This window comes from Rhizobium sp. P32RR-XVIII, assembly GCF_012641395.1.
Lineage (GTDB): Bacteria > Pseudomonadota > Alphaproteobacteria > Rhizobiales > Rhizobiaceae > Rhizobium.
This window is the reverse complement of sequence record NZ_JABAIH010000003.1, coordinates 56,502-285,847: the sequence shown is the minus strand read 5'-3', so window position 1 is coordinate 285,847 and position 229,346 is coordinate 56,502. Positions and strand designations below refer to the sequence as shown.

206 protein-coding genes, 1 tRNA gene, 7 pseudogenes and 1 riboswitch (2 of these 215 cut by a window edge) are annotated in these 229,346 nt (G+C 60.2%); of the genes and pseudogenes, 118 read left to right on the top strand and 96 right to left on the bottom strand.

Annotation, left to right across the window (positions count from 1 at the left end):
• Positions 1-570: the 3' portion of a Bax inhibitor-1/YccA family protein gene (locus HGP14_RS11040; RefSeq protein ID WP_168829880.1), read on the top strand. 147 nt of this gene lie to the left of the window's left edge; only the last 570 of its 717 coding nucleotides appear in the window; its start codon lies off the left edge, out of view; the stop codon is at positions 568-570.
• A 118-nt stretch (positions 571-688) separates the two neighbouring features.
• Here HGP14_RS11040 and HGP14_RS11035 read toward each other — a convergent pair whose 3' ends face one another.
• Positions 689-1,810, bottom strand: a complete 1,122-nt coding sequence (locus HGP14_RS11035) for an RHE_PE00001 family protein (RefSeq protein WP_168829879.1) — start codon at positions 1,808-1,810, stop codon at positions 689-691.
• 104 nt (positions 1,811-1,914) lie between these two features.
• The gene (locus HGP14_RS11030; protein WP_168829878.1) at positions 1,915-3,261 is read right to left on the bottom strand and encodes a formimidoylglutamate deiminase; all 1,347 of its coding nucleotides are present in this window, start codon (positions 3,259-3,261) and stop codon (positions 1,915-1,917) included.
• Positions 3,262-3,380: 119 nt separating this feature from the next.
• Here HGP14_RS11030 and hutI point away from each other — a divergent pair, with 119 nt between their 5' ends.
• From hutI to hutC, 8 genes are all read left to right on the top strand, one after another.
• Positions 3,381-4,631: an imidazolonepropionase gene (gene hutI / locus HGP14_RS11025; RefSeq protein ID WP_168829877.1), complete on the top strand. Its 1,251-nt coding sequence runs from the start codon at positions 3,381-3,383 to the stop codon at positions 4,629-4,631.
• Positions 4,628-6,163, top strand: coding sequence for a histidine ammonia-lyase (gene hutH, locus HGP14_RS11020; protein WP_168829876.1), 1,536 nt, complete (start codon positions 4,628-4,630; stop codon positions 6,161-6,163). The genes hutI and hutH overlap by 4 nt, the downstream gene beginning before the upstream one ends.
• 1 nt (position 6,164) lies before the next feature.
• The gene (gene hutU, locus HGP14_RS11015) at positions 6,165-7,850 is read left to right on the top strand and encodes a urocanate hydratase (RefSeq protein WP_168829875.1); all 1,686 of its coding nucleotides are present in this window, start codon (positions 6,165-6,167) and stop codon (positions 7,848-7,850) included.
• A gap of 4 nt (positions 7,851-7,854) precedes the next feature.
• Positions 7,855-8,430 (top strand): HutD family protein, encoded by a 576-nt coding sequence (locus tag HGP14_RS11010; RefSeq protein WP_168829874.1) that lies wholly within the window; start codon positions 7,855-7,857, stop codon positions 8,428-8,430.
• Between the two features lie 117 nt (positions 8,431-8,547).
• A complete protein-coding gene (locus HGP14_RS11005; protein WP_168829873.1) occupies positions 8,548-9,495 on the top strand; it encodes an ABC transporter substrate-binding protein in 948 nt (315 codons plus the stop codon).
• Between the two features lie 68 nt (positions 9,496-9,563).
• Positions 9,564-10,337: an ABC transporter permease gene (locus HGP14_RS11000; protein ID WP_168829872.1), complete on the top strand. Its 774-nt coding sequence runs from the start codon at positions 9,564-9,566 to the stop codon at positions 10,335-10,337.
• A complete protein-coding gene (locus HGP14_RS10995; RefSeq protein WP_168829871.1) occupies positions 10,334-11,119 on the top strand; it encodes an ABC transporter ATP-binding protein in 786 nt (261 codons plus the stop codon). The genes HGP14_RS11000 and HGP14_RS10995 overlap by 4 nt, the downstream gene beginning before the upstream one ends.
• 22 nt (positions 11,120-11,141) lie before the next feature.
• Positions 11,142-11,840, top strand: a complete 699-nt coding sequence (gene hutC, locus HGP14_RS10990) for a histidine utilization repressor (protein ID WP_168830291.1) — start codon at positions 11,142-11,144, stop codon at positions 11,838-11,840.
• 147 nt (positions 11,841-11,987) lie between these two features.
• Here the strand turns inward: hutC and cobM are convergent, their stop codons facing one another.
• Both cobM and cbiE read right to left on the bottom strand, forming a co-directional pair.
• Positions 11,988-12,746, bottom strand: a complete 759-nt coding sequence (gene cobM, locus HGP14_RS10985) for a precorrin-4 C(11)-methyltransferase (RefSeq protein ID WP_168829870.1) — start codon at positions 12,744-12,746, stop codon at positions 11,988-11,990.
• 3 nt (positions 12,747-12,749) lie between these two features.
• A complete protein-coding gene (gene cbiE / locus HGP14_RS10980) occupies positions 12,750-13,982 on the bottom strand; it encodes a precorrin-6y C5,15-methyltransferase (decarboxylating) subunit CbiE (RefSeq protein WP_168829869.1) in 1,233 nt (410 codons plus the stop codon).
• Here cbiE and HGP14_RS10975 point away from each other — a divergent pair.
• Positions 13,981-14,751, top strand: coding sequence for a cobalt-precorrin-6A reductase (locus HGP14_RS10975; protein WP_168829868.1), 771 nt, complete (start codon positions 13,981-13,983; stop codon positions 14,749-14,751). The genes cbiE and HGP14_RS10975 overlap by 2 nt on opposite strands.
• Here the strand turns inward: HGP14_RS10975 and HGP14_RS10970 are convergent.
• The 6 genes from HGP14_RS10970 to HGP14_RS10945 form a co-directional block, all read right to left on the bottom strand.
• Positions 14,715-15,479, bottom strand: a complete 765-nt coding sequence (locus tag HGP14_RS10970; protein WP_168829867.1) for a precorrin-3B C(17)-methyltransferase — start codon at positions 15,477-15,479, stop codon at positions 14,715-14,717. The genes HGP14_RS10975 and HGP14_RS10970 overlap by 37 nt on opposite strands.
• Entirely contained in the window at positions 15,476-16,207 is a 732-nt protein-coding gene (locus HGP14_RS10965; protein WP_168829866.1) for a precorrin-2 C(20)-methyltransferase, read from the bottom strand. The genes HGP14_RS10970 and HGP14_RS10965 overlap by 4 nt, the downstream gene beginning before the upstream one ends.
• Positions 16,204-16,836 (bottom strand): precorrin-8X methylmutase, encoded by a 633-nt coding sequence (locus HGP14_RS10960; RefSeq protein WP_168829865.1) that lies wholly within the window; start codon positions 16,834-16,836, stop codon positions 16,204-16,206. The genes HGP14_RS10965 and HGP14_RS10960 overlap by 4 nt, the downstream gene beginning before the upstream one ends.
• A 2-nt stretch (positions 16,837-16,838) precedes the next feature.
• On the bottom strand, positions 16,839-18,203 hold the full coding sequence (gene cobG / locus HGP14_RS10955) for a precorrin-3B synthase (RefSeq protein ID WP_168829864.1): 1,365 nt from the start codon (positions 18,201-18,203) through the stop codon (positions 16,839-16,841).
• A 62-nt stretch (positions 18,204-18,265) separates the two neighbouring features.
• Positions 18,266-19,021, bottom strand: coding sequence for a precorrin-6A synthase (deacetylating) (gene cobF, locus HGP14_RS10950; protein WP_168829863.1), 756 nt, complete (start codon positions 19,019-19,021; stop codon positions 18,266-18,268).
• A gap of 28 nt (positions 19,022-19,049) precedes the next feature.
• Positions 19,050-19,529: a DUF2938 domain-containing protein gene (locus HGP14_RS10945; RefSeq protein WP_168829862.1), complete on the bottom strand. Its 480-nt coding sequence runs from the start codon at positions 19,527-19,529 to the stop codon at positions 19,050-19,052.
• A 164-nt stretch (positions 19,530-19,693) separates the two neighbouring features.
• Between HGP14_RS10945 and HGP14_RS10940 the strand changes: the two genes are divergently transcribed.
• The 4 genes from HGP14_RS10940 to HGP14_RS10925 all read left to right on the top strand — a co-directional run bounded on the left by HGP14_RS10940 (position 19,694) and on the right by HGP14_RS10925 (position 22,403).
• The gene (locus tag HGP14_RS10940) at positions 19,694-20,620 is read left to right on the top strand and encodes a dihydrodipicolinate synthase family protein (RefSeq protein ID WP_168829861.1); all 927 of its coding nucleotides are present in this window, start codon (positions 19,694-19,696) and stop codon (positions 20,618-20,620) included.
• A 120-nt stretch (positions 20,621-20,740) separates the two neighbouring features.
• Positions 20,741-21,025 (top strand): hypothetical protein, encoded by a 285-nt coding sequence (locus HGP14_RS10935; protein ID WP_246704422.1) that lies wholly within the window; start codon positions 20,741-20,743, stop codon positions 21,023-21,025.
• A gap of 132 nt (positions 21,026-21,157) precedes the next feature.
• Positions 21,158-21,775, top strand: a complete 618-nt coding sequence (locus HGP14_RS10930) for a TerC family protein (protein ID WP_168829860.1) — start codon at positions 21,158-21,160, stop codon at positions 21,773-21,775.
• Between the two features lie 148 nt (positions 21,776-21,923).
• The gene (locus HGP14_RS10925) at positions 21,924-22,403 is read left to right on the top strand and encodes a GNAT family N-acetyltransferase (protein WP_168829859.1); all 480 of its coding nucleotides are present in this window, start codon (positions 21,924-21,926) and stop codon (positions 22,401-22,403) included.
• Positions 22,404-22,424: 21 nt separating this feature from the next.
• On the opposite strand, the gene HGP14_RS10920 is transcribed toward HGP14_RS10925, so the two are convergent.
• The gene (locus tag HGP14_RS10920; RefSeq protein ID WP_168829858.1) at positions 22,425-23,258 is read right to left on the bottom strand and encodes an amidohydrolase family protein; all 834 of its coding nucleotides are present in this window, start codon (positions 23,256-23,258) and stop codon (positions 22,425-22,427) included.
• A gap of 158 nt (positions 23,259-23,416) precedes the next feature.
• Between HGP14_RS10920 and HGP14_RS10915 the strand changes: the two genes are divergently transcribed.
• Together HGP14_RS10915 and HGP14_RS10910 are read left to right on the top strand one after the other, a co-directional pair.
• Entirely contained in the window at positions 23,417-23,875 is a 459-nt protein-coding gene (locus tag HGP14_RS10915) for a YbaK/EbsC family protein (RefSeq protein ID WP_168829857.1), read from the top strand.
• 96 nt (positions 23,876-23,971) lie between these two features.
• Positions 23,972-24,976 (top strand): Tim44 domain-containing protein, encoded by a 1,005-nt coding sequence (locus tag HGP14_RS10910; RefSeq protein WP_168829856.1) that lies wholly within the window; start codon positions 23,972-23,974, stop codon positions 24,974-24,976.
• A gap of 22 nt (positions 24,977-24,998) precedes the next feature.
• On the opposite strand, the gene HGP14_RS10905 is transcribed toward HGP14_RS10910, so the two are convergent.
• On the bottom strand, positions 24,999-26,276 hold the full coding sequence (locus HGP14_RS10905; RefSeq protein WP_168829855.1) for an L-fuconate dehydratase: 1,278 nt from the start codon (positions 26,274-26,276) through the stop codon (positions 24,999-25,001).
• 27 nt (positions 26,277-26,303) lie between these two features.
• Positions 26,304-27,038, bottom strand: coding sequence for an SDR family oxidoreductase (locus HGP14_RS10900; protein WP_168829854.1), 735 nt, complete (start codon positions 27,036-27,038; stop codon positions 26,304-26,306).
• Positions 27,039-27,366: 328 nt separating this feature from the next.
• Here HGP14_RS10900 and HGP14_RS10895 point away from each other — a divergent pair, with 328 nt between their 5' ends.
• Positions 27,367-28,629, top strand: a complete 1,263-nt coding sequence (locus tag HGP14_RS10895) for a glycerate kinase (RefSeq protein ID WP_168829853.1) — start codon at positions 27,367-27,369, stop codon at positions 28,627-28,629.
• A gap of 17 nt (positions 28,630-28,646) precedes the next feature.
• On the opposite strand, the gene HGP14_RS10890 is transcribed toward HGP14_RS10895, so the two are convergent.
• Positions 28,647-29,657, bottom strand: coding sequence for an AraC family transcriptional regulator (locus HGP14_RS10890; RefSeq protein WP_168829852.1), 1,011 nt, complete (start codon positions 29,655-29,657; stop codon positions 28,647-28,649).
• 179 nt (positions 29,658-29,836) lie between these two features.
• On the opposite strand from HGP14_RS10890, the gene HGP14_RS10885 reads away from it, so the two are divergent.
• From HGP14_RS10885 to lpdA, 7 genes are all read left to right on the top strand, one after another.
• On the top strand, positions 29,837-30,604 hold the full coding sequence (locus HGP14_RS10885; RefSeq protein WP_168829851.1) for a 3-hydroxyacyl-CoA dehydrogenase: 768 nt from the start codon (positions 29,837-29,839) through the stop codon (positions 30,602-30,604).
• A 23-nt stretch (positions 30,605-30,627) separates the two neighbouring features.
• Complete coding sequence (locus HGP14_RS10880; RefSeq protein WP_168829850.1) at positions 30,628-31,815, top strand: acetyl-CoA C-acyltransferase; 1,188 nt, start codon at positions 30,628-30,630, stop codon at positions 31,813-31,815.
• 22 nt (positions 31,816-31,837) lie between these two features.
• Entirely contained in the window at positions 31,838-32,965 is a 1,128-nt protein-coding gene (locus HGP14_RS10875) for an acyl-CoA dehydrogenase family protein (protein ID WP_168829849.1), read from the top strand.
• Between the two features lie 65 nt (positions 32,966-33,030).
• Complete coding sequence (locus HGP14_RS10870; RefSeq protein WP_168829848.1) at positions 33,031-34,263, top strand: 3-methyl-2-oxobutanoate dehydrogenase (2-methylpropanoyl-transferring) subunit alpha; 1,233 nt, start codon at positions 33,031-33,033, stop codon at positions 34,261-34,263.
• A gap of 1 nt (position 34,264) precedes the next feature.
• Positions 34,265-35,278, top strand: a complete 1,014-nt coding sequence (locus HGP14_RS10865; RefSeq protein WP_168829847.1) for an alpha-ketoacid dehydrogenase subunit beta — start codon at positions 34,265-34,267, stop codon at positions 35,276-35,278.
• Between the two features lie 3 nt (positions 35,279-35,281).
• Positions 35,282-36,535 (top strand): dihydrolipoamide acetyltransferase family protein, encoded by a 1,254-nt coding sequence (locus HGP14_RS10860; RefSeq protein WP_168829846.1) that lies wholly within the window; start codon positions 35,282-35,284, stop codon positions 36,533-36,535.
• A gap of 3 nt (positions 36,536-36,538) precedes the next feature.
• Positions 36,539-37,936 (top strand): dihydrolipoyl dehydrogenase, encoded by a 1,398-nt coding sequence (gene lpdA / locus HGP14_RS10855; RefSeq protein WP_168829845.1) that lies wholly within the window; start codon positions 36,539-36,541, stop codon positions 37,934-37,936.
• Positions 37,937-37,965: 29 nt separating this feature from the next.
• Here lpdA and HGP14_RS10850 read toward each other — a convergent pair whose 3' ends face one another.
• From HGP14_RS10850 to thiC, 5 genes are read right to left on the bottom strand one after another with little or no spacing between them, the layout of a single operon-like run.
• Positions 37,966-38,586 carry a thiamine phosphate synthase gene (locus tag HGP14_RS10850; protein WP_168829844.1) on the bottom strand — a complete coding sequence of 207 codons (621 nt, stop codon included), beginning with the start codon at positions 38,584-38,586 and terminating at the stop codon, positions 37,966-37,968.
• Positions 38,583-39,356, bottom strand: a complete 774-nt coding sequence (locus tag HGP14_RS10845; protein ID WP_168829843.1) for a thiazole synthase — start codon at positions 39,354-39,356, stop codon at positions 38,583-38,585. The genes HGP14_RS10850 and HGP14_RS10845 overlap by 4 nt, the downstream gene beginning before the upstream one ends.
• Positions 39,357-39,359: 3 nt before the next feature.
• Entirely contained in the window at positions 39,360-39,557 is a 198-nt protein-coding gene (thiS, locus tag HGP14_RS10840) for a sulfur carrier protein ThiS (protein WP_168829842.1), read from the bottom strand.
• Positions 39,548-40,522 carry a glycine oxidase ThiO gene (thiO, locus tag HGP14_RS10835; RefSeq protein ID WP_168829841.1) on the bottom strand — a complete coding sequence of 325 codons (975 nt, stop codon included), beginning with the start codon at positions 40,520-40,522 and terminating at the stop codon, positions 39,548-39,550. The genes thiS and thiO overlap by 10 nt, the downstream gene beginning before the upstream one ends.
• Before the next feature lies 1 nt (position 40,523).
• Positions 40,524-42,350, bottom strand: coding sequence for a phosphomethylpyrimidine synthase ThiC (gene thiC, locus HGP14_RS10830; protein ID WP_168829840.1), 1,827 nt, complete (start codon positions 42,348-42,350; stop codon positions 40,524-40,526).
• Between the two features lie 93 nt (positions 42,351-42,443).
• Positions 42,444-42,555, bottom strand: a riboswitch (TPP riboswitch).
• Positions 42,556-42,803: 248 nt separating this feature from the next.
• On the opposite strand from thiC, the gene HGP14_RS10825 reads away from it, so the two are divergent.
• The 14 genes from HGP14_RS10825 (at position 42,804) to HGP14_RS10760 (ending at position 58,050) form a co-directional block, all read left to right on the top strand.
• The gene (locus tag HGP14_RS10825; RefSeq protein ID WP_168829839.1) at positions 42,804-43,937 is read left to right on the top strand and encodes a transporter substrate-binding protein; all 1,134 of its coding nucleotides are present in this window, start codon (positions 42,804-42,806) and stop codon (positions 43,935-43,937) included.
• A complete protein-coding gene (locus tag HGP14_RS10820; RefSeq protein ID WP_168829838.1) occupies positions 43,934-44,515 on the top strand; it encodes an ANTAR domain-containing response regulator in 582 nt (193 codons plus the stop codon). Before HGP14_RS10825 ends, HGP14_RS10820 begins: the two co-directional genes overlap by 4 nt.
• On the top strand, positions 44,515-45,363 hold the full coding sequence (locus HGP14_RS10815) for an ABC transporter permease (RefSeq protein WP_168829837.1): 849 nt from the start codon (positions 44,515-44,517) through the stop codon (positions 45,361-45,363). Before HGP14_RS10820 ends, HGP14_RS10815 begins: the two co-directional genes overlap by 1 nt.
• Position 45,364: 1 nt before the next feature.
• Positions 45,365-46,285 (top strand): ABC transporter permease, encoded by a 921-nt coding sequence (locus HGP14_RS10810; RefSeq protein WP_168829836.1) that lies wholly within the window; start codon positions 45,365-45,367, stop codon positions 46,283-46,285.
• A gap of 31 nt (positions 46,286-46,316) precedes the next feature.
• Positions 46,317-47,951: an ABC transporter substrate-binding protein gene (locus HGP14_RS10805; RefSeq protein ID WP_168829835.1), complete on the top strand. Its 1,635-nt coding sequence runs from the start codon at positions 46,317-46,319 to the stop codon at positions 47,949-47,951.
• Positions 47,952-48,020: 69 nt separating this feature from the next.
• The gene (locus HGP14_RS10800; RefSeq protein WP_168829834.1) at positions 48,021-48,965 is read left to right on the top strand and encodes an acetamidase/formamidase family protein; all 945 of its coding nucleotides are present in this window, start codon (positions 48,021-48,023) and stop codon (positions 48,963-48,965) included.
• Positions 48,962-50,653, top strand: a complete 1,692-nt coding sequence (locus HGP14_RS10795; RefSeq protein WP_168829833.1) for an ABC transporter ATP-binding protein — start codon at positions 48,962-48,964, stop codon at positions 50,651-50,653. Before HGP14_RS10800 ends, HGP14_RS10795 begins: the two co-directional genes overlap by 4 nt.
• Before the next feature lie 171 nt (positions 50,654-50,824).
• The gene (locus HGP14_RS10790; protein ID WP_168829832.1) at positions 50,825-52,306 is read left to right on the top strand and encodes an FAD/NAD(P)-binding protein; all 1,482 of its coding nucleotides are present in this window, start codon (positions 50,825-50,827) and stop codon (positions 52,304-52,306) included.
• 232 nt (positions 52,307-52,538) lie between these two features.
• Positions 52,539-54,032, top strand: coding sequence for a DegQ family serine endoprotease (locus tag HGP14_RS10785; RefSeq protein ID WP_168829831.1), 1,494 nt, complete (start codon positions 52,539-52,541; stop codon positions 54,030-54,032).
• A 195-nt stretch (positions 54,033-54,227) separates the two neighbouring features.
• Positions 54,228-54,902, top strand: a complete 675-nt coding sequence (locus HGP14_RS10780; protein WP_205927119.1) for an amino acid ABC transporter permease — start codon at positions 54,228-54,230, stop codon at positions 54,900-54,902.
• Complete coding sequence (locus HGP14_RS10775; protein WP_168829829.1) at positions 54,902-55,573, top strand: amino acid ABC transporter permease; 672 nt, start codon at positions 54,902-54,904, stop codon at positions 55,571-55,573. Before HGP14_RS10780 ends, HGP14_RS10775 begins: the two co-directional genes overlap by 1 nt.
• Position 55,574: 1 nt before the next feature.
• Positions 55,575-56,309 (top strand): amino acid ABC transporter ATP-binding protein, encoded by a 735-nt coding sequence (locus tag HGP14_RS10770; protein WP_168829828.1) that lies wholly within the window; start codon positions 55,575-55,577, stop codon positions 56,307-56,309.
• Between the two features lie 9 nt (positions 56,310-56,318).
• Positions 56,319-57,236, top strand: coding sequence for a N(4)-(beta-N-acetylglucosaminyl)-L-asparaginase (locus HGP14_RS10765; RefSeq protein ID WP_168829827.1), 918 nt, complete (start codon positions 56,319-56,321; stop codon positions 57,234-57,236).
• Positions 57,237-57,258: 22 nt separating this feature from the next.
• Entirely contained in the window at positions 57,259-58,050 is a 792-nt protein-coding gene (locus tag HGP14_RS10760) for a transporter substrate-binding domain-containing protein (protein WP_168829826.1), read from the top strand.
• A 32-nt stretch (positions 58,051-58,082) separates the two neighbouring features.
• Here HGP14_RS10760 and HGP14_RS10755 read toward each other — a convergent pair whose 3' ends face one another.
• The 10 genes from HGP14_RS10755 to HGP14_RS10710 all read right to left on the bottom strand — a co-directional run bounded on the left by HGP14_RS10755 (position 58,083) and on the right by HGP14_RS10710 (position 68,102).
• Entirely contained in the window at positions 58,083-59,084 is a 1,002-nt protein-coding gene (locus tag HGP14_RS10755) for a LacI family DNA-binding transcriptional regulator (protein ID WP_168829825.1), read from the bottom strand.
• Between the two features lie 135 nt (positions 59,085-59,219).
• Positions 59,220-59,738: an RES family NAD+ phosphorylase gene (locus HGP14_RS10750; RefSeq protein WP_168829824.1), complete on the bottom strand. Its 519-nt coding sequence runs from the start codon at positions 59,736-59,738 to the stop codon at positions 59,220-59,222.
• Positions 59,731-60,102 (bottom strand): DUF2384 domain-containing protein, encoded by a 372-nt coding sequence (locus HGP14_RS10745; protein ID WP_168829823.1) that lies wholly within the window; start codon positions 60,100-60,102, stop codon positions 59,731-59,733. The genes HGP14_RS10750 and HGP14_RS10745 overlap by 8 nt, the downstream gene beginning before the upstream one ends.
• 61 nt (positions 60,103-60,163) lie before the next feature.
• Positions 60,164-60,952, bottom strand: coding sequence for a crotonase/enoyl-CoA hydratase family protein (locus HGP14_RS10740; RefSeq protein WP_205927118.1), 789 nt, complete (start codon positions 60,950-60,952; stop codon positions 60,164-60,166).
• Entirely contained in the window at positions 60,952-61,821 is an 870-nt protein-coding gene (locus HGP14_RS10735; RefSeq protein ID WP_312862124.1) for a hydroxymethylglutaryl-CoA lyase, read from the bottom strand. The genes HGP14_RS10740 and HGP14_RS10735 overlap by 1 nt, the downstream gene beginning before the upstream one ends.
• Positions 61,818-63,794, bottom strand: coding sequence for an acetyl/propionyl/methylcrotonyl-CoA carboxylase subunit alpha (locus tag HGP14_RS10730; protein ID WP_168829820.1), 1,977 nt, complete (start codon positions 63,792-63,794; stop codon positions 61,818-61,820). Before HGP14_RS10730 ends, HGP14_RS10735 begins: the two co-directional genes overlap by 4 nt.
• 9 nt (positions 63,795-63,803) lie before the next feature.
• On the bottom strand, positions 63,804-64,187 hold the full coding sequence (locus tag HGP14_RS10725; RefSeq protein ID WP_168829819.1) for a RidA family protein: 384 nt from the start codon (positions 64,185-64,187) through the stop codon (positions 63,804-63,806).
• Between the two features lie 7 nt (positions 64,188-64,194).
• Positions 64,195-65,802, bottom strand: a complete 1,608-nt coding sequence (locus HGP14_RS10720) for a carboxyl transferase domain-containing protein (RefSeq protein ID WP_168829818.1) — start codon at positions 65,800-65,802, stop codon at positions 64,195-64,197.
• Positions 65,799-66,962: an isovaleryl-CoA dehydrogenase gene (locus HGP14_RS10715; protein ID WP_168829817.1), complete on the bottom strand. Its 1,164-nt coding sequence runs from the start codon at positions 66,960-66,962 to the stop codon at positions 65,799-65,801. Before HGP14_RS10715 ends, HGP14_RS10720 begins: the two co-directional genes overlap by 4 nt.
• A gap of 237 nt (positions 66,963-67,199) precedes the next feature.
• A complete protein-coding gene (locus HGP14_RS10710; RefSeq protein ID WP_168829816.1) occupies positions 67,200-68,102 on the bottom strand; it encodes a DMT family transporter in 903 nt (300 codons plus the stop codon).
• Between the two features lie 522 nt (positions 68,103-68,624).
• Between HGP14_RS10710 and HGP14_RS10705 the strand changes: the two are divergent.
• Positions 68,625-69,835, top strand: a pseudogene (locus tag HGP14_RS10705) (MFS transporter).
• A gap of 165 nt (positions 69,836-70,000) precedes the next feature.
• Here the strand turns inward: HGP14_RS10705 and HGP14_RS10700 are convergent.
• On the bottom strand, positions 70,001-70,186 hold the full coding sequence (locus HGP14_RS10700) for a hypothetical protein (RefSeq protein ID WP_168829815.1): 186 nt from the start codon (positions 70,184-70,186) through the stop codon (positions 70,001-70,003).
• Between the two features lie 197 nt (positions 70,187-70,383).
• Between HGP14_RS10700 and HGP14_RS10695 the strand changes: the two genes are divergently transcribed.
• Both HGP14_RS10695 and HGP14_RS10690 read left to right on the top strand, forming a co-directional pair.
• A complete protein-coding gene (locus HGP14_RS10695) occupies positions 70,384-70,590 on the top strand; it encodes a hypothetical protein (protein WP_168829814.1) in 207 nt (68 codons plus the stop codon).
• Between the two features lie 180 nt (positions 70,591-70,770).
• Positions 70,771-71,502 (top strand): YoaK family protein, encoded by a 732-nt coding sequence (locus HGP14_RS10690; RefSeq protein ID WP_168829813.1) that lies wholly within the window; start codon positions 70,771-70,773, stop codon positions 71,500-71,502.
• Positions 71,503-71,512: 10 nt separating this feature from the next.
• Here HGP14_RS10690 and HGP14_RS10685 read toward each other — a convergent pair whose 3' ends face one another.
• The gene (locus HGP14_RS10685; RefSeq protein ID WP_168829812.1) at positions 71,513-72,118 is read right to left on the bottom strand and encodes a class I SAM-dependent methyltransferase; all 606 of its coding nucleotides are present in this window, start codon (positions 72,116-72,118) and stop codon (positions 71,513-71,515) included.
• A gap of 262 nt (positions 72,119-72,380) precedes the next feature.
• Here HGP14_RS10685 and HGP14_RS10680 point away from each other — a divergent pair.
• The 3 genes from HGP14_RS10680 to HGP14_RS10670 all read left to right on the top strand — a co-directional run bounded on the left by HGP14_RS10680 (position 72,381) and on the right by HGP14_RS10670 (position 74,229).
• A tRNA-Val gene (locus HGP14_RS10680) sits at positions 72,381-72,456 on the top strand.
• A 321-nt stretch (positions 72,457-72,777) separates the two neighbouring features.
• Positions 72,778-73,035, top strand: a complete 258-nt coding sequence (locus HGP14_RS10675) for a hypothetical protein (RefSeq protein WP_168829811.1) — start codon at positions 72,778-72,780, stop codon at positions 73,033-73,035.
• 72 nt (positions 73,036-73,107) lie between these two features.
• Positions 73,108-74,229 carry an FRG domain-containing protein gene (locus HGP14_RS10670; RefSeq protein ID WP_168829810.1) on the top strand — a complete coding sequence of 374 codons (1,122 nt, stop codon included), beginning with the start codon at positions 73,108-73,110 and terminating at the stop codon, positions 74,227-74,229.
• A gap of 217 nt (positions 74,230-74,446) precedes the next feature.
• Here HGP14_RS10670 and HGP14_RS10665 read toward each other — a convergent pair whose 3' ends face one another.
• From HGP14_RS10665 to HGP14_RS10655, 3 genes and pseudogenes are all read right to left on the bottom strand, one after another.
• Positions 74,447-74,749: an oxidoreductase gene (locus tag HGP14_RS10665; RefSeq protein ID WP_168829809.1), complete on the bottom strand. Its 303-nt coding sequence runs from the start codon at positions 74,747-74,749 to the stop codon at positions 74,447-74,449.
• 74 nt (positions 74,750-74,823) lie between these two features.
• A pseudogene (locus HGP14_RS35495) lies at positions 74,824-74,955 on the bottom strand (ATP-dependent DNA ligase); the annotation flags it as partial.
• Positions 74,956-74,998: 43 nt separating this feature from the next.
• The gene (locus HGP14_RS10655; RefSeq protein WP_168829807.1) at positions 74,999-76,114 is read right to left on the bottom strand and encodes an alkene reductase; all 1,116 of its coding nucleotides are present in this window, start codon (positions 76,112-76,114) and stop codon (positions 74,999-75,001) included.
• Between the two features lie 119 nt (positions 76,115-76,233).
• Here HGP14_RS10655 and HGP14_RS36650 point away from each other — a divergent pair, with 119 nt between their 5' ends.
• Positions 76,234-77,136 carry a LysR family transcriptional regulator gene (locus tag HGP14_RS36650; protein WP_168829806.1) on the top strand — a complete coding sequence of 301 codons (903 nt, stop codon included), beginning with the start codon at positions 76,234-76,236 and terminating at the stop codon, positions 77,134-77,136.
• 121 nt (positions 77,137-77,257) lie between these two features.
• Here the strand turns inward: HGP14_RS36650 and HGP14_RS10645 are convergent, their stop codons facing one another.
• The 3 genes from HGP14_RS10645 to HGP14_RS10635 form a co-directional block, all read right to left on the bottom strand.
• Positions 77,258-78,253 carry a GlxA family transcriptional regulator gene (locus tag HGP14_RS10645; RefSeq protein ID WP_168829805.1) on the bottom strand — a complete coding sequence of 332 codons (996 nt, stop codon included), beginning with the start codon at positions 78,251-78,253 and terminating at the stop codon, positions 77,258-77,260.
• A gap of 209 nt (positions 78,254-78,462) precedes the next feature.
• Positions 78,463-79,122, bottom strand: a complete 660-nt coding sequence (locus HGP14_RS10640) for an HD domain-containing protein (RefSeq protein WP_168829804.1) — start codon at positions 79,120-79,122, stop codon at positions 78,463-78,465.
• Between the two features lie 206 nt (positions 79,123-79,328).
• The gene (locus HGP14_RS10635) at positions 79,329-80,741 is read right to left on the bottom strand and encodes a PLP-dependent aminotransferase family protein (RefSeq protein ID WP_168830289.1); all 1,413 of its coding nucleotides are present in this window, start codon (positions 80,739-80,741) and stop codon (positions 79,329-79,331) included.
• 88 nt (positions 80,742-80,829) lie between these two features.
• Between HGP14_RS10635 and HGP14_RS10630 the strand changes: the two genes are divergently transcribed.
• Genes HGP14_RS10630 through HGP14_RS10615 form a run of 4 tightly spaced genes read left to right on the top strand, consistent with a single transcriptional unit; the run spans position 80,830 to position 83,244 of the window.
• Positions 80,830-81,249 carry a cupin domain-containing protein gene (locus HGP14_RS10630; RefSeq protein WP_168829803.1) on the top strand — a complete coding sequence of 140 codons (420 nt, stop codon included), beginning with the start codon at positions 80,830-80,832 and terminating at the stop codon, positions 81,247-81,249.
• Positions 81,250-81,268: 19 nt separating this feature from the next.
• Complete coding sequence (locus tag HGP14_RS10625) at positions 81,269-81,724, top strand: carboxymuconolactone decarboxylase family protein (RefSeq protein ID WP_168829802.1); 456 nt, start codon at positions 81,269-81,271, stop codon at positions 81,722-81,724.
• A gap of 44 nt (positions 81,725-81,768) precedes the next feature.
• The gene (locus HGP14_RS10620) at positions 81,769-82,419 is read left to right on the top strand and encodes an HD domain-containing protein (RefSeq protein ID WP_168829801.1); all 651 of its coding nucleotides are present in this window, start codon (positions 81,769-81,771) and stop codon (positions 82,417-82,419) included.
• A gap of 57 nt (positions 82,420-82,476) precedes the next feature.
• Positions 82,477-83,244: an HD domain-containing protein gene (locus HGP14_RS10615; protein WP_168829800.1), complete on the top strand. Its 768-nt coding sequence runs from the start codon at positions 82,477-82,479 to the stop codon at positions 83,242-83,244.
• A gap of 111 nt (positions 83,245-83,355) precedes the next feature.
• Here the strand turns inward: HGP14_RS10615 and HGP14_RS10610 are convergent, their stop codons facing one another.
• The 7 genes from HGP14_RS10610 to HGP14_RS10580 form a co-directional block, all read right to left on the bottom strand.
• Positions 83,356-85,545 carry an acetate--CoA ligase family protein gene (locus tag HGP14_RS10610; protein WP_246704420.1) on the bottom strand — a complete coding sequence of 730 codons (2,190 nt, stop codon included), beginning with the start codon at positions 85,543-85,545 and terminating at the stop codon, positions 83,356-83,358.
• Positions 85,546-85,641: 96 nt separating this feature from the next.
• Entirely contained in the window at positions 85,642-86,469 is an 828-nt protein-coding gene (locus tag HGP14_RS10605) for a p-hydroxycinnamoyl CoA hydratase/lyase (protein ID WP_168829799.1), read from the bottom strand.
• Positions 86,470-86,696: 227 nt separating this feature from the next.
• The gene (locus HGP14_RS10600) at positions 86,697-88,187 is read right to left on the bottom strand and encodes an aldehyde dehydrogenase family protein (RefSeq protein WP_168829798.1); all 1,491 of its coding nucleotides are present in this window, start codon (positions 88,185-88,187) and stop codon (positions 86,697-86,699) included.
• A 147-nt stretch (positions 88,188-88,334) separates the two neighbouring features.
• The gene (locus tag HGP14_RS10595; protein WP_168829797.1) at positions 88,335-89,111 is read right to left on the bottom strand and encodes an aspartate/glutamate racemase family protein; all 777 of its coding nucleotides are present in this window, start codon (positions 89,109-89,111) and stop codon (positions 88,335-88,337) included.
• 446 nt (positions 89,112-89,557) lie between these two features.
• The gene (locus tag HGP14_RS10590; protein ID WP_168829796.1) at positions 89,558-90,163 is read right to left on the bottom strand and encodes a cupin domain-containing protein; all 606 of its coding nucleotides are present in this window, start codon (positions 90,161-90,163) and stop codon (positions 89,558-89,560) included.
• 114 nt (positions 90,164-90,277) lie between these two features.
• The gene (locus HGP14_RS10585; RefSeq protein ID WP_205927116.1) at positions 90,278-90,826 is read right to left on the bottom strand and encodes a hypothetical protein; all 549 of its coding nucleotides are present in this window, start codon (positions 90,824-90,826) and stop codon (positions 90,278-90,280) included.
• 73 nt (positions 90,827-90,899) lie between these two features.
• Positions 90,900-91,727, bottom strand: a complete 828-nt coding sequence (locus HGP14_RS10580; RefSeq protein WP_168829795.1) for a p-hydroxycinnamoyl CoA hydratase/lyase — start codon at positions 91,725-91,727, stop codon at positions 90,900-90,902.
• Positions 91,728-92,275: 548 nt separating this feature from the next.
• Here HGP14_RS10580 and HGP14_RS10575 point away from each other — a divergent pair.
• The 4 genes from HGP14_RS10575 to HGP14_RS10560 all read left to right on the top strand — a co-directional run bounded on the left by HGP14_RS10575 (position 92,276) and on the right by HGP14_RS10560 (position 97,392).
• Positions 92,276-93,355, top strand: a complete 1,080-nt coding sequence (locus tag HGP14_RS10575; protein WP_168829794.1) for an ABC transporter substrate-binding protein — start codon at positions 92,276-92,278, stop codon at positions 93,353-93,355.
• 143 nt (positions 93,356-93,498) lie between these two features.
• A complete protein-coding gene (locus HGP14_RS10570; RefSeq protein ID WP_246704419.1) occupies positions 93,499-95,250 on the top strand; it encodes an ABC transporter permease in 1,752 nt (583 codons plus the stop codon).
• Between the two features lie 19 nt (positions 95,251-95,269).
• A complete protein-coding gene (locus HGP14_RS10565) occupies positions 95,270-96,394 on the top strand; it encodes an ABC transporter ATP-binding protein (protein ID WP_168829793.1) in 1,125 nt (374 codons plus the stop codon).
• Between the two features lie 83 nt (positions 96,395-96,477).
• Positions 96,478-97,392, top strand: coding sequence for a LysR family transcriptional regulator (locus HGP14_RS10560; RefSeq protein WP_168829792.1), 915 nt, complete (start codon positions 96,478-96,480; stop codon positions 97,390-97,392).
• Between the two features lie 267 nt (positions 97,393-97,659).
• Here HGP14_RS10560 and HGP14_RS10555 read toward each other — a convergent pair whose 3' ends face one another.
• The 5 genes from HGP14_RS10555 to HGP14_RS10535 form a co-directional block, all read right to left on the bottom strand.
• Entirely contained in the window at positions 97,660-98,409 is a 750-nt protein-coding gene (locus HGP14_RS10555) for a hypothetical protein (protein WP_168829791.1), read from the bottom strand.
• A gap of 84 nt (positions 98,410-98,493) precedes the next feature.
• On the bottom strand, positions 98,494-99,564 hold the full coding sequence (locus HGP14_RS10550) for an ABC transporter substrate-binding protein (protein ID WP_168829790.1): 1,071 nt from the start codon (positions 99,562-99,564) through the stop codon (positions 98,494-98,496).
• Between the two features lie 191 nt (positions 99,565-99,755).
• Positions 99,756-100,910, bottom strand: a complete 1,155-nt coding sequence (locus tag HGP14_RS10545) for an ABC transporter ATP-binding protein (protein ID WP_168829789.1) — start codon at positions 100,908-100,910, stop codon at positions 99,756-99,758.
• A 49-nt stretch (positions 100,911-100,959) separates the two neighbouring features.
• Positions 100,960-102,729 carry an ABC transporter permease gene (locus tag HGP14_RS10540; protein WP_168829788.1) on the bottom strand — a complete coding sequence of 590 codons (1,770 nt, stop codon included), beginning with the start codon at positions 102,727-102,729 and terminating at the stop codon, positions 100,960-100,962.
• 386 nt (positions 102,730-103,115) lie between these two features.
• Positions 103,116-103,457, bottom strand: coding sequence for a hypothetical protein (locus HGP14_RS10535; RefSeq protein ID WP_246704418.1), 342 nt, complete (start codon positions 103,455-103,457; stop codon positions 103,116-103,118).
• On the opposite strand from HGP14_RS10535, the pseudogene HGP14_RS35485 reads away from it, so the two are divergent.
• A pseudogene (locus HGP14_RS35485) lies at positions 103,392-103,760 on the top strand (DDE-type integrase/transposase/recombinase); the annotation flags it as partial. The gene HGP14_RS10535 and the pseudogene HGP14_RS35485 sit on opposite strands and share 66 nt — an antisense overlap.
• 8 nt (positions 103,761-103,768) lie before the next feature.
• On the opposite strand, the gene HGP14_RS10525 reads toward HGP14_RS35485, so the two are convergent.
• The 3 genes from HGP14_RS10525 to HGP14_RS10515 all read right to left on the bottom strand — a co-directional run bounded on the left by HGP14_RS10525 (position 103,769) and on the right by HGP14_RS10515 (position 107,975).
• Positions 103,769-104,566: an ATP-binding cassette domain-containing protein gene (locus HGP14_RS10525; RefSeq protein WP_168829785.1), complete on the bottom strand. Its 798-nt coding sequence runs from the start codon at positions 104,564-104,566 to the stop codon at positions 103,769-103,771.
• Complete coding sequence (locus HGP14_RS10520) at positions 104,559-106,814, bottom strand: ABC transporter permease (protein ID WP_168829784.1); 2,256 nt, start codon at positions 106,812-106,814, stop codon at positions 104,559-104,561. The genes HGP14_RS10525 and HGP14_RS10520 overlap by 8 nt, the downstream gene beginning before the upstream one ends.
• A gap of 78 nt (positions 106,815-106,892) precedes the next feature.
• Entirely contained in the window at positions 106,893-107,975 is a 1,083-nt protein-coding gene (locus tag HGP14_RS10515) for a substrate-binding domain-containing protein (protein WP_168829783.1), read from the bottom strand.
• Between the two features lie 234 nt (positions 107,976-108,209).
• On the opposite strand from HGP14_RS10515, the gene HGP14_RS10510 reads away from it, so the two are divergent.
• Positions 108,210-108,881, top strand: coding sequence for an alpha/beta family hydrolase (locus tag HGP14_RS10510; protein WP_168829782.1), 672 nt, complete (start codon positions 108,210-108,212; stop codon positions 108,879-108,881).
• Between the two features lie 15 nt (positions 108,882-108,896).
• Here the strand turns inward: HGP14_RS10510 and HGP14_RS10505 are convergent, their stop codons facing one another.
• Both HGP14_RS10505 and HGP14_RS10500 read right to left on the bottom strand, forming a co-directional pair.
• Positions 108,897-109,556 (bottom strand): peroxiredoxin, encoded by a 660-nt coding sequence (locus tag HGP14_RS10505; RefSeq protein WP_168829781.1) that lies wholly within the window; start codon positions 109,554-109,556, stop codon positions 108,897-108,899.
• A 120-nt stretch (positions 109,557-109,676) separates the two neighbouring features.
• Positions 109,677-111,008 carry a hemolysin family protein gene (locus HGP14_RS10500; protein ID WP_168829780.1) on the bottom strand — a complete coding sequence of 444 codons (1,332 nt, stop codon included), beginning with the start codon at positions 111,006-111,008 and terminating at the stop codon, positions 109,677-109,679.
• Between the two features lie 291 nt (positions 111,009-111,299).
• Here HGP14_RS10500 and HGP14_RS10495 point away from each other — a divergent pair, with 291 nt between their 5' ends.
• From HGP14_RS10495 to HGP14_RS36445, 7 genes and pseudogenes are all read left to right on the top strand, one after another.
• Complete coding sequence (locus HGP14_RS10495; protein ID WP_168829779.1) at positions 111,300-111,887, top strand: ANTAR domain-containing response regulator; 588 nt, start codon at positions 111,300-111,302, stop codon at positions 111,885-111,887.
• 49 nt (positions 111,888-111,936) lie between these two features.
• Positions 111,937-113,211 carry a CmpA/NrtA family ABC transporter substrate-binding protein gene (locus tag HGP14_RS10490; protein WP_168829778.1) on the top strand — a complete coding sequence of 425 codons (1,275 nt, stop codon included), beginning with the start codon at positions 111,937-111,939 and terminating at the stop codon, positions 113,209-113,211.
• A gap of 368 nt (positions 113,212-113,579) precedes the next feature.
• On the top strand, positions 113,580-114,842 hold the full coding sequence (locus HGP14_RS10485) for an MFS transporter (RefSeq protein WP_168829777.1): 1,263 nt from the start codon (positions 113,580-113,582) through the stop codon (positions 114,840-114,842).
• 18 nt (positions 114,843-114,860) lie between these two features.
• Positions 114,861-117,311 (top strand): nitrite reductase large subunit NirB, encoded by a 2,451-nt coding sequence (nirB, locus tag HGP14_RS10480; RefSeq protein ID WP_168829776.1) that lies wholly within the window; start codon positions 114,861-114,863, stop codon positions 117,309-117,311.
• A gap of 4 nt (positions 117,312-117,315) precedes the next feature.
• The gene (gene nirD, locus HGP14_RS10475; RefSeq protein ID WP_168829775.1) at positions 117,316-117,651 is read left to right on the top strand and encodes a nitrite reductase small subunit NirD; all 336 of its coding nucleotides are present in this window, start codon (positions 117,316-117,318) and stop codon (positions 117,649-117,651) included.
• A pseudogene (locus tag HGP14_RS36450) lies at positions 117,651-119,267 on the top strand (molybdopterin-dependent oxidoreductase); the annotation flags it as partial. The gene nirD and the pseudogene HGP14_RS36450, both read left to right, overlap by 1 nt.
• A 123-nt stretch (positions 119,268-119,390) precedes the next feature.
• A pseudogene (locus HGP14_RS36445) lies at positions 119,391-120,476 on the top strand (molybdopterin dinucleotide binding domain-containing protein); the annotation flags it as partial.
• Positions 120,477-120,610: 134 nt separating this feature from the next.
• On the opposite strand, the gene HGP14_RS10460 reads toward HGP14_RS36445, so the two are convergent.
• Positions 120,611-121,945 carry a dicarboxylate/amino acid:cation symporter gene (locus tag HGP14_RS10460; protein ID WP_168829774.1) on the bottom strand — a complete coding sequence of 445 codons (1,335 nt, stop codon included), beginning with the start codon at positions 121,943-121,945 and terminating at the stop codon, positions 120,611-120,613.
• 237 nt (positions 121,946-122,182) lie between these two features.
• On the opposite strand from HGP14_RS10460, the gene HGP14_RS10455 reads away from it, so the two are divergent.
• From HGP14_RS10455 to HGP14_RS10425, 7 genes are all read left to right on the top strand, one after another.
• Positions 122,183-124,045, top strand: a complete 1,863-nt coding sequence (locus tag HGP14_RS10455; RefSeq protein ID WP_168829773.1) for a sensor histidine kinase — start codon at positions 122,183-122,185, stop codon at positions 124,043-124,045.
• On the top strand, positions 124,042-125,409 hold the full coding sequence (locus HGP14_RS10450; RefSeq protein WP_168829772.1) for a sigma-54 dependent transcriptional regulator: 1,368 nt from the start codon (positions 124,042-124,044) through the stop codon (positions 125,407-125,409). The genes HGP14_RS10455 and HGP14_RS10450 overlap by 4 nt, the downstream gene beginning before the upstream one ends.
• Before the next feature lie 110 nt (positions 125,410-125,519).
• A complete protein-coding gene (locus HGP14_RS10445; RefSeq protein ID WP_168829771.1) occupies positions 125,520-126,104 on the top strand; it encodes a DUF1269 domain-containing protein in 585 nt (194 codons plus the stop codon).
• 298 nt (positions 126,105-126,402) lie between these two features.
• The gene (locus tag HGP14_RS10440) at positions 126,403-127,527 is read left to right on the top strand and encodes a sugar ABC transporter substrate-binding protein (protein WP_168829770.1); all 1,125 of its coding nucleotides are present in this window, start codon (positions 126,403-126,405) and stop codon (positions 127,525-127,527) included.
• A gap of 79 nt (positions 127,528-127,606) precedes the next feature.
• Positions 127,607-129,157, top strand: a complete 1,551-nt coding sequence (locus tag HGP14_RS10435) for a sugar ABC transporter ATP-binding protein (protein WP_205927115.1) — start codon at positions 127,607-127,609, stop codon at positions 129,155-129,157.
• Complete coding sequence (locus HGP14_RS10430) at positions 129,154-130,134, top strand: ABC transporter permease (protein ID WP_168829769.1); 981 nt, start codon at positions 129,154-129,156, stop codon at positions 130,132-130,134. Before HGP14_RS10435 ends, HGP14_RS10430 begins: the two co-directional genes overlap by 4 nt.
• Positions 130,131-131,117 (top strand): ABC transporter permease, encoded by a 987-nt coding sequence (locus HGP14_RS10425; RefSeq protein ID WP_168829768.1) that lies wholly within the window; start codon positions 130,131-130,133, stop codon positions 131,115-131,117. The genes HGP14_RS10430 and HGP14_RS10425 overlap by 4 nt, the downstream gene beginning before the upstream one ends.
• A 26-nt stretch (positions 131,118-131,143) precedes the next feature.
• Here the strand turns inward: HGP14_RS10425 and panB are convergent, their stop codons facing one another.
• The 9 genes from panB to HGP14_RS10380 all read right to left on the bottom strand — a co-directional run bounded on the left by panB (position 131,144) and on the right by HGP14_RS10380 (position 140,092).
• Entirely contained in the window at positions 131,144-131,977 is an 834-nt protein-coding gene (gene panB / locus HGP14_RS10420; protein ID WP_168829767.1) for a 3-methyl-2-oxobutanoate hydroxymethyltransferase, read from the bottom strand.
• Complete coding sequence (panC, locus tag HGP14_RS10415) at positions 131,977-132,852, bottom strand: pantoate--beta-alanine ligase (RefSeq protein ID WP_168829766.1); 876 nt, start codon at positions 132,850-132,852, stop codon at positions 131,977-131,979. The genes panB and panC overlap by 1 nt, the downstream gene beginning before the upstream one ends.
• Positions 132,853-133,016: 164 nt before the next feature.
• On the bottom strand, positions 133,017-133,916 hold the full coding sequence (locus HGP14_RS10410; RefSeq protein WP_168829765.1) for a carbohydrate ABC transporter permease: 900 nt from the start codon (positions 133,914-133,916) through the stop codon (positions 133,017-133,019).
• Positions 133,917-133,931: 15 nt separating this feature from the next.
• Positions 133,932-134,870 carry a carbohydrate ABC transporter permease gene (locus tag HGP14_RS10405; protein WP_168829764.1) on the bottom strand — a complete coding sequence of 313 codons (939 nt, stop codon included), beginning with the start codon at positions 134,868-134,870 and terminating at the stop codon, positions 133,932-133,934.
• A 64-nt stretch (positions 134,871-134,934) separates the two neighbouring features.
• Positions 134,935-136,242, bottom strand: coding sequence for an ABC transporter substrate-binding protein (locus HGP14_RS10400; RefSeq protein WP_168829763.1), 1,308 nt, complete (start codon positions 136,240-136,242; stop codon positions 134,935-134,937).
• A 154-nt stretch (positions 136,243-136,396) separates the two neighbouring features.
• Entirely contained in the window at positions 136,397-137,464 is a 1,068-nt protein-coding gene (locus HGP14_RS10395; RefSeq protein ID WP_168829762.1) for an ABC transporter ATP-binding protein, read from the bottom strand.
• 100 nt (positions 137,465-137,564) lie between these two features.
• Positions 137,565-138,341, bottom strand: coding sequence for an SDR family oxidoreductase (locus tag HGP14_RS10390; RefSeq protein ID WP_168829761.1), 777 nt, complete (start codon positions 138,339-138,341; stop codon positions 137,565-137,567).
• Positions 138,341-139,324 (bottom strand): D-erythronate dehydrogenase, encoded by a 984-nt coding sequence (gene denD / locus HGP14_RS10385; RefSeq protein ID WP_168829760.1) that lies wholly within the window; start codon positions 139,322-139,324, stop codon positions 138,341-138,343. The genes HGP14_RS10390 and denD overlap by 1 nt, the downstream gene beginning before the upstream one ends.
• Positions 139,325-139,348: 24 nt before the next feature.
• A complete protein-coding gene (locus HGP14_RS10380; RefSeq protein ID WP_168830285.1) occupies positions 139,349-140,092 on the bottom strand; it encodes a FadR/GntR family transcriptional regulator in 744 nt (247 codons plus the stop codon).
• 477 nt (positions 140,093-140,569) lie between these two features.
• On the opposite strand from HGP14_RS10380, the gene groES reads away from it, so the two are divergent.
• The 6 genes from groES (at position 140,570) to HGP14_RS10350 (ending at position 146,381) form a co-directional block, all read left to right on the top strand.
• The gene (gene groES, locus HGP14_RS10375) at positions 140,570-140,884 is read left to right on the top strand and encodes a co-chaperone GroES (RefSeq protein WP_168829759.1); all 315 of its coding nucleotides are present in this window, start codon (positions 140,570-140,572) and stop codon (positions 140,882-140,884) included.
• A gap of 56 nt (positions 140,885-140,940) precedes the next feature.
• Positions 140,941-142,572 (top strand): chaperonin GroEL, encoded by a 1,632-nt coding sequence (groL, locus tag HGP14_RS10370; protein ID WP_168829758.1) that lies wholly within the window; start codon positions 140,941-140,943, stop codon positions 142,570-142,572.
• Between the two features lie 321 nt (positions 142,573-142,893).
• Positions 142,894-143,154, top strand: coding sequence for a CrpP-related protein (locus HGP14_RS10365; RefSeq protein ID WP_168829757.1), 261 nt, complete (start codon positions 142,894-142,896; stop codon positions 143,152-143,154).
• Positions 143,155-143,676: 522 nt separating this feature from the next.
• Complete coding sequence (locus HGP14_RS10360; RefSeq protein ID WP_168829756.1) at positions 143,677-144,312, top strand: MEDS domain-containing protein; 636 nt, start codon at positions 143,677-143,679, stop codon at positions 144,310-144,312.
• A gap of 87 nt (positions 144,313-144,399) precedes the next feature.
• Positions 144,400-145,959 carry a sensor histidine kinase gene (locus tag HGP14_RS10355; RefSeq protein WP_205927114.1) on the top strand — a complete coding sequence of 520 codons (1,560 nt, stop codon included), beginning with the start codon at positions 144,400-144,402 and terminating at the stop codon, positions 145,957-145,959.
• A gap of 86 nt (positions 145,960-146,045) precedes the next feature.
• Positions 146,046-146,381 (top strand): DUF6665 family protein, encoded by a 336-nt coding sequence (locus HGP14_RS10350; protein WP_168829754.1) that lies wholly within the window; start codon positions 146,046-146,048, stop codon positions 146,379-146,381.
• A gap of 62 nt (positions 146,382-146,443) precedes the next feature.
• On the opposite strand, the gene HGP14_RS10345 is transcribed toward HGP14_RS10350, so the two are convergent.
• The gene (locus HGP14_RS10345) at positions 146,444-146,917 is read right to left on the bottom strand and encodes an Lrp/AsnC family transcriptional regulator (RefSeq protein ID WP_168829753.1); all 474 of its coding nucleotides are present in this window, start codon (positions 146,915-146,917) and stop codon (positions 146,444-146,446) included.
• A gap of 155 nt (positions 146,918-147,072) precedes the next feature.
• Between HGP14_RS10345 and HGP14_RS10340 the strand changes: the two genes are divergently transcribed.
• On the top strand, positions 147,073-147,825 hold the full coding sequence (locus HGP14_RS10340) for a tryptophan 2,3-dioxygenase family protein (RefSeq protein WP_168829752.1): 753 nt from the start codon (positions 147,073-147,075) through the stop codon (positions 147,823-147,825).
• A gap of 186 nt (positions 147,826-148,011) precedes the next feature.
• On the opposite strand, the gene HGP14_RS10335 is transcribed toward HGP14_RS10340, so the two are convergent.
• Entirely contained in the window at positions 148,012-149,208 is a 1,197-nt protein-coding gene (locus HGP14_RS10335) for an ROK family transcriptional regulator (RefSeq protein WP_168829751.1), read from the bottom strand.
• Positions 149,209-149,427: 219 nt separating this feature from the next.
• On the opposite strand from HGP14_RS10335, the gene HGP14_RS10330 reads away from it, so the two are divergent.
• From HGP14_RS10330 to HGP14_RS10295, 8 genes are all read left to right on the top strand, one after another.
• Entirely contained in the window at positions 149,428-150,666 is a 1,239-nt protein-coding gene (locus HGP14_RS10330; RefSeq protein WP_168829750.1) for an extracellular solute-binding protein, read from the top strand.
• Between the two features lie 73 nt (positions 150,667-150,739).
• The gene (locus HGP14_RS10325) at positions 150,740-151,624 is read left to right on the top strand and encodes a carbohydrate ABC transporter permease (protein ID WP_168829749.1); all 885 of its coding nucleotides are present in this window, start codon (positions 150,740-150,742) and stop codon (positions 151,622-151,624) included.
• On the top strand, positions 151,624-152,469 hold the full coding sequence (locus HGP14_RS10320) for a carbohydrate ABC transporter permease (protein WP_168829748.1): 846 nt from the start codon (positions 151,624-151,626) through the stop codon (positions 152,467-152,469). Before HGP14_RS10325 ends, HGP14_RS10320 begins: the two co-directional genes overlap by 1 nt.
• On the top strand, positions 152,466-153,488 hold the full coding sequence (locus HGP14_RS10315; protein WP_168829747.1) for an SIS domain-containing protein: 1,023 nt from the start codon (positions 152,466-152,468) through the stop codon (positions 153,486-153,488). Before HGP14_RS10320 ends, HGP14_RS10315 begins: the two co-directional genes overlap by 4 nt.
• Entirely contained in the window at positions 153,489-154,415 is a 927-nt protein-coding gene (locus HGP14_RS10310) for a PfkB family carbohydrate kinase (protein WP_168829746.1), read from the top strand. It abuts the gene before it with no gap.
• Positions 154,415-155,479 (top strand): ABC transporter ATP-binding protein, encoded by a 1,065-nt coding sequence (locus tag HGP14_RS10305; RefSeq protein WP_168829745.1) that lies wholly within the window; start codon positions 154,415-154,417, stop codon positions 155,477-155,479. Before HGP14_RS10310 ends, HGP14_RS10305 begins: the two co-directional genes overlap by 1 nt.
• Positions 155,480-155,716: 237 nt before the next feature.
• A complete protein-coding gene (locus HGP14_RS10300; RefSeq protein ID WP_312862122.1) occupies positions 155,717-157,006 on the top strand; it encodes a tetratricopeptide repeat-containing protein in 1,290 nt (429 codons plus the stop codon).
• Between the two features lie 141 nt (positions 157,007-157,147).
• Positions 157,148-158,623 (top strand): pyridoxal phosphate-dependent decarboxylase family protein, encoded by a 1,476-nt coding sequence (locus HGP14_RS10295; RefSeq protein WP_168829744.1) that lies wholly within the window; start codon positions 157,148-157,150, stop codon positions 158,621-158,623.
• 36 nt (positions 158,624-158,659) lie between these two features.
• Here HGP14_RS10295 and HGP14_RS10290 read toward each other — a convergent pair whose 3' ends face one another.
• The 5 genes from HGP14_RS10290 to HGP14_RS10270 all read right to left on the bottom strand — a co-directional run bounded on the left by HGP14_RS10290 (position 158,660) and on the right by HGP14_RS10270 (position 164,797).
• On the bottom strand, positions 158,660-159,985 hold the full coding sequence (locus tag HGP14_RS10290; RefSeq protein WP_281408082.1) for an NAD(P)/FAD-dependent oxidoreductase: 1,326 nt from the start codon (positions 159,983-159,985) through the stop codon (positions 158,660-158,662).
• Positions 159,986-160,032: 47 nt separating this feature from the next.
• On the bottom strand, positions 160,033-161,310 hold the full coding sequence (locus HGP14_RS10285; RefSeq protein ID WP_246704417.1) for a class I SAM-dependent methyltransferase: 1,278 nt from the start codon (positions 161,308-161,310) through the stop codon (positions 160,033-160,035).
• The gene (locus HGP14_RS10280) at positions 161,307-162,635 is read right to left on the bottom strand and encodes a DUF4910 domain-containing protein (protein WP_205927113.1); all 1,329 of its coding nucleotides are present in this window, start codon (positions 162,633-162,635) and stop codon (positions 161,307-161,309) included. The genes HGP14_RS10285 and HGP14_RS10280 overlap by 4 nt, the downstream gene beginning before the upstream one ends.
• A 379-nt stretch (positions 162,636-163,014) precedes the next feature.
• Positions 163,015-164,013: an ABC transporter permease gene (locus HGP14_RS10275; protein ID WP_168829742.1), complete on the bottom strand. Its 999-nt coding sequence runs from the start codon at positions 164,011-164,013 to the stop codon at positions 163,015-163,017.
• 40 nt (positions 164,014-164,053) lie between these two features.
• Positions 164,054-164,797 carry an ATP-binding cassette domain-containing protein gene (locus HGP14_RS10270; RefSeq protein ID WP_168830281.1) on the bottom strand — a complete coding sequence of 248 codons (744 nt, stop codon included), beginning with the start codon at positions 164,795-164,797 and terminating at the stop codon, positions 164,054-164,056.
• Between the two features lie 248 nt (positions 164,798-165,045).
• Here HGP14_RS10270 and HGP14_RS10265 point away from each other — a divergent pair, with 248 nt between their 5' ends.
• The 3 genes and pseudogenes from HGP14_RS10265 to HGP14_RS10255 all read left to right on the top strand — a co-directional run.
• Positions 165,046-166,026, top strand: coding sequence for an NAD(P)-dependent oxidoreductase (locus HGP14_RS10265; RefSeq protein ID WP_168829741.1), 981 nt, complete (start codon positions 165,046-165,048; stop codon positions 166,024-166,026).
• 46 nt (positions 166,027-166,072) lie between these two features.
• Positions 166,073-167,065, top strand: coding sequence for a substrate-binding domain-containing protein (locus tag HGP14_RS10260; RefSeq protein WP_168829740.1), 993 nt, complete (start codon positions 166,073-166,075; stop codon positions 167,063-167,065).
• A 223-nt stretch (positions 167,066-167,288) separates the two neighbouring features.
• Positions 167,289-167,496 (top strand): annotated as a pseudogene (locus HGP14_RS10255) (FadR family transcriptional regulator); the annotation flags it as partial.
• Between the two features lie 140 nt (positions 167,497-167,636).
• Here HGP14_RS10255 and HGP14_RS10250 read toward each other — a convergent pair.
• The gene (locus tag HGP14_RS10250) at positions 167,637-169,079 is read right to left on the bottom strand and encodes an FAD-binding oxidoreductase (protein ID WP_168829739.1); all 1,443 of its coding nucleotides are present in this window, start codon (positions 169,077-169,079) and stop codon (positions 167,637-167,639) included.
• A 186-nt stretch (positions 169,080-169,265) separates the two neighbouring features.
• Between HGP14_RS10250 and queC the strand changes: the two genes are divergently transcribed.
• The 3 genes from queC to queE are packed head-to-tail and all read left to right on the top strand — an operon-like array spanning position 169,266 to position 171,066.
• Complete coding sequence (queC, locus tag HGP14_RS10245) at positions 169,266-169,976, top strand: 7-cyano-7-deazaguanine synthase QueC (RefSeq protein WP_168829738.1); 711 nt, start codon at positions 169,266-169,268, stop codon at positions 169,974-169,976.
• Entirely contained in the window at positions 169,976-170,332 is a 357-nt protein-coding gene (gene queD, locus HGP14_RS10240) for a 6-carboxytetrahydropterin synthase QueD (RefSeq protein ID WP_168830280.1), read from the top strand. Before queC ends, queD begins: the two co-directional genes overlap by 1 nt.
• On the top strand, positions 170,329-171,066 hold the full coding sequence (gene queE / locus HGP14_RS10235) for a 7-carboxy-7-deazaguanine synthase QueE (protein WP_168829737.1): 738 nt from the start codon (positions 170,329-170,331) through the stop codon (positions 171,064-171,066). The genes queD and queE overlap by 4 nt, the downstream gene beginning before the upstream one ends.
• 71 nt (positions 171,067-171,137) lie before the next feature.
• Here queE and HGP14_RS10230 read toward each other — a convergent pair whose 3' ends face one another.
• The 5 genes from HGP14_RS10230 to HGP14_RS10210 all read right to left on the bottom strand — a co-directional run bounded on the left by HGP14_RS10230 (position 171,138) and on the right by HGP14_RS10210 (position 176,425).
• Positions 171,138-171,323 carry a hypothetical protein gene (locus HGP14_RS10230; RefSeq protein WP_168829736.1) on the bottom strand — a complete coding sequence of 62 codons (186 nt, stop codon included), beginning with the start codon at positions 171,321-171,323 and terminating at the stop codon, positions 171,138-171,140.
• A gap of 456 nt (positions 171,324-171,779) precedes the next feature.
• Positions 171,780-173,105 (bottom strand): plasmid replication protein RepC, encoded by a 1,326-nt coding sequence (repC, locus tag HGP14_RS10225; protein WP_168830279.1) that lies wholly within the window; start codon positions 173,103-173,105, stop codon positions 171,780-171,782.
• Between the two features lie 150 nt (positions 173,106-173,255).
• Entirely contained in the window at positions 173,256-174,302 is a 1,047-nt protein-coding gene (gene repB / locus HGP14_RS10220) for a plasmid partitioning protein RepB (RefSeq protein WP_168829735.1), read from the bottom strand.
• Positions 174,303-174,353: 51 nt separating this feature from the next.
• Complete coding sequence (repA, locus tag HGP14_RS10215) at positions 174,354-175,568, bottom strand: plasmid partitioning protein RepA (RefSeq protein ID WP_168829734.1); 1,215 nt, start codon at positions 175,566-175,568, stop codon at positions 174,354-174,356.
• A gap of 305 nt (positions 175,569-175,873) precedes the next feature.
• Positions 175,874-176,425, bottom strand: a complete 552-nt coding sequence (locus HGP14_RS10210) for a TetR/AcrR family transcriptional regulator (RefSeq protein WP_168830278.1) — start codon at positions 176,423-176,425, stop codon at positions 175,874-175,876.
• Between the two features lie 308 nt (positions 176,426-176,733).
• On the opposite strand from HGP14_RS10210, the gene HGP14_RS10205 reads away from it, so the two are divergent.
• The 5 genes from HGP14_RS10205 to scpA all read left to right on the top strand — a co-directional run bounded on the left by HGP14_RS10205 (position 176,734) and on the right by scpA (position 184,249).
• Entirely contained in the window at positions 176,734-177,207 is a 474-nt protein-coding gene (locus HGP14_RS10205) for a (2Fe-2S)-binding protein (RefSeq protein WP_168829733.1), read from the top strand.
• Complete coding sequence (locus tag HGP14_RS10200) at positions 177,207-178,202, top strand: xanthine dehydrogenase family protein subunit M (protein WP_168829732.1); 996 nt, start codon at positions 177,207-177,209, stop codon at positions 178,200-178,202. The genes HGP14_RS10205 and HGP14_RS10200 overlap by 1 nt, the downstream gene beginning before the upstream one ends.
• Positions 178,199-180,487 (top strand): xanthine dehydrogenase family protein molybdopterin-binding subunit, encoded by a 2,289-nt coding sequence (locus HGP14_RS10195; protein ID WP_168829731.1) that lies wholly within the window; start codon positions 178,199-178,201, stop codon positions 180,485-180,487. Before HGP14_RS10200 ends, HGP14_RS10195 begins: the two co-directional genes overlap by 4 nt.
• Before the next feature lie 328 nt (positions 180,488-180,815).
• The gene (locus tag HGP14_RS10190) at positions 180,816-182,018 is read left to right on the top strand and encodes an MFS transporter (RefSeq protein WP_168829730.1); all 1,203 of its coding nucleotides are present in this window, start codon (positions 180,816-180,818) and stop codon (positions 182,016-182,018) included.
• A 92-nt stretch (positions 182,019-182,110) separates the two neighbouring features.
• Complete coding sequence (scpA, locus tag HGP14_RS10185; RefSeq protein WP_168829729.1) at positions 182,111-184,249, top strand: methylmalonyl-CoA mutase; 2,139 nt, start codon at positions 182,111-182,113, stop codon at positions 184,247-184,249.
• 13 nt (positions 184,250-184,262) lie between these two features.
• Here the strand turns inward: scpA and HGP14_RS10180 are convergent, their stop codons facing one another.
• The 3 genes from HGP14_RS10180 to HGP14_RS10170 form a co-directional block, all read right to left on the bottom strand.
• On the bottom strand, positions 184,263-184,415 hold the full coding sequence (locus tag HGP14_RS10180; protein WP_168829728.1) for a hypothetical protein: 153 nt from the start codon (positions 184,413-184,415) through the stop codon (positions 184,263-184,265).
• 52 nt (positions 184,416-184,467) lie between these two features.
• The gene (locus HGP14_RS10175; RefSeq protein ID WP_168829727.1) at positions 184,468-185,625 is read right to left on the bottom strand and encodes a fumarylacetoacetate hydrolase family protein; all 1,158 of its coding nucleotides are present in this window, start codon (positions 185,623-185,625) and stop codon (positions 184,468-184,470) included.
• Between the two features lie 157 nt (positions 185,626-185,782).
• Complete coding sequence (locus HGP14_RS10170; RefSeq protein WP_168829726.1) at positions 185,783-186,427, bottom strand: ThuA domain-containing protein; 645 nt, start codon at positions 186,425-186,427, stop codon at positions 185,783-185,785.
• 185 nt (positions 186,428-186,612) lie between these two features.
• Between HGP14_RS10170 and HGP14_RS10165 the strand changes: the two are divergent.
• Positions 186,613-187,010, top strand: a pseudogene (locus tag HGP14_RS10165) (VOC family protein).
• 129 nt (positions 187,011-187,139) lie between these two features.
• Positions 187,140-187,406, top strand: coding sequence for a DUF2934 domain-containing protein (locus tag HGP14_RS10160; protein ID WP_168829725.1), 267 nt, complete (start codon positions 187,140-187,142; stop codon positions 187,404-187,406).
• A 169-nt stretch (positions 187,407-187,575) separates the two neighbouring features.
• On the opposite strand, the gene HGP14_RS10155 is transcribed toward HGP14_RS10160, so the two are convergent.
• Positions 187,576-187,782 (bottom strand): hypothetical protein, encoded by a 207-nt coding sequence (locus HGP14_RS10155; RefSeq protein WP_168829724.1) that lies wholly within the window; start codon positions 187,780-187,782, stop codon positions 187,576-187,578.
• An 836-nt stretch (positions 187,783-188,618) separates the two neighbouring features.
• Between HGP14_RS10155 and HGP14_RS10150 the strand changes: the two genes are divergently transcribed.
• Positions 188,619-189,425: a metallophosphoesterase family protein gene (locus tag HGP14_RS10150; protein ID WP_168829723.1), complete on the top strand. Its 807-nt coding sequence runs from the start codon at positions 188,619-188,621 to the stop codon at positions 189,423-189,425.
• A gap of 747 nt (positions 189,426-190,172) precedes the next feature.
• On the opposite strand, the gene HGP14_RS10145 is transcribed toward HGP14_RS10150, so the two are convergent.
• From HGP14_RS10145 to HGP14_RS10135, 3 genes are all read right to left on the bottom strand, one after another.
• A complete protein-coding gene (locus HGP14_RS10145) occupies positions 190,173-191,423 on the bottom strand; it encodes a polysaccharide biosynthesis/export family protein (RefSeq protein ID WP_168829722.1) in 1,251 nt (416 codons plus the stop codon).
• Between the two features lie 490 nt (positions 191,424-191,913).
• Complete coding sequence (locus HGP14_RS10140; protein ID WP_168829721.1) at positions 191,914-192,498, bottom strand: hypothetical protein; 585 nt, start codon at positions 192,496-192,498, stop codon at positions 191,914-191,916.
• A 243-nt stretch (positions 192,499-192,741) separates the two neighbouring features.
• Positions 192,742-193,479 (bottom strand): sugar transferase, encoded by a 738-nt coding sequence (locus HGP14_RS10135; protein ID WP_168829720.1) that lies wholly within the window; start codon positions 193,477-193,479, stop codon positions 192,742-192,744.
• 535 nt (positions 193,480-194,014) lie between these two features.
• On the opposite strand from HGP14_RS10135, the gene HGP14_RS35235 reads away from it, so the two are divergent.
• From HGP14_RS35235 to HGP14_RS10105, 7 genes are all read left to right on the top strand, one after another.
• Positions 194,015-195,451 carry a phosphomannomutase gene (locus HGP14_RS35235; RefSeq protein ID WP_205927112.1) on the top strand — a complete coding sequence of 479 codons (1,437 nt, stop codon included), beginning with the start codon at positions 194,015-194,017 and terminating at the stop codon, positions 195,449-195,451.
• 45 nt (positions 195,452-195,496) lie between these two features.
• Entirely contained in the window at positions 195,497-196,924 is a 1,428-nt protein-coding gene (locus tag HGP14_RS35230; protein ID WP_205927111.1) for a mannose-1-phosphate guanylyltransferase/mannose-6-phosphate isomerase, read from the top strand.
• A 65-nt stretch (positions 196,925-196,989) separates the two neighbouring features.
• On the top strand, positions 196,990-198,129 hold the full coding sequence (locus HGP14_RS10125) for an NAD(P)/FAD-dependent oxidoreductase (RefSeq protein WP_168829719.1): 1,140 nt from the start codon (positions 196,990-196,992) through the stop codon (positions 198,127-198,129).
• A 7-nt stretch (positions 198,130-198,136) separates the two neighbouring features.
• Positions 198,137-200,014, top strand: a complete 1,878-nt coding sequence (locus HGP14_RS10120; RefSeq protein ID WP_168829718.1) for an FAD-dependent oxidoreductase — start codon at positions 198,137-198,139, stop codon at positions 200,012-200,014.
• 84 nt (positions 200,015-200,098) lie between these two features.
• A complete protein-coding gene (locus tag HGP14_RS10115; protein WP_168829717.1) occupies positions 200,099-201,559 on the top strand; it encodes an oligosaccharide flippase family protein in 1,461 nt (486 codons plus the stop codon).
• Between the two features lie 368 nt (positions 201,560-201,927).
• Positions 201,928-203,460 carry a putative bifunctional diguanylate cyclase/phosphodiesterase gene (locus tag HGP14_RS10110; RefSeq protein ID WP_168829716.1) on the top strand — a complete coding sequence of 511 codons (1,533 nt, stop codon included), beginning with the start codon at positions 201,928-201,930 and terminating at the stop codon, positions 203,458-203,460.
• 198 nt (positions 203,461-203,658) lie between these two features.
• A complete protein-coding gene (locus tag HGP14_RS10105; protein WP_168829715.1) occupies positions 203,659-204,738 on the top strand; it encodes a glycosyltransferase family 4 protein in 1,080 nt (359 codons plus the stop codon).
• Here HGP14_RS10105 and HGP14_RS10100 read toward each other — a convergent pair.
• The 4 genes from HGP14_RS10100 to HGP14_RS10085 form a co-directional block, all read right to left on the bottom strand.
• On the bottom strand, positions 204,683-205,786 hold the full coding sequence (locus tag HGP14_RS10100) for a glycosyltransferase family 2 protein (protein ID WP_168829714.1): 1,104 nt from the start codon (positions 205,784-205,786) through the stop codon (positions 204,683-204,685). The two genes, HGP14_RS10105 and HGP14_RS10100, sit on opposite strands and share 56 nt — an antisense overlap.
• Positions 205,787-205,862: 76 nt before the next feature.
• Complete coding sequence (locus HGP14_RS10095) at positions 205,863-207,209, bottom strand: NAD(P)H-dependent oxidoreductase (RefSeq protein ID WP_168829713.1); 1,347 nt, start codon at positions 207,207-207,209, stop codon at positions 205,863-205,865.
• A 31-nt stretch (positions 207,210-207,240) separates the two neighbouring features.
• Positions 207,241-208,017 (bottom strand): glucose-1-phosphate cytidylyltransferase, encoded by a 777-nt coding sequence (gene rfbF / locus HGP14_RS10090; protein WP_168830277.1) that lies wholly within the window; start codon positions 208,015-208,017, stop codon positions 207,241-207,243.
• Between the two features lie 24 nt (positions 208,018-208,041).
• Complete coding sequence (locus HGP14_RS10085; protein ID WP_168829712.1) at positions 208,042-209,109, bottom strand: NAD(P)-dependent oxidoreductase; 1,068 nt, start codon at positions 209,107-209,109, stop codon at positions 208,042-208,044.
• 562 nt (positions 209,110-209,671) lie between these two features.
• Here HGP14_RS10085 and HGP14_RS10080 point away from each other — a divergent pair.
• The 4 genes from HGP14_RS10080 (at position 209,672) to HGP14_RS10065 (ending at position 212,853) form a co-directional block, all read left to right on the top strand.
• Entirely contained in the window at positions 209,672-209,872 is a 201-nt protein-coding gene (locus HGP14_RS10080) for a hypothetical protein (RefSeq protein WP_168829711.1), read from the top strand.
• A gap of 490 nt (positions 209,873-210,362) precedes the next feature.
• A complete protein-coding gene (locus HGP14_RS10075; protein ID WP_168829710.1) occupies positions 210,363-211,322 on the top strand; it encodes an NAD(P)-dependent oxidoreductase in 960 nt (319 codons plus the stop codon).
• Between the two features lie 97 nt (positions 211,323-211,419).
• Positions 211,420-212,469, top strand: a complete 1,050-nt coding sequence (locus HGP14_RS10070; protein ID WP_168829709.1) for a hypothetical protein — start codon at positions 211,420-211,422, stop codon at positions 212,467-212,469.
• A gap of 87 nt (positions 212,470-212,556) precedes the next feature.
• Entirely contained in the window at positions 212,557-212,853 is a 297-nt protein-coding gene (locus HGP14_RS10065) for a hypothetical protein (RefSeq protein WP_168829708.1), read from the top strand.
• Here HGP14_RS10065 and HGP14_RS10060 read toward each other — a convergent pair whose 3' ends face one another.
• On the bottom strand, positions 212,854-213,729 hold the full coding sequence (locus tag HGP14_RS10060) for a glycosyltransferase family 2 protein (protein WP_168829707.1): 876 nt from the start codon (positions 213,727-213,729) through the stop codon (positions 212,854-212,856).
• Between the two features lie 358 nt (positions 213,730-214,087).
• On the opposite strand from HGP14_RS10060, the gene HGP14_RS10055 reads away from it, so the two are divergent.
• The 7 genes from HGP14_RS10055 (at position 214,088) to HGP14_RS10025 (ending at position 223,012) form a co-directional block, all read left to right on the top strand.
• A complete protein-coding gene (locus tag HGP14_RS10055) occupies positions 214,088-215,185 on the top strand; it encodes a glycosyltransferase family 4 protein (RefSeq protein WP_168829706.1) in 1,098 nt (365 codons plus the stop codon).
• 9 nt (positions 215,186-215,194) lie between these two features.
• Positions 215,195-217,501: a polysaccharide biosynthesis tyrosine autokinase gene (locus HGP14_RS10050; protein ID WP_246704415.1), complete on the top strand. Its 2,307-nt coding sequence runs from the start codon at positions 215,195-215,197 to the stop codon at positions 217,499-217,501.
• Between the two features lie 242 nt (positions 217,502-217,743).
• Positions 217,744-218,868 (top strand): glycosyltransferase family 4 protein, encoded by a 1,125-nt coding sequence (locus HGP14_RS10045; protein WP_168829705.1) that lies wholly within the window; start codon positions 217,744-217,746, stop codon positions 218,866-218,868.
• Between the two features lie 39 nt (positions 218,869-218,907).
• Entirely contained in the window at positions 218,908-219,744 is an 837-nt protein-coding gene (locus HGP14_RS10040; RefSeq protein ID WP_168829704.1) for a glycoside hydrolase family 16 protein, read from the top strand.
• A 134-nt stretch (positions 219,745-219,878) separates the two neighbouring features.
• A complete protein-coding gene (locus HGP14_RS36195; protein ID WP_312862130.1) occupies positions 219,879-220,103 on the top strand; it encodes a KTSC domain-containing protein in 225 nt (74 codons plus the stop codon).
• Between the two features lie 310 nt (positions 220,104-220,413).
• A complete protein-coding gene (locus HGP14_RS10030) occupies positions 220,414-221,595 on the top strand; it encodes a glycosyltransferase (protein ID WP_168829702.1) in 1,182 nt (393 codons plus the stop codon).
• Position 221,596: 1 nt separating this feature from the next.
• Positions 221,597-223,012, top strand: coding sequence for a hypothetical protein (locus HGP14_RS10025; RefSeq protein ID WP_168829701.1), 1,416 nt, complete (start codon positions 221,597-221,599; stop codon positions 223,010-223,012).
• Between the two features lie 49 nt (positions 223,013-223,061).
• Here the strand turns inward: HGP14_RS10025 and HGP14_RS10020 are convergent, their stop codons facing one another.
• The 7 genes from HGP14_RS10020 to HGP14_RS09990 all read right to left on the bottom strand — a co-directional run bounded on the left by HGP14_RS10020 (position 223,062) and on the right by HGP14_RS09990 (position 226,894).
• The gene (locus HGP14_RS10020) at positions 223,062-223,304 is read right to left on the bottom strand and encodes a DUF2934 domain-containing protein (RefSeq protein ID WP_168829700.1); all 243 of its coding nucleotides are present in this window, start codon (positions 223,302-223,304) and stop codon (positions 223,062-223,064) included.
• Positions 223,305-223,320: 16 nt separating this feature from the next.
• The gene (locus HGP14_RS10015) at positions 223,321-223,851 is read right to left on the bottom strand and encodes a sigma-70 family RNA polymerase sigma factor (RefSeq protein WP_168829699.1); all 531 of its coding nucleotides are present in this window, start codon (positions 223,849-223,851) and stop codon (positions 223,321-223,323) included.
• 88 nt (positions 223,852-223,939) lie between these two features.
• Complete coding sequence (locus tag HGP14_RS10010; protein ID WP_246704414.1) at positions 223,940-224,665, bottom strand: Crp/Fnr family transcriptional regulator; 726 nt, start codon at positions 224,663-224,665, stop codon at positions 223,940-223,942.
• Between the two features lie 189 nt (positions 224,666-224,854).
• Positions 224,855-225,577 carry a metallophosphoesterase gene (locus HGP14_RS10005; RefSeq protein ID WP_168829698.1) on the bottom strand — a complete coding sequence of 241 codons (723 nt, stop codon included), beginning with the start codon at positions 225,575-225,577 and terminating at the stop codon, positions 224,855-224,857.
• Positions 225,570-226,397: a nucleotidyltransferase family protein gene (locus HGP14_RS10000; RefSeq protein ID WP_246704413.1), complete on the bottom strand. Its 828-nt coding sequence runs from the start codon at positions 226,395-226,397 to the stop codon at positions 225,570-225,572. The genes HGP14_RS10005 and HGP14_RS10000 overlap by 8 nt, the downstream gene beginning before the upstream one ends.
• A gap of 64 nt (positions 226,398-226,461) precedes the next feature.
• A complete protein-coding gene (locus HGP14_RS09995; protein ID WP_168829697.1) occupies positions 226,462-226,680 on the bottom strand; it encodes a hypothetical protein in 219 nt (72 codons plus the stop codon).
• A 10-nt stretch (positions 226,681-226,690) separates the two neighbouring features.
• Positions 226,691-226,894, bottom strand: coding sequence for a hypothetical protein (locus HGP14_RS09990; RefSeq protein WP_168829696.1), 204 nt, complete (start codon positions 226,892-226,894; stop codon positions 226,691-226,693).
• 192 nt (positions 226,895-227,086) lie between these two features.
• Here HGP14_RS09990 and HGP14_RS09985 point away from each other — a divergent pair, with 192 nt between their 5' ends.
• Complete coding sequence (locus HGP14_RS09985; protein ID WP_168829695.1) at positions 227,087-228,421, top strand: PQQ-dependent sugar dehydrogenase; 1,335 nt, start codon at positions 227,087-227,089, stop codon at positions 228,419-228,421.
• Between the two features lie 119 nt (positions 228,422-228,540).
• Positions 228,541-229,346, top strand: the 5' portion of a protein-coding gene (locus HGP14_RS09980; RefSeq protein ID WP_168829694.1) for a hemolysin family protein. It continues 496 nt past the right edge of the window; only the first 806 of its 1,302 coding nucleotides appear in the window; its start codon is at positions 228,541-228,543; its stop codon lies beyond the right edge, outside the window.

The window sequence follows — 229,346 nt, the reverse complement described above, 5'->3', positions numbered from 1 at the left end:
GGCACCACGCCGGCCCTTTACGTGCCGATCTTCCAGTCGCCGCTGAAGTGGGTGGTCATGCTTGCGCCGCTCGCCTTCGTCTTCTTCTTCTCGTTCCGTATCCAGACGATGTCGGCGAGCGCTGCACAAATGACCTTCTGGGCATTCTGTGCGGTGATGGGACTGTCGCTGGCGTCGGTGTTCCTCGTCTTCACCGGCACGAGCATCGCGCGCACCTTCTTCATCGCCGCGACCATGTTCGGCGCAACGAGCCTCTATGGCTACGTGACCAAGCGTGATCTTGCCCGCTTCGGCTCATTCCTCATGATGGGCCTGATCGGCGTCATCATCGCCAGCATCGTCAATATCTTCCTGGGCTCGACCGCGCTGCAGTTCGCCGTCTCGGTGATCGGTATCCTGGTCTTCGTCGGCCTGACCGCCTGGGACACGCAGAACATCAAGGAACAGTATTCGGAAAACCACGATCAGGAATCGAACCAGAAGCTTGCCGTCTTCGGCGCGCTGTCGCTCTACCTGAATTTCGTGAACATCTTCCAGCTCCTGCTCAGCTTTACCGGCGAGCGGGAATAGAGACCGCGCTTCTGGGGGCAATGGAAGCGCAGAGCGCCCGGTTTGCAGTCTGTGACAGGATGGCGGCCGGGCGTTCACCTGAAGGACGGCCGGGCTCAATGCCCGGCCGTTTTCTATTTCAGATGATACCCCAGGCGCGGTAACGGCCGCGCCCCGTGATTTCCCGAATGCCGATTTCGTTCAGCAGGTTGAGCGCACCGCGGCTCGTCACCCGCAAGTGCCGGGCGACCATCGCCGAAGATACCATCGGCCGCGAAAGGACGAAGTCGGCGAGCTGCGGCAGGCTGCTGTTCGAGCGACGATCCCTGAAGCGCAATTCCATCTGCGTGCGGGCAAGCGACAGACGATCCATCTCCTTCAGCCCGGCGGCTGCGCTATCGCTCATGGCCTCCAGATAAGCAAGCAAACGCGTCAGGCGATCGCGCGAGCGGCGCCGCTCATGGCGGACGGACTTCAGCCCGGTATAGAAGGAAAAGAGGTGCGAGGCGACCTTTCCCCGTGAGCGTAGATAGGCTGATATCAGCAGGCCGCCCAGCCAATGCTGGCGTCTCAGCGGCTCGGCTCTCTCCCAAGCCTCAAAGAGTACGGCAGCGGCAAGCGTTGGAACGAGTTCATCGGTCAGCAAAATGAGGTTTCGCCAATCTGTCAGCCGCTGCGCCTCGTCCCATTCGTCGTCACCGAAGAGGCCCAGGGGATCGTCGGTCCGCGTGGGTTTGGGTTTTTCCTCGGGCTCAGCGGCTTTGCCGAGATGCGTATCCAGCAGTCGCTGGGAGCGGGCGAGCACAGCATCGATCTCGGCGAGTTCCGCCGACAATAGCGCCTCGGGTTCGTGCTCCGCCTCTTCCAGCGGCCTGCTTGTGCCCTTGACCTCGGGAGCCCGCGCAGCATCGTCAAGGCCAGCGCCGGCGAGCGTGTTCAATCCGGCTGCGCTGAGCGCCCAGCCGGGCTCGGCCGTCCAGATGCGCCGTCTTGCGCGCAGCACGGAATGCGCGATCGTAAGCTCGTGGCTCGGCGTGCGGCTGTCCATATGTGCATCGTGCAGGACCAGGTCCTCCACATGTACAAGCTCCCCCGCAACCCACAGCGCGCCCGCCGCATCGAAAAAGTGGCCGCGTTCGGCAAACCCATCGCCGACCGGCGAACGGCCCGCTCTCTCATCCAGCCGCGCCAGCATGTCCTCCGCCTGGACGACCGCTGGCAGCAAGCTTTTCAGCATGGCATTGTCGATTTCGTAGCGCACTTCGTCATCCGGAAGTCATCTTAACGTTTACTTCCGCTATTTGGCGCGTGATTCGCAATAGAAGCATCCGGAATTCTGCAGACGCTGGCATATCCCGGGAATACCTAAACGGCCAACAGTTCGCGCATTGCGGCGAGGAACCGCCGATTGATCGTGTCGCGCTGCCGATGACGGCCGGCTTCGACCTGCTTGCGACCATGCGCCCACACGCAGTCGACAGCGACACTGCCGGCGAAAATCCAGTTGTCGAGGATCTGGTCGTTAGCGAGGTAAGGGACTGCGTTACAGTCCAGCGCGACGATATCCGCATAATTGCCTTCCGCGAGGCCCGCCGCGGCGCCGAGTGCGATGCCACCGCCAGCAAGCGCATTGTCGAACAAGGTTCGGCCCGTGGAGGCACCGCTCTTTGCGATCACGTTTCGGGATCGAAGTGCCAGGCGCTCGGAATATTCGAGCTGGCGGAGTTCGCCGGGAAGCGAGATCAGCACGTTCGAGTCCGACCCAATGCCAAATCGTCCGCCCTCTTCGAGAAAGAGCGGTGCCTGGAAGACGCCGTCGCCCAGATTGGCTTCGGTGATCGGGCAAAGACCGGCAACCGCGCCGCTTTTGGCCATGCGTCTGGTTTCATCCTCGGTCATGTGGGTCGCATGGATGAGGCACCAGTTGCCATCGACCGGCGCATGGTCGAGGAGCCATTCAACAGGGCGCTGTCCCGACCAGGCGATGCTATCCTCGACTTCCTTCACCTGTTCGGCGACGTGGATATGGACAGGTCCGCCTTCCGCAAGCGGCAGGATCCCGGCCAGTTCATCCGGCGTGACGGCGCGCAGACTATGTGGCGCAATGCCGAGCCTTGCGCCTTCCAGCATGCCGACAATGACCCGGGCTTTCTCAAGCAGCTTGCCGAAGCTCTCCAGCGAGTTGATGAAGCGCCGCTGCCCTTCGGCGGGTGCTGCACGGCCGAAGCCGGAATGGGCGTAAAAAACCGGCAGAAGGGTCAGACCGATCCCGGCTGCCTTGCTTGCGGCGGCGATGCGCTCCGCAAGCTCAGCTATGTTGGCATAAGCCGAACCATCCTTGTCATGATGCAGGTAGTGAAATTCGCCCACGCGCGCGAACCCGGCTTCGAGCATTTCCATGTAGAGCTGTGCGGCGACCGCCTCGACATGCTCCGGCGTCATCGCGAGCGCGAACTTGTACATCACCGTCCGCCAGCTCCAGAAGCTGTCGTTTGCGGGACCGCGAACTTCGGCAAGACCAGCCATGGCGCGCTGAAAAGCATGGCTGTGCAGGTTGGGCATCGCGGGAACAAGAAGCTGATGGCGCTCATCACCCGCGTCAGCCTTCACGCCAACTTCGATCCTTCCGATGCAGCCGTCCTCGATCGTCAGCCGGACGTCGCGTCGCCAGCCGTCCGGCAAGAGTGCGGTCGTCGCGTGAAGTGTGGTCATCAGCTTTTTCCCCTTCTCCAGCTCTTCCATCTTTCTTTTCCATGGAAGCGCCCAAATTTCTACTTGTCACCCGATTATTATGTATATACATTTTGCGACAAAGGGGAAGGCTAAAGCCGATGACTGGGAACAATCTTTTCGCGCAGGAGCAGAGAACGCGCCTCTGGCGCAATGGCCGCATGGCGACGCTCGATCCGGCCAAGCCAGGTTTGGGCATTGTCGAAAAGGGCGCGATCGTTATCGAGAACGGACGCATCAGCTATGCCGGCCCGGAAAGTGAGCTACCGGTCTCCATCATCGAGCGGGCCGAGATTACCGACCTGGAGGGCCGCTGGGTAACGCCCGGGCTCGTCGATTGCCACACGCACATCGTCCATGGCGGCAACCGCGCTCAAGAATTCGAAATGCGGCTGGAAGGTGCGACCTATGAAGAGATCGCCCGCGCCGGCGGCGGCATCGTCTCGTCGGTCAAGGCGACGAATGCGCTTTCCGTCGAGGGCCTCGTGCAAGCCTCGCTCCCCCGCCTCGATACGCTGCTTTCCGAAGGCGTGACGACGATCGAGGTCAAGTCCGGTTACGGTCTCAGCATTGCCGGCGAATTGAAGATGCTCGAGGCTGCCCGGGGGCTCGGCTCTGCGCGTCCAGTGCGCGTCAGGACGAGCTATCTCGGCGCTCACGCGACGCCTCCCGAATACAAGGGCCGCAATACCGACTACATAACCGACATCGTGCTGCCCGCCCTCGATGAGGCGCATGAAAAAGGCCTCGTCGATGCCGTCGACGGCTTCTGCGAAGGCATCGCTTTCTCCACGGAAGAGATCGGATATGTCTTCGATCGCGCCGAGGCACTTGGCCTTCCGGTCAAGCTGCACGCCGAGCAACTGTCCAATCTGGGTGGAGCCGAACTTGCCGCCGATTATGGCGCGCTTTCGGCCGATCATCTCGAATATCTCGATGACACCGGTGTCGCCGCCATGGCGGCCGCCGGAACTGTCGCGGTGCTGCTGCCCGGCGCTTTCTACGCCATCAACGAAACGCAGAAGCCGCCCGTAAAGGCGCTGCGTGCTGCCGGCGTCCCGATCGCCATTGCGACGGACTGCAACCCGGGGACCTCGCCCCTCACCTCGCTGCTTCTGACGATGAACATGTCGGCAACGCTCTTCGGCCTGACGGTCGAGGAATGCATCGCCGGCGCCACCCGCGAAGGCGCCCGGGCCCTCGGCCTTCTTGATGAAACCGGCACGATCGAGGCTGGAAAGTCTGCCGATCTTGCCATCTGGGATATCGAGAGCCCGGCGGAGCTCGTCTATCGCATCGGCTTCAATCCGCTCTTTGCGCGTGTCTTCAAGGGCGAAAGGATCGACCGTTGACCATCATCCTCCATCCCGGCGCCGTTTCGCTGAAGCAGCTGGAAACAATCTACTGGACCGGTGAACCGGCACGGCTCGATGCCTCCTTCGATGCCGGCATCGAAAAGGCCGCTGCGCGCATCGCCGAGATCGCTGCGGGCAATGCGCCGGTCTACGGCATCAATACCGGGTTCGGAAAGCTTGCCTCGATCAAGATCGACAGCGCCGATGTGGCGACGCTGCAGCGGAACCTGATCCTCTCGCATTGCTGCGGCGTCGGCGCTCCGCTGCCGGAGAATGTCGTGCGGCTGATCATGTCGCTGAAACTCGTTTCGCTCGGCCGCGGCGCGTCCGGTGTGCGGCTGGAACTCGTCCGGCTGATCGAAGGGATGCTCGAAAGGAGTGTCATTCCTGTCATTCCGGAAAAGGGCTCCGTCGGCGCCTCCGGGGATCTTGCACCGCTGGCGCATCTGGCGGCGGTGATGATGGGAGAAGCTGAAGCTTTCTATAAAGGCGAGCGCCTTTCCGGCGCTGAGGCTCTTGAAAGAGCAGGCCTTAGGCCTGTTGTTCTCGCCGCCAAGGAAGGCCTTGCGCTGATCAACGGGACGCAGACGTCGACGGCGTTGGCACTCGCCGGTCTCTTCCGTGCGCATCGCGCCGCCCAGACGGCCCTGATCACTGGCGCCATGTCCACTGACGCGGCGATGGGTTCTTCCGCCCCGTTCCATCCGGATATCCATACGCTTCGCGGTCATCGCGGCCAGATCGATACGGCAACGGCACTTCGGACGCTCCTCGAAAGCTCCGTTATCCGCGAAAGCCACATCGAAGGCGACGAGCGCGTTCAGGATCCCTATTGCATCCGTTGCCAGCCGCAGGTGGACGGCGCCTGCCTCGATCTCCTGCGTTCTGTTGCCCTCACCCTCGAGATCGAAGCCAATGCGGTGACCGACAATCCGTTGGTTCTTTCGGACAACACCGTCGTTTCAGGCGGCAATTTCCATGCAGAACCGGTCGCCTTCGCCGCCGACCAGATCGCGCTCGCGGTCTGCGAAATCGGTGCGATCTCGCAGCGACGTATCGCGCTTCTTGTCGATCCGGCTCTCTCCTACGGCCTGCCGGCCTTCCTCGCCAAGAAGCCGGGACTCAATTCCGGACTGATGATCGCGGAGGTCACCTCCGCAGCATTGATGTCGGAAAACAAGCAGATGTCGCACCCGGCCTCGGTCGATTCGACGCCGACGTCGGCAAACCAGGAGGACCATGTGTCCATGGCCTGCCACGGCGCGCGGCGTCTGCTGCAGATGACCGAAAATCTCTTCGGCATCATCGGCATCGAGGCACTGACGGCAGCGCAAGGCGTCGAGCTCCGTGCACCGCTGACGACCAGTCCCGAATTGCAGAAGGCGATTGCCGCGATCCGTAGCGTCGTCCCGACGCTCGAAGTGGACCGCTACATGGCTGATGACCTCGAGGCCATAAGCAAACTTGTCGCGACCGGCGCGCTGAACGCGTCTGTCTCCGAAAATATCCTCCCGTCACTGGAGATCTGAGATGAGCAATCCCCGTCACAACATCCGCGAAATCCGGGCGCCGCGCGGACCCGAGCTCAACGCCAAGAGCTGGATGACCGAGGCGCCGCTGCGCATGCTGATGAACAATCTCGACCCGGACGTCGCGGAAAATCCGAACGAACTGGTCGTTTATGGCGGCATCGGCCGCGCCGCCCGCACCTGGGAGGATTTCGACCGCATCGTAGCGACCTTGAAGACACTCACGGAGGAGGAGACGCTGCTGGTGCAATCCGGCAAGCCGGTCGGGGTTTTCCGCACGCACAAGGATGCACCGCGGGTTCTGATCGCCAATTCCAACCTCGTGCCGCACTGGGCTACCTGGGACCACTTCAACGAGCTCGACAAGAAGGGGCTCGCCATGTACGGCCAGATGACGGCCGGGTCGTGGATCTATATCGGCACCCAGGGGATCGTTCAGGGCACCTACGAGACCTTTGTCGAGGCAGGGCGACAGCACTATGATGGCAACCTGAAAGGTAAGTGGATACTTACAGGTGGCCTCGGCGGCATGGGCGGCGCGCAGCCGCTCGCGGCCGTCATGGCAGGCGCCTGCTGCCTCGCCGTCGAGTGCGACGAAACCCGCATTGATTTCCGCCTGCGCACCCGCTATGTCGATGAAAAGGCAAAGACGCTCGATGAGGCGCTGGCCTTGATCGACAAGTGGACGAAAGCGGGGGAAGCAAAGTCTGTCGGCCTGCTCGGCAATGCTGCGGAAATTTTTCCGGAACTGGTCCGGCGCATGAAGGCCGGCGGCCCGCGCCCGGATATCGTCACCGACCAGACCTCGGCGCATGATCCTCGCAACGGCTACCTGCCGGCCGGCTGGACCGTCGAAGAGGCCAAGGCCAAGCGCGAGAGCGATCCGAAGGCCGTCGAAGCCGCCGCCCGTTCATCGATGAAACAGCATGTCGAGGCCATGGTCGCCTTCTGGGATGCAGGTGTTCCGACGCTCGATTACGGCAACAACATTCGCCAGGTCGCCAAGGACGAAGGCCTCGAAAACGCCTTTGCCTTCCCGGGCTTCGTTCCGGCCTATATCCGCCCTCTTTTCTGCCGCGGCATCGGCCCGTTCCGCTGGGCAGCGCTCTCCGGCGATCCGGAGGACATCTACAAGACCGACGCCAAGGTCAGGGAACTGCTGCCTGACAATAAGCATCTGCACAACTGGCTGGACATGGCGCGCGAGCGCATTTCCTTCCAGGGCCTGCCGGCGCGCATCTGCTGGGTCGGTCTCGGTGACCGCCACCGTCTCGGCCTCGCCTTCAACGAGATGGTGAAGAACGGCGAGCTCAAGGCGCCGATCGTCATCGGCCGCGATCACCTCGATTCCGGCTCCGTCGCTTCGCCGAACCGCGAAACGGAAGCCATGAAGGACGGCTCGGACGCCGTCTCCGACTGGCCGCTGCTGAACGCACTGCTAAACACCGCCTCCGGCGCGACCTGGGTATCGCTGCATCACGGCGGCGGCGTCGGCATGGGCTTCTCCCAGCATTCGGGCATGGTCATTTGCTGCGACGGCACGGATGATGCCGCGCGCCGCGTCGAACGTGTCCTCTGGAACGATCCGGCAACCGGCGTCATGCGCCATGCCGACGCGGGCTACGAAATCGCGATCGATTGCGCCAGGGAAAAAGGCCTGCGGTTGCCAGGGATTCTCGGGAACTGAACGCATGAAGATCCTGCGCGCCGCCGATCACAAGCGCATGCCGTGGAAGAACGGCGGCGGCGAGACGGTAGAAATCGCCGTTACTCCGCAGGGTGCGGCCCTTGCTGATTTCGACTGGCGGATCAGCATGGCGACCGTTGCTGCGGACGGCCCTTTTTCGATCTTTCCCGGCATCGACCGTACCCTCTCGATCCTCTCCGGCAACGGCATGTCGCTTGCATTGGCGGGCCAGAAGCCTGTCTTGCTGACCCAGGCGAGCCAGCCCCTCGCCTTTGCTGCCGATGTGCCGGTTATGGCAACGCTTGCCAATGGCCCGATCACCGATCTCAATGTCATGACCCGACGCGGCCGCTTTGTGCATGATGTCGAACGAAATATGATCGACGGTGACTGGGGCCGAACGGTCGCCAGCGGAACGACGCTATTGCTTTGCCGGGGTGGGACGGTCACCTGCAGCTATGGCGGTGAAACGGGAATACTGAGCGAAAACGATGCTCTGCAAATCGAAATTCGCACCCCTGTGACGCTGGCACTTCAAGGCCATGCCATTTGCTATTTGATCCGCATCCAGCAGACGTAGCCCCGGCCTGAAATTCCCTCGATATTTGTATAGACAAAAGAAAAGGGGCGTGCCTATATGGTTCAATAAAAAGGCAGAACCGCCACATGCCCAAACTAAGAGCAGGGAACATCAGACATGAAAACAATATCGATTTTTGCTGCGGCTATTGCCGCTCTCCTCGCTGGCAGCGCCGCACAGGCGGCTGAAACCAAGGTCTCCGTCGGCATTTCCGGCTGGACGGGCTTTGCGCCGCTGACGCTTGCCAAGGAGGCCGGAATTTTCAAGAAGCACGGCCTTGACGTTAACATCGTCAAAGTTCCGCAGGCGAGCCGTCACCTGGCGCTGGCATCCGGCGATATACAATGCGCCGCGACCACCGTCGAAACCTGGATTGTCTGGAATGCGGCCGGCGTGGCGACCACGCAGATCTTCCAGCTCGATGTTTCGCACGGGGCCGATGGCATCGCCGCAAAGCCGGGCATCGAGAAGATTTCCGATCTCAAGGGCAAGTCCGTGGCTGCTTCCGCGCCGGGCACCTCGCCCTACTTCCTGCTCGCCTTCATCCTCGCCAAGAACGGGCTCAGCATGAAGGACGTGAAAGTGGTGAACATGGAGCCCGGCCCGGCCGCGCAGGCGCTGCTTGCCGGCCAGAACGATGCAGCCGTCACCTATGAGCCGTACCTTTCCAGCGTCCGCAGCGCTCCGGACAAAGGCAAGATCATCGCGACCACGCTCGATTATCCTGCCGTCATGGACACCTTCGGCTGCACCAAGGCGTTCCTGAAGGACAATCCGGAAGCCGCCAAGGCACTCGCCGCCAGCTATTACGACGCGCTTGAGATGATCAAGACGGACAAGGACAAGTCCTATGAGATCATGGGCAAGGATGTGAAGCAGTCGGGCAAGGAATTCGGCGAGTCCGCCGCCTATCTCGAATGGCAGGACAAGGCCGCGGCGCAGAAATTCTTCGATATGACCTTCAAGAGCTTCAACGAGGAAGCTGCCGATCTACTGCTGCAGGCAGGCGTCATCAAGGCGAAGCCGGACCTCTCGACACTCGCCGATCCGTCCTTCATCAAGTAATTCGCACACATTTGACGGAGCGCCATGGACCATCCAGGCGCTCCTCCTTTTTCTAGCAAGGGCGCGGCATGCATCCTCTTCAACCCATCGGTGCCCGCAGCCGGTTACTTTTCGGCCTGCTGTTCTTCGTCATCTTCTTCCTCGCCTGGGGCTATGCGACGCTTGGGGGCTATGTCTCGGAGACCTTCCTCGCCGATCCGATCACCATGGTGCAGGACGGCTACGATCTGCTCGTCAATCAGGGCTTCCTCTTCGACATCGGCATGACGATCTGGCGTGTGGTCGGCGGTTTCGTTCTCTCCGCGCTCGTCGCCGTACCGCTCGGCATCATCATGGGCGCGTATAAGCCGGTCGAAGCGCTGCTCGAGCCCTTCGTCTCGTTTGCGCGCTATCTCCCTGCCTCCGCCTTCGTGCCGTTGCTGATCCTCTGGGCGGGGATCGGTGAGACGCAGAAGCTGCTCGTCATCTTCATCGGCGCTGTTTTCCAGATCGTGCTGATGGTCGCCGTCTCCGTTTCCAACACCCGCCGCGATCTCGTCGAGGCAGCCTATACGCTCGGTGCCAAGGATAGCGGAGTTGTCCGTCGAGTGCTCATTCCCGCGAGCGCTCCCGACATCGCCGAAACGCTGCGTCTCGTCCTCGGCTGGGCCTGGACCTATGTGATCGTCGCCGAGCTCATCGGCGCCTCGTCCGGGATCGGCTATATGATCATCAACAGCCAGGCGTTGCTCGCGACGGGGCAGATCATCTTCGGAATCATCGTCATCGGCCTCATCGGCCTCGTCTCGGATTTCGCCTTCAAGTGGATAAATCGCCGGCTTTTTGCCTGGAGGCTCGCATGAGTGAACTCGTCATCAAGGGCGTGAGCCGCACCTTTCCCGGCGTGCGCGGCGGTCAGCCGACACTCGCATTGCAGCCGACCGATCTCGATATTCCGCGCAACGACTTCGTCACCATTCTCGGTCCGTCCGGCTGCGGAAAATCGACGCTCCTGCGCATCATTGCCGGGCTCGACAGGCCGACGACCGGCACTGTCACGTTGGAGGGCCGCGAGGTCAAAGGACCGGGCGCGGACCGCGGCATGGTCTTCCAGTCCTATACGCTTTTCCCCTGGCTGACGGTGCGCGACAACGTTGGTTTCGGCATGCGCGAGAAGGGCGTCCCGGAAAAGGAAAAGAAAGAGATCGTCGATAGCTACATCGACAAAGTCGGCCTTCGCGGCTTTGAGAACCATTGGCCGAAGCAGCTTTCCGGCGGCATGCAGCAGCGCACGGCGATTGCCCGAGCGCTAGCCAACAACCCGAAAATATTGCTGCTCGACGAGCCCTTCGGTGCGCTCGACAACCAGACGCGCGGCCTGATGCAGGAACTCCTGCTCGGTATCTGGGAGCGAGAGCAGAAGACGGTCATCTTCGTGACGCACGATATCGAGGAAGCGGTCTTCATGGCCTCGCGGGTGGTGACCATGACGGCGCGGCCGGGGCGCATCAAATCGATCACGCCGGTCGATCTGCCGCATCCGCGCCATTACACCGTCAAGGCCAGCCCGGAATTCTCCGCGCTCCGTCTGAAGCTGACCGAAGAGATCAGAAGCGAAGCGATCGCCGCGGCGGCACATGGATAAGAAGGAGCCGGCTATGGGAGATATGCCGCTGCACCTGCGCATCTTGAACGATGTCGAAAAGCGGATTCTCTCGGGCGAATGGCCACCGGGTTACCGGATTCCGTTCGAACACGAACTGACCGTCGTGTACGGCTGCTCGCGCATGACGGTAAACAAGGCGCTGACCGATCTCGTCAAGAAAGGCCTGATCGAGAGGCGACGGAAGGCCGGCAGCTATGTGAGTTTCCCCCATGTCCAGTCCGCCGTCATGGAAATTCATGACCTCAGGCGTGAGGTTCAGGCGCTCGGACTGCCTTATCGCTACCGTATCGTCAGCCGCAAGAAACGCCGGTTTAGACGCGAGGACCATGGGCGCCTCGCGCTGCCCTCATCCGCTTCGGTTCTGGAAGTCATCTGCCACCATTTCGCCGGCGACCGGCCATTCTGCCATGAGGAAAGACTGATCAATCTCGCGGCCGTTCCGGAAGCTGCCGATGAGAGTTTCGAAGAGGCTTCCCCGGGAAGCTGGTTGCTTGGCAAGGTGCCGTGGAGCGCTGCGGAGCACCGCATCCGAGCCGAGTCCGCCAAGACCGGTATCGCCGCGGCACTTGCGATACCGGCAGGCAGCGCCTGCCTCGTCATCGAGCGCACGACCCATAGCGGCGGCCTGCAGATCACGCATGTGAAGCTCACCTATCCCGGCGACAGGCACGAGCTTGTGGCGCAATTCGCCCATAGCTGAGCCAATCAAGGCGAGAAGGCACCATGCCAGCGGCGGGCAAGATTGCCCCTTGCGAATCGCTCCGATTTGAGTCCTCCGGTGTTTACCGCCGTAAATCCACAGTGAAACAGACGGCGGTTTCCCGCCGTAAAAGCTCTCACCGAATCGCTATTGCCTGCCCCGGAACCGGCGCTGATAGGCCGGATCGTAAAGCGAGCTTTCGCGGAAATCGCTGGCGGCGAGCGACGGGCCGACGAAGACGATCGCCGTGCGTTCGATCGGCTCTGCCATGACCTTTTCTTCGATATCGCCGAGCGTACCGCGCAGGATGCGTTCATCGGGGCAAGAGGCCTTGACGACAATCGCGACGGGGCAATCGGCACCGTAAAGCGGCGTCAGCTCGTCGACGATCTGCTTCAACGCGTGAATCGCGAGATGGATTGCGAGCGTCGAGCCTGTCGCCCCGAATTTCGAGAGCGTTTCCTCGTTCGGCATCGGCGAGGCGCGGCCGGAAACGCGGGTGAGCACCAGGCTCTGTGCGACCGCCGGTATCGTCAGTTCGCGTCCGAGCGCGGAGGCGGCGGCGGCAAAGGCCGGAACGCCCGGCGTCATCGTATAGGCAATGCCGTGCCTCTCCAGTCGCCGCACCTGTTCGGCAACGGCGCTCCAGACCGAAAGATCGCCGGAATGCAGACGCGCTACATCCTCGCCGGCGTTTGCGGCACGCAGATATTCCGCCTCGATCTCATCTAGCGACATCGGCGCGGTGTCGACGATGCGGGCACCGGGCGGGCAATATTGCAGCAGCTCGGGCGATACGATTGATCCGGCATAGAGGCAGACCGGACATCTGCCGATCAGGTCGCGTCCGCGAACAGTGATGAGATCGGCCGCGCCGGGGCCAGCTCCAATGAAGTGAACCGTCATTTTTCAATCCTTGATCCAGCGCCATTGCGTTACCGGCATTGCCGGGCGCCAGCCGCTCATTTCGCCGAGCGGGGCGGCGCGCGATATTTCGAAGCGTGTCAGGAAGCCGCCGCGCTTTGCCTGCTCCGCCAGCAGCACGGCCTCCATCTCCAGCGTCACCGCATTGGCGACCAGCCGACCGCCGCGTTTGAGCGACGCGATCACCGCGTCCATGACGCCCGGCTCGCTGCCGCCTCCGCCGATGAAGATCGCATCTGGCTCCGGCAATCCTTTGAGAGCCGCGGGCGCAATTCCCTCCACGACGGCAAGCCCCGGCACACCGAATGCCGAAGCATTGCGCGCGATCCGCGCGGCGCGTTCGGGCGATTGCTCGATGGCAATCGCCTTCAATGAGGGCTCGCGGAGCATCCATTCGACGGCTACCGAACCCGAGCCCGCGCCGATATCCCACAACAGTTCGCCATGGCGCGGCGCAAGCGCCGACAGCGTCACGGCGCGGATTTCCCGCTTGGTGATCTGTCCATCATGCTCGAACAGCGCATCGTCCAGCCCGGGGGAGAAAGGCAGGATGCGGGCGCCGTCCCCCGCGATGGCCTCGACGGCACAAACATTGAGTGGATCGATGTCCGTGAGCCGGAAATCCTGTGCCGACGTGTGCCGGATGCGCTCGCGCTCGCCGCCAAGCGCCTCCAGAACGGTGATGCGGGACTGGCCGAAGCCAAGATTTGTGAGAAGCGCCGCCAGCTCCCCCGGCCCATTCCCGTCAGAGGTCAGTGCGATGATGCGCCGCCCGGAATGCAGATGCGGCCGGATGAGACCGATCGGACGTCCATGCAGCGAGATGCATGTGGTCTCCTGCAAGGGCCAGCCGAGACGTGATGCGGCCATGCTGAAGGCGGAAGGTGCCGGAATGGTGTGCACCTCCTTAGCATCCACATGCCGCGAGAGTATCGCGCCAACGCCGTAAAGAAACGGATCGCCGGATGCGAGCACGACGACCGGCGTCCCGCGCCGGGCGAGGATCGCTTCAACCGATGCCTCGAATGGGCTTTGCCAGGCAAGCCGCTCGCCTTTGATCAAATTGTCCATTAGCGCGTGATGCCGCGCGCCTCCGAAGACGGCGGGCGCGGCGGCTATCAGCCGCTTCGCCTCATCGCCAAGACCGTCTGGACCGTCCTCGCCGATGCCGATAATGGTCAACCATGGTTTCATGGAATGGCTGGGCATATCAGACATGGCAAACATCCGCGTACTGATATTGGGTGGAACGAGCGAAGCGCGCGGTTTGGCACAGGCCCTTTCCGGCAAAGCTGGTTTCGACATCCTGCTGTCGCTCGCAGGTCGCACCGAAAAACCGTCCAGTCAGCCTGTTCCTGTTCACATTGGAGGGTTCGGGGGCGCGGAAGGCCTCGCATCCTTTCTGCGCGACGGCAAATTTCACCTTCTTGTCGATGCGACGCATCCCTTCGCCACTCGCATCTCCGCCAACGCCGAAGAGGCTGCACGCCTTTCCGGCATAGCCGCGTTTGCGCTGCGTCGGCCTGAATGGGTTCAGCAGCCGAACGACCACTGGTTCGTGGCCAACAGCATTCCTCAGGCGATCACCGCGCTTGGTTCTGTTCCCCGCCGCGTCTTTCTGGCGACCGGACGCCAGGAGGCGCATTGCGCTGAGGTGGCACCGCAGCACTTCTACCTCGTTCGCAGCGTCGATCCGGTCACCCCGCCACTTGATGTCCCGAACGTGGAGTACATTCTCGAGCGCGGCCCCTTCGATCTCGACAGCGAGATTGCACTTCTCAAGCGACATCGCATCGATGCGATCGTCGCAAAAAATAGCGGCGGAGCGGCCACCTATGCCAAGATCGAGGCGGCCCGGCGTCTCGGCATCGAGGTGTGCATCGTCGCCCGCGCAGCCGCGCCTGCCGTCATGACGGTTGAGACTGTCGACGAAGCGCTCGGCGCGATCGATCACCTCTTTCCTCCGGCGATGGAACGCGGCGTGTAGACAATCGCAGGCTTGCCGCCACCGGAAATGATCCGCGTCTCCGGTGAGCCGACGATGATGCAGGTGGCCATGTCCGCGAGGTCTGCCCGCGCATCGCCGAGCGGCTTGACTGCTATCTGCTCATCTGGACGTCCGACGGCGCGGCCGAAGATCACCGGCGTCTGCAGCGGCAGCTGCGTGCGAAGCAGCTCAAGAGCCTTGCCGAGTTGCCAAGGCCGCGCCTTGCTGATCGGGTTGTACAGGGCGATGACAAAGCCGGCCTTCGCAGCCAAGGCCAGGCGCTTTTCAATGATATCCCAGGGTTTCAGGTTGTCCGACAGCGAGATCGCGCAGAAATCGTGGCCGAGCGGCGCACCGACGCGCGCTGCGACCGCAAGCATCGCCGTGATCCCCGGCACGACGACGAGCTCGACGGAGCGCCATTCCGCCGGGCCTGTGTCGATTGCCTCACAGACAGCGGCCGCCATAGCGAAAACGCCCGGATCGCCGCCGGAGACGACGCAGACCTTGCGCCCGCCTGCCGCCATCGTCAGCGCCGCGCCAGCCCGCTCCAGCTCCTCGCGGTTATCGGAGGCATGGCGCAGCTGATGGGCGCCAAGATGCAACCGGTCGAGATAGGGACCGTAGCCGAAGAAATCGGTGGATGCAGAAATGGCGGAATGTGCTTCCGGAGTCATCTGCTCCGGATTGCCCGGGCCGGTGCCGATCACAAACAGGATGCCGCTCATCGGTTCGCCTCCCAGCCGGGCACAAGTACCAGCGAGAAATACGGCGCCTCGCCGTCCGGTCGTTCCGCGAGCTTCAGCATCGCCGAGTTCGCCATCGTGCCGCGCTCGACATAGACGGCTTCGCCGAGGCGCCCGGCCGCCTCCAGCGCACGGCGGATCTTCGGAAGATTGCGGCCGACCTTCATGATGACGGCTGCCTGGGTATCCCCGAGCCGGCGGGTCAGTTCCGCCTCGGCCATGGTGCCGGGGAGCACGGAAAGCACGTCGTCGCCCTGAACGATGGGCATGCCTGCGAGAGACCAGCAGCCGGACATGGCGCTGATGCCGGGGATCACCTCGGCCGCATAGCGATCGGCAAGCCGCACATGCAGATGCATGTATGAACCGTAAAACATCGGATCGCCCTCGCTCAGGATCACGACCGTTTTTCCAGCTTCGAGACGCGCTGCCACCGCAGCGGCCGACGCATCGTAAAAGGCGGTGATCTGGCTCTGGTAGCGCGCGTCGCCCTTATCGATCTCGGTGGTCACCGGATAATAGAGCGGCAGCAGCTCGGCGCTGGGCTGGATCAGGTGCTGGACGATTGCCCGGCCGTTGCCTGCTTTGCCCTGCTTGGCGAAATAGGCAATGACGTCCGCGGCTTCGATCGCCTTGGCGGCCTTGATTGTCAGCAGATCCGGGTCCCCTGGCCCCGTGCCGACACCGATGAGACGGCCGGGTCCTGTCATAGTCCGGGCCTCGCCAACGCATTGATTGCGGCGGCCGTCATCGCGCTGCCACCGAGACGGCCGCGAACGATGGCAAACGGCACGCCATAGGAATTCTCCGCCAGCGCATCCTTGGATTCGGCGGCGCCGACGAAGCCGACCGGCATGCCGATGATCGCAGCCGGTTTTGGCGCACCGTCGCGCAGCCGTTCGAGCAGGTAGAAAAGTGCCGTCGGGGCATTGCCGATGGCAACAACGCTGCCCGCCAGCCGATCGAGCCAGAGATCGATGGCGGCCGCCGAACGCGTGTTGCCGTTCGCCTGGGCCAATTCCGGCGTGCGCGGATGGCGCAGCGTGCAGACCACGTCATTCTTCGCCGGCAGCCGGGCGCGCGTGACGCCGTGGGCAACCATCTCCGCATCGCAGAAAATCGGGGCGCCTTTCTGCAAGGCGGTGCGCGCGGCATTCACGACATCCGGGGAGAACTCGAAGTGTGCAGCCGCTTCCACCATCCCGCAGGCGTGAATCATGCGCACGGCGACCTCGGCCTCGTCCAGCGAAAAGCGCAAAAGATCGGCTTCGCTGCGAATGATCGCGAAAGAGCGCTCATAGATCGCGTCGCCGCTGCGGATATAATCGTAGTCTGACATTCCTATTCCTGTCTGAGCGCCGCCGCAATTGCCGGGGCGCCAAGCCGTGCGAGGCAGGCGGCCGCCGATTCGCCAGCGCTCTTGTTCTTCCCGATAAGCCGGGCGAGCTTCTCTATAGCCAAATTAATCTCGCCGCCAGCAATCGTTACGTCCGGCCTATCATTCGCACGCCCATTGAGGACAATACCATAACCGCCGGGTACTCCGGTGAGCGTCAGCGCTGGCCAGGGGTGGGCGCATCCCTTGGTACAGCCCGAAAGGTGAACCGTGAGCGATCCCTCAAGGAGGATCTCTGCCCGCTGCAACAGATCCTGCGCCAGCGCCCGTGTTTCATAGAAACCCGAGGCGCAGGCTCCTGCTCCGGCACAGGCGGCAATTTTTGCAGATGCCTCGCTAGGATCGGAGCTGAAACCGTGCCTCGTTGAGGCGGCCCGGAGCTTCTTTGCGTTCTCTGGCTCCAGGCCCGTGATGAAGAACAACCGGCCGGGCGCCAGTCGAATCTCAGCGCCCCCCAATCTCTCCGCCTCTTGCAGAAGGGCTGAAAGGTCAGCTGCCTGCATCTGACCAAAGCGTGGCCTGAGGCCGAGGGTAAAGCTGCCAACGGCGAGCTCATGGATTCCAGGCTGCGGCATTTCTGCCCGCGTCAGGGCAGCGAAATGCGCTGCCCCTGCGGGGAACGCCTCTTGCAAGACAGCCGTTCTTATATCGCGCGCTCGCGCGTGCAGACCGGCTTCCGCCAGCGTCTCCAGCAATTGTCCTATCGCACGGACGGCGTCATTCGCCGAGCCGACGGAAACGGGCTGTGCCGTCATCCCATCGCCGTCGATCGCAACAAGCCAGCGGCCGTCGTCCATAGCTACAGCGCGGATATCCGCTGCAAGACCGGACAGGCTGAAGCGTCCTCCGCTGTCGACGACGATGGAAAGTTTTGGCGCCAGGCGCGGGGAGGAGAGTGTGGCGCTCAGTTCATCCCGCAACTTAGCTTCCAAGGCGGTGGCGTTGCCGGCCACGCTTGGATCGATGCCATGAAGCGGTGAAAGCTCGATAGCGGGACCGGCCGGGACGATGATCCCGGCAGCATCGATATCGGCTGCAAGCTTTTCGACGCTCTCGGTCAGCAGCCCGCGGATCTGCAGATTTCCGCGGGCGGTGATTTCCAGAAGGCCATTGCCGTTTGCCGCCGCAGAAGCCGCCAGCGCCTTGAATTGTGCCAGCGACAGCGCACCGCCGGCGGGCCGCAGCCTGGCGAGCAGACCATCGCCGGTCACCATCGGAGCAGCCAGCGTCGGACAGGCGCCTCGCCGCAAGCCCGACGGTGCGGCGGTGCGTTCTTCCGTGTTGATCTGTCTTTCGCCGGCAAAGCCCATGGCTCATCCTTTTGCCCCATGTCCTTACAGGATGGGGGACGCCCGGCAAAGCGCCGGCCCTATCACTCGAAGTCGCGGCCTTTGCGGAGCAGGTAAATGTCCATGATCCAGCCGTGCCGTTCGCGGGCCTCCGCCCGCGTCCGTACGATGTCGTCGGCGACATCGCCAAGCCGCCCGGCATAGATGATCTCATCCTTGGTACCGAGATAGGCTCCCCAGAAAATCTCCGCATCCGGATCGTCGATCTTCGCGAAGGCCTGTACGCCGTCGAGCATCACGACCGTACTTTCCGCTTTCAGCCCCTCCTCGGCAAGTCTTCGGCCGGTCGTGATCTCCACCGGCTTGCCGACGAGATTGACCGGGATGCGATGGCTCGCTGCGAGCGCCTGAATGCTGGTAATGCCCGGGATGACGGTGATTTCGAATTCCACCTTGTTCCGCACGCGTTCCAGGATGCGCAACGTGCTGTCATAAAGGCTCGGGTCGCCCCACACGAGGAAGGCCGCCGATCCGTTTTCCGGCAGCCCGTCGATCAGCCCGAGGTAAGTGGTCGCGATCGCCGCATGCCAGTCATCGACGCTTTGCACGTAGCTGCGATCCTTCGTCTCGCGCATCGGTACGGCGAACTCAATCGTCTTTCCGGCAGCCCGCTGGACATATCGCTCGCAGATTTCGCGCCGGACTTCTGCAAGCTCCTCCTTCTTCGCACCCTTCGTGGGAATGAAAATAAGATCGGCGGCATTCATCGCGTTGATCGCCTGAATGGTCACATGCTCCGGATTTCCGGTTCCAATGCCGATAACGTAGATATGTCTCACGTAGTCTCCTTGCGGTCTCGCGCTGCTCTCAGCGGATCATGAGAGCCGTGCCGTAGAGCCCGATCGCGAAGACCGTGTGCGCAATCAGGTTGAGCGCGCGCACCTTGTTCGGGTTCGGCCTCTTCGACGCCGCCCAGCCGAGACCAAGGCCCGGCTGCAGCAGGAACCAACCGGCGCCCACGGTGACAATGCCGAGAATCCAGGCCGGGATGAAGGTCGGCGCCGCCAGCCATGATGGACCCATGATAACCGCAAGAACAAGGCCGTAGATGATGCCGATCGCATAGTGGCCGATCCATCCCAGCGCCAGTTCATGTTCATAGGGCTTCGCATCTGCAATTGCGTCGTGAAACACCTTGCCGCGACCGAGATGCCAAAACCAGCGCCCTACAGGCGCCCAATTGGAAGCGGGCTGGCCGAAAACGCCGGAAAGGATGATTGCCCAGATATCCATGAGGATCGTCGCGCCGACCCCCATTGCGATGCCGCGCCATAAAATCTCGAACATGAAGAAAATCCAGATGGGTGAACTCGCATTTGTCTTAGACGCGGGTGGCGGAGCCTGCAACATCGCCCCTCGTGTCGGATACCAAATCGCTGTGCAAACGGTGCATTTCAATTTGATCGGCGGTACGAGTCCGCCTAAGTTTCGGCCGAACGAGGGAGGTGCACATGAGACTCGATCACACAGCCAAGGGCGTCTATGCCATTGCCGCGACGCCCTTTCATCCGGATGGGCGGCTGGATACGGTATCGGTCGATCGGCTCACCGATTTCTATCTTGGCTGCGGCGTCACCGGGCTTACGATTCTCGGCATCATGGGCGAAGCGCCGAAGCTCGAGCCGGAGGAATCGCTTGCGATCACCCGGCAGGTCGTCAAGCGCGCGGGCGTTCCGGTGATCGTCGGCGTGTCTGCGCCAGGCTTCGCGGCAATGCGCTCGCTGGCCCGCGGCGCGATGGATCTCGGCGCTGCAGGGGTGATGATCGCCCCGCCGCCATCGCTGCGGACTGACGACCAAATTATCGGATACTATGCTCAGGCGGTCGAGGCGATCGGCGAAGACATTCCCTTCGTCATCCAGGATTACCCGCTGACACTCACCGTCGTCATGACACCCGGCGTTATCCAGAAGATCGTCAACAATCATTCATCCTGCGTCATGCTGAAGCATGAGGACTGGCCGGGACTTGAGAAGATTTCGCGGTTGCGGGCGGCGCAAAAGGCAGGCGACATGCGGGATATCTCGATCCTTTGCGGCAACGGCGGGCTGTTTCTCGATTTCGAGATGGAACGCGGCGCCGATGGCGCAATGACGGGCTACGCCTTCCCGGACATGCTGGCCGACGTCGTCAATCTCCAGCAGGCTGGCAAGCGCGATGCGGCGCACGATCTCTTTGACGCCCACCTGCCGCTTGTTCGCTACGAGCAGCAACAGGGCGTCGGTCTTGCCGTACGCAAATATGTCCTGCAAAAGCGCGGGGCGATCGCCAGCGACGCGCAGCGTAAACCCGCCGGCGGCATATCGGAGAAAGCAAAGGCGGAAGTTGATTACCTGCTATCCCGAGTAGCCCGATTCGACAAGCGTGCGGCGCTTTAATCCGGCACCGCACTTGCAAGGTGCCCTGCATCGTCAATCTGGCACAAGGATTGCGTGTGAGCCCCTGGTACATCTATCGCTGCTTCGACACGGAGGGCTATCATGGTATCGGTCACAGAGATGATTGGCGCAACCTGGCGTCTCGAAGATGCGATTCGCGAAGTGATCGCTGACCCATCGCAGTTCCCTGATGAAAGCAAGCCCATGAAGGAAAAAGCCAAAGCGCTGCCGCACCTTCTGGTTCGGAAATATCCTCATCTTTCCGATATTGAGCACGAGTTGCGCGGTATCTTCGAGACCTGCCGCCTGGCAATTGATCATAATTCGATCAGTCCGGTGGTTGCAAAGGCAGCTGTCGCCATTGCCGATGAGTACCGCGAGATCATCATCAGGCTGAAGCACTGACATCTTCTTGGACCCCTGGGGACAGTGAGTGCCTCGGGCGCAGCATTTATCCCAGCTCGTGTCATTCGTGGGTTGACGCGACGTGCCGAGGACACTAGCACGGCTTCTCGAAAGCATCGGGGGACGTTTTCTATGGAAATTTTTACTGCCGCGGGTTTGGCTGCACTCCTGCAAGTCATCGCGATCGATCTTGTTCTTGCCGGCGATAACGCCGTCGTCATCGGCCTTGCTGCGGCCGGCCTGCCAGCCGAACAGCGCAAGAAGGCCATTCTCGTCGGCATTCTGGCAGCCACCGTACTGCGCGTTGCTTTTGCATCGGTCACGGTTCAACTCCTGAATATCGTCGGTCTATTGCTGGCCGGTGGCCTGCTCCTGCTCTGGGTCTGCTGGAAGATGTGGCGCGAGCTTCGCTCGCAGCACGGAAGCGGCGACGAGACCCTCGATGAAGGAGCGGCCCCGAAATACAAGAAGACCTTCATGCAGGCCGCGAGCCAGATCGTCATCGCCGACGTGTCGATGTCCCTGGACAATGTATTGGCCGTTGCCGGTGCCGCTCGCGAGCATCCGACCGTTCTGATCGTTGGGCTTGTACTCTCGATCGCCCTGATGGGCATCGCGGCAAATCTCGTCGCGCGCTTGCTCAACCGCCACCGCTGGATCGCCTATATCGGCCTGTTGATCATCCTCTATGTCGCACTCGACATGATGTATCGCGGCAGCCTGGAAGTCTGGCCTTACATGCAGGGCTGAAAGCGAAACGCATCATCCTTCAAGGCGGGTCCGCGAAAGCCGGTCCGCCTTTTTGCTTTTTGCTGCACTGCTCGGCTCAGGGACTGTTGACAAGGCGTGTGCAGCAAAATCAATCTCGTTGAAAGACGTCTATTCGGGAGGGCTTGAGGTGGCAGACCTGCTGGTGAGCTTGTATTCCAACAAGCTCGATGAGCTAAAGCAGAAGGCCGAAGCGGCTGGCGTGACCATCCGGCCGGCTCTTCCTCCGGAGTTGCATATCGTCGTAGACTGGGTGCGAGAAAACTTCAGCGAGGACTGGGCGAGCGAATGCAATGTTGCCTTTTCGCGTCAGCCCGTCGCCTGCCTGATCGCGGTTGAGAATGGCAAATTGCTGGGCTTTGCCTGCTACGACACTACCGCCCGTGGTTTCTTTGGCCCGACCGGCGTCGATAGCGCCGCCCGCGGCAAGGGCATCGGCCTCGCGCTCTTTTCCGCCTGCCTCCAGACCATGAAAACCCTTGGGTACGCCTATGCCATCATCGGCGACGCCGGCCCCGTCGGTTTCTATGCGAAGACAGCCGGCGCCATCGAAATTCCCGCGCCCGACAAGGGCATCTACGAGGGTATGCTGAGAAGGACGTCGAACTAGCCCGAATTCCTTTCAGGCCGCTCAGAGCCCGTAGAAGCGTTCACCGTTCGATGCCCAGATCTTCTGCTGGTCGGCAGCATCAAGGTTCTTCATGGCATTGCCGAGGGTCTCGATCCAGCGGCTGTAGTCCGCGACGAGATTGACGACGGGCCAGTCGCTGCCGAAGACGAGCCGATCAGGTCCGAAGATATCGAAGACAGCCTCCAGATAGGGCTGAAGCCGCTCCGGCGTCCAGTCCGGACCATCCTCGGTGACGATCCCGGAGATCTTGCAATGGACGTGGCGAAGATCACGGAAACGTTCCATGTCGCGCCGCCACGGCTCGAAGTTGCCGCTTCCGATTTCCGGCTTGGCCATGTGATCGACGATGACAGGCAGATCGGGATAACGCTCGATGAACCTGATCGTGTTGAGGATATGCCGCGGCTTGATCAACGCATCGAACCGCAGGCCGAGATCGAGCATGGCGCGGAACGCCGGATCGAGCTCTTTCCTGAGGATCCAGTCGTCTTCCGGCAGGTCCTGAAGATAGGGACGGATGCTCTTCAGCTTCGGAAAGCGCGCCCAGCCGGCGACGTCGGCAGCGGCCGTCGGCGCCAGGAGATCGAGCCAGGCAACGACCCCTTTGACGAAATCGCGCCCATCGGCAAGACCAAGAAGGTAGCCGGTTTCATGAACAGAGGACGCGGCGGAGACGAGGACGACGCCCTCGACATTGTTCTTCTCCATCAGCGGAAGGGCATCGCGCGGCCCGTAGTCGCGGTACAGCACCTTGTCATCCGGCGACATCCAGAGCGAATAGTAGGGCTCCATCGCCAGTGTCCAGAAATGCATATGACAATCGATGCGCCGCATGGCTTCCTCCCTCAAACGTCTGCTCCGCCCGACAAGAGGTTCAGAAAACCAGCCCGATCGCAAGTGCGCCCGGCTCGAAATCCGGTTGAAATATCTTGATTTTGCGGGTCGCTTTCCTGGGGGTTCAAATCCTGCCCTTCCTGGTTTAGCATCCGCCCATGAGCTTCGAATCCGTCCGCGCCTTTTTCGGCGCACATGCACCCGACATTGAGATCATCGAAACCACCGGCAGCTCTTCGACGGTCGCGCTAGCGGCCGAAGCGCATGGCGTCGAACCTGCGCAGATCGCCAAGACGATCTGCCTGCGGGTCGGCGAAGAGACGATGCTGGTCGTCGCAAGCGGCACGGCGCGTCTCGACAACCGGAAATTCAAGGATGCCTTCGGCGGCAAAGGCCGGATGCTGGGACCGGAGGAAGTCCTCGCAGCGACCAGTCATCCGGTCGGCGGTGTCTGCCCCTTCGGGCTGCCCGCGCCGATCCCGGTCTATTGCGATATTTCGCTGAAGCGCTACGACGAAGTCGTGCCAGCGGCCGGTTCGACAAACTCGGCTGTTCGCATTTCGACGGAGCGGCTGGCCGAACTCACCAGGGCCAAATGGGTCGATGTCTGCCAATAAGTCCGGTCGCAGAACTTCAAATCGCCTAACCAGCGCCTATATGAGTTTCACCGTATGAATTGCACCATGCCGTGGTTGGGCATGAGAGGAGATGAGATGCCGAGTACCGTTTCGCGTCTTGCCAAGTTCGTGGCTATCGCCGCTTTGACGAGCGCTACCATTTTTGCTGCCTATGGCGACGCCGAGGCGCGCCGCGCCGGAGGTTTCGGTGGATTCGGCAGCCGCGGGACGCGCACTTTTCAGGCGCCGCCGGTCACGCGCACCGCGCCTGCTCCCGCCGCGCCGATGGAACGCTCGATGACGCCACGGCCGCAGACACCCGCCACTGCGCAACAGCCTTTTAACACCCAGCGCCCCGGCGGCCTGTTCGGCGGCTTCGGCCGTTCGATGATCGGAGGCCTCATTGCGGGTGGCCTGCTCGGCATGCTGCTCGGCCATGGATTCGGCGGTGGCTTCGGTTTCCTCGGCATGCTGCTGCAGATCGCGCTGATCTTCGGCGCCGTGACGCTTGCCATGCGCTTCTTCGCCAATCGCCGCCAGCCGTCCTACGGTGCAGCCAGCGGCCGGGGCGGTCCGTCTTATAGCAACATGTCGTCGAACAACAATTCGTCGTTTCGCATTCCCACGATCGGTTCCGGCGCCGGCGGCTACCAGCAGCAGCGCAATAATCGGCAGAACGATGAAATCGGGCTCACACAAGCCGATCTCGACCAGTTCGAAGAGCTGCTGACCAAGGTACAGACTGCCTACGGCGCCGAGGACTACGGCATGCTCCGCAAGCTGACGACGCCCGAAGCCATGTCCTATCTCGCAGAAGAGCTTGGCGAGAACGCCACCAATGGCGTGCGCAACCGCGTCTCTGACGTCAAGCTGCTGCAGGGCGATATTGCCGAAGCCTGGCGCGAAGGCGATCAGGACTATGCAACGCTTGCCATGCGCTATTCGTCGGTCGACGCGATGGTCGACCGCAACACCGGCCGCGTCGTCTCCGGCGACGACAGCCACCCGAGCGAGAGCACCGAAGTCTGGACGTTCACTCGCAGGAATGGCGGCGACTGGAAGCTCGCCGCTATTCAGGGCACCGGCCAGCGCGCGGCTTAGAGCCTTTCAACGCGCTAGAATATCAACCCTTGAAGGTGTAGTCGGCGATCGACTGCGCCTTCATTTCAATTGAAAAACCGGGCTTGGAAGGCGGAATATAGGCGGCGTCCCTGATCACGCACGGATCGAGGAAATGTTCGTGCAAATGGTCGACATATTCGATCACGCGGCCTTCCTTGGTGCCGGATACAGCGACATAGTCGATCATCGACAGGTGCTGTACATATTCGCAAAGGCCGACGCCGCCGGCATGCGGCCAGACCGGCAGGCCGTATTTGGCGGCGATGAGCAGTACTGCCAGCACCTCATTCAGCCCACCCATGCGGCAGGAATCGATCTGCACGATGTCGATTGCGCCTTCGGCGATGAACTGCTTGAACATGATGCGGTTCTGGCACATCTCGCCGGTCGCGACCTTGACCGGGCCTATCGCCTCGCGGATCTTCCGATGCCCGGCCACATCATCAGGACTCGTTGGTTCCTCGATGAAATAGGGCTTGGCGAAGGCTAGTTCCTTCACCCAGTCGATCGCCTGGCTGACCTCCCAGACCTGATTGGCGTCGATCATCAGGTAGCGATCCGGTCCAATGACCTCGCGGGCGATGCGCAGGCGGCGGATATCGTCTGCGAGGTCGCGGCCGACCTTCATCTTGACGTGGTTGAAACCGGCGTCGATCGCTTCCTGGCAGAGCCGGCGGAGTTTCGCGTCGTCATAGCCGAGCCAGCCGGCGGAGGTCGTGTAGCAGGCGTAGCCTTCCCTTTCGAGCGTCGCGATCCGCTCCGCCTTGCCGGCCTCCGCACGTTTCAGGATCGAAATCGCCTCGTCGCGCGTCAGAACGTCGGTCAGGTAACGATAGTCGACGATGTCGGCGATTTCTTCCGGGCTCATCTCCGCAACAAGCAGCCACACCGGTTTTCCGGCCTGCTTGGCAAGGAGATCCCAGACCGCGTTGACGACCGCCCCTGTCGCAAGATGGATGGCGCCCTTTTCCGGCCCGATCCAGCGGAGCTGGCTGTCGCTTGTCAGATGCCGCCAGAATCTGCCGGGATGGGCGAGGATTTCAGCGAGGTCCGCGCCGAGAACCAGATGCTTCATCGCCTCGATCGCCATGCAGCAGATATCGTTGCCGCGGCCGATGGTGAAGGTCAGCCCGTGCCCTGAAAGCTGCGGCTCGTCGGTATCGAGAATGACGTAAGCCGCCGAATAGTCGGGATCCGGATTCATCGCGTCGGACCCGTCGAGGCTCTGCGAAGTCGGAAAGCGAAGGTCGAAAACACGAAGGCCGGTAATGCGGGTCATGGGCTCCTCCCCCGGAGGCTCGGACGATCAGATCGTCCAGCCACCGTCAATGCAATAGGCCTGGCCGCTGGTATAGGTGGCACCGGCGAGGTAGACGGCAAGACCGGCAATCTCTTCCGGCGTGCCGAGACGGCCCATCGGCTGGCGCGAAATGAAGGCGGCACGCGCTGCCTCGTAATCACCCTGCGCGCGCATGCGGTCCTGCAGCGACGGACTTTCGACCGTACCGGGGCAAATGGCGTTGCAGCGGATGCCGTTCGCCACGTAATCGGCGGCAACCGATTTCGTGAGACCGAGCACGGCGGCCTTGGTGACGCCGTAGGCAAAGCGGTTCGGCACCCCCTTGATGCTGGAGGCGACGGAAGCCATGTTGATGATCGACCCGTCTTTCCGCTCCAGCATGCCGGGCAGCACGGCGCGGATGGTGCGGATCATCGCCTTGACGTTGAGATCGAAGGCGAATTCCAGATCCGAATCCTTCATTTCGAGAATGGACCCGGCGTGCACGAAGCCGGCGCAATTGAAGAGCACGTCGACGGCGCCGATTTCAGCGACCAGCGCCTTCACCGCCTCCTCGTCCAGCACATTCAGCTTGTGCGTCGATATGCCGGTCTCTTCGGCAAGCGCTGCTAGCGCATCCGTATTGATATCCGTTGCGTGGACCTTTGCTCCGGCTTGATGGAACGCGATCGCGCTGGCGCGGCCGATGCCTTGCGCTGCCGCCGTGATCAGGACTGTCTTGCCGGAAAGAGTAATGCTCATGTCTTGGCCTCTTCAGGATCAGCAATGCGGGAGGAAGCGCAATCAGCGTTGCGAAGATTCGCAGCAAAGGAAGTGCGACATCCCTACTCCTCCTCCTTGAGCGGTCGGTCGTCTGCATGCGTATCGCACTATCGATAGGAAGCTTGGACGGAAAAGGCAACGATCATCTTTTCCACACCACGGGGCGCGCCGCGGGGCTACCTTCTTCACGCAGAAAAACGAAAATCCCGAATCCCGGGCTTGCGCAACCGGTCGATCTTCTGAATGGTGCTTGCCGAGGAGTACCGGCGCATGCAGCCGTCGGCGATGTAGATTCGGAAGATTTCTTGTGACTGTTCCATCCCCCCGCACCTTCTTGTCGTCCCTGTTCCATGAGGCCGTACGCGCGGCCGATCCCCTGACCGGTATCAGGGCGCATTTGCCCGCCAGGCCCAAGGGCCGCACCGTAGTCATCGGCGCCGGCAAGGGTGCCGCACAGATGGCACGCGCGCTTGAGAGCGTCTGGGACGAGCCGCTCGATGGCGTCGTGGTTACGCGCTACGGCTATGGCTGCGAAACGCAGTCGATCGAGATCATCGAGGCCGCCCACCCGGTTCCGGATGCCGCTGGCCTTGCGGCATCGAGGCGGCTGGTGGAAGCAGTGAAGGACCTGACGCCGGACGATCTGGTGATCGCGCTGATCTGCGGTGGCGGCTCCGCCTTGCTGCCGGCGCCGCCCGAAGGCCTGACCCTCGACGACGAGATTGCGCTGAACGAGATGCTGCTTGCCTCGGGGGCGCCGATTTCCGCCATGAACGTCGTGCGCAAGCATCTGTCCACGATCAAGGGCGGACGGCTGGCCGCTGCCACAAAGGCGCGCGTTGTCAGCCTGGTCGTTTCGGACATCCCGGGCGACAATCCTGCTCATGTCGCCTCCGGTCCGACCGTTCCCGACGGCTCGACTCGGCAGGACGCTTTGGAAATAGTCCGCCAATACGGACTGAAATTACCGCAGGCGGCCCTTGACCATCTTGCGTCGCCGAAAGCCGATGCGCCTGGCCCGGACGATCCGATCTTTGCCGCGCATACGCACCATATCATCGCCTCGGCCGGCGTTTCGCTCGAGGCGGCCGCGGCGCTCGCGGGGTCACAGGGCATTACGCCGGTGATCCTCTCGGATTCGATCGAAGGCGAGTCCCGTGACGTCGCGCTGGTGCATGCAGCGATCGCTCGCGAGGTGCTTGGCCATAACCGGCCCTTCGAGAAGCCGGTGGTCATCCTGTCTGGCGGCGAGACGACCGTTACGCTGAGGGCCAAAGGCGGCAGGGGCGGACGCAACGGCGAATTCGCGCTCGCCGCAGCGCTGGCGATCGATGGCCATGACGTCCATCTGCTTGCCGCCGATACCGACGGCATCGACGGCTCGGAAGACAATGCAGGCGCGTTCGCCGACGGTTCCACGGTCAAACGCCTGCGTGCCCAAGGCCTCGATCCCCGCCGGCTGCTTGACGGTAACGACAGCTATTCAGGCTTTCAAGCAATCGGCGATCTCTTCGAGACCGGACCCACGGGCACCAACGTCAATGACTTCAGGGCGATTCTGATTCGCTAGGTCCCGGCGGAAGGTGTTCAGCCGCTAACCGCAACTCTCCTCTCCCGGCGGAAGGCGTCCGGGCTCTTGAACATCCATTTGCGGAATGCGCGATAGAACGCGCTGGGTTCGGAGTAGCCGAGCTGTGTTGCGATATCGCCGACCGTCTTCGACGTGTTGAGCAGCATGTCGACGGCAAGGTCGCGGCGTATGTCGTCCTTGATGGCGGCATAGCTCTGGCCTTCCTCGTCGAGGCGGTGGCGCAGCGTGGACGACGGCATGCGCATTTCGGCCGCGAGGTCCACGAAACTCGACCAGGCAGTCGGAGGCACGCGGCTGAGCCTGCGGCGCACGCTGGCAGCGAGCCCGGCATCATAGCGGTAGCGCACCAGAATGTTCGCCGGCGCACCGCGCAGGAATTGCTTCAGTGCCTGCTCGGAGCGTGAGACCGGCAGGTCAAGCATGGCAATGTCGAAGCCAAGCCGGCTGATCGGCTGGGAGAAACGAACCGGCGCGCCGAAGAAGAGCCGGTAATCGGCCCCTTGTTGTGGCTCGTCGCACCGGAAATCGACCAGCCGGATCGGAATGCGGCGGCCAACCAGCCAACAGATAATCCCGTGAAGAATGATCCAGTAAGTACGATAGGCGAAAGCCGAGCGCGGCGGACCGGCATCCTTGAGCTCGATCTGTGCCATCCCATCGCGGATGACGAGTTCGCCCCGTGGATCCTCCAGCACGATATTGAGGAAACGCAGTGCCCGGCGCAAGGCGTGGCCGAGCGTCGGCGCATGCAGCACGCAGTGGCAGAGCAAGGTGAAGCTTCCCCTGCGCATTGGCCGTCCGCCCATGCCGAAAAATTCGTCGTCGAGTTCGGCCGCGGTCGCGAGCCACAGTGCTCCGTATACTTCGGCCGAGACGGGCTCATCGACATTCTCCGGCAGGCCGAGCACCGCAAGCATGGGCTCTATCGGCTTTCCCATCCGGCGGAGGCTTTCGAGCGCTTCCTCGACAAATCCCGGCGCGATCATGCGCCTCTCGATTTCCGCCATTGCCGCCTCCCGGTGTGGCAAAACTGTCCGAAATTATGGAGCAGTTTAGTCATCGCTTGCAATAGTGGGACGACATAGACTCCGTGGTATTCTGGAGGAGCCAATTTGCAGCGCCAAGCGTCTGCAACTGGCCTGGGCGCTACATGAGAGGAGCATGTTAGGGCTGTGGGAGGAAATCCATGTTGATCCGTGGAGCAAGTTTTATCGTCACCGGCGGAGGCTCCGGCCTCGGCGCGGCGACGGCGAGGATGCTGGTCGCAGAAGGCGCCCGCGTCGTCATTGCCGACCTCAACGACGAAGCTGGTGAAAAGATCGCCGCAGAACTCGGTACGGATGTTCGTTACGTTCATGCCGACGTCACGAGCGCGGAGGATGGCGCAAATGTCGTCGCTGCCGCGCTCGAGGCATTTGGCGGTCTGCGCGGGCTTATCAATTGCGCCGGCATCGCGCCGGCTGAAAAGGTGATCGGGCGCGACGGCCCCCATCGGCTCGAGAGCTTCGCGCAGACGATCGGCATCAATCTCGTCGGCACATTCAACATGATCCGGCTAGCTGCATCCGCCATCCAGCAAGAGGAACCGGATGCGGAGGGCGAGCGTGGCCTCATCGTCAATACCGCCTCGGTTGCAGCCTTCGATGGACAGGTCGGGCAGGCCGCCTATTCCGCCTCCAAGGGCGGGATCGCGGCCATGACGCTGCCGATTGCCCGCGAACTCGCGCGCCACGGCATACGCGTCGTATCGATCGCTCCCGGCATCTTCGAGACGCCGATGATGGCAGGCATGCCACACGAGGTTCAGGAGGCGCTTGGCAAGAGCGTCCCCTTCCCGTCTCGTCTTGGCCGACCCGCTGAATTTGCCGCCCTGGTGCGCCATATATGTGAGAACAGCATGCTGAACGGCGAGGTCATCCGCCTCGACGGCGCATTGCGAATGAGCGCCCGCTGAGCGGTCCCTCGGGAGGAAAAGACATGGCATTGCAGGACCCAGTCGTGATCGTCGGCTCGGCGCGCACGCCGATTGGCGGATTTCAGGGTGAACTCCGCGACGCGGCAGCGCCCGAACTTGGGGCAGCAGCGATCCGCGCTGCCCTTCAGCGCAGCCAGGTCGAACCCGAAAAAGTCGACGAAGTCGTCTTCGGCTGCGTGCTTCCTGCCGGCCAGGGGCAGGCGCCGGCAAGGCAGGCGGCGATCGGCGCCGGGCTGCCCTTCTCGACCGCTGCCAGTACCGTCAACAAAATGTGCGGCTCCGGCATGAAAGCCGCGACGATCGCTCACGACCTGATTGCCGCCGGGAGTGCCTCCATCGCCGTCGCGGGCGGCATGGAAAGCATGACGAATGCGCCCTATCTCCTCGATCGGGCACGCGGCGGCTACCGGCTCGGCCACGGGCGCGTCATCGACCACATGTTCCTTGATGGGCTGGAGGATGCTTATGACAAGGGGCGGTTGATGGGCACCTTCGCGGAAGATTGTGCAGAGGCCTACCAGTTCACGCGCGCGGCGCAAGACAGCTACGCCATCGCTTCGCTGACCCGAGCGCAAAAAGCAATCGAAGCCGGCTATTTCGACGCCGAGGTAACTCCTGTTACCATCAAAGGCGGCAAAGGTGAGCATGCGGTCGACCGCGACGAGCAACCGGGCAAGGCGAAGCTTGACAAGATCCCGACCCTCAAGCCGGCATTCCGCGACGGCGGAACCGTGACCGCGGCCAATTCTAGCTCAATTTCCGACGGTGCCGCCGCGCTGGTCCTCATGCGCCGCTCCGAAGCGGAACGCAGGGGATTGCAGCCTCTCGCGACCATCACGGGCCACGCCACCCATTCGCAGGCGCCTAATCTGTTTGCGACCGCGCCGATCGGCGCTCTGGGCAAACTTGCGGATCGAACCGGCTGGGCGCTTGAGGACGTCGATCTCTTCGAGATCAACGAGGCATTCGCCGTCGTCGCCATGGCGGCGATGCGTGACCTCGACCTGCCGCACGACAAGGTCAACGTGCATGGCGGCGCCTGCGCGCTCGGCCATCCGATCGGCGCATCCGGAGCGCGCATCATCGTCACTCTGCTCGCAGCGCTTGAGCGCTATGATCTCAAGCGCGGCATGGCCGCACTCTGCATCGGCGGCGGCGAGGCGACCGCCGTCGCGATCGAGCGGCACTAACGAGAATGCGGAGGAAACGCTCATGATCCTTTCCGATGTGCAGCAGCAAATCCGCGATCTCGCCCGCGACTTCGCCCGCGAGCGCCTGGCGCCGGGTGCGGCTGCGCGCGATCGCGATCACGCCTTTCCCCGCGAGGAACTCAAGGAGATGGGCGAGCTCGGGCTTCTCGGCATGCTCGTTCCGGAAGCCTATGGCGGCTCCGACACAGGCACCGTAGCCTATGCCGCGGCCGTCGAGGAAATCGCCGCAGGCGATGGGCCGTGCTCAACCATCATGAGCGTCCACAGCTCGGTCGGCTGCGTGCCGATCCTGAAATTCGGCAGCGAGGAGCAGAAGCAGCGCTTCCTGCCGAAGCTCGCGAGCGGCGAATGGATCGGCGGCTTTGCGCTGACCGAGCCGCAGGCGGGTTCCGACGCATCCAACCTGCGCAGCCGCGCGCGACGCGACGGCGATCACTATGTCATTGACGGCGCCAAGCAGTTCATCACGTCGGGCAAGAACGGCCAGATGATCATCGTCTTCGCCGTCACTGATCCCGAGGCTGGCAAGAAGGGCATCACCGCGTTCATCGTGCCGACCGATACACCCGGCTATGAGGTCATCCGCGTCGAGGAAAAGCTTGGCCTGCATTCCACCGACACTTGCCAGATCGCCTTCAACAGCATGCGCATCCCGGTGGAGCTCAGGCTCGGCGAGGAGGGCGAAGGGTACCGTATCGCGCTTGCAAACCTCGAAGGCGGACGGATTGGCATCGCCGCCCAAGCAGTCGGCATGGCACGCGCGGCCTTCGAGGCGGCGCGTGACTATGCCCGGGAGAGAATAGCCTTCGGCAAGCCTGTCATCGAACATCAGGCGGTCGCCTTCCGCCTGGCCGACATGGCGACGCAGATCGAGGCAGCACGCAACCTCGTTTTCCATGCGGCCGAGCTGCGTGAAAACGGGCTCCCCTGCCTTTCGGAAGCATCCATGGCGAAGCTCTTCGCGTCCGAAATGGCCGAACGCGTCTGTTCCGATGCGATCCAGATCCACGGAGGCTACGGCTACATGGCCGACTATCCGGTCGAGCGCATCTACCGGGATGTCCGCATCTGCCAGATTTACGAGGGAACGAGTGACGTGCAGCGCATGGTGATTGCACGCAATCTATAGCAAACACATGCCGTCCTGTTTCCGGGTGGAGAGGAATGGGGCGGCAAAGGGAGGAACGAGACCATATGACGCAAGCCGCTCAACTGAGCCTGCATGTCCCAGAACCCGCCGTCCGTCCGGGCGGCCAGCCTGATTTTTCCAACGTCAAGATCGCCAAAGCAGGCGCGGTGCCACGCCCCGAGGTCGATGTCGCGCCGGAGGATATCCGCGATCTCGCTTACTCGATCATTCGCGTTCTCAATCGCGAGGGAGAGGCGGTGGGTCCGTGGGCCGGCATACTTTCCGACGAGGAACTGCTCACCGGTCTCCGCAACATGATGAAGCTCCGCGCCTTCGACGCCCGCATGCTGATGGCGCAGCGCCAGGGCAAGACGTCCTTCTACATGCAGCATCTCGGCGAAGAGGCCGTGAGCTGCGCCTTTCGAAAGGCACTTAGCAACGGCGACATGAACTTTCCGACTTATCGGCAGGCGGGTCTTTTGATCGCCGACGACTATCCGATGGTCGAGATGATGAACCAGATCTATTCCAACGAGGCTGATCCGCTGCACGGCCGGCAATTGCCGATCATGTATTCCTCGAAGGAGCACGGGTTCTTCACCATTTCCGGCAATCTGGCGACGCAATACGTGCAGGCGGTCGGCTGGGCCATGGCCTCCGCGATCAAGAAAGACACGCGCATTGCCGCCGCCTGGATCGGCGATGGATCGACCGCTGAATCCGACTTCCATTCGGCGCTCGTGTTCGCCTCCACCTACAAGCCGCCGGTCATCCTCAATATCGTCAACAATCAGTGGGCGATCTCGACCTTCCAGGGCATCGCCCGCGGCGGTTCTGGAACCTTCGCCGCCCGCGGCCTTGGCTTCGGCATCCCCGCACTCCGCGTCGACGGCAACGACTATCTCGCCGTCTATGCCGTTGCCCAGTGGGCCGTCGAGCGCGCCCGTCGCAATCTCGGCCCCACGCTGATCGAGTATGTCACCTACCGTGTCGGCGCCCATTCGACCTCGGACGATCCGAGCGCCTACCGCCCGAAGACCGAGTCCGAGGCCTGGCCGCTCGGAGATCCTGTGCTTCGGCTGAAGAAGCATCTCATCCTCAGGGGCGCCTGGTCCGAAGAGCGGCATCTCCAGGCAGAGGCCGAGATCATGGACGAGGTGATCGAGGCGCAAAAGCAGGCGGAACATCATGGCACGCTGCACGCGGGCGGCAAGCCGTCCGTGCGCGACATCTTCGAAGGGGTCTACGCCGAGATGCCGCCGCATATTCGCCGCCAGCGGCAGAAGGCCGGGTACTGACATGGCAAGAATGACAATGATCGAAGCCGTGCGCAGCGCCATGGACGTTTCGATGGCACGCGACGACGACGTCGTGGTCTTCGGCGAGGACGTCGGCTATTTCGGCGGCGTCTTCCGCTGCACACAGGGGCTTCAGGCGAAATACGGCAAGACACGCTGCTTCGACGCGCCAATCAGCGAGTCCGGGATCGTCGGCACCGCAATCGGCATGGCGGCCTACGGGCTGAAGCCCTGCGTCGAGATCCAATTTGCCGACTACATGTACCCGGCCTACGACCAGATCACGCAGGAGGCGGCCCGCATCCGCTACCGCTCGAACGGCGATTTCACCTGCCCTATCGTGCTGCGCATGCCGACGGGCGGAGGAATCTTCGGCGGGCAGACGCATAGCCAGAGCCCGGAGGCACTGTTTACCCATGTTTGTGGACTGAAGGTCGTGGTGCCCTCCAATCCTTATGACGCCAAGGGCCTGCTTATCTCTTCGATCGAGGATCCGGATCCGGTGATGTTCCTGGAGCCGAAGCGGCTCTACAACGGCCCATTCGATGGCCACCATGAACGCCCGGTCACGCCATGGTCGAAACACGAACTTGGCGAAGTGCCCGAGGGGCACTACACGATCCCGATCGGCAAGGCAGAGGTGCGCCGGACCGGATCGGCGGTGACGGTAATCGCCTATGGTACCATGGTGCATGTGGCGCTGGCAGCTGCCGAAGATACGGGTATCGATGCCGAGGTGATCGACCTGCGCAGCCTGCTGCCGCTCGACCTCGATACCATCGTCCAGTCCGTGTCGAAGACCGGGCGCTGCGTCGTCGTCCACGAGGCAACGCTCACCTCTGGCTTCGGAGCCGAGGTAACAGCGCTCGTGCAGGAGCATTGCTTCTACCATCTGGAGGCGCCCGTTGTTCGGGTTGCCGGTTGGGACACGCCTTACCCGCATGCGCAGGAATGGGACTATTTCCCCGGGCCCGGCCGCGTCGGACGGGCGCTTACCGAAGTCATGGAGGCCTGAGCGATGGGCGAATTCGTGATCAAGATGCCTGACGTCGGCGAAGGCGTGGCCGAGGCAGAGCTCGTCGAATGGCATGTCAAGGCCGGCGATCCGGTGCGCGAGGATATGGTGATCGCCGCTGTAATGACCGACAAGGCTACGGTCGAGATCCCCTCGCCCGTGACCGGCACTGTCGTCTGGCTCGGAGCCGAGATCGGCGACAAGATCGCTGTGAAGGCGCCACTGGTACGTATCGAGACTGCGGGGGAAGGCGGCGAGGACAAGGCAGCGGCACCCGCTCCAGCGCCTCCGAAGCCTGTCCAGCCACTGCGGCTTGTCGAACCGGCAATGCCAGCCGCAGAAAAGCAGCCGGCGGCTCCTCGCGAAGCGACCGCAAAGCTGGCCGAGAAGCCCCTGGCGTCCCCGGCGGTACGCCTATTTGCGCGGGAGCATGGCATCGACCTGAGGCAAGTGGCGGGAAGCGGCCCCGTAGGCCGGATTCTGCGCGAAGACATCGACCAGTTCGTCGCCCGTGGCGCAGCCTTCTCCCCGGCTCCGATAGCACCTGCAAGGAAGACCGCAACCGAAGAGATAAAGCTCACGGGTCTTCGGCGTCGCATCGCAGAAAAAATGTCTCTCGCCGTCTCCCGCATCCCTCACATCACCTATGTCGAAGAGATCGACGTGACGGCATTGGAGGAGCTCAGAGCGACGATGAACCGCGATCGCAAGCCAGAGCAGGCGAAACTGACTGTTCTGCCTTTCCTGATGCGCGCAATCGTGAAGGCGGTAGCCGAGCAGCCAAATTTCAACGCCACGTTCGACGACCATGCAGGCATTCTCACGCGTCACAGTGCCGTCCATATGGGTATTGCGACGCAGACACCGGCCGGACTCATGGTTCCTGTTGTCCGCCATGCCGAGGCGCGCAGCGTCTGGGATTGCGCCGGTGAGATGAGTCGGCTGGCGGATGCGGCGCGCGCCGGCACGGCGACGCGCGACGAGCTCAGCGGCTCGACCATAACCATCAGCTCGCTCGGCGCGCTGGGCGGCGTCGTATCGACGCCGGTGATCAATCACCCCGAGGTTGCCATTGTCGGTGTCAACAAGATCGCCGTCCGCCCGATCTTCGACGGCACGCAGTTCGTGCCGAGAAAAATCATGAATCTCTCCTCAAGTTTCGACCACCGGATCATCGACGGATGGGATGCCGCGACCTTCGTCCAGCGCATCCGCACTCTGCTCGAGACGCCAGCACTGATTTTCATTGAAGGCTGAGACATGAAAGAAATCGTCTGCAAGCTGCTCGTCATCGGCGCCGGCCCGGGCGGCTATGTCTGCGCCATACGCGCCGGACAGCTCGGCATAGACACGGTGATCGTCGAGGAAAGCAAGCCGGGCGGCACCTGCCTGAATGTCGGATGCATCCCCTCGAAGGCGCTTATCCATGCGGCGGACGAATTCGCCGCCGTGCGCAGCATGACTAATGGCAAGAGCCCGATCGGCATACGGGTCGGCGATCCTGCTATCGACCTTGCGAAGACCATCGCGTGGAAGGACGGAATCGTCGGTCGTCTGAACGGCGGCGTTTCGGCGCTGCTGCAAAAGGCCAAGGTAAAGGTGGTTCATGGGCGGGCGACCTTTCGCGACGGCAAGACCGTCGAGGTTGGAACGGAGACCGGCGCGCAGATTATCCGCGCGGAAACCGTCGTCATCGCCACCGGATCGGCGCCGGTGGAACTCAGTGCCCTTCCCTTCGGTGGCCATGTCATATCCTCCACCGAAGCGCTGTCGCTGACCGAACTGCCGAAAAAGCTCGTGGTTGTCGGCGCCGGCTATATCGGCCTCGAGCTCGGCACTGCTTTTGCCAAGCTGGGTTCCGAAGTGACCGTCGTCGAAGCCATGCCGCAGATCCTGCCGCAATATGACGCCGATCTCGTGCGCCCGGTCCAGCGGAAGCTCGGGGAACTCGGCATCCGCATACTAACAGGGGCGAAGGCAAAAGGGCTCTCCGGCGACGGCGGCGCGCTGGCGGTCGAGACAGCGGACGGCCAGGAACAACAGCTGCCCGCCGATCGTATTCTGGTCACCGTCGGACGAAGGCCCAGAACTTCGGGATCGGGACTGGAGGAACTGGACCTCGATCGTTCGGGACCCTACCTGCGCATCGACGATCACTGCCGAACTTCGATGCGAGGCGTCTATGCGATCGGCGATATCACCGGGGAGCCGATGCTTGCCCATCGCGCCATGGCGCAGGGCGAAATGGTGGCCGAGATCGTCGCCGGGCGTAAGCGCGCCTGGGACAAGCGCTGCATCCCCGCAGTCTGCTTCACCGACCCGGAGATCGTGACGGCGGGCCTTTCTCCCGGCGAGGCGCGCGCGCAGGGCTATGACGTCCGCGTCGGACAGTTTCCCTTCAATGCCAATGGCCGCGCCATGACGATGCATTCAGAAGACGGCTTCGTGCGCGTCGTCGCACGAACCGATACCAATCTCGTGCTCGGTTTGCAGGCTGTCGGCGCCGGCGTCTCCGAGCTTTCAGCCATGTTCGCGCACACCATGGAAATGGGCGCGCGGCTCGAGGATATCGCCGGCACGATCCACGCCCATCCGACGCGCAGCGAAGCCGTGCAGGAGGCCGCCCTCAAGGCGCTCGGCCACGCGTTGCACATCTAGACGCGGCTAAGCCGCGTACCTTGCTGCGGTCACGAGGGCAATGCGGCTCTCCATCTGGCCGTGGCTTCCAACCACTCTCTGGTTCGCGCCTCGGGGTCGCCGTTCAGCGTGATGTCTGTCACCACGGCCGCACTGTCTGCGCCATGGACAAAGACGCCGTCGATGCGATCGATATTCAGACCGCCGATGGCGACGAGCGGCAGGCTGCCGATCCGCGCCTTCCACTCCCGCAGCCGTTCTAGGCCTTGCGGCGCCCATTTCATCTGCTTCAGGATCGTCGGATAGACGGGGCCGAGGGCGACATAGTCCGGCTCCGCCGCCAGCGCCATCTCCAGTTCAGCCTCGTCATGGGTCGAGAGGCCGAGCCTCAGGCCGGCCGCACGGATGGCGCTGAGATCGGCCTCAGCCAGATCCTCCTGGCCGAGATGGAGGAAATCGCATCCCGCGTCGATTGCCAGTTTCCAATAGTCGTTGACGATCAGCTGGCAGCCATATGCGGAGCAGATCGCCTTTGCGGTCCGGATTTCGACGCGGATCTCCGCCTCCGTACGGTCCTTGATGCGCAGTTGAACCAGCTTCACTCCGAGCGGCACGAGACGAGCGATCCATTCGGCGCTGTCAACAATCAGGTAGAAGGGGTCGAGCCTCATGCGAACACCGCCTTCCCGATAACCGGGGTCGAGGGCACGGCCATGTCGCGCGGTTCGAGCATACCGGCGCCGAATGCCAGCCTTCCGGCCGCGATCGCCCTGGCGAAGGCATCGGCCATCTCGACGGGGTTGGCGGCGCCGGCGACAGCCGTGTTGAGAAGCACCGCGTCAAAACCGAGTTCCATGACCATTGCGGCATGCGACGGCCGGCCAATGCCTGCATCGACGATGAGCGGTATGTCGGGGAAGTGCGCTCTGATGGCACGAAGCGCGGAGGGATTGAGCGGCCCGGCGGCGCTGCCGATCGGCGCGCACCAGGGCATCAGGACCTTGCAGCCCGCTTCGATCAGCCGTTCGGCAACGACGAGGTCGTCAGTCGTATAGGGAAAGACTTCGAAGCCTTCACTCGAGAGGATACGCGCCGCCTCGACGAGCCCGAACACATCCGGCTGCAATGTATCGTGATTGCCGATCACCTCGAGCTTTATCCAGTTGGTTCGAAACACCTCGCGCGCCATCTTGGCCGTCAGCACCGCTTCGGAGACGCCATGACAGCCTGCGGTATTGGGCAGCACGCGCACGTCCAGCGCCCTGATCATCTCGAAAAACGCGCCGCCGTTTCGGCCGCCGGCGGTCTCCCGGCGCAGCGAGACCGTCACGATTTCCGTTCCCGATCGCTTTACCGCCTCGGAAAGGATAGCCGGCGAAGGATAGCGGGCAGTGCCTAGGAGTAGGCGGGACGTGATATCGGTTCCGTATAGGTTCAGCATCGGTCAGCCTCCCTGCATCGGCGTCAGGACTTCTATCCTGTCGTTCTCGTTGAGGCTGTGGGCCAAGCGGTCCTCCCGGTGAACGAGCTCGCCATTGACGGCGGTCGCCAGCCAATCGCCCTCGTATTCCATCAGCGTCAGCAACTCAAAGAGCGTCGTTGCGGCGATATCCTGAGGCTCACCATTGACGATCAGTCGCATGGGGCATTCCTTCCAGTTGGGTTGAAAACAAGATCCGCGGCCTTGGCGGCCATCGCCGGTGCGAGCAGAAAGCCGTGGCGATAGAGACCGTTGACCACGACTGCCTTTCCTTCGCGGGTCGCGCGGGGGAAATTGTCGGGAAAGGCGGGCCGGATGCCGACGCCGGTTTCGACGACCGTTGCGTCGGCAAACGCCGGATGCAGCGCATAGGCGGCGTTCAGCAGTTCCATCAACGAGCGCGCCGAGACCGGGCCATCGAACTCGGTCTCGATCATCGTGGCACCGATCATGAAAAGCCCGCCGCCACGTGGGACGACATAGACCGGAATGCGAGGGTGCAGGAGACGAACCGGACGGTCGAGCGTCACCTCATGGGTTTGGAGGTAGAGCATTTCGCCGCGGACGCCTCGCAGGCCCTCGGTCTTTCCGATTTGCGCCGCACCCGTGCAATCAACACAGTCGTCGAAGCCCTGCTCGTCAGCGCACTCGCCGACGAACGACACACCTTGCATCGTCAGTTTCTCCCGCAGCATCGTCAGCGCCCGGCGCGGGTCGAGGTGCGCTTCGCGGGAAAAGAACAAACCTTGCCTGAAGCGCCCGGCAAGCGCGGGTTCCAGCGAGGCAATATCCTCTTCGTGAAGCCACTCGTAGCCTGTCGTACGACCGGCGAAGCGTTGCAACTCGCCTTGGTCGCGCGCGGGCGCCACCACGAGCGTGCCGTTCCTTCGAACTTCCGTCGGCAATATCGCATCCCACCGGTCGGCGGCGTCGAGGCCGTGCACGAGCACAGCCTCGTCAGCACTTTCCCGCTCGCACCAGGGCGCCAGCATTCCGCCGGCCAGCCACGATGCGGCGCGGTGGAATCCCGGAGACTGGTCGAACACGGTCACCTCGGCTCCGCGGGTGCGAAGCTCATGGGCCACTGTGAGACCGGCAACGCCGGCCCCTTTGACAAGCACGCGCATGTCAGCCGTCCGAAGGCTTGACGGCATCGACCGGCATGTAGAGATCGCCGCCGTCACGGTAGCGGGCCGCCATAGCGTCCAAGCCCTCCTTCTGCGCTTCGGCGCGGATGTCATGCGAGATCCGCATCGAGCAGAATTTGGGGCCGCACATCGAGCAGAAGTGCGCGACCTTGTGCGCCTCCTTCGGCAGCGTCTCGTCATGGAAGGAGCGCGCCGTTTCGGGATCGAGCGAGAGGTTGAACTGGTCCTCCCAGCGGAATTCGAAACGGGCGCGCGACAGCGCGTCGTCGCGCACCTGAGCGGCGGGATGCCCCTTGGCTAGATCGGCGGCGTGGGCGGCGATCTTGTAGGTGATGACGCCGGTCTTGACGTCGTTGCGATCCGGAAGGCCGAGGTGCTCCTTCGGCGTCACGTAGCAGAGCATCGCCGTGCCGAACCAGCCGATCATCGCCGCCCCAATCCCCGAGGTGATGTGGTCGTAGCCGGGCGCGATGTCGGTTGTCAGCGGCCCCAGCGTATAGAAGGGCGCTTCGCCGCAGACGGCGAGCTGCTTGTCCATGTTCTCCTTGATCTTGTGCATCGGCACGTGGCCGGGCCCTTCGATCATGACCTGGCAGTCCTTCGCCCAGGCGATCTTGGTGAGTTCGCCAAGGGTCTCGAGTTCGGCGAACTGCGCGGCGTCGTTGGCGTCGGCAATCGAACCCGGACGCAGGCCGTCGCCGAGCGAGAAGGAGACGTCATAGGCGCGGCAGATATCGCAGATCTCCTCGAAATGTTCGTAGAGGAAGCTCTCGCGGTGGTGATGCAGACACCACTTCGCCATGATCGAGCCGCCGCGCGAGACGATGCCCGTCACCCGGTTGACCGTGAGCGGAATGTAGTGGAGCCGGACGCCGGCATGGATCGTGAAGTAGTCGACCCCCTGCTCCGCCTGCTCGATCAGCGTGTCGCGATAGACCTCCCATGTCAGGTTCTCGGCGATGCCTTCGACCTTTTCCAGCGCCTGGTAGAGCGGCACGGTGCCGATCGGCAGAGGCGAGTTGCGGATGATCCATTCGCGAATGTTGTGGATGTTGCGGCCGGTCGAAAGATCCATGACGGTATCGGCGCCCCAGCGCGCGGCCCAAACCATCTTTTCGACCTCCTCAGCCATCGAGGAGGTGACGGCGGAGTTGCCGATATTGGCATTGATCTTCACCAGGAAGTTCCGGCCGATGATCATCGGTTCGGATTCCGGATGGTTGATGTTGGCGGGAATGATCGCCCTGCCCGCCGCCACTTCCTGGCGGACGAATTCCGGCGTGACGTGGTCCGGAATATGGGCGCCGAAGCTCTCGCCGTCGCGCACCATGGCCTCTTTCTGCGCCTTTCGGCCGAGATTCTCGCGGATGGCGATGAATTCCATCTCCGGCGTGATGATGCCGGCGCGCGCATATGCGAGCTGGGTGACCGCTTTGCCGTCCTTTGCGCGCAGCGGCTGACGCTTGGCGGGAAACTCGGGCGTCAAACGCTCGCCTTTGGCAAAGCCGTTGTCTTCCGGGCGCACGTCGCGACCCTGATAGGTCTCAACGTCGCCGCGGGCGAGGACCCAGTCTCGCCGAAGCTGTGGCAGGCCTTCCTCGATGCGAATATCGGCGCCCTCGACCGTATAGGCACCGGACGAATCATAGACGGTGACCGGCGGCTCCCCCGAGGTCGGGTGAACGCTGATCTCGCGCATCGGCACCCGGATATCGGGGTGAATCTCCCCCGGGACGTAAATCTTGCGCGATGCCGGCAGCGGGCCGGTGGTGACGGTCGGAGTGGGAATTTTTGCGGCAATATTCATGGTTTGAGGCTCCAAGTTGCGATTTGGAGACCCAGTCCTCAGCCGGAATGATGGAAAGACGCCGGCACGGATTCCTTGGCGGAATCCAAAGCCTTTCGAGCGCTCGCACCGTCCCTACGCCAGTATGAACTGGATCAGGTTCAACGGGTCACTGCGCACGTCAGCAGTATCTCAGCCCCTTGCCGGGACCCCCCTGGTGAATGCGTGAAGGTTAGGATCGGGCGCCGCTGGTGTCAAGACGAATGGAACATCTTGCCTGCCTCGACAACAAAACCATGAGTCGTGTTCTCGCTGCCCTTGACAAGCCGAACTGCCGGTATTTTATTCACGCCTGCGGATTAGGCACTGCCTCCGCGCTTACATGACTTCGATAGTCGCTGGGCAGTTTCGCCTCATGACGCCCCATCAACCGATGGGACCGCGTCGTGGGGTTTTTTGTTTTTTGGATTCCGCATGGATAAAACGTTGAAGATCGGCATCCTCTTCTCCACGACCGGCCCTTACGGGTCGATGGGCCGCGATGCGCGCGACGGCGCGGAATTTGCGATGGAGGAGCTTGCCGCGGCAGGCAGGCAGACAATCGAGCCGGTCTTCTTCGATCCGCACGCCGATCTTTCTGCCTATCTCGAAGGCGCCCGCCACCTGCTGCGTGCCGGATGCCGCCACCTCGTCGGCACGATCACGTCTGCCGCCCGCAAGGAAGTCATTCCACTTGTGGAAAAACACGATGGCCTCCTTTGGTACATGTGCCCCTATGAGGGCTTCGAGGCCAACGAGAACGTCATCTATGTCGGCGGTTGTCCGAACCAGCACCTGATCCCGCTTTTTGACCATCTCATCCCGCGATTCGGCGCCCGCCCCTACCTCGTTGGCGCGAACTATGTCTGGGGCTGGGAGATGAACCGTCTCGCCCGCGAACTTATCAACAATGCCGGCGGCGAGGTCCTCGGCGAGCGTTACCTGCCGCTTGAGGAAAGGGCGGTCGAGCGCATCGTAGCGGACATCGAGCAGCGCCGCCCGAGCTTCATTCTCAACAATTTGATCGGCCCCTCTAGTTACGCCTTCCTGGAGGCCATCAAACAGCTTGGCGAGCGCGACCCGGCATTCCGTGCTGAAAATTGCCCGGTCGTCAGCTGCGACCTGATGGAATGCGAGCTGGATGACATCGCGGCCGGCGCCGCAGTCGGGCAGCTTTGCGCCGCGTCCTATTTCGACAATCTTGGTACGCCGGAGAACGCCGCATTCAAAGTCCGCGTCGCTCAGCGATACGGCCGTGTACGGCGCGTCTCGAGCGTCTTTGCCAGCGCCTACACAGCCGTCAAGCTCTGCACCGAGGCAATTCTCGCGGCAGGCAGCGACGATCCCCCGTCGGTACGCCGCGAACTCTACGGCAATGCTTGGCCGACGCTCTTCGGCGCGCTGTCGATCGATCCCGAGACCAACCATGCGGCGCTGCCCTTCCATCTCGGCCGCATCAATCCCAACAACGGTTTCGACGTCATCGCCTCGCGCCCGCCGCTCGCCGCCGACCCCTATCTCACCAGGCGCGACAAGCAGGCGCCGCCGAAGCTGCGGGTGGTGTCATGAGAGAGACCCCCAATTTTACAGGCTGGCATGCTGCGATTATCCACCGCGAAGATGGCAACACCGAAAGGCTGATCCGGCAACTGCGCCTGCTTGGCATTCGCGCGACGCTGCAATGGGCTCCGCTTTCCGCCGCCGAACTCCCTCAAATCGTGATTGTCGATGCCGATCAGGGCTGGGACGATCTCCTGCCATGGACCGGCACCAATCCAGCCTGCCCGGTCGTCGCATTACTCGGTTCCGAGGCACCTGGCCGCATTGCGTGGGCACTCGAAAGGGGCGCCGGAGCGATCATCGCCAAGCCCATCGCTACGTCGGCGGTCTATCCCGCGCTCGTCATGGCCGTCTCCATCTATCAAGAGCGCAAGAACAATGCCGAACGGCTGCAATATCTGGAAGAGCGCGTGCGGCTTCGTCCGCTGGTCCATGCCGCCGTGGAGAAACTCATGAACGCCCGCGGCCTCGACGAGGAACGCGCCTATGCGATCCTGCGCGATTGCGCCATGCGCCGGCGCCTGCCGATGGAGCAGATCGCCGCCTTCATTCTTGGCGGTGTCGAACCCTTGCCGGAGGTTGGCTGATGCGAGTACTCAAAGCCATGCTGCGCCAGCCTGCAGCCCTGATCGGCCTCGTGGTCGTCGTCGTCGTCGTGACGATGGCAATCGCCGCGCCGCTGATAGCACCGTTCAGCCCGGAAGATCAGATGTTCGACGGCCTGTCGCTGGAGGGCGCGCCGCTGCCGCCGGGCGGCCAGTTCCTGCTCGGCACGGATACGCTCGGCCGCGACCTCTTTTCCCGCCTGCTTTTTGGTGCCCGAACCTCGCTGGTCATCGGCCTCGTGGCAAATGGCATTGCCGTCGCGATCGGCCTCTTCATCGGCATCGTCGCAGGCTATGTCCGCGGCTTCGCAAGCAGCGTGCTGATGCGCTTCACCGACCTGATGATGGCGTTTCCCGCATTGCTGCTGGCGATCGTCCTCGCAGCCCTCCTGAAGCCCAGTTTATGGATCGTCGCGATGGTGATTGCGCTCGTCAACTGGGTGCAGGTCGCGCGTATCGTCTATACCGAGACACGCGGCCTTGCCGAGCGCGACTTCATCATGGCGGAACGCTCACTCGGCGCCGGTCATCTGCGCGTGCTCTTCATGCATATCCTGCCCCACCTGATACCCACGGCCATCGTCTGGGGAACGCTCGGCATTGCGACGACCGTGCTTCTGGAGGCGACGCTCTCCTTCCTCGGCATCGGCGTTCAGCCGCCGCAGCCGTCCTGGGGCAACATCATCTTCGAAAGCCAGAGCTATTTCCAGGACGCGCCCTGGCTGGTGTTCATCCCCGGCGCCGTCATTCTGGCGACGGCGCTGTCCTTCAATCTCGTCGGCGATGCACTCCGCGACATCCTCGATCCGACGCAGCGCGGGAGAGGTTGAGATGGCGTTCCTGATGCTTCGCCGGCTGGTGCAGGCCGTTCTCATTCTTCTTGGCGTCGCCGCCATCACCTTCCTGCTGCTCTACGCGCTGCCGGCCGATCCCGCCGTGCTGATCGCGGGCCGCAGTGCGACGCCGCAGACGGTCGCAGCCATCCGCCATGAACTGGGCCTCGACCAGCCGCTCGTCGTCCAGTTCCTCCACTATCTCGGCGGGCTCATCAACGGCGATCTCGGGCGCTCCTATACACAGAAGACCGCGGTGCTGCCGTTGATCGTCGCGCGCCTGCCCGCCACGCTCATCCTGATGGCGGCCGGCATTCTCGTCGAAGTTGCGCTCGGCCTCACCTTCGGTGTCATCGCCGCAGTCAAGCGAGGCGGCTTTGTCGACCGCGCGGTGATGATGCTGTCCTTTGTCGGCGTCTCGTCGCCGCAGTTCGTCGTCGCCCTGCTCCTGCTCTACGTCTTTGCCGCCACGCTCGGCTGGTTCCCGATGTCGGGCTTCGGTACGGTCAACCATGTCGTCCTGCCGGCCGTGACCCTCGGCGTTCTCGGCGCCGGCTGGTACGCCCGCATGGTGCGCTCCGCCATGATCGACGTTCTCAATCAGGACTATGTCCGCACCGCCCGTGCGAAAGGCCTCTCCTCGCGGCGCATTCTCTTCCGGCACGCGCTGCCGAACGCCATCCTGCCGATCATCGCCATGATCGGCATCGATATCGGCCAGTTCATGAGCGGCGTGGTGGTGGTGGAAGCCGTCTATGGCTGGCCGGGCATCGGTCAGCTCGCCTGGCAGGCCATCCAGCAGGTCGACGTGCCGATCATCATGGGCGTGACACTGGTCTCGGCGCTGGCGATCGTGCTTGGCAACCTGCTTGCCGACGTCGTCGCGCCCTTCATCGATCCGCGCATCCGCGCGCAATAACCGAGCAAAAAACCAACAGAGGAGTTCCTAAATGAAAAAGACATTCCTACGGCAGGCGGCATTCGCCGCAATGCTCGCCACGACCGCGCTGGCGCCGGCCGTCTCGGCCCACGCCGCCGAAACCCCGGCCAAGGGCGGCAACATCGTCGTCACCTACAAGGACGATATCGCCACGCTCGATCCCGCGATCGGCTACGACTGGCAGAACTGGTCGATGATCAACGCCATGTTCTCCCGTCTGGTCGACTACACGCCGGGCACCACCGAGCTGAAGCCGTCGCTCGCCGAGAGCTATGAGGTCAGCTCGGACGGCAAGACCTACACCTTCAAGCTCCACAAGGGCGTCAAGTTCACCAACGGCCGCGAGCTCACCGCCGCTGATGTCAAGTATTCCATCGAGCGCGCCGTCAATCCGAAGACGCAGGGGCCTGGCGCCGGCTTCTTCCATTCGATCGTCGGCGCAGACGCCATGACGGCCGGCAAGGCCGAGACGATGGAAGGCATCGTCGTCGTCGACGACCATACGATCCAGTTCAACCTCGTCCAGCCGGACGCGACCTTCCTCAACGTGCTCGCGCTCAACTTCTCCTCCGTTGTGCCGAAGGAAGCGGTCGAAGCCGCTGACGGCGATTTCGGCAAAAAGCCAGTCGGTTCCGGCGCCTTCATTCTGAAGGACTGGACGGTCGGCCAGAGTCTCACCTTCGAGCGCAATCCGGACTACTTCATCAAGGAGCGTCCGCTGATCGACGGCTACAAGGTCGAGATCGGTCAGGAGCCGCTGGTAGCGCTGCTGCGCCTGCAGAAGGGTGAAGTTGATATCGCCGGCGACGGCATCCCGCCGGCAAAGTTCCTGGAAATGAAGAAGTCGCCGGAATTCGCCGGCATGATCGTCGACCGCCAGCAGATGCAGACGGGCTATGTGACTCTCAATACGCAAGTCAAGCCGCTCGACGACGCCCGCGTCCGTCAGGCGGTCAACATGGCGATCAACAAGGACCGCATCGTTCGCATCATCAACGGCCGCGCCGAACCCGCGAGCCAGGTTCTGCCGCCGCTGATGCCGGGCTATGACAAGGACTACAAGGGCTATCCCTTCGATCAGGCCGGGGCGAAAAAGCTGCTCGCCGAAGCCGGCCTCAAGGACGGCTTCAGCACCACGCTCTACACCTCCAACACGGACCCACAGCCGCGCATCGCCCAAGCGATCCAGCAGGATCTGGCGGCGATCGGCGTCAAGGTCGAGATCAAGGCGCTCGCCAACCCGAACGTGATCGCCGCCGGCGGCACCAAGGGCGAGGCGCCGATGATCTGGTCAGGCGGCATGGGCTGGATTGCCGACTTCCCGGATCCTTCCGACTTCTACGGACCGATCCTTGCCTGCGCCAGCGCCGTGCCCGGCGGCTGGAACTGGTCGTGGTACTGCAACCAGGAGATGGAGAAGCGCGCTCAGGCGGCCGACGCCATGCCGCTGCCGGCCAAGGAGAAGGAGCGCCTGGAAACCTGGAGCAAGATCTTCACGGAGATCCAGGAAAAGGACGCGCCGTGGATCCCAGTCTTCAACGAGCGCCGCGTCGTCGCCAAGTCGAAGCGCATGGGCGGCCCGGACGAGATCTACATCGATCCGACCCGCGTCATCGACTACGAGGCGATCTACGTGAACCAATAGGTCCTCAAAAGGATCGAACCCTCTCCCGGTACGCCGGGAGAGGGCCTATGAGTCTAGGGAGACACCAGCATGTGCATCGTCTGTACCCACACCATTCACCGCGCCCAGCATAATTTCGGCTGGAACAAGGATTTCGCGCCCGCCGTCGTTGCCAAGCCAGGCGAGACGATCCACTTCGAGTGCCTCGATTCCTCGGGCGGCCAGCTCGGTCGCGACGCGACGCTCGACACGCTGAACAATCTCGATTTCGGCAAGATCAACCCAGTTTCTGGCCCAGTCTATGTCGAGGGCGCCAAGCCCGGCGATGCGCTGAAGGTGACGCTGCGCAAATTCATCCCGTCGGGGACTGGCTGGACGGCCAATATCCCGGGCTTCGGCCTGCTTGCCGACCAGTTCAAGGACCCGGCATTGCATGTATGGTCCTACGATGCCAACAGCATGGTTCCTGCCCTCTACGGCCCGGGCGGCCGTGTGCCGCTGAAGCCGTTCGCCGGCACGATCGGCGTTGCACCTGCCGAACCCGGCACCCATTCCGTCGTGCCTCCGCGTCGCGTCGGCGGCAACATGGATATTCGCGACCTGACTGCCGGTGTCACGCTCTACCTGCCCGTAGAGGTCGAAGGCGCTCTGTTCTCGATCGGCGACACGCACGCAGCCCAGGGCGACGGCGAAGTCTGCGGCACCGCGATCGAAAGCCAGATGAACGTCGAGGCGACGCTCGAACTCGTCAAGGATGCCAAGCTCCAGACGCCGCGCTTCACGACAACCGAGCCCGTCAGCCGCCATCTCGACGGCGCCGGCTACGAGGTGACGACCGGCATCGGTCCCGACCTGATGACCGGCGCGCGCGAAAGCGTCATGCGCATGATCGACCTGCTCGGCACCGAACACGGCCTGAGCGCCGTCGATGCCTACCTGCTCTGCTCTGTCTGCGGCGACCTCCGCATCAGCGAAATCGTCGATCAACCGAACTGGGTGGTCTCCTTCTACTTCCCGAGGATCGTATTCGCTTGACCTTGTCCTCCATTGCCGCGCCCATTCTTTCCGTACGCAATCTCAGCGTCGATGCCCTGACGCCGGAGGGCCTGAAACCGGTCCTTCGGGATATCGGTTTCGATCTTGCAAGCGGCGAGACGCTCTGCATCGCGGGAGAATCCGGCTCCGGCAAATCGGTGACTTCGCTCGCCGTCATGGGGCTGCTGCCGAAGACGTCGCTGCGCGTCACATCCGGCAATATCCTGCTCGGTGAACGCGACCTTCTGAAGCTCTCCAATCGCACGATGCGCGGCGTGCGCGGCGGCGATGTCGCCATGGTGTTTCAGGAGCCCATGACGTCGCTGAACCCGGTGATGTCGGTCGGCGCGCAACTGACCGAGGCAATCCGCGAGCACCAGGGCAGCGGCAATGCAGAGGCGGTGGCGTTGCAGATGCTCGATGCCGTGCAGATCACCGATCCGGCCCGGCGCCTGAAGCAGTTTCCGCATGAGCTTTCCGGCGGCATGCGCCAGCGCGTGATGATCGCCATGGCGCTCTCCTGCCGACCCAAGGTGCTGATTGCCGATGAGCCGACGACGGCGCTCGACGTCACGGTTCAGGCCCAGATCCTGAAGCTGATGCGCGAACTGAAGGTCGAGTTCGGCACCTCGATCATCCTGATCACGCACGACATGGGCGTGGTCGCCGCGATGGCCGACCGCGTCGCCATCATGCAGCACGGCCGGATCGTCGAGGAAGGCCCCTCGCTTGCGATCTTCAACCGGCCGAAGGAAGACTATACCAAGCAGTTGCTGGCCGCCGTGCCGCGGCTCGGAGCCCTGGCGGGAACGGATGGTCCGCCGCGGGTGACCGAGCGCAAGATCGAGCCGGAACGCACTGATCGCTCGCCCGTCATAAACGTGCGCGGGCTGAACGTGAGTTACGGCAGCCCTGTCGGCCGTTTCTTCAAGGGCAAAGCGCCGGTTCAGGCCGTGTATGACGTCTCGTTCGATATCCTGCCCGGACAAACGCTTGGCCTCGTCGGCGAAAGCGGTTCCGGCAAGTCGACGACCGGCAAGGCGGCTCTAGGTCTCATTCCCTTCACCGGCAATGTCCTGATCGACGGGCAGGACATCGCCGGTCTTGGCCAGCGAGCGATGCGACCAGTGCGCCGCTCGGCTCAAATGATCTTTCAGGATCCCTACGCTTCGCTCGACAGCCGCATGGCGGTGGGGGCAGCGATCGCCGAGCCCATGGTGATCCACGGCATCGGCAGCAAGAGCGAGCGACGGGATCGCGTCGCCGAGCTGCTTCGCCGGGTCGGGCTGACGCCCGATGCCGCGACCCGCTACCCGCACGAATTCTCCGGCGGTCAGCGTCAGCGCATCTGCATTGCGCGTGCCCTTGCCGTCGGGCCGAAACTGATCGTCGCCGACGAGAGCGTCGCCGCACTCGACGTTTCGGTGCGCGCCCGCGTTCTCGATCTGATGCTGGAGCTGCAGGAGACGATGGGGCTTGCCTATCTCTTCATCTCCCATGACATGGCGGTGGTCGAGCGCATGTCGCACCACGTCGCGGTGATGCGCGACGGCCAGATCGTCGAGACAGGGACGCGGCGGGAGATCTTCGAAAACCCGAAGGACGACTATACGCGGACTTTGATCGCCGCCGTTCCCATCCCTGATCCGGAAGTCTACCAAAGAAGAGCGCGGGGCACCGTCGCCTGACCGGCGATGCCGCGTAGCTGACGTTCCTCTCCGCAACTTCGTGACGGCCGCTGGACTGCGGCCGCTTGCACAATTCCATAAATTTCATAGATTATTCTCTGCGGCTTCGTGCAGAAGCTGGCTGTGCCTTGTCTTCAAGATCTGCGCAAGAACTCGGTTGGACCGGCAGCGGTGACGAAAAACGAGACGGATGCATTGGCAGGGCCGGTCGTCGCCATCATTGGCGGTGGCGTTTCCGGCGCGGGCGTCGCTTACCATCTGGCAAAGGCAACGGCGGCCAAACCGCCGCGGATCATCGTCTTCGAACCGCGTGCCGAGATTGGCCGCGGGCTTGCTTATGACACCGAAGACCCCGCCCACCGCATCAACGTGCCTGCGGCACGCATGAGCTTGCTTCCCGATCAGCCGGAAGACTTCCTCGAATGGGTGGTGGATAAGGATAGGGTCGCCGACGATCCGGAAGCGCTGTGGCCGAACGGCAATCTCTTCCCGCAGCGCCGTCTGTTTGGCGCTTACGTGGTTGCGAAACTGCGCCCCCTCCTCGAAAGCGGTGCGGTCGAGCATAGGAAGACGAGGGTCACAAAAGTATCCTCGAGCCCCGAAGGCTGGCTGATAACCGACGACAGAAATGATGAAACACGAGCCGATTTTCTGGTGATCGCAGCGACTCATCCCGCACCGTCGGCACCACGCAGCCTTTCGGCGGCATTGGCCGATCATCCGCGCTTTGTTGCGGATTCGACGCGGCGCGGCTCCCTGGATGTCATTCGCCCCGACGATTGCGTCCTCATCGTCGGCAATGGATTGACCTCCGCCGATATCGTTGCATCGCTGACGCGCGGCGGCCATCGTGGGCCGATCATCTCCATTTCGCGCCGCGGACTTCGTTCGCGCGGCCATCCGCCCTCCCGCCAGGACCCCTTCGGCGATTTTCTTTCCGATCCGTCGGCAAGTGCCGCCGCTCTTCTCCGGAAGGTTCGCGAGACGATCAGGCAAGCGGTCGAAGCCGGGACAAGCTGGCATGCGGTCATCGACCAGGTGCGCAGCAACGGACATGAAATCTGGCGCAATCTGCCGGTCGCGGAGCGCTGCCGCATCGTTCGCCATTTGCGGCCCTACTGGGATGTCCATCGTTTCCGGATCGCGCCGCAGGTCGAGGAAGTTCTCGACCGTGCCATTGCAGAAGGAAGGCTTCAGGTTCTCGCCGCTTCCGTCGCTGACGCGACGGTCAATGGCGACGGCATTGATGTGGTTCTTCGCAAAAGAAACGGCCAGCGCGTGGAGAAATGCTTCGAGGCAGTGGTCGTGACAACGGGCCCCGCTCACGGCGGCATACTCGAAAGCCAGCGATGGCTGCATGAGCTCAACGCAGCCGGACATCTACAGCTCGATCCGACCGGCCTCGGCATCGCCTGCAACGAAATCTCGGAGGCAATTGGAACCGGCGGCCAACCCAACCCGACACTGATCATTTCAGGCCCGCTTGCGCGCGGCACGTTTGGCGAGCTCATGGGCTTGCCGCAGGTGACGGAACACGCTGCCTTCGTTGCCGCGCAGCTCGCCGGTAAGCTGAATGCCGCCGTTTCAGGAACGGAAATCGTCCAACCGGAAGCTGCAGAATCTGCCTTCTGTTCAAGTATTAAATCTTTGTAATGCTTAAATTTTTGCAATGAATCTGTAATGAACATTTAATTTGTAAATACGGCCCCAGCGGAGCATATGACTCTTAAGCGATAGTTCTTCCGCTTGACAGTATTCGCCGTCAGACACTGACGGTTTCATTCAGAAGACGAAAGAATTGACGCCAGTTTCGCCCGACGGCCGCGTTCCCCGACACGGAACAGCGACGCCGCCATGCATTGATTTCGCAAGGGACCTTTCCACCATGTCAATGATCATCTCCAAGCATCGCGCCGCAGCTCTGGTCGGCGCCGCCCTGATTGCCGGCACGGCCGTCGTGCCTTTTGCCATCGACGCCTCAAGTGCCGTAGCCGCACCTGCCGGGGTCAACGGCACAGTTGCATCGGGCACCTCCTTCGCACCGGTTGTCGACGCCGACAAACCTGCAGTCGTTACAGTCACCACGACGATGAAGACCACGGATGTCAGCAGCGAGCAGTCACCGATGGAGGAGCAATTCCGCCAGTTCTTCGAACAGCAGGGCATACCGCTTCCGAAGCAGGCCCCGCAGCATCAGCAGGGTGAGCGCGCCATGGCGCTCGGCTCCGGCTTCATCATCAGCCCGGATGGGGTCATCGTTACCAATAACCACGTCATCGACAACGCCATCGACATCAAGGTGACCTTGGATGACGGCACGGAACTCCCGGCCAAGCTGGTCGGCACCGATCCCAAATCCGATATCGCCGTTTTGAAGATCCAGGCGTCGAAGCCGCTTCCGACGGTTGCCTGGGGCGATTCCGACAAGCTGAAGCTTGGCGACGAGATTTTGGCCATCGGCAACCCCTTCGGTATCGGCACGACCGTGACGGCGGGCATCGTCTCGGCCCGAGGCCGCGATCTGCACAGCGGCCCCTATGACGATTTCATTCAAATCGACGCGCCGATCAATCACGGCAATTCCGGCGGCCCGCTGGTCGACCGTGACGGCAACGTCGTCGGCATCAACACTGCCATCTATTCGCCGAATGGCGGCAGTGTCGGCGTCGGTTTCGCGATACCATCGAATGAAGCAAAGGCGATCGCTGCCAAGCTTCAGAAGAACGGCTCCATCGACCATGGCTATCTCGGCGTTCAAATCCAAGAGGTAACACGCGATGTTGCCGACGCTCTCGGTCTCAGCACTCCCCAGGGCGCGCTGGTCGCCGCGGTCACCGGCGACACCCCCGCGGCCCGTGCGGGTCTCAGGACCGGTGATGTCATCACGGCTGTCGGCGGCGGAAGCGTGAAGAGCCCGAGGGACCTCTCGCGCCTGGTTGCCGACATGGCCCCGGGCAACAAGGAAACGCTGACGGTCTGGCGCGATGGCAGCAGCACAGAACTCAATGTCACTATCGGCGGCAGCGACACCGGCGACAAGCAGGCGGCGGCTGAACAAAGCGACGGCAAGCAGGAAGGCAGCCCGCGCCTCGGCATGGCACTTTCCAACCTGACGCCAGATATCCGGGACGAACTGAACCTGCCGAGAAGCGCGAAGGGCGCTGTCGTCACCGGCGTGAACGAGGACGCAGCAGCAGCGGCCGCGGGTATTCAGACAGGCGACGTGATCGTCTCGGTGAACGACCAACCCATAGCCAATGCAAGCGATGTGAAGAAAGCCGTTGCCAATGCTGAAAACTCGGGCCGCAAGTCAGTGCTCCTGCTTGTCGAACGCGACGGCAACAAAATCTTCGTAGCCGTGCCGTTCTCGGCAGCCTGACCTTCAAACTCACCAAATGTCGCGCGCCTCGCATCCCCGGATGCGGGGCGTCATCGTTTTCAGCGTCGGCCGTTCAAGCCGATCACAATTCGCCTCATGAAGGGTCTTGCCACCCACCGGCCACGTTTGGCCCGAACTTGACAAGTTCCTCATCAACAAACAAGATGAAACCGGTTTCAATCCTGCACGGGAGGAATGGTGCGGCTCGACCTTTCGATCCTCTTGCCTCACCTGGGCTTTCTCGGTCAAGGTGCGCTGCTGACCGCCGAGGCCTGTTCGCTGGCGCTGATCGGCAGTGTGCTTATGGGCGCCTTCGTCGCGCTCGCCCGTACGTCGTCTTCGAAAGCGCTGCGCAAGATCGCCTTCATCTATGTCGATATCTTCCGCAACGTACCGTTCATCGTCCAGCTTTTCTTCTTCTATTACGGACTGCCGGAGATCGGGATCTACATTGATGCCTTCACAACGGGCGTCATCGCATTGTCGATCGCCGGCGGCGCCTACGCATCCGACGTTATCCGCGCCGGCATTCTGGCGATCGATCAGGGCATTATCGAAGCGGCTGAAGTGAGCGGCCTGTCGCGGCGGGTGATCTTCACCCGCATCGTGCTTCCGATCGCTTTGAGGACCTCGGTTCGTCCGCTTGGCTCGGTGCTGATCAACCTGGTTCTCACCTCCTCCATCCTTTCGACGATCACGCTCAACGAGTTGACCGGCTCGGCGCAGATCGTCGTTTCGCAGACCTACCGGCCATTTGAAGTCTATGTCGTGCTGCTTGTCGTCTATGCGGCGCTGACCTATCTCGTCTCGCTCGCCGTCACCCTCCTGCACCGCCGTCTCAATCGCGACATGATGGAGGACGTGGCCTGATGCGCTTTACGGATTTCACATCCTACGATCTCGTCCTGCTGGCACAGGGGCTCGGCGTCAGCCTCGCTCTTTTCCTTGGAACCTCGCTGATCGGCCTGGTCATCGGCCTCATCTGGGCGGTAATCCGCTTCTACAAGGTGCCGGTCCTGACGCCGATCGTCACCTTCTTCTCCGAGCTTTTGAAGAACTCGCCGGTACTCGTGCAGCTATTCCTCGTTTTCTTCGGCCTGCCAGGCCTGCTGCACATCCGCGTCACGCCGGTGACCGCCGCGACCATTACGCTTTCGGCCAATACCGCCGCCTTCGTCTATGTCATCGCTGTCTCGGCGATCGAATCCATCGGCCGCGAGCAGATCGAGGCCGCACGCGTCTTCGGACTTACCCGATGGCAAGTGCTTCGCCATGTCGTCGCACCGCAGGCCGCGGCCTTTGCGATCGGCCCGCTGGTGGCGCTGCTTGTCAATCAGCTGCAGGTGACGTCGCTGATTTCCGTCATCGGCGTCGTCGATCTCACCAAGATCGGCAACATCCTCAACATGCGAACCTTGAAGCCTTTCATCGTCTGGACGGCTGTCGGCCTGCTTTATTACACCGCTGCCAAGCTGGTCGCGCTTCTCGGCACGCGTTTCGAAAACCGCCTGAGGGCCTACAGCGCCTGGAGAGGGCTCTGACATGCTCAATGTAGAAAACGTCCGGAAAGCCTTCGGTCATGCCACCGTTCTCGACGGTGTCGATCTGACAATCCAGCCCGGCGAGGTGGTGTCGATTCTCGGTTCGTCCGGGTCCGGCAAATCAACGCTGATCCGCTGCATCAACGGACTGGAAAAGCTCAACGGCGGGCGGATCACGGTTGACGAGTTCGACGTCGGCAAACCGAAAGAGCTAGCGGAAGCCCGCAAGCGCTCGGCGACGGTCTTTCAGCTTTTCAATCTCTACCCGCACATGACGGTGCTCGGAAACATCACGCTTGCACCGATCGAGGTTCTGAAAAGGTCCCGCGGCGAAGCGGAAGCCGAAGCACGTGCCCTGTTGCAGTCCGTCGGCCTTGGCGACCGCGCCGATGCCTATCCGGCCCAGCTTTCCGGCGGTCAGCGACAGCGCGTCGGCATCTGCCGGGCCCTTGCCATGCAGCCGCGCTATCTGCTTCTTGACGAAGTGACGAGCGCGCTTGACCCAGAAATGACGGCGGAGGTGCTGGCGATCCTGGCGAAACTCGCCGAGCAGGGCACGACGATGCTTTTCGTCACCCACGAAATCGAGTTTGCGCGCCATATCTCGGATCGGATCGTCTTCCTCGACAAGGGCAAGCTGCTGGTCGATCTGCCGACCGAAGAATTCTTCGCCGCCGACGGCGGCATGGCGCAGCCCCGCGTTGCCCAGTTCCTTTCCAAAATGCGCAAAGATTAGAGGTCTTTCATGCTGCTCGTGGCCAATAAAGAAGCCTGGCCTGGTTTTCCGACGTCCGTGCAGATGCTGCGCGAGGGGGCCAACAGTCTCGACGCCCTGGTTGCCGGCATCAGCAAGGTCGAGAGCGAAGTGAAGGTTCGCAGCGTCGGTTACGGCGGCTGGCCGAACATGATCGGGAATATGGAGCTCGACGCCGCCGTCATGGACGGCAATACCCGCGAGGTCGGCTCGGTCGGCGCCGTGCCGAATACGCTTCCGGTCGCCGCCCTTGCTCATGAGGTGATGAAACGCCTGCCGCATGTGATGCTGACCGGAGATGGTGCCCGGCGTTTTGCGAGTGAAATCGGTTTCGCGGAAGACAACGTCCTCTTCGAAGACAGCAAGCGCGTCTGGTGGGAACGGCTGGAAAAGGAGCTTTCTCCGGAGGATCTGGCGAAATTCCCGGACATCCCGCTGGCGCCGCTGAGCCGCGCGATCACCGATCCCGAACGGGTGCGCGACACCACCGTTTTCCTCTCGGCCGATCCGCAGCGCGGCATCCATGCGGCGACCTCGACATCCGGCTGGGCGTGGAAATATCCCGGCCGATTGGGCGATTCACCCATCCCCGGCGCCGGCTTCTACGCCGACAGCCGCTATGGGGCCGCCGCCTGCACCCATACCGGCGAAATGACGATGCGCTGTTCGACCTCGCGTACGATCGTGCTGGCGCTCAAACTTGGCTATTCGCTCTCCGATGCGATCAAACTTGCAGTCGAAGAGCTCAAGGAACTTGACTCTGGCTTCCTGGCAGGCGTCGTTATTCACGCGGTCGACGCCAAGGGGAACCATGAGGTGGTGAATTTCAGATGCGAGGGCGAGATCCGCTACTGGCTCTGGGAGGATTCGATGTCCGAACCGGAATTGCGGACGGCGAAATCGGCGTAATCAACAAAAGAGGGAATCGAACATGAAACGCATACTCACTGCTCTTGCAGCACTCGCCGTCGTCGCCGGCTCAGCGCTGCCATCGGTGGCCGGCATGCTGGACGACATCCGTTCACGCGGCACCGTGCGCATCGGCGTCTCGCTCGGCGGCGAGCCGATCGGCTTCCGCGACGCGCAGAACAATCCAGTCGGCTATGACGTCGACGTCGCGACGCGGCTTGCCGAAAAGATCGGCGTTCCCGTGGAGTTCGTTGATGTTTCCGGCGACGCCCGTATTTCGATGCTCGTTTCCGGCCAGATCGATGTGGCCGTTGCGAATACGTCGGCAACGCTCGAGCGGGCCAAAACCGTCAATTTCACGATCCCCTACAACCGCGCCGGGCTCCGCATCATCGTGCAGAAGGATGCGGGCATCAAGGAACTGAAGGACCTAGCTGGCAAGACGGTCGTCGTCGGCCGCGGCACCACGGGTGAAACCTTCCTGAAGGCCGCCGTGCCGGAAGCCCAGTTGGTCTATGTCGACCAGTTCGCGCCGGATGGCGTCTTGCAGTTGCAGCAGAAACGCGTTGTTGCGGCGATCGAAGATTCCTCGCTGCTCGACTATCTCGCAACGAAGAACCCGTCGCTGGTCACGCTGCCCGGCCTTTACTCCAACGATCCGATCGGCATTGCCGTCGCCAAGGGCGACCCGGAGTTCGTCCGCTGGCTCGATATGTTCGTCTCCGACTACATCCAGTCGGGCGCTTACGAAGCCAACTACAAGAAATGGTGGGGTGCGGATTCCAACCCGCCGGCTCTGAACCCGCAGTGGTAAACCCAAGGCCGCCTTCGGGCGGCCTTTCCCGTTCAAGACGTGGCGCGGAGCACGAAACGCGTCGGAACGGTGATCGGCGGCTGACCCGGCTCGAAACCTTCGGGGTTTGCGATGAAGGCGACGATATGGCGGACGTAATCCGACTTGTCGTAGCCGATGGAGGAGATCGGGTAGGCGTCGAAATCCGTCAGTGACAGGTTGTCGAAACCGTACAGCCTGAAGCGTGGCGGTTTATCTCCCGGAAAGTCGGAACGGCAGACGTCGAGAATGCCCATGGCCATGGCGTCGGACGTACAGAAGATCGCATCCGGACAATCGTCGCCCGTCAGGATTGACGCGGCAGCATGGCCGCTGGCGTAGGAATAGTCACCCTGTACCGTTCGCACCAGCTCGATCCGATGTTTTGCAAAAGCCTGGCGATAAAGACCGATGCGCGCGTGCTCAACCGGTGAAGAGGCGCGGCCCGTGACGAGCCCGGCAGTCTTCACACGCTTCCGCGCCGCGTCGGCCACAGCGTCCTCGATGCCGATCGCTTCGTCCGGCATCACCACCGGAGCCAGCTGGTCGTGCAGGCCATTCAGCATGACGACCAGATCTGACCGGAACATGCGCCTGACGGTTGCAGCATCGGCGAAGTCCGAAAACACCAGTGCGGCATCGACGTGATAGGCGACGCCGTTGCGCAAGAATTCCTCGACGCGCGCAACGGAGCCTATGCGGATGAGGATGACCTGCTTGCCAATCGCCTGGATCTGGTCGATCAGCCGGTCGAAAAGGTCGAGGTCAGAGAGATCGTGAATATGATTGACGACGACCGCGACGAGATTAACCGTCTTGGTCGTCAGGCTCCGGGCCAACAGATTGGGCTTGTAGCCGAGGGCCGTCGCAGCCTCGATCACCCGCTCGCGCTTCTCGTCGGAAACCGGCCGCGGCTCGGCGGAAAGGGCGCGGCTTGCAACCGCGCGCGAAACACCCGCAACGCGCGCAACATCTGCAATCGTCGGCGCGGCGTCGCGGCTCGTCGATAACTTCATTTCTGCAGTTCCAACCTTTTCCGGTGTGATACCGTAAGCTCAACCGCCTTGGCTAGCTGGCCCCCGCCTTTTCACAGTCAAAACTGCCAGAATGCGACGCTCTGTGCAATTCCACCTGTACCGTAGGAACTGCAGCTATAGCCAGGAGGCCGGCGACCTGGGCAATCTGCCTTCGGGATCAATTGCGCGGAGCTCCGGTCCGCCCGGCTCGTTCCACATCCATAGTGCCACGCACGTGCCGCCATGCGACATGAAGGACGGATAGATCACGCCGTGATAACCCGATGCCATCAGCCGTTCGCGGAGATGGTGGGTCGCCGGTACCTTGCCTTCGTCCATCAGCAAGCGCCATTCGCAATGATGGATGTCGGCAGAGACATCGAACTCGTGCAGAAGCGCCGGGTCCATCGTGTCCGCCAGGCGCGCGCCTTTGAGCTCCAGTTGCGCGATCATTGCAGGATGCTGCACGAAGCCCTGGTTATATTCCGCCCAGGCCGTCGACAACTCCCGAGCCGCGTAGATCGTCGGCGCTCCCACTGGGTTCCACCGGCCGCCGAAGCGACCGGCGCCCTCGCCGGATAGCGGCGCATAGGCCCATTTCGGAACGAAGGCGCGCCAGAGAAGCGTAGCTGCGCCGGCTTGCGTCTCAGGCATAGACGCCGGACCGCACGGCCTCGAGATAGGCAAGGACGCGGTCGGCTTTGCCTTCACCGACGAGATCGAAGGCCGTCTTGCCGCCCCAGCCGGGGATCGGCTGATGCTTGAACCAGATCACCGCGCGGTTCTCGTCGCCAGCCATCTCGCTCGCCATGGAAAGGATGCGGACGACGTTGCTGAGCGCGCTATCGACCTTGCGGGCGCTCGACTGCGCCGTCAACGTGTTGCGGGCAACGCCGATCAGCCGCGCGAGTTCGGCGAGCGTGACGCCAAGCTCTTCAGCAACCCGGCGGGGGGACAGAAACGAGGAGTGCTCGTCACCGAAGTGAGCAGCGATATTATTGAAACTCGCGGCTGTCATGGCCTGACCTTTGCATATTTTGATCACTGTGCAATCAAAATATGCTCAAACTACGCTCACTTCAAGCTCCGCTTCGCCAGGATGGCTCTCGCCGCTCGAAGAAAGCGGCAATGCCTTCACGCGCCTCGTCCGTTTCCCAGGTATCTGCCAGTTGCTGAATGACGTCTTCGATGACCGTATCTGTAATCGGTGAACCGAGCGAACGCGCGAGCGCCTTGGCTCTTGCGATTGCCTCAGGCGATGCCTTCAGAAAATGCGAGATCTCGGCTTCGACTGCCGCATCCAGGCCGTCCGCCGGAACGACATACTGAGCAAGACCGGCGGCCTTTGCTTCCGATGCGCTGATAAGTTTGCCGGACATGAAGAGCGGTCGCGCGGCGCCCTCGCCGATGCGCGCGATGACGAAAGGACTGATCGTCGCCGGGATGATGCCCAATCGAACTTCGGTCAGGCCCAACCGGGCACTTTCAGAAGCGATCACCAGATCGCAAACGCTGAGCAGGCCGACACCGCCGCCGAAAACATTGCCCTGCACCCGGGCGATTACTGGTTTCGGAATATCGTTTAAGGCGCGGAACATCGTTGCAAGACGCCTTGCCTCGGAAATCCGCTCGGCGCGTCCGGCTTCGAATTGCGCGCGCATCCAGCCAAGATCGCCGCCGGCGCAAAAGCTTGCGCCCTCCCCCGCGAGCACGATGACCCGAACGCGGCGATCGGCGCCAAACTCCTTTGCCGCGGCCGTCAGTTCATCCATCATCTCTGCCGATATCGCATTGTGCTTGTCGGCTCGCGCAAGCGTCAGCCGCGTGACGCCACGCTCGTCGGTCTCGATGCGAAGCGTTTCAGGCATCACGAAGCGCTCCTCAATGTACGAGCAAAGGCGGCCGCCTGCTTCAGCTTTTCCTCCGCAAGCCCGGTCGAATAGCCTTTCGCGGCAAGGTGGCGCGCGACGGCCAGGGTATCGACATTACCCTTGGCGCCCGGCGCATAAGGACAACCTCCAAGCCCACCGATCGAGGCATCGAAGGTGCGAAGCCCGTGGTCCAGCGCGACGTCGATATTTTCGAGCGCGCGACCGGACGTATCGTGGAAATGGCCGGCCAGCATCGCAGCAGGCGCCTCTTGCAACACGGCCGCCAGCATCTTTGCGACGGCTTCCGGGGTCCCGCGGCCGATCGTGTCGCCAAGACTGATCTCGTAGCAGCCGAGTTCTCTCAGCCGTGCCGTAACCTCCGCGGCCTTGGCCGGGGGAACGACACCTTCATAGGGGCATTCAACGACACAGCTGACATAACCGCGCATCTTGATACCATGCTCACGGCTGGCGTCGGCGACGGGCCGGAAGCGCTCGATGCTTTCGGCGATCGAGCAATTGATATTGCGCTGGGAGAAGCTCTCGGAGGCTGAGGCGAAGATCGCGATCTCGTCCGCCCTTGCCGCAAGCGCTGCCTCAAAGCCCTTCATGTTCGGGGTCAGCACGGCATAGCGGACACCCGGCTTGCGTCGAATGCCCGCCATCACTTCTGCTGCATCGGCGAGTTGCGGCACCCATTTCGGGCTCACGAAGCTCGTGACCTCGATGCGCTCGTAGCCGCAATCCGAAAGCATATCGACAAGCGCGATCTTGTCCGCTGTCCCGATGAAACGCTCTTCGTTCTGCAGTCCATCGCGCGGAGCCATCTCGACAATCGAAACATATTCCTCCGTGGACGCCATCACGCCTCCTCCGGCTTCAGCGTCACGAGAACGGTGCCTTCTGAAACCTGCTGGCCCTCGCTCGCCTCAACGCTTTCCACGACACCGTCACGCGCCGCAGTCAGCGTCAGTTCCATCTTCATCGCTTCCATGACGATCAACGGCTCGCCTTTCGACACCGTCGCACCTTCGCTCGCCCGCACGATCTTGATGAAGCCCGGCATCGGCGCGATGAGTCGATTTCCTGTCTCGGTTTCCGACGCAGCACCATCGAGCCGATCGGGAGCCGTGAAGAGATGCGTATGACCGTCCAGGCTCAGGCTCAGCCGATGCGGCCCACGCTCGATCTCGACTGGAACCTGCCTGCCATCGACCTCAACCTGAACACGATCTCGATCGCGGCTGACGATCCTGATCGGGATCACGCGATGGCCATCATGGACGGCGAACATGTCAAAGCCACGTGCCACGACCCGCAGAGAAGCGCCTTCGCCTGCATGTTCCAGGGTCACGATGCGCTGCATCTCGCCCCAGAGCTGCCAATGACCGAGCGTATCCCACGGACTGCCGCCGGACACGTTGGCATCAAGCGACAGCACCGCGGCAAGCGCAACCACGGTATCGGCAGCAGGCGGAATTGCCGTAAGCATCTCAAGATCGCGATCGATCAAGCCCGTATCGGGATGACCGGCGACGAAATCTTTCTGCCGGCTCAGATTAGCCAGGAAACCGATATTGCTGACCGTTCCCGCAATCCGCGACGCCTGCAGCGCATGGGTCAACCTCGCAAGGGCGGTTTGGCGGTCCGGTCCATGCACGATCATCTTGGCGATCAGCGGATCGTAGTGTGCGGAAATCCGGTCGCCGGACCTGACACCCGCGTCGATCCGCACATCGACCGGAAAGCGCATTTGTTCGACAACGCCGGTTGCGGGCAGGAAACCCTTCGCCGGGTCCTCCGCATAGATGCGCGCCTCGAACCCCCAGCCATCGATGGAGAGGTCGGATTGGCTTGTAGGCAATGGTTCACCGGCTGCAATCCGCAGCTGCCATTCGACAAGATCGATGCCTGTGATCGCCTCCGTCACCGGATGCTCGACCTGCAGGCGCGTATTCATTTCCATGAAGAAGAAGCGATCCGGCAGCAGGCCATCCGAAACATCCGCGATGAATTCCACTGTCCCGGCGCCGCGATAGTCGATCGCATGCGCCGCACGCACGGCCGCCTCACCCATGGCGCGGCGCATCTCAGCCGTCATGCCGGGTGCCGGCGCCTCCTCGATCACCTTCTGGTGCCGCCGTTGCAGCGAGCAGTCACGCTCGAAAAGGTGAACGACATTGCCGTGCTGGTCTCCGAAAACCTGCACCTCGATATGGCGGGAGAGGAGCAGGTATTTTTCGAGGAGCACCGCATCGTCGCCGAAAGCCGCATGCGCCTCGCGCTTTGCTGCTTCGAGCGCCGCGGGAAAGTCTTCGGCCCGGTCGACGCGGCGCATACCCTTGCCGCCGCCGCCTGCCCGTGGCTTGATGAGCACCGGGAAGCCAATCTCGGCGGCCCTGTCGGCCAAGAAGTCCGGCTCCTGACAGTCGCCATGATAGCCGGGCACGACCGGAACGCGTGCTCTGTCCATCAATGCCTTGGCGGCATCCTTCAGACCCATGGCCCTGATTGCGGATGGCTGGGGTCCGATGAAGACCAGCCCGGCCGCTTCGACGGCCTCGGCGAACTCGGCATTTTCCGCAAGGAAACCGTAGCCCGGATGGACCGCCTGAGCGCCGGCACGCGTGGCAGCCGCGACGATGCGCTCGATCGAAAGATAGCTTTCGTGCGCCGCCGCACCGCCAATGCGGATGGCCTCATCGGCAAGCTCGGTGTGCAGCGCGCCGGTATCGGCGTCGGAATAGACGGCCACCGTATGGATGCCCATGCGACGCGCAGTGCGGATGATGCGGCAGGCGATTTCGCCACGATTGGCTATCAGGACCTTCGAGAACATCGCTGTTTCCTATTGAGCCGCGACCACCTCGATCTCGAGCAGCCAGGCGGAATCGACGAGCCCGGCGACGACGAGCGTGGAGGCCGGAAGCAGCGAGCCCAGATATTCGCTGCGGACTTCGCGATTGACTGCCAAATAGCTGCGGTCGGCGATGTAGGTGTTGATCTTGACGATGTCCGATTTGCTCATGCCCGCGGCCCGGAGCTGGGCATCGATGTTCAACCAGACCTGCCGGGCCTGCGCCGCAAAATCCTCCGGGATCGCCTGACCCGGCAGCACCGGAACCTGGCCGCTGACGAACAGCAGCCTTTCGAAATTCTCCAGCCTCACGGCCTGGGAGTAACCGCCCTGCGGCTGGGGTGCATCGAGGGCGTTGATCGCTTCCCGTTTCATGTCTTCCTCACATCCTGAACAAACCAAAACGCGTTTCTTCGACCGGCGCGTTGAGTGCCGCCGAAAGCGAGAGCCCGAGCACGTCCCGGCTCTTCAGCGGGTCGATGGTGCCATCGTCCCAAAGGCGTGCGGAGGCGTAGAGCGGATGGCTCTGGCTCTCAAAAAGATCGAGAATGGGCTTCTTGAAGGCCGCCTCATCATCGGCACTCCAAGCTGTTCCCGCGCGATTGAGCGCTTCGCTTCGAACGGTGGCAAGAACGCCCGCCGCCTGCTCGCCTCCCATGACAGAGATCCGGCTGTTCGGCCATGTCCACAGGAAGCGCGGCGAGTAGGCGCGGCCGGCCATGCCGTAGTTGCCAGCGCCGAAGGAGCCGCCGATCAGCATCGTGATCTTCGGCACCCTGGTTGTTGCCACCGCCGTGACCAGCTTGGCGCCGTGCTTGGCAATGCCTTCCGTCTCGTATTTCCGCCCGACCATGAAGCCGGTGATGTTCTGCAGGAAAACCAGCGGGATCTTCCGCTGCGAGCAGAGCTCGACGAAATGCGTGCCCTTTACCGCGGATTCGGAGAAGAGCACGCCGTTGTTGGCAATGATCCCGACCGGAATGCCGTGGATATGCGCGAAGCCGCAGACGAGGGTGGTGCCGTAGCGAGCCTTGAATTCGTCGAACCGCGAACCGTCCACAATGCGGGCGATCACCTCCCGAACCTCGTAGGGCGTGCGAAGATCGGCCGGTATGATGCCTGCGATTTCCGCAGGATCATAGAGCGGCGGCTCCGGCTCACGAAGCTCGATCGTCAGCGCCTTGGCGCGATTCAGCGAAGCCACGGCCCGGCGCGCCAGCGCCAGGGCATGGGCGTCGTCGCGCGCCAGATGATCGGCAACGCCGGAAACGCGCGTATGAACATCGCCGCCGCCGAGATCTTCCGCCGAGACGACCTCGCCGGTCGCTGCTTTGACGAGCGGCGGGCCGGCGAGAAAGATCGTTCCCTGCCCCTCGACGATGATCGCTTCATCCGACATGGCCGGAACATAGGCCCCGCCCGCCGTGCAGGAGCCCATGACCACGGCAATCTGCGGAATACCGGCCGCCGACATATTGGCCTGGTTGTAGAAGATGCGGCCGAAGTGCTCGCGGTCCGGAAAGACCTCGTCCTGGTTCGGCAGATTGGCACCGCCGGAATCGACGAGATAGAGGCAGGGCAGATTGTTCTCGGCGGCGATTTCCTGCGCTCTGAGATGCTTCTTCACCGTCATCGGATAGTAGGTGCCGCCTTTGACGGTCGCATCGTTGCAGACGATCATGCATTCGCGTCCGGCGACGCGCCCGATCCCCGTGATCAGCCCGGCACCCGGCGCCTCGTCGCCGTACATGCCGTAAGCGGCGGTCGTGCCGATTTCCAGAAATGGCGTTGCCGGATCGATCAGCCCCATCACCCGATCGCGCGGCAGCATCTTGCCGCGGCTCACATGCCTTTCCCGCGCCCCTGCCCCCCCGCCGTTTGCGGCCGTGCGCGCGGCGTCTTCAACGATCTGGCTCGCCGCCCGCATCGCAGCCTGATTGGCCCTGAAGGTTTCGGAGCTGGTCGAAATCTGGGATTTGAGTACGGTCATGCCGTCTCCGCAAAGAGTTCGCGCCCGATCAGCATGCGCCGGATTTCGGAGGTTCCCGCGCCGATCTCGTAAAGCTTGGCATCCCTCAGCAACCGCCCCGCGGCGTAGTCGTTGGTATAGCCGTTGCCGCCCAGGGCCTGGATCGCTTCGAGCGCCAGTCCCGTCGCCTTTTCGGCTGCATGGAGAATGCAACCGGCGGCATCCTTTCGGGTCGTCTCGCCGCGGTCGCAGGCAGCCGCGACCGCGTAGACATAGGCGCGTGCCGTATTCAGCGTCACATACATGTCGGCAATCTTGCCCTGCATCAGCTGGAATTCGCCTATCGCCTGTCCGAACTGCTTGCGTTCATGCAGATAGGGCAGGACGATATCCAGGCATGCCGCCATGATGCCGAGCGGTCCGGCGGAAAGCACGACACGCTCGTAGTCCAGCCCCGACATCAATACTTTCACGCCGCCGCCGACCGCACTGAGGACGTTCTCCTCGGGCACTTCACAATCCGCAAAGACCAGCTCGCAGGTGTTCGAACCGCGCATTCCGAGTTTGTCGAGTTTCTGGCCGGTCGAGAAGCCCTTGAAGGTCTTCTCGACGAGGAAGGCGGTGATACCGCGCGGCCCCCCTTGCGGATCGGTCTTCGCATAGATCACCAGAACATCGGCATCCGGGCCGTTGGTAATCCACATCTTGCTGCCGTTCAGCACATAGCGGTCGCCGAGCTTGTCAGCCCGAAGCTTCATGGAGACGACATCCGAACCGGAGCCCGGCTCCGACATGGCCAGCGCACCGACATGCTCGCCCGAAATCAGCTTCGGCAGATAGCGGGCTTTCTGCGCGTCATTGCCGTTGCGGTTGATCTGGTTGACACAGAGATTGGAATGCGCGCCGTAGCTCAATCCGACCGAGGCCGACGCCCGGCTGATCTCCTCCATGGCAACGCAATGCGCGAGATAACCGAGGCCAGCACCGCCATAGGCCTCATCGGCGGTGATGCCGAGCAGGCCCATGTCTCCCATCTCACGCCAGAGCGGCGCCGGGAAACTGTTGCTGCGATCGGTCTCGTCCGCCAGCGGCGCGATGCGCTCGCTTGCAAACCGCCTGACGCTTTCGCGCAATGCCTCGATCTCGTCGCCGAGGGCGAAATTCAAACCGCCTGAATACATCCGGCCTCTCCTCCTAGCCGCCGATCCGCTGAAACGTCAGCATCTGCTCTCGTCACGAGATCGCAGATTGATCAATGATCCGGAAAGCAGCTCCTCTTCCGCTCATCCGCCCACTTTCAGGACAATAGCACCCGATTCGCGGAATTTCCGCGCCAAAAATGGCGCTGCGGCGCATCAATCGAAAAGCAGCTTACTATGATCGCGATATTTTCGTAATGGAACAGCGCCTGTCGGACACTAAGCGGCCAGACGCCGTCTTGAGGCAACCACGAGACGGCGTTCCCACCAGATGAGCGCCAAGCTGGAGGCGACGATCAACAGCGCACCGGCAAAGACGTTCGGTGTCGGCACTTCTGCCCAGATGAGATAACCATAGAGAAAGGCCCAGACGAGGCCGCTGTATTCGATGGGCGCGAGCGTCGAGGCGGGCGCGTGGCGAAAACCCTCGTAGAGCAGATACTGGCCGGCAGCGCTGAAGCAGCCCAGCCCGATCATCAGGCACCAGTCGAAGAGATCAGGCGATTTCCAGACCCAGGGAAGCGCCGCTCCGCAAGCGACGACAAAAAGGAAACTCGTCGCCATCATCTGATTCACCGTGCTTTCCGCATGGCTCAGCCGCAGAAGGACGACGCTCCCAGCCCAACAGAAACCTGCAAACAGGACCATCCCGGCCGGGATGAGGCTTGGCGCCTCTGCCGGGTTCGCGGCAAGCACCACGCCCGCAAAGCCGCCGATGCAGGCTAGCCAGCGAACCGGGCCGACTTTCTCGTGAAGCACAAAAATCGACAAGACAACAACGATGACAGGCGCGCAGAAATACATCGTTGTGATCTCGGCAAGCCCGAGATGGCGCGCTGATGAATAGTAGGCGAGCCAGGCGACGAACATCAGCAGCGCGCGGGTCAGGAGCAGGCCCCGCTGGGCGCTTTTCAGGATCGACGGATGACGGCGCCGGCGCACGAAGATGCCCGCGAAGATGACGATGATGATGCTACGGAGGAAAAGGATCTGCGGCACCGAATAGTCCGCGACCAGCCATTTGACGATCGCATCCTGGACGGCAAAGAGCGAATAACCGATGCATGCCAGCGCTATGCCAAAAAGCGGCGACGGCGCCTCATCGGCTGATCTCAAAAACATGGGAGCCTGCGAAGGAAAATGCGTTTGAATACGCCACCCGGAGTAGCAACCAGCGCTCGCGTTGACAATGGCAACGCGACGCCAGCATGCATATTTTCTCATGGTTCTGCTGCAAACTTCTTGGTGACGGGTGACATGGCATTGATGATCGCGGCTACTTCGGAGTTTGCGACAGAATCGACCCTTGTCATCGTCGCGATTCACGAGGTCTGGATGCGCTGATCTGAGCGGTCGCGCCGCTTGACACCTTCCGGCAAAGAGAGGAAAGATCGCGCATGGGGTTGCGATCACCCCACGAGGCGACAGCCGAAGCATCGCGTCCATTCAACCGCTCACCCGGAGGACGCATGATTTCATCGCCTTTTGAAATTTCCTCCGAAAACTTGTCCCGCAAGTTAGCGCCGGCGTCCGCATCGACGCCAACCCGCACCTTGATACCAGGCTCGGAAGGCGGCCTCGAATCCTGGGCCGGGTGCGGCCATCCGGCCGGCAACGCAAAAGACCGGGACCAAGCGATGGGTCATGTCGGCAGTGAGATCCGTGCAAACTAGCCATCCCGCCACGTGTCTTTTCGCGGCGCGCGCGCTGCGCGATTTCGGCGACGGCTTCGTCGCCATCCTGTTGCCGGTCTACCTGCTGGTTCTCGGATTTTCCCCGCTGCAGGTCGGCATCATCGCGACAGCATCGCTGTTTGGCTCTGCACTCTTGACGATCGCCGTCGGCTTCCTCGGAGTCCGCTATGATCTCCGCTGGTTACTTCTGGCCGCCGCAAGCCTGATGACTGCCACGGGTGTGGCGATGTCGCTGATGGACGATTACTTGCTGTTGCTGGTGATCGCATTCGCCGGCACAATCAATCCGTCGGCCGGCAGCGTGAGTGTCTTCGTGCCACTGGAACACGCGGCACTCACCCGCGAAGTGAACGATGCGCAGCGGACGAAGATGTTTGCTCGCTACAGCCTCGTGGGGGCGCTCGCAGGTGCCGCCGGCGCGCTCGCGGCCGCCCTGCCCGATCTAACGCCATGGGGCTTGGCCAACTGACAGCAATCAAGCTGATGTTCGTGCTTTACGCGCTCCTGGGCACTGCCGGCGGCCTCCTTTATGCACGCATACCAACGCGTATCGCTAGCCACGGGCCCGCCAGAGCCGCCGCACTCGGTCCCTCGCGCGCCATTGTCTTGAAGCTTGCGGCGCTGTTCAGCCTCGACGCCTTCGCAGGGGGCTTCGTTGTCCAATCGCTCCTCGCCCTCTGGCTGTTCAAGCGTTTCGATCTGTCGCTCTCCGAAGCCGGGGTGTTCTTCTTCTGGACGGGCGTGCTGTCGGCGTTCTCCTTTCCTGTCGCCGCATGGCTGTCGCGGCGCATCGGACTGATCAACACCATGGTGTTCACCCATATTCCCTCGAGCGTTGCCCTGATGCTGGCGGCGTTCGCGCCCACCCTGCCCGTCGCACTGGGCTTGCTGCTGATCCGGGCGGCTCTCTCGCAGATGGATGTGCCGACGCGATCGTCCTACGTGATGGCCGTTGTGACGGAGGCGGAGCGGGCGGCGGCCGCGAGCTTCACATCCGTGCCGCGCAGCCTAGCCGCGGCGGCCAGCCCCGCGCTTGCGGGTGCTCTCTTTGCCGCCTCGTACCGAGCTTGGCCGCTCCTCATTTGCGCTACGCTGAAGATCGTCTATGACCTGCTATTGTTGTTGCAGTTCCGGCAGCTCAAACCACCGGAGGAAAGCTGACACGGAGCAGGCCAACATCCTCGAGCCTTTCTATGTCAGGCAGATCAGGCAGGGACACCAGTTCTCGTATCGCGGCTAGCGTTTGCAACAGAGCCTTCCTCATTCGAGCGCATGCGAGATGGCTTCCCGCCCTAGCCGACTGCATTGCGGCGGCGTCGCCTTTCTTCAGCGATCCAGATCCAGCTTCAGCTGCTCGCCGCCGCGGGTTTTTACGAGGTAAGGGTTCGGCGCTCTCATCAGCTCAATCCGCTGGAGCAACCGCCCGCGACGTTCGAGGTCGCGTTCGCGGGCCGAACGCGACGCGGCAACGAAATCCAGGGCATTCTTGATGACAAGCTCTGCGTGAGTCATGAGAACCTCCACGAAAGTCTGTTCACTATATGTTCCTATTTAAGCTGGGAGTCAATCCGGGTGATCATACGCTCCCGGCGCGGTTTGCCCGCTGACGAACTCGGGATCATCCTTAGGAATTAACCGATATTTAAGCATGTTCTTGCCTAAGCCGAAATTTCTTGCCATGCTGAGTGCTCAATTGAGGGGTTTAGAGCATGGATATTCACAGCCTGAATGCTGAACCAACGCAGTATGCGCAGCGCCTTCTCGATTGCCGGGCATCCTTCGAACCAATGTTTCTTGAGATCATCAAGGAAGCGCAGAAGAACGGCTTTGAGCCGGCTGAGGTCGCCATGGCGATCGCCGATGCTGCTGACGACATGATCTTGGCTCTCGCCTCGAAGCTGCGTACGGCGCACTAAGCCGGCCTTTTTTCGGCCGACGGACGGATGGCTCCGATGACCGCCGATTCCTCAAAGGGGTCGGCGGCCGACGCTCTCGTTTTCCGGATCAGAGAATAACGGGACAATGCTGGTGCTGGGCCTTTCCTGCCGGCCCTTTCCTTTCTATGCTCTCGGCATCTCGCACGACCGACGAAGCGCATGCTGATCCGCCAGGGGCACGAACGAAACGAACAAATCGATAGGAAGCTGGCCTCGTGGCTCGCCGCGATCGCGGGCGCGTTGAACGCAGCAGCGTTTTACGCGGTCGGCTTCTTCTCGGCGAACATGACCGGAAACGTCTCGACATTCTCCGATCATATTGCCGTTGGCGCATGGTTTTCCGGCCTGTTCTATCTTGCGATCGTCGTCACCTTCATCGTCGGCGCCACCATCTCGACCCTGCTCATCAATGCCGGCCGCAGACGCAATGTGCACGGCATCTATGCCTATAGCATCCTGACCGAAGCGATCCTGCTTGCGATCCTCGGCTGCGCCGACCTTTGGCTGCTTGGAGCCTGGCGCGCGCCGGTGCTGGTCATCGGCCTTGCCTTTCTCATGGGCCTTCAAAACGCTGTCGTCACACGCATTTCCGACGCCCGGGTGAGAACGACCCATATTTCGGGAATGGCGACCGATATCGGGATCGAGCTCGGGATAGCGTTTGATATCCTCCGCGGACGGGAGCCCTCGAGCGAGGCACGGCACAACCGCGCCAAGCTCCTTTTGCATGTCCACACTATCCTCGCCTTTCTGGTTGGCGGGATCGTGGGGGTTCTGGCCTATCGCGCCGTCGGAGGTTTCATGCTGATCGGCGCCGCCGCATTACTGCTGATGATCGCCGCGACCGGCATTTCCCGCGCAAGGAACCAGCGCGCGCAGGCTGTCTCGTAGAGGTGCTACCTCAGAGGCGCTGCAGACAAAAGGAAAAATGCGCATCCGGGTCCAGCGTCAGATATTCGAAGCGCCATCCATAATCGGCACAGAACTTGTGGACGGCTTCCACCACGCCATAGACGATCGGCTTGACGGTATTGCCGGTACAGAAGTCGTGGCCCGCAATCCTGCCGCCCCGGTTGACCTTGCTGTTTGAGAGCACCAGTTCCTGCCACGTGAGGTCGAAGGAGTGGTCCGTATCGATGTACAGCCAGTCGAAAAAGCCGTCCTCGAACGTGCGCAAGACGTCGAGCGACGTCCCCTGCCTTATCTCCACCGTTCCATCGGCTATCTCGCTGCCGAACTTCTCGCGCACGGTGGCCATGCCGGCGGAGTAGCGGTCCATGCCCCAGGGGTCGATGAGGAAAAGCTTGGCGGGGCGATTGCGCTTGAGAATTTCGTCGGTGAACTCGCCTTCGGCGACGCCGATCTCGGCCGCGATCCCGCGGTTCGGCAGACGATGCAGAAGCTCGTTGCGATCCGGCAGCAGCTTGGCGCCTTCGGTATGAACGAAATCCAGCCTTGTACGCGGTGTGCTATTCCTCAGGCGTAACCGCTCTTCGCGCGTTTTCACTCTATGCTCCATGAGAGAATGATTTCATGATCGGCACAGCACCAAGGAGTGCCGGGCCGCAGCCTATCTCTATATACAAGTCCCGCCTGACGAAACTCACGAGGCGAGGCATCCGCCGCCCTTCACAACAATCTGAAGGGCGCATCCCGGCAGGATGGTGATTGCCGGTCAGAAAAAATTGGAGAAAAATCCCGGCAACGGTCTTGCAGTTCGACGCCGATATCGTTAGAGAGCCATCCACGCTAGGTGCTGCGGCACCCGGGGGCGATTAGCTCAGTTGGTAGAGCGCCTCGTTTACACCGAGGATGTCGGGAGTTCGAGTCTCTCATCGCCCACCATCTTTCCATAAAAAATCGTTCGTTTTCGAAGCAAAATTAATTGCTTAGCAACTCTCGTCCACGTGCAATTCCCCTCACCTATCGGCCTAAACCGCCCCTTGATTTTAAAAGGGAACCCGAAACGCTCCCCTCACCCCTCCAGCAGGCAGACATTACAAGCGCCGTAGCGGCTCTATGGCGTAGACCGCACCCCTAGGGTCTCCGGGAAATTTAGCTTGAAGAAAATCTATTCATCAGAAATGTCTCCGGATAAATCTTGATCCACATTTTCCGGCAGTTGCCCCCGTGGTATCAACCCACCGGGAACTCGGGGAACGTCGCATGCCAGAGTGGAGTGTTAGACGCCGTTCGATGTCAACACGGGAACTTGTAAAAGTAGCCATGGGGCTCTATCCCGAACTAAGCAGGCAGCGTGACAGCTTTGATGTTTTCTTCCGGATAGCAAGTGCAGCCATCCACGCCGATGAGTTGCCTAACAAGGACTTGGATACGGCTATCTATTTGGGAGAGAGACTGCTTGGCTTGTTGACGAAAATCCAGGCCCACGATGCCCTTGACGCTGAACTTCCGCTCGACTGACATTAAGCGACTAGCAGATAGGCCGGTGTATTTAAGCGATTAAAGACCAAGTGTGATTGCGGAGAGGTGTCGATGCGAGGGCAGTGGCAAGGCAATTATAGCGGGTATTCTTCTGGACAAGTTACGCTTCAGATTGACGAGTACGAAACGCACTTCGCCGGCAGAGCGTGCGTATTCGAGGCCGGTAACGACTACGGAATTTACGTTTGCGGGTTCCAGACTCAGGACAAAAAGGATCATCAACAGCTTAAAGTGCCGGTCACAATTCAGCGATATCTTGATGCCACCGACATACCCAGATCGGAGTTATCCTCCTCTTTCCCCGGTATTGATTTTCCTACACACGCTTTGATCGACCTGAAAATGTTGAGCAAAGGGCTGCGCGTTACCGCCACAACGATGATGGACACCAAAACGCTTGGAACAATTACTTCTCTGCTGACCCGTGGATCTGCGGAAAAGAAGAGCAAGCTGGTCGTAGACAAGAAGGTCAGGAGCTGGGAAAGGTTCAAACAAATGGTGGGATCGATGGAGCCTGACCGCTTCATCTTTCGAGGTCAGCCTGTTGTTAACCGACTTAGAACCTCATTTCATCGGACCAATCGAAGCGACTTGCATAAGTTTCAAGCGGACGACATCCCTCAGTTGCATGCAATGGTGACCTCAAAAACAAACCATTACTTCGATCTTCGTGACAACGTACAGAATGCGGCTTTCTGGAATTTGCTCCAACATCATGGCTATCCCACGCCCTTGCTAGATTGGACGCATTCACCCTATGTCGCCGCATACTTTGCTTTCAGAGAAAAGCCCCAAGGCGCAATTGAGGCAAACCGTAAGATCAGGATATTTATGTTCGATCGGGCTGCTTGGCTTAGCGATTTTCGTCAGATTTACAGCGTTGTAAACGTCAGGCCGCACTTCTCTCTTCTCAATCCCATCGCACTTGAAAATCCGCGGGCATTGCCGCAACAAGCAATTTGCTCGATCACAACCGTCGATGATGTCGAAGATTACTTGACCCAATGTGGCAAGGCAGCGAACAAGACATACCTCAGCGTTTTCGAACTACCCTTTACTGAGCGTGGCCCAGTTTTAACGGAACTTCGCTTGATGGGAGTGGCCGCCGGCTCTCTTTTTCCAGGAATTGACGGAGCATGCGAAGAGATGAAACTGAAAAATTTTCGGTATTAGCGCTGCGATGGTGCCCCATGCGGGAGTAAGGCAATCCGTCAGAATCAACAGCTTGCCAATTTTTTGAGACAAAAAGACGGTTTGCGAAATCATCTTGCTTTTCGCCGGTAGTGTCTCACGTGATCTCGTAGATCGCCGCTTCTTCGCACCTGCCGGGCACACCAAAGAAAACCCCGCAGAGCGACCGCGGGGTTTTTTCTCGATCGTCTGCTTAATGTTACTGGCAGTTGCCACCGGCATCCTTGGCTGTACCAGCTACGGGCTTACCCGCCTTGTTGGCTGCGGTCTTGCCCTGAACGCAGTCCGAGGACTCTCTGATATCACTCCCGGCGGCATCACTCCCGCCATTGAAGTTACCGCTCGTGTTCTGATTTTGCGCGCCGCCAGAACCGCCGGTGGCGCCGGAACCGCTCGTGCTGCCGGAACCGCCGGTCCCACCCGATCCGCCGCTGGCCTGAGCCATCGCCGACGTAGCAAGACCGATCGAAAGTGCGGAGACCGTGATGAGTTTCAAAAGCATTGGATTCTCCCATTCTTGCTTTTGCTTCTGAGGGGCCGAACCCCAGCATGAAAAATTAGTTCCACCTTAAATTCTCACTCGATCTCATAAATCGCCGCCTCGTCCTGCTCCTCTCGAAGCCCCTTATAAGAGGCGTGCCGCAGCTTCCCGTCATGCGTCCAGGCGCGGTATTCGATCTCGGCAATGAGTATCGGCTTCACATAGACCGCATCGCGCTCTTCCTGCCGGTATCGGCGGCTGACCATCCGCTTACGAGGCAGGTCTATCCTGATAGAACGGATAGTCGATGTAGCCCTCGGGCCCCTGAGTATAGAAGGTTTCGGTGTCCCACTCATTGAGTGGCCATCCGTTACGAAGCCGCTCAACCAGGTCAGGATTGGCCAGAAATGGCTTGCCCACCGCGATCAGGTCTGCCTCATCATTGTCGATCGCGGCTTGCCCGTTCGTTTCGAGGTAGCCGCCGGAAAGAATCAGCGGTCGCTGAGAGACTTTCCGAAAATCTCGAAGGTAATTGCTGGGAATCGAAACATCGTCGGCCCACCGCGTTTGATCGCTAACGTGTACGTAGGCGATGTTGCGCTTTGCGAGTTCACCCGCCAGCCGTAGATAGGTCTCGGCCTCGTCTTCAAACGCAGGCATTTCATTGAATCGGCCAAAGGGGGACAGGCGGATGCCGGTGCGCTCGCGGCCAATCGCGTCGATTACGGCATCTACTGTTTCGAGTGTAAAGCGGATCCGATTGTCGATCGAACCGCCGTAACGATCGTTGCGCGTGTTTAGCGCCCCATTCATAAACTGGTCGTGGAGATAGCCATTAGCGGCATGAATCTCGACGCCGTCAAAGCCGCCCTCGAGGGCATTACGGGCAGCCTGCGCGAACTCGCCAACGATAATCGGCACCTCGTCCGTCAGCAGAGCCCGGGGCTTACTTTGGAGAAGAAAAGCTGGCTTGCCGTCCGCGTCGAAGGCCATGGAGATGGCTTTCGTCGCCCCTACGTCTCTGGAGCTAACAGTGGCTTGGCGATGTGGCTGATGCGAGACATGACTCGCTCGGCCGCCATGCCGGAGCTGACCAAAAATCACCCCGCCATGATCATGAACCTCACCGGTAACATGGCGCCAGGCCTCGATTTGGGTCCGGGTATATAGGCCAGGTTCGAACGCCCAGGTCCGGGCCCATTCGCTTATGGCGATACTGCCGGTCACGATGAATGCGGCGCCGGCACGCTGCGCAAAATAGCGCGCTGTGTCGGCCTGGGGAACCCAGTCGCCGTTACGCGCACGCGAGCGCTCCATCGGCGCCATGACGATGCGGTTTTTCAGGCGGATCGGCCCGAGGTCGAACGGATCGAAAATTGAAGGCATTGTGAATCTCCATCGGTCTGGATTTGCGATTTGATATCCAGCTGGAGATAATCTAAGTTTCTTCCCTGGATTAGAGGGCCTCAACCCTACTTACTGTTGCGTCGAAGGCTACAAACTCAATGAAATCTCGCTTTGACGGTATCGTGGAGTTCGTCGCGGTTACGCGACTAGGCAGTTTCACGGCTGCTGCTGCGGAGCTCGGCATGACCAAGTCCGCGGCCGGGCGAGCAGTGTCGCGTCTTGAGGATCGGCTAGGGTCAAAATTGCTCTATCGGACAACGCGCCATCTGACCTTGACGCCAGCGGGAGAAGCTTGGCTCGAGCATTGCGTGGCTGCGCTTGCCGAACTCGAACGCGGCGAAAACGCGCTCATGCTCGCGCGCGACGCGCCCTGTGGTGAGGTGCGGATTGATCTGCCGACGGCGTTCGGACGACTCCTCGTCATGCCGCTGCTGCTCGAATTGGCTGAACGCTATCCGGCGCTGTTTCTCAACGTGACCTTCACGGATCGATACGTCGATCTGATTCGCGAAAACATCGACCTTGTGGTGCGGATCGGCAAACTTGAAGACACAACGAACCTGGTCGCGCGTCAGGTCGGCATCCAACAGATGGTAATCATCGGATCGCCTGGCTATCTTGCGATCCGCGGTGTCCCCTACTCTCTGGCCGATCTCGCCGGGCATGATTGCATCGCCGGGGAACGCCAGGAACAGCGCGCTGTCTGGTTGCTCAAGCAGCCGGACGGCTCCGTCGCGCGTCACCCTATCCCGGTCAAACATGATATCCGCGATTTCGAGATGATACATGCAGCGGCAAGGGCAGGACGCGGCCTTGTCCAACTCCCCTATTGGATGGTCCAGGACGACATTCGCGATGGAAAGCTGAAGACGGTCCTCGATGGAATGTCCGGCGGGGAAATGCCGATAAACGTCGTTTGGCCGCGAACCAGAACATTGCCCGCAAAGATTCGTGTCGTTGTAGACAACCTTGTTCAAAGCCTTCCGCGCGTCGCACAATGAGGTTTCTCGCCGCGTGCGAAGTGCTCGCGAGTGACGGCGCACCCATGAGTACGTGTGACACTATGCCGGTATGAGTACGCGGAAGCTCTTGGGAACGCGGCACCAATAAGAGAACCATCGTCTATTCGACATCAGCAAGCTCATTGCGGAACTTTGATCGGCGAAAGCTTGCGCGATATTGGCTGGGTGTCACCCCAAGACGCCGGTGGAACACGACACGCATTCGGTCTGCGGATCCGAATCCGCACTGAAAGGCCACTGCCTTGAGCGCATGATCACTTCCTTCAAGCAGCATGCGAGCGGCGTCGATTCGCGCGCGCATGACAAACTCGTGCGGGGTTATCCCAGTTTCTTGTACGAAGTGGCGAGCGAGGTTGCGAGCGCTCATGCCAACTTCGAGCGCAAGTGACTCAAGCGAGTGAGGGCCTCCGATGTTGGCCATCACGTAATCTTGGATACGCGCAATCGGCGAGTTTGGATCTGAGGGGGCGGTGAGATAGGGGCTGAATTGCGATTGGCCTCCCTGACGTTGCGCCACCACCAAGAGCCTTTTTGCCACTGCTACCGCTACGCCCGCCCCATGCCGTTCACTGACGAGCGCCAATGCGAGGTCGATCCCTGCTGTTACACCAGCCGACGTGACAAGCCGGCCATCGCGGACGTAAATAAGATCGGGTTCAACAAGGGCGGTTGGGAACTGTGCCGCCAGCGTCTGGGCCACAAGCCAGTGGGTGGTGACCCTGCGCCCCTCAAGCAGACCCGCGTGGCCAAGCGCGAATGCCCCGGTGCAAATTGAACCGTAGATTTTCGCCCGCGCTGGTGCATCGCGCAGCCAATTTAAGAACTGCGGATCAGGGGCGGCATACGGCAGCTGGGGACCGCCGGCCACCAGCAACACATCTATTCCGCTGAGCGTATCTTCGAATGTGACGTCAGCAGTTATCTGCATGCCGTTTGACGCACGTAGTGGCGCACCTTGGGGCCCGACCAGTACCGTCTTGTATCTGTCTCCGACAGGAATAAATAAATTCGCTTCCGTGAAGACATCGATTGGGCCTGCAACGTCTAGCGCCTGGACATTGTCATGTATCACAATTGCGACTGTCTGGATTGGCATCATCGCTCCCAACCGATGGCAGCAAGCTTCACATTCATCTCCAACAGCATTGTTGAGGAGGACCTCCGCCGTTGATCAAGCAGTGTACCTCGCAATCGCGAATCCCTAGTGTGGATTGATGAACGACATTTGCGAAAGAGATCTGCCCAAGAGAATGCCTTGCCGCGGCGGATGGTCTCTCAACCGCTCACATAGCTGAGAAACCGGGACTATGCGCCGTGGTTGTGACACCCGCAGACCCAATGGGAGCGCAACATGATGCTGCAGATGTTCAACCGCCGAAAATTGGGATCTTTTTGCTCCAGGAAACCTTCGTTCATGGTGCCGAATGTGCTCGCGGGCCGATGTTTCATCCCGTGATAAAATGCGTCGATCATCTCGTGCTCGAAGTTGTTGCCGCGTGGATAGGCAGCAGTCACCGCCGTGCGTTCTTTGTCCGTAAAATCTTCGTAGCCGCGACCCGCCACGTCCATTCCCGCCCCTGCCTGGACCAAGGCAATCTCCGGATCCATGAATTCGGGAATTCCAGGCGTTGTGTGGAGCGCGATCGCATCCCAGACCGTCTTGATATCGTCTTCGGGTACACCGCGGCTTCGTAGGAAGTCACGTGCGGCGTTGGCGCCATCTACCTCGAACCGAAGCTGGCTCTCCTGGTAGCCCTCTGTCAGCCCGATATCGTGGAACATAGCACCTGCATACAGAAGCTCCGGATCGAATTTCAGCCCTTTTCGCTCGCCGGTTAGTGCTGCCCAAAGATAGACCCGAGCGGAGTGATTGAAGAGCAGTTCGGACGCCGTGTCGCGTACGAATTCCGTCACCTCGTTCGCGAGCTTGCTGTCTGGGATCCTGATACCGCTCGTGATTGTCATTTTGTACCTCCATTGGATCGTTGAAGGTTAGAGAGCATCTGCGATGAACTCTATCTTGATGCTACGACAAAAATGGACATCGAACCTGCGAAATAAGACACGTACGCCGAGCAACGATGGTTCGGATTGTTGACCTTAGCCCAAGCTCATACGTCGTTCAGCGGGAGGCAGGTCTGTGGGGTCGAGGCGTTCGACCTTGAAGCTGATCAACTCAAACGACGGATTATTTCGAAAAGCCGATCACAGGTACGAGCAAGGTTCTTTGTCGGCGTGGTCGCGACACCAAGCAGAAGTCCGGATTCGGCGCTCTCAGGCGATGTATACCAAGGTGAGAGCGGCGCCGGAAACATACCGAACGCCAGGGCGTCACGTACAACGGCGACGTCAGATGTTGTTCTCGGCAACCTCAGCAAAACGGCCAAGCCCGGTGTAGAAAGCTGATCGGCGTCGACGGATGCCTGAAGACAGTCCAGCAGCGCCTGCCGCTTAGCGGCATAGGCGCGCTTGGTGCGCCGGAGATGGCGCATATAGCAGCCCTCGTGCATGAATTCGGCGATCGCGCGCTGCACCGCAGGGCCAGGCGCCGGGGCGAGGCATGCCGCCATTTCCGCGAACCGGGAGGCAAGTTCGACAGGCGCAACCACAAAGCCGAGCCGGACGGTTGGACTGATCGTCTTGCTGAACGATCCGATATGAATGACGCGTCCCTCCCGGTCGAGCGACGCGAGCGCCGGCGCAGCCCTGCCTGCCAGTTGTAGCTCGCTCAGATAGTCGTCTTCAATCACCCAAACTTGGTTCGCGGCCGCCCATTCGAGCAGGCCAAGGCGCCTCTCGAGCGATAAGGTAGGCCCAAGCGGCGCCTGCTGACCAGGGGTCACGACAACAAGCCTCGCGTCCGGATGGTGGAGCAGGCCATAATCGAGATCGATGCCATCGGCATCGACCGGGATCGGCGCGAGGAGCAGGCGTGCTAGCTCCAGACCCTTCCTCGTCCAGGTAAAGCCCGGATTTTCGACCCAGGCCGTCTGTCTGTCCAACCCAAGACCCCCCAGCGCCAGGCCGAGTCCCGCGCCGAAGCCCCCGGTAACGATGATTTGCGACGGCGAGCAATGGATGCCGCGAGCGACGGCGAGATAGCCCGCGATTTCATGTCTCAATTCCACTTCGCCGCGGGGATCGGGATAAAGCGGAGGCGCACTTGCCTCGGCACGGACCGCGTTCGCGCGAATGCGGGCGAACAAGGTCGCCGGAAAGGTTTCGGCTGCGGGCACACCCATCTGAAAGAACGCAGGTCCCTGCGTCATCTCCAGATACGTCTCGATGAACGAGCCCATGCCCGTCGGCTGCTCGCCCCTTGCGACGGCACGGGGACGCTGGGCGACGCGCGTTCCCGTCGCCCGCGCGGCCTCGATTAATTGGGCGGCGGCCAGCTTCCCATACGCGGTCCGCACAGTACCGCGCGCGACGCCGAGTTGTGCAGCGAGATCCTGCCACGAAGGCAAGCGCGCACCGGGCTCCAACACGCCGCTCTCGATGGCCGCGGCCACCCCTTTTCGGATCTGTTCTGCCAAGGGCACCGCTGCAGTGCGGTCAAGAGTCAGTTTCAGCGATTCGCTCATGCTGTCATAGTACATCATTTTATCAACTTCTTGGTACTTTTCGTGACCCAGAACGGCATGTATCTGGATAGGCAGAAGGAGAAAGCCCATGAAGGTCCGCAACATCCTCGCTGCCGCCAGCGCTATTCTGGTGTCCACGATCGCCGTCCCCGCCTCCGCGCATGATGGTCAGACAGAAACGGTGACGCCCAAATTCGCAGAGGCGATTCCGAACATCCCCGGCAAATCGCTTGTCGTTGTTGAAGTCGACTATGCGCCGGGCGCGGCTTCCCCGCCCCACCGGCATGCCAATTCGGCTTTCATCTACGCCTATGTGATCTCGGGCGAGATCGAGTCGAAGGTGAATGACGGCGTGACCCGCGTTTTCAAGGCCGGCGAGAGCTGGTCGGAACCTCCGAACGCGAGCCACTCGATCAGCCGAAACGCAAGCAAAACCAAACCGGCAAAGCTGCTGGCCGTCTTCGTCGTCGACGCCGACGACAAGGCACTCACGACCCCCATCAAGTAAGACTGAAGGAACCAGAACAATGACCAAGAGGCTCGATTACAACCAGATCGCTCCCAACGGGGCCAAGGCGCTCGGCGGCGTCTATGGCTATGTCATGCAGAGCGGTCTGCCTGGCGAACTGGTAGATCTCGTCTATCTGCGGGTCTCGCAGATCAACAACTGCGCCTACTGTCTCGACATGCACACCCGCGACCTGATCAAGAAGGGCGTGAAGGTCGAGAAGCTCGCCCTGTTGCAGGCGTGGGAAGAAGGCGGCAGCCTTTTCAGCGAGACCGAGCGTGCCGCGCTGGCATGGGCCGAGAGCGTGACGCGCGTCGCCGAAACCGGCGTGCCGGATAGCGCCTACGAGGCCGCGCGAAGCGTTTTCGATGAGAAGCAACTCGTCGACCTTACGATCGCGATCAGCCTGATGAACAGCTACAATCGTATGGCTATCAGCTTCCGGAACACGCCGCAGGGTGTCCTCGGAAATTAAGCTGGCGCTACGTCAGTATCGCGAAACTTGATGGAGTAACGACCATGATCGCCAATGAGATTTCCGGTGTTAGAATTCCTGACAGCAAACTGGCGCGCGAAGTCGCAGATTTCGTTCGGGATACCGAGAATGATCTGCTGTTTCACCACTCCACGCGGGTCTATTTTTGGGGCGCCATCGCTGGCGCTCGCAAGGGGCTGACGTTCGATCCAGAGCTTTTCTATACGGCGGCGATGTTCCACGATATCGGCCTGACGGCGGGTTTTCGGCACAGCCACCTGCGCTTTGAGGTCGATGGCGCAAACGCTGCACGTGATTTCCTACGGAGCCACGGCATTTCGGAAGTCGATATCGAGCGAGTCTGGCTTGCCATCGCACTGCACACCACGCCGGGAATTTCCGCACATATGCATCCAATCGCCGCGCTTACGGCAGAAGGGGTAATGATGGACCTGGTGGGCTTCGGTTATGGCGACTTCACTGACGCCCAGAGGGCTGCTGTCGAGGCAGCCTATCCGCATCCGCCAGCGTTTGCCGAAGATGTTCTCCAAGCCCTATACGATGGGCTCGAGCATCGCCCCCAATCCACACAGGGTACCGGCCTGGCCGATGTGATGGCCGACAAGGACCCGCATTTCCACCGCCGCAACTTTTGCACCCTGATGCGGAACTCGCCATGGGCTGGCGAAAAATGACCGAGCATAACGGCATGAGTTATTCGCGCCATATTCGGATAAAAAAGGAGAAAGCCCATGAGGTTCCGTACCGCCTTCACTGCTACTTGTGCCGCATTCGTAGTCTTCGGGATCGCCTGGGCACCAGACGGCCAAGCGGAAACGGTCAGGTCTAATGTCGATAAAGGGATCCCGAACACCGTTGATGACGTGTCGGGCATAAAAGTTCCCGACAGCAAATTGGCGCGCGACGCAGCTAAGTTCGTTCGTGATGCCGAGGGCGAGTTGCTGTTTCAACACTCTATGCGCGTGTATTATTGGGCTGCCTTAGCAGGAAAGCGCAAGGGTCTGGCTTTTGACCCAGACCTTCTTTTTACGGCGGCGATGTTTCATGATTTCGGCCTGACGGCAGGTTATGAAGAGAGTCATTTGCGCTATGAAGTGGATGGCGCAAACGCGGCGCGCGATTTCTTGCAGAGCCACGGCATTTCGGAAGCTGACAGCCGCAGAGTCTGGCTCGCGATCGCGCTGCACACGACAAATGGAATTTCCCCGCATCTGTACCCCATCGCTGCACTTCTCGCCGAAGGTGCCAACATGGACCTTGTGGGCGCCGCCTATAACGACTTTACCGCCGCACAGCGGGACGCTGTCGAGACGGCTTATCCACATCCACCACAATTCGCGGATGCTTTTCTGCAAGCCCTCTACGACAGCCTCAAGCATCGTCCCGAGACCACCCAGGGCACTGGTCTAGCCGATGTATTGGCCTACAAGGATCCGAACTTTCGCCGAAGGGACTTCAGCAGTCTAATGCTCAACTCGCAACGGACTAAGGGAAAATGACAGGAGTGCCCCATTCGGGGGCGCCTCCGGCTTTCGCTCTGCTTACAACACCGTCCGAGGTGGACGGTGTTCCAATAGAGCAGACAGGCTGCGCGAGCCTAAAACCGCTGGTCATTTCCGCAGGACGACCAACCCGTCGAGAGCTACGCCTCCCTTGGCCGACAGCAAGAATGGGTTGACGTCGATGGAAGTGATCCGACCTCCCGCATCGAACATCAGCTGGGAGAGACCCACCAGTGCTTTGACCACCGATTCGGAGTCGCAGGCCGGTCGCCCGCGGTAACCTCCCATGATGGTGCTGATACGCGTTTTTGCGATAAGCTGACGCGCCTGCTTTTCGTCGAGCGGGCAGCCTGCCAGGGCGACGTCGCGCGTGAGTTCGATGTCGATGCCACCGGCACCGAACATGATGACCGGGCCTACTTCCGGATCGAGCGAAGCGCCGAGGACGAGTTCCAGACTGCCTGACGCCTGTTCGGCAACGAGGATGCCGTCAATGGGCGGCTTTTGCGGCAGGCCTTCCGCCACCGCGATCAACCGATCGAAGGCCTCCGCGACCTCCTTGGCGGAGTTAAGGCCGACGATGACGCCGCCGACATCCGATTTATGCGGAAGAGCGCTGCTGACGATCTTGCCCACGACCGGGAAGCCGATCTCCGCAGCGCGCGTGGCAGCCTCCTCCGCGGTGGCGCACAGATATTCGCGAGGAACGGCAATTCCGTAGTCTCGGAGCAAAGCTTTAGACCGCACTTCATCGATGACCGGGCCGATCCTGTCCTTGGCAAACGATTGCAGATGGCGGTCGGCCGGATTGTTCGCTGCCGGTTGCGCCGTCCGCGTTGGCGACGGCCTTGTGGTCGCGTAATCCATGATAGAGCGCACCACTTTGAGCGACTTGTCGATTTCATGCAGGAAGGGGACATGCGGCAGGGATCGCCGCAATTCCCGGCTGTAATCGGTCATGGCATAGGACAGCATGCTGACGAAGGCGATCGGCTTGGACGCCTTGGCTGCAATCGCCTCGACGTCGGCGAGGTTCTTGAGCTTTCGTGTCGAGCCGTCGTCACGCGGCAGTTCTTCCTGCAAAAGCAGCATGTCGACATTGGAATCGGCCAGAATGGTTTCGATCAACTCGACATAGGCCGTGGGCTTGGTCAGAGCGGCAAAACCTCCGTCCAACGGATTGCCCAGAATGCTGCCGACGCCCAGGATGTTGCCCATGGCCTCGTAGGTGGCGGGCGCCAGATCGGCGAATTCGAGGCCGTGGCCCCGTCCGATGTCCAGCATCAGTCCGCGCATAGCGCCGGAAAACGTGATGGCACCGAGTTTCTTGCCAGCCGGCAATTTCGCGTGGGCGAGGAGTTCTATGGCCTCGACGGCGCTATCCAGATTGTCGACACGGATCACGCCGACCTGACCCGCCACCGCGTCGAAAGCTTGCATGGATCCGGCCAGTGCCCCGGTATGAGCCTGGGCCGCCTCGCGGCCGATATCAGAGACCCCGAGTTTCATGACGACAACGGCCTTACCGCAGGCCCGAGCCGCTCGGCACGCCTCCAGGAAAGGCTCAGGCTTAGACACAGCCTCGAGATAGGAGAAGATCACCCGTACATCCGGGTCGGAAGCGAAATGCTGGATGTAATCGGCAGTCGACAGGCCCGCCTCATTGCCGCTGGACACGATCGCGGAAACATCGATCCCGCGATCCTGCAAGGCGCGCTTCATTGCTGTGGCAAGTCCACCCGATTGACTGATGATGGCGACTGGGCCTGGCGTCAGGAGCAGCGGCCGGTCGTCAGGAATGGTGACCAGTTTTGCTTTGGCGTTGAGGTTGCCGAGACAGTTGGGACCTGAAACGGCTAGCCCGGTCTCCTCAATCACCTTTTTCAGACGGGTCGCAAGATCGACGGATGCGCTGTCGGTGAGCTCATCGAAACCCGAGGTCATAACCGTTGCACTGCGGGCGCCAGCCTTGGCGGCATCCAGCAGCACGTCCGGAACGGCGACTGCCGGCACGAGCACGACCAGATGGTCCGGTTTTTCCGGAAGGGACGCGCAGTCGGGATAACAGCGGACACCCCACACTTCCTCCCGGCTGGCATTGATCGGATAGACATTGCCGGAAAACCCATACCGATGCACGTTGCGCCACACCCGCTCGGCCCAGTTACCCGGCTTTTCGCTTGCTCCTACAATCACGATATTCTTCGGGTTCAGCAGCGCGTGCACCCCGGGGTGTCCGGTTGATTCCATCTCCCCAGAGACCCAGGATGCTTCGATCTGGATTTTGTTCTGCGACATTACCTTGTTGCCTCACCTTGATTTTATTGCGGATGTTCTTCGCGGTATGCTGCAGGCAGGGAGCCGAAGACCGAACCTGTCCGTCTGCCCACTGACCTAGCGCTTGTAGGCTCCCAGGCCGGGCTTGTAGGTCTTATCATCGAGAAATTGGGACATTGCCTTCTTACGGCCGCCCTCGGGATCGGCGTATTTCAACGCGTCGCTCTTTGCGTTGAGATAATCGAAAGCCTGTTCCCTCGACATCGAGCGCACGGCGCGGATGGCCTCCTTCGTGTAGCGCAGCGCCGCGGGGCTTTTCGCTTGCAGGCTCTTTGCCAGCTCAAGGACGGTGGGCTTCAGATCCTGGAGCGGAACCGACTTGTTGACGAATTTCATTGCGGCGGCTTCCTGGCCGCTGAACTGTTCGCCGGTGGCGGAATAGTAGATCGCATCCCGATAGTTCATCACCTGAGTGATCGCCCAGGCGACCAGTCCGCCTGGAATAATGCCCCAGTTCACCTCCGATACGCCAAAGGTCGCGTCGTCAGCCGCGATCGCAAAATCACAGGCGATGACCGGCGTGAAACCACCGCCGAAACAGTAGCCGTGCACCATCGCGATGGTCGGTTTGGGGAAGTTCGAGAGCTTGTCCCAGCGCCAGGAATGGGCCGCACGACGGGCGCGGGCACGGGCCTTCGGATCGTCTTCGGTTCCGCGGAAATACAGCTTCAGATCCTGCCCGGCACAGAAGTTGCCGCCCGCTCCCGATAGGACAACAACCTTGGTTGCGTCGTCTTCTTCAGCCCACTCAAGCGCTTCGCACATGTCCAGGTGCAATTGCGGGCTCATCGCATTCCGCTTTTCAGGCCGATTCAAGTAGATGAAAGTCGTGCCGCCCTCGCGCTCAACCTTCACGTTCTCCAAGGTAATTACGTCGCTGGTCATATCTGCTCCTCCATAATTGCTAGTTCTGCCGCGACCAAACCGGGGCGGTGCTTCAGTGTGAAGCCGCTCGGAAAGCCTTGGGCTGTTTCAAGAGTTGCGCATACCTCTAGGCCTTCCTTGCAAGCCAGTCCTTCAACAGGCAGGAGCGAGATTGGAACAACCGAAATGCCTTAAGGTCCGGACACGATCGCCGTCTCGGCCGCTTCAAGCCTGCCCATCAGACAAGGCTAATATCGTACGTTGACATTCTTCTCCTGCACGAAGCTCAGAAGCTCATCCAGGGAGTGTTCCTTGCCGAGCCCGCTGCTTTTCATCCCCCCGAACGGAGCACCCTTAAAACGCTTGTTACCGTGGCCATTGATCCAGACATAAGCGCATTCGATATCGTCCGCGAAGCGCATCGCGGTGCTGATATCGTTTGTCCAGATGTTGGCGCAAAGGCCGAATTCGGAATCGTTAACCTCCTCCAGCATCGTTGCTTCGTCGGTCCATTGGACGACGCTCATCACCGGGCCGAAGATCTCCTCCCGCTCGATTGTCATTCCGTGCTTCACCCCCGTGAACACCGTCGGGTCGATGAAATAGCCGGACTTGAGTTCCGCCGCGGCCGAATGCGTGCCGCCCAGCGCGATGCTGGCACCTTCCTTGCGGCCGCTTTCGATGTAACCCATGACGCGATCGTAATGACGACGGGTGACGACGGGCCCCATCTGGGCATTTTCCAGTTCCGGCAGGCTGACTTTGATCTTCGACGCCAGTGTCAGGACGGCTTCCATGAAGGCGTCGTGGATTTTTGCATGCACGAAGACCCGTGAATTCGACCCACAGGACTGGCCCTGTGAGCGGGTGAAATTCATCCCGGAGACCGCGGCGGCAGCGGCTTTCTCAATGTCGACATCGGGGAAGACGATAAGCGGGTTCTTGCCGCCAAGTTCCAGACTCACCGGCTTTATCCCCGCGCTGGCGAGGATGCTGCGCCCCACTTCGACGCTGCCGGTGAAGGCCACCCGGCGCACATCGCGGTGGCTCGCAAGCGGCGCGCCGCAGTTGGGTCCGTCACCGACGACGATGTTCACGACGCCCGGGGGAAGGTGCTCCTCGACGAGCCGCCCAAGCAACATCGCTGAAAGCGGCGTCTGCTCGGCGGGCTTCAGCACTACCGTGTTTCCGGCAACCAGCGGAGGCGCGATCTTTCCCGCCGCAAACGAGATCGGATGGTTGAATGGAATGATGCGCCCGACCACGCCGAACGGAAACTGCCGCGTGTAATTCAATCCTCCGCCGGGCGTCGGAATCGTGCGTCCCTTCATTTCCATGCCCAGTCCGCAGAAATAGTCGTGCAGTCCGGCGCCCTTGTTGGCGTCGTCGATCATGGCCGGCAAGGGATTGCCGCTGTCCAGGGTGTCTAACATCCCGAACTCTCGCGCCCATGCCCGTATCCCATCCGCGAACCGCTGCAGATACTTTGCGCGCTCGTCGACATGCAGGCGGCTCCACGCAGGAAATGCCGCCTTAGCGGCTGCGACGGCATCCGCCACATCCTCGGCATTCGCAGCCGGCACTTCCGCCAGCGGCTGGTCATAGGCCGGATTAAAAGTCACTGCACGCTTGCTCGAGCGGGCTTCCACCCATTTGCCTCCGATCATCATCTTCCAGCCGTGGGTTTCCCTCTCGGCCATTTCCATGACTTTCGATGCGAATGGATTTGCGGTTTTCATGGGTCCTCGACCTATTGCAATTGAATAGCGTTCTATGGTTTTGGTTGGACCTACGCATGCGAATTGTCATGCGCAGGTGCGTCGAGCGCGCGTGTCACGCGCGATCAAAGAGTCTCGCTGCTCTGCAAGCTTCCTTAAAGTTGAGACTTACATGCGGCCGACGAAATCGTCCGAACTTATGCTCGCCTTGGGATATGTCTGAATGCTCTGCGTCAGGCCCTGCTTGACGCACATCTCGGCGAAGCGAATTCCGATCGCCTTCGTGTTGACAACCTGAACTCCCGTTGTCTTCGAAAGCTCTTCGGGGCTGACTACATATGGGATCAGCGCGCCGCCGAGCGGAATAATGATCTCGGCACCATCTTCATCGACCAAGGAGCGGATCAACCTTTCGGTGATGCCGTATATCTCCTGCTTGCGCTGCTGGATATCGCTTCCGTAGATGCCGATCGGCTTGATCGAGCTGACGAATGAATCCAGCCCATAGCCGCGCAGAATCCGCCAGGTATAGGGGACGTGGGCGGCAAGGGGGACGGTGATGCCGACCTTATCGGCCAGCGTCAATGCAGCATGCATTGACGCCCGCAACAGGCCGATGACGGGAATGTTCACCGCCAATCTGCCGCCGTCCACCCCAGGATCGAAAGTGTTGCTCTGAATGACTGCATCATAGCCATTTTCGGCGGCCCAAAAGATCTTCCGGATTATCGCCGGCGTTTCCATCATGTGATGGAGACCGTTCAACACACTTTGGTTGCCGATTGTCTCGAACATCTTGGAGCCTTCGAAATCGTCGGGAAATCCGATTTCGATCTTGGTGCCCGGTGAGGCATATCCGTTCAGAAGGCGTTCGATGCCTTCAACGTCATATGCGGGGCTCTTTCCTTTTGCGCGCGGCGCCTGATTCAAAAATAAAATTCGCATTAGGTCCTCCCAGGACATTGGAGATCGAATCGCGAGCCAGGACAATAAGGCTCATGTGAAACACCGTTTTTCCAATCTGGAATATCCGTGGCCGAAGGGATCTTACTGAAGAGACGGATGAAACCGTTGGTGTCGATGAGAACTGCGCATCTGGCGGACAGGTTTTTCGCTTGGATGGTCATTTCCATCAACTCGCCCTTCAAGCAACGACGCAGACAGACCTGCATTTGGTGTCAGGTCGTGCCAAGCATCTGAACAAACACGGTAATTTCGCCGGGGTATCGAGTTATCATTGCCGGCTATGTATTAGCTCACGTGGCGCCGTCGCAAAGGGAGAAGGCACGGCTCCCCTAATCCGACCTTGTCAGTCATCCTCGGGCATCCCTTGCACGCAGTATTTAGCCGGCGTGCAGTTTCTGGGCAGGTCCCGTCATATGCCGTTGGGACTATCTGGCGCCGCCACGCAGATAATCTCTTATGTTTTCAGTCGTCAGCACGACGGAGGCGTCATATTCAGGCGAGTCTTCGATCTGCTCAAGGTCATTGAGGCCCGAATGCTTGAAGATGCGATTGATAGCCGAAATGAGCCGCGCCGGCTTCGATTCATCGGCGTTGAAATGCTGGTGGATCGTGTTCGGCGGGATGTAGATGACGTCGCCCGCCTCCCACTCAAACCGCTTGATCTCATCCTGCGGCTTCCAGAAATACGTGTCAGTGATCTCTACGTCGCAATCCTGATGGAGGTCGTAGCCGCGCCCTTCGACAACATAGAGGCATTCTTCCGCCAGATGCCGGTGCTTGCCTGACCAGCTGCCGGGCGGGATGATCTGCATATAGGCGTCGACCGTTTCCATTCGCGTGTTCATCTGCTCGTTGATCAGATGCTTGAGCAGGCCCTGGCGCGACATCTCCCACGGCATCTCTGCCGGACGCACGATCTTCTTGCGAAGAGCGTTGCGCGCCGGCGCCTCGGTGGCATCGTCGAGCAACGCCTGGTAGAGCGCCTTGTTGTCCCCGCCCGCGATCCATCGCGTGCTCTCGCCCCACGCCATCTCAGTATTCCTCACCGTGGTTGAAGTTTTCTTCCTCCTCGCGCACTACAAAATCTTCGCCTCCGGGCGCAGGACTGGTGTGGCGCGGCTCGACGGTCTTCTGGAACAGCATGTTCATGAACAGGTACATCGGCTTGGTCTTGATAACGAGAGCCCGCGCCGGCTTGGTGTCAGAGGCGTTGAAATGCTGGTGCACGCAGTTGTTGTGTACGATCGCGATGCGCCCGCAGTCCAGTCGTAGCGGATGTTGTCGTGGACCTCGTAGCCGTCCCCGTCGAGGATGTAGAAGGCGGCCTCGTTGACATGACCGTGCTTCTGGCTCTTGCCGCCTGGCCCGTATTCCTCGAGATGCAGGTGGAAGGTCTGGGTGATGCCGTGCTCAGGCTCGACATAGTGGCGGCTGTAGGCCTGCGGTCCATCGACGAACTTAATATCCCTGGCCTTGCGCACACGCGGCATGGCGCGGAGACGGTTCAGTTCTTCGGTCAGATTGTACGCGCCTTCGATCGCGCGCACGAACACACGATCCTTCTTCGAGTGATAGTACCCCGCAGGGCCTTCGGCATCATGCGTATCGTGGTGATCGTCCATCACGTCTCCAACTTCTCTGCTTCCCTGGCGTCTCGTATCGGCCGTGTCACCATCCACCGGGTCTATTTCCATCGCTGCCTTCTAAAGCGGCTTCGAAGTACAATGACCTCTTGATGGAATCCCGTCGCCGTTATCCTTCAAACCTTCAGCGCTTGTAGGCTCCCAGGCCGGGCTTGTAGGTCTTGTCATCCAGAAATTGGGACATCGCCTTCTTACGGCCGCCCTCGGGATCGGCGTATTTCAGCGCGTCGCTCTTTGCGTTGAGATAATCGAAGGCCTGTTCCCTCGACATTGAGCGCACGGCGCGGATGGCTTCCTTGGTGTAGCGCAGCGCCGCGGGGCTTTTCGCTTGCAGGCTCTGCGCCAGCTCAAGGACGGTGGGCTTCAGATCCTGAAGCGCGACTGACTTGTTGACGAATTTCATTGCGGCGGCTTCCTGGCCGCTGAACTGTTCGCCGGTGGCGGAATAGTAGATCGCATCCCGATAGTTCATGACCTGAGTGATCGCCCAGGCGACCAGTCCGCCTGGAATAATGCCCCAGTTCACCTCCGATACGCCAAAGGTCGCGTCGTCAGCCGCGATCGCAAAATCGCAGGCGATGACCGGCGTGAAACCACCGCCGAAACAGTAGCCGTGAACCATGGCGATGGTCGGTTTGGGGAAGTTCGAGAGCTTGTCCCAGCGCCAGGAATGGGCCGCACGGCGTGCGCGGGCGCGGGCCTTCGGATCGTCTTCGGTTCCGCGGAAATACAGCTTCAGATCCTGCCCGGCACAGAAGTTGCCGCCCGCTCCCGATAGGACAACAACCTTGGTTGCATCGTCTTCTTCAGCCCACTCAAGTGCTTCGCACATGTCCAGGTGCAACTGCGGGCTCATCGCATTCCGCTTTTCAGGCCGATTCAAGTAGATGAAAGTCGTGCCGCCCTCGCGCTCAACCTTCACGTTCTGAAGCTCGATTACATTCTGAGACATCGCATTCTCCATACCAGCAATTCTTCGTTATGGGCCTTCAGCTGCGAAGCTGGATCTAGGTCATCGAAAAACGTGAGGCCAAAACCAAACGACCAGCGTTCCTCTCGCAGCAGTTGCTCGGCGGCACTTCTGTCAAAGGATCAATTCCGGTGGAAGCGCACCAACGGAATGATGGAATTGCCGATGAGGAACGATGCCGGCCAAAACCCTTTACGTTCCGCTCGAACCCGTAATGACGATCAGGAATAATGGTCTTTCCCGACATACGGCTTTACTATGTGCGGATGGAGACGTTTCATTACCTCATGGCGTCGATCGAAGCCTAAAAATGCGACTGTGACGGAGGGAGGAGACTTGGTCACACGCATGCTCTGCCTCCATCAAACGCCGTCGTTGCGACGGCGTAACCAGACGGAGGAGGCTAATGCCCAGAGCGGTATTCGGCTGGCACCTGAGAAGGAGGAGGCTCGGCCTCGCAATGAATAGGAATCGCGTCGCCGCCTGAAGGCGACCAAAAAATTTGCGACAGTTACAGAGCAGGATTATTCATGATCAAGATAGGCAGAACGAGCGTGCTTACGCTCGGCGTTCTGGTGGCGGCGCTTGCCGTTACCGCAGTCCGCGCAGAGGACATCGATAAGATCGCCCATCTTTCCGGGCCAGACCGCCAGAGCATCCTCGAAGAGGGAGCGCGCAAGGAAGGTTCCGTCATTCTCAGCACTTCGCTTATCGTGGACCAGGCGGCGCGACCACTGGAGGAGGCGTTCGAGAAGAAATATCCCTATATCGACCTCCAATTCTCGCGCAACGATTCCCAGCAGATCATCCAGCAGGTCTTCGCACAGGCGCGCGCCGGCGTCAGCGAAGCCGACGTCGTCGTGGCCAGCACTTCGGCCGCGCTCGCCAAGGCCGGACTGCTGCAGTCGTTCGACTCGCCGGTGCTTGCTGAATACCCCGCTGAATTCATCCAGAAAGACCATCTCTGGGCCTCTATCCGCTTCACCTACACCGGTATCGGCTACAACACCTCCCGGATTTCGGAAGCGGAGGCTCCCAAGACATGGGAAGATCTGCTCGATCCGAAGTGGAAAGGCCGCATGGTCTGGACCGACAGCCAGGAGACCGGCGGGCCGCTGGTGATCAACTATCTCATCAAACTCTGGGGCAAGGAGAAGGCTGAGGCGTATTTCGACAAGCTCGCCAAGCAGGACGTAGCCGCTCTGACCGGAAGCGTCCGGGCGGCTCTGGATCAGGTGATCGCAGGCGAGCACGACATATTGCTGTCGGCCGCTCTGCATCATGTGATCATCAGTCATGAAAAGGGCGCCCCGGTCTGGTTCGTCTCGCCCAATCCAACGCTCGCTCGCCCGGACCATATCCAGTTGCTGAAGACGGCGCCGCATCCACATGCCGCAATGCTCTTTATCGACTTCCTGCTCTCCAAGGCGGGTCAGCATTTCCTCGCTGACGCAAACTATATCCCGGCGCATCCCGACGTCGCACCGCCAGAGGCGCAGCGGCCGACCGTACCGGCCCTGAACGGCCGCGACATGCTGCTGGTTACGCCGGAGGATTCGCAGCAGATGCAGGCGGACACGATGGAAATATTCAAGAAGACCTCGCGCTGACCAAGGGCCGGGCTGGCGCGCCGTGCCACCCGCTGAACGAAGCCCCTGATCGCATGACCATTACCGGACGTGGCCAAGCGCCGCGTCCGCTTCTCAGCCGCACCCTTCACAGAGTGCCGACAGCATTATCGGGACGCCGAAACATGGCAATGCAGAATACCGACATGAGCAATATCGCTCCCGCGATGATCCTACCCGGACATAGCCGGCGGTGGGCGCCGCCGCCGCCAAGTGTGATCGTGCTGATGATCATCCTTGCCGTCCTCGTGCTCCCCCCCGTTGCCTATCTCATTATCTCCAGCCTCTATACCACCACCTTCCTCGGCTATTTCGACGAGTTCACTTTCGCGCACTTCACCGGGATACTCGACAACCCGCGCTTCTTCGCCAACCTTCTCAATACCGCGATCTATTCCGTCGGCGCGGCGATCGTCGCCATTGTCATCGGGGTTGTGATCGCCTGGATCGTGGAACGAACGGATACGCCGCTGCGGCGCTATATGATCGTCGTGTCGGTCGTCTCGCTCGGCACACCGCACGTTCTTTACACGGCCGCTTGGCTGCTCGTGCTCGGACGGGCGGGACCGCTCAATGCGATCCTGATGGCGCTGACCGGCAGCAATCAGCCGGTTTTCGACGTCTACTCGATGGTCGGAATGATCCTGATCGAAGGCTTCATCTGGACGCCGCTTGCATATCTGCTCCTATCAGCGGTGCTGCGATCATCCGATGCGAGCCTTGAAGAGGCGTCCATGATGAGCGGTGCCGGAGTTCTCCAGACCTTCCTGCGCATCACGCTGAAGCTCTGCATCCCCGGTATTCTCGCCTTGATGCTCCTCGTTTTCATTCGTTCGTTCGAATCCTTCGAGGTACCGGCGCTGGTCGGACTGCCGGGCGGTGTCTCGGTGATCACCACCGACATTTTCGACGCTGTCAATTCGCGCACCCCGCCAGACTACGGGCAATCGGCCGCCTTCTCGGTGATACTCCTCTTGTTGGTGATGATCCTGCTGCGCTGGTACAGCCGCATCTCGCGCCACGCCGAGCGTTACCAGACGATCACCGGCAAGGGCTTCCGGCCACGGGTGATCGACCTCGGGCGCTGGCGCTACCTCACCGCCGCGATCCTCATCGGTTTTATCGGGCTCGTCATCGTCTTGCCGGTCGGCATGGTGCTGTGGGCGTCGCTGCTGCCCTATTACGACGGCATCAACGCCGCGTCGCTGACACGGGTAACCCTCCACAACTATGTCCTCGTCGCGCAGTCCTATTCGTTCCGAAGTTCGATCCTCAACACGCTGATCGTCGGCGTCGGCGCGGCCACGCTCTCCTCCGGCGCCGCCGCCTTGTGCGCGTGGCTCGTCGTCCGGCGCGTCCGCGGTGCGTGGCTGCTCGATCAGCTCGCCACCCTGCCGCTGATCTTTCCGTCGATCGTGCTCGGCGTCGCCTTCCTCCAGATCTTCCTGAATACACCCTTCGGGCTCTACGGCACGGTGCTGTCGATCGTCATCGCCTCGTTCGTCCACTACCTGCCCTATGGCATGCGCTATGCCTACACCGGTGCGCTGCAGATAAACCGGGAACTGGAAGAAGCATCCGGTGTCGCCGGCGCCCGCACGTGGACCACCTTCGTGCGGATCGTCGTGCCGCTGCTGCTGCCGCCGATCGTAACCTCCTGGCTGCTCATCTTCCTGCTGTCCGTTCGCGCGGTTTCGATGCCGCTGCTTCTCGCCGGGCCGCATTCGCAGTTGGTGGCCGTGACGCTGTTCGACCTCTGGAGCAACGGTCAGATTAACGAGCTGGCCGCCATGGGCCTCACTTGGATGGCGTTCATGACGGTGGTCAGCGTCATCCTCTATATTCTCTCGAGGCGCTTCGGCCTCTCCGTCCATTGATCGATCCTGGAGCGATGATATGTTGGCGCTGGAAAACCTTTACAAGCGATATGTTACCTCCGATGGCACGGCGGGCGGCATATTCGGCATCGACTTCGAGGTTGCCGAGGGTGAGCTCTTCACCCTCCTCGGCCCTTCCGGCTGCGGCAAGACGACAACGCTGCGGTCAATCGCGGGACTAGAGTTGCCGGACCGTGGAGTTATCCGGCTCGCGGATCGCAGCCTCTTCAACGCCGAGGCCGGCGTCTTCACTCCGATGTATGACCGCGACATCGGCATGGTATTCCAGTCCTATGCCATCTGGCCGCACCTTAACGTCTTCGAGAACGCCGCCTATCCGCTGCGCGTCTCGCGACGGAAACGCATGGCCGAAAGCGAAATCCGTAAGCGCGTCAGCGACGTTTTGGACGTGGTCGGCCTCGCCCGTTACATCGACCGCCCTTCGACTCAGCTCAGCGGCGGCCAGCAGCAGCGGTTGGCGCTCGCCAGGGCGCTCGTGCGCGAGCCAAAGCTAATGCTCCTCGATGAGCCGCTGTCCAATCTCGATGCGCAGCTGCGCGAGCAAATGCGAGATGAGCTGAAGCGACTCCAGAAGGAATGGGGAGTCACCTCAATCTACGTCACGCACGACCAGGCCGAAGCCCTCGCCCTCTCTGATCGGATCGCGGTGATGAACGAAGGACGCGTCGTCCAACTCGGAACTCCGAAGCAGATTTACCACGAACCCAACAGCGAGTTCGTCGCCAACTTCATAGGCAAGAGCAACATGCTGAGTGCCACCGTGCAGAGTGCGCCGGCGTCGTGTGATATTGGCAGCGTCATGATACCGATCGGGCCACTCCGCTGCCGCTTCCGCCATCCGGCCGCGGTTGACGACAGCGTATCGATCGTGGTGCGCCCGGAAAGCATTGCGCTCAGCGCTTCGTCACCCAAAAAGATCGATGGCGCCAACCGGTTCGAAGGAACGGTGCTCGGCGAGACTTTTCTCGGCGAACTTCTGGAGTATAAAGTGGTCATGGGACACGATCTCAGCCTCACGGTCCGCTGCGCACCCGTGGCTGGCGTGGACGTCGGCTCCACTGTGACGATCTGTCTGCCGGAGACCGCGACGGTCGCGCTGCCCTCGGCTGCCTCCCGGGCGTAAGGGGTCCGGCGCCGTCACAGTCCGCGGCGTTGTGACGTTGTCGATGCTACCCGAGGCCGAGGACAGAGAGAAAGCAGCCGGGTTTGATATACGTTCGAGACCTTCAGCTCTTCATCAAGGTGGTGAATCTTGGTAGTTTTTCCGCCGCCGGCAAGGCCCTCAACCTCTCGGAATCTGCGGTTAGCAAGAGCATTGCCCGGCTGGAGCGTTACCTCGACGTCAAGCTGATACACAGAACAACCCATACACTGTCCATCAGCGACGCTGGCCAGGAATTCTACAACGGCTGCGTCCGCGGCTTGCGCGAGATCGAGCAGGGTCGCGCTGCTGCCGACTGCCTCAGTATAGAGATGAAGGGCGACATCAGAATCCATTCGTCGCCCGGCGCCGGCCAGATCCTGGTCTGGCCCCTGATCCTGGAATTCATGAATAGCCATCCGGACATCCGGATCGAGATGGTCTTCGGCAAGCCGGGCCTCGACATGATCGAGCACGACTTCGACATCGGCTTTCGCACCAATGACTTGACGCGCGAGGGGAATCCGGGATCGCCCAACATCCGCCGCCGATCGCTCCGGCCGGTTCCGTACCGGATCGTTGCGTCACCCGCCTATCTGGAGCGTAAGGGCCGTCCGGAGCGGCCCGAGGATCTGCTCGACCACAATTGCCTGGTGCTACTCAACCAGCCTCAGTCAGATGAATGGAGTTTTGCCGATGGCGACGGGCAGAAGCTACTGCGCGTCAATGGCGCCTTGCGGTCAAACAGCCCGCTGGTCATCCGGGAGGCGGCGACGAACGGCTTCGGCGTCGCGCGGATGCTGAACTTCGCCGCGGACGATCTGATTGCCCAAGGCGCGCTGGTGAGCCTGTTCGAAGACCGAATCATCACCGACCAGCAACTACAGCTCCTGTTCCCGAACTTCGAGAAGCTGCCGACGAAAATACGCGTACTCATCGACTTCTTGGTCGAGAGGCTATCAGTCGGACAGTCGGGATAACGAGCCGAGGGGATGCATCCGCATTCGAATCTTCGGTAGCCTCGACATAACACTGCAACTTGCCGATCGTGTTGCCGGCGTGCTTAACCTCGATCTCAAGGATTTCCACGGCCCGTTCCGGTCGCCGCCGGCACCCGCCGATCAGTTGCTCGTCCGCCGGACTGAGCGAAGCCAGCCAGCCGTCGTTTTCGCTTCGCTCAGTTGGCCATCAATCAGCATCCGGGAAACCAAGAAATCAGCGGCTGGCAGTCTCACGCAAAAGTGCACTCAGACGCAGGCGCCACTCGCAAGGAGCTTGCCGTGGCCCTCTACCGGCTCCCTCACGTCTAGTATGCTCAAGACGTTCCATTGCATGGCCGTCTGATTGCAGATCGCCGGCTTGCCGAACTCTTCCTCCAGCTTCTCCACGACCGGCTGCGAAATCCAGGCGCCCCCGCCGATGTAAAGGCCGTCGGCTTCGGGGAATTGCTCAAAGGCTCTCCGGCCGAGTTCATAGGCCAATTCCATGCTGTTTTGCGAGCGCATGCGCACGAAATCCTTCGGTGCCATGGACTGGCTGGAAACGCCGGCCATGGAAACCCCTTCGCGAGCCATGAAAGCGCCGAGCGACGCATTCATCTCGTCCGTCCACTTGTTGGCGACGACGACGTTACGCAGACCGAGGTGCCGCATCGCTGCAGTGACGTTGCCCACCTGAGAGACCGCAGGCACGCCCGCGCGCGCCGAGATATGATCCATCAGCCGGTCGTGGCCCTCGATGCCGATCAGGAGCGGCAGCGGAACGCCCGCCATGACAATGATGTCGACGCCGCGCTCCGTCAGGCTGTCGACCAGCCTGTCGACGGGTTCGTACACGCGCTCCACATCCTCCTTGGAGAATTCCCCGAGACCGACCGGCGTCATCACCATCATGACGCCGGGTGGTGCGAGGCGATAGAATTCATATGGCTGATTGTCGATAACAGGTAACGGCGCCAGATACCCGATCTTCTTGCGCGGAACGAATTCTTCGAACACTTAGCTGCTCCTTGGAGACACGAAACAATAGCATGAACCCGCCCATCGCAGGTGTGGCCGCCGCGTCGCGGCGGCCGTCAATCATCACTGGCCGGACCGCAGGAAGACCTCCTTGAAGAGGGCGGACCACTCCTCGAACTCCTGTATGTAGTTCGGCCGGTTGGAGAGATAGATCTTCTCCTTCGGAGATGTTCCCGTCTGCATGTCGGTGCGAGGCGACGAATAGCCGAGCGTCTTGTACATTTCCTGCCCCTCCTTGGACATCAGGAAATCTGCAAAGAGCATCATCGCATGCGGATGCGGGGCCCGCGAAGCGAGTGCGACACTCGTATCCGTGACGGTGACCGGTCCGAGCGCGCGCCATGCGACGGGCGCCCCCGCCTTTTGGCTCGCCAGAATGTGAGAGTCGTAGACATTCGGTGATATGGCGACCTCGCCGGAGACGAGCAGGTTTGCCAGTGCGCGGCCCGTCACCTCATAGACCCGGATATCCTGCTTTTTGAGCTGACGCACGAAATCAGTTCCCTTGGAGATCACAAGGGAGCCAATCCAGTTTCCGGTGGTTGAGAGCGATCCGGAGACCGCCATCTTGCCCTTCCACTTGGGGTCGAGCAGGTCGTCGAACGTCTTCGGAACATCCGCTTCGGCAACGAGCTTGGTGTTGTAGCCGAGGACCGGATAGGATTCGCGCACGACGATCCAGTTCCCGTTCGTTTCCTTGGCGTTGTCGGGAAAGTTCGCTGCCTCGGGCGAGTAGAATGGCAGCAGTGCCCCGTTGTCGCGCGGCACGATCAGGCCGTAGGCCGATAGTTCGAAGCCATCGACGGCGAAATAGCCGGCACGGTATTCCTCGAAGACCCGACGGGCGATATCGGACGCGCTGGCGCGCAACTGCTCGACGGCAATAAAAGGGTATTTTTCATGGAACTTGGCAACGAGCGGATCGATCTGCGTGCCAGTCGTATAGATCACCAACTTGCCCTCGGCCTTCGCGCCGGCTTCGAGCATCGCCTGGCGGTCTTCGCCATGGTAGTTGGCCACCTCCTTCACCTTATCCGCGTCCTGCGCCCAGGCCGGGGCGAGCAAGACAGACGCTGCAATCAGGACACCGGTGCCTAACGCGACCAAGGCGCGTCGGTAAGCGAATGTGAACATCGATTCCTCCATGGGTTGGCCGCTTTCGCCTGCGCGGAAGCCGCAGTCATCAGTTGCTCCGGCATCGGCCTCCCCCGCCGCTGCCGGCTCCGGGAACAGACCCGGCTGAAATTCGGCCTAGCGGCCATAATTTATGCACGACCTTTCCGGGCGGGCCGTCCGAGACTCAGATTTCCGAGCGGTCGGGCACCTCAGGCGCTGACCGCCTCGACACGCTTCGTGCTTGACGCTGCATCCTCCGGCAGAAGGACACAGCGATGGGCCGGAAGTTGCAGCCGGATGGTATCGCCCACCTTCGACACGAAGTCCGGATGGGCTCTTACTTTGAATGCATGTCCGCCGATACGCGTCTCGATCTCCGTACATTCGCCCAGATAGGTGAGCCTCTCTACCCGAGCGACAACGGTGTTTTCACCCTCCACCGACCCCGCATGGGAAACGGATACGTGCTCCGGTCGCATGGCGACCAAAACCGGCGTTCCGCGCTCCGCAAGCGTGCCAGCCATGCATGACAGGATGCCGATGGGCGTCTCGACCCGGCGGGCCGCCGGCGCGTCCGCCGTTGCCGGGATGCGATCGAGCACCTTGCCGGGAATGAAGTTGGTCGAACCGATGAACTTTGCGACAAAGCGGTTGGCCGGCCTTTCGTAGATCTCCTTCGGTGAGCCGATCTGCTGCACCTTTCCGTCGTTCATCACCGCGATGACATCCGACAGCGCCAGCGCCTCGAACTGGTCGTGGGTGACATACAGGCTGGTGATATTCAGCTCCTGCTGCAGCCGTTTCAACTCGCTGCGCATGTCCTCGCGGAGCTTGGCGTCGAGATTGCTCAGCGGCTCATCGAGCAACAGCAGCTTCGGCCGGCGCACCAATGCACGGGCGAGCGCCAGGCGCTGCTGCTGGCCGCCCGAGAGCTTGACGGCGTCGCGGGAGGCGAGATGCCCGAGGTGGACGCGTTCCAGCGCATCGTTGACGCGCTGCACGATCTCGGCCCGCGGCGGCACCGGCTGTGCCACCTTGAGAGCAAAGGCTACGTTGTCGAAGACATTCATGTGCGGCCAGATGGCATAGGACTGAAAGACCATGCCGAAGTCGCGGCGATGCACGGGCACATTGATTCGCCGGGCCGGCGCGAACACCGTCGTGCCGCCGATCCGGATCTCGCCACGCTGGGCGTGTTCCAGACCTGCTATGCAGCGCAGCGTGGTCGTCTTGCCGCAGCCCGACGGGCCGAGCAAGGTGAACAGCTGCCCCTCCGCGACGCTGAAGGTCACGCCGTCGACGGCGTTGAACTTCGCACCGTCGCCTCCGGTGAACTGTTTGCTGACATTTGTGACTTCCAGCACGTGACTTTCTCCAGTTTCTGTGCGGCCGCGAGACGGCGGAGACGATGCTTCAGGCCTTCAGGCCTCTCTTTCCTGACAGGCGCATGAAGAATATGCCCATGACCGTGACGCCGATGCAGATGACGATGCTGAGCGCCGCCAGTTCAGGTATCTCACCATTGTTCCAGAGATCGAGGATCACGACCGAAGCGATCGAATTTCCGGGACCGGAAAGAAGGATGGCGGTCGAGAGATCGCGGATGGCATGCATGAACACATAAATCCATGTCGCCAGGACAGCCGGCATCGTCAGCGGCAGTACAATCTTGCGGAGTACGGTCCAGGGAGGCGCACCGCTCGCCCGCGCGCTCTCCTCCAGGTCCTTGTGGATCGTCAGTATGCCCGAATAACAGAAGCGCATGCCGAACGGCATGAACTTGAGGAGGAACGCGAGGACCAGGACCCAGATCGTGCCGTAGATCGGGATCCAGCGCGTCAGGAAGAGGGCCAGGATCATGATGGCTATGCTGGCGACGATACCCGGAAAGACAAGCGGCAGCGACGCCAGCACGTCGAGCGACCACCTCGCCGGATGACGGCTGCGGATCACCATCCAGGCGAGGAGCAAAGTGAAGCCGGCGACCACGGTAGCGCTGATCGAACCTATGACGACGCTGTTCCATATGCCGGACAGAATGTTGGCCCGGCTCCAGATGGAGATATAGTTGTCAAACGACATCGTCTGGAAAGCGTCGAGCGACGGCGAGCCGTAGAACGGCAGGAACGAGGCGTAGAGCATCACGAGCACAGGCATGGCCAACGAAAGCGGAATGATCAGCACGACGGCCGCGCAAAGCCATCTCCATCTGCCGAGTTCAATGCGCGCGGGACGAAAACCCTTGCCGGTCACGGTCGCATAACGAGCGCTCTCGCGCGTCGATCGGTAATACCAAACGAGCGGCAGGGCAACGACGCCCATCAGCAGCACGGAATAGGCCGTTGCTTCTCCGTAGCTCGGAACGAAGCCGGAATGCATGGCATGGTAGATCGCCGTCGTGATTGTCTCGACATGGCCCGGCGTGCCGATCAGGAGCGGGACCTCGAAGGATTCGAGCGAGCGGATCAGCGCCAGCAGGAAAACCGCCATGATGCTTGGCCGGGCGAGCGGCAAGGTCACATACCAGAGCATCTGCCAGCGGCGGGCGCCGCAGGCCGACGAAGCCTCCTCAAGCGACGGGTCCATCGCCATGAGCGGCGGCAGCGCCAAAAGGAATGCAACAGGCGTCCACAGGAGACCTTCGACGAAGATCATCCCGCCGGTGCCATAGAGATGAAGCGGCGCCGACTCGAGCCTAAAAGCGTGCATCAGCCAGATATTGATCAGCCCGTTGTTGGGGCCGAGAAGCATTATCCAGCCGATGCCTTTGACGATGAGAGGCGCGGCGAGAGATAGGAAGGCGCCGACATAGACTGTCTGGCGGAACGGCACGTTGGTCCTCACCACAAGCCAGGCGGCGCTGAAGCCAAGCACTATTGAGACGCATGACGAGCCGATGGAGAATATCAGCGTCGTCTGCCACAGATGCCAGCCGCTGAGCTGGAGGACTCTGAGGTAATTTCCAAAAGTGTAGCTGCTCTCGCCCAGCCGCTGGACTTGGAAACTTGTCTGCAGAAGGAAGATAAACGGCGGTAGGACTATGCTGGCCGTGACCGCGATGAGCACCCAAAGCCCAATGTTGCTCCAGTTGAAATTGCCGAACCAGTCGCGGCCCTCCTCCTGCGGCGCTTGCGTCAAGGCCATACGGCCAAGAGCGTGCGCCTTCATACGCTCATCAGTCACTTGCTCGATTCCCTCCCTGAAATCTTCAGTGCTTTTTTCTTGCTCGTATGAGCTGCAGAGTTTCGGGTCCTCCACCCAAGCTCGGGTAATTCTAAGATTTTTAACTATGGAGGCGCGCCAGGCGAAGCGCTATTTCGGAAAGACCATCTTTCCATCTAGGAACAAATCGTCGTGGGAAAAAGCCATTCCGGCTGACGTTGCCGACCTTGCAGCCTTTCGCAGCCTGCTAGGTGAAAGACACGGCTAGATTGGACGAACTGAAACAACATCGACTCCAGGCAAGGTCTATCCCAGGGCGGAGCCGACACGATGATGGGCGACATCGGCGGATCGGGATCTCCAGAAGTTGGTGGGCGCCGGCGAGCTGACAAAGCTCTCCGCGGCGTTTATATGCGTCCGAAAAACCCGCCTTCGGTCGCGCTTTGGCGAACGACCGCGATCTCGTTGAAGGTTAATGTCAGGTTAAGTCCGCAAAGAGCGGTTTCGGCCGGATGCTTGACTGGAATCGCTGTGCTCCTGGTGCTCGTGATGACGATGTCGAGCGTCCGCAATCGCTTCGAAGCAAGCATAGAAAGCGAGTGATCCTCGACGAGGAAGAAACCATCTGGCCGCATGCAGGGTAATGTCACGTTGACGATAGGTGAGGTCGTTTGCAGTAATCGATCATCGTGGTCCAGCGCACTGTCGGTTACAAACGCCATCGTTTGTCGTTCACGGCCATCGCGCATGCGGTCTGGCTCGACGTTCGGTTTCTGCTGAACCTGCGACTGGGTGGAGGAGATGCTGCCGGAACCCGGCATCATCGTTTCTTATGAGACGATCCGGTGCCGGGCGAGGACGTTCGGCCCGGAATATGCTGGCCGTTTGCGCGGAAATCACCGAGCCCCAGCGATGTCCGGCGTCTGAATGAAGTGGTCGCGAGGATTGACGGCCGTAAACATTGTCTGTGGCGGGCTGTCGATCAAGATGGCTACGTTCTCGACGAAATCGTTCCGAGCCGGCGCAACCCGAAGACTGCCAAGCGTCTGCTGCGAAAATACTAAAAGCTTTGACCCGTGATCCGCCGTGCGTCATCGGCTGTCAGCGCCTGTTCCCGCGTGCCCGAGACGATGATCTCGAGAACTTCATGCTCGTCGGTGTTCTTGACGTAGCGGTCGCCGACATATTCGCCGCGCTTCAGCACCATGACGCGGTCACCCACCGCGAAGATATCGACGAGGCGATGCGAGATGATGATCTGGGCAACGCCCTGCTTCTTTAGCTCCAGCATGGTTTCAAGCAGACGCTCGGTCGCCATCACGGAAAGGTTGGCTGTTGGCTCGTCGAGGATGACGACGCGCGGGTCAAAGGAAATCGCACGCGCGATCGCGACCGATTGCTGACGGCCGCCGGACAGACTTTCGACCTTCTGATAGACGGAATTCACATCGACCTTGAGCCGTTTCAGCACATGATCGGCTTCCGCATACATCTTCTTTCGGTTAACGAAGGGACCTTTCAGCGGCCAGCGGCCGAGAAAGATGTTCTGGCCGACATCCATGTTCCCGCACAGTGCGAAATCCTGGTAGATCATCTCGATGCCGGCGTCGCGGCTCTCGTGCGGGCTCTTGAAATGCACGGGCGTGCCGGCCACCAGGATCTCCCCGGCGTCGCGCTGATAGGCGCCGGTCAGTATCTTCATCAGCGTCGATTTGCCGGCCGAGTTGTCGCCGACCAGACCGAGAATCTCGCCGGGATAGAGCACGAGATCGACCTTGCGGAGCGCCTGCACCGCCCCGAAGGACTTCTCGATCCCTCGCATTTCGACGATCGGCTGGGATGGCGTCGCGTCAGCCATAGGAACTCTCCCGTATTCGAGCGCGTCCGGGCAGCCTGGCGCCGAGACGTGCGAAAATCTTGGCTTCGCGCACCCAGATGTCGATCAGCACCGCAACGATCAGGATAACGCCGATGAAGACGTTGATCCAATGCTGCGGCATGGTGAATCCCTGGACGTTGAGCTGCAGCAGCGCGCGGATGAGGGTGATGACGGCTGCCCCTGCAAGGGAGCCGATCATCGTGCCGTAACCGCCGAAGATCGAGCCGCCGCCGATGATGACGGAGGCAATGGCGTCAAGCTCGCGGAACTGGCCTGCGACTGGATTGAAACTGCGGAAATAGGCGACGTTGATGATCCCGGCCATGCTTGCGCAGAGCGCCGCCAGCATCAGCGCAATGAAGCGCACGCGGTTGGTATTGATGCCGGCATAGGCAGCGGCGCGAATGTTGCCACCCGTGGCACAGACTTTCATCCCGAACGGCGTAAAGGCGAGCACGATGCCCGCAAGCAGGGCGACAAGAAACATCCAGATCGTCTGGACGCTGACGACCTCGGCCACGCTACGCAGGATTCCGGGGGGCAGCGAAAAGCCAAGATGGACGAGCACGTCGTTCAACTTCCGGCCGAGGAGGTTATAACCCTCCGACCAGCCGGTCAGTTGCTGGCCGGCCACGAACCAGGCGGCAAGGCCTCGGGCGATGTAGAACATGCCGAGGGTTGCGATGAAGGCTGGTAGCTTGAACCCGACTGTAACGATAGAGTTGACCAGCCCGGCAATCATTCCCGCGAGCAGGCCCATTGCGATCGCGGTGAGCGGGTCGGCGCCGAGCACCTTCAGGAAATAGGCGGCGGTGCTCCCGGCCAGCGCGAGCACGGAACCGACGGAAAGATCGATGTCCCCGGCCGCGATGACATAGGTGAGCCCGACCGCAATCAGGGCCAGTTCGGTATAATTCAGCAGGATCGCGAAGGTGTTGGAGAGGTTCCACCAGTAGTCCGGCCTTAGTGCAAGGCCTGTCAGCCACAGCACCATGGTCAAGATAATGGCGAGTGCGTCGCGGCGCGCAAGGAATTTGCCAAGGCCGGTTGCCGACAGCGCCGCGTCGGTCGTCATCGCTCCCTTGGTCTGCACGCCTTCAAGCGCCACACCGCCCATCTCATAGGCCGGCGGCGGCGGCCGACCCCGGAGCCAAGCCCAGAAACGGCCCGCAAACTGGCGCCGAATGACGTGGGGCTCGATGAGGACGGCGATAACTAGAAGCAGGCCGAGGAAGATCAGCACTGCGCCTGCCGGCAGCGTGAACCTGGCATTGACTGTGACATTCTCCCCGTCGATGACGATGACGCGGGTGATTGGCCAACCTTCACGGAGCACCTTGTCGATCAGGACGACAACCGCAGCTCCAAGACAGGAACCGATCACACGGCCGCGCCCGCCAAGGATCGATGCGCCGCCGATGACGACGGAGGCGATGACGGTGAGTTCCCAGCTAACGCCGTAGAGTGGGGTCACCCCCTTGTCCTGCGCCGCCGACAGAAGCGCTGCCAGTGTCGCGCAAAGCGACGAGATCAGGTAGGCGCGGGTGCGCACCCAGCCCGTGGGGATACCTGCATAGACCGCCGCCTGCTCGTTGCCGCCGGTCGCCAAGGTCTCGTATCCCCAGCGGGTCTTGGCAAGCACGTAGGCGCCGACAATTGCGACGAGCAGGAAGATTACGATCTGGTTGTTGAATCCGAGTGCATTCGTTTCGCCCAAGTGGAAAAAGAGCGGCGCCTCCTTCGCCTTCTCGGAATAGTAGATCGCTTGCCCGTGCGTCAGCGCGAGCACGAAGCCGCGACCGATGAAAAGCATCGTCAGCGTCGCGATGAATGCCGGCACTTTCAGGACAGTCACCAGGACGCCGTTGATCACGCCGATCGCCGCGCCCAAAAGCAAGCACAGGACGATCGAGGTCAGGATGTCGAAGTCCAGAAAACTCGAGGCAAAAAGCCGAGCGAAAACCACGGCGACCAGGCCGTAGGTGGAACCGACTGAAAGATCGAGATCTTTGTTGGCGATGACGAAGGTCATTCCAACGGCGATGATCCCCACACGCGACGTGTCCCGGAGCAGTGCGTGCAGCGCCTCCGTTGACCCGAAGAAGGCTGGATTGACAAGAGCTCCGACGAGATAGAGCAGCGCGAGAAAGACGAGAAGACCGCCCTCCCAGCCGCCAAAAAGCTGAGGCGGCGCACGGCCGAGCGAAGTCGTCGTGGTGAGCGGCATAAGGTTCTCCGGTCGATCCCTGTATCGGAGGGCAGGAGGTCTGCGTCCTCCTGCCCTTATTCAGAGTTTCAAGCGCAATCAGTTCTCGAAGCGCTTGCCGACGTTTGCGACCGTCTCCTTCGTTACGAGCTGAGCGCGCGTATCGAGATTGGCGGCAGAGATGCCGCGATCGATCTGCAGATAAAGCTGCATGACCGGCCAGAAACCCTGCAGGAAAGGCTGCTGTCCAAGCGAACCGGTCAGGTTCCCGGCGGCGATGCCTTCTTGCTGAGCCGGGCCGAGATCGAAGCCGAAGGCGCAGATCTTGCCAGTCATACCGGCCTGTGCGACCGCTTTGACGAGCGGCGGTGTAAAGACGTTGTTGGCGGTGAAGACGCCGACCACATCACCGCGCGACTCGAACAGCGTAACAAGCCCATTGACCGGGTCGTTCGGATTCGTATCGATGCCGACATTCTCCGGGCCGGCGTCAACCTTGAAGGCGTCGAGCTTGCCCGCATCCTTCAGCGTCTTGACGATCGCATTGAAAGCGGAAGTCACGCGGTTGTTCACCTCGATGTTGCCCATCGCTGTTGAGGACGGCAGCACGATCGAGCCGCTGGTCTTGCCGCTGTCGAGCACGCATTTGGCGAGCGCTTCGCCGCCGATTGCCGCAGCCGATGCGTCCTGGCCGGTATGGCTGATGGCGCTGCGGTTCAGGAGGGTCGCGTCGAACGAGTTGGTCGTTGCGACCGGGATGCCCTTGGCCTCTGCGGCCTTGACGATATCGTTGTAGGCGCCGACCTGCGGCGTCGTCATGATAATGCCGTCGATCGTCGGATCCTGAACAATCTGGTTCAGGATTTCGATTTCACGCGCCGGATCGTCCACCGGCGACTCCGAGCCAAGCAGCAGTATCTTGGCGCCGATCATGTTGCCGGCAACGGTAGCGCCGACATAGACAGGGTCAAAGAAGCCGTTGCCTGCCGTATGCGTCACGATCGCAAAGGTCAAATGACCGTCGGCCGAATGGAAATCCTTCGTGCCGGGAGCCTCCTTGGCGGCTTCAGTGAAGTTGTAGCCGCCCACTGCTTTCTCGACGCTGCCCGATTGCGCGAATGCGTGAGACACCCCAAGCGATAACGCCGCGGCGGATGCCACGAACACCAAAATTCGCCTCATGATTGGTCCTCCCTAACCAATACGGAAGACATCCGAGCGTACTTACCGAATTGTTCGAATGCTCCCTCATGCCCTATTTTCTAATTTTCTAATATGCCGTGAAAATCCGTTGGACGTAAGTGCCGAATTGGTCGTAGTGGCGAATTATCATACAGTATTGGAGAGAAACCCGTTCGCAGCCCGAATAGCCGCCAAATTACTGACAAAGCCCAGCCGGCCGTCTATGAATCACCCATGCAAAATGGATTTCTAACAACTGGTCCTGACAACGCCGAGGTGACGATGCTGCTCGCACACGGTGCTGGCGCAGCGATGGATTCGACGTCGATGACAGCCGCGGCCGAGGCTCTCGCAGCCGTCGGCTTTCGCGTCGCCAGATTCGAGTTCGCCTATATGGCGGCACGGCGAACATCCGATGGCCGGAAACCGCCTCCCCGCGCCGACAGGCTCATTCCAGAATATCTTGCCGCCGTCGAGCAACTCGCCGCGTGCGGCCCTCTTATCATCGGCGGCAAATCAATGGGCGGCCGTGTTGCCAGCATGGTTGCCGACGAACTCTTTCGTGAGGGCAAGATCATAGGGCTCGTCTGCCTCGGCTATCCGTTCCACCCGCCGGACAAACCTGGCCAGCTCCGTACGAAGCATCTGGAGACGCTAGAGACGCCGACACTGATCGTGCAGGGAACGCGGGATGCGTTCGGCACACGGGAAGAGGTGCCGGGCTACTCCCTGTCCAGCAAGATAGACCTGCTCTGGCTTGAAGATGGCGACCATGACCTGAGACCCCGAAAAAAGATCTCGGGGTTCTCGTTTGCAGATCATCAGGCGAGCATGGCGCAAGCCATCAGAGATTGGGCGTCCGCGAAAGCATCCAGATCATCTCTAGGCCCGGTGGCGCTGACATAGAACTCACGCCTTGCGTCAGTTGGCAGGCTGCTTGGTCTTCCTCAGATAGGGAAGGACCGTGTCAAAGGAGCCAAAGCGGGTAATCGCGTCTTCGTTCGAAACCGCCGCCGTGATGATGACGTCCTCGCCTTGCTGCCAGTTTGCCGGCGTCGCCACCTGATGCTTGGCGGTCAGCTGAATAGAGTCGATGGCGCGCAGGATTTCACCAAAGTTGCGGCCCGTCGTCATCGGGTAGGTGAGGATGAGCTTGATCTTCTTGTCAGGGCCAACCACGAAGACGGAGCGGACGGTGGCATTGTCGGCTGGCGTGCGGCCTTCGGAGCTCTCGCCCGCGCCTGCCGGCAGCATATCGTAGAGCTTCGCCACATTGAGATCCTTATCCCCGATCAGCGGATATTCGACGTCGAAGCCGGTCGCGGCCTTGATGTCACCCTTCCACTTGCCGTGGCTTTCGACCGGATCAACCGATATGCCGATGATCTTGACGCCACGCTTGCGGAATTCGCCTTCGAGGCCCGCCATCGCGCCGAGTTCCGTCGTGCACACCGGCGTGAAGTTCTTCGGATGGGAGAAAAGCACGGCCCAGCCGTCGCCGATCCAGTCATGAAAACGGATCGGCCCGTGAGTGGTTTCGGCGGTAAAATCCGGGGCGATGTCGTTGATGCGAAGGCTCATGGGGTCGTTCCTCTATCCTTAGGTCACGGTATGAATTCTATCGGCGGTAGCAATACACGCTCCTCGTGGCCATCAGCAAGCGCTCCTCGCGCCCCGGCGGCAATTCTGGAAGCGCGTCGGCTAGATATCCGCCGCGTCTGCCGACGCGCGCGTCGCCATGATCTTGTCGATGCGCATGCCGTCCATGTCGATGACCTCGAACCGCCATCCGTCGAACTCGAAGGTTTCACCGGTCTCGGGAATGTGCTGGAGCTGGTGAAGGGCAAAGCCCGCGAGCGTGTGGAAATCGGCATCCGGTCTTTCACGCAAACCGAGTCTTTCGAAAGCGTCGAAGGCTGGCATCATCGCATCGACGAGCAGCGAGCCGTCTTCGCGGACAATGATGGTCGGCTCCTCGTCGGATCCCGGGAGATCTCCGGCAATCGCTTCGAGCAGATCGGTCTGCGTGACGATACCCTCAAGGCTACCATATTCATCGATGACGATGGCAAGATGGACCGGCGAGGCCTTGAAGCTATCGAGAACGCGCACCACCGAGGTCCCTTCATGGAGCACCAGCGGCTGCTTGATCGCATCCAGAGGCCTGATCTTTCCGCCATCCAGAACCTGATCGAGCAGGTCCTTCTTTAGAACCATGCCGATCGGTTCGTCGATCGAGCCCCGGGCGACGAGAAGCTGCTCGTGCCGGCACTCCCGGATCGTCTTCAGGATTTCAGCGTCGCTGTCATCGGCATCGAACCAGTCGACATCGAGGCGTGGCGTCATGATGTCGGAGATCGGTCTCTCGCCGATATTGAGCACCCGTTCGACGAGCTGCTGTTGCACCGGATTGAGAAGGCCCGCTTCCTGGCTCTCGGCCACCAGCAGCTTCAGTTCCTGCGGAGAATGAAAGGAGGATTCGCCTGCTCCCGCACGAAGACCAACGGCTCGGAGCACGAGGTTGCCCAGGCCATTGAGAACGAAGATTGCCGGTTTGAACAGGGTGCGGAAGAAATCGAGCGGCCGGACGACGGCGAGCGCCGTTCCTTCGCTTCGCTGTAGCGCCAGGCTCTTCGGCGCCAGCTCGCCGAGCACGATATGAAGCGCCGTTATGATGATGAATGCTATGACGACGGCGATGGCGTGCGAGCCTCTCACGGCCCATTCGCCCGGTAGCCACGCCAGCAGTGGCTGGATCAGATGCGCCAGCGCCGGTTCGCCGACCCAGCCGAGAGCAAGCGAGGAGATCGTGATGCCGAGCTGCGTCGCCGCGAGATTTGCGTCGAGACTGTCTACCGCCCGCTGAAGCGCCGAAGCGTTCATCCGCCCCGCAGCGGCAAGTTCGGCGACCCGGCTGCGCCTCACGGAAACCAGTGCAAATTCGGCAGCCACGAAGAAGCCATTAGCGCCGACCAGAAGAAACACGGCAAGAACTCCGGCATAATCCAGAATACTGCCATCTTGGCCCGTCATGTCTTGATCGTCCTTAGCTGTGGAATGAAACGATATCGTAGCACGCGGAAGCAGACGCGGCACACAGGACAGCAGCTGATTTATGATTTTGGAGATGCGAGAGACCGCGACGCGTCTTCAAAAACAGCCGACATCGTCACCGGCACGGACCCACTGCGCGACGTCTCGGTCCGGTAAACCGGAAATGCTCGAAACATTCGCAGTCGCACATTTTTTGTGCATTTATTATTATTGCTTAATTTTACGGCTGTTCATCTTGCCTGTTGTGCTGCAGTGCGGTTAAAATGACGCATGAGCCGTTGTGACCTGACAGTGCTTGTCATCGATGAAAATACGATCCGCGCCTCAATCATCGAAGAGGGGCTGCGGGAGGCTGGCCATACGCGTGTAGCGGTGGTCCATGAGGTCCACGGCGTCGCGCGCATCATCGAAACGCTGAAGCCCGATGTCATCATCATCGATATCGAGAACCCCAATCGCGACATGATGGAACATCTTTTCCAGCTCACGCGAACGATCAGCCGGCCGATCGCGATGTTCGTCGATCGATCGGATAGCGCGTCGATCGAGGCGGCAGTTGAAGCGGGGGTCTCCGCCTATATCGTCGACGGGCTGAAAAAGGAGCGGGTGAAACCGATCCTCGATATGGCTGTCAGCCGGTTCAATGCGTTCAGCCGCCTGCAGCGGGAACTTGCCGACGCGAAGTCGGCACTTGAGGAACGCAAGGTCGTCGAACGGGCCAAGGGTATCCTCATGAGGATGCGCGGCCTTTCGGAGGAAGAGGCGTTCGCCCTGCTGCGCCAGACGGCGATGAATGAGAAGAAGAAGATGTCCGAGATCGCGCAAAGCGTCGTGACGGCAGCCGGATTGTTAATGTGACCCGGCGCGAACGCCATTCGATTGTTCGGAGGATTGCGGAGTAAATGCGGTGACGAGAATAGAAGTACAACCGGGCCGTCTGTCTTCGCCTTTACGGCTCCACAGCGAAGGGCCTCGCATTCTGCGCGCCGGCTTCATTCCCCTTGTCGATGCCTCGGTGCTGATTGCCGCCGCAGAATTCGGATTTGCCGAGAAGGAGGGCCTGACCCTCGATCTGGTCAAGGACGTTTCCTGGGCGAATGTTCGCGATCGGCTGGCATTTCGCCAGTTCGACATCGCCCACATGCTCTCGCCAATGCCTGTTGCCGCAATGCTCGGATTGGGATCGAACCCCTCGCCCACGATTGCACCGTTTTCTTTGGGACGCGGCGGCAATGCGATCACGCTCTCGACCCGGCTCTTCGAGCGCATGCGCCAAGTGGCGGGCATTTCGGAAACGGCAAGCGCGATCGAGAATGCCAAGGCGCTGGCCAAAGTATTCGCCGATATGCGGGTCCGCGGCGAGCCCGCGCCGACACTTGGCATGACCTATCCGTTTTCCTCACACAACTACGAATTCCGCTACTGGTTGGCTGCCGGCGGGATTGATCCGGACAGGGATGTGAAGCTGGTCGTCGTTCCGCCTCCCCTCACCTCCGACGCCTTGGCGGCCGGCGCGATCGACGGCTTCTGCGTCGGGGCGCCCTGGAACATGGTGGCTTCCGAACGCGGCGTCGGCCGGATCGTTGCCGCGAAGCAGGATATCTGGCCCTCGGCGCCGGAAAAGGTGGTCGGCATGCGGCCCGATTGGGCCGAAAGCCATCCGGAAACGGTCTCCCGGCTGATCGTGGCGCTGGATGCCGCGTCGCGCTGGTGTGATCGCACCGAAAACCACGACGCCCTGGCCGAAGCATTGGCGGATCAGCGTTATATTTCCGCTCCTGTCGATATTATCAGGCACGTGCTCGCAGGCGAGTTCAGCCTCGATGCCACGGGCAGCCGCCGCGTCATCGACAACTACTTCATGTTCCATGGCGACTATGCGAATTACCCACGGCCGAGCCAGGCATTGTGGATCTACAGCCAGATGGTCCGCTGGGGCCAGGCCGGGATCAGCCTGAACAGCGCACGATCGGCGGCCTCTGCCTATCGTCCCGATCTCTACAGGGCAGCGCTCGGCGACAACTGCACGCCGCAGGACGCCGATATCCGGGTCGAGGGTGATAGCGACGGCGACCGCTTTATGGACGGCCGGATCTTCGATCCAGCGCAATTCGTGGAATATGTCGACGGGTTCGCCGTCAAGAGCGCCCAACGCTTAACCCCGGGCGCGGACGAAGTCTGATTTCTGCTGCCCTGCACAAAAGGCTGGCAGCGACTCGCGCACCACATACGGCATTCGCACAAAAGATGCGCAGCGCACTCTTCCGCCCGAAAATTGCGCATCGGCGTTCAATCTGTAGGTTCTCCTGTGATTTCAACGGCCTACAAATCCTGACATAAACTGGCACGCAGCTTGCAGGATTAATTTTGCCCGGATCAACGGCGATCCAGGCGGATGAGCGCGCAATAGGCGCTCGCAAAGACATCGACGTCGCAAGGTTGTTGCAGTCTGGGAACCCTTCCTTCCCGTGGACGCAATCTCCGAGCGGCGTTTTTTGTTTCAACGTTCAACAATGGATCGGCACGACCTCGTCGGGCCCCGGAGAAGCCATGTCTGTTATCAGCAACACACAGTCCATGTCCGCCGGCGAACCAGCCAAAGCATTGTGGATGTCCACGATCGCCTTCACCCTCTGTTTTGCCGTCTGGACGATCTTCGCGATCATCGGCATCCGCATCAAACAGGAGCTTGGCCTGAACGAGGCCGAGTTCGGATTGCTGGTTGGCACCCCTGTCCTGACCGGTTCGCTCGTCCGCATCGTCCTCGGCATCTGGACCGGCCGTTATGGCGGCCGCCTCGTCTACACCCTCACCATGCTCGCCGCCGCCGTGGCGACCTTCCTGCTCTCCTATGCCCACACCTACACGCAGATGCTGATCGCCGGGCTCGGTGTCGGCCTTGCCGGCGGCTCCTTTGCCGTCGGTGTTGCCTACGTCTCGCCCTTCTTTCCGGCGCAAAAACAGGGAACGGCGCTTGGCATCTTCGGCGCCGGCAATGTCGGTGCCGCTGTGACCAAATTCGCGGCACCCTTCGTCCTGATCGCCTGGGGCTGGCAGGCTGTTGCCCAGATCTGGGCCGTCGGCCTGGCGCTGATGGCAATCGTCTTCTGGTTCACCACGACGGATGATCCGGCCTTCCGCCTCCGCCGCGAAGGCAAGCTCGCCTCCAAGAGCCTGGCACAGGAATTCGCGCCGCTGAAGAATGTCCAGGTCTGGCGCTTCTCGCTCTATTACTTCTTTGCCTTCGGCGGCTTCGTTGCCCTGTCGCTGTGGCTGCCCCGCTATCTGGTTGGCGTCTATGGTTTCAATCTGGCAACTGCGGGCATGGTCGCGGCTGCCTATTCCATCCCCGGCAGCATCTTCCGCGCCTTCGGCGGCGTCGTCTCCGACAAGAAGGGCGCCCGCAGCGTGATGTACGTGATGTTGGCGGTCGCGGCCGTCGCAACGCTTATCCTGTCGCTCCCGGCTGCCGGAACGGGTGCCGCGCTTGGCATCACGCCTGCGGTCTTCATCGTCGTCATCTTCGCCCTCGGCTTCGTCATGAGCCTCGGCAAGGCGGCCGTCTACAAACACATCCCCGCTTACTACCCTGAAAGCGTCGGCGCGGTCGGCGGTATCGTCGGCATGATGGGCGGCCTCGGCGGCTTCATCCTGCCGATCGCCTTTGGCCTGCTCAAGGACATGACCGGCCTCTGGTCGAGCTGCTTCATGCTGCTCTTTGCGATCGTCGTCATCTCGCTCATCTGGATGCACCTGTCGGTCAGGCAACTCGACCGCCGGGGCCTCTCCGCACAAACCGTCGCTGCCACCTGATCTGAGGACCTTGAAACTATGACTGAGAAGCTTGTCATCATCGGCAACGGCATGGCGCCCGGGCGCATGCTCGAGCACCTGTTCGAAAAGGCGCCGGGCCAATATCAGGTCACGATCTTCAACGCCGAGCCGCGCGTCAACTACGACCGCATCATGCTCTCGCCGGTTCTATCCGGCGAGAAGGACTACGAAGAGATCATCATCCATGGTGATGGATGGTACATCAAGCACGGCATCACCCTCTACAAAGGGCACAAGATCATCAAGATCGATCGTGCCGCCAAGACGGTCACCTCCGATCACGGCGTCACCGAAAGCTACGACAAGCTGGTGATCGCCACCGGCTCCGTGCCTTTCATCATCCCCGTGCCCGGCAAGGATCTGCCCGGCGTCATCACCTATCGCGACCTCGACGACGTGCAGGCGATGCTGCTTGCCGCACAGTCGCGCGAGAAGGCGATCGTCATCGGCGGTGGCCTGCTCGGCCTCGAAGCGGCGGCCGGCCTTGCGTCGCGCGGCATGGACGTCACGGTCCTGCACGTGATGCCGACGCTGATGGAGCGTCAGCTCGATCCGGCTGCCGGTTACCTCCTGCAGAAGGCCGTGGAGGAACGCGGCATCAAGGTCATCTGCAAGGCCAACACCAAGGCGATCATCGGCAATGGCAAGGTCGAGGGTGTCGAGCTAGACGACGGCCGCGTCATTCCTGCGACCCTCGTCGTGATGGCCGTCGGCATCCGTCCGAATGCCGGCATTGCCAAGGACGCCGGCATTGCGGTCAACCGCGGCATCGTCGTCGATGACGGCATGCAGACCTCGGACGGCAGCATCATGGCGCTCGGTGAGTGCGCCGAAGTCGACGGCATGGTCTATGGCCTGGTCGCACCGCTCTACGAGATGGCCCGCGTCGCCGCCTCGCATCTGTCCGGCGACCGCTCCGCGGCCTTCGTGCATTCGGACACGCCGACCAAGCTCAAGGTCACCGGCATCGAACTCTTCTCGCTCGGCGACTTCGCCGATGGCGACGACCGCGAGGAGATCGTGCTGCGCGACGCTTCCGCCGGCGTCTACAAGCGCCTTGTGCTCAAGGACAACAAGATCATCGGCACCGTCCTTTACGGCGAAACCGCCGATGGTGCCTGGTTCAACGATCTGAAAAAGAAACAGACCGACATCAAGGAGATGCGCGAAACGCTGATCTTTGGTCAGGCCTATCAGGGAGGGTCGCCGCTGGACCCTATGGCGGCCGTTGCAGCCTTGCCGGATGACGCGGAAATCTGTGGCTGCAACGGCGTCTGCAAGGGCAAGATCACCTCGACCATCACAGCCAAGGGCCTGACGTCGCTGGACGACGTACGCGCCCATACCAAGGCCTCGGCCTCCTGCGGCTCCTGCACCGGCCTCGTTGAAAAACTGATGACGCTGACGCTTGGCGACAGCTACAACCCGGCCGCCGTCCAGCCGATGTGCACCTGCACCGAACTCGGCCACGATGACGTCCGCCGGCTCATCAAGGCCAAGGGCCTGAAGAGCATTCCTGCCGTCATGCAGGAGCTGGAATGGAAGACGTCGTGCGGCTGCGCCAAGTGTCGCCCCGCGCTCAACTACTACCTCGTCTGCGACTGGCCGGACGAGTACGCCGACGATTACCAGTCGCGCTTCATCAACGAACGCGTCCACGCCAACATTCAGAAGGACGGCACCTATTCCGTCGTTCCGCGCATGTGGGGCGGCGTGACGAACTCCAACGAGCTGCGCGCCATCGCCGATGTCGTCGACAAGTTCGAAATCCCGATGGTGAAGGTCACCGGCGGCCAGCGCATCGACCTGCTCGGCATCGAGAAGGAAGACCTGCCGGCAGTCTGGGCCGATCTCGGCAAGGCGGGCTTCGTCTCCGGACAGGCCTATGCCAAGGGGCTGCGCACTGTGAAGACCTGCGTTGGTTCCGACTGGTGCCGCTTCGGAACGCAGGATTCCACCGGGCTCGGCATCCGCATCGAGAAGTTCATGTGGGGCTCCTGGACGCCGGCCAAGCTGAAGATGGCTGTCTCCGGTTGCCCGCGCAATTGCGCTGAAGCGACCTGCAAGGACATCGGCGTCATCTGCGTCGACAGCGGTTTCGAGATCCATTTTGCAGGTGCTGCCGGTCTCGACATCAAGGGCACGGAGGTTCTCGGGCTCGTGAGGACCGAGGACGAGGCGGTGGAGCATATCGTGGCGCTGACGCAAATGTACCGCGAGCAGGCCCGTTATCTCGAGCGCATCTACAAATGGGCAAAGCGTGTCGGCCTCGACGAAATCCGCCGCCAGATCATGGACAACGCCGACAAGCGGAAGGCTTACTACGAGCGCTTCATCTTCTCCCAGAAATTTGCCCAGGTCGACCCCTGGTCGGAGCGCGTCTCCGGCAAAGACAAGCATGAGTTCAAGCCGATGGCGACGATCGGCTACCCGCAGGCCGCTGAGTAAGGAGATGGACATGAACTGGATTTCAATCGGCGACATCTCTGAAATTCCGCTGCGGGGCGCGCGCTGCGTGAAGACACCCCAGGGCAAGATTGCCGTCTTCCGCACCGCCGAAAACGAGGTCTTCGCCATCGAGGATCACTGCCCGCACAAAGGCGGGCCGCTCTCCCAGGGCATCGTGCATGCGAAGGCGGTCACCTGCCCGCTGCACAACTGGGTGATCTCGCTCGAGACCGGAAAGGCGCTCGGCGCCGATGAGGGCGAGGTGCGGACCATCCCGGTGCGCAACGAGGACGGCGCCCTCTTCATCGCGCTCGAAAGCGTGATGATGGCGGCCGAATGATGGAAAAAGAGGTCAAGACAACCTGTCCCTATTGCGGTGTCGGCTGCGGCGTCATCGCCAAGGTCGCCGACGACGGCAAGGTTTCCGTCAAGGGCGACCCGGATCACCCCTCGAACTTCGGGCGGCTGTGCTCGAAAGGCTCGGCGCTTGGCGAAACCGTCGATCTCGACGGGCGCATTTTCCACCCCGAGATATCGGGCGAGCAGGCAGAATGGGGACAGGCGCTTGACCTCGTCGCGCAACGATTTTCGGATGCCATCGCTGAGCATGGACCCGATTCCGTTGCCTTCTACGTCTCCGGTCAGCTGCTGACCGAGGACTATTACGTCGCCAACAAGCTGATGAAAGGCTTCATCGGCTCGGCCAATATCGACACCAATTCGCGGCTCTGCATGTCGTCTTCCGTCGCCGGCCACCGCCGCGCCTTCGGCTCAGATACCGTGCCGGGCACCTATGAGGACATCGAGCTCGCCGATCTGGTGATCCTCACTGGCTCGAACCTCGCCTGGTGTCACCCGGTCATCTATCAGCGGCTGGCGGCTGCCAAGGCGGCACGTCCCGGCATGAAGGTCGTCGTCATCGATCCGCGGCGCACGATGACATCAGATATCGCCGACCTGCACTTGGCGATCCGCCCGGATAGCGACGTCGCGCTTTTCGTCGGCCTCGTCGAGCATCTGATCGCAAACAACGCCATCGACCAGAACTACGTTGCCGAACATACCAATGGCTTTGCCGAGGCCTTTACGGTTGCGTCAGGAATCTCCTTCAACGAGGTGCTGGAGCTGACCGGCCTGCCGGCCATGCAGCTTCGCGAATTCTACCGTCTCTTTGCCATCACCGAGAAGGTCGTCACCTGCTACAGCCAGGGCGTCAACCAGTCCTCTTCGGGCACTGACAAGGTCAACGCCATCATCAACTGTCACCTCGCCACTGGTCGGATCGGCCGGCCGGGCATGGGGCCCTTCTCGCTGACGGGCCAACCGAATGCCATGGGCGGGCGAGAAGTCGGCGGGCTTGCCAACATGCTGGCCGCCCACATGGCGATCGAAAGTGCCGAGGATCGCGACCGCGTCCAGCGTTTCTGGGGTGCGCCGAGAGTTGCCGAAAAGCCGGGCCTGAAAGCGGTCGACATGTTCAGGGCAGTCGCCGACGGGCGGATCAAGGCGCTCTGGATCATGGCAACCAACCCGGTCGTCTCCATGCCGGATGCCGACGCCGTCGAGGCCGCCATCAGGGTCTGTCCTTTCGTCGTCGTCTCCGACGTCCTGAAGGACACCGATACCACGCGCCACGCCCACGTCCTTCTGCCCTCACTCGGCTGGGGGGAAAAGAGCGGCACGGTCACCAATTCCGAACGCCGTATCTCCCGCCAGCGCTCCTTTCTCGATGTACCCGGAGAAGCCCGCGCCGACTGGTGGCAGCTTGCCGAAGTGGCTCGCCGCATGGGCTTTTCCGAAGCTTTCGACTTCGGCTGCAATGCCGAGATCTTCGACGAGCACGCCGCCCTCTCCGCCTTCGAGAATAACGGCAGTCGCGACTTCGATATCGGCGCCTACATCGGCATGAACCGCCGGGCCTATGACGAACTCTCTCCCTTCCAATGGCCTGCCGCACGCGAGGCAGCCCCCCTCTGGCCTGCCGGCCATCTCCCCCACAAGGGGGAAGATCATGAGCCGCGTAACCATCGCTCCGAAGCAAGCCTCGCGGCTTATTCGACGGTCGATTTAGAAGAAGGGGCAGGCGCCCAGCCAATCTCCCCCCTTGTGGGGGAGATGGCCGGCAGGCCAGAGGGGGGTAATGACAAGCGCTTCTTTTCGAATGGCGGCTTCTACCATGCCGACGGCAAGGCACGCTTCATCGCCGTCGAACCGGTCGTCTCGGATCGCACCAACGCCAACTATCCCTTCACGCTGAACACCGGCCGCATCCGCGACCAGTGGCACACGATGACGCGGACGGGCAAAAGTGCACGGCTCTCATCCCATATCGCCGAGCCCTTCGCCGAACTCCATCCGCGCGACGCGATCGAGATCGGCGTCGGCAATGCCGGTCTCGTCGAGATCGAAAGCCCACACGGCAAGGCCGTGGTTCGCGCCCTGATCACCGAGCGCCAGGCCCGCGGCAGCATTTTCGTGCCGATGCACTGGAACGATCAGTTTGCCGCGAAGGCCCGCATCGACGCCGTCGTCGCGCCTTTGACCGACGCGATCTCGGGCCAGCCGGCGTCCAAGAATGTCGCGGTTTCGGCTCGACGCTTCAAGGCGGCGCGCTATGGCTTTGCAGTTTCCGAGGCAAAGCCGAACAATCTCGATGCCGACTATTGGGCGCTGGCAAGGGCCGACGGCGGCTGGCGCGTGGAGCTGGCCTTCGACCAACCGGTCGAGGACTGGTGCGCGTGGTGCCGCACCACCTTCGCCATCACCGAAAACGTTGAACCGCTCGGCTACGCTGACCAGCAATCCGGCGATCTGAGGCTCGCCTTCTTCGACGGCACGCGGCTGCTTGCGGCGTTGTTTATCGCACGCGAACCCGTCGCCGTCGCCCGCAACTGGGCGATCTCACAGCTCAGCGCCGAACACACCAATTTGCGCAAGCGCTTCGCGCTGGTCGCCGGTCGCCCCGGTGCGGACAAGCCGGATCCGGGCGCCACCGTCTGCTCCTGCTTCGGCGTCGGCGTCAACCAGATCGTCGGTGCTGTCCGCAACGGCTGCCACAGCGTCGAAGCGATCGGCAAGGAACTCAATGCCGGAACCAACTGCGGCTCCTGCCGCGCGGAAATAAGGGGCATCATCGATGGATGTCTTGCCGCCGCCGCCGAGTAACGATCGCCGCTTCAGGAAGCGGCTAACGAGCTACGATTCACGCCCCACCTAAACTGGCATGAGCGGCCTAACATGGGCCGCTCATCGTTTCCTCCTCAAACAGCCGCGCCTTGAGCGCGTCTGGTTCGTTTATCCTATTCTGCTGCTTGCAGAACAGGCGCTGGGACTTCAACCTCCTCCGGCAGCTCTCCGGCCATTGCCGCAGCAAGCTTCGTCTGGTCCAACTCGTTCTCCCAGCGGGCGACGACAATCGTGGCGACTGCGTTTCCGACGAAATTCGTCAGCGCGCGGCATTCCGACATGAAGCGGTCGACGCCGAGGATGAGCGCCATACCGGCGACGGGAACCGACGGAACAACGGAGAGCGTTGCGGCGAGCGTGATGAAACCCGCGCCGGTGATGCCTGCGGCACCCTTCGAGCTCAGCATCGCGACCAGCAACAGCAGGATCTGGTCACCGAACGAAAGCGGCGTATCCGTCGCCTGGGCGATGAACAGGGCTGCCAGCGTCATGTAGATGTTGGTGCCGTCGAGATTGAAGGAATAGCCGGTCGGAATGACCAGGCCGACCACCGAGCGCTTGCAGCCGGCCCGCTCCATCTTGGCCATCAGGCCGGGAAGTGCGGCTTCCGACGAAGACGTGCCCAGGACCAGCAGTAGCTCTTCCTTGATGTAACGGATCAGCGCCAGGATCGAGAAGCCGTTGTAACGGGCCACTGCGCCGAGTACGACAAGCACGAAGAGCAGCGAGGTCAGATAGAACGTGCCGATCAGCATTGCGAGATTGGCAATCGAGCCGATGCCATACTTGCCGATCGTGAACGACATTGCACCGAAGGCGCCGATAGGGGCCGCCTTCATCAGTATCCCCACGAGACGGAAGATCGGCGCCGTCAGGGCCTGGAGGAAATCCACGACCGGGCGGCCGCGATCGCCGACCAAGGCCAGCGACATGCCGAACAGGACCGAGAAAAACAGGACCTGCAGGATATCGCCCTCGGCGAAGGCGCCGACGATGGTGTCTGGGATGATATTCATCAAGAAGCCGGTGACGCTCGCATCATGCGCCTTTTCGGCATAGGAGGCGACGGCCTTGGCATCCAGCGTCGCGGGATTGATGTGCATTCCTGCGCCCGGCTGGATGACATTGGAAACGACAAGGCCGACAGCTAGCGCCAGCGTCGAAAAGACGAGGAAGTAGATCATCGCCTTACCGGCGACGCGGCCGACCTTTTGCAGATCGGACATGCCCGCAATCCCGGTCGCGACCGTCAGGAAGATGACCGGTGCGATGATCATCTTCACGAGTTTGATGAAAGCATCGCCCAGCGGCTTCAGCGCCGTGCCGATTTCCGGATAGAAGTGTCCGAGCAGAATGCCGGCACAGATAGCGAAAACGACCTGCACATAGAGATGGCGGTAAAAGGGAACTTTGCCACGCGCTGGCGTGGCGGGAGTGGCTACATGCATAGTATCCTCCATTGGCCCCAAACCGCGAGCGGCCTCCCGGGGCAAGTCTGGCAACTCAACAACCACATGGCTGATCACATAGCTTCTGCAACGTGTGTGCCAGTTTGCCAAGCCAATGCTATATGACTGTTTTCACTTATTTTTTTTGAAAACGCCCCGAAGACACAGGTCTGCCTGCGCGCGTCTTTCCGCACAATTTGATTTGACGCTATGCGGAATTTCGCACATGGACTCTTCATGCTTCAGCGACCGACAATGCCAGGCTATGCAGCGCCGCAAGACCTCATTCGCCGGGTGCGGCGCACCTGGTTCCTGTTCTTTGTGGTGGCAATAGTCATAATTGCGGCGGCGCTTGCGGGTGCCGAATTCTATGGCCGTCGATCCGCCATCGAAGCGCTCGAAAGCCAGGGCCGCACCGACGCCAATCTCAAGGTCGCATTGCTGACTGCCGTGCTGGAGCGTCCCCGCGCCCTGCCGCTTCTCCTCTCGGAGGACCAGCAGGTTCTCGACGCGCTGTCATCCGCAAACAGCCAGGCAATCGAGATCCTGAACCGCAAGCTTGAGCGGCTCGTCACCGGCACGCAAGCTGCGGTGCTCTATGTCGTTCGCCCGGACGGAATAGCCGTCTCGGCGAGCAATTGGCGCGAACCTCTGAGTTTCGTCGGCAATGACTACAACTTCCGTGACTATTTCCGTCGCGCTATGGAGCAGGGAACGGCGGAGCAATTCGCCTTGGGCAGCGTCAGCAAGCGTCCGGGTCTCTTCATCTCCCGCCGCGTCGGCAGCGCGGTTGCTCCCCTCGGTGTCGTCGTTGTCAAGATGGAGTTCGATCGGCTGGAAACCGACTGGCAGAGCGCAAGCCGGCCCGTCTACGTGACGGACAACCATGGGGTGGTTCTGATCACGAGTATCCCTTCCTGGCGCTTCATGACGTCCGGAGCGATACCGCAACAAGATCTGGCATCCATTCGCAGCAGTCTTCAATTCGGCGATGCGCCACTGGCGCCGCTCCCCATCAAGAACCCGGCCATTCTTAATCCCGGCGCCTCGATCGTTTCTGCCGTTCTGCCGGGCAGTGGAGAGGCCAAATATCTCCGTCTTCTCGCCGCGGTTCCGACAACGCCATGGCAATTGGAGTATCTGGTACCGATCGAAACCCCGGTTGCCTCCGCGGTGCAGACCGCGCGGCTGACCGCATTGGCATTTCTTCTGCCCGTTCTTGCGATCGCCGCGTTCCTGCTGAGACGGCGCCAGGTCTCCGTCATGCGGATTGCGACCGAGCAGGCGATGCGGGAGGAGTTGGAACGTCGCGTGGTCGAGCGAACGGAGGATCTGAGCCGCGCCCGGGATCGCTTGCAGGCGGAAATCTCGGATCACCGGGATACCGAGGCCAAGCTGCAAGTCGTACAGCAGGAGCTCGTGCAGGCAAACCGGCTTGCCATCCTCGGACAGGTGGCAGCCGGCGTCGCGCACGAGATCAACCAGCCGGTTGCCACCATCCGTGCCTATGCCGACAATGCCCGCGTTTTCCTCGAACGAAAGCAGACAGACCCGGTCGAGGAAAATCTCGGGGCGATTGCTGCCCTCACCGAGAGAATCGGAACAATCACCGAGGAACTGAAGGCATTTGCCCGCAAAGGAAGGGTCGCCCCCGAGCCGGTCGACCTGCGCGGCGTCATTGAAGGCGCCATTGTCCTGCTGAGAAGCCGATTTTCCGGGCAGCTGAATGCGCTCGATGCCCAACTGCCACCGCCGGGGCTGTTCGTCATGGGCAATCGCATCCGGCTGGAGCAAATCCTGATCAATCTCCTGCAGAACGCGCTTGAGGCTCTCGGTGACCGCAGCGACGCGAGGGTGGAGATCACCGTTACGGAGACGTCGGATGAGGCTGCAATCGCCATCTCCGACAACGGACCGGGCATTCCGCCAGCTATTCTGGATTCGCTTTTCACGCCCTTCCATACCTCCAAGGAACAGGGGCTCGGCCTCGGCCTCGTTATTTCAAAGGACATCGTTGCGGACTATGGCGGCCGCATCGAAGTCTCGAGCAGCGACCGGGGCACATGTTTCACCGTCTACCTTCTGAAGGCAAAGACATGAGCGATGCGTCACCGATCTTTCTCATAGATGACGACAAGGACCTTCTTCGGGCAACCAAACAGACACTGGAGCTTGCCGGTTTCAATGTTTCGGCCTTCCCGGTCGCCGGCCAGGCGCTCGCAGCACTGGATCCGGACTTCGCAGGCGCCATCGTTTCAGACATCCGCATGCCGCAGATCGACGGGCTGCAACTCTTCGATCGCGTGCGGAAACAGGATGCCGACCTGCCGGTCATCCTGATCACCGGCCATGGCGACATACCCATGGCCGTCAAGGCCATCCAGGACGGGGCCTATGATTTCATCACGAAGCCCTTCGCCGCCGACAGGCTGGTCCAAGCCGTCAGACGCGCGGTGGAAAAGCGTCGCCTGGTTCTGGAGAACCGCGCCTTGCGGCGGGCCGCCGATCAGGCTCGCGATGATCTGCCGCTAATCGGCCAGACACCCACCATGGAGCGATTGCGCCGCACGCTAAGACAAATTGCCGATACCGACATCGACGTTTTGTTGACGGGCGAGACCGGCAGCGGCAAGGAAGTCGTCGCAAGCCTGCTGCATAGCTGGAGCCGCAGAGCTTCGGGAAACTTCGTTGCGCTCAACTGTGGGGCCTTGCCCGAGACCGTGATCGAAAGCGAACTTTTCGGCCATGAACCCGGCGCCTTCACCGGCGCCCAGAAGAAGCGCATTGGGCGGATCGAACACGCCAGCGGCGGTACGCTCTTTCTCGACGAAATCGAAAGCATGCCGCCATCGACCCAGGTGCAGATGCTGCGCGTCCTTGAGATGCGGGAAGTAACGCCGCTCGGTACCAACGAGGTTCGGCCGGTCGACCTGCGGGTCGTTGCCGCCGCCAAGGTGGATCTCAGCGATCCGGCGCAGCGCGGCGATTTCCGCGAGGACCTCTATTACCGGCTCAATGTCGTCACGATCTCCATACCGCCGCTCCGGGAACGCCGGGACGACATTCCGCTCCTCTTCGGCCATTTTGCCGAGCGCGCCGCGGCGCGTTTCAAACGGGAGGCTCCGCCGGTTTCAGCGGCCGTTCACCGTCATCTGCAGGAACACAGCTGGCCAGGCAACGTCCGCGAACTTTCGCATTTCGCAGAACGCTTCGTCCTCGGCGTCGAGCAGGCTCCCGTCGGCACGCCGGCTTCGGCGCCGGAAGAAGACGGAGCGCTGACCTTGCCCGAACGGTTGGAGCGTCATGAGGCCAAGATCATCCGCGAGGCGCTCGATGCCAATGACGGCGACGTTCGCCGTACGATCGCGGAGCTCGGCATCCCGCGTAAGACCTTCTACGACAAGCTGCAGCGCCACGGCATTGTCCGCAGTCAATTCGCAGCGTCCAAGGCAGAGCCGTTTTGAACTGAAAACGCCTGCGCAATCAAAGCTCGTCTTCGCGGAACCTCCTGCCCCGGTGGAATTCGCCGACATGCGTCCTAGATCAAGCCTGTCACAACCACGGGAGAGGTCTCATGTCCGAACTTATCGTCCTTGGCTTCGACGACCCCAATAAGGCCGATGCCATTCTCAACAAGCTGTCTCAGCTCGAGAAGGAGTACCTGATCGACCTGGAAGACGCTGTTGTCGCCGTGCGCGACAGCGGCGGAAAGGTACGCCTCAAGCAGAGCATGAATCTGCCGGCAGCCGGCGCCGCCAGCGGAGGGCTTTCCGGCGCCGTGTGGGGAAGCCTCGTCGGCCTTCTTTTCCTCAATCCGCTCGCCGGTCTTGTCCTTGGTGGAGCGATCGGTGCTGGCTCGGGCGCACTGGCGGGATCGCTTACCGATTACGGCATCGATGACGGTCTCATAAAGAAGCTGGCGGACACGATCCCGAACAACAGCTCGGCGCTCTTCCTGCTCGTCCGGAAGGCCCAGCCGGACAAGGTTCTGGCAGATTTCGCAGGAGAAAACGCGCGTGTTCTGCGCTCGTCTCTCTCGCCGGATCAGGAACGAAGGCTTCAGGAGGCTCTAGCTGGATCGGCGGCTGCTGCGACGGCGGCGAGCGCGCCCTCCGCTGTTACCGGCCAGACGCCCAGCGCCGGCATCCCTGCGACGTGAGTCAAGATGAGAGGCGTAACTCCGCTTCGAGTGAAAGAGTCGCAGAAGTACCATCCGGGTGAATGAAAAAATCCTAATAAAGCATGACCTTGCATGCTGCTTTACAATGCAGGTTGGTAGCGCTACCATCGCTCGCGTGACGCCGGGGGGAGCCCGTCTGACGTCAACTGGATAGCGTATCGACATGCCTTGCCGGACCGGCAGCCGCTGCAGATTGGAGGATCTGCAGCGGAAAGTCGACGTATGCCGGCACCCATTCGATGCCCGTCCAAAAGTGGCAACAAATGGGAGGATTTCGATGTACAGGACATTCATCGGCGGCATCCTCGCCGCTGCGGCGTTCACCCTTTCCCACTCCACGGTTCTCGCCGAGCCCGAAATCGTCAAAGGGCCTGCGGCCGACGCCGGCTGCTTCGTGCCGTGGGCGGCGGATACCAAGTTCTTCAAGTTTCCGAAGAAGGAAGGTCCGTATCGGATAGCGCTCGCAAACGGCTACATCGCCAACACCTGGCGCATTCAGATGATCCAGACCGCGAAAGCCTATGCCGCTCAGCCGGATGTCGCGGCCAAACTCAAGGAGTTCAAGGTCGTTTCGACCGGCGAGGACGTGCCCGCGCAGATATCGGCAATCAACAACTTCATCGATTCAGGCTATGACGCCATCGTCGTCAATGCGCAGAACCCGACAGCCTTCGGCCCCGTTATCAAGCGGGCCAAAGAGGCCGGCGTGGTCCTGGTCGCCTTCGATAACATCCTCGACACCCAAGACGCGATCAACGTCAACGTCGACCAGAAGGGTCTTGGCGTATTGTGGGCGGACTGGCTGGCGAAACACCTGCCGGACGGCGGCAAGATTCTCGAGGTGCGCGGTGTTGCCGGGACGTCGGTCGATACCGACCGCCACAACGGCATCCATGAGACCTTCGCCGCGACTGGCAAGAAATGGGATGTCGTGGAAGTGCTCGGCAAATGGGACGATCCGACCGCACAGAAGGCGACCGCCGATGCTATCGCCGTGCATAAGAAATTCGACGGCATCACCGCGCAGGGCGGCGATACCGGCGTCGTGCAGGCGATGATTGATGCGAAGCATCCCTTCGTGCCTTTCGGCGGGGAGACGGAGAATGGCTTCCGGAAGTTCTGCGCCAAGTTTGCAGGCGAGGGGTTGAAATGCTCGTCGGCAGGCACCGGACCCGCCCAGGTCGCGGTCGCCATCAAGACGGCCATTGCTGCGCTTGAAGGAGAGGTCGTGCCGCAATCGGTCAAGCTGCCGCTGGCGATTGTCGAGGACCCCAACTTCAAGGAAGGACAGGATTTCTATCCCGACCAGTCCGACAATTTCTTCGTCGGCAATGCCTTCCCAACTTGCGGGATCAATTTCACCGCTCAGGAAATCATGGGGCAGTCGAAGGAAAACCAGTAGGCCGGGGGTGCAACCGGATCGCTTAAAGGGCGTGTCGCGGCATTTCCCGCGGCACGCATAAAGACGCCCCGAGGCAATCATGACGGCATCAGAAATTCCGGCGGCGATCCCGCTCTTGCAGATGAGCGGCGTTTCGAAACGCTACGGCGGCGTTCACGCGCTGGAGAACGCCGAACTTACCGTGGAAGCCGGACGCATCCACGCCATTCTTGGTGAGAACGGCGCCGGCAAATCGACACTCATCAAGATCATAGCGGGCGTGGTCGCACCCGATGAAGGCCGTATGCTGCTGGACGGCCGGCCCGTCAGCTTCAAGTCCCCGGCAGAGGCCTCTGCTGCCGGCGTCACCTGCGTATTCCAGGAACTCTCGCTCATTCCGGACCTGAGCGTCGCCGATAATATCTGCATCGCCGCGCCACCGCGCCGCTTCGGACTGATCGATCGCAAAGCGCAGCGCGCCGTCGCCGAGCAAGCCTTGGCCCGGGCGGGCGCCGAGGACATTCATCCGCGTGCGCTGGTCAAGGATCTTCCGCTTTCGCGCCGGCAGCTGGTCGAGATCGCCAAGGCGCTCGCCTGGAAACCGCGCATACTCATTCTCGATGAGGGAACGTCGGCGCTGACGGCAGCGGATGTGGCCAAGGTCTTTTCGGTCTTGAGGCGGCTGAGGTCGGAGGGTCTTGCGCTGCTTTATATTTCCCACCGAATGCAGGAGATCGCCGAATTGGCGGATCAATGCACAGTCTTGCGGAACGGCCGCAATGTGATGAGTTTCCCGGCCGGTGCGCGCAGTGACAGCGAGATCGTCGAAATGATGATCGGCCGGGAATATTGCAGTGCCTTTCCGCCAAAGCCGAAGCGAGCGGCCGACAAATCCACTCCGGCTCTCGAATGCCGCGGGCTTTGCTGGGCAGGCAGCCTGCGCGACATCTCCCTTACCGTCGGAAAGGGCGAGGTGGTGGGCCTTGGCGGGCTGGACGGCCAGGGCCAGCGTGACCTGCTGCTGGCGCTCTTCGGCGTACTGCGCGGCACCACCGGCTCCGTCCTCATCGACGGCAAGGCCGCAGCGCTTGCCAGCCCATCCGCGGCAAGGTCAAGGCACATCGGCATGGCGCTCATTCCGGAGGACCGCAAGACAGAGGGTCTGATGTTGCCGATGACGGTGCGCGAAAATCTGTCCTTCGCCGTGCTGGACCGGGTATCCCGGAATGGCGTCATCGAGCGGGAAAAGGAAGAGCGGCTGATCGAAGAGATGGTGCAATTGCTGGGCATCAAGACGGCGGGTCTCGACATCCCCGTCGGCGCGCTCTCTGGCGGCAACCAGCAGAAGGTCGTCATCGCCAAGTGGCTGATGCGCACGCCGCGGATCATTCTACTCAACGATCCGACACGTGGCATCGACGTCGGCACCAAGCAGGAACTCTATCAATTGCTGCGACACCTCGCCGAGGCGGGGGCGGCAATCCTGTTCTACTCGACGGATTACGACGAACTGATCGGCTGCTGCGATCGCGTGCTCGTCTTCTACAACGGCAGCATCGTGCGCGAACTGAAGGACGGCAGCATCACGCAGCATGCGTTGGTCGCCAGCGCTCTCAATGTCAACGGCGAGCATATAGGGGGCGCCGCATGAACGACTGGCATTATCGCTTGAAGGAGCATCGCGGCACGCTCATGGCCGCCGGCATTTTCCTCGTCATGTTCACCATCTATGTCTCCAATCATCCCGCAGGACTGACGGCCAATGTCGTGCAGACCGCCGCCAACAAGGGCGTGCTGCTCGCCTTCGTGGCAATGGCGCAGACGCTGGTGGTGATCACGGCAGGCATCGATCTTTCCGTCGGCATGATCTTCATCCTCACCAATGCGCTGGCATCCTGGATTGTTCTTGGCACACCCCTCGAGACGGCGTTCGGCGTGATCGCCGTGCTGGCTGCCGGTCTTGCCTGCGGGGCGCTGAACGGTCTGATCGTCATCTACGGACGATTGCAGCCGATCGTCGCAACGATTGCGACCGGCGCGATATACTTCGGGATCGCCCTGCTGCTGCGGCCCTTTCCGGGCGGGTCGGTCAACGAGGAACTGGCGGATTTGATGACCGGCAAGGTGTTCGGTCTCGTGCCCGCCAGCCTGGTTGTTCTCATTGGCGTCGTTCTCGTCATCTGGGTGCCGTTCAGCCGCTCGGTCATCGGGCGGGCTGCCTACGCGTCCGGCTCCTCGGAGATCGCGGCCTATATGTCCGGCCTGCCGATCCGCCGTGCGAAGTTTACAGCCTATGCGCTGGCCGGGCTTCTTGCATCGATCGGCGGACTGTTCCTCACATTCTTCACGTTTACCGGAGAGGCCGCACTGGCGAGCGGCAATGCCTACACCCTTTTCTCGATCGCCTCGGTGGTGCTCGGGGGCGTCTCCTTGTTCGGCGGCAAGGGCAGCGCGATCGGCGCAATCTTCGGAGCGCTGGCCTTTCGAACCATCGGCGACTTGCTCTTCGTCTTCGACTTCGACCCGTTGTGGCAGCCATTGTTCCAGGGTGTCGTGCTGCTCGTCGCCGTCAGCCTCGGGGCGTTCGGATTGTTCCGCGTCCGCAACCGTCTGGAGTGGTTCGGATGAGTAACGTGACACGAGAACATCCCGTGAGGCAGCCCCACAAATTCACGCACCGGCTGGATCCGGCCATCGCCACGGCCTTCGGCTGCATCGTCCTGCTGCTCGTCATCGGCAGTTTTTATTCCACCAGCTTTCTGTCTCCGGAGTACCTGCTGCAGCAGCTGAAAGTCGCATCCTTCCTTGGCGTCATCGCCACCGGCATGATGATCGTGATCCTGCTCGGCCAGATCGATCTGTCCGTTCCGTGGTCGGTTGCCGTCGGCGGAATGATGGCTTGCGCCGCGGCCGCCTATGGTCCGGCGGGCGAGATTCTGGCCGTTCCTTTCGGCATTCTTTGCGGCATGGCGATCGGGCTCGTTAATGGGATCGGGGTCGCATACCTTCGCATCCCCTCGATGATCATCACGCTGGCGACCAACGCCGTCGCTCAAGGATTGATGGTCGTCTATACCCGCGGCTTCTCGCCCCAGGATTCCGCGCCTGCCGTCATGCGTTATCTTGCAACCGGCTTTCTTCTGCCCGGCATTCCCAATGCAGTCATCATCTGGGCAGCCGTCGGCGCCGTTACGGTCTTCGTCCTTACCCGCACGACATTCGGCCGCTCCGTCTACGGCATCGGCAACCAGGAGCGCGCGGCCTATCTCTCCGGCATCAACACGCGGCGGATCGTGCTGATCGCCTTCATCGCTTCGGGTGGGCTCAGCGCCTTCGGCGGGGTGCTGCTTGCTGGCTATGCGTCGAAGGCCGCGCAGTCGATGGGCGATGCCTACCTTCTGCCCTCGATCGCCGCGGTCGTGCTAGGCGGTACCTCCATCCTTGGCGGCAAAGGCTCCTATCTCGGGACGGTTGCAGGTGTGATCCTGATTACGTTGCTGCTATCGATCCTTTCGGTCATGCAGATGCCCGAGGCGGGGCGGCAGATCATCTACGGCGTCATCATCATCGCCATGCTGCTGCTCTACGGCCGCAGCCCCGCTAACCGGTAAGTGATCGGCCATGCGGAGCGTTCAGGTCAAGCGGGTGGTGGGACGCGGATGTCGACCGTATGTTCCCGCCCCGGGAAGCGGCGGCTTCGAACATCGCCGGCGTAAGCTTGCACGGCGTCCTCGATCGTCTGCGCAAGCCCGGCGTAACGCTTGACGAATTTGGGCGTGAAATCCGTGAACAGGCCCAGCATATCGTCTGCAACCAATATTTGGCCGTCGCAAGCCGCCGAGGCGCCGATACCGATCGTCGGGACGTGGATCGAGGCGGTCACTTCACGTGCCAGCGGCTCCACCATTCCCTCGATGACAACGGCAAAGGCGCCGGACCCGCCGACGGCGCGGGCATCGCGCCTGATCTTTGCGGTCTCGCTTTCGGAGTGACCGAGCGAGCGGTAACTGCCCGCGGTGTTCACTTGTTGCGGCATCAGTCCGATATGTCCGCAGACCGGCACGCCGCGCGCAGTCAGGAAAGCGATGGTCTCGACCATTTCCTCGCCGCCCTCCAGCTTGACCCCGTCGCATCCGGTTTCCTGCATGATCCGCACCGCACTTCGAAAGGCTTGTTCCTTCGATTCCTGATAGCTGCCGAAGGGCAGATCGACGATCACGCAGGCGCGGGTGACGCCGCGCATGACCGCCTGGCCGTGGGCGATCATCATGTCGAGGGTGACGGGAATCGTGTTCGGCAGACCGTAGAGCACCATGCCGACGGAATCGCCGACCAGCAGCAGATCGCAGTGAGCGTCGAGCGCTCGCGCCATGGGCGTCGTGTAGGCCGTCAGGCAGACGATCGGCACGGAGCCTTTCATCGACTGAATTCGGACCGGAGTGAGCCGCTTTTGACTAAGGACCTTGCTCATTAGGCTGCCCTCGATGCGGCATCGAATTGACGGCCGATGATCCTGTTGTCAAGAAGCTTGGTGGCGCCAATGCGAACGAAGAGAGCGACAAGCGCCGGCCGGTCGCGCAAGGTCGTTAGCGGCTCCAGCGTCTCCGGATCGCGAACGGCGACGACTTCGGCGGTAGCAAGGGGTTCGCGTGCAATGAACTCCCTCAACGCGGCTTCGAGTGCACGCGGATCGTCCATGCCATTGCTGTAAAGGCGTTCGGCCTCATCGAGCGCACGGGGAACGATCACCGCCGCGGCGCGCTCGTCGGCCTTCAGGTAGCTGTTTCGCGATGAGAACGCCAGTCCGTCCGCTTCGCGCACCGTCTCGACGGCCACGATGCGGACCGGCTGGGCAAGATCCTCGACCATCCGCTTGATGATCACGACCTGCTGGTAGTCCTTCTCGCCGAAATAGGCGGCATGCGGCTGAACGATATTGAAAAGTTTGGTCACCACAGTCGCCACGCCGGCAAAATGTCCGGGCCGGACGGCGCCTTCCAGTTCGCTGCCGAGCGCCGGCACGTCGACCACGGTCTGCATCGGCCGCGGATACATCTCCTCGACATCAGGAGCAAAAAGAAGATCGACGCCGGCAGCCGAAAGCATGGCGCTATCCCTCTCGAGGTCCCGGGGATAACGCGAGAGATCCTCGTTCTGGCCGAATTGCAGCGGGTTGACGAAGATGGAGGCGATAACGGCATCGTTCTCGCTCCGTGCGCGTGCGACCAGCTCCATATGGCCGGCATGAAGAAATCCCATCGTCGGCACGAAGCCGAGCGTCCGGCCTTCATTCTTGATCGCCGCGATATGCTCCCGCAGCTCGGCAATCCCTGTCACGACACGCATCTTTCAACCTCCCGGAAAGCGGTGGCGGATAGAAGTTGATTTCACGCGAAGCGTCAATTACCGGCTCAGGATAATATCGATTAGCAAGAGCTGAAACTGTTTTCAGCTTCCAATGAGTAACGCGGCGCCGCCTCCCTGCATCCGAACGCCCTTTATCAGCTTCATCATTCCTTCACCGCGCCGGTCATCGACGAGACGTAGTAATCGACGAAGAAGGAGTAGAGGATCACGACAGGCAGCGAACCGAACAACGCGCCGGCCATCAGCGAACCCCATTCGAACACGTCGCCGCGCACCAGTTCCGTCAGAACACCGACGGGAATGGTTTTGTTTTCCGACGACTGGATGAAAGTGAGCGCGTAGATGAACTCGTTCCATGAGAGCGTAAAGGCGAAAATGCCGGCCGATATCAAGCCGGGGACCGCAAGCGGAAGGATGATCTTCACCAGGATCTGCCAGCGGTTTGCGCCGTCGACCAAGGCACTTTCCTCGAGCTCGAACGGAATCGAGCGGAAATAGCCCATCAGCAGCCAGGTGCAGAAGGGAATGAGGAATGTCGGATAGGTGAAGATCAGCGCCAGCCTGGAATCATAGATCCCCAGCTTGAACACGATGAAGGCCAGCGGAATGAAGAGGATCGAAGGCGGCACGAGATAGGCGAGAAAGATCAGCAGCCCGACCGGGCGCGAGCCGGTAAAGCGCACGCGTTCGATCGCATAGGCCCCCAGGACGGATGCCACGAGCGACAGCGCCGTTGAGCCGACCGCAACCACCATCGTATTCCACAGCCAGCCCGGATAGGACGTTTCGAAGAACAGATATTTGATGTGATCGAGCGTCGGGCCGACGACCCAGAAGGGGCTGAAGTTGCTGTAGTCGGTCAGCTGCGCGTTCGGTTTGACGGCGGTGATCGCCATCCAATAGAACGGAAAGAGCAGCACGAAGACGAAGACCGCCATCGGCAAATAAAGCATCACAATCCGCCGGGGCAGGCGATTGAGATAACCCATGCCCTCGACATTGTCGGTCAGAACCCGGTCGCTGGTGTTGACGTTGGCGTTCATGATTTTCTCCCGAGCTTAATCCTGGCCGCCCTGCTGCCATTTGCGGCGCTGCAGACCGAAGAAGCTGAACATGATTGCGGCAAGCAGGAAGGGGATCATTGCCACCGCAATGGCGGCCCCCTCGCCCAGTTGGCCGCCCGGAATACCGCGCTGGAAGGACAGCGTCGCCATCAGATGCGTCGCATTGACCGGTCCGCCCTTGGTCAGCACGTAGATGAGCTGGAAATCGGTAAACGTGAAAAGCACGGAGAAGGTCATCACGACCGCGATGATCGGCGTCAGCATGGGCAGCGTCACATACCGGAACCGCTGCCAGCTCGTTGCGCCGTCCAGAGAGGCCGCTTCCTGAAGCGAGGCGGGGATGGTCTGCAGCCCTGCGAGCAGGGAGATCGCGACGAACGGAATGCCGCGCCAGACGTTGGCGACGATGACCGAGATCCGCGCATTGGTGGGATCGCCGAGAAAATTGATCGGTGCATCGATCAGGCCCATCTGCATCAGCGACCAGGAAATGATCGAGAATTGGGCATCGTAGATCCACCAGAAAGCCAGCGCCGAAAGAACCGTTGGAACTACCCACGGCAGAAGCACGATCGCACGGAAGAACGACTTGAATGGCAGATGCTGGTTGAGGAGCAGGGCCAGCCACAGGCCGAGCACGAATTTCATGACGGAGGCGACAAACGTATAAAGCAGGGTGTTGAATACCGACAGCCAGAAGACGGAGTCACTGGCAAGGTACTGATAGTTTTCCAGCCCGATGAAGATACCGTCGCGCCCGATCCTGGTGTCGGTGAAACCAAGCCAGACCCCGAGCCCCAGCGGGTAGGTGAGAAAACAAACCAGAAAGATGGCCGCCGGCAGCATGAAGAGGAAGCCGAGCAGATTGTTGTTCTGCATGAGTGATGCGATCGGGCTGCGCGTCGCCGTATCCCCGGATGTCACGGTCGCCATGGTGTATCTCCTGATGGACAATCGCAGCATGCCGTCGCCGGCATGCTGCAGACTTCAAGCGGGATTAGACCCGGTAGTAGCGATTTGCCCGGCGCTCTGCTTCCTTCATGGCATCTTCCGGGGTCATCTGGCCGGTGACGGCGACAGCGAACATGTCGACCAGCACGTAATCGGCCATCACGCCTGCCGAAGCATAGCCCAGCGGGCCGGCATAGCCGTTCGGCCGGAGCGTTTCGGAAGCGCGGGCATACGGCGCATGAACCGGATCGGCGGTCCAGACCGGATTGTTGGCGAAAGCCTTGAGCGGCTGGCAGCAATAGGCGCTGGAGCCCTCGATCCAGGCGTTCATCTGGTCGCCTTCCATCATGAACTTGATGTAGGCCTTGGCAGCTTCCGGATACTTGGTATGGCTGAAGAGCAGCAGTGAGCTCGTCTGGTGCAGCTCGACACTCTTGCCGACCGGGCCGATCGGGAAGTTGGTCGTTCTGATATCGGCGGCGATCTCCGCAAGCTTCGGATCCTTCTTCGCGGCATAATAGACCGACACGCCGTTGGCGATCAGCGAAACCTGCCCGGCAAGGAATGCACGGTTGTTGTTGATGTCCTGCCAGCTTTCCGTGCCCGGAATGAACGTCGCATAGAGCTCCTTCGCGTAGTTGATGGCTGCCAGCGTCTCAGGGCTGTTGATCGTCACCTTGCCGCTTTCGTCCACCATCTTGCCGCCATGGCTCCAAAGCAGCCAATGGGCATAGTTGTTGCCGTCGCCGACGGCCTTGCCGTGCGGGAATCCGGCCGGTGTGCCCTTTGCCTTCATCGCCTTGCAAAGCTCGAGGAAGCCTGCGGTGTCCTTCGGGAATTCGCTGAAGCCCGCGGCCTTCATATGGCTGTCGCGGTAGACGACGGCGTTGCCGATCGCCGTCAGCGGCATGGCAATGAACTTGTCATCGTGGGTTGCGTAACCGCGCAAGCCGTCATACCAGCCGCCGTATTTGTTGCCGAGGTAGTTGGCAAGCTCGGTCTGGTCGACGAGTTTGTCAGGATATTGGTGGGCGTCGTCGAACCAGCACATCACCATATCAGGGCCGGAGCCGACATTGGCGGCGACAGCGGCCTTCGGGCGGATGTCTTCCCAGCTCTCCTTGTCGATGCGAACCTCGACACCGGTCGCCTCGGTAAACTTCTTCGTGTTTGCAAGCCAGGCGTCCTCGTCTCCCTTGACGAAGGGCGTCCAGCGCAGAAGCCTGAGGCTCGCGCCCGCTTCCGGCTTGTAGCTCGGTTCAGCCTGGGCGAAAGACGGGCGTAGGCCGAACGGCGAGAGGCCCGCCATACCGGCGGCGGCTGCCGAAGCTGCAAGAAAGTCACGTCTCTTCATGTTACTCCTCCTTTGAAGAGCGGGAGCAAGGTCTCCGGCATCCACCGTCCCGCTTGGTGAATGGCGGCTGTCTCATCCGGTTAAACCGGATGCATCCGCATTTACTGGTGAGCGGGAGGTCTCCTCTTCCTCCCGCCCAACAGTCGATACGGTATCAAGCACTCAGTCTCTGGCCGCTTTCGGCGTCAAAGAGATGGACGTGTGGCGCGTCGATCGAGACCCGCAGATTGTCGCCGGGCCGCGCATTGACGCGTTCGCGGAAGATGCAGGTGACATCGCTTCCCGCGAGCTTGCCGATCAGCTGCGTCTCATAGCCCATCGGTTCGATCACAGCGATTTCCACAGGCAGGCCGTTGGCGTCGAGCGCGATATATTCCGGACGCAGGCCATAGATGAGGTCTCGCCCTTTTGCGCCGGCTGGCGGATTTGCGACCGGCAGAACGGTCCCGTCCGAAGCGATGAACTGATTGCCGTTCTCAGGGTTGAGGCGACCCTTGATCATGTTCATGGCCGGCGAGCCGATGAAGCCGGCAACGAAAAGGTTGGCCGGCCGGTCATAGAGATCGAGCGGCGCTCCCACCTGTTCGACCACGCCGTCATGCATGACGACGATCTTGTCGGCCATCGTCATGGCCTCGATCTGATCGTGGGTGACATAGACCGTCGTGGTGCCGAGGCGCTGATGAAGCTCCTTGATCTCCGAGCGCATGGCAACGCGGAGCTTGGCGTCGAGGTTGGAGAGCGGCTCGTCGAAAAGGAAGACCTGCGGATCGCGTACGATCGCCCGGCCCATCGCAACGCGCTGCCGCTGGCCGCCGGAAAGCTGGCGCGGATAGCGTTCCAGAAGCTTGGTGAGGCCGAGAATCTCGGAGGCTTTCTTGACGCGCTGGTCCATATCCGCCTTCGCCGAGCCCTTGAGCTTCAGCGAGAAGGCCATGTTCTGCGCCACCGTCATGTGCGGGTAGAGCGCGTAATTCTGAAATACCATCGCGATATCGCGCTCGCCGGGTGCTAGCCTGTTGACGACGCGGCTGCCGATGCGGATTTCACCTGCGGAGATATTCTCAAGCCCGGCGAGCATTCTGAGAAGGGTCGACTTGCCGCATCCGGACGGTCCGACAAGGATCACGAACTCCCCATCCGCAACCTCGATGTTCACACCCTTGATGACCGGGACCGCCCCGAATGATTTCTTGACATCGATGAATTCGACACCTGCCATAAAAGCTCCTCCCAGAACCTGTTTTGCCTGCAACTGCCGATAATCCTCTCCTCCAGGATATTCGGCGGCAATGCGCAAGCCAATTCGACTTCGGTATGACCTATCCCCTGCCCACAAGCGGCATCTTCGTCGCCATCACGGTCATGGAAAGGACGTTGGCCTCCAACGGCAGGCTTGCCATGTAGACGACCGCGCGGGCGATATGCTCAGCGGGAATGGTCGGCTCGCTGGCGATCTCGCCGTTCGCTTGCAGCACGCCGGAGCTCATCTTCGACGTCATGTCTGTCGCGGCATTGCCGATATCGATCTGACCGCAGGCGATATCGTAGGGCCGCCCGTCGAGCGCGGTCGATTTGGTAAGCCCCGTGATCGCGTGCTTGGTCGCGGTGTAAGGAGCGGAATTCGGGCGTGGCGTGGTTGCCGAGATCGAACCGTTGTTGATGATGCGGCCGCCGCGCGGCTCCTGCGACTTCATCAGCTTGAAGGCTTGCTGCGTGCAAAGAAAGGCGCCGGTGAGATTGGCCGCAACCACACCGTTCCATTGCTCGAAGGTGACCTCTTCCAGTGGGATCGCCGGAACGTTGGTGCCGGCATTGTTGACGAGGAGATCAAGCCGGCCGAACTCGGCCTTGATCTTGCTGAAAAGACCGGCCACCTGCTCGGCGACGCCGATGTCGCACGCGATCGCGCGAACTGTCCCGCCTGTCGCCGCACCAAGGTCGGCAGCGGCTTTCTCCAACACGTCGTTCCGGCGGCCGGTAATGACGACGACATAACCTTCGGCGCTCAATGCCTTGGCGATGTTGTAGCCGATGCCGGTGCCACCGCCGGTGACGAGCGCGATCTGGCCTTTTTGCGCGATTGAGGATTCCGCCATTAGATCTTGCCCCCAAGCTCATCATCGATATGGATCTTGATGATCTCATCGAAGTTGGTTTCCGCCTTGAAGCCGAGCGCGGTCGCGCGCTGCGCATCGAAATCTGTCGCCCAGCCGGAAACGATCGAACGAATAGCGGGATCAGGCTCGCGGCGGATGAGTTTGACTGCCTTTTCGCCGGCAACGCGGCGCAATGCCTCGATCTCCTCGCCGACAAGTGCCGACAGGCCGGGCATGCTCAGATTGCGGCGCGGCCCGATCCTGGCGGTATCGATGCGCGCGGCATGGATGAAGAAGCCGACGGCTGACCGCGGGCTTGCAAACCAGTGGCGGACATTCTCGTCGACCGGAAGCACAGCTTCCTGACCGACGAGCGGTTCGCGGAGAATGTTCGAGAAAAAGCCGGACGCCGCCTTGTTGGGTTTGCCGGGGCGAATGCAGACTGTGGGTAGGCGAATGCCGATGCCGTCGAAGATGCCACGTCTTGAATAATCGGCGAGCAAGAGCTCGCAGATCGCCTTCTGGGTGCCGTAGCTCGTCAGCGGCGTCGTGAAGAAATCATCGCCGATCTTTTCCGGGAACGGCTGTCCGAAAACGGCGATGGATGAGGCGAAGATGAGGCGGGGATTATAGGGCTCCTTCTGTCCCTCATGCCGGATGGCTTCGAAGAGCGAGCGCGTGCCGTCGAGATTGATGCGGTAGCCCTTGTCGAAATCGGCTTCGGCCTCACCGGACACGATGGCGGCGAGATGAAAGATCAGATGCGGCCGCATACCGGCAAGCTTGACCGCGCTTTCAGCATCCGAGAGATCAAGCGCCAACGCGTTGGCAACGGAGGCGAGTGCGTGAGGCACCGGCGGAGCAATGACGTCGACGAGTGTCAGCTTGTCGATGCCGCGGCCGAGCACTTCCGCGTCTGAGCCGAGCTTTTCCACCAATTTGCGGCCGATCATCCCAGCCGCGCCGATAACCATCACATGCATACTGGCTAACTCCTCCCCGTCCGCTCAAGCCGGCTCGCCGGCGGCAAGCAGAACGCTGGTTGTTTCATAAATACGTGTCAGATGATGCTGGAACGCGGCGACCACGGCATCCCTGTCATGCCGAGCCAAGGCGTCCACGATCGCGACGTGGTCGTTGTAACTCGCTTCGATGGCTCCCGGCTGCGACATGGCGTTGCGCCGGTAATTCATCATGTAGGTGTAAAGATCGCTTACGAAGTCGGCGAGCAGTGGGTTGCCGCAGGAGCGATAGATCGCAAGGTGGAATTCGCGATCACAGATCAGAAAGCGCATCGCATCGTCTCCTCCCAGACGTTGCGCTTCCAGCAGGCTCTCGAGCTTTTTCAGTATTTCGCCGTCGATCCTTTCGGCAGCGTCGCCGACGACCTTGAGCTCGATGTGCAGCCGCGCGGCATGAACCGACTCCAGGTCGTAGCTGTCGATGGCGCTCGGCGATGCAATCGTTACCGTGATGTGGCTGAGATCGACTTTGCCGACACGGCTACGGCTTCCATGCGACACTTCGATTATGCGTTGGGCGGCAAGCATCTGGATTGCGCCGCGCACCGTCTCCCGGCTGACGTGAAGAACATTGGCAAGCTCGCGCTCACCCGGCAACTCATCGCCGGGCCGCAGCATGTTTGTCGCGATCAGCACCATCAGCTTTTCAGCGATGACGTCGCGCGCCGTCTGCCGGGTCAGGCTTCGCCCGACATTCGGCACCTGCGTCAAGATCGGGCTCTCCTCCACGATCCCCCTCCCACTGATCCACTGGTCGGTCCACCAGATCAGTTGCACTAAACAGTCTCCGTATCGGACCCGTCAAGAGGCTTTCGTTGCCGCATTGCAGCATGGGTGCTCAGCCGACCGATTCTTGTCGGCAGGCAAATTTCGCCGGCGACGTGGTCGAACGACAACACGGCGAGCGCGCTCGCCCCTATCCTGACGGATTGGTTCGGACTAGCTGCATGCGTCATCGGAACAAGCACGATGCTGCGCGCAGAACCGCTTGAGTATCAGCATGTGACAAACGCGAGTGTGCGGGGTCCGCCGCTCCCACTTAGCACTCTCCCTGCAAGAGTGCTAACTTTTTGCTATGCCCTCTTGAAATTGGAGAAAACGGGAGCAGATTTTTTCCGAGACCCGAGGATGCTTGCCACCCCGGACTGGTCAGGCGGTTCCGGGGAATGGAACATCGATCATCATCGTTTACCCGTGGAGGAGAACATGACGTTCCGACCGCTGCATGACCGCATTCTCGTTCGCCGCGTCGAATCTGACGAAAAGACCAAAGGCGGCATCATCATTCCGGACACAGCGAAAGAAAAGCCGCAGGAAGGCGAAGTGATCGCCGTAGGCCCCGGCGCACGGACAGAAGCCGGCCAGCTGCAGCCACTCGATGTCAAGGCCGGCGACCGCATCCTGTTCGGCAAGTGGTCCGGCACCGAGATCAAGATCGACGGAGAAGACCTTCTGATCATGAAGGAGAGCGATGTAATGGGGATCATCGAGGGGGAGGCTGCCGATACCAAGGCCGCCTAAACGGCTCTCAGGCTGACGTGGTTTCATAGCAGGCTGCTTTATGGAGGAACAAAGACATGGCTGCTAAAGAAGTTAAATTCCATACCGAGGCGCGTGAACGCATGCTTCGCGGCGTCGACATACTTGCCAATGCCGTGAAGGTCACGCTCGGTCCGAAGGGCCGCAACGTCGTTATCGACAAGTCCTTCGGCGCTCCGCGCATCACGAAGGACGGCGTGTCGGTCGCCAAGGAAATCGAGCTGGAAGACAAGTTCGAAAACATGGGCGCCCAGATGCTGCGAGAAGTGGCTTCCAGGACCAGCGATGTGGCAGGCGACGGCACCACGACCGCGACCGTTCTCGCCCAGGCAATCGTCAGAGAAGGTGCCAAGGCTGTTACGTCCGGCATGAATCCGATGGATCTGAAGCGCGGTATCGACCTCGCTGTTGCCGAAGTCGTCAAGGAACTGAAGAACAAGGCGCGGAGTATCTCCAACAACGCCGAAATCGCCCAGGTCGGCTCCATCTCGGCCAATGGCGATGACGAAATCGGCCGCTTCCTTGCCGAAGCAATGCAGAAGGTCGGCAACGAGGGTGTGATCACGGTCGAGGAAGCCAAGACTGCTGAAACCGAACTCGAAGTCGTCGAAGGCATGCAGTTCGACCGCGGCTATCTAAGCCCCTACTTTGTCACCAACCAGGAGAAGATGCGGGTCGAGCTTGAGGATCCCTACATCCTGATCCACGAAAAGAAGCTCTCGAACCTGCAGACCATGCTCCCGGTTCTCGAAGCTGTCGTGCAGTCCGGCAAGCCGCTCCTCATCATCGCTGAAGACGTCGAAGGCGAAGCTCTGGCAACGCTCGTCGTTAACAAGCTGCGCGGTGGCCTGAAGATTGCTGCCGTCAAGGCACCGGGCTTCGGCGATCGCCGCAAGGCCATGCTCGAAGACATCGCCATCCTGACTGCCGGTACGATGATTTCCGAAGATCTCGGCATCAAGCTCGAAAATGTCACCCTCGATATGCTCGGCCGTGCCAAGAAAATCGTGGTGGAGAAGGAAAACACCACGATCATCGACGGTGCTGGCCAGAAGTCCGACATCGAAGGCCGCGTTGCCCAGATCAAGGCCCAGATCGAAGAAACCACCTCCGACTACGACCGCGAGAAGCTGCAGGAGCGTCTTGCCAAGCTCGCTGGCGGCGTTGCTGTCATCCGCGTCGGCGGTTCGACGGAAATCGAAGTGAAGGAAAAGAAGGACCGTGTCGACGATGCGCTGCATGCGACCCGCGCTGCGGTCGAGGAAGGAATTCTACCGGGCGGCGGCGTCGCATTGCTCAGGGCCGTCAAAGCGCTCGAAAATCTCCAGGCGGCCAATACGGACCAGCGGGTCGGTGTCGATATCGTCCGCCGCGCGATTGAAGCCCCGGCGCGCCAGATCGCTGAGAATGCCGGCGCCGAAGGTTCGATCGTCGTAGGCAAATTGCGCGAGAGCAGTGACTTCTCGTTTGGCTGGAATGCGCAGACGGGCGAGTATGGCGACCTCTATGCGATGGGCGTGATCGACCCTGCAAAGGTCGTGCGCACTGCGCTTCAGGATGCCGCCTCCGTTGCAGGCCTTCTGGTGACGACCGAAGCCATGGTGGCGGAGAAGCCCAGGAAAGAATCCGCTGTTCCCGCCATGCCTCCCGGAGCCGGGATGGACTTCTAGCTTGACTTTCGGCCCGCCTGATCAGGCGGGCCGAAAGCCATTTGGTGGCCAAATAGTTTAGACGATCATCAAGCGCGTCCATCCGCAAATTGCTATCCTTGCGTGCATACCGATATATCCGCTTGGTTACCGTGATTAATTACCTTTCGCCCAGCCTTACCTCCTAACCACAATTGATTATTTCGGTTGGCTATTGTTTTCGCTAAGGTGGCTGGGTGCGGTTCTGCAACTGCATCTAGCGATAACTATCTGCCGTGACTTGTTGTTTAGCCTAACCTTTATTAGCGTACTTTCGTAACATTAGAGTGCTGGGGAAAACTAATGACGATCGACGAAATGGTTGATCTGCAAAAGCGCGGATCGCGCGCTCGCGTTCTCGGATTCAAGCTTTCGGACAACCCTTACTTGCATCCGGAAAGAATGCTGGGCCACACAGCCGAAGCGCTTGCCGAATGGCTCGCGAGATATGATGCCTGGAAACTGGGTTGGGAAACCGAGCACGCCATACAGGCGGTCAATCGACGTGACGCCGTGCCTTTCGAGATCGAGCGTAATCGATCCCGCGGGGCCGTTTTCCATTAAGCCGTTTAGATCGCTTCATAGCGAGGATACCGATGGCGCGCCGTTACAGCTTACGCATCGACAACGATCTCTGGTCCATCATCGACATCGCGACGCAAGATCCTGCGAAGCTTGATGGCGTTGTGCTCTCCCGCATGCCTCCAGGGGAGGCTCACCAGATGTTAAAGATCCTCAAGAACATTGAGCGCCTACGGGGTTTCTCTACGAAATACGCCACATCGACTATTCGAATATCCAGATTGTCCCAGACGGCAAAACGTGCTGCCGTATCTCCATGGTTGCGCACCAACACATAGCAACGCCCCCACGAGGTTCATCTCTCCTCCTTCAGCCCGGCATCTGCAGCGGCGGCACTTCGACTTGCCATCAAGTGCAAGAAGGTATTTAATTCCAGTGACATCTCTTCACTCGTGCGAACGGCTCGATCTGTCTTGAAGCCAAAGCATGCGTGACTCGCCGTTCGGCAAGTTACCAGACGAGATGCAGCCACTTCTTCATGCGCTCTGTCGCAGGGAGTGAACCATGGCCGAAGCCAAAAGAACCATCGAGTTGGCGAGATCGACAGTAGCGTGTGGCTGTCATGCATGCGCTTTCTTCCATACCAGGGACGAAGAGTACCAAATCCTCCTGCCCTTTGTGAAAGACGGTCTGGAGACGGGCGATAAGACCTTCCAGTTTGTCGACAAGGCGCATCGAGCGGAGCGGCTTGCGCGCCTGAGAGAGAGCGGCATCGACATAGCGGACGCCGAGCAAAACGGGCAGTTTGATATGCTTTCCTGGGAGGACGGCTATTTGCGCGACGGGCGCTTCGATCAGCAGGCGATGCTCGCACTGCTGGAAGACCTGTTCAGTGCCGCTAAGAAGCAGGGCTTCGGCTTGACCCGGCTGTGGGCGAACATGGAATGGGCGCTCTCAGAGCTTCCGGGTGTGCACGACATCGTCGAGTACGAGTCGCGACTGAATTATATCCTGCCGAATTACGACCAAGTGACCGTCTGCACCTACGACCTGACAAGGTTCAGTGCCGCCGTCACAATGGACATTCTGCGCACCCATCCTCAGGTGATCATTGGGGGAATCCTGCGGGAGAATCCATACTACGTGCCACCGGACGAATTGCTCAACGAGGTGCGTGGCCGAGGGGCCTCAGCGCATTGAGGGCCAGCGCGGCGGGGGAAAATGCCGACGAGACCGGTCATGCCGCGAGTGCAGGCGCTCTCCGATCCAACGGAGTTGCGCCGTTGCATGCGTGACCTCCTCGCGCTTTCCGCGCTGCCGGCAATCTTGCAGAGCTACGATCCGTATCAGATGGCCGACAGCATCGCAGCAGCGCTCGTTTCGATGCTCGACTCGGAATTCGTTTACATCTCCCTTCACGGAACACGCGATGGTCCGCTGATCGAGATCGCACGGGCCGACGGGCGGAGCGCTGCCGATTCACTGGAGGCAATTCGCGCGGTGCTGCCTGAGATCTTGCCGACACTCTCATCCGACCGCCAGCTGGCCGTCGCCAATCCCGTTGGAGGGGGCACGGCGAGCATTGCTGTTGCGCCGATCGGACTGGGTGGCGACTCGGCGATCGTCGTAGGTTCGCAGAGACCGGATTTTCCGACCCCCAATGAACGGCTTCTCCTCGGGATCGCCGCCAACGAAGCGACCGTTGCATTGCAACGGTGGCAGGCGGAGACGGAAGAAAGGACCCGGCAGACCGAAGAGGAACTTCAACTCGTCATCGACACCATTCCCGCGTTGGTTTGGAGCGCTCTGCCTGACGGCTCTGTCAACTTCGTCAACAAGCGCTTGATCGAATACACAGGTCTTCCTTTGGAGGAGGTCAAGGGATGGGGCTGGACGGTTTCGTGGCATCCCGCTGACCGCGCAACGCTCCTGGAGAAGTGGCGTACTGCCCTGGGAGCGGGAAACCCTTTCACGCTGGAAGCACGCGTGCGGCGGGCTGATGGAGAATATCGGTGGTTCCTGTGCAGCACGGTGCCGCGGCATGATGACCTCGGAAATATCGTCACCTGGTACGGAACGATCACTGATGTGGAGGATCGCAAGCGGGCCGAGGAGGCGGAGAAAGCGCTGCACCAGGCGCAGGCGGACCTCGCCCATCTTACGCGCGTGTCGACTCTCGGGGAGCTGACGTCGTCGATTGCCCATGAGGTCAACCAGCCGCTCGCCGCGGTCGTCGCCAACGCCAATGCCGCTTTGCGCTGGTTGGGCACCCAGCCGCCCAATCTGGAAGAGGCCCAGGCGGCGCTCGGCCGCATCAGCAGGGACGGCAGTCGAGCCGGCGACGTCATCCGCCGCATCCGGGCCCTCGTCAAGAAAGCGCCGCCGCGGAAGGACCGGTTGGACATCAATGAAATCATCATCGACGTCATCGCCCTCACCCGCAGCGAAGTGCTGAGGAATGGCGTCTCGCTGGAGACCCGGCTCGGAAGGGATCTTCCGCCCATCCGCGGGGATCGAGTTCAATTGCAACAGGTGATCCTTAACTTTATCATCAACGCCATCGAAGCGATGAGCGAAGTAACGGAGCGGCCCCGAGAATTGGCGATCGACTCCGGGAAGGATGCATCCACCGGCGTACTTGTTACAGTGCGCGATTCCGGCCCAGGCCTTGAACCTGAGAGTTTTGACCACCTCTTCGATGCTTTTTATACGACCAAGCCTGGTGGCATGGGCATGGGGCTGTCGATTTGCCGTTCAATCATAGAAGCGCATGGCGGTCAGGTGCAGGCGGCGAATGTACCCCAAGGTGCCGTCTTTCAGTTCAGCGTGCCCACCGCCGCATCGTAAGTCTGTACTTACTAAATCGGAGGAAATTGGCAGGCGGTGTCAAGCCGTGTAGAAAGAGCCAACACTCTTGCCATGCGGAGATCAATATGAGTGTTCGTCCGCCTCGCGGCCTCAATCCATCGAGTACCACTGAGACAGGTCTCGGTATCCTCGAGTATGAGCTGATGTCGGAACGTGCCTCCGCGCTCGGCCGGCAGGGCCTGAAGGTCGAGGAGGCCCTAGCCGCGCTTCGGAACGGCGAGGCAAAGGGCAAGGTCGGCGTGGAGCAGGAGACACTCGTCGATGCTGCGGCCGAAGCAGTCTGGGCGCTCTTCGTCCATCGCGAGATCTGCGGGCTGCGCAACAACCGCGACGTCATCCAGCGCTACGGAATTCCGGGCGAGGTGCTTGCACGGCTTGGCGCCAAACCGCGGCACGCCTGACACCTAAGCCAGGGCCTTTCAAGCAAATGGAAACAGTTCTGTCGGCGATGTCGGCGCCCATCCTATCGTTTCTGGATGTGGCAGGTCGCGGCTGCGAATGAAATGTCGCCCTTGATTTCGCGCATCGCCATCGAGGTCACGGTTCGACGCACGCCGGGCAACCGGCTCAGTTCCTCTCGCAGCATGCGGTCGAGAGCGGCCATGTCGATGGTAACGACATGCAGCAGATAGTCGGCCTCCCCCGTCGTCGCGTGGCATCGCCAGATCAGCGGATGTCTGATCACAGCCTCTTCAAACTCTTCCGATAGTTCAAAATCGATCGACACTTGGATGAAGGCCTCGATGCCGAAGCCGAGTTTTGCGGGATCCAGCCGGGTCGTATAGCCGCGAATGATGCCGGCATCCTCCAGCGCCTTCACGCGCTTCCAACATGGTGTCTTGCTGAGGCCGACGGCTTCAGCGAGACCCGCAAAGGAGATGCGGGCATCCGCCTCAAGCGCGCTAACGATCTTTCGATCCAGATTATCCAAAGTCATCTGTTCCATGCTTTGCCGTAGGTCGTCACAATCATTCTCTCATTGTCATCATCAGGATAACAGAAAGGAACAATGTTCAAGCAAAAAGCGATTAATGTGACGGTGGGCACAGCGCAGCAGGACCGGCGCAAATGCCGGCAGAAGGAGCCGCCGCAATGCAAAAGGAAGAATATTACGCCCGCATCGAAACGCCCGAGATGCTCGACTACGGCGTCTATCTCCAATGCGACAAACTACTCGACTGTCAAAAGCCGCTGGCGGAGATGGCGAATGCTGACGAGCTGCAGTTTCAGATCGTCCATCAGGTCGAAGAGCTATGGATGAAGCTCATCGCCTATACACTCGTCGACGTCATCGATTTCATGGAAAAGCAGAATACCCATCGCATCGTCACGCTTATGGGGCGCGTTCATCGCCTGATGCGGATGATGACGGCGCAGTTCGACCTTCTCGAAACCATGTCGCCGAAAGAATACCAGCAGATCCGCCTTCAGCTCGGCAATGGCAGCGGCCAGGAGTCGCCGGGCTTCAAACTCTTGTTGCGTATGCCGCCGGATCTCTGGCGAGCCTTCAAGAGTGCCTATCTCGATGGCCGCGGCCTTTCAGTCGAGGATATCTATGATGCAAGATATGACCATGGCGACAGCTATGTTGTCGCCGAGGCGCTGATTGAATTCGACGAATTGTTTCAGAAATTCCGCGCCAACCATCTCTATCTGATCCACCGCTCGATCGGGCTCGCGTCAAAATCGCTGAAAGGCCGCCCGGTCGAGCTGCTGCGGGCCGGCGCGCACCACCGGTTTTTCCCCGAGCTTTGGGATATCCGCTGCGAGATGACGGATCGTTGGGGCAGCCAGTATGGTGTGGTCCGAGACTCGATCAGCCTGCCGGAAGCGGGTGCCGAATAGGCCCAGTCCGTTCCGTCCAGCCGATCCCGCAACACGGCCCGGCGAAGCAGCATGTTCGGCGCATGGCGCAGCGGCGTGTGGCGGGGTGATTTTCCGCCATTATCTTCGCCAGGTGTGCCCATCGCGAAGCCTCGGTCCAGACGCAAAATCTTTCTGGCAGAACGATTCCGTTTGAACTTGAAGGCTCTAAGCCTTCAGGATTGCGGAGAAGCGCGGGTCGAAGGCATGGCCGATCGGCTCAGCGGCAGCACCGCGGGCAACCGTCCAGGGATCTGTCATGCCGAGCTGAAGTCGCGGCAGGATACGATCGGGACGGTCCGCGTTGGACGGCAGCAGCGGCTGCATCGCGGCGAGCAGCCGCGTTGCCAATGCCTCCGGCGCGCCGCACAGAATGACCGTCTGCGGATCGAAGACTGTTTCAATCAGGTGAACGCTCCAGCGCAGGTCCGCAGCCGCCTCCTTCACCCAGGCGAGGATTTTCGGATCGTCCTTTGCCGTGCGCTCCCCGATGAGCGCATAGATATCCGGCGCCATCGGATCGACACCGAGATGCTGGTAGAGCGAGGCGAGCGAGGCGCGATGTTCCAGCGGTGTCTGCCTGCCGCCCGACGTGAGGAGCGCCATGCCGATTTCGCCGGCATTGCCATGAGCGCCGCTATAAAGTTCGCCGCCAAGAATCAGGCCGGCGCCAATGCCGTATCCGACGTAGAGACAGACGGCATCGTCGAGCCCGTGAGCCCTGCCAACCATGCGCTCGGCCGTTGCGCAGGCTGCCGCGTCGTTCTGAAGGCTGACATTGAGGCCCGTGCCCGCAGCCAGCGTTTCCAGCAGCGGAAACCGCTGCCAGGCGCCCATCACCCAGGGATCGTTATCGTCCTCTTCAATCCCGAAGGGGCCGGGCATGGCAACGCCGAGGCCGACCAGCCGTTTGTCTGCCTGCGGGACCAGCCGCTTCAACTCGCTGCGAACATCGTCGAGGAGTTGCAGGACGACCGGTGTTCCGATGGCCGGCCCGCCGGCAGGAAGATTGGCTTCCTTCCGGACGAGACCATTGCCGACCAGGTCGACCGCAATTGCGCGCGTGATGTGGCGGTCGATCTGCAGGCCGATGGCGAAGGCACCCTCTGGCACCAGCCCGTAGGGCGTCGACGGCTGCCCCCTGCCGCGGCGTACCATCTCCTGCGACGAAACGAGGCCGATATTTTCCAGCTCTTCGATGATGTTGGAGACGGTCTGCTTCGTCAGCAGCGTGGCGCGCGCGAGATCAGCCCGCGACAACGCGCCGTTCAGGCGCAGCGCGTCGATGATCACCCGCCGGTTATGGGCGCTGGTGCCTTCGTGGTTCGTTCCGCTCGTGGCCCTGATCGGGCGAATATCGTTCATCCGTTTTTGCCTCTTGACACCAGTAAAATATTGAAGAACTATTAAGTCAATACAATTGACTAAAAAAGAAACCGGAGAGTTTCAGGGAACGCAGGGGCATCGCCCGTCGGCGATCCGATCAGGTTTGGCACCCGGTCTGCCGGTTGCCCTTTCGATAGCCAATGGCGACAGGAGCCGCCGTTGGAAAATCGCGTGACTGTCAAAAAACTGGAGGCTGGAATGTTGAAATCATTAAACAAGACGCTGGTCGGCGCCGCGCTGATCAGCGTATCCTTTGCATCGCATGCATTTGCCGAAACAACCCTGAACGCCCTCTTCATGGCCCAGGCCGCCTACAGTGAAGCGGATGTGCGCGCCATGACGGATGCCTTCACCAAGGCCAACCCCGACGTCAAGGTCAATCTTGAATTCGTCCCCTATGAAGGACTGCACGACAAGACCGTTCTGGCCCAGGGTTCCGGCGGCGGCTACGACGTCGTGCTGTTCGACGTTATCTGGCCGGCCGAATACGCGAGCAACAACGTTCTGGTCGACGTCTCCTCGCGCATCACCGACGAGATGAAGAAGGGCGTACTGCCGGGCGCCTGGACGACCGTACAGTACGATGGCAAGTACTACGGAATGCCCTGGATTCTTGATACCAAATACCTGTTCTACAACAAGGAAATCCTCGAGAAGGCCGGCATCAAGGCACCGCCGAAGACCTGGGACGAGCTGGCCGAGCAAGCCAAGGCCATCAAGGACAAGGGCCTCCTGGCCACCCCAATCGCCTGGAGCTGGTCGCAGGCCGAGGCAGCGATTTGTGACTACACGACGCTCGTCAGCGCCTATAAGGGCGATTTCCTGAAGGACGGCAAGCCGGACTTCCAAACCGGCGGCGGCCTCGATGCCCTGAAGTACATGGTGTCGAGCTACACCTCCGGCCTGACCAACCCGAACTCCAAGGAATTCCTGGAAGAGGATGTCCGCAAGGTCTTCCAGAACGGCGATGCCGCCTTCGCGCTGAACTGGACCTACATGTACAACATGGCGAACGATCCGAAGGACAGCAAGGTTGCCGGCAAGGTCGGCGTTGTACCGGCCCCTGGTGTTGCGGGCAAGAGCGAGGCTTCGGCCGTCAACGGCTCGATGGGCCTTGGTGTCACGACCGCCAGCAAGCATCCGGATGAGGCTTGGAAGTACATCGCCTTCATGACGTCGCAGGCGACGCAGAACGAGTATGCCAAGCTTAGCCTGCCGATCTGGGCCTCGTCCTATGACGATCCGGCTGTGACCAAGGGACAGGAAGAGCTGATCTCGGCTGCCAAGGTTGGTCTTGCCGCCATGTATCCGCGTCCGACGACGCCGAAGTATCAGGAACTTTCGACTGCGCTGCAGCAGGCGATCCAGGAATCGCTCCTCGGCCAGTCTACGCCGGAAGACGCCCTGAACTCTGCTGCCGAAAACAGCGGCCTCTAAGACTTGTACCCGGGCGGCGCCTGCCGCCGCCCGTTCCCGATCCTGCCCGATGAATGAAAAAGGTGGCCCTGCCATGTCCGGCACCTGGATGACAACCCGCGCCTGGCTCTTGATGCTGCCCCTGCTTGTGGTGATGGTCGCCGTCATCGGATGGCCTCTCGTCGACACCGTCGGCCTTTCATTCACGGATGCGAAGCTTGTCGGTACCGGCGGCAATTTCGTCGGCATCGACAACTACGTGAAGATGCTCTCGGGTTCGAATTTCCAGCGCACATTGATCACGACGACATGGTTCGCGATCATATCCGTTGCCGCAGAGATGGTGGTGGGCGTACTTGCCGCGCTGCTGTTGAACCAGGAGTTTCGCGGACGCGGCGTATTGCGGGCGCTGATGATCCTGCCCTGGGCGCTGCCGACGGTCGTGAACGCGACGCTGTGGCGGCTGATCTACAATCCGGAATATGGTGCGCTCAATGCGGCGCTGAACCAGCTTGGCCTTATCGATGCCTATCGCTCATGGCTCGGCGAACCCGGTACCGCGCTGACGGCACTGATCGTCGCTGACTGCTGGAAGAACTTTCCGCTGGTGGCGCTGATTGCCCTCGCCGCCCTGCAGGCGGTGCCCCGCGAGATCACGGCGGCCTCACTGGTCGACGGTGCGGGGCCGTTTGCCCGCTTTCGCTTTGTCATCCTGCCCTATCTCGCCGGCCCGCTGATGGTGGCGCTGGTGCTTCGCACGATCGAGGCCTTCAAGGTGTTCGACATCATCTGGGTCATGACTCGCGGCGGCCCCGCAAATAGCACGCGCACGCTCTCCATCCTCGTTTATCAGGAGGCCTTCTCCTTCCAGCGGGCCGGCTCCGGCGCATCGCTTGCGCTCATCGTCACACTGCTGGTCACGCTGCTTGCCGTCGCCTATGCCACCCTGGTCCGCAAGACGGCGGGGAGTGCTGCCTGATGGAACGCAAGAGCCCCTATTTCACCGCTTTCATCTATGTCTGCGCGCTGCTGCTGGCGGTCGTCATCCTGGCGCCGATCTTCTGGCTCTTCATCATGAGCATATCGCCGGCTGCCGATCTTGCTGCCAAGCCGCTGCGCTGGTGGCCACACACGGCCGATTTCTCTCGTTACCAGCTGCTGCTTTCCACGCTGGAAAACAGTGCTGGCGCCGCCTTCACCGCATCGCTGCGCAACAGCATAGAGGTCGCTGGCATGGCGACGGTCGCCGCGATCGCGCTTGCCATTCCGGCCGGCTGGGCCGTCTCGCGCACCCCGTCAATCGGGTGGTCGCTCTCCATGGTGATTGCAACCTATATGCTGCCGCCGGTCGCGCTTTCCGTGCCGCTCTATATGGGCCTTGCTTATCTCGGCATGCTCAACACCGTCTTCGGTCTGTCGCTCGTCTATCTGACGATCCTCGCGCCCTTCACGACCTGGCTGATGAAATCCGGCTTCGATTCCATTCCCAGGGAGATCGAATCCGCTGCGATGATCGACGGTGCGGGTCTTTTCCAGACACTGAGGATCCTCACCCTGCCGCTTGCCATGCCGGTAGTCGCGACATCCGCACTCTTTGCCTTCCTGCTTGCCTGGGATGAATTCTTCTATGCGCTGCTGTTCACGTCCGACCAGCGCGCCAAGACGCTCACCGTCGCCATCGCCGACCTGGCCGGCGGCCGTGTCTCGGATTACGGACTGATTGCGACCGCCGGTGTGCTCGCCGCCCTGCCCCCGGTGCTGATCGGTCTTGTCACGCAACGCACCCTGATTTCGGGGCTCACGAGTGGCGGCGTCAAGGGATGAACATGACCACAGAGAAAAGCCGCCCGGCAGGTCTTGCCGCGATCGATCGCGAAATGGCGCGGCAGCATACCGATGCGATAGCATCTTACGAAAGCGCGGGCGAAATGGCCGCCAAAGCTGCCGCGTCGCTGAAGCGCACCGGCAAGCTTTTGCTGCTCGGCATGGGTGGCTCGCACGCCGTCAACCGGGCTGTCGAACCGCTCTATCGCGCGGCCGGTTTCGACGCGATCGCCCTGCCGCTGTCGGAGCAGCTCGGCCAGCCGCTCTCGCTCGATGGCCGCACGGTCTTCGTGACATCGCAATCAGGTGAAAGCGCAGAGGTCCTGCGCTGGTTCGACGAGACCGGCGCAAATGCGGACACCTTTGGCCTGACGCTGGAAGGCGGCTCCTTTCTGGCGCGGACGGCCCCGTCGCTGGTCGGCGCGGGCGGCACCGAGCTCGCCTTCGCGGCAACGCGGAGTCTGACCGTCACTTTCGCACTGCATCTCGCGATCTTCGCAGCGCTTGGGGAGGATCCGGCAGCGGCACTGGCGGTGTTGGGGGCGCCGCAGAGCCTCGATATCGAACCTGCTCTGGCAGCCCTCGCAAATGTCGCCACGGTCGTCACGTCCGGGCGCCGTTTGCAGGGTGTCGCGGAAGCGCTCGCGCTCGGCCTCACAGAGCTGTCGCGCCGTCCCTGCTTCTCGCTTGAAGGCGGACAGCTTCGCCATGGACCTATGGAAATGCTGGGCCCCTCGATCGGCGTCGTGCTTTTCCGTGGCCAGGATGCGACGGCAGGTCTCGTGACGGCCATGGCCGTCTCGGCGGTCGAGACGGGTGCGCCGGTCATCGTCTTCGACTCCTCGGGCGAGGAGCCGGTTGCCGGCGCCGTCACGCTACCCTTCAAGCCTGCGAGCGGTCTGGCCGCGATCTTCCAGCTGCTGCCGGTTGCGCAGTCTCTGATGATCGCATTCGCCGATGCACGCGTCGAAAATGCCGGGACGCCAGTCCGCTCTACCAAGATCACCCGGAGCGAGTGAATGAAGCCGCTTACCGTCATCGGCAACGTCAATATCGACCTGATCCTCGGCCCGGCCGCCCCCTGGCCGAAGGCCGGCACCGAAATCATCGTCGATCATGATGAATTGCGCGTCGGCGGCGCAGCCGGCAACAGTGCGCTCGCATGGGAGGGTCTCGGCGTCGACTACGAGATCGCCGCCAATGTCGGCGATGATCAGTTCGGCCGCTGGCTGAGCGAGGCCTTCGGCGAGCGCGCCAGCAAATGGCCGGTGCGCCCGGAAGGCACGACGCTCTCGGTCGGCATCACGCATCCCGACGGCGAGCGCACCTTCTTCACCACGCGCGGGCACCTGCCCCGCTTCAGCCTAGCCGACGTGCATGCCGTGCTCGATGGGGCCCGGCTTTCCGGCGGCTACGCCCTGCTCTGCGGTTCCTTCCTGACCGACGACCTGACGCGCGACTACGATGCCTTCTTCGACTGGACCGACCAACACCGGATTACGGTCGCCCTTGATACCGGCTGGCCGCTCGACGGCTGGACAGAAGCAAATTGTGCGGCAACGCGGCAATGGCTCTCCCGCTGCGGGGTCGCGCTGCTCAACGAGGTGGAGACGACGACCCTGACCGGCATCGATGATCCCGCCGTGGCGGCGCGTGTCCTGCGCTCGCATATGCCGTCAGGTGCGATCGTCGTCGTCAAGCGCGGTCCCGAGGGGGCGATCGCCATCGATGCGGATGGCAACCTGGTCTCGGCGGCAGCCCCCAAGGTGAAGGTCGTCGATACGATCGGCGCTGGCGACGTCTTCAACGCTGGATTCCTTGCCGCCCTTGCCCGCGGGGAAGTGCTCGCGTCCTGCCTTTCGGCGGGAACCGAGGTGGCATCCCGCGCCATATCCACCCTCCCACGCAGCTATCGTGCGGCAAAGATATCCGGGGAGGCCGTTTGATGAGCGCGCTCGAGATCCAGAACATCCGCAAGACCTATGGCGACGTCGAGACGCTGAAAGGCATCGACATTTCGCTGGAGAGCGGCGAGTTCCTCGTGCTGCTCGGCTCCTCGGGCTGCGGAAAATCCACCCTGCTCAACATCATTGCCGGGCTGGCGGAGGCAACGAGCGGCGACGTCAGGATCGGCGGCCGGTCGGTGCTTGGCGTCCATCCAAAGGACCGGGACATTGCCATGGTGTTCCAGTCCTACGCGCTCTATCCCAACCTCTCCGTTCATCGCAACATCGGCTTCGGCCTCGAAATGCGCAAGGTGCCCACGGCGCAGCGCAACGCGGCTGTGCGCGACACCGCGAAGCTCCTGCAGATCGAAGCCCTGCTTGACCGCAAGCCGAGCCAGCTCTCCGGCGGCCAGCGCCAGCGCGTGGCAATCGGCCGGGCGCTGGTGCGCAAGCCGGAGGTCTTCCTCTTCGACGAGCCGTTGTCGAACCTCGACGCAAAGCTGCGCATGGAAATGCGGACTGAGCTGAAGCGGCTGCACCAGATGCTGAAGACCACCGTCGTCTATGTCACCCACGACCAGATCGAGGCGATGACGCTCGCGACCCGCATCGCGGTCATGCGCGATGGCAGGATCGAGCAGCTCGGCACTCCTGAGGAAATCTACAATAGCCCGGCGACGCTCTACGTCGCGACCTTCGTCGGCGCGCCTCCGATGAATCTCCTGAATGCCACCATCGTCGATGGCGCTCTGAGGGTCGACGGCACCTCCACCGTCCTGCCCCTACCGGCGGCTGCGGCAAAACTCGGTCAAGGCCACGAAGTCGTTCTAGGCATCAGGCCGGAGGCGCTGCGGCTTGCGGAGCCCGGCGCGTTCGAAGCCGTCTGCGAGGTGGCCGAACTCACCGGACCTGAAATGATCGTGACCGCCCAGCTCGGGCCGCATCGGCTGATGGCCGCCCTCCCGCCCCGAACCGCCGTCACCGCCGGCCAGAAGATCGGACTGACCTTCGATCCCGATGCGCTGCATCTCTTCGACCGCGCAAGCGGGCGCCGCTGCGGCTGACCATATAGCGTCTGCCGCCCTTCTGACGGATGTGTCGTCGTCAGTGTGCTGGCGGCGAGGCCGGAGTCTGTGGCCCCGGCGCATTTACCCCGTCAGCCATCGACCCGCAGGGCTGGAATTTCTTTCACTTGTCGAACGGGCGCCATCAGGCTCGCACAAGGGCCGAGCGCGAAAGAGGAACCTCGCACCTCGTAATCAAGGCAGCGGAGTGGCGGCCGAAACGGCCGGATCGACCGCGTGTTAGAAGGGCTTGAGAGTTTGAAAAGCGCCGCGCTTTCGATCCAGACGTCTGAAGATCCGCATCTCATCTTCGGCAAAGCTTCCATTGTACGAGCCTCCTACGAAGGAAGGGATCTCTCTCCCCTATGGGACAGTCTCTACGCCCGCGCTTCTGCCAATCCCGCCGACGCTGCGGTGTTCCTGGACGCGTCGATCCTGTTACACGTGCTCGGTCAGAAGGATGAGGCGGCAATTAGCCAGCAAGGCGCACTTTCGCTCAGCCGGAAGTATCGCATCAGAAACGGACAGGGCACTGGCTTAAACGTCCTGGTTTTCGTGACCGCCGGCGATTTCATGGCCAATACGCCGATCGAATTTCTTCTTGAGGATTCCGACGCGAATATCCTGCTCTACTATGTCGATGCCGACACCAGAGACCTCAGGAATGTTCCGGAGCACGATGTCGCGTTCGTAGCGGTCGGCGAGTCGCCTGCCAATCGTCCGGTGCTGGAGAACCTCGAAAAACTATTGGACGGATGGGCCGGCCCCATCATGAACAATGCGCCACGCCTTATCATGGAACTCACCAGGGATGGTGTTGTGGAAGCGCTGAAGGACCAGCCTTCGATACTCGTCCCGGCCGTCGCGCGCGTCTCTCGAAGTGCGGTTGAGCAACTGGCTTCCGGCGAGATCGAGATCGCAGCAATTCCCGGAATGAGCTCCTTCCCCGTGATTGTCCGGCCAGTGGGCACGCATGCGGGCGAAGGAATGGAAAAAATTTCAGGGCCATCAGAACTTTCGGCTTTCCTGACCGCTCGCGCCGAAACCGAATTCTACGTCACGCCATTCATCGATTACAGCGGCGAAGACGGAAAGTTCCGGAAGCAAAGAATCGCGTTCATCAATGGCAAGCCCTATGCCAGCCATCTCGCGATATCCGACCACTGGATGGTGCACTACTTGAGCGCCGGCATGGCCCAGTACGCCGATAGGCGTGCGGAGGAAGCATCGTGGATGGCCGACTTCGATAGCGACTTCGCGGCGCGCCATGCGCGCGCCTTTGAAGCGCTTCATCGATGCCTCGGGCTGGACTATTTCGCCATTGACTGCGCCGAGCTTTCCGATGGACGCCTGCTCGTGTTCGAGGCTGATGTCGCAATGATCGTTCATTCGATGGATCCGGAGAGTGTGTTCCCCTACAAAAAGGGCCCGATGACCAAGCTCTTCGCGGCCTTCGAGGACGCGCTGCAGCAGCGCGCAGCGCAAGCGACGTCAACGGCGACGGTCAAGAGCGCTCAGGTAGGATGAAGCCGTTTGAACGCAAGCGGCTCTCCATGCCTGCGATCCAGCCGGCCAGAGCTTGGAGCAGGCGCTAGTGCCGATGGAAGCCAAGCTCGACGTCGTATTCCGTAAGTTATCTGCGGTCCTTCAACATCTCCGGGAGGCATGATGTTTCGGGAAGACAAGCAGCAGCCAGCGATCGTAAGCGGATCGAGCGAGACCTCTTTCAGCCTCGATCCATCGAACTGGGCTGAGTTTCGCCAGACCGCTCATGGCCTGCTCGACGACATTATCACCCACATCGAAACAATCAGGCAGAGGCCGGTATGGCAGAAGCCGGCAGATGAGACACGCGCGCGGTTTGCCCAACCATTGCCGATGGAGTCCCGTGAACTCGGCGATGTGTTGGATGATGTGCGTAGCCACATCCTGCCATTCGCGACGGGTAATTTGCACCCGTTGTTTATGGGCTGGGTCCACGGCGCTGGCACGCCGATCGGAATGGCCGCAGAGATCGTTTCGGCCGGCCTCAACCTAAACTGCGGCGGCCGCGACCACGTCGGCCTCGAGGTTGAACAACAAATCGTCCGCTGGATGAGCGAGGCCTTGGGATATCCGGGTGGAGCGAACGGCCTGTTCGTCACCGGCTCCTCGATGGCAAATTTCCTCGCCGTGACGATTGCGAAAACCGAGGCGCTGGGTCAATCGGTCCGGGAGACCGGCTTGCGAAGCTCCGACCGCGAACTCGTGGCCTATACGTCTTCCGAGGCGCATGGATGCATCGCGCAGGCAATGCAGCTCTCCGGCATTGGATCGGCGAATCTGCGGAAGATTGCGGTTGACGCTGCCGGCAGGATGCTGCCGGATGCGCTGTCTGCAACGATTGCGAGAGACCGCGAGAATGGACTCCTGCCCTTTCTCGTCGTGGGCACTGCTGGAACGGTAAACACCGGTGCCATCGACCCGCTTGCGGAAATCGCGGAAATCGCATCCACGGAAGATCTCTGGTTTCACGTCGATGGAGCAATCGGCGCACTGGCCGTATTCTCCCGCTCTTTGCGCGACCGGCTTAAAGGCATAGAAAGGTCGGCATCGGTCGCCCTTGATTTTCACAAATGGGGCCAGGTTCCCTATGATGCCGGATTTCTGCTGGTTCGGGACGGCGCTGCCCAGAAGCGGGCCTTCGCGCAGCCGGCTGCCTATCTGCAGCGCGCGGATCGCGGCCTTGCGGCCGGCGAAACCTGGCCTTGCGATTTAGGCCCGGACCTGTCGCGAGGATTCCGTGCCTTGAAAACATGGATGACAATCGAGGCGCTTGGAACGGAACGCATCGGAAAGTCGATCGCACACACCTGCGAGCTTGCGCGTTATCTCGCCGAAAGGCTGAAACGCGATCCGATATTTGAACTGAAGGCGCCCGTTGCGCTCAACATCGTCTGCTTCGGCATTCGTGGCGTGAACGACGATTTTGTTCGCAACCTGGTATTGGATATTCAGGAATCGGGCTTAGCCGCGCCTTCCTGGACCACCCTCAACGGCGCGCTGGCCGTGCGATGCGCCTTCGTCAATCATCGCACGACAATCGCTGATATCGATGCGTTCATCGAAACGCTTATCCAATATGTAGCCGCCCGCGGCGTTTAAAGCGAGATTTGCGATGCCTGGCCGATCGCCCGCTTATCAGGCTTCCTCGAGTTCCTTCACGCCTAACGCCGCGCGTGCGGCTCGCTCCCCGCTCATGAATGCAGCATCGGTCCAGATATATCCCCATTGGCCAAATCTGCCGCAATAGTGGATCCCAACCTCATCCAGGTAGCCATGCACCGTATCGACAGCCGCCTTTCGCTCCAGATCGAATATGATATTGCCGAACGGAAGCGTGATTGCGCTCTGATGGATAATCTCGCGCCTCGATCCGATCAGCCCGCATTTTATGAGCCCATCGATTGCCCGTTCGATCCATTCGTCGCGGCTCTCTGTTAGCGGGCGGTATTTCTCACTAAAATAGATTTCCGCCTGCATGCCGCCGCACCCCTCGGGCACGGTTTTTGGCGAGAGATTTCCACGATAGCTCACGCGGGCGAAGGGTATGTCCTCGTCGTAGAAATAGGACCATTGAGGCTTCGTCTCGATTGGCCGGTTCAGCCCGACGTTCACGACGACAACCTGCGTGCACGCCAGCCTCGCGGCGGCCTCGCGCACCTCACGCGGCGCATCTGTGATCAGGGGAATAAGGACCGGCAGCGGCAGCGACGATATCAATTTTTCAAACGTCGTTGTCGTGCCGTTCCTGAATGACAGCTTCCTGTCTTTAAGATCAATTCCGACCAGTTCATGATCGCAAAATACCTGGGCTTTGTCATAGAACCCCTTGATGAAGGATTCGAAGCCGCCCTCGGTGGGATAGCGAAATTCACTGACATAGAACACGTCCAGCGGCTCGTGTTCCAGCGCGCCTCGGAGAACTTCGTCGAGGTTCGGGCGATACAGCCGAGGCCCCAACCAGTCCGTCGACATGTTGGCTGCCTCGGTCGTGTGGTACTTTTTGGTATAGACCATCGGAAACGTATTCGCGAAGGTCGGGCCAAACGCTGCCATCAGCCAATCCTCGTAATTGCGAATCTCCGGATTTGGCTGCTGTCTTGCCTCGATAAAATCCTTGATGCAGTTCACGACAAGATCAGTCGGGAGTCCGTGAAGATTGACTTGAGCCGGATGCTTGATCCAGTAGCCCTGCCAGTAATTGTTGCAGTAGACATTACCGGTTTCAAACTGCTGGTTCGTTGACCGCGCGAACAGCTCTTTTACACGCGTGTTTTTGGCGAAGGAGATGTGGACGCCTTCATCGAAAACGAAGCCATCGCCGGACCCGAAGCTGGATGTCAGCCCACCTGGTCGCGAACGTTTGTCGTAGAGCTTGGCTCTTATTCCGTTCTCAAACAGGGTGTTGGCGGCGCCAAAGCCTGCCATGCCGCTACCAAGAATGACGTATCCGTTGTCTCTCATTCAAAGCTCCCCTCGCGATTGCAATTGGGTAAACGCCTTAGGACTGATCATGCCGCTAGGATCTGTGGATACGGAACGGCGCGAAGAAGCGTACCGCCACGCTCGAGATATTCTTTCTGCTGGCGAATGATTTCGTCGGCAAAATTCCAAGCCAGGATCAAGAGATAGTCCGGTTGCGAGCGCAGCAACTCGTCGACATCCTTGATCGGCAGCCGTACGCCAGGCATTACTTTGCCGACCTTGTGGGAGTTTCGATCGACAACGTACGCAATCGTACCATCGGGGAGATCGACATAGTTGAGCAAGGTCGCTCCCTTGGCCGCTGCGCCGTATGCGGCGATCGTCTTCTTGCGGGAGACGATCTCGGCCAGCATCCGTCTTAAATCGTCCCTCAGCTTTTCGACGCGGCGGGCAAACGAAAGGTAGTATTCCAAGCCATCGAGACCGAGCGAACGCTCCTCGGCCTGGAACCGCTCAAGTTCGGCACTCTTGCCTCTCGTTTTGCTGACGCGAAGCCTGAGAGATCCCCCATGGATCGACAGCGCCTGCACATCATTCAAGTAGAGGCCGTGGCGGGCAAACAGGGGCTCAAGCGCCGCGAGAGAATAGTAGAAGACATGCTCATGATAGATCGTATCGAAGGCGCAGTTTTCGATGAGTTCGCGAACGTAAGGGAACTCAAACTCAGCAATGCCGTCATCGGCTAGAAGAATTGCGAAGCCCCCGACGAAGTCGTTTATGTCCGTAACATGCGCCAGAACATTGTTGGCAAGCATGATGGATGCACGTTTGCCATCCTCAACGAGTTCGCGCGCCGTTTCCACCCCGAAGAACGCAGTGAGCGTTGGTACGCCGGCCTCCAGAGCGGCCTCGGCGGGACCTTTCGCGGGGTCGATGCCCAGAACGGGTATTCCTTTCCGAACGAAATTTTTCAGGAGGTAGCCATCGTTGCTGGCAATTTCGACAATAAGCCTCTGGTCCAGTGACGGATATTCTTCCATCAGGGCCAAAGCATGTGTTCGGCTGTGCTTCAGCAAGGCAGGAATAAAAGATGAGTAATACGGGTAATCCTGTCCGAACAGGATTTCGGGAGGAACGGTTTCGCTGACTTGAAGGAGTCCGCATTCACTGCAGAAGACGACCTCAAGCGGAAACAACTCCTCCGCTTCATCAAGGGAATCGGGTTCGAGAAGGGCGTTGGCCAGCGGCTGTTCTCCCAGATCAAGCACTGTTGGAAGATCGTTACCGCCGCACGAGCGGCAGGCCTGGATACGGCCGGCAGGGATGGGCGTAGGCGTGGTGTTCGTCTGGCTCATGGCTGTCATTGGCTCACCTCAGCTATCAGTTCTGCTTCAAGGCTCAATTTTGCGGCCGCCAGTATCCTTCTGAAAGGAACGTTGGCTCGGTCCGCAATTTCAAGGATCGAATGAGATCCATCCGCTAGGTTCAAAAGCCACAGGAGGTCCATTTGGGAGGCCCCACCAGCCTCGCGCTGCCCGGCAATCGCCCTGTAAAGGCCCCGCCTGCCAAGTTGCGGCTCCCCACGACCATCCGTCCGTTGAAACACTCTGTCGTTATCGAGAAGATGCAGAACATCCACCAGAACACTGAACGATTGCTCAAGCGCCGCCGAAGTGACGAAATCACAGTTATCGTCTGACGTGTGATATTCCGGAAAAGTGCCATGCACGGCTCGCATGAAGCATCCGACCGGCAGATTGAGACCGGGCGAGCCATACTGTCTTTCATCATAGCCGTAAGGTGAAAACGGCAGAATTTCGTAGTCATGGCCGGCATGGCGCAGAACGTGTTCCACCGCGCGGTCGATCGCGGCACCCGATCGACTTGTCTTGTAGTGGAACGGCCCCGCATCTCCTATACAGGTGAGCACCAGACCATGGGCAATGCTGTCAAGCTTGCCTTCATTTTGCGCAAGCCACGTGATGGCGCCGATCGTTGCAGGCAGGAAAAGAAACCGCACGCCCAATCGACGGGGGCCGCCGTGGCTCAATAGCGCGGCAAGGGCAGTAGCCACCACAACCCCGGAAAGGTTGTCATTGGCCAGACTTGGATGACAGACGTGGACGGATATGAGGATTTCCTTTTCCGTCTCCCCTGGAATGAAGTACTCGCCATAGGTCAGGCTTCCAGGAGCGAGCCCGCTGTCGATCTGCACGAGGTAGCGGTCGTCCTGCATCGAAAGCCACGTCGAGTGGCGCATGCAGAACCCCCAGTCGCGGGCGTAGTACCCAGTGCGATATGGAATTGAGTTCGGCTGGTCCGGCAAGGTATGCACATGTGCGGCCAGTTCTTCCCGGGAAATCTCCTTCTCGACCGGTACGCTGTAACTGACAACGTGGAGATTGCTCTCGGCAAAATCGACAACGGTTCGGCCCGTCAGGGTCTTGATGACGGCGCCCCGGATGTTCCATTCCTCTGGAACCTCCCAATCGAACACAGAGGTACCTGTCGGAACCTCGTGAATCGAGAGCGGAACGAACTTGCTGAGCGATGCCAGCGTCTGACGTACGCCGTTACCAGTAATGCTGCGCGTTATGGGAAAGAGCTCGCGTAGTAAAGCCGTCATGTCGACCGGCGCATACTGGTCGTCATTTGCAATCGTATCTCGGTCGGATGTCGTGAGCGCCATGGCATCTCCCCTTTGAAACGGGCGGAAATTCCATATGGGCTAACAATAATGGCAGAATAGAGGTAAATTTTTGTCAAAAATAATTCGAACGAGGACTAGAACACGTCTTCCGCAAGAGTAAATCACGATATACTGTTCACAAATGAGGCGTTAGGCGATCTTATATAAACAGTGAAATTGGAGGATTCCTGGTTATATTGCCATTCTTTCCCCTGTGTTTCGCACAACGACTATTTTAACGTCATGTATTCAAGGTATTTATTCGATGAGACCGACCTAAGTCGGTGCACGATTTCGCTATCCGCAGGACGCTCTCAAACGGAAGCAAGCGCCCGCCGGCGACCATACGGATGCGCTATCTCGCCGATAGCAACCTGGACTACTCGCTCTGCCGGAAATTGCGGATCCGGTCGAACAGGACGGCAAGCACGATTGCCCCGCCGATGAAGGTGCCCTGCCAAAAGGCGTTGATGCCGAGCAAGCCGAGACTATTGCGGATCACTTCGATCAGAGCCGCTCCGACCAATGCACCGAAGGCGGTGCCGATACCGCCCGCCAAATTGGCGCCGCCGATGACGGCCGCCGCGATGACCTGGAGTTCCATTCCGGCACCGATGTTCGTGGTGACGGCGCCCAGCCAGCCAGTTTGAACGATGCCTGCAATTCCCGCCGACAAGGCTGAGATCATGTAAACGGCGACCTTGATGCGGCGAACGGGAACGCCGGTCAGGGTTGCGGCATGCTCGTTGCCGCCGATGGCGAAAACATAGCGGCCGAACCTGGTCCAGCGCAGCACGAAGCCGGTAAGAAGCGCCAGAATGACCATGTACAGGACCGGGTTGGCGATGCCGAGAAACCATGCCCCGCCGCCCAGCGCCAGAAGCTTGTCGTGATCGGGGCCGAACTGGAAGACGACGGTATTGTTCGATGCGACCATTGCCAGGCTGCGCGCAATCGACAGCATGCCGAGAGTCACCACGAATGGCGGGAAGTTTAGATATGCTATCATCACGCCGTTGAAGGCGCCGATCAGAAGCGCGGTGCCAATCGAGGCGGCAATGCCGATTTCGATACTGTAGCCTGCGTGCATGACCACCGCGAGCACCATGCTGCAGAGGCAAAGCACCGAGCCTACCGACAGATCGATGCCCCCGGTGATGATCACCAAGGTCATGCCAAGCGCGATGATCGCGACGAAAGTGACGTTTCGGGTGATATTGTAAAGGTTCTTCGCCGTCGCAAAGGAATCGGTGGCAAAGGACAGGAAGATGCAGGCAAGAATGACGGCAACCAGGACCCAGAATGTCTGGCCGCCTACCAACTCCGAAAGCCAGCTGCGCTGCTTCTGTGCAATCGTCTGGTCAAGGGTAATTGCCATCGTCGACCTTCATTTCTCCCGATAGGGACAGCAGCGCCGATCAAACCTGTTCGATGGCGCCGGTGATAAGACCCGTGACTTCCTCCGGCGAACTCGCCGTAATCGATTTGTCGGCTACTTTTCTGCCCCGCCGCATGACGATCACGCGGTCGGCAACGGAGAAAACGTCGGGCATGCGATGGCTGATGAGGACAACGGCAATGCCCCGGTCGCGCAGCTCGCGGATCAGATTGAGGACCTCCGCGACCTGACGGACCGAAATCGCAGCAGTCGGTTCGTCCATCAGCACAATCTTCGCTTCCGACAGCATGGTGCGCGCGATCGCCACCGCCTGTCGCTGGCCGCCCGACATCTGCTTGACGAGGTCGCGCGGACGCGTTTCCGATTTCAGTTCCCTGAAAATCTCGCCAGCTCGCCTGTACATCGTCTTGTAATCCAAGACCTGCAGGGGACCGACGCCGCGGCGCAGTTCGCGTCCGAGAAAGACGTTTGCCGCCGCCGTCAGATTGTTGCAAAGGGCCAGATCCTGGTGAACGATCTCGATGCCGTGCTGCCGTGCCTCGACCGGCCGGTGCAGTACGATCTCCTCGCCCTCGAGACGCATGGTGCCTTCGCTCGGCCGAAAGTTTCCGGCGATCATCTTGACCAGGGTACTCTTTCCAGCCCCGTTATCCCCCATGAGGCCAACCACCTGCCCCGCCTCCAGCGAAAGCGAAACGTCGTTGACCGCCTGGATGGCACCGAAATGTTTGGAAATGTTGGTGAGTTCGAGAACCGTCACCAGCCGACTACCCTCCCCAGAACCTGCAGGCTCCCATCGCTGTCCGTTGCCCGCCGGAGTCAGCCGCCTGCGATCTCGCCCTGCCGATCTCCTCCCCGGAAAGCGATTGTGCTCATTTACGCAAAAGCTTGAAGAACCGTCAATCGATTGTCCGCCTGATCAGCCCATCATCACAAAAATCTGTATTTGTCGTACAAATACCGGTTGACGCCGGAAACGCGCGGATATTAGCTTCTGCTAGGAGAGAGAGCATGCTGATCCTTGTCACCGGGGCTACGGGCAAGGTCGGGCGGCGCTTCATTGCTGGGCTGCTTGACGATGCGAGATTTTCCAAGGCACGCATCCGCGCGCTTTGTCATAATCGCTTGCTCGATGAGACCGACCGCCTCGGTGTGATGCGGGGTTCGATCGCCGATCGAGATGTCGTCGCAGCGGCAATGGAAGGCGTTACCCACGTCCTGCATCTCGCCACCTGCAAGGAAACACCTGCCGACGTCATGGATGTAACGGTCAAGGGCCTCTTCTGGCTGCTCGAGGCGTTCCGCACCAGCCCCACCGCGCAACAGTTCATCCTCATCGGAGGCGACGCCGGCATCGGCCATTTCTATTATCGCCATGATGGACCGATTACCGAAAATACGGCACATCGCGCCTATCCGGGAAGCTACGCACTGTCCAAGGTCCTCGAAGAGGTGATGCTCGAGCAGTTTGGCATCCAGTACGGCATCAACGGCTGCTGCCTGCGTGCGCCCTGGATCATGGAGAAGGACGACTTCAAGTTCACGCTTTCTTTTGGCGAGGATGTCTTCGGTGGACCCGACTGGAAGACGCTTGTCCGGCCGACCGACGCTGAACGTTACGCCCGCGAAGGCACGGTGCCGTTGCTGCATGACGCGGACGGGCGCCCATTGAAGCGCAATTTCGTCCATGTCGATGATCTGGTCTCGGCGATATTGGCCGCGCTCGGCAATCCTCGCGCCAAAGGGCAGCTCTTCAACATCTGCATGGACCGTCCCGTGGATTATGGGGAAGTCGCCGCTTACCTCGCCCGCACGCGAGGGCTCGGCTCCGTCGACATACCGAGCCAGTTTCACTCGAACTGGATGGACAACAGCAGGGCCAAATACCTGCTGGATTGGAGCCCCGTCTACGATCTGGAAAAGCTTATCGACTCGGCCTGGGAATACGAGCGATCAAAGGAGGAGGCTCGTATCGTCTGGTACCCGGGTTGATCATGTGGCGGGCAGTGGTGCCCGTCTTTTTCAAAGGGAGGAAGCTATGAGGAAGGCATTATTGCTTACAGCTGCTGCTGTACTCGCGCTCACGGCCGGACAGGCCTTGGCCGCGAAAAAGCAGCTCGTCATCGTCGTCAAGGGCCTCGACAATCCATTCTTCGAGGCGATCAACCAGGGCTGCCAGAAATGGAACAAGGAAAACGCATCCTCGGAATATGAATGCTTCTACACCGGTCCGGCATCGACCTCCGATGAAGCCGGAGAAGCGCAGATCGTCCAGGATATGCTGGGCAAGGCGGATACGGCCGCGATCGCCATCTCGCCGTCGAATGCCAAGCTTATCGCCCAGACGCTCAAGACAGCCAATCCGAGCGTTCCGGTGATGACGCTTGATGCCGATCTCGCGGCAGAGGATGCCGCTCTGCGCAAGACCTATCTCGGCACGGACAACTACCTGATGGGTGCGCGGATCGGTGAATACATCAAGAAGGCCAAGCCGAACGGCGGCAAGATCTGCACCATCGAAGGCAATCCAGGTGCCGACAACATTCTGCGCCGCGCGCAAGGCATGCGCGACACGCTCAGCGGGCAGAAGGGGCTCGCCGCATTGAAGGGCGAAGGCGGCTGGACGGAAGTCGCCGGCTGCCCGGTCTTCACCAACGACAACGGCGCCACGGGTGTCCAGGCGATGACCGACATCCTGGCCGCCAATTCTGACCTCGACGCTTTCGGCATCATGGGTGGCTGGCCGCTGTTTGGCGCACCACAGCCCTACCGCGACTTGTTCAAACCGATGGCCGACAAGATCGGCAAGAACGAATTCGTGATTGGCGCCGCCGACACAATCGGCGACGAAGTGGCAATTGCCAGGGAAGGCCTCGTAACCGCCCTCGTGGGCCAGCGTCCGTTCGAAATGGGATACAAGGCACCCACCGTGATGATGGACCTGATCGCCGGAAAGCCGGTTGAGGATCCGGTGTTCACCGGGCTCGACGAATGCACCAAGGACACCGTCGACACCTGCATTCAGAAATAAAGCGTGGTTCGGAGCGCTCAAGCGAGTGGGCGCTCCGCTGCCCCGATCCTTCCATGGGACACAACGCGTCTCGCTGCCGCGTTCTTATGGTGGCGGCGGTTTTAACTGAGTTCCTGCCCAGGGGTAACAAGGCGCCGAGGCAGGTGAATCCAATGAAGGACCGGAAACCCGGACGGCTTTCGAGCCTCAGTCATGCGCCGACGGCAAGCAGCGTGAAGTACCTATGCGCGGCGCCATTGTGCATGTCTCCATAGCCGGCGAAAGAGTGCTTCCCATCATACGTGGCGACCAGTCGCGGGGGGGGGGGGACCATCCTACCAAACGAGGCAAAGTGGTCGGAAACGTTCAAGGCGAGCCGGTCGGCCGTGCGCGAAGCGAGAAAGATGCTGATGGCTAAAGGCCGGCTTGCTTTGCGCCCCAAGATCGGTAGCTGAGTAGAGAGCCTAAGCGAACACCGATAGCAGCCCGGCCGCGATAACAGTCCGATCATCGCTAACCCGCCGAAGAAACAGAAAGGGGCACCACACGGCCGTGGTGCTCCCTTCGCTTTCGATCACTGCGTTGCCACCAGTCAGCTGGGGGCCGGCATTTCCGCCTGTGGCTTGACGTTTTGGTTCATACGAAAGAGGTTTTCCGGATCGTAACGCCGCTTGATCTCAGTCAGGCGCTTGTAGTTGGCGCCATAGGCTGCCTCGACACGATCGCTCTCATCCTCCGGCATGAAGTTGATATAGGCGGTGCCGATCGCATGCTTTTTCGTCGCTTCGAAAAGCGCGCGTGCCCAGCTGATGCAGGCGTCGTCCATCGATTTCTCGCGCCAGCGCGCATGCACATTCATGACGAAATGCGAGTTGCGCTGGGGGAAAGCCGTTGCCTCGAGCGCGATGCGGCCCGCCGCGCCGCCCACGTGGCCAATGAATATCTCGCATTCCGGCCCCGGGAGGCTTCGGACGGCATCAAGGAGAACTGCGATCGTTGCATCCGAAAGCTCGGCGAAGTCCTGGCTCTTCCAGTAGTTGCGGGCGCCCGGCGCCAACAGCGGATCGAATGCCTGCTGCCAGCCGGCAAACGGCATCGGACTGACGACATCGACAATGGGATTGCCAATGCTACGAAGCCCGGCCGTCGCCTCCTGGCCTGTTTCGATGTCGCCGCAATAGCACATGGCGAGGGCGAGAATTTCCTTGCCGTGCCATTCGGCTGGCAGGAAGGGCAGTGGCGGCGCCTTGCGCATGACAGCCCAGCATGTCAGCTCGTCCGGCGCGGTCTCGAGCGCTTGGCGATATTGTCCGAGCACCGCCTCCGCATCATCGAAGGGATGGATAACCAGACCGGCCAGGACTTCGCCCGGCAAATCGTGAAGCCGGAATTCGAAGGAAGTTACCACGCCGAAATTGCCGCCGCCGCCGCGCAGGGCCCAGAACAGATCCGACTCGTCGTTCTCGCTTGCACGCACCAGCTTACCGTCGGCGGTCACAACCTCCATGGAAATAAGATTATCGATCGTAAGACCGAACTTGCGCGTGGCCCAGCCGAAACCGCCGCCAAGCGTCAGACCCGCGATGCCGGTCGTCGAGTTGATGCCGGTCGGCAGAACCATCCCGAAGGCTTGAGTTTCGTTATCGACATCGGCAAGGGTTGCCCCCGGCTCGACCCGAAGGCGACGTGTAGCGGGGTCGACTCTTACCGATTTCATCGGCGATAGATCAATCATGAGGCCGCCCTCGCACACTGCGTTGCCAGCAATGTTGTGCCCGCCGCCACGCACCGACAGCAGGAGATTGTTGTCGCGGGCAAACTTCACCGCTCTCATGACGTCGGCTGCACCGGCACAACGTGCGATAAGGCCCGGCCTCCGGTCGATCATGCTATTCCAGATAGCCCGCGTCTCGTCATAATTGGCGTCCTTGTTGGTGATTAAGGTCCCGCGCAGCGCCGCCGCAAAGGCATTAAGGGCCGCGTCGTCCACGACCTTCTGGCCCTTTTGCAGGGTCGTAAGATTCAAGCTGTCCATGATTGTCTCCCTCGGCAGGCCCGCCCCGTTTCCCGCCGCGGCATTTTGCGCTTCGTGCCGGCCTTACGCAAGATATTGCTAATACGCAATCCGGGCTTTGCTCTTCACAAGTTGGGATGATTGCTCTACATGCCACCTCGTAATCCGGTCGCAGCCCACCCGGTCAAAACAAGGGATCAGACAATCATGAAAACCATCGTCATCTGCTCCGGCGGATTGGACTCCGTTTCGCTCGCCCATAAGGTCGCCGCGGAACACCAGCTCATCAGCCTTCTTTCCTTCGACTACGGACAACGGCACCGAAAGGAGCTCGACTTCGCTGCCGCCTGCGCCAAACGGTTGGGCGTGGCCCACCACATCATCGACATCAGACAGATCGGCAGCCATCTCACGGGGTCGGCGCTGACCGACGACGTCGACGTCCCGGACGGGCATTATGCCGAGGAAACGATGAAGGCGACCGTCGTTCCGAACCGCAACGCCATCATGCTCGCCATCGCCTTCGGACTGGCTGCGGCGCAGAAAGCCGATGCCGTTGCAGTCGCGGTGCATGGCGGCGACCACTTCATCTATCCGGACTGCCGGCCGGGCTTCATCAATTCATTTCAGGAGATGCAGAACCAGGCGCTCGACGGCTATGCCAGCGTTTCGCTCTACGCGCCTTACGTCACCGTCTCGAAAGCGGACATCGTCACCGACGGTGCGAGGAACGGCACTCCCTTTGCGGAGACGTGGTCGTGCTACAAGGGTGGCGCGCGCCATTGCGGCCGTTGCGGCACCTGCGTCGAACGGCGCGAGGCATTTCATCTTGCCGGTGTTGACGATCCGACCGACTACGAGGATCCGGACTTCTGGGTGGCTGCAACGGCCGGCTTCTCGGCCGAGGAGGTGAAATGATGTTCCGTATCACCAAGGAGTTTCATTTCTCGGCCTCGCATCAGCTGACTGGCCTCCCCGCCGAGCACCAGTGCGCGCGCCTTCACGGCCACAATTATATCGTCGTCGTGGAGCTTGCGGCCGCCGAACTCGACGAAAACGGCTTCGTTCGCGATTATCACGAGCTTGCCCCCCTGAAGCACTATATCGACGAGCGGTTCGATCATCGGCATCTCAACGAGGTCTTCGGTCATGATCGCGTGACCTCCGAATATCTCGCGAAGCACTTCTACGACTGGTGCAGGGCGCGCCTGCCGGAAACCTCGGCCGTGCGGGTCAGCGAAACGCCAAAGACCTGGGCGGAGTACCGGCCATGAACGAGTCTCGCGAGACGCAGATCCGCGTCAGCGAAATCTTCGGGCCGACGATCCAGGGAGAAGGCATCCTGATCGGCCTTCCGACCGTGTTCGTCAGGACCGGCGGCTGCGATTACCGCTGTTCGTGGTGCGACACGCTGCACGCCGTCGATAGCGAGTATCGCGATCAATGGCTTCCGATGTCGGTTGACGACATCTGGCGGGAGGTTTCGCGGCTTTCTGGTAATCGCCCGCTGACGGTGTCGTTGTCGGGCGGCAACCCGGCGATCCAGCCGCTAGGACCGCTGATCGCACGCGGCCATCAGGAGAACTATCGGTTCGCACTGGAGACGCAAGGCAGTATCGCGAAGGACTGGTTTGCCGATCTTGATGTCCTGGTGCTGAGCCCGAAGCCACCCTCAAGTGGGATGGACACGGACTGGCGTGCTTTCGATCACTGTTTGCGGGCAGCTGGAGCGAAGCCGCAGATCGCCTTGAAGGTCGTGGTCTTTGACGAGCGCGACTACCTCTATGCGCGGTCTGCCGCCGCACGATACCCCAGCCTTCCAGTCTACCTTCAACCTGGCAACCACACGCCTCCGCCGCCCGACAACGACGATGCAGTGGTCGATATCGACGGCATCATGGACCGGATGCTCTGGCTTGTGAACAAGGTGACGGAAGATCGCTGGTTCGAAGCTCGCGTCTTGCCGCAACTGCACGTCCTGTTGTGGGGCAACAAGCGAGGCGTCTGACAATCGAGTGTCCCGGCCGTGTCTGCGTCCGGGACCGATGGAGGGTGCCGATACGCTCGGGGCTACTTCGCTTAGCGGAACCGTGGTTGCTTCGGCGGAGCATTCGCCCGGATCTCGTGAAGCGGCGCATGTTTCCCAAGGAGCCTGAGCAGCTTGCGCTCCTCCGCAGGGTCCACGCCCAGCTTCTTGCAGTGATCGGCAACATCGTGGTCGTGGGGACCAGGAACGTGGACCTGTCTGTTGTTCATGTTCTTCATGGCTCTTCCTCCTTTGCCGAAGATAACGCATGACGAACCCAGATCGTTCGGAGCGATACGACTTGATTGGATAACCCCGTGCGCTTGCGCCCATCTTCAGACAAGAATGGTCATTTTCGCAGAAAACAGCGCTTGCCGTTATATAGCTGTTTGATGATCCGGCTTCCCCGAAAGAAGGTATTGCCTCTTGTTTGCGCTGCTCGACCAAAAGACAGTGCGACCGAGCCTCTCCCCTCATCGCGCGACACGCACCTCGTAGCGCGAGGTTTCCGCGGTTATCGGGTTTAGAGGCTATGGTATCCCCCACCCGTCTGTCCGTTACACCGACCCTCATATCCCCTGTCTAGCGGCACCGCAGGACACATGGCGAGAGCGTAGAGATCTGCCTGTCGAATTTTTAATGGCCTGTTATTGCTCGTTCTTCTCCAGATAACGGAAATTATCTGCACTTTCATTTCAATCACCATAAGCCGAGGTAGAGCTACCGGATTTTGACGACGGAGCGGCCGGGCGGTGACGTGTTTCCTTTGCACGGGCCAAAGCCATCAACATTGGCTTTATCGCAAACTCTCCACCTTGTGCTCGCTTTGTGAGATACCGTAGATAACCGCCTGCAGAATTGATCTCCCCTGCCCTCTCGAAGATGCATGCGAGCACAGTCGCTGCGTTCTGCGGACCCATGACACGGCAGGCGTCCTTGTAGGCTGATGGACTGATCTGCAGCATTGAACTCACCATTGTTCCGGCCGCAATGAGATCTTGCCACGTCTTGATCGTGCCTGCCGGGCCGTAACTGCGCACCTCGGGGCATGCTTGGAGAACGAGCGATAGAGGAAGCGGATGGATTGCTGCAGGAGCATCCGCTCTTGGGATGGGGGTTTCGGTGGTCCCGGTTGGGATGGGCATTCGGTCATCGAACGCGACGGCGGACGAGCGGTTTACCGCCGTAAACTCGGACACCAGTACTTCACTCGCGGCTTCAGAATCAAAAGGAGATTCAGATTCTGTTATCTGTATGTGCCGCTCATTTTGTGAGTCATTGCCGCTCGAATTTTGAGCTTTAATGAGTATTTCCAGCTGCTTGATGATTTCCTCGCGGAGAGTCTCCAACGTGGCCAAGGCCGACGCGATCAAACGGGTAGATGCGACCCTTGGCAATTGGTCGAGGATCTGATGGAAGCGCTGCTGAGCGCCCAGCCATTCACCGGGAAGCTCCTCGATGAGTGCAGCGTTGATGAGTTTGGAGATGTCGCGGCGGCAGAGCGTGAGGCGTTCCTTGAGAGTCTGCATATAAAGGCGATCGGCGGCGACCTTTGCGGCAAGCTGCTCGATTTCCGTTGCGCGGGCCAACAGCGGCGCTAGCGAGAAACCGTAGGCGTCATTGATTTCGCCCTGGCGGTTCTTGCGTGCGTAACGCTTTCCGTTGGGGCTGTCCTTGCGGATGATGAGGCCGGCGACGACGAGTGCGGCCATATGCCGGCGGATCGTCTGCTCGGCCATTCCGTGGCAGCGGAGGGACAGCTGCGCATTGGAAGGAAATACGACAAGGCTGTTATCCGCTGAAAGCTCGCTCTTCGGATAGAAGCTGAGCAGCGCGTTCAAAACGGTCAGAGCTCTGTCCGAGATTTCGAGCAGAGGCTTTGCTTCGCACAGGGCGCGATAGATTTTCCACTTGTCGACCGAGGCACCTGCCCCGACGTCCCGGCTTGTCACCTGGCTTGTGAGCATGCCAAGTGTCATCGGCCGCCGCCCAAAGGGCGTCGTCACACTTCCGCTTTCCATTTTCTTCGCCTTCTTCAAGGCAAAAGGTATCAGCTCACCGAAAATAGGTGCCGGAGACTCTTGACTATGTTGTGCGGAAATGTGATTCTCTGGGTGTCTAGATCAGAGAGGGCTTCCGCGGCGGCAACGTTTCGGGGGCCTTTTCTTTTGCTATTGATCTCCGTTCTGTCGTGAATTTTTGCTCATCTCGAACGCCTCGTAGAGACGATCCAGATTGTCCGCGATGTAGGCGCCGAAGGCCGATGCCTCCCTCGCCTTGAGCGCGATAGTGAACTGCTTTCCGTCGTCCTTGATCTTCGCCTTTACGGAGCCGTCCTTGCGGTGCCATTGGCTGATGGCAGAGGCTGGTGTTGCGCTTTGTGCGGGCGACGACGGCGTCCTGCTGAGAAAGGCAACAAGCATGTCGAAGCGTGCGTCCGGTTCTGCGGCCTCGAATTCCGGCGTTTCGACAAACAGCCTTGCTCGCTCCGGAGCGTTTTCCTCTTCGAACTTCACCGAAAGATCGTGCCAGCGGTCGCGGCCGGTTGCACGGGCTGCGCCGATTGCCGAAAGAACCTCGGTCGGAATGCGTCGCGTAACCGAGAGCATCTTGGAGACCGTGGTCTTATCGGCGCTGAGCGCCGCCATAATGGTTTCCCGATCGAAACCGAGCGTGTCGAGTTTGTCTGCAAACATCGTGCGCTCGATAAACGAGAGGTCCGCGCGCGCGGAGTTCTCCTGGCCCTGAGCAATGACGTGGTCGCGGTCGGCCAGCTTCTTGACGACGGCGCGAACCGGCCGGCCCAGTTCCTTTGCGGCGCGTGCGCGGCGATGGCCGAATGCGATCTGATATTTCCCATCCTTCTCAGGATGAGGTCGGACAAGAATCGGCGAATCCTGGCCACGCAGGCGTATGGCTTCCACCAGTTCGCGAAACTGTTCGTCGTTATGCGCGAGGCGATCGCTGACGAAGGAATCTTCGATGAGCGCCGTGTCGAGATCGATGACCGTTTCGCCGTGCGCGAGCTTGTCTTCGATGTCGCGTGCGGCATCGGCTCTCGCGGCGAGGGCGTCGATACTGCGGGTAACGGCTCCCAGCGCGCCGATTCCCTTGTAGGTGATCTGCTGCCTCTCCGCGTCGCTGCTGGGCTCGTGGTTTACGGCCGTAAACGTCTTGGAATCGTCCATGAGGCCCGAGAGAATATTCTTACGTGCCATTTGGTTTCCTCCGGACGGTCAAGCGGTTTACCGCGGTAAATCGGGGATAGTTCATTTGCGTCCCCATGCCTTGTGAATGAGCTCGGCAACCTCGCCATTCACCGCACTCATGGCCTCCATCGCGCGGTCATAGGTGGCACGGGTAAACTGGTTGCGCTCCACCTCATACAGGGTCTGGTTCGTCATCGCCGCATCCGAAATCGCCACGCTGCGAAGCATGGGATTGGTGAGCACGTGATTGCGGAACATGGAGCGCATGAAGGCGACCATCTGGGTCTGCGGGCCATCCTGCGGGTCGTAGCGGGTCACGAGATAACGAAGCCAGTCGAGATTCATGTTGCCGCCGGCGCCCTTCAGCGTGTTCAGCACTTCGCCCAACATTTGCAGGAACTGGCACATCGACATCACGTCGAGCATCTGCGGATGCACGGTGATGAGCACCGCGGTCGCGCCGCAGATTGCGCTCATCGTCAGGAAGCCGAGCTGGGGAGGGCAGTCGATGACGACGACATCATAGTCGTCGGCGACCGAGGACAACGCCTCATCCAGGCGGGCAAAGAAGATCCGGCCGTAATCGCTGGTCTTACCCTGGGCAAGAACGCGCGGCGTATCGTGCTCGAACTCCATCAGTTCGAGATTGCCGGGTACGAGGTCGAGATTGGGGAAATTGGTCTTGCGGATGATTTCCTTCAGCGGCCGCCGCTGGTCGTCGTAACGGATTGCTGCATAAAGCGTCTCGTTCTCGTCGACATCGAATTCCGGCTGGAAGCCATGGATTGCCGAAAGCGAGGCTTGCGGGTCGAGGTCGACCGCAAGAACCCGATGGCCGGTGAGCGCCAGATGCTGGGCGAGGTGGGCCGCACTGGTGGTCTTGCCGCTGCCGCCTTTGAAGTTCACCACGGCAATGACCTGCAGATGTTCGTTGCCCTTGCGGTGGGGAACGTAGCGGGTGCTGCCCCGGGCGTTCTGATCCAGGAACAACCGCATCTCGTCCATCTGCGCGGCAGTGTAGGACCTGCGGCCGGATGGCGTCACCTGGGGGAGGGGACCCTTGCTTTCGAGGGAGAGGTTGCGGAGATAGCCGCTCGTGACGCCGAGGAAGCGGGCAGCCTCCGCAAGCTGAAATTCGCGCAGTCCCTTCATGGCCCGGGGCGGAAACATTTCCAATCGATGCTGCTTCAGCTTGTCTGACAGTTCCTGAGCCTGGCCGATGATCAGCTGATCGACGTCAGAAATTGCTTTATCAATTGTGGTTGCCATATTCATGGAAATCTCGAAAATGCGATTTAAACAGCGCGCGGGCTATGAAAGCGCATTTAGACGCCGATTCTCATTTTCTTGCAAGGCAATTAGGGTTAACAAGGAGTTAACGCTTTTCGTTGAGAGGCGCCCGACGGCATTCTTGGCGTCATTGCCAGTTTAAGGAGTGCCTGGAGCCTGAGTATGAGCTGCGGAACCTAATGGCGGGTTTTCTTCCGTAATGCCGCGAAGATTAACCATATCAGCGCATTAGCGGAGTGCCGCGGCGACTCCAAACCGGTCCGAATCGGATTCGGTAGGTGCCGTTGATCTTACTCTACACCCCGTCGAAGTCCATCCATCAGCAGGCGAACAAGGCGGCGGGAACGTTCCCGCCATTCCGGGGAGTCGGGAATGGAGTAGATGCTGGAGAGTGCGTGGAGCAGATCGGTGCTGTCGACATCGCCGCGGATCAACCCCTTGGCGGCGGCGCTGTCGACCAGCTGCCGAAACGCGCCGGAGATGAGCCCGGCGCTTTCGGCGAAAAGCTCCGAGTTGGAATTGAGCAGAACACGCAGGCTTTGCGCCATGCCACGCTTTGCGGCAATGTAGCTGACGAAGCGGTTCATCCATTCTTCGAGCGCAACGTCAGCAGGATGCTCGGCAAGAAGTTCGCTTGCCGCTGTCGCGAGATTCTCGAGCTCCCGCCGATAGACGGCCTCAACCAGATGCTCGCGGGTGGGAAAATGCCGGTAAAGCGTACCGATGCCAACGCCGGCGCGCCGGGCAATCTCCTCCAGCGAACCTTCGACGCCGTGATCGGCGAAGACGACGGCTGCAACGGCGATCAGCTTGTCGCGGTTGCGCAGCGCATCGGCTCGCATACGCCTTTCGGGCTTTGCGTCGTCTTCGCCCGCTTCCTTTCCACCCAAAAGCCTCTCCTGCAGATAAGGGCTTGACGCTGCCGCGCATGCCGCTAGTTTATTCGGAGGCGCCTCCGCTTAACTGGAGTGCCTTGCACTTGTTATCGCAGAAAGAGGCGAAATGTCATGTCTCGATTGCACAAGGCGCCATAGGTGAACACGAACGCCGCAGCATGTGGGGCCAGTCTTAGCTTTCGCAGGAGCTCCGCACTCAAGAGCGGCAATTTTTGATGACAATGCAATCCCCTCCGGTGAGCCAGGAGAATACCATGACCCGGACAATCAATCTCAAGCTTGATATCAACGGCAAGTCTCACGAGCTAGCCGTGGAACCTCGCGTGACGCTACTCGATGCACTGCGTGAACATCTTGGGCTGACCGGCACCAAGAAGGGCTGCGATCAGGGCCAGTGCGGCGCCTGCACCTGTCATGTCGATGGCAAGCGCGTCCTTTCCTGCCTGACGCTTGCTGCGCAGGTCGAGGGCCGAGAGGTCACGACGATCGAAGGTCTTGCGGACGAAAACGGTGACCTGCATCCGGTCCAGGCGGCCTTCATCGAACAGGACGCCTTCCAGTGCGGCTATTGCACCCCCGGGCAGATCATGTCCGCCGTCGCCTGCATCCGCGAGGGTCATGCGGGTTCAGATGCGGAAATCCGCGAATACATGTCCGGCAATCTCTGTCGGTGCGGGGCCTATAACAGCATCGTTGCGGCGGTGCGCGAAGCGGTGGAGATGGCCTGATGCGCGATTTTTCTTATCTCCGCGCCACGTCTGTCGACGAGGCTGGCCGCTTAGCACAACAGGCCGGCGCCATGCTGCTTGCCGGCGGCACGACCCTGCTCGATCTCGCCAAATGCGGTGTGACCAATCCCGAAACGGTCGTCGATATCACGCATCTTGCCGGCCTCGACATGATCAAGGTCGATGTCACTGGTGCCACGATCGGCGCACTTGCAAAGATGAGCGACGTGGCCGATCACAAGGATATCCGCGACGCTTTCCCAGCGGTGTCGGAGTCGCTGTCGCTTGCCGCATCCGCCCAGCTTCGCAACATGGCGACGATCGGCGGCAATCTTCTGCAGCGGACCCGCTGTTCCTATTTCCGCGAGCCAGGCGTCTTTGCCGCCTGCAACAAACGAAATCCCGATTCCGGCTGTTCGGCGATTGGCGGCGTGACCCGCAACCACGCGGTTCTCGGCACCAGCGAAGCCTGTATTGCCTCCTATCCCGGTGATCTCGCCGTGGCGCTCGTCGCTTTCGACGCAGTGGTCGAGTTGGGTAGTCGCAAGGTTGCTGTCGACGATTTCTTCCTCATACCCGGCGATACACCGGACAAGGAAACGGCGCTTGAGCGCGGCGAGATCATCACCGCCATCACCATTCCCGCCTCGACTGCAGCTCGGAACTCAACCTATCTCAAAGTCCGCGACCGGCAGTCCTACGAGTTCGCCGCGGCAAGCGCCGCAGTCGGCCTTGAATTCGAGGCGGACGGTAAGACGGTACGTGATATTCGCGTCGGGCTTGGGGGCGTTGCGACAAAACCCTGGCGGGCACGTGCCGTCGAAAAGGCGCTCATCGGTAAGGTTCTCGACACGCAAAGCGTCGAGAAGGCGAGCCGGCTCGCCGTGGAAGGTGCCGTCTCCTCTGGAGGCAACCACTACAAGATCGAACTTGCGCCGCGCGTCATTACCCGCGCTATCCTGACAATGGCCCAGAATATGGGAGCCCTCGCATGACCATCATGGAACCCCGCAAACACGGCGACGCCTCCGACGGCATGATCGGCGGCCGTCAATCCCGCTTCGAAGGCGGCCTGAAGGTCACGGGTGCTGCGACCTATGCGCTGGAATATCCGGTCGAAGGACTGGCCCATGCCGTGCTCGTCCAGAGCACCATTCCGGCCGGGCGCGTGGTCTCGATCGATGCCTCCGCCGCGCTTGCCGCGCCGGGCGTGCTGATGGTACTGACGCCGGACGACGATTTTGGCATGACCGTCGCGACCGACTGGTTTGGCAACCGGCCGGAAAACCAGCCCTATATTCCGCTGCCGCGCGAGGTGCGGTTCAACGGCGAGACAATCGCCGCCGTGGTCGCGGAAAGCCGGGAACAGGCCGCGGAGGCCGCGAAGCTGGTGAGCGTCACCTATGAGGAAGCCCCTTATATCGCGAGCCTCGGCGATCCGAAGGCGGGCGAAGGCACCGTGATGGACCACCTGAGCTCCGACTGGGGCGATGCCGAAGCCGCGCTTGCCCCCGCACCCGTCCAGATCGAGGCGGAATACTCCACGCCCCGCGAGTATCACACCGCGATGGAGCCGCACGGACTGACGGTGAAATGGGGCGGCGACCAGCTGACGGTCTGGGAGCCCAGCCAATGGTCGCACGGCATGGCGCGTACCTATGCGGAATGGTTCAACATTCCCTATGAGAATGTCCGCCTTATCTCGCCTTTCATCGGCGGTGGTTTCGGCTCCAAGGGTGCGGTGCTCGCCTATGGCGCAGTGGCAGCCTTCGCGGCGAGAAAGCTCGGCCGGCCGGTGAAACTTGCGGTCACCCGCCCGCAGAACTTCACCAGCTATGGCGGTCGCGCCGCGACGCGCCAGACGCTCAGGCTCGGTGCGTCGGAGGATGGTATCCTCCGAGCCATCGTTCATCGCGGCGCGAGCGAAACGTCGACTTACGCTGTCTGGCCGGAGCAGACGGGTGCCGCGACGCCCATCCTCTACAAGGTCGAGAATTTCTCGTCGCAGCACCGCGTCGTGCCGGTCAATACCGTGACGCCCGGGGCGCTGCGCGGCCCCGGCAAGAACCCGAGCTCCTTCGGCATCGAAAGCGCCATGGAAGAGCTTGCCTACAAGCTCGGCATGGACCCGCTCGAACTTCGGCTGAAGAACGATGCCGATCACGACTACCAGTCCGGAAAGCCGTGGGCGACCCGCCGGCTCCGCGAAGCCTTGATCGAGGGCGCCGAAGCCTTCGGCTGGTCGAAGCGCAATCATGCGCCGCGCTCCATGCGTGATGGTAAGACCCTGATCGGCTGGGGCATCGGCTGCGGCACGTTCCCGGTCATCCAGGCGCCAAGCGAGGCAATCATCCGCATTCTCGGGAATGGCCGCGTCGAGGTGGTCAGCGGGGCGATCGACATGGGGCAGGGGACCTACACCATCCTCGCCCAGACGGCGGCTGAGGTCTTCGGCATTCCGGTCGACCAGGTCGAGGTCCATCTCGGCGATTCCCGTCTGCCGGGTTCGGCGATCGCCGGCGGCTCGATGCTGGCGGGTTCCATCGTCGGCGCCGTGCACAAGGCGGCAACCGCCGCCCGTGACGAGCTGATCGGGCTGGCGCTCAGCGACGCAAAGTCGCCGCTGCGCGCGACCGGTGCCAACACGCTGACCTTCAGCGACGGGCGGGTTGCCGCACCGCGCGGCGAAGGTCCGTCGCTCACCCTGCCGGAACTGATGGCAGCGCTCGGCCGCGACGAGATCGAAATCCGCCGGAACACGCTGCCGGATGGCGCGACCGCCCAGGAGCATCATCAGGCCTGGACGACGATGGCCAAGGTGCAGGGGCCGACCATGGGCGACTATTCTATGCACAGCTGGTGCGCCCATTTTGCTGAAGTGCGGGTGGATGAGGATTTCGGCACGGTGCGGGTTTCCCGCATGGTTTCGGCCTTCGACTGCGGCCGGCTCTACAATCCGCGGCTGGTGGAAAGCCAGTGGCGCGGCGGCATCATCATGGGCATCGGTCAGGCGCTGCTGGAAGAAGGCCTTGTCGACCTGCGCAACGGCCGCACCGTCAACAACAACATGGGCGACTATCTGGTGCCGACGAACTCGGACGTGCCGGATATCCAGGTGATCTCGGTCGGCGTACCGGATTACAATGCCTCGGCATTGGGCGGCAAGGGCGTCGGCGAAGTCGGCATCGTCGGCGTCGCGCCTGCCATCGCCAACGCCGTCTTTCACGCAACCGGCAAACGAATCCGGGAATTGCCGATCACGCTGGAAAAGCTGATCTGACGTTTGAGCGCGGAAGACTTGCATTCAGGCGTTATTCCTTCTCCGGCGATGGCCGGGGAGGGCTCTCCTGCCCCGGGGAGGAGCCAGGATCAGATCGTATCGCGTGCGCTTCGTAAGCTCCCTGCGGCTTGTTACGCGGAACAACTGCATAAAAAATGGGCTGGGCGTACCGATCCTGCGAAAACAGGCCTGTAATTGACGCGCAGGTTGCGATAAAGGCTGTTTACGCGACCGCCGCCGAACACTAGCCCCCAGGCTCCGATCGCCAAAATCATCTTATGTAAAGCAATGGCGGCATGGCGTTGAACCGGCCGCAGGAGAAATGCTTATGGCCGTGTTGAGCGAGAATGCGCCCCGCTTCGAGAAGACGACGATGTCGATCCTTGTGGCCGTCAGCTTCTGCCACATGCTGAACGATATCATGCAGTCGCTGCTCGCTTCGCTCTATCCGCTCTTCAAGGCGAACTACGATCTCGACTTCGTCCAGATCGGCCTATTGACGATGACGTTCCAGGTGACCGCGTCGCTCCTGCAGCCGATGGTCGGCATCGTGACCGACCGCTGGCCGATGCCCTATTCGCTGCCGGTCGGCATGGCGAGCACCTTCTGCGGTCTCGTGCTGCTTGGCAATGCCGGAAGCTTCGAACTGCTGCTGGTCGCCGCCAGCCTGATCGGCTTCGGTTCGGCCGTCTTCCATCCGGAATCCTCGCGCGTCGCGCGGCTTGCGTCCGGCGGCCGCCACGGCTTCGCGCAATCCTTCTTCCAGGTCGGGGGCAATGCCGGACAGGCAATCGGCCCGCTGCTGGCCGCCTTCATCGTGCTGCCGCTCGGCCAGCACAGCGTTTCCTGGCTCGCCGTCATCGCCGTCGTCGGCATGATCGTGCTTGCGCGCGTCGGCAACTGGTACATAAGCCATCGCCGCCAGAACGCCGGCAAGCCGGCCGTCAGCCGCGCCCTGCCGCTGCCGAAGAGCCGCGTCGTCTGGACGCTGCTGATCCTCGTGCTTCTGACTGCGACGAAGAATGTCTACATGGCCAGCATGTCGAGCTACTTCACCTTCTACGTCATCGAGAAGTTCCAGCTGAGCGTCCAGTCGGCGCAGGTCATGCTGTTCCTCTTCCTGGGTTCGGTCGCCGTCGGCACCTTCCTCGGCGGGCCGATCGGCGACAGGTTCGGCGCGCGCTTCGTCATCTGGTTCTCGATCCTCGGCGTCATTCCCTTCGCGTTGCTGCTGCCCTATGCGAATTTCTTCTGGACCTGCGTGCTCAGCGTCGTCATCGGCCTGATCTTCGCCTCCGCCTTCTCGGCGATCGTCGTCTTCGCGCAGGAACTGGTGCCCGGCCGCGTCGGGCTCATTGCCGGCGTGTTCTTCGGCTTCGCCTTCGGCGCGGGCGGTCTCGGCGCTGCCTTCCTCGGCGATTTCGCCGACAGCCACGGCATTGCCTTCGTCTACAAGATCTGCTCGTACCTGCCGCTGCTTGGCCTGTTCACGATCTTCCTGCCGCGCATTCCGAGGTACCGGGTGGCGTGACGCGCCGCCACGCGTGAATTATCCTAAGGCCCTATCGCGCCGCATGCTATTCCAGTGATAGCGTGCGGCGCAAGGAAATGCCGGAGGATGACATGACCGAGAAGACGCTCGCGGATTGGGCCGCACTCGCCGAAAAGGAGATTGGCGGGTCGCAGGAGAAGCTGACCTGGCATACGCCCGAGGGCATCGACGTCAAGCCGCTCTATACCGCCGCCGATCTCGAAGGGGTGAGCCATCTCGAGTCCCTGCCGGGATTTACGCCTTTCACTCGCGGGCCGCGCGCGACGATGTATGTCGGCAGGCCTTGGACGATCCGGCAATATGCGGGCTTCTCGACGGCCGAGGACTCCAACGCCTTTTACCGCCGCAATCTGGCTGCCGGTCAGAAGGGTCTATCGGTCGCTTTCGATCTCGCCACTCACCGCGGCTACGACAGCGACCATCCGCGCGTCGTCGGCGACGTCGGCAAGGCAGGAGTCGCAATCGACTCGGTCGAGGACATGAAGATCCTCTTCGACGGCATTCCGCTGGATGAAATGTCGGTATCGATGACCATGAACGGTGCCGTGATCCCGATCCTCGCCTCCTTCATCGTCGCGGGCGAGGAGCAGGGCGTTTCGCGGGCCGAGCTTTCCGGAACCATTCAGAACGATATCCTGAAGGAGTTCATGGTCCGCAACACCTATATCTATCCGCCAGAACCTTCGATGCGGATCGTCGCCGACATCATCGAATATACGGCGAAGGAAATGCCGAAGTTCAATTCGATTTCGATTTCCGGCTACCACATGCAGGAGGCCGGTGCGACCTTGGTGCAGGAGCTTGCCTTCACGCTCGCCGACGGCCGGGAATATGTCCGCGCCGCAATCGCCAAGGGCCTCAACGTCGACGATTTCGCCGGACGGCTGTCCTTCTTCTTCGCGATCGGCATGAACTTTTTCATGGAGGCTGCGAAGCTGCGCGCCGCGCGGTTGCTCTGGGCGCGGATCATGGACGAGTTCCAACCGAAAAAGGCGTCCTCGCTGATGCTGCGGACTCATTGCCAGACGTCGGGCGTGTCGCTGCAGGAGCAGGATCCTTACAACAACATCATACGCACCGCCTTCGGGGCGATGTCGGCGGTCCTCGGTGGCACGCAGTCGCTGCACACCAATTCCTTCGATGAGGCGATCGCGCTGCCGACGGAGTTTTCGGCCCGCATCGCGCGCAATACGCAGCTGATCCTGCAGCACGAGACCGGTGTCACCAAAGTCGTCGATCCCTTAGCCGGCTCTTATTATGTCGAGACGCTCACGAAGGATCTTGCCGAAAAGGCATGGGCGCTGATCGAGCAGGTCGAAGCGCTTGGCGGCATGACGCGCGCCATCAACGACGGCCTGCCGAAGCGGCTGATCGAGGAAGCGGCGGCACGGCGGCAGGCTGCGGTGGACAAGGGCGATGAGGTGATCGTCGGGGTCAACAAATACCGGCTCGAGAATGAACACCCGATCGATATTCTCGAGATCGACAACAGCGCGGTGCGAAGCGCGCAGATAAAAAGGCTCGAGGAAACAAAGCGGCGACGCGACAGCGCCGCGATTGCCCAGACACTTAGCACGCTTTCAGAGGTTGCGCGTAGCGGCCAAGGCAATCTGCTGGCTGCGGCGGTCGAGGCAGCGCGGGCGCGCGCGACCGTCGGTGAAATCTCCGATGCAATGCGCAAGGCCTTCGGCGATCACGTCGCCACGCCCGAGGTCATCAAGGACGTCTACGGCGAGGCCTATCGCGATGAGCCGGAACTCGCCGTATTGAAAAGCCGGATGTCGGAGGTAACCGGCGCGCTTGGGCGCAAGCCGAAGATCATGGTCGCCAAACTCGGCCAGGACGGACATGACCGAGGCGCGAAGGTGATCGCGTCGGCTTTCGGCGACATAGGCTTCGACGTGCTTGCCGGTCCGCTGTTTCAGACGCCGGAGGAGGCTGCCCGGATGGCGATCGGCGAAAACGTCAATGTCATTGGCGTCTCATCGCTTGCGGCCGGCCACAAGACACTGCTGCCGCAGCTCGTCGAAGCGTTGCGAGCAAACGGCGGTGGAGATGTCATCGTCATCTGCGGCGGCGTCATTCCGCGGCAGGATTATCAGTTTCTGGCCGAAAACGGCGTTTCCGCCATCTTCGGGCCTGGAACCCATGTGCTCGATGCCGCAAACTCGGTGCTCGATCTCCTTCAGGGCATCAGGCGAAACACCTGAAGCCGCCGGCAGCTCAGGGCGCCGGCTGTCCGCCGAAGAATGTGAAATAGCCCCAGGCGGCGCCGAGCAGAATAAGGATGGTCAGTACCACGAGAAGCTTTCGCAGCGCCGGATTCGGCTTGCGGGGCGGCTTCGGCCTTTGAAATTTGATGACGTTATCATCCATCAAGGCGTCCTAACCTGATTGCGCCGCTGAGGACATTTGGTGCCTGGCATAATCAAAGCAGGCCCCGCTGGGCGAGGTTCGCCATCAGTGCCGAAATACCGAACGTCCATGGAGGGCATTCGGTCGAGAGCCGAACGGTATTGACGAGCGTTCCGAGACCGGCGGAAGAAATCTCGACCACATCGCCGACCTTGTGCGTGAAGCCCTGATTGGGAGCGTCCCGATCTTGTGTCGGCGCAAAAAGCGTACCGAGGAACAGCATGAAGCCATCCGGATACTGATGGTGCGCTCCACAGGTCTGCTTGACGAGATCGGTCGGGTCGCGGCTGATCTTCGACATCGAGCTCTTGCCGTGAAGCACGAAGCCGTCCTGTCCGGTGACCTTCAGGTCGAGCTCAGCCCGGCGCACGTCGTCAAGGCCATAGCTCGCGTCGAACAGGCGCAGGAAGGGACCGATGGAGCAGGAGGCGTTGTTGTCCTTCGCCTTGCCGAGCAGCAGTGCCGAACGGCCCTCGACATCGCGCAGGTTGACGTCGTTGCCGAGCGTTGCGCCCTTGATCTCTCCGCGGCTGTTGACCGCGAGCACGATCTCGGGCTCCGGGTTGTTCCAGGTGGAGATCGGATGCAGGCCGACATCGGCACCCCAGCCGACAGAGGATAGCACCGGCGACTTCGTGAAGACTTCGGCGTCCGGTCCGATGCCGACTTCGAGATATTGTGACCACATCCCCTCATCGATCAGCGCCTGCTTGACCTTGGCCGCTTGCGGCGAGCCCGCCTTGATATTGGCAAGGCTGCCGCCGATCAGCACGCCGACGCGGTCGCGGATCGAGGCCGCGCGATCAGGATTGCCTGCAGCCTTCTCCTCGATCACGCGCTCGATCATCGATTGTGCAAAGGTCACCCCGCAGGCCTTCACAGCCTGAAGATCGGCCGGCGCCAGAAAATAGGGTTTTGAAGCGTCAGGACTGCCGGTGCTGTTTGCCGCAATCGCGTCAACGGAGCCGAGCGTCTTGCCCTTGGCCTCACGAACGAAAGCTGCCGGATCGGCTTTCTCCAAAAGCGCACTCAATGTCGGCGCTTCCCTGGATGTGATGTCGACGACCTGTCCATCCCGAAGCGTGACGATCGCGGGGCCAGCCGCCTCCGGGTTCCAGGCGCGGCCAACAAACAAGCCACCTGATGAGGCGGGGTCGAGAAGCTGGGACATGATAACCTCCATCGCGATCGAACTCTACAGATGATCCTTATCTTGCCGCCTTCGGCAGCGCGCGATATCGATCACATCTCTACCGGCGGGGCAAGCTCAAACCGCGACGGGAACGACGGTCGCGGGACTCTATGCTGTTCGGCATCGGCCGCAGAGGCTACCGCCGTGCAGCCCAGGCCAGGCCGCGGCGAAGGATGAGAGGCATGTATGGATGGTCGAACTCGGCTGCAGCATGGCCAAGCGCGGAATAGAAGACGCGGCCTGCGCCGAAATGGCGTTTGAATACGACAGGCATCACGACGTTGCGGGCTGCAGCGTCGTGTTCGCCGGTAAACGTCGTCGTTGCGAGGATTTCGACGGAGGGATCGTAGTGCAGGTAGTACTGCTCCGAGCGGTAGTCGAAATCCGGTATGCCATGCATCAAGGGGTCGTTTTGCCGGCTGACGTTCACGCGGAAGTCGATGATGTTACCCGGATGTGAAACCCAGGTGACGCCGGAGACATAGCGGAAAGGGGCGCTTTCCTTGAAAGAGGTGGCAAGCGCGCCATGGTGGCCGCCGAGACCAAGGCCGCCGCGAACGGCTTCTACCAGCGCATCCGCGTGGGCCTTCTCCAGCTTTTCGCCGGTAATGATCGGAACCACCAGATCCGCCTTCGCGATCACCGGCGAGCCGAAGATGTCGAGATCGCTGGTCACGTCAACGGAAAATCCGTCTTCGCGCAGCAGCTGGCCGACGACGGCCGCGCATTGCTCCGGCTCGTGACCCTGCCAGCCGCCCCAGACGATGATCGCTTTGCGCATGCCCTGTCTCCTTATGCGGATGCCGCAGGATTTCGTAGCACAGTGGCGCCGCGGCCACTCAAACCAGATAACGCCCGTGGTCGAGGATCGCAAGCGAACGCTCCGGTGCGCCAGCACACGGATGAGGGGTTGACGGCGGCAAGGCATCGCTGTCAGCTCCCGCGTTATCTGTGGGAGGAGTCTGCATGCTAAAATCTTTCGAACATATCGGCATGACGATGAGCGACATGGATTGCGCCATCGGATTCTACTGTGGCATGCTCGGTCTTCGCCTGCATTTGCGCAAAGTAATGCCGGATGGCTCGCACGTCGCATTTCTCGACGCCGGGGGCGGCATGCTGGAAATGTTCGCACCTGCGAATGGCGCAGCGCGAGCGACGGACGTGCCGGAAGGTGCCGCGGGCTGCGCCACCTGACGTTTCTGTTCGACAGCGTCGACGAAACCTTCGCGAAGCTTGAAGCGGCGGGCGTTGAGGTAAAGGAGCGCCCGCGTCTCGCTTACAATTCCGAAGTTCTGCACAAGGCCGCTTTTCTGCGCGATCCCGATGGCATCCTTATTGAGCTTGCCGAGCGGAAGGACTGAAGCAAAGGTCGTTTTCTTCGATGCGGCCTACAAGCAGTTCGCTTCAAAATTCTCTTTGGGAAGTAACCACTCCGTAAGCGAAATCTCGTAGCTTTTAATCATGCTATTTACGTTTCGGGTTGGGGCGTCATGGTTCGTAGTAAGGAAGATTGGATCAGCCAGCGGGCGTACGCCATCTGGGAGGCCGAAGGGCGCCCCTATGGACGCGACGGGGAGAACTGGGGTCAAGCGGCCGCCGAGTTCGAACAGCTCGAGATGACAAGGGCTTCTCCCGACGGGACCGACCTCATCGACAGGTTGCGTGCCAGCGGCCGCCTCATGCGCGTCAGTGATAATGACGCGGTTTGCGCTGCGGGCGCTGTCCGGAAACCGCTCTGTCACATGGCCAAGCGCTAGCGATACGCTGCGCGCGGTCTGTGAGAAAAACCCCGCCCGTCCGTGTATTGGCGTGCGCTGTCATTCCCTGGAAGGGGCAAGGCGGCACAACTAAACCGCGCCGGCCAATCGCCCGGTCTGCGTCGCAATACTGGGAGGGCGACGGGAGCGAGTTTAGCCGATCTCGCGGCTAATGCTGCGCTTTGTGTTCGGAAGCCAAGGCCAGGATCAGGTCGTCTGCCGCGTCGGCAATGGCCATTGCTACTTCCGCAGCCTCATAACCTTGAGCTTGGGCGGAGCGGATAATTTCCAGAAGTCTCGGCTCGAACACGGCTCGCGTGTGAAGAAGCCGCTTAGTAAACTTGACATTGTCAAAATTGGTATCGAGCACGTGCATCGGATTTAAACCCTCGCGAAGACTAACACGAGTGTGTACCGAAGATACGTTGCAATCAAGCCCCTGTTTAACGATTCGTAAAGTTACGTCAATTGGCGATATCTTTTTACCCACAGAAAATAATAGAAAGCGAAAGCTGAACCTAAAGCCGAAAACCAATCAATATTAAGTACATACTTCAGCTGAAATCTATCCGTTTTTATTATTGACATTGGTGATCGTCTTTTTTCGTACAGCGTTGTTTGTGTGCGACAGCTGAACGATGAAGGCGGTCACAAAATAACTTCAACTGTGTTACATCCAAGCCGGACATCTTTTTTGGATACGCTATTTACCGCGATGGTTGAGATTTCATCCGATAAATACAACAAGCCACAGGCAGAAGTTCATTCCATGACAACCAAATGACATCGGTCAACTTCGTTATCATTTTCGACAAGGGCATGTAGGTCGACGCGACGCTGAGCTCGCGTTAAACGCGAAGCGTACCGGAGCGCTCAAGCATAATGCGAGTCGCTGTGCGTGATGTGGTCAGAATAGATCAGATCCATGCTCTCGATATTACTATACCCAGCACCCCAGCCCACGTAAGCAGAGAAGCTGCAGTTATTGCCAGGAAGCATTTAAGACGGAGTGTCATCGGCCTCTCTTTCCAAAGCCATGTCAGCTTGTGCTTCAAAGCTTGTGCAGGGCGTATGCGGTGGAGATAGAATTCTCCCGTTATTCATTGAGCGATAAGCGACGGAAAGGGCCTAGTGGCAAATGTCCTTGGTTTTTTCAAGAATCTTCCATAGGCTGTTCAAAGTTTGTAATGGGTCGAATTTGAAACGAGCGATATGCTGCGGGCTGCTAGGCGACTTCTATCGAAAGTGCAGACTGGCAAGCAGCGACGGGGCTCCACACGTTCGCATCTCAGTTTTGACAGCAAGGATTATGCGGCTGTTTACGCAGTCGGGGACATCCACGGTTGCTACGAACAGCTACGTGCGGCCTATACGGCAATTGAAAAAGATGCTGCTGTCATCGGTGGCCGGTCGCTCGTGATCTTCCTCGGCGACTATGTAGATCGCGGATTGCACTCCAAGTCTGTCATGAATTTCCTGTGCAGTCGGTCCAGCTCGTCATTCGAGTCCGTTTTCCTGTGTGGAAATCACGACGAGGAATTTCTTCAGTTCTGCCTCAATCCATCCCGAAAGCTAGCCTGGCTGGATTTCGGCGGTCGGGAAACGCTGATGTCCTACGGGATTGATGCAGATCATATCTTGAAGTCGGCCGGCGGCGCACAAGGTCTTGCCCAAGCTGTGCGGCAGGTCATTCCCGATCAGCATATCGAATTCCTCAAGGGTCTACCCATCCTCGCAAGAGTTGACGATGTCGTCTTCGTTCACGCCGGCATTCGGCCATCGGTACCGCTCAACGAGCAAAGCGATTACGACCTGACGTGGATACGAGAGCCGTTTCTCTCGAAGGGCCCGGGCTTCGAGTTTACGGTTGTGCACGGTCATACCGTAACCATGGAGCCGAGTTTCGGCCGGCAGCGTATCGGCATTGACACTGGGGTCTATGAAACAGGTCGCCTTACCGTGCTCAAGCTGTCAAATGGCGAAGTTTCATTCGTCGACACGAACAGGGTGTCCTCATAGAGCGCGTAGCGCTGTCGGTTCTTACCTCCGGTCTCGCCGACGCTCGGCAGTTGCGGCGGTCGCCGGAATGGCAATCTGCATTGCGCACCCTGGAAACTCAAAAGCTGCCGTCAACCATTTGCTAGGAAGTCCCCCATACAGTGCCGCTGCCAGAGGGCAGGATACGACATGACTTTACGGCTCAAATCCTTGATCGCATTGGCGGCTCTTTCGATAGCAATCTGGGCTGGCGCCATTGCGGCGGCGCGATGGGCTTATTTTAAGTATAGCGATGAGCGTATCAGCCAGCGATACACGGCCAGCAAGCGATAATTAGGTATTGCCGAAATGATTTCCGCAGATTCCTTCTGTGGATAAAAGGTTCTTTTAGTATATGTAAAGTCAATTAATATTGATTAAGATTTGGAATGTTGTTACATTTCTAGCGGGTCGGGGCCCTAAAAGCCAATATGTCATTCCCCGAGGGCTCGTCTACACCCCGGCGGGCCCTTTATATTGACGCGGCCTCAGTGCGGATCGAGAAGTTTTGCTTAGCAGTTTTCTGGCTTACCTGAAGCCGGAGTGGCTCAACCACGCTCTATCGCGGAGCGGATGTTTGTATGCCAGGTCGTTAAAGGACTTCGAAAAGTCAGGCCTTGGCAGAAGCCTAGATCACGGTCGCTCACAACCGCATGCTCACCCAACGACTTGCTTTGAACCTTTGGTCACCGCTCAGGAAACCACGATTCCGCTCGCCGTGCCGAGGCCTCACTGGGCAAGCAGTTCGGCTTTTACCTTAACTTGGTCTCCCGGCTGCAGGAGGGTGTTTTCCTCGGCCTCGACCTCCTTGAATTGACCCTTCACCTCTCGCACGATCGCGTAGCTAAGGTTCGCCCCCTGGATATTGGGATCGAAACGCGAGGCATCGACGGACTGCTCAAGCGCTTCGGACACGAGGCCTTTGTTCGTTGCAATCTGAAGATTGACTTTGTCAATTTCATCTTCGGTATCCTGCAGTTCCTGAGCGAGTTGGGCGCTACGGTCATTGCGCAGCGTAATCTCGTCCTGGTCGGCCCTGCTTATGTCCTGTTTGGCACGAAGCGAACTTGTGTCGATGTCGAGCAGCGTCGACTCAATGTCGGACGCACGCTGTTCTGATGCCAGCTTGCGTGCACTGAGCGCTAGTCCACGTTCGGCCAGGTCCTCGACCTTGTTCAGATCCTCCCTCGCCAATTCAAGCTGACGCGTCTGGCTCTCGGTCTTCTTCTGCAGCGAAACAATCTCGCTCGAGAGCAACTTCTTCAGATTATCCAAAGCTTCGAGCTGCAGCGCCAGCCGCTTCTTTCGGGAGTCCATGAGTGCGGCTTCGCTCTCAAGCAGCGTTTTTGCATCTGGAAAGTCTTTGAGCTCCTTCGGGGGGGTGATGACATCCTGGTTGGCGATTTCAGCCTGAAGCCGCGCACGGCGCGCCAAGAGACGACCCTTCTGCGCCATGTCGACGGAAACCTCGCCCTTGGCGGAAATGAGGTCCCGCCCAAACCGGCCATCCGTGCGGCGCAGTCCCCCAGCCAGTGTCATGGCTTTAGACAAAGTCAGCTTTGGGGTGAACGGATACTCCCCAGGCTTCTCGACATCGCCCGAGACAAAGATGGGCCGGAACTCAGCCAATTCGACGGAGGCGGAAGGCCGGTTCTTTAGACCGAAGAGAATTTCGAGACCGCTCCCGATATCTTCGGCAATCGCGCTGGTTGGTCGGCCAGCTGCCGGCACCTCGCCGAGGAATGGGAGAGACAACGCACCGGATGGACCAACGGTATAAACGCCCGCCACCGAAGACCAGTCACGGATCGTGCCTTCCGCTGTCTGCCATTCGGCCACGCGGATCGTGACCTTGTCCATAACCCCGAGGACGTAATCATCTGCTCCCCACACCTGCGGCATGGTCATGACCATTGCAGCACATGCCAGCAAAACACGTTTCCGCGTGGCGTTCAGACTCTGGGAAAGACTTGCTCTCATGTCCGGAACTCCGCTACCAAAATAAAGGCTGCCTCGATCTAATTTATGGATACGTCCATTCACTAGGTGTGCACAGTATTTCCATCTATTTATCGATGCGCGCTACTCTATTCTGGCGCAAAAAAGCTAAAATGCAACGATGAATGTATTTTGCATATATCTCGTAACGTCAAGTACAATGATTTTGGCCGTCAATTTTTCCAAATAGACAAGACTATTGTTTGCAGGAAGGCGTTGAATATTTGCTTGCGACGTGTACATCATCCGGGTCTATTGATAATGCTTGGATTATCCTGGCGCGCGCGAGGAATTGGATCTTCGGGGATCTGAAGCGACCGTCAGCAAGCTCGGAGGACGGCTACACCGTTGCCGGGTGATCGCCGTGATGGGTGCGCAGTATTGGCGCCTGACATACGAAAATGTGGCTCGCACGCGAGCAGTATTCCAGCGCTATGCGCCGCCTTTGGCTGGCCTCAAACTTGATAGGAGGCTATAGGGACGTCTCAATTGCGATGAAGAAGCGGGCCGTAGCCGCAATCCTCGCCTTCGGATGGGCCAGATTGCCGCCACTTCCAAGCAATGTCGCGATATCCGTGTTGAACAGCGCCGCGACCTGCTGAAGATGACCGGCCTCACGCTGCCATGCGCCGTGCCGGATCAGCCGCCGCCACTTCGAATAATACCGTTTCTCGGCTGCTCGGCTGCAGCGGACTTGGAAGTACTCCGCATAGAGAGCACGCTCGATTGCCTCGGCACTGCTTTCGGCCTGCAGCGCCACGCCCGCATTCTCAAGGAGCAACCTGCAGGCACTGAGGCACCGGAAAAGATCGGACGCGTCCTTGAATGGGCGGTCCCAATGCCGGCTCGGCAGGGATTCGCTTTGCGAAAGCCGGGTATAGCCGCTGACAAACCAGGCGGCGGTTTGGGCTTCAGCTTGCCCGAAAGCCTCCGGCGGGCGCCCGACTATATCGGCAAGCTCATCGAGCAGAACGGATTTCTGCCCGTTGCGCGTTCGCAGCGCATTATGCCCGCGTATCAGCTCTGCGAATAGATCGAGTTTCTCGTTAGACTTCATGGGAACCAAACTGCGGCGCAATCGACGGAACCGCCACGCGGGTTTATCCTGCTATCATTGGCAGGTTTAAATGTTAATACACAAGCTCCCGGATTTTGAGTTCACAGAAATTCCGCAGCGGCAACACGCAGGATGAACGTCTAGCCGATTTTCGCGATACTATCGCCTTGCGTATCGAAACAAGAAAGCCCAGGGCGCGTCGGCGCCTGGGCTTTCTATTAGTTTTGCGGGGTTGCCGTTGCTCTAGAAGCCGCTGCCGCCCCGAATTTCGTTAATGATCGTCCCGACGATAATCTTGATGTCAAACCACAGGCTGAAGTTTTCTATGTAATAAAGGTCGCTCACGATACGGGCGCGCGCTTTGCATGGCCGGACTGTCGGCCCGCGCAGCCCCCTGAGCTGGGCCAATCCTGTGATGCCCGGGCGAACAGCGTGGCGGCGATGATATTCCGGAACGAGTTCCTCATAAAGCCGCCCGGCCGCCAGCATGTTAATTGCGTGGCATCGCGGACCAACGAGCGACATGTCCCCGCGAAGGACGTTCAAAAGCTGCGGCAACTCGTCGATGTTCGTCCGCCGTAGGATTGCGCCCACACGCGTCAGCCGTGGATCATTGGCAACCGTCTGAGTGACGCCGCTCCTGTCGCAGCTGTCGGCGCGCATGGACCGAAATTTCAGGACTTCGATCTCTCGTCCGTTCAGTCCCCATCTCATCTGCCTGAAAAACACTGGCCCAGGATTATCGAGTTTGAGGACCAATGCGATCAAAAGAAAAGCGGGTAGTAAAATAAGTAGTGCCGCTACCGATACTACAATATCCAGAAGCCGTTTGACCCCAAGCTGAAAGCGCTTCTTTGGCGCAAACGCAGCGACATTCTGAGGCAGAATGAAGGGCCGCGCGACCCCGACAAAGGTCGCGCCCTTCCCCTCTTCACGCTTTAACGGCACTACGACGCCGACGACGCGGTGTGCGAACTCCATGACTATCCCCAATGCGTGATAGAAAAAAGCATAGCAACACTTGTTGAAAAGTAAATAGCTTGCTTAATGATTAGTTAAAGATTGGTCATAGTCTCTTATAAACTGGATTTGGCGCTGAAATATGGACGTCCTGATAGGATAGTTCGCGAGAAAAGCACAAACATTACCAGATACGCGTCACAGAAGTGTTACATGATTGGCAAAATCTAGCTTTTGTGATCGACTTAAAACGATAAATGCATTGATTGGCTAAATATTTTATCATCCTGCTTGATAATCATTTTGGATGAGCCATCTGGATGATGCTACAGTTCTCCGGCTGAGCTATTAGCGCCGCCGTCACCCGGAGGCGTTACAATCAATCACCTAAAGCGGACTGTATCCTTAGAAATTGGGATAAGAAAAATATTGCTTGATGCTCCGGTAATACTTGTTTAGGATTTCGAGGGTGGAGAAAACAACGAACTGAGATAGCAAATGTACCCGCAATGCTTGCTGCGTTGCATTGGCGAAGTCGTGTGTTGAAGGGCGTCGCATGAAGTTTGGTACGAGTGGTGTTCGGGGCCTTGTCGAAGACTTGCTTGGCGGCGGCGCCTATATCTATGCCACCGGCTTTGCGAGACATATGCTCAATCGGGGCGATCTAAACGACGGCGACGAAGTTCTCGTTGGCCAGGACTATCGCCAATCAAGTCCAGAAATCGCGAATATCTGCGATGCCGCGCTTCGGGCCGAGGGTCTGGTTCCAATCCATTGTGGAGCGGTTCCGACACCCGCGCTGGCACTGTTTGCGGCTGAACTGGGGGCGCCCGCGCTTATGATTACAGGCTCGCATATCCCTGCGGACCGCAACGGCATCAAGTTCTACCGCCCGGACGGAGAGATCGATAAGTGCGACGAGGCGGCGATTGCCGATGAAGCGGCACGGGTGGAACTCCCGCTCGGAGCATGTTCGCCTGTAAATAACCTGAGCGCCGCTGAAGCGTGTACGTCCTTGTTCGCCGCGCGGAACCGCGATCTTTTGCCGCCGGGCGCTCTGACCGGATTGAAAATCGGCGTCTACCAGCACAGTACCGTTGCGCGCGACCTGCTTGTTGACGTGCTGTCCTCTTACGGTGCCACCGTGGTCCCCCTTGGCCGTTTCGAAAGCTTCATTCCGGTGGATACCGAAGCGCTCTCTCCGCACACACTGACGCTTCTGAGAGAGTGGGTCAGTAGCCTAGAGCTGGACGCGATCGTATCGGCTGACGGCGACGGCGATCGGCCGCTTGTTGCCGACGAGGGCGGAACGCCTTTGCGCGGTGATCTGCTAGGGGTCGTTGCCGCGAAGTTCCTTGGTGCAACAACGGTCGTCACCCCTGTTACCTCCAATTCCGGCATCGAGAATGCTCGGAACCTGCGCGTCGTGCGCACGCGCGTCGGGTCGCCTTACGTGATTGCCGAGATGAACGAGGCCGTGCGTGCCGGCGACGGGAATGTCGTCGGTTTCGAGGCGAATGGCGGCTTCCTGACTGCCAGTCCGTTTATCGCCAACGGCCGCCCTTTCAAACCGCTTCCGACGCGCGACAGCTTCGTCCCAATTCTGGCTGCTCTAAACCTCATGGCCTGCCGGCAGGTAAAGCTTTCCGAAATAGCCGGTCAGTTCGACTTCTTCGTCGCCAAGGCCGACCGCTTGGAAAATTTTCCGACGGAGACCAGCGACGCACTGATGCGTCATCTGCGTTCGTCAGATGATGCCATTAGCGCTTTTCTTGCCCCGCTTGGATCCAGCGTAGGCAAAAGCGACGTGGATGGCCTGCGGATAACCCTGGCGGGCGGCGACGTCATTCATTTCAGGCCGTCAGGCAACGCGCCGGAAATGCGCTGTTACGTTGAGAGTAAGACCGACCGTGGGGCCGACGCCTTGTTAAGGAGTGGCCTGGATATCATACGAAACTGGGCTGAAGGGCGCGCGGGACACGCCCGTATGTGACGCATTCTCACTCGTCTCCAGGGATCAAACCTCGAAGGAAATGCAATGTCAGCAAGAATCGTGCCCGTGATCATGGCAGGCGGCAAGGGAACCAGGTTATGGCCACTCTCCCGCTCCAGTGCACCAAAGCAGTTCATTCGTTTCATCGGCGATCAAACGCTCTTCCAGGATACGCTCGCAAGGCTCGCCGACGGCGCACTTTTCGAGGCGCCCGTCGTCGTGACCAACGAGGAATTTCGCTTCCTGGTCGCCGAACAGGCGCGCGAAAAGGGGGTTAAGTTGTCGGCTGTTCTTCTGGAGCCCGTCGCGCGTAACACGGCGCCGGCAGTCGCCGCAGCCGCCTGCTTGATCGCTGAAGAGTATGGCGAGGACGCCATTATCCAGGTACTCGCTTCCGATCACGAGATCGTCGCCGACGACAGCTATTTCGACGCCATCAAGCTTGCGCGCGAGGCGGCGGCGGACGGCATGCTTGTTACCTTCGGCATCGCGCCAACCACGCCGGCGACAGGCTACGGCTACATCGAGACGGGTGAGGCACTGCCCTCCGGCGCCCACAGGGTCAGGACCTTCGTGGAGAAGCCATCCGCCGAGGAGGCGGAGAGGTTGCTGGCTGCGGGCCGCTTCCTGTGGAATTCAGGCATATTCATGTTGCCCGTGGGCAGGCTGCTTGCAGAATATCGCAGGCTTGCTCCGGACGTTCTTCGTAATGCCGAGGTAGCCGTCAAGAAGGCCGTGCGAGACCTTGATTTCACACGGCTTGACGCTCAGAGCTTTGCACAGTGCCCGGACATCTCGATCGACTACGCCATCATGGAGAAGACGGAAAACGCGGCTGTCGTGCCCGCCCGATTCAGCTGGTCGGACCTCGGAAGCTGGGATTCCGTCTGGAAAAGCGGCAGGCGGGATGCCGAGGGTAACCTGGCGGCCGCCAACACCACGCTGGTCAACACCAAGAATTCGCTGGTCATGACCCATGGTGTGCATCTCGCCGTGCAGGGACTTGAAGACGTTGCCGTCATAGCCAGCGAGGACGCCGTTTATGTGGGCCGGCTGAAGGACAGCCAGAACGTCGGTAGTCTCGTCAAGATGCTCGCGGCAAAGTCGCCCACTGCCAAGCTCACGGAAACCCATCCAACCTCATACAGGCCATGGGGAGGATATACGTCGGTTCTGAACGGCGAGCGGTTCCAGGTCAAGCGCATCTTCGTCACGCCAGGCAAGAAGCTCTCGCTGCAGAGGCACCATCACCGCTCCGAGCACTGGATCGTCGTAAAGGGTACCGCAGAAGTGACGATCGGCGAGGAGACCAAGATGCTGAGGGAAAACGAGTCCGTATATATCCCCCTCGGTGAAGTGCACCGTCTCGCCAACCCGGGCAAGATCCTGCTTGAACTCATCGAAGTGCAGACAGGCTCCTATCTCGGTGAGGACGATATCATCCGCATTGTCGATGAGTTCGGCCGCCAGTAGCGGCCGACCGATGGCTATGGGTGAGCGACGGGTCGCGCGAGGGCAGCAACACGGAAGGCAGGCAGATGAGTGACTACAATGTCGATTGCATTGTCATCGGCGGCGGGGTCGTCGGCCTCGCCATTGCGCGTCGCCTCGCCATGGCAGGCTTGGAAACTCTGGTGCTTGAACGCAACGGTGCCATCGGCATGGAGACCTCGTCGCGGAACTCCGAGGTCATTCATGCAGGGCTGTATTACCCGCCGGGATCGATCCGCGCGCTTGCATGCGTGCACGGCCGACGCATGCTTTACCGCTATTGCACGCTTCACAATGTGCCGTTTCGCCGGTGCGGGAAACTCATGCTGGCAACTTCGGACGACCAGCGCCCCAAGCTCAAGGCAATCTTCGACAATGCTGTTGAAAATGGCGTCGAGGGCCTGTCCTGGAAGACGCCGGAAGAGATCCGGGAACTGGAGCCGGACGTAGCCTGCGTTGCCGGTTTTCTATCCGGCGAGACCGGCATTATCGATAGTCATGCTTTTATGCAGGCTCTTGAGGCTGACCTGCAAGCCGCGGGCGGCCTTCTTGTCCTGCACACGCAAGTTGGCCGGCTGCAGCCGGATGGTACTTCGATCTCCGTCACGACGACCGGCGGCGATGCGATGGAGGTCACCGCGCGCTACGTCGTTAACGCGGCCGGCCATGGCGCGCCACGCCTTGCGGCGCAAACATCGGGTCTTTCCAGCGACGCTATTCCGCGGCAATGGTACGCCAAAGGCAACTATTTTTCGCTCACAGGGCGCCAGCCCTTTTCCAGGCTGGTCTATCCGCTGCCTGAGGCAGCCGGCCTCGGCGTTCATGCCACGATCGACATGCAAGGAAATTGCCGCTTCGGACCGGACGTCGAATGGGTCGAGCGCGAAGATGACCTGTCGGTGGATCCTGATCGAGCTGCCGCGTTCTACAAAGCGATCAAAGTCTATTGGCCGGGTTTGCAGGAGGGATCGCTGCAGCCGGCATATGCGGGTATGAGGCCCAAGATTCATGGCCCCGAAATGTCTCAGCCGGACTTTCGCATCGACGGACTCGCCGAGCATGGTGTCCCAGGCCTTGTGAACCTTTTCGGCATCGAAAGTCCAGGATTGACCAGTTCACTCGCGCTCGCCGAGCTTGTCGCCGCGAAGCTCGGTCTGGGTCAAGAGACCAAGGAGGCGGCGGAATAACCAGGTCATGGATGATCGCGACTTTATCGTTCGTAGTCATTTTTGTAACGGATACGTAATAGTTACCCCGACAATCAGACGGAAGTCGATTTTTGACCACGGACTGCGGCAAAAATACTTGTTCGTATATTTTCATGATCCAAATTATGCTTGGATGGTCTGGTTCTCACTGGTAAATATTCTGGCATCGTTGAAACTAGCGTCTTTCATGCAAGTTGTTGTTCAGCCAGATGGGGGCCTGGTCATGTTTGCCGATTTGAATGGTGTGCCGCCCCAATGGTGCGAGGTGTGTGTTGTCGGCGCAGGTCCCGTCGGTTTGGCCGTAGCTTTGACGCTTGCGGCGAATGGGATCAGGACGCTCCTTCTGGAGTCGGGAGCAGAACGGCCGGACAGGCGGACGCGGGAGTTGTCCTCCCTTGCGTCTTACAACGAGAAGCACCATCACTCTTCGGAGGCGACTGTGGTGCGCGCGCTGGGCGGGACGTCTCTTCGCTGGGGCGGGCGGTGCGTGGAGTATAACGACATTGATTTCGAGCAACGGGATTATGTCACCGACAGCATCTGGCCGATCGGACACGATGCATTGAAGCCGTTTTACGCTGCCGCGCGTAAAATGCTTACGGCCGACCACAATGAGAGGCCGGATGATGCGGGCGATGATATCTTTGAACTCTCGCTTGAAAGCTGGACCCGAACCCAGAACACCGCGCGCGCAAATTTCAACAGGCTGCAGAGCGAGACATCACTGAAAATCGTCAAGAATTGCACTGCAACCAAGCTGCACCTCGACGTTGATACCGGGCGCCTGAGGGCGCTAACTGCCATCACCGGACGATCCAGCCGGTTGATCGATGCGCCACATTTCGTGCTTGCCGGAGGCGGCCGCGAGAATACGAGACTGCTGTTGGAACTGCAGAGGGAAAAGCCTGATCTCTTCGGCGGCCTCGATGGTCCGCTGGGCCGGTTCTACATGGGCCACCTGACCGGAGAGATATCCACGATCACATTCGCATCGGCAGCCCGCGCGGCAAAGTTCCTCTTCAAATCCTCGCGAAGCGGAACCGTTATTCGCGAGCGTTTCGTGCCGACAGCCGGGGTGCAGAAGGCGAACCACCTGCTCAATATCGCCTTTTGGCCCGACAGCTTGCGTCCGGATGAGGTCATTGTTGGAAATGGGGCCGTCTCGCTCTTTTATATGGCGCGTCACCTAATAAGGCGCTCCCGTGATCCGGTCTTCCGCAACTCGATTTCAGCGCGCGAGGCCTCGAGCGCACATTTCAGGAATATCGCCATACATCCGATGCAGACCCTCTATGGCAGCTCACGGCTTCTCGTTGGTAAGTTCCTGTCGCCCGAGAGATATCCGCAATTCTCGTTCGTGAGCCCGACAAATACTTATCTATTGCGCTATCACGCTGAACATTCGCCCTTTTCGCGAAGTCGCGTCACGTTAAGCCCGGCGACCGATGCGAATGGCTCCCATCGTCTGGACGTCGATTTTCGCTATTCGCCCGAGGATTTTCGCTCGGTCATGAGGGCCCACCGCTTGCTTGGAGAAAGACTTGAGCAAACGGGCATGGGGCGGCTGACATTTTTAAGACCTGAGGAAACTCTCGAGGAGTGGATAGCCGCCCAGGCGATCGACGGATATCATCAGATCGGTTTGACCCGCATGTCATCGGACCGTCACAAAGGTATCGTTGACGGCGATTGCCGAACCCATGACGTCGCCAATCTTTTCGTCGCCGGCAGTTCGGTGTTTCCAAGCTCGAGCCAGGCGAATCCGACGCTGCCAGCCGTTGCAATGTCCCTGCGATTGGCGGCGCATTTGACGAACTTGGTCGACCAGACGCGACGACCTCCTGCTTTGACACCCGGGAGTTGAGGTCTAAGATGTGTGCTGCGATACCGCCTATCCTAGTTGTGGCTGACCTCGAGAATTGCATTGTTTCCGACCGGAGGTGTTGGGGTGGCAACGAGTAAGCGCCTTGCAGTAAATGTTCTCTCCGGCGTGCTCACGAATGTGACGCGCATCGGTCTGCAGGCGATCCTCCTGCCGCTGATGGCCAATCTGCTCGGTCCCAGCGAACTCGGCGTCTACGCACTTGCACTGCCGATCATATCGTTTGTGATGCTTCTATCCGACGCCGGTCTCGGAGATAGCCTGGCCCGGGAGAAAACCGATGACCACCTCGTCTGGTCAAGCGCCTTCTGGGCGCTCCTCGTGGGCGGCGTCGTTCTGATGGGTCTCGTGTGGTTGGCTTCCGTTGCGGTCGCCCACTTCGCCAGCCAGCCGAGATTGCCCGAGATCATATTTGCGCTGAGCTTTACACTTCTTATGGTCGTCGTGAGCGTTATCCCGAATGCACGGCTGCTGCGTCAGGGCAACCTTGTCCCAAATGCGGCCGCCGATCTTGCCGGCAACATCCTGGGCGCCGTCGTCGGCATATCGATGGCCCTGCTGGGCTTCGGTGTATGGTCGATGGTCACTCTTTATGTGACGACCTACACGACGCGCGCCATTGTTCTCAACGCGGCATCACCGTTCCTGCCGCGGCTGAAGTTTAGTTTGAGATCGCTTTTTTCCCATACTGGAATGGGTAGCCAGATCCTGTCTACGCGTCTTATGGATCTCTTGACGCGCATGTTTGAGAATTCGCAGGTTTCTCGCAAGCTCGGAGCCGCAGCGCTGGGCGGTTATAGTTACGCCAACCAGATTGGTTATTTTGCTGCAAACGCCGTCGGCAACCCGCTCTGGGCGAACCTTTACTACATCGCCATCAACCGATCCAAGGCTGAAGTCAGCGCGCACTACATTCACTCGCACAGGATCTTTTCGCTGATTGTGTTTCCAGCCTCGACGGTCCTCGCGCTCGCCATGCCGGCGCTCGTGCCGATAGTGTTCGGTCACGAGTGGCTGGAAGCGATACCTTCCATTATGATCATGGTGCTTGCTACGCCATTCGGAAACCTCGGCGCCTTCCAAACAGCGGTTCTTTTCGCCCAGAATCGCGGAGGGCTGGTCGTTATGGGCCTGGGCGTTACGATGGTCTTTCGGATCCTCGTGGTTCTGCTCGCTTGGCCGTTCGGTATCTTCGGGCTCTCGGTTGGTCTGGCGGTCACCAACGTCCTTTACTTTGTGGGGACGATCGTTTTCATCGCGCCGATCATCGGAGTCCCGCGGCTACCGCTCTTGCGGGTGATCGCATCCCCCCTTCTTGCAAGTGTCGCCTGCGGTGCTGCTTTTGCGATGCTTGCAGGCCCTGAGGCAAGCTTGCTTCGCCTGATCGGTGCGGGCGCTCTTTCCCTGCCGGTGTACCTCTTGAGTCTGCTGCTTTTTGATTTTCGCTTGGCAATATCTGACCTGAAGTCGGCTGCTGGGATCCTCGGCCTCAACGGCAAGCTGCCTGTGGCGGGCGTTGAAACATGAAAGAATTGGGCTGCCATCTTCCTGGCCGCCACTGCGAAGCAAAGCCGTAACCGGATGCCGACATGGCCGTGTATGGCGACAGTTCTCTACGAGCGGATGCTAGCCGAAGCGATATGGACCTGGAGTCGTCGGTGATCGGCCGGAGCTCGCCGAAACCTACACCCTTGCAGTGCGGCGAGCTCCGTCCAGGGCTCCAATACAATCGTGCGGCAAAACACCGCACGCATTGTGAGGCAAATTTTACGCGGCAGCGCCGGAGCCCAACAACCGCTCGCGACTCCGTTTACCGCTAAGCAAGGTTTTGCCGCTAAACGACCCTCGCGCAAAGGCCGGTCCACGCGCGATCCTCTTCACGGTGATCTTCCACCATGCACCAGTTTCGCATCCAGATTGCAAAGATTCGGGCGCTTCATCTGATCGCTGCGGCGGCTTTGGCAGTTTCGGTCTCGGTTCAGCTGCTCGCAGGCGTTTTTCCCGGGTCAGTTCTCAACAGCATTGCCATCGCGTGGCGCATCGAGACATGCGGCCTGGTTATCGCATTGCTTGCCACTCTCGCCGGCGCCCATCGACTTGGCTGGACACGCCGGCAGGTCGAGGCGCGCGACGAGGCGCGTGCCCATCTGGTCGAAAGAGACAGCCTGACGAATGCTTACTCCCGCTATCGCTTCATGGAGCTTCTTGAAGAGAAGCTAAAACGAATCCGCAGCCAACAGATGGCCGGCCAGGCGCCGGGCGAATTCACCTTGATGCTGATCGATGTTGATCATTTCAAGAAGATCAACGACACCTTTGGTCATGCGGCCGGCGACCAGGTGCTCAAAACGGTCGTTCAGGTGGCGGCAGCAAGGACGAATTGGACCGTTGGCCGTCTTGGTGGCGACGAATTCGCAATCATCATCGAGGACACGGATTATCGTCATATCCTTGGCGACACGACGAATTTCATGCAAAAACTGGCGGAATTGTTGCGCAAGGAAAATGAGAAGAACGGCTATGATGGCGTCTCGATCGGCCTTGCGCAGGCGCCCCTTCATGCGGGCCTCGCCGATGCCCTTCTGACATGCGCCGATATCGCGCTCTATCAGGCCAAACGCAACGGCCGCAATCAGTTTGCCTTCTTCGATTCAGATATGCAGCGCACGCAGATCAGGGAGCGGCTGGTGGCTCGGGAACTGCGCGCCGCCATTCTCCTCAACCATCTTGCCGTTTACTATCAACCGATTGTCGATCACGAAAATAGCATTGTTAGCGCCGAAGCGCTGGTGCGCTGGCACGATCCGGTACGCCGCGTGGTGATTCCGCCTAGCGAGTTCATCCCCATTGCGGAGCAATCCGGACTCATCGACAGCCTCGGCGAATGGGTATTCCGGCGGGTTTGCAAGGACTACGCTCGAAGTGGTTTCAAGTCGATCGCCGTTAATGTCTCCGGGGCGCAGCTCATGCACGACCAGCTCGTGCCAATGCTGCGCGAGGTTCTGCGAGAAACCGGCTGCAGCGCTGGGAACTTCGTGCTCGAAATCACGGAGACGGTGGCACTGAACGCGACCCCGACAGTCATCAATACGGTATGTCAGTTGAAGGAAATGGGATTCCGGCTCTCGCTGGACGATTTCGGAACCGGCAACAGCGGCTTCGCCTTGATGCGCGAACTGCCATTCGACATCATCAAGATCGACAAGAGTTATGTTCAGAAGCTCGGCGACGATGCGATCGCCCAGGTTTTCGTTTCCGGGATAGGCAGGCTCGGCGAGATGCTCGGTTTCGAAGTGGTCGCTGAAGGGATCGAGTCATCCGAGCACAAGATCCTGGCGCGGGGCGCTGGTTCGACTCGCTTCCAGGGCTACCTGTTCGGCAAGCCCGAGCCGTTGCCCCAGGCGGAGCCGATCGCGGCTAAAGGATAGCCCACAAGAGAGCCGGATCGTCACCACCCGACCTGGACGACGAGGTACGCTCGCAGGCTGCCCCCTTCGAAGAGATGGCGAGGCTGAGATCGGGTGAGAATAAAGTGGTAGCTATACCTTTGGTCGCGTTGCTTTTCCATCGTGTTTGTATAAGCTTTTAAAGTATTGTTTTTCACAGCAACTGTGAACACGAGTAAAATGCGTAAGAAAATCCTGATCAATGGTAAGTTCCTGCTGGCGGCGCTGGAAGGCATGCCCCGCGTCGGGCGGGAAATAACAACGGGTTTCGATCAGCTGTTGGAACGCCCGGAATACCAGGATATCACTATAGAGCTTGTCGGTCCTAAGGGTACCGCATCGCAGGCAAGCTATCGCAACATCAAGATTGTCGAAACGGGAAGCTTCAAAGGTCCGTTCTGGGAACAGTTCACCCTTCCCTGGTATGCCAAGGGCACTTACTGCCTGAACTTTACCGGCACGGCGCCGCTCATCAAAAGCAACGGCTGCGTGGTGGTGCACGACGCCCAGTTCCGATCGACGAGCAAATCACACAGCCTGAAGAGCTTCGTGCTCTACAATCTGATCACCACAGTCGTCTCGCGTCGGTATAAGACGATCATCACAGTGTCGAACTACGCCAAGCGGGAGATCCAGGACTTCAATGTCACCCGCAGGAGCGATATCCATGTGGTGCCCAACGGCGTTGACCACGTGCTGCGCTTTACCGCCGATCCGGGCGTTCTCGGCAAGTATGGCTTGGCTGACAAGGGCTATGCGCTCGCAAACAGCTACATCTACGCCCATAAGAACGTGAAGACCCTGCTGGAGGCGTTTTCCAAGGGGCCATCCGACTTTCCCTTGGTGCTCTTCGGATCCTCCAAGCGGGAAGATTATGATGCCCATGGCATCCCCGTCCCGCCGAACGTCAAATTCCTGGGCAGGATCTCCGACGTCGAACTTGTCTCGCTGATGGCGCGGGCGCGGATGTTCTTGTTTCCATCGACGACGGAGGGGTTTGGCTTGCCGCCATTGGAAGCCATGCAGCTCGGCTGTCCGACGATCTGCGCCAAGGCGGGCGCCATGCCGGAAAATTGCCGCGACGGCGCCCTTTATGCGGACCCGTTTTCAGCGGCCGACTGGGCCGACAAGATCTTCGCGCTTTGGAGCGATGAGGCGGAGCAGGCACGCCTGTCCGCCGCCGGTCGAGTGGCAGCGGAGCGGTTCAGATGGCTTTCGGCTGCAAGGGACTATCTGGATATTTTGCGTCAGGATGCTTGACGGGAATGATTTCCGCAGCGCCCGGCTGATCTTCTGCCATGGCCATGAACGTTGGTTCATCGATGTGAGGACCTGTGGGCATTTCGATCATGCGCCAGATCACACTGTTGACCGGCCACCACGCAAGATTCTTGACATAGTCGATGAATGTAAAGCGATAGCCATGTTGAGCGAGCGTGGCCAACATCTCGTCAGCCCTTTCCCTTTGCCCTGTCAGCCGCCAGCGGACCGTAAGCCGGCACATCTGGCCGAGCCAGTTTTGCAGGGATTGGCGATAGCCCCTATCGTCGTCAAATGCTGCACGCCCGTAGTGGTGTAGCACATGCATGTGGACCAATTCTCGCTTTATGCCTTTCTTCTTGAGCTCCTTGCCGGTGACACTCTCGTCGTGAGCCCGATTGTAGACCAGCGGCTCGGGAATGTAGGCAAACTTGCCGCGCAAGGCACAGCGCACCACAACATGCGGATCGGGTGACCAGTAGTCGTCAATGAGATTTCCGCGCAGGTCATCATGCATGCGTATGAAAAAATGGTGATAGGCGAGCCAGGCAGTTCTGCCACGCATCATTCCTTGAACGATTTCCCGGCCGTCGTGCACAAGTGTGCCCTGCGGCATGCGCGCCCGTCTCACGAGGTCGGCGAAGACATCCTGACACAGGACCACCTCTATTTCTGGATCGGACTGCGCGACGTCGACAAATCGCTCGATGCAATCTGCCCGCACGAGGTCATCGGCGCACAGAAGCTTCGCATAGACCGCGTCGGCAGGTACATACGAAAAGGCCTTGTTCCAATTTTCCGCCAGCGGCAGCACGCGCTCGTTGGTAAACTCCATCACGGGAATGCGCTGACCCTTGAAACTTTCGATGACCTTTGCGGAATCGTCGGTGCTCGCATTGTTGAGAACGACATGGACGATGTTCGGGTAGGTCTGGGCCTGCACGCTCGCCATTGCGCGGGCGAGATATTTGCCGCCATTGTAAACCGGGGTAACGATCGCCACGAGGGGCATGTTCGCCGGCGTCAGAGGTGCAGTCGTCGCGCTCATATGCTCCTCACCTTCACCAGTATATACTTCAGAAACGAGGGCTCGTCGCACGATCGCGACGAGCCCTCTGTCCAATTCACTCTGCCGCCTGCATGACCGGCTGCGGGAAGAACACTGCGTCCTGCTCCGCATAGAGCTGATCGATCAGACGTCCTTCGGGCCTGTCGATGTCGGCGAAGGTCAAGGGCTGATCCTTCGGAATAAACTTATTTACCGTACATCCAATTGCCAGACCAATCGGAATAAGCTCTTCGGAGCGGACCGTTTCGATGTTTTCCAACATGCCGTAGGCCGCGTAACCGCCGAATTCGTCAATGAGGTCGCCGGGCATAAGATCCTTCTTGGCCAGCGCGACTATTCCAACACTCGGGCCTGCTTTCGGTGCCAAAGTCGGATCCTCGAAGAGCACAGCGCGGGCGATCGAGCCCGGCACCTCGAAATGGCAGAGATGATAGGGCGCGTAGAAGCAGTAGTAAGGGCCTGGGCCCATCTTGTAGTAATTGAGGAAGTGCGCCTGCTTTTGATCGCCATCGGTCTGTTTAGCCAACACAAAGACCCCAGGCCCCGGGCGCGCGCCCATGACGTAATCGACGTAGCCCGGTCCATCGCCTATGTGGTCGAGGTACTCACTGAAACCCGAAATCGTTTCTTCCAACGGCACGAGCGGCTTATAGGGATCGCCGCCGGAAAAATCCGGCCCGATCATGCCGCGCTTCGCGACCTTCATGCCGGTTCCGTTGGCAATGACCGCCTGTTCGAAAGAAATCTTCGTGCCGTCGGCGAACGACGTCACCATAGCCGCCTTCAGTCCCCATTTAGCGGCAAATCCGGCCTGCGTCGCAGGCGTCCGGTACGGATCGTAAAGCCCCTTGATGTTTCCGCACAGCACAGCTTTCAAGCCGATCCCTTCGACATATCGAACAAGGTTCATCTGCGCACCGGGCTGATCACCATCGGCCGCCGTGTAGACGACACCCCGCTCGTCCGCTTTTTTCTTGAGGATCGGTCCGATCGTTCCGTCGAGTTCAGCATTGACTTGTACGATGTGTTTGCCGGCGTTGATTGCCGCAATGACCGCCCTTGCGGCAAATTCCATCGAACCGGTGGCCTCAACGAAGGCATCAAGGCCCGCCGCGTTGGCTATGAAGTCGGCATTGGTCGTGATGGCTGGCGTCCCGGCGGCAATCGCCGCGTCGAGCTCAGCTTGCGTCTCGCACCGGACCGGCTCGATGCCAAGATCGGTGAAGGCTTCCTCAGCATGTTCTATCGTGCGATTGTAAATCGCCGCCATGCGCATGCCTGGCGTGGAATTCACGATCGTCCGGGTAATCGCCTTCCCCTGGACACCTGCGCCGACCATGCCCACAAGGACCGGACGGTTTTCGGCCTCACGTCTTTTTAGAGCGTTATCAACGATAATCATGACACTTGATCCCCAGCCTGCAATTTCTGACCTAGTCGCGCCATACCTTCCATGGCGCTCCGCTTTGCCATTTCGCCTCCAAGGCCATTTTGTCCCGGAGGGTATCCATGCTTGCCCAGTAGCCAGTGTGGCGGAAGCTCGCGAGCTGGCCTGCCTCGATCATGCGAGACATTGGATCGTCTTCCCACATCTGATGATCGCCATCGATAACGTCGAAGACCTCTGGTTCACAGACGAAGAAGCCACCGTTGATCATGCCGCCATCCGTGGCGCCCTTTTCCCGGAACGCCTCAACATGTGTTCCATGCTCGGATAGACGAAGCACGCCGTAGCGCCCCGGCTGCGACACCGCCGTCAAGGTGCACCACTTGCCCTGCTGCTTATGGAAGGCGAAAAGATCGTGGATGTTGACGTCCGACACGCCGTCCCCATAGGTCAGCATGAAAGTGTCTTCGCCGAGATACTTTCGAGCCCGCTTTATGCGGCCGGCCGTCAGGGTCTCGATCCCGGTGTCAATGACCGTGACCTTCCACTTCTCCGCTTTCGCCTCAAGCCATTCGACGCTGCCTGTCGCGAGGTCGATCGTGAAATCAGTGATGCTGGCGTAGTACCTCAGGAAATAATCCCGGATGTAGTCGACCTTGTAGCCGCCAAGCACGACGAAGTCATTGTAGCCATAGTAGCTATAGATCTTCATGATGTGCCATAGGATCGGCTTGCCGCCGATTTCCGCCATCGGCTTCGGCCGGATGGATGTTTCTTCACTGAGCCTCGTGCCGAACCCGCCGGCCAGCATTGCGACCTTCACCATAACCCCACCCCTCTACGCCACTTATTGAGCCGCTCTCACGGTCTCGACGTTTTGCCACTCCAGGTCACGGTTGAGACGTTCGCTGGTGATATGCCCTTGCAGAACAACGAGACGGATCAGATTGGAGCTTCGGAAGTCGCCGTCCCGGAAGTTCATGCGTGTCAGCCCGGCGATGAGATTTTGCACGGACTGATTTAGATCGACCACAGGCTGGTGCGATGGCGCGAGCCTCTCGTACAGGCTGAAATCAGCCTGGTACGAGCGGCTATCAACCGGCGCCTTGTGATTGATTGAAATCCTTGTTCCAGGAACCGCCGCGGCGACTGCCTCTGCCAAATCCTTGACTTGATAGTTGCTTCGGTTCGAGCCGGCATTCACCGCGAGATAACGTCCGCCGTTTTCTGCCGCGCGGTCGATCGCCCAGTCCATGGCGCGCGCCATGTCGGCAACATCGATCATCGGCCGCCAAGGCGTACCATCCGAAAGAACGGTAATCTCGCCGCGAGTCAGAGCGCAGGCGACGTAATCATTGAGCACGAGGTCCAGACGCAGCCGGTCTGACATCCCACACGCCGTGGCGAACCTCAGGGACGTGATGACCATATCCGTCTGGAGATTTTCCAGCTCTTTTTCCGTACCGATCTTCGACTTGGCATAGGCGGTAATCGGATTGAGCTCGTCGGTCTCCTTGCGCGGCCCGCCTTGCGCGATGCCATAGACACTGCACGAGGACGCGAACACGAAGTTCTTCACGCCAGCCTCTGCCGCATATCCGGCCACCATAACCGCGGAATCCTGATTGATTTCCTTGGTCACAGCCTCGAACTGGTTTCCCATCGGATCGTTTGAAATGGCGGCGAGCTGAATAACGGCATCATACCCTTTCAGCATGTCCTTGCTGATCGCTCGGACGTCACCATAAAACTGCTCGTCAAGGCTTCGTTCGGGAAGCACCGTCACGCCGGTTAGGCAGTGGGCGAAGTACGCATTGTCAAACCCGTGAATGACGGCATCAGGACGCGCCGTGCGCAGGTACTTTGCGACGACCGGCCCAACGTAACCCATATTGCCAATGATCAATATTCTCATCGTTACCGAACTCCCGAGCCCTCAAGTGTGAAAATGCAAGCATCCATCGACGTGCCGCCGCTCCCCGGTGTTTGCGGGGGAAGACCATTAGTACACGCTACGTCATTCAAGTGAGAAAACTGTTCGATGAAGGCGACTACAGCAGTCATGACGCAACGACTCCCAACGCACTGCAATGTCAGTCGAAAAGATATAGCCAACACCATTTTCCATCTTCAAATAAAAATGGGGTAACTGGTAGCATTTGTAATAATAGTGCATACAGCATTATTTTAGTCAACGGGAGATCGTAGTAACTTTTTACTACAGTGAAAGTGGTATGTAACCTGATCCTATGTACATGAAATTTGTGACAATCATGACGGTCAGTGCCGTTAGAGATTATATCGTCAATTCTTGTATAACTGAGATGTTGCCGGTTTTTAAGAAACGGTGGGCAATATAGATGTTAGATTTTACAGTGAATCGGGGAATGGCAAGATGCTGGTAACCACGTTTTCCGGCAGCGCTTGCGGTAGAGGCCCGGCCCCATACTCTTGCAACTCCAATCAGGAGTTCGAGAGTGTCCTCTGCCAAACATCAATCGGCCGCGCACCACCACTCCAGTGAAGAGAATGTCCCGCAGAGACATCCGCTGATGGAGTCATTGCGCAGCCGGTCGGGACGCGCACTGCGGATCTTGGCGACACCAATTCTCCTTGCCATCGCGATCGTGGCCATATTCCAGCCGGATGTCTATCCTGATTTCCAGGACGACGCCTGATAGGGCGGGCCGGCCGCAGCTGTGTAAATGCCATCTCCCTAACCTCGGACTTAATTAGCGAGTTGTTTAGTTCGATGTACTCGGCACTCACTCGGCCGGGTTCTTCGAGTATCTCGCGTCTTTATGTATGTAAAAATAAAGACGGTATCCAAGGCCGTCGGGCGAGTTTCAAGCCGTTGATCCGCGTGTTTTATATATTTCAACGATAATAGAGCAGCTTAAAAGAACTTAGAAAACGTCGATGCGTTTGTTTCAAGGAAAGTGATTGCAGATCTTGTTATGAAGTCTTGTAGATGAAAAAAATTTAGGAACCAAATCCTGAACTTTAGCCTACTTAACCAAAAAGCATCTATACTACTTTCCTTTCAACCGGTATTGTATTAACAATTAATTATCCGCCAGGCGTCTCGCTCGAGATTAGTACTCGGTTGGTCTTTATGCGGGGCATTACTCGCATGAATCCTGAAGATAAACGGGATCGAGGTAGGTGATGCAGCAAAGGCATGTTGTTTTCGGTGGATCGGGATTTATCGGAACACACCTCATCCGCCATCTCGCGGCGGCTGGCGATCATGTCATTTCGGTCGATAAGATGCCGCCGCGCCACGTCTTCGACGGAGTAGACTACAGGCTTGCTGACGTGCGCGACCTGTCCGATCTCGCGCTCGAGGGCCCGATTAGCCGCTTTTACAATTTGGCGGCCGTTCACACGACGCCCGGGCATCCCACCCATGAGTATTATGACACCAACATCAATGGCGCACTGCAGGTTACAAAACTTGCGGAGCGCTGCCGCGTCGACGAGATCGTGTTCACCAGTTCAATCTCGGTCTACGGCCCAAGCGAGGATATCAAAACAGAAGACAGCATTCCGGCCCCGGTTTCCGCCTACGGCTATTCCAAGCTCCTTGCTGAACATGTCCATGAAGACTGGCTTCATCGCAATGAGGCCAGGAAGCTGACCGTCGTTCGGCCGGCGGTGGTGTTCGGGCCCGGAGAAGACGGCAATTTCACGCGTCTCGCGAAACTCTTGCGGAAGGGATTTTTTGTCTATCCGGGCCGCAAGGATACGGTCAAAGCGTGCATTTACGTGGAAGATCTTCTGGAGGCGATCGCGTTCGCGCATCAGCGGCCGGAACGCTACGTCCTGTTTAACGCGGCGTATCCAAACAGATACACCCTCGAAGACATCGTAGGGACGCTTATTCGCAATTACTTTCCGAAGACGCGTGAGTTTCTGCTGCCCGGCGGCGTCGTCACGGTCGTTGCCGCAATGCTCAGGCCGGTAAGCGTGGCCAACGTTGGGATTCATCCCGACCGAGTAACGAAGCTTGTTCGGTCAACGAATATCTATCCCAAGTGGCTTGAGGGGAACAGTTTCAATTTTCCAAAGTCCCTCGATCCCGTTCTGGCTCGCTGGGAGAAGGAAACGGGTGGCACTTTCGTCTGAGAACGAAGCGGGACATTTTGCGTAAGTCCCGGCGTGGTGTGGCAAGAATTCGGGAGAAGTGCAGGCGCAGGTAATTGGGGCGTAGTAGGGGGCGTAGTTGTTCGAGTATCAGATTTCTGCCGCTGCTTTCGAAGGTTCGGAGACATCGGGCGAACCAGTCAGGGTATGCGCGCGAAAATTCGCGGCGTCTGGTGATGCTTGGGATGATTTTGCCAAGGCCTGCGACGCCTCGTTCCGATGCAGCTTCACCGCTACCAGTCTTTGGCAGCTTGAGCATCATGTCCTTTCCAGACTTGAACGCTTCGAACTCATGCTGCAGGTCGGTCGGCACCCGATCAAGATAGGCCAATGTGCTGTCGGAAGAGGTCGAAGCCGCATCATATTTGCCGACACCATTCAGCTGCTGCCTGCGTTTGAGAGCTTCTGGCCGGAATGCATGCAGGCACTATTGCAGTACCTCGGACCTGGACGTTATCAGTATGGATCCGAGTGGACGCTGGCGCCATGCCGCGCCGAGGAAATTCGCGGGCTTGCCGGCGTCGGCAATCTGAACGCCCGGAGTGTCGATGTGCAGGCAATCGACTTTTCCCAATGGCCGACATTCGAGGATTACTACAAGTCCGTCAGTACAAACGCGCGGCGGAATGTCAAAAAGGCGGCGGCGACTTACGAGCAGCTTGTGGTTCACGAGCAGAGGAGTGCTGGCGTTTTTGTCGACCTTTTGCCCCTCCAACTCCTGCGCTATCGGCTTTTCCGCCGTAAGGGAGTGAGAGCCTCCCTTGCCGGTCTGGTACTTCGTTCTGCCTTTCGTACGTTGGCTACCGCCAAATATACATTTTCGGTTTCCCTCGCGAATAAATCGCTGCCGATCGCGCGTTATCTCGGCATCGAATTTGGCCGTAACAGCTATTACCTGGAATCGGCAGCCGAAGGGGCACATCCGACCGCCTCATCGCACCTGTTAAAACTTATGATCTCGCGAGCGTTCGAACATGGGGAAGGGCGGGGCAAGTTCGTCATGGGGCCTGATGATTACCGCCAACACGGGCAAGCTGCTTGGGATGGTCTCGTGCGCTCGCGTAAGCAGTGGAAAGCAACGCCCCATCCGACGTCGGTCGTAAGCTTCGTATACGCACCGGTGCTTTGAACAGACTGGGACAGGGGCGTGCCTTCAAGCGGCAGCGATCATCTCGCATTCGCCGGAAATATGCTGCCTTGGCTCGAGGAGGCTAGAATGCAGCTTTCGACTTTGCCCGGCAAGATAAAGCAATACGGCGATCACACCCTGATCATCATGGGCGACGGACGAACGAGGTACGTGGTTTGCGTATGGGGCGACGCGCATTTGATTCCCGCCGAAAGCCGGGGCGACGACTGTCTCGAACATCTCGACGTCATAGAGCAGATTGCGAGCCGAAAGGTTGAGAAGGGCGGGGTCGCCTTCGACGGTAGGGTCTGGATCACGGTTGCCGATCTTTCTGCCGCAACGGCAGAGAGCGCCACTTCGGCTTCAAGGCTAGGGCCTGACTAGCTAGAGCTCCAGGATCTTGCTTGGCTTAATATCGCCTTTGACGAGATCACGGAGCGCGCGGATATTTCCGGCAAGGCGGCCACGCCGGTCGACCCAGGGCTCGGGCCTGAAGACGTGTGCGAGGTTGGCCAGCAGATTGCGCAGGATCCCGGCCCAGGCGTGGCGCGAGGATACAGTCCCCTTGCGAACCAAATAAACGCGATTTGCGACCTGGGAGTAGCCCAGCCTGCGTCCCGGCGTGCGGCCGGAGCGCTTGAAGCCGAGATGTACTCCCCTTAAAGCAGAGGCACGGACGATCCGCCCGAACGGCGCCAGCTGACGTGAGAAATCGACATCTTCCCACCAGGCGTACAGGGGGAGATTTTCATCGAAGCGCAGAGAATTCGTTCTGACCGGCTCCATACGGATGATCATATTGCATCCGTATGCATTATGGACGTCGACAAATTCGTTCGTGATGGCTGTGGGTGCCTGCTCGAGTATTTCCTCGCCCTCGGCATAGTCCCAACCGGGGCCGAGGATACCGTCGGCGATCACCGTGCCGGTCGCCACGACAATTCCAGGTACCTTGACGAATAGCTGCGCAGTTTGTGCGACAAAGTCGGGTGCCGGTAAAAAATCGTCATCGAAGAAAATCACGATATCGGCATCGCATGCTTCGATGATTGTGTTTCTTTGTGCGGGCAAGCCAGGCGGGCCGCTCAGCACGCTAATCGGAATTTCCGATGAACGCAGGGCCACTTCATCGACATCCTCCGGCTTTCCGGGGCTGATCAAAATTTGATCGGGAAGACGTGTTTGACGCGACAACCCGAGAACTGTCTTGGTCAAGATATGACGGCGGTTGGATGAGGCAAAACCTACGGCAATTCTCATGCCTTTTCCTCAGTGAGATCTACAGAAAACATTCCACTCACTCCGACATCGCTCGCCGCAGTCGGCATTTCTGTATTTATTGATAATACAAAAGACAAAAAAGTCTAGATAAATTAGTCAGATGATAATTCAAATAAATATAATTGGACATATTCTGTAGATGATGATTATCTAGACTTAATAGCCGCGGCTGACGGTAAAGTAGGGCGGAATACTGCCTTTGTGAGAGTTCTTAGGTAAACTCCGGCACCAAGCGTTAGGAGTGAGCTTGCTTGCATGAAATGCTAAAGACGAGCTGCCGGTTAATTCGCCTTACTGACCAACACACCTCAAAGACGCTGCCACGGATTGTTAGAGCATGACACGGCCGATCTATATCAATGGCAGGTTCCTGGGCGCGCAGTTCTCTGGTGTGCAGCGGACTGCCGTCGAGCTAGTCAAGGCGCTGGATCGTATCTTGGCACAATACAGCGCAGGCGGATGCCCGAACTTCTCCGTTGAGTTGCTCCATCCGCCGGGTATTAGAGCTGCGCCCGACTTTCGATTTATTTCCGTGCGCGAGGTCGGATCACGAAGCGGCCAGTACTGGGAGCAGATCGAGCTGCTGAACGCATCCAGAGGCGGCACGCTTGTCAGCCTTTGCAACGCCGCGCCGCTTCTCAAGCGCGATGCCTTTACCATGGTGCATGATGCTCAAGTCTACACCGCCCCCGGATCCTATGGCGCGTTGTTCCGCTTATGGTACAAAGTGGCGCAGCCGATCATGGGCCGTTTGCACCGGCGTATTTTGACGGTCTCGCAATTTTCACTCAATGAACTCGTCGCCTTGAAAATTGCCCCGCGCGGCAAGATCAATTGTATTCCGAACGGTTGTGACCATGTCCTGTCACTCGAAGCAGATCCGTTTGTGCTTGAGAAGTTCGGGCTCCAGAAAGACAATTTCACGGTTTCTCTTGCCAATACCCAGCCGCACAAGAATATCGGCCTCCTTCTCAGGGCCTTTGAGGACGCGCGGCTCGCCGGGCACACTCTCGTCTTGTTCGGCTCGGCAAGCGCTGCCGACTTCACCGGGCGCGGCTACCGCATTCCCGCAAATGTCCGCTTTCTCGGCAAGGTGACGGACCGGGAACTGGCGGGTTTGTTGAAAAATGCCACGGCCTTTGCCTGCCCGTCGCTGACGGAAGGATTTGGGCTGATGCCCCTTGAGGCAATGGCGCTTGGCTGTCCCGCGATCGTTGCCCCCTGCGGCGCGCTTCCAGAGGTCTGCGGCAATGCTGCGCTGAGTGCGGATCCGCACGAGCCTGGGGAGTGGGTAGCCCAGATTACGCAGTTGCTGGGCAGTCCGGTCTTGGCTGAGGAGCTTCGGCAAAAGGGATTTCGCCGGGCAGCGCTGTTTTCCTGGGACGCGTCCGCCAAGGCGCTTCTGGACCTTCTTGTCGATGAACGTAGAGATTAGGAGTCACGGTTGAACGAGAGCCTCCGCAAATCGATCCTGTCACAGCGCCTCGAAAAGCTTGCGCCGCGTGAGTTCGACAGTAACGACAGCGCACACATCGAGCGCTTCTTTGCCGTCGTGCGGCGCCAATGGCGCGTTGCCGCGATTTTCACGGTGTTGTTTGTGGCCGGCAGCATCTTTTACGTTAAGCGGGCAGAACCGCTCTTTACCGCCTCCACGAGTGTCCTTATCGACAGGCAGGAGGGCAATCTCGTCGGCCAGCTGACAACAATCGGCACGTCGCTCGAAGATGACAGTTCAGTCATCAGTGAGGTCGAACTCCTAAAATCGAAGGCGATCGCCTACGCCGTCGTCGACAAGCTCGATCTCGCCGAGGATCCGGCATTTCTCGCGCAGCAGAAAGAGAGTTTGGCACGGGCCGCGATTGGCTCGATCGTATCGCTTGGCCGGGCGATCCACATTCTCGATCCTGCTCCAGCGACAGAAGAGTCTATAGAAAACCGGCGTCGCCGGGCCGTAGGCATCGTAGAACAGAACATGTCGGTTGCGCGCGTTGGCCGCTCTTACGTTCTCTCCCTTTATTACACATCGCCTTCACCCGAAATGGCGGCCAAGGTGGCGAGCACGTTTGCCGACGTCTATATGGTCGACAAACTCAACTCGAAATTCGAAGCGACAAGACGAACGAGCGATTGGCTGCAGGAACGCATCGCGGATCTCGGCAAGCTGGCAACCGACTCCGACCTTGCAGTGCAGATGTTCCGGGAGAAGAAGGGGCTCGTGACGTCGGATGGAAAGTTGGTCAGCGACCAGCAGCTGTCTGAGTTGAACAGCGCATTGATCGTCGCCCGTTCCGACACCGCCCAGGCGCGAGCTCGCCTTGAGCGCATCAGGGCTATCCTGGCGAAGGGAAATAGCGAGGGGATTGTCTCAGAGGTCTTGCAAAGTCCGATCTCGAACGATCTCAGAGCAAAATACCTACTCGCCTCGAAACTGGAAGCAGACATTGTCAGCCGCTTTGGGGAAGACCACTACCAGGCAGTGCGGCTGCGTCAGGAGATGGCTGAGTATCAACGGCTGATGTTTACAGAGCTTGGCCGAATTGCCGAAAGCTATGAGAGCGAACTGGGTGTCGCGGAAGCGCGCGAGCGCGAATTGTCAAACAGCGTCACTCAAGCCGAAAACGTTGCCACGGAAGCAAACAAGAACCAGGTCCAGCTGCGCGAGCTCGAGCGACAGGCCGATGCCTACCGCAAACTGCACGAGACATTCCTGCAGCGGTATCACGAATCTGTCCAGGAACAATCCTTCCCCGCAACGGAGGCGCGCATCATCGAGCGGGCCGAAGTTCCGACGGCGCCGAGCCATCCGCAAAAGTCGTTGATTGTCGCGCTCGCCGGCTTCCTAGGGGCCATTTTCGGAACAGGAGTAGGGGCCATTCGGGAAGTTCGCGACCGCTTCTTCAGGACGGCGGAACAGGTGCGTGAGGAACTGGGCGTCGAATATCTCGGCTCGGCGCCCATTATTCCATCGCGTAAGGTCACGCGAACCATCTCTGACGACCAGAGGGACCGCGAAGACTCGGTACGTGAAATCCAATCGCTGAACTCGATCACGGAATATGCCACGAGCAACCCAATGTCGATGTTTGCCGAAACGCTCAGAAGCTCAAAAATCGCCATCGATCTTGCTGCCATGAACGACATCCGCAAGGTCGTAGGCTTCATATCAGCGCTGCCGGGTGAAGGAAAATCAACCGTTGCCATAAATTTCGCGTCGCTGCTGGCTTCGCAAGGCACGAAGGTTGTCTTGATCGATGCGGATTTGCGCAACCCCGGCTCGACCCGGCTTCTCGGCAGCGAAGCGGAAGTCGGTCTGGTGGACGTCGTCATGGACAATGTCCCAATCGAAAGAGCGCTTTTGACCGACCCAAAGACAGGACTTGCCTTTTTGCCTTCGGTCATCAAACGGCGGATCCCCAATTCGGCCGATTTGCTAGCGTCGCCGGCAATGACAGCATTGCTCAACAAACTGACCAAACAGTACGAGTATGTGGTGATCGATCTGCCGCCCCTTGGGCCGGTCGTCGATGCCCGGGCGATCGCTTCGCGTATCAGCAGCTTTGTCTTGGTTGTCGAATGGGGACGGACATCAAGGCGCATGGTGAAGAGCGCGCTTCTTACGGAAACAGAGATTACCGGCAAATGTGTTGGTGCCGTTCTCAATAAGGTTGATACAAAGCGGCTTAAACTCTATCGCGCTTATGGATCGTCGGAATACTATTACTCAAGATATAACAATTATTACAGAAGCTGATCTGACAATGGGGAACAGTATGCATTGACTTTATCAAAGTGTATTGTAGTTTGCAGTCGCCTGAATATTTAGACTTCGTTGATGCATGCGGAAGGGGATCCGGTGCTTTGACGCCTAGTTTGTTTCCGGGGGGAGGGATGGGGCTCACCTTTGCCGTTGGCTCATTGGACGACGGCGAGGTGAGTCTCGCCGTGTGCCTGCGTAACGCCTTTTCTCTCGCTAGCAACAGGAGCGCGGTGGCCATGAAAAGTCTTGCGTCCAAGAAGCAGCGAATTAACGTATTTGTACACCTGGCTGCAGGACACGATGCCCACGAGTGGAACCGGCGCTGGAAGGACAAGACGCTTGTCGGGATCAACGACCCCTCTCCGTACGGCTATGCCCGGGCAAACCTCATGGGATGCGACGTCCGCTTCTCGAGCGCGGCGGCAGAGGGTTTTGCCAGTAAAGCTTTTCGCCTGGCGCTGCGGGTAATCCTTGGCTTCGACCTGATTCATGCCAGGCGTAACGCCAAGGCTATGCTTGCTGCGGACGTTGTGTGGACACATACCGAGTCCCAGTTTCTGGCAGTCTCGGCCTTGCTGAAATTCACGAGGCCCCCATCGGAAAAGCGGCCAAAGATCATCGGCCAGGCCGTCTGGCTACTTGACCGGTGGAGGAGGCTTCCGCGTCCGCATCGCATGCTTTACCGGTGGCTGATCCGTGAGATCGACCTCCTGACGGTGCATTCTCCTGAAAACGCAAAGATAGCGCGGGAATTGTTTCCCAACACGCGCGTGGAAGTCGTGCTTTTCGGGATACCGAACGAAAAGCGAATGCCGATCGAGATCAGGCCGGCCCACCCAATTCGTGTGTTAAGCCTGGGTAACGACCGGCATCGTGATTGGGATGTCGCGGTTCGCGCACTTGCCGGCCGATCCGATGTGGAACTGACGATCGTCTCCTCGACTGCCCGTCCGCAGATTTCCCCGGGCACGCGAAACGTGAGGATCCTCGAGGTCGCCGACAACCTGGAACTACAGCGCCTTTTCGAAGAGGCGACGCTGATGCTTGTTCCGTTGAAACCGAACAAGCATGCGAGCGGGATCACTGTTCTGCAGGAGGCGGCCCTGATGGGTTTGCCGATCATCGCAACCGACACCGGCGGCCTGCGGGCCTATTTCGACGACGACGCGGTCGTTTATCTCCCGCCGTCCGATCCCGCAGCCATAGCATCCGCCGTTACACGCGTCGGAAGACAGCCAAAACTGATGGAAGAGCTCGCGCTCGCTGCCCAGAGACGTGCCTCATCGGCTGAGCTCGGCTGTGGCTCCTACATTCGTCGCCACGTCGATCTAACCAAGGATTTGCTTCAGATCGCGAGCTAACGATCCATCATATCGCTTCAGTTAACGGGAGTATCTGACATGCGTTTCGGGAGTTTTGTGTTTCTGGCGTCCGTATCCATCGTTGCCGCCAAACCTGCCGCGTCGGCCGAAGCTGGGCATCTCGACCTTTGTCCGCTGGAGCCGGCATTCATGGAGGACTTCAACGACCTGAGTATCGCCGCATGGGACATCGGGGACAAACGCTGGATCGCGCATACGCCATGGAACGGGGACTTCGGTGACGCTCAGTTTACCGATCCGGGGGAGAATTTTCCGTTCACGCTCAAAGACGGTATCGCCTATATCACTGCCCGCAAGGACGATACCGGGAAATGGCGGTCCGGGCTCCTGGCTTCGGCAGACCCCAATACTAAGGGCTTCGCGCTACAATATGGATACTTCGAGATCCGCACGAAGCTTCCATCGGGTCCCGGCGTTTGGCCCGCCTTTTGGCTGGGCACCAGCGAGCCGCGCGATCGTCAGGAGCCGAGCTTGGAAGTGGATGTGATCGAGTACTACGGTCATGATCCCGCCTCCTTCCAATCCGCCTACCATATCTGGCACAAAAATCCCGTGCGCAGCGATCACGAGGTGCACCACACCAAAGTTGAACCGGAGAGCCTGACCAAGGAGTTTCACACCTATGGTGTCCAGGTCGATCCGGAAAATATTACCTACTATTTCGATCGAGGGGAGATCTGGAAGGTGAAGACCCCCGAGACTCACAAGATGCCGTTGCTGTTGATGGCGAACTTGGCGCTCGGTTCAGGCTGGCCAATCGATCAGACGCCGAACCCGTCTGTCATGGCGATCGATTATATTCATGCTTACAAGTTCAAGTCTGAGTCTGAAAGATCACTTTGCCCGCCAAGTTGAAGACGGAAGGCTAGTATCTAGCGCTATAGTCGAATAATTTCGGCGTATGTCGAAAGGATATATTATCTGCCAAAAGTTTCTTTTTGAAAGATCTCCTCTTGCTATTGAACCGGCGGGAATTATCCTTGTCGTTAATGGAGAGAACTCTGCAGGGCAAGATGGAAACAACCCTCAACTCGAAACTCATCGATGCCATCGCATATGACGAGAAAACCCAAAGGCTGCGAATATTCATGTCCAACGGACAAAGGCGTGAATATCAAGACGTTCCAGCGAGCGTCGTGAGAAAATTGGCCGCGGCCCGGTCTCCCGGTCATTTTTACTCCAATGAGATCCGCGGAAAATATCGAAGTCTTTAACTTGGCGGATTCGTTGATGAGCCAATTCCCGTGCTTTTGAAGCAAATCGCGCGTGCATGGCTTGTGTATTCTGGAATGACTACAAGTATTGCGGATTTATATCCGGGCCATCTCGCTAGATGAGTTACGTTCTTGCCCTGTACGACGCAAAGCAGCCATTCAGTCGGAAATGTAACAAAGCAACGTAAAGCAGAAAATAATTCAATTTAAGCTTTGTAAAGTACTTGTTAATAGACTTTGTTTGTGAGACGTTAAAATGACAAATCTTTGGTTCGTCGGTCGTCACGTGTAGCGTGGATTCGGGGGGAAGATGAAAGTTGCGCTAGTTCACTATTGGCTAGTAGGAATGCGCGGCGGTGAAAAAGTCCTTGAAGAAATGTGCAGGCTTTTCCCCGACGCCGACATTTTCACCCTCGTCATCGACCGGAAAGCGATCTCGCCGACAATTCTGCGTCACCCGATAAAGACTTCATTCCTGCAAAAGATCGGCGGCGCAAAGCATTATCAAAAAATGCTGCCGCTCATGCCCTTCGCCCTCGAGGCCTTCGATCTGACCGGCTACGATCTTGTCATTTCAAGCGAGGCAGGTCCGGCAAAATCGATCGTCACGCGGCCGGATGCCGTGCATATTTGTTATTGCCACTCGCCGATGAGATACCTTTGGGATTGCTCCCAGCAGTATCAGAACAATGCGGGAAGAGTGTCCCGGTTCGTCATGCAAATGACGTTCCCCATGCTGCGCCAATGGGATCTGGCCAGTGCGACGCGGGTGGATCATTTCGTTGCCAATTCGGCCTTTGTCGCGCAGCGCATCCGGAAATTCTACCGTCGCGACGCATCGGTCATCCACCCTCCAGTCAGCGTCGAGCGTTTCTGCATCGCCCGCGAGGTCGATGACTACTATCTGTGCGCGGGCCAGATTACCCCGTACAAAAAAGTGGAACTCGCGGTCGAAGCCTGCACGAAACTGGGCCGAAAGCTGATCGTGCTCGGTTCCGGAGCAACCAAACAGTTGAAAGCGATAGCCGGCCCCAGCGTCACCTTTCACGAGAAGGTGGACGACGCAACGATGGAATATCATCTGTCGCACTGCAAGGCGCTGCTCTACCCGGGCATAGAGGATTTCGGCATTGTACCATTGGAGGCGATGGCGAGCGGCCGACCGGTGATTGCCTACGCCCGGGGTGGAGCTCTCGAAACGGTTATCGAAGGCAAGACCGGCTGGTTCTTCGCCGAGCAAACAAGCAGCTCGCTCTGCGAGGCGATTGTTTCCTTCGAGGCAAACCAGCACCTGTTCGAGCCGGAGGAGATTCAACGTCACGCGCAGTCGTTCAATACCGCGCGGTTCCGGCAGGAACTTACGATGTTCGTGAACAATGCCATGGATCGCTCCGAACTGGCGCCCGTCAAAAGGTTCAAGTTGCGCGACGATAGCGTCGGTGCGGTTATCGCGAAATTTCCGGTCCCGGCGAACCCCAAGAGCTTAAACTGAATTGGAAAGTCTTCCGATCGCTATATTCTGGCTCGGAGCCGTGACCTGCATCGCAATCGGCCCGGTTGCGATCATTTATCTTCTTTTTATTTCCATACCCTTCGGCGCGTTCGCGGTTGTTCCGCCCGCACTTTCGGCGGGCATGACCCTCACGCCCGCGCCCATGGCAGGACTGCTGCTGATCGCGCGCGTATTTCTGTCGTACAAGGCGATCGATTTCATGGCATCGATCGTGGTGAAGCCACAGCGCTTAACCGTTCTCCTCTTGTTTTGGCTCGTTGCATTGGTGACGACGATGTTCATGCCCCGGCTGTTCGCACGGCAGGTGGAAGTCATTCCGCTGAAAGTCGATCTGATTTCCACAGCGGCCTTTTTGGAGCCCACCAGCCAGAACATCTCGCAACTGGTCTATATGACGATTTCAGTTCTGACGGTTTGTGCCTTCACCTTCGTCTTGCGCGAGCGCGCAGCCCGCCAGCATGCTCTTCGGGCGCTCTGTATCGGGGGCGCTATCATGGTCGTTGCCGGCGCCCTCGATTTTGCCAGCCAGTATGCGCCAATCGGTCCGCTGCTTGAACCCTTCCGGACGGCGACGTATTCGCTTCTGACCGATGCCGAGATCCTGGGCAGCAAGCGAGTCGTCGGGTTGATGCCCGAAGCATCCGCCTTCGGCGGCATGACGCTGACCTTCCTTTCGGCGATCTACTTTTTCCGCCGCGCCATGCCTCAGTCATACATCCGCAGCGGATGGGTACAGGCTATCCTCGTGCTTCTTTTGGTGTTTATCTGGCTATCAACCTCGTCGGCCTCCTATGTCGGTCTGTTTGTGTTCTTCGTGGCGGCAGGAATGGAATGGCTTTGGCGCGGAACAGTGATCGTCAGAGGGTCGCGGTTGCGTCGCGGCATGACAGCCGAGTTGCTGGTCGTGACCGCCATTCTGGTGATCGTGGCGATCGTCACCGTCGTGGACACGGCAATATGGACGCCACTCCTTACCATGCTCGACGAGACGATCCTTCAGAAGAACACCACGAGTTCGTTCGAAGAACGGAGCATGTGGACGGCAACGTCCTGGCAGGCGTTTCTAAGCAGCTATGGGCTTGGGGTCGGCCTGGGGGGCACGCGTGCTTCTAATTCCGTCGTATCGATGTTGAGCAATGTCGGCCTGTTTGGCGGCATGCTGTACTATGGCTTCGTCATGCTGACACTTCTCCACCCCTTGCCGCCTGACGACGATGAGGCGGCGGCTGTATTGCATGGCGCGCGATGGGCCTTCATCGCTCCGTTTGCGACCTCGGTATTGGGTGCTACCACGCCGGACTTCGGAACCTTCAACGCTTGGCTTTTCGCAATGGCACTCGCCGGATCCGTCAAAGTGGCAGATACTGTACGAAAATATCCCCGTCTTGCCAGATAAGATTTGTCCGGCAAACATCAGCCAAAGCCTAGTCTACTGCGCCGGTTCATCAGCCTCCAGCAACAGCGGCCGCCGGCGCGGTTCGCCGCCGCGGTGTCGTCGTCGAAGCTTTTGGCCTGAAGCGGACCAGAACCTCGCGCCCGTCCGCGGAAGCCTGGGTGCGTTCCAGCTCGTCGCGCTCGCGAACGGCTTGCATCCAATGTTCACGATCGCCGCCGTCTAGGCGCCCGCACTGTTCCCAGAGCGCGTAGGCACGCTGGGCGATCCATTCGTCCCTGTCTTGACCCTTCATTTTACCGTCCCTTTATTTAATGCAGCGAGGCTGCTTCTGAAAACTGTGTTTCACCAAGTATTTCAAGGAGGTGGCTGCGAGCGCGGTTCACTCGGCTCTTGATGGTGCCGACCTCGCAATGGCAGATCACGGCTGCTTCCTCGTAACTCGTGCCTCCCACGACCAGCAGCAACGCATCGCGGTGCCGCGCCCCGAGCTTATCGATCGCAGCCTGCACCTCGCGGGCTCTCAGTGACCAATCCTGTGTCGATTTCACCGGCACCTGACATTCGCTAAGATCGCCGACGCAGCCGACAGGCTCGCGCTTGCGGCGCTTGTAGCTGCTGCAATAGGTGTTGCGCATGATTGTGAAGAGCCAGGATTTCAGGCTGGTGCCGTCCTGGAACTGTTCGAGATGGCGGAGAGCTTTTGAGACGGTCTCCTGCAACAGATCGTCGGCGTCGTTTTCAACGCGCTCGAAACGTCTCGAGAATGCTTTAAGTGCTGGAAGTAGCGAGATAATTTCCGCTTGGGAGGCGCGGTTCCGTTCGAATGAAGCCGTTGGCATGGCATTTCTCCTTCTTAGCTGGAGCAATGCCTGCGCAATAAGTGTGTTCCCGAGAAAGTTTTTTGAGTACGTTAGCGTACAACCGCCATCACTGCTGACGCGAAAGCGGGGTTCCTATCAGTCGTAGGTATTCCTCTTCCGCAGCTCCGTAGGAGCCGTTGGCTTCCTCAATCAGGCCTTTGCGGTTGAGTATGGTGATCTGTCCTCGATTGGCGCGGATATAGCCTTTGCCCTCAAGGATGTGGACTGCCACGGTGACGCCCGGACGCCTGACGCCCAGCATGATTGAGAGGAATTCATGCGTCAGCGAAATTGTGTTGCCATCCATACGGTCGTGGACCATCAACAGCCAGCGCGCCAGGCGCTCCTCCAGCTTTGAATGGCCATTGGCGAGGACCGTCGACGACATCTGCGCCATAAAGGCTTGAATATAGGCAAGCAGCCTGGCTCGGAGCGTGGAACTGGCGTCGATCGCCTCCTGAAGCTTTGCCGAGGAGATGCGAAAACCGCTTCCGGATACCTGCATGAATGTCATGTTCGGCGATTGCTCGCCGCCGAGCACGATGGCAGCCCCTGTCATGCCCTCGCGCCCGGCGATACCCACCTCGATGTCACGCCCGCCCGAGAGCCGCGCCACGATCGAGGCCAGTCCCGACTCCAGGAAAACGACATAGTCGGCCGGCTCATGCGCCTTCTCAATCTCATAGGGAATATCCAGCGTCACGTGTTCGAGGTGAGGAGCGAGAAGCGCCAGATCCTTTGCATCCATACTTTTCAGAAGTGCATTGCGGTATTGTCGGTCTTCGGTCGGCATTCGTTTCCCCTCGGCGGACAAGAATTGCCCGACTCGATGGAAATGGAACCTAGCGCCTTGAAATTACAGCACAACCGACTGTCTTCTATCGTACAAACTTCGTAGCGTGTTCGCGGGCGTCGTGTGCTGGGCAGAGCGGCATTCGAATGACAAGAGTGCCTGCTCAATCGGGCTAGGCTGGCGATCGGTTCAAAGCTCGAGCAGCGCATAGGGCCTGCCCGTCGGCTTCTCGATGTGCGCTGCCACGTTGAAGACCGGAGCTCCGCCCGGTGTGCGACCCTCGTAGGTGCCGCGATGAGCGTGGCCATGCACGACGGCATTCACTTTGAAGCGGTCGATCGTTTCGGCAAGCCGCGATGATCCGAGAAAGGGGTAAATTTCAAGCGGTTCGCCGGTGACCGTCTCGACAATCGGTGCATAATGCAGAATGACCACCGAGCGGTCGGCGCGCACCTGGCGCATGGCATTTTCCAGCCGCATCGTTTCTTCGACGCTTTCCGCGACCATCGCCTTGATCGCGCTTTCCCCGAACGAGCCGAGCATATGCCGGCCGAACCCTCCGACGAAGCCCTTGACGCCGACGAAGCCGACCCCCTCGATTTCCACTGTTTGACCGTTCAGAAGCTTCACTCCTGCATCCGTGAGAATGGCGCATACTTGCTCGACGTAACCGCTTTCGTGGTCGTGATTGCCGAGAACCGCAACGACCGGCACCGAGCAATTCCGGAGGTCGACGGCCAGCAACTCCGCTTCCTTGGGTTTGCCGAGGTCGGTCAGATCGCCTGCTATGACCAACACGTCCGCGACAGAGGAGATTTCGCCGAACAATTCCTTGTAGGACTTGCCGCCATCTTCCTTGACATGAAGATCCGCGACCGCCGCAACTTTGACCGTGTTGCTGCTCTCATTCATCCTTCTTCTCCCAATCGCCGCGCAGTTCGCCTTCGCCGCCGACATCGGCGAATCCCCATTCCTTGACATCGATTTCGAAATCGGCGCGCGAATACATGCGGCCGCGGCAAATTCTCATCTGCGGAAGGGGCAGTTCGCGCTGAGCAGCCAGGCGGTCGAGCAGTTCATCGAGCAGCCACTGCGGAATCTTGTCGCGCTCCGTCGGATAGATCCAGCGAAAGTTCAGGAGGTGGATAAGCAGCACCTCCCAATGCACCTCCATGTAGCCGAGCAACTTGCGCCAATCGATCTTGTCGTGGGCGCGAAGGATCACATGGGCAACATCCGCTCCATCGTACCGATGGCGAAGCTGGATGAAGAACTTCGACCACAGCAGTTCGGTCGGGCTGACGATCCAGACCGGGCAGCCGCACATCTCGACTTGCCTGGCATCCTCGAACCAGTCATCGCCGACGGGCATGGTGCCATTGGAAGAGGCAAAGATCACGTCGAAGAAATGCTTGCCCTGAAAGATCTTGCCAAGCCACCGCTCGTCCTCAACCTCGACCGCATAGCCCTTTTCCTTGAAATGGCCGAGAATGCGGGCGTAGTCACCCGCCTTGCAGAAGATGTCGAAGTCCTTGGTCTGGCGGGAAATACCGGTATAGGCACAAACCGCGTAAGTGCCGGCGACGAGAAACGGGATCTTGCACTCGACGAGTTCTCTTATCGCCTCGGCAACGAAAGGCTCGGCATCGGGATCTATGAGCTGGGGCATCGCCCTGGCTTTCATGAGCGCAGGGTTGGGCCTGCCCTTCTTGGTCCCGGTCGAGGCGTTCATCGTTCATCCTTTTTCGTGAGACAGCCAGGTCCAGTATGCGGCTTGCGCGGTGTCATCGGGGGCGTCAGGAGGGGTGCTTCCCTGCGGTATCGCCTTCATTGTGATTCACATCCCAATCCTTCTCCGGCTTTTTGCTTCCCGGCGGGTTGCGATGCACGGTTGCGTCGTCGGAATGGGTGATAACGCGCGGTTTGGCGCTGCTGACGCCGCTGTTTTTCGCGCCCTTGCGTGTCCGGGCGAATTGCCCTTCCGCGTCCTTGCGGATTTTATCCTTGTCGGTCATCGACGGCTCCTTAAAACACATGTTCAAGCCGCACCGGCGGACGGCGCTTGGCTGCCATCAAGAGGTCGAGTTCTATCGAAGACGGGCCAAATCGCTTGAAAAGATTCTTCGCCTGGTCATCGTCGAGGCCATATTTCTCAGCAAACTCATGGAGGCTGTAGGGGCGCCCGCGCACAGTCCGGCTTCGGCGCGCGGTTTCGCGAATCTGCGTCATGGATTTCTCCCCAGGCTGGTTGAGCAGGAAGAACCGCCTATTGCCCCAAAAAGTTCCGCAAGGCCTCAAATGCGCTTTCAAGAAGTATCGTCAGCCGGAGCACTTTTCCGTGGAAGACTGCGCCGGCGGTGGGAGCCCTGAAACCTCTCACAGTTCGAGGCGTTTAGCAGCGTACTTGTCGGGAAGCTATCCATGAAGAAAGTCATCGCCGTCGTCCTCGTTGTCATGCTCGTCGGAGGAGGATGGATCTTCATGTTTGAACGCGACTCCGCGACGGTCCCGATCGAGCAAGGTCACGGCCCGTCGCCGACCTTGCCTGCGCCGAACCCTACGCTGATTCCGACGCTCAATGCGGCCGAGGCGTCGAGCTGGCCGGACGGGGTCATGCCAAAGGCTGCTGACGGTCTGAAGGTGGAGGCCTACGCCAAGGGTCTCGACCATCCGCGCTGGATCCACGTGCTGCCGAACGGCGATGTGCTGGTTGCCGAAAGCAACAGGCCGCCAAAGGGCGATGACGTCGGCTTCAGTATCCGCGGCTGGGTCGAACGCGCGTTAATGAGGCGAGCCGGCGCCGAAGTGAAGAGTGCAAACGGTATTACCTTGCTGCGTGACGCCGATCACGACGGGACGGCAGAGATGCGCGCGACTTTTCTGAAGGGCCTCGACTCGCCGTTCGGCATGGCCTTTTCCAAGGGCACGCTTTACGTCGCCAACACCGACACGATCATGGCTTTTCCCTACGAAGAGGGGCAGACAGCGATCACTGCCCCAGGTGAGAAGATCGCCGATCTGCCCGCGGGCCCGATCAATGTTCATTGGACCAGGGATATCGTTGCCGGCCTCGATGGCGCCAAGCTCTACGCCACCGTCGGCTCGAACAGCAATGTCGGCGAAAACGGTATGGATCTGGAGAAGAACCGCGCCTCGATCATCGAAATCGATCTTGCCACAAAAGCCGTTCGCGTTTTCGCAAGCGGCTTGCGCAATCCGAACGGGCTTGCCTGGGAGCCACGGACCAACGCGCTCTGGGTCGCCGTCAATGAACGGGATGAGATCGGCAGCGACTTGGTTCCCGATTACATGACCTCGGTCAAGGAAGGCGGCTTTTATGGCTGGCCTTACAGCTATTTCGGCCAGCACGTCGACAGCCGCGTGAAGCCGCAGAATCCCGATCTGGTCGCCAGGGCGATCGTTCCCGACTACGCCCTTGGTCCTCACACGGCCTCGCTCGGCCTTACCTTCAATACGAGCAACCTGTTCGGCCCGGAGTATGTGGGCGGCGCCTTTGTCGGCCAACACGGTTCGTGGAACCGCAAACCTCGCAGCGGCTACAAGGTCATCTTCGTTCCCTTCTCGGACGGCAAGCCGTCCGGTCCGCCGCGGGATGTGCTGACAGAATTCATCGGCCCGAATGACAAGGCGCGTGGCCGTCCTGTTGGCGTCGCCATCGACATCAAGGGCGCACTGCTGGTTGCTGACGACGTCGGCAATACTATTTGGCGGGTTTCACCGGCTTCGGCGCAATGACGGATCAGCTCAATAGATAAGGCTCCCACAAAATAGCCGAACGTGGGGCTCCGCCTTGCTTTCCTTCTGGGCGCTTTGGCCCTATCCTAGGCTATCTTTGTCAATATCATGAGCTTCTTTTGTTTCTGGAAATTTTAATCGTTGTCATGCTCACCGTTCTGAACGGTGTGCTTGCAATGTCCGAACTTGCCGTCGTTTCCTCCCGTCCCGCCCGCCTCAGGGTACTAGCTGATCAAGGCAGCCGCGGCGCTGCCCAGGCGATCAAACTTGCCGAACACCCAGGCCGCTTTCTCTCCACCGTTCAGATCGGCATTACGCTCGTCGGCGTCCTTTCAGGTGCCTTTTCGGGCGCCACCCTTGGCGGCCGTCTCGCCAGTTGGCTGGCCACGCAGGGCCTTTCGCCGGCCGTCTCCGATGCGGTTGGTGTTGGTGCGGTCGTCGTCGCGATCACCTACCTCTCGCTGATCATCGGCGAACTGGTGCCGAAGCAGATTGCCCTGCGCGAGCCGGAAACGGTTGCCAGCAGGATGGCTCCGGCCATGGCCGTGCTTTCCAAGCTCGCTTTGCCTCTCGTCTGGCTTCTCGACGCTTCCGGTAAGCTTGTGCTTACGCTTCTCGGACAATCGGGAAAGGGCAGCGATGGCGTGACCGACGAGGAGATCAAGACCGTGCTCGCCGAAGCGCAGAGTGCCGGCGTGATCGAGAGCGAGGAATCCGCGATGATTTCCGGCGTGATGCGCCTCGCGGACCGGACGGCGAGAGCGTTGATGACGCCCCGGCGCGACGTCGAAGTCATCGATATCGAAGACAGCCTTGAGGAAATTCGCAAGCAGTTGCATCAGACGCGCCGCTCCCGCCTGCCGGTTCGCCGCAACAGTTCAGACGAGGTGCTCGGCGTCCTCTTCGTCAAAGACTTTTACGATGC

What these genes read in the sequence shown, in the direction of transcription:
- HGP14_RS10440 (WP_168829770.1), top strand. Translation starts at nt 126,403, where the DNA reads ATGTACAGGACATTCATCGGCGGCATCCTCGCCGCTGCGGCGTTCACC.
- HGP14_RS10230 (WP_168829736.1), bottom strand. Translation starts at nt 171,323, where the DNA reads ATGAAGAACATGAACAACAGACAGGTCCACGTTCCTGGTCCCCACGAC.
- groES (WP_168829759.1), top strand. Translation starts at nt 140,570, where the DNA reads ATGACGTTCCGACCGCTGCATGACCGCATTCTCGTTCGCCGCGTCGAA.
- HGP14_RS10805 (WP_168829835.1), top strand. Translation starts at nt 46,317, where the DNA reads ATGAAAAAGACATTCCTACGGCAGGCGGCATTCGCCGCAATGCTCGCC.
- HGP14_RS09985 (WP_168829695.1), top strand. Translation starts at nt 227,087, where the DNA reads ATGAAGAAAGTCATCGCCGTCGTCCTCGTTGTCATGCTCGTCGGAGGA.
- panB (WP_168829767.1), bottom strand. Translation starts at nt 131,977, where the DNA reads ATGAGCAAGGTCCTTAGTCAAAAGCGGCTCACTCCGGTCCGAATTCAG.
- HGP14_RS11010 (WP_168829874.1), top strand. Translation starts at nt 7,855, where the DNA reads ATGAAGATCCTGCGCGCCGCCGATCACAAGCGCATGCCGTGGAAGAAC.
- HGP14_RS10570 (WP_246704419.1), top strand. Translation starts at nt 93,499, where the DNA reads ATGGCAATGCAGAATACCGACATGAGCAATATCGCTCCCGCGATGATC.
- HGP14_RS10280 (WP_205927113.1), bottom strand. Translation starts at nt 162,635, where the DNA reads ATGGCGCTCACGACATCCGACCGAGATACGATTGCAAATGACGACCAG.
- HGP14_RS10055 (WP_168829706.1), top strand. Translation starts at nt 214,088, where the DNA reads ATGACACGGCCGATCTATATCAATGGCAGGTTCCTGGGCGCGCAGTTC.
- HGP14_RS10550 (WP_168829790.1), bottom strand. Translation starts at nt 99,564, where the DNA reads ATGTTCACATTCGCTTACCGACGCGCCTTGGTCGCGTTAGGCACCGGT.
- HGP14_RS10725 (WP_168829819.1), bottom strand. Translation starts at nt 64,187, where the DNA reads ATGAAACGGGAAGCGATCAACGCCCTCGATGCACCCCAGCCGCAGGGC.
- HGP14_RS10305 (WP_168829745.1), top strand. Translation starts at nt 154,415, where the DNA reads ATGAGCGCGCTCGAGATCCAGAACATCCGCAAGACCTATGGCGACGTC.
- HGP14_RS10275 (WP_168829742.1), bottom strand. Translation starts at nt 164,013, where the DNA reads ATGGCAATTACCCTTGACCAGACGATTGCACAGAAGCAGCGCAGCTGG.
- thiC (WP_168829840.1), bottom strand. Translation starts at nt 42,350, where the DNA reads ATGAATATTGCCGCAAAAATTCCCACTCCGACCGTCACCACCGGCCCG.
- HGP14_RS10105 (WP_168829715.1), top strand. Translation starts at nt 203,659, where the DNA reads ATGCGTAAGAAAATCCTGATCAATGGTAAGTTCCTGCTGGCGGCGCTG.
- HGP14_RS10800 (WP_168829834.1), top strand. Translation starts at nt 48,021, where the DNA reads ATGTGCATCGTCTGTACCCACACCATTCACCGCGCCCAGCATAATTTC.
- HGP14_RS10320 (WP_168829748.1), top strand. Translation starts at nt 151,624, where the DNA reads ATGGAACGCAAGAGCCCCTATTTCACCGCTTTCATCTATGTCTGCGCG.
- HGP14_RS10040 (WP_168829704.1), top strand. Translation starts at nt 218,908, where the DNA reads ATGCGTTTCGGGAGTTTTGTGTTTCTGGCGTCCGTATCCATCGTTGCC.
- HGP14_RS10625 (WP_168829802.1), top strand. Translation starts at nt 81,269, where the DNA reads ATGACCAAGAGGCTCGATTACAACCAGATCGCTCCCAACGGGGCCAAG.
- HGP14_RS10200 (WP_168829732.1), top strand. Translation starts at nt 177,207, where the DNA reads ATGCGCGATTTTTCTTATCTCCGCGCCACGTCTGTCGACGAGGCTGGC.
- HGP14_RS10585 (WP_205927116.1), bottom strand. Translation starts at nt 90,826, where the DNA reads ATGGAAATAGACCCGGTGGATGGTGACACGGCCGATACGAGACGCCAG.
- HGP14_RS10850 (WP_168829844.1), bottom strand. Translation starts at nt 38,586, where the DNA reads ATGAGGCTCGACCCCTTCTACCTGATTGTTGACAGCGCCGAATGGATC.
- HGP14_RS10110 (WP_168829716.1), top strand. Translation starts at nt 201,928, where the DNA reads ATGCACCAGTTTCGCATCCAGATTGCAAAGATTCGGGCGCTTCATCTG.
- queD (WP_168830280.1), top strand. Translation starts at nt 169,976, where the DNA reads ATGTTCCGTATCACCAAGGAGTTTCATTTCTCGGCCTCGCATCAGCTG.
- HGP14_RS10460 (WP_168829774.1), bottom strand. Translation starts at nt 121,945, where the DNA reads ATGCATGTAGCCACTCCCGCCACGCCAGCGCGTGGCAAAGTTCCCTTT.
- HGP14_RS10400 (WP_168829763.1), bottom strand. Translation starts at nt 136,242, where the DNA reads ATGAAGAGACGTGACTTTCTTGCAGCTTCGGCAGCCGCCGCCGGTATG.
- HGP14_RS10260 (WP_168829740.1), top strand. Translation starts at nt 166,073, where the DNA reads ATGAGGAAGGCATTATTGCTTACAGCTGCTGCTGTACTCGCGCTCACG.
- HGP14_RS10410 (WP_168829765.1), bottom strand. Translation starts at nt 133,916, where the DNA reads ATGAACGCCAACGTCAACACCAGCGACCGGGTTCTGACCGACAATGTC.
- HGP14_RS10135 (WP_168829720.1), bottom strand. Translation starts at nt 193,479, where the DNA reads ATGGAGTTCGCACACCGCGTCGTCGGCGTCGTAGTGCCGTTAAAGCGT.
- HGP14_RS10355 (WP_205927114.1), top strand. Translation starts at nt 144,400, where the DNA reads ATGCGTGACCTCCTCGCGCTTTCCGCGCTGCCGGCAATCTTGCAGAGC.
- HGP14_RS10775 (WP_168829829.1), top strand. Translation starts at nt 54,902, where the DNA reads ATGCGCTTTACGGATTTCACATCCTACGATCTCGTCCTGCTGGCACAG.
- HGP14_RS10615 (WP_168829800.1), top strand. Translation starts at nt 82,477, where the DNA reads ATGAGGTTCCGTACCGCCTTCACTGCTACTTGTGCCGCATTCGTAGTC.
- HGP14_RS10485 (WP_168829777.1), top strand. Translation starts at nt 113,580, where the DNA reads ATGTCTGTTATCAGCAACACACAGTCCATGTCCGCCGGCGAACCAGCC.
- HGP14_RS10635 (WP_168830289.1), bottom strand. Translation starts at nt 80,741, where the DNA reads ATGAGCGAATCGCTGAAACTGACTCTTGACCGCACTGCAGCGGTGCCC.
- queE (WP_168829737.1), top strand. Translation starts at nt 170,329, where the DNA reads ATGAACGAGTCTCGCGAGACGCAGATCCGCGTCAGCGAAATCTTCGGG.
- HGP14_RS10960 (WP_168829865.1), bottom strand. Translation starts at nt 16,836, where the DNA reads ATGTCAGACTACGATTATATCCGCAGCGGCGACGCGATCTATGAGCGC.
- HGP14_RS10495 (WP_168829779.1), top strand. Translation starts at nt 111,300, where the DNA reads ATGAGCCGTTGTGACCTGACAGTGCTTGTCATCGATGAAAATACGATC.
- hutU (WP_168829875.1), top strand. Translation starts at nt 6,165, where the DNA reads ATGAGCAATCCCCGTCACAACATCCGCGAAATCCGGGCGCCGCGCGGA.
- HGP14_RS10120 (WP_168829718.1), top strand. Translation starts at nt 198,137, where the DNA reads ATGGATGATCGCGACTTTATCGTTCGTAGTCATTTTTGTAACGGATAC.
- panC (WP_168829766.1), bottom strand. Translation starts at nt 132,852, where the DNA reads ATGCGTGTCGTGACAGGGATTGCCGAGCTGCGGGAGCATATCGCGGCG.
- HGP14_RS10445 (WP_168829771.1), top strand. Translation starts at nt 125,520, where the DNA reads ATGTCCGAACTTATCGTCCTTGGCTTCGACGACCCCAATAAGGCCGAT.
- HGP14_RS10910 (WP_168829856.1), top strand. Translation starts at nt 23,972, where the DNA reads ATGCCGAGTACCGTTTCGCGTCTTGCCAAGTTCGTGGCTATCGCCGCT.
- HGP14_RS10760 (WP_168829826.1), top strand. Translation starts at nt 57,259, where the DNA reads ATGAAACGCATACTCACTGCTCTTGCAGCACTCGCCGTCGTCGCCGGC.
- cobM (WP_168829870.1), bottom strand. Translation starts at nt 12,746, where the DNA reads ATGACGGTTCACTTCATTGGAGCTGGCCCCGGCGCGGCCGATCTCATC.
- HGP14_RS10930 (WP_168829860.1), top strand. Translation starts at nt 21,158, where the DNA reads ATGGAAATTTTTACTGCCGCGGGTTTGGCTGCACTCCTGCAAGTCATC.
- HGP14_RS10940 (WP_168829861.1), top strand. Translation starts at nt 19,694, where the DNA reads ATGAGACTCGATCACACAGCCAAGGGCGTCTATGCCATTGCCGCGACG.
- HGP14_RS10810 (WP_168829836.1), top strand. Translation starts at nt 45,365, where the DNA reads ATGGCGTTCCTGATGCTTCGCCGGCTGGTGCAGGCCGTTCTCATTCTT.
- HGP14_RS10395 (WP_168829762.1), bottom strand. Translation starts at nt 137,464, where the DNA reads ATGGCAGGTGTCGAATTCATCGATGTCAAGAAATCATTCGGGGCGGTC.
- HGP14_RS10900 (WP_168829854.1), bottom strand. Translation starts at nt 27,038, where the DNA reads ATGAGCATTACTCTTTCCGGCAAGACAGTCCTGATCACGGCGGCAGCG.
- repC (WP_168830279.1), bottom strand. Translation starts at nt 173,105, where the DNA reads ATGGAAAGCGGAAGTGTGACGACGCCCTTTGGGCGGCGGCCGATGACA.
- HGP14_RS10905 (WP_168829855.1), bottom strand. Translation starts at nt 26,276, where the DNA reads ATGACCCGCATTACCGGCCTTCGTGTTTTCGACCTTCGCTTTCCGACT.
- HGP14_RS10345 (WP_168829753.1), bottom strand. Translation starts at nt 146,917, where the DNA reads ATGACTTTGGATAATCTGGATCGAAAGATCGTTAGCGCGCTTGAGGCG.
- HGP14_RS10210 (WP_168830278.1), bottom strand. Translation starts at nt 176,425, where the DNA reads ATGCGAGCCGATGCGCTGCGCAACCGCGACAAGCTGATCGCCGTTGCA.
- HGP14_RS10580 (WP_168829795.1), bottom strand. Translation starts at nt 91,727, where the DNA reads ATGTCTCAGAATGTAATCGAGCTTCAGAACGTGAAGGTTGAGCGCGAG.
- HGP14_RS10820 (WP_168829838.1), top strand. Translation starts at nt 43,934, where the DNA reads ATGAGAGAGACCCCCAATTTTACAGGCTGGCATGCTGCGATTATCCAC.
- HGP14_RS10145 (WP_168829722.1), bottom strand. Translation starts at nt 191,423, where the DNA reads ATGAGAGCAAGTCTTTCCCAGAGTCTGAACGCCACGCGGAAACGTGTT.
- HGP14_RS10770 (WP_168829828.1), top strand. Translation starts at nt 55,575, where the DNA reads ATGCTCAATGTAGAAAACGTCCGGAAAGCCTTCGGTCATGCCACCGTT.
- HGP14_RS10075 (WP_168829710.1), top strand. Translation starts at nt 210,363, where the DNA reads ATGCAGCAAAGGCATGTTGTTTTCGGTGGATCGGGATTTATCGGAACA.
- thiS (WP_168829842.1), bottom strand. Translation starts at nt 39,557, where the DNA reads ATGCGACTGATCGTCAATGGTGAGCCTCAGGATATCGCCGCAACGACG.
- HGP14_RS10690 (WP_168829813.1), top strand. Translation starts at nt 70,771, where the DNA reads ATGCTGATCCGCCAGGGGCACGAACGAAACGAACAAATCGATAGGAAG.
- scpA (WP_168829729.1), top strand. Translation starts at nt 182,111, where the DNA reads ATGACCGAGAAGACGCTCGCGGATTGGGCCGCACTCGCCGAAAAGGAG.
- HGP14_RS11005 (WP_168829873.1), top strand. Translation starts at nt 8,548, where the DNA reads ATGAAAACAATATCGATTTTTGCTGCGGCTATTGCCGCTCTCCTCGCT.
- HGP14_RS10295 (WP_168829744.1), top strand. Translation starts at nt 157,148, where the DNA reads ATGTTTCGGGAAGACAAGCAGCAGCCAGCGATCGTAAGCGGATCGAGC.
- HGP14_RS10765 (WP_168829827.1), top strand. Translation starts at nt 56,319, where the DNA reads ATGCTGCTCGTGGCCAATAAAGAAGCCTGGCCTGGTTTTCCGACGTCC.
- HGP14_RS10590 (WP_168829796.1), bottom strand. Translation starts at nt 90,163, where the DNA reads ATGGCGTGGGGCGAGAGCACGCGATGGATCGCGGGCGGGGACAACAAG.
- HGP14_RS10285 (WP_246704417.1), bottom strand. Translation starts at nt 161,310, where the DNA reads ATGACAGCCATGAGCCAGACGAACACCACGCCTACGCCCATCCCTGCC.
- HGP14_RS10330 (WP_168829750.1), top strand. Translation starts at nt 149,428, where the DNA reads ATGTTGAAATCATTAAACAAGACGCTGGTCGGCGCCGCGCTGATCAGC.
- HGP14_RS10610 (WP_246704420.1), bottom strand. Translation starts at nt 85,545, where the DNA reads ATGTCGCAGAACAAAATCCAGATCGAAGCATCCTGGGTCTCTGGGGAG.
- nirD (WP_168829775.1), top strand. Translation starts at nt 117,316, where the DNA reads ATGGACATGAACTGGATTTCAATCGGCGACATCTCTGAAATTCCGCTG.
- HGP14_RS10860 (WP_168829846.1), top strand. Translation starts at nt 35,282, where the DNA reads ATGGGCGAATTCGTGATCAAGATGCCTGACGTCGGCGAAGGCGTGGCC.
- nirB (WP_168829776.1), top strand. Translation starts at nt 114,861, where the DNA reads ATGACTGAGAAGCTTGTCATCATCGGCAACGGCATGGCGCCCGGGCGC.
- HGP14_RS10435 (WP_205927115.1), top strand. Translation starts at nt 127,607, where the DNA reads ATGACGGCATCAGAAATTCCGGCGGCGATCCCGCTCTTGCAGATGAGC.
- repB (WP_168829735.1), bottom strand. Translation starts at nt 174,302, where the DNA reads ATGGCACGTAAGAATATTCTCTCGGGCCTCATGGACGATTCCAAGACG.
- HGP14_RS10600 (WP_168829798.1), bottom strand. Translation starts at nt 88,187, where the DNA reads ATGAAAACCGCAAATCCATTCGCATCGAAAGTCATGGAAATGGCCGAG.
- HGP14_RS10675 (WP_168829811.1), top strand. Translation starts at nt 72,778, where the DNA reads ATGCCAGAGTGGAGTGTTAGACGCCGTTCGATGTCAACACGGGAACTT.
- HGP14_RS10780 (WP_205927119.1), top strand. Translation starts at nt 54,228, where the DNA reads ATGGTGCGGCTCGACCTTTCGATCCTCTTGCCTCACCTGGGCTTTCTC.
- HGP14_RS10195 (WP_168829731.1), top strand. Translation starts at nt 178,199, where the DNA reads ATGACCATCATGGAACCCCGCAAACACGGCGACGCCTCCGACGGCATG.
- HGP14_RS10045 (WP_168829705.1), top strand. Translation starts at nt 217,744, where the DNA reads ATGAAAAGTCTTGCGTCCAAGAAGCAGCGAATTAACGTATTTGTACAC.
- HGP14_RS10180 (WP_168829728.1), bottom strand. Translation starts at nt 184,415, where the DNA reads ATGGATGATAACGTCATCAAATTTCAAAGGCCGAAGCCGCCCCGCAAG.
- HGP14_RS10655 (WP_168829807.1), bottom strand. Translation starts at nt 76,114, where the DNA reads ATGCCTTCAATTTTCGATCCGTTCGACCTCGGGCCGATCCGCCTGAAA.
- queC (WP_168829738.1), top strand. Translation starts at nt 169,266, where the DNA reads ATGAAAACCATCGTCATCTGCTCCGGCGGATTGGACTCCGTTTCGCTC.
- HGP14_RS10880 (WP_168829850.1), top strand. Translation starts at nt 30,628, where the DNA reads ATGGCATTGCAGGACCCAGTCGTGATCGTCGGCTCGGCGCGCACGCCG.
- HGP14_RS36195 (WP_312862130.1), top strand. Translation starts at nt 219,879, where the DNA reads ATGGAGAGAACTCTGCAGGGCAAGATGGAAACAACCCTCAACTCGAAA.
- HGP14_RS10595 (WP_168829797.1), bottom strand. Translation starts at nt 89,111, where the DNA reads ATGCGAATTTTATTTTTGAATCAGGCGCCGCGCGCAAAAGGAAAGAGC.
- HGP14_RS10525 (WP_168829785.1), bottom strand. Translation starts at nt 104,566, where the DNA reads ATGGCTGACGCGACGCCATCCCAGCCGATCGTCGAAATGCGAGGGATC.
- HGP14_RS10825 (WP_168829839.1), top strand. Translation starts at nt 42,804, where the DNA reads ATGGATAAAACGTTGAAGATCGGCATCCTCTTCTCCACGACCGGCCCT.
- HGP14_RS10605 (WP_168829799.1), bottom strand. Translation starts at nt 86,469, where the DNA reads ATGACCAGCGACGTAATTACCTTGGAGAACGTGAAGGTTGAGCGCGAG.
- HGP14_RS10065 (WP_168829708.1), top strand. Translation starts at nt 212,557, where the DNA reads ATGCAGCTTTCGACTTTGCCCGGCAAGATAAAGCAATACGGCGATCAC.
- hutC (WP_168830291.1), top strand. Translation starts at nt 11,142, where the DNA reads ATGCCGCTGCACCTGCGCATCTTGAACGATGTCGAAAAGCGGATTCTC.
- HGP14_RS10645 (WP_168829805.1), bottom strand. Translation starts at nt 78,253, where the DNA reads ATGCCAATCCAGACAGTCGCAATTGTGATACATGACAATGTCCAGGCG.
- HGP14_RS10935 (WP_246704422.1), top strand. Translation starts at nt 20,741, where the DNA reads ATGATTGGCGCAACCTGGCGTCTCGAAGATGCGATTCGCGAAGTGATC.
- HGP14_RS11030 (WP_168829878.1), bottom strand. Translation starts at nt 3,261, where the DNA reads ATGACCACACTTCACGCGACGACCGCACTCTTGCCGGACGGCTGGCGA.
- HGP14_RS11000 (WP_168829872.1), top strand. Translation starts at nt 9,564, where the DNA reads ATGCATCCTCTTCAACCCATCGGTGCCCGCAGCCGGTTACTTTTCGGC.
- HGP14_RS10785 (WP_168829831.1), top strand. Translation starts at nt 52,539, where the DNA reads ATGTCAATGATCATCTCCAAGCATCGCGCCGCAGCTCTGGTCGGCGCC.
- lpdA (WP_168829845.1), top strand. Translation starts at nt 36,539, where the DNA reads ATGAAAGAAATCGTCTGCAAGCTGCTCGTCATCGGCGCCGGCCCGGGC.
- HGP14_RS10060 (WP_168829707.1), bottom strand. Translation starts at nt 213,729, where the DNA reads ATGAGAATTGCCGTAGGTTTTGCCTCATCCAACCGCCGTCATATCTTG.
- HGP14_RS10845 (WP_168829843.1), bottom strand. Translation starts at nt 39,356, where the DNA reads ATGCTGAACCTATACGGAACCGATATCACGTCCCGCCTACTCCTAGGC.
- HGP14_RS10365 (WP_168829757.1), top strand. Translation starts at nt 142,894, where the DNA reads ATGACGATCGACGAAATGGTTGATCTGCAAAAGCGCGGATCGCGCGCT.
- HGP14_RS10150 (WP_168829723.1), top strand. Translation starts at nt 188,619, where the DNA reads ATGCTGCGGGCTGCTAGGCGACTTCTATCGAAAGTGCAGACTGGCAAG.
- HGP14_RS10630 (WP_168829803.1), top strand. Translation starts at nt 80,830, where the DNA reads ATGAAGGTCCGCAACATCCTCGCTGCCGCCAGCGCTATTCTGGTGTCC.
- HGP14_RS10160 (WP_168829725.1), top strand. Translation starts at nt 187,140, where the DNA reads ATGGTTCGTAGTAAGGAAGATTGGATCAGCCAGCGGGCGTACGCCATC.
- HGP14_RS10030 (WP_168829702.1), top strand. Translation starts at nt 220,414, where the DNA reads ATGAAAGTTGCGCTAGTTCACTATTGGCTAGTAGGAATGCGCGGCGGT.
- HGP14_RS09990 (WP_168829696.1), bottom strand. Translation starts at nt 226,894, where the DNA reads ATGACGCAGATTCGCGAAACCGCGCGCCGAAGCCGGACTGTGCGCGGG.
- HGP14_RS10310 (WP_168829746.1), top strand. Translation starts at nt 153,489, where the DNA reads ATGAAGCCGCTTACCGTCATCGGCAACGTCAATATCGACCTGATCCTC.
- HGP14_RS10290 (WP_281408082.1), bottom strand. Translation starts at nt 159,985, where the DNA reads ATGAGAGACAACGGATACGTCATTCTTGGTAGCGGCATGGCAGGCTTT.
- repA (WP_168829734.1), bottom strand. Translation starts at nt 175,568, where the DNA reads ATGAATATGGCAACCACAATTGATAAAGCAATTTCTGACGTCGATCAG.
- HGP14_RS10405 (WP_168829764.1), bottom strand. Translation starts at nt 134,870, where the DNA reads ATGGCGACCGTGACATCCGGGGATACGGCGACGCGCAGCCCGATCGCA.
- HGP14_RS10100 (WP_168829714.1), bottom strand. Translation starts at nt 205,786, where the DNA reads ATGAGCGCGACGACTGCACCTCTGACGCCGGCGAACATGCCCCTCGTG.
- thiO (WP_168829841.1), bottom strand. Translation starts at nt 40,522, where the DNA reads ATGCGCGTGCTTGTCAAAGGGGCCGGCGTTGCCGGTCTCACAGTGGCC.
- HGP14_RS10015 (WP_168829699.1), bottom strand. Translation starts at nt 223,851, where the DNA reads ATGCCAACGGCTTCATTCGAACGGAACCGCGCCTCCCAAGCGGAAATT.
- HGP14_RS10020 (WP_168829700.1), bottom strand. Translation starts at nt 223,304, where the DNA reads ATGAAGGGTCAAGACAGGGACGAATGGATCGCCCAGCGTGCCTACGCG.
- HGP14_RS10520 (WP_168829784.1), bottom strand. Translation starts at nt 106,814, where the DNA reads ATGCCGCTCACCACGACGACTTCGCTCGGCCGTGCGCCGCCTCAGCTT.
- HGP14_RS10970 (WP_168829867.1), bottom strand. Translation starts at nt 15,479, where the DNA reads ATGAGCGGCATCCTGTTTGTGATCGGCACCGGCCCGGGCAATCCGGAG.
- HGP14_RS10975 (WP_168829868.1), top strand. Translation starts at nt 13,981, where the DNA reads ATGGCAAACATCCGCGTACTGATATTGGGTGGAACGAGCGAAGCGCGC.
- HGP14_RS10350 (WP_168829754.1), top strand. Translation starts at nt 146,046, where the DNA reads ATGAGTGTTCGTCCGCCTCGCGGCCTCAATCCATCGAGTACCACTGAG.
- HGP14_RS10125 (WP_168829719.1), top strand. Translation starts at nt 196,990, where the DNA reads ATGAGTGACTACAATGTCGATTGCATTGTCATCGGCGGCGGGGTCGTC.
- HGP14_RS10335 (WP_168829751.1), bottom strand. Translation starts at nt 149,208, where the DNA reads ATGAACGATATTCGCCCGATCAGGGCCACGAGCGGAACGAACCACGAA.
- HGP14_RS10505 (WP_168829781.1), bottom strand. Translation starts at nt 109,556, where the DNA reads ATGAGCCTTCGCATCAACGACATCGCCCCGGATTTTACCGCCGAAACC.
- HGP14_RS35230 (WP_205927111.1), top strand. Translation starts at nt 195,497, where the DNA reads ATGTCAGCAAGAATCGTGCCCGTGATCATGGCAGGCGGCAAGGGAACC.
- hutI (WP_168829877.1), top strand. Translation starts at nt 3,381, where the DNA reads ATGACTGGGAACAATCTTTTCGCGCAGGAGCAGAGAACGCGCCTCTGG.
- HGP14_RS10700 (WP_168829815.1), bottom strand. Translation starts at nt 70,186, where the DNA reads ATGACTCACGCAGAGCTTGTCATCAAGAATGCCCTGGATTTCGTTGCC.
- HGP14_RS10965 (WP_168829866.1), bottom strand. Translation starts at nt 16,207, where the DNA reads ATGACAGGACCCGGCCGTCTCATCGGTGTCGGCACGGGGCCAGGGGAC.
- HGP14_RS10715 (WP_168829817.1), bottom strand. Translation starts at nt 66,962, where the DNA reads ATGTATTCAGGCGGTTTGAATTTCGCCCTCGGCGACGAGATCGAGGCA.
- HGP14_RS09995 (WP_168829697.1), bottom strand. Translation starts at nt 226,680, where the DNA reads ATGACCGACAAGGATAAAATCCGCAAGGACGCGGAAGGGCAATTCGCC.
- HGP14_RS10755 (WP_168829825.1), bottom strand. Translation starts at nt 59,084, where the DNA reads ATGAAGTTATCGACGAGCCGCGACGCCGCGCCGACGATTGCAGATGTT.
- HGP14_RS10265 (WP_168829741.1), top strand. Translation starts at nt 165,046, where the DNA reads ATGCTGATCCTTGTCACCGGGGCTACGGGCAAGGTCGGGCGGCGCTTC.
- groL (WP_168829758.1), top strand. Translation starts at nt 140,941, where the DNA reads ATGGCTGCTAAAGAAGTTAAATTCCATACCGAGGCGCGTGAACGCATG.
- HGP14_RS10175 (WP_168829727.1), bottom strand. Translation starts at nt 185,625, where the DNA reads ATGTCCCAGCTTCTCGACCCCGCCTCATCAGGTGGCTTGTTTGTTGGC.
- HGP14_RS10425 (WP_168829768.1), top strand. Translation starts at nt 130,131, where the DNA reads ATGAGTAACGTGACACGAGAACATCCCGTGAGGCAGCCCCACAAATTC.
- HGP14_RS10325 (WP_168829749.1), top strand. Translation starts at nt 150,740, where the DNA reads ATGTCCGGCACCTGGATGACAACCCGCGCCTGGCTCTTGATGCTGCCC.
- HGP14_RS10170 (WP_168829726.1), bottom strand. Translation starts at nt 186,427, where the DNA reads ATGCGCAAAGCGATCATCGTCTGGGGCGGCTGGCAGGGTCACGAGCCG.
- HGP14_RS35235 (WP_205927112.1), top strand. Translation starts at nt 194,015, where the DNA reads ATGAAGTTTGGTACGAGTGGTGTTCGGGGCCTTGTCGAAGACTTGCTT.
- HGP14_RS10510 (WP_168829782.1), top strand. Translation starts at nt 108,210, where the DNA reads ATGCAAAATGGATTTCTAACAACTGGTCCTGACAACGCCGAGGTGACG.
- HGP14_RS10745 (WP_168829823.1), bottom strand. Translation starts at nt 60,102, where the DNA reads ATGACAGCCGCGAGTTTCAATAATATCGCTGCTCACTTCGGTGACGAG.
- HGP14_RS10000 (WP_246704413.1), bottom strand. Translation starts at nt 226,397, where the DNA reads ATGAACGCCTCGACCGGGACCAAGAAGGGCAGGCCCAACCCTGCGCTC.
- cbiE (WP_168829869.1), bottom strand. Translation starts at nt 13,982, where the DNA reads ATGTCTGATATGCCCAGCCATTCCATGAAACCATGGTTGACCATTATC.
- HGP14_RS10865 (WP_168829847.1), top strand. Translation starts at nt 34,265, where the DNA reads ATGGCAAGAATGACAATGATCGAAGCCGTGCGCAGCGCCATGGACGTT.
- HGP14_RS10450 (WP_168829772.1), top strand. Translation starts at nt 124,042, where the DNA reads ATGAGCGATGCGTCACCGATCTTTCTCATAGATGACGACAAGGACCTT.
- HGP14_RS10885 (WP_168829851.1), top strand. Translation starts at nt 29,837, where the DNA reads ATGTTGATCCGTGGAGCAAGTTTTATCGTCACCGGCGGAGGCTCCGGC.
- HGP14_RS10565 (WP_168829793.1), top strand. Translation starts at nt 95,270, where the DNA reads ATGTTGGCGCTGGAAAACCTTTACAAGCGATATGTTACCTCCGATGGC.
- HGP14_RS10250 (WP_168829739.1), bottom strand. Translation starts at nt 169,079, where the DNA reads ATGGACAGCTTGAATCTTACGACCCTGCAAAAGGGCCAGAAGGTCGTG.
- HGP14_RS10620 (WP_168829801.1), top strand. Translation starts at nt 81,769, where the DNA reads ATGATCGCCAATGAGATTTCCGGTGTTAGAATTCCTGACAGCAAACTG.
- HGP14_RS10730 (WP_168829820.1), bottom strand. Translation starts at nt 63,794, where the DNA reads ATGTTCTCGAAGGTCCTGATAGCCAATCGTGGCGAAATCGCCTGCCGC.
- HGP14_RS10085 (WP_168829712.1), bottom strand. Translation starts at nt 209,109, where the DNA reads ATGAGAATATTGATCATTGGCAATATGGGTTACGTTGGGCCGGTCGTC.
- HGP14_RS10720 (WP_168829818.1), bottom strand. Translation starts at nt 65,802, where the DNA reads ATGACCGTACTCAAATCCCAGATTTCGACCAGCTCCGAAACCTTCAGG.
- HGP14_RS10500 (WP_168829780.1), bottom strand. Translation starts at nt 111,008, where the DNA reads ATGACGGGCCAAGATGGCAGTATTCTGGATTATGCCGGAGTTCTTGCC.
- denD (WP_168829760.1), bottom strand. Translation starts at nt 139,324, where the DNA reads ATGCATGTGATGGTTATCGGCGCGGCTGGGATGATCGGCCGCAAATTG.
- HGP14_RS10870 (WP_168829848.1), top strand. Translation starts at nt 33,031, where the DNA reads ATGACGCAAGCCGCTCAACTGAGCCTGCATGTCCCAGAACCCGCCGTC.
- HGP14_RS10695 (WP_168829814.1), top strand. Translation starts at nt 70,384, where the DNA reads ATGGATATTCACAGCCTGAATGCTGAACCAACGCAGTATGCGCAGCGC.
- HGP14_RS10190 (WP_168829730.1), top strand. Translation starts at nt 180,816, where the DNA reads ATGGCCGTGTTGAGCGAGAATGCGCCCCGCTTCGAGAAGACGACGATG.
- HGP14_RS10890 (WP_168829852.1), bottom strand. Translation starts at nt 29,657, where the DNA reads ATGGCGGAAATCGAGAGGCGCATGATCGCGCCGGGATTTGTCGAGGAA.
- cobG (WP_168829864.1), bottom strand. Translation starts at nt 18,203, where the DNA reads ATGGGCTTTGCCGGCGAAAGACAGATCAACACGGAAGAACGCACCGCC.
- HGP14_RS10315 (WP_168829747.1), top strand. Translation starts at nt 152,466, where the DNA reads ATGAACATGACCACAGAGAAAAGCCGCCCGGCAGGTCTTGCCGCGATC.
- HGP14_RS10945 (WP_168829862.1), bottom strand. Translation starts at nt 19,529, where the DNA reads ATGTTCGAGATTTTATGGCGCGGCATCGCAATGGGGGTCGGCGCGACG.
- HGP14_RS10750 (WP_168829824.1), bottom strand. Translation starts at nt 59,738, where the DNA reads ATGCCTGAGACGCAAGCCGGCGCAGCTACGCTTCTCTGGCGCGCCTTC.
- HGP14_RS10575 (WP_168829794.1), top strand. Translation starts at nt 92,276, where the DNA reads ATGATCAAGATAGGCAGAACGAGCGTGCTTACGCTCGGCGTTCTGGTG.
- HGP14_RS10535 (WP_246704418.1), bottom strand. Translation starts at nt 103,457, where the DNA reads ATGCGCGATGGCCGTGAACGACAAACGATGGCGTTTGTAACCGACAGT.
- HGP14_RS36650 (WP_168829806.1), top strand. Translation starts at nt 76,234, where the DNA reads ATGAAATCTCGCTTTGACGGTATCGTGGAGTTCGTCGCGGTTACGCGA.
- HGP14_RS10095 (WP_168829713.1), bottom strand. Translation starts at nt 207,209, where the DNA reads ATGATTATCGTTGATAACGCTCTAAAAAGACGTGAGGCCGAAAACCGT.
- HGP14_RS10155 (WP_168829724.1), bottom strand. Translation starts at nt 187,782, where the DNA reads ATGCACGTGCTCGATACCAATTTTGACAATGTCAAGTTTACTAAGCGG.
- HGP14_RS10360 (WP_168829756.1), top strand. Translation starts at nt 143,677, where the DNA reads ATGGCCGAAGCCAAAAGAACCATCGAGTTGGCGAGATCGACAGTAGCG.
- HGP14_RS10430 (WP_168829769.1), top strand. Translation starts at nt 129,154, where the DNA reads ATGAACGACTGGCATTATCGCTTGAAGGAGCATCGCGGCACGCTCATG.
- HGP14_RS10005 (WP_168829698.1), bottom strand. Translation starts at nt 225,577, where the DNA reads ATGAATGAGAGCAGCAACACGGTCAAAGTTGCGGCGGTCGCGGATCTT.
- HGP14_RS10665 (WP_168829809.1), bottom strand. Translation starts at nt 74,749, where the DNA reads ATGCTTTTGAAACTCATCACGGTCTCCGCACTTTCGATCGGTCTTGCT.
- HGP14_RS10710 (WP_168829816.1), bottom strand. Translation starts at nt 68,102, where the DNA reads ATGTTTTTGAGATCAGCCGATGAGGCGCCGTCGCCGCTTTTTGGCATA.
- HGP14_RS10140 (WP_168829721.1), bottom strand. Translation starts at nt 192,498, where the DNA reads ATGAAGTCTAACGAGAAACTCGATCTATTCGCAGAGCTGATACGCGGG.
- HGP14_RS10915 (WP_168829857.1), top strand. Translation starts at nt 23,417, where the DNA reads ATGAGCTTCGAATCCGTCCGCGCCTTTTTCGGCGCACATGCACCCGAC.
- HGP14_RS10515 (WP_168829783.1), bottom strand. Translation starts at nt 107,975, where the DNA reads ATGAGGCGAATTTTGGTGTTCGTGGCATCCGCCGCGGCGTTATCGCTT.
- HGP14_RS10815 (WP_168829837.1), top strand. Translation starts at nt 44,515, where the DNA reads ATGCGAGTACTCAAAGCCATGCTGCGCCAGCCTGCAGCCCTGATCGGC.
- HGP14_RS10455 (WP_168829773.1), top strand. Translation starts at nt 122,183, where the DNA reads ATGCTTCAGCGACCGACAATGCCAGGCTATGCAGCGCCGCAAGACCTC.
- HGP14_RS10670 (WP_168829810.1), top strand. Translation starts at nt 73,108, where the DNA reads ATGCGAGGGCAGTGGCAAGGCAATTATAGCGGGTATTCTTCTGGACAA.
- HGP14_RS10995 (WP_168829871.1), top strand. Translation starts at nt 10,334, where the DNA reads ATGAGTGAACTCGTCATCAAGGGCGTGAGCCGCACCTTTCCCGGCGTG.
- HGP14_RS10340 (WP_168829752.1), top strand. Translation starts at nt 147,073, where the DNA reads ATGCAAAAGGAAGAATATTACGCCCGCATCGAAACGCCCGAGATGCTC.
- HGP14_RS10205 (WP_168829733.1), top strand. Translation starts at nt 176,734, where the DNA reads ATGACCCGGACAATCAATCTCAAGCTTGATATCAACGGCAAGTCTCAC.
- HGP14_RS10010 (WP_246704414.1), bottom strand. Translation starts at nt 224,665, where the DNA reads ATGCCGACCGAAGACCGACAATACCGCAATGCACTTCTGAAAAGTATG.
- HGP14_RS10920 (WP_168829858.1), bottom strand. Translation starts at nt 23,258, where the DNA reads ATGCGGCGCATCGATTGTCATATGCATTTCTGGACACTGGCGATGGAG.
- HGP14_RS10740 (WP_205927118.1), bottom strand. Translation starts at nt 60,952, where the DNA reads ATGCCTGAAACGCTTCGCATCGAGACCGACGAGCGTGGCGTCACGCGG.
- HGP14_RS10390 (WP_168829761.1), bottom strand. Translation starts at nt 138,341, where the DNA reads ATGGCGGAATCCTCAATCGCGCAAAAAGGCCAGATCGCGCTCGTCACC.
- HGP14_RS10875 (WP_168829849.1), top strand. Translation starts at nt 31,838, where the DNA reads ATGATCCTTTCCGATGTGCAGCAGCAAATCCGCGATCTCGCCCGCGAC.
- HGP14_RS10640 (WP_168829804.1), bottom strand. Translation starts at nt 79,122, where the DNA reads ATGACAATCACGAGCGGTATCAGGATCCCAGACAGCAAGCTCGCGAAC.